We start from the raw sequence: 230,686 nt of genomic DNA, 5'->3' as shown, positions 1-230,686 counted from the left end.
TCCACTCGATGCCTTGGCTCAGGCTCTCAATAGCGCTTTTCCAACGGTTGATATCGTCGGCTGCACCACTGCGGGTGAGATAACTGCTGATGGGTATGGGCAGGGCTGCATTAGTGCAATCGGCTTTTGCCAAGACGCGTTCGCGATATCGGCAGCCCCGATAGAGGATCTCGACTCGTTTAAGCTCACCGATGCCCAGCTGCTTGTGGATGGCCTCATTCAGAACTGTCGTGAGCGGGATATAGCGCCGATAAAAGGCCGCTCATTTGCTATTACGTTGCTGGATGGACTATCGATCCAAGAGGAACGAGTCCTTGCAACGCTCAACTCTGTGCTGGGTAGTATCCCTGTGTTCGGTGGCTCGGCGGGAGATGACATCCATCTTGCGAAGACACATGTCTACTACCAAGGCCGTTTCCTTACCGATGCTGCTGTGATTATGCTCGTAAACACCACTTACGAGTTTGAGGTGTTTACCACCCACCATATGGGGGAGCCGTCTGAAAAGCTGGTGGTGACCGAAGCTGATGCCGAGGGGCGCTGTGTTTATGAGCTAAATGCCGAGCCCGCTGCGCTTGAGTATGCGCGCGCGATTGGCGTACCGGTGGCAGCGCTCAATCATGAGGTGTTTGCGCTAAACCCCGTGGCGGTGAAGCTAGGCGATGATTACTTTGTACGCTCGATTCAGCAAGTGAACCCCGATTTAAGCCTCAAGTTTTACTGCGCGGTGGAGAACGGCATCGTCTTAACGGTGATGCAGCCGCAAGATCTGGCGGCGAATTTAGTCCAGACACTAGAGTCGATCGAGTCGCGTATTGGCGAGCCGCAGCTCATTATTGGCTGTGATTGCTTTTTGCGGCGTATGGAGTGTGAGTTACGTGGGTGTTCTGAGCAGGTTTCTGATCTTCTACAACAGCACCGTGTGATCGGCTTCAATACCTATGGTGAGCAGTATGAAGGGATGCATATCAATCAAACCTTTACCGGCGTAGCGATCGGGAGCCACCGCCATGAATGAGGCTGAACTAAGGGCGTACATCGCGCAACTAGAGAACGATAACCGCAAACTCAGGAAGATCAACTCGGTGTTGGTTGATCGGGTTGAAGCGGGTGGCTGCCAAGGTGCAAACCCCTATTCGGCATTTGAGCACTCTGTTGTACTGGCTGAACAGGTGCGCGAGCGTACCGAGGAGCTCAACCTTGCCCTCAGTGAAATTAAAGCCAGCCACCGTGCCTTAAAGCATGCCAATAACGAAGCGGCGCTAGCGAACCAGCGTTTAGTAGATGCTATTGAAAGCATCTCTGATGCCTTCGTGCTGTTTGATCGCGAGCGGCGTATTGTGCTGTTTAATAGCAATTTCCGCGAAGTGTGGGCCGCCACGGGTCAAGAGATTGAAACTGGCGTGACCATCGCCGATATTACGCGCCTAGCTCATGAGAGTGGCTTGATCGATGAAGAGTACCCCGCGGATGTATCGGGCAGCCGTGTGTATCGGCTATGTAACGGCCGTTGGGTGCAGATGTCTGAGCGCCTGACCCAAGATGGTGGTTTGGTTATCCTCTTTACCGATATCACGGCGATTAAAGCGCGGGAAACCGCAGAAAAAGAGCACGCGTTAGCGCAGAAAACCAAGCTTTTGCAAAATGCCGTTGATAACCTCTCGCAAGGGGTTGTGCTGGTGACATCGGAGGGCCGTGTTGAGCTTTGGAACGATCGTTTCTTAAATCTGACCGGCGTATCGCTATCTGAAGTAGAGAGTTACCCGCCGTTTGCTGCATTGATGCTAGGCAACAATGCAATTTTGCAACATGCACTGACCGCCGCGCAGCAGGGTAAGGTGCTCGCGTCTGAACAGCGTGGTGTGCATGGGCAGGTGATTGAGGTACGCACCCACCCCATGCCGCAAGGTGGCTTTGTGAATACCTATACAGATATCACTGAGCGCCATAAATATGCCGAAAGCTTGCGTCAGAGTGAGCAGTGGATCCGGCTGATTACTGACAATGTACCAGCATTGATTGCGTTCTTAGATCAGCAACTTAATTTCCGTTTTACCAATAAGGTGTATAACCAGTGGTTCGGGCTAGAGAGCAACAGCTTAAACGGCAGTAACATCTTCTCGATCTATACCCGTGAAGAGTATGAGCGGCTGCGCCCTTACATTGATAAAGCGCTGTCGGGGCAGAGTGTGACCTTTGAAGCGTGGCAGCGAAACGGCCTCGGTGAAGACCGCTATATGCTCAAATCTTATGTGGCCAACATCGATGCTGATGGCAATCCCGACGGCTTCTTTGTCATGATTCGTGACATCACCGAAAGACGCCGCTCAGCTGAGGCGCTAGAGCTATCGCACCAACTGCTGGAGCAACGGGTAGAGGAGCGCACCTCAGAGCTGACCGCCGTGAATGCAAAGCTGCGTTCAGAGATCACTGAGCGGGTCGAAGCTGAGTCGCGTATGCGTGAAGCAAAACAAGAGGCGGAGCAGGCCAACCTATCCAAAACTAAGTTTTTGGCGGCGGTGAGCCATGATCTGTTGCAGCCACTGAATGCGGCGCGGCTCTTCTCTGGGGCGCTGACCGAGCAGATTCAAGATCCGAAGCGTTTCGCACTAGCGCAGTCGGTTTCTAATTCGCTGGATGATGTCGAGTCATTGCTGCGCACGCTGGTGGATATCTCCAAGCTGGATGCGGGGGTCGTGACCCCAGATATTATCGACTTCAGTCTGCAAAACCTGATGAGCACCTTGGCTGCCGAGTACGAGCAGCTCGCAAGCACCGAAGGGCTGCGCTTTCGCTGGGTGGATTCACGCGTTACCGTGCGTACTGACTCGCAGCTGTTAGCGCGTATTTTGCGTAACTTTTTAACTAATGCCATCCGCTACACCAGCCATGGCAAGGTGCTGCTAGGCTGTCGTCACGTTGGTGATGATGTATGGATAGAGGTTCATGATACTGGTGTTGGGATTCCGAAGGGGCAGCTGAATGCAATCTTCGAGGAGTTCAAACGGCTCCAGCCCGAACGCCCCGGTTGTGAGCGTGGCTTGGGTCTTGGTTTGGCGATTGTGGATAAAATTTCACGGGTACTGGGGCATGAAATTCGGGCTCGCTCCATTGAGGGGTTGGGTTCGGTATTCGCGGTTAAAGTCCCGAAAGTGAAAGCGCAAGCGCCGGTGCTATCAGGCCCTATTATGCCGCTGGTGACGGAGCGCTTATCCGGTGCGCGCATCTGGTTAATCGATAACGATGAGGCGATCTGCCAAGGGATGAGCATGCTGTTAGAGGGGTGGGGTTGTGAGGTGACAACCGCGCTATCTTTCGCGCATTTGGCTGCGCAAGTTCAGTTTAATGAAACAGCGGATATCTTGATCGCCGATTATCATCTCGATAATGGCTGCAATGGTGTGGATGCTGCACGTGATGTACTGACCAGAGCTGCTGAGGCCATTCCTGTGCTGATGATTACGGCAAACTACAGTAAAGAGCTTAACCAAGAGGTACGCGGGCTGGGCTATCACCTGATACATAAGCCGGTGAAACCGCTGAAGCTGAAAACAACGCTGATCCACCTGTTGGAGAGTAAACAGGCCGTTAGTTCAGTGGAGTAACAGCCTGCGCCAAGGGGCAGCTATTTTAACGTTTGAGGTATTCGTTAAAGTCGATATTGCCCGCCGATAGGACTGCTTGAATGCGGTTATGCACGCCAAGTTTGCGCAAAATGGCGGATACGTGCGCCTTAACTGTGGTTTCAGCAATATTGAGGTTGTACGCGATCTGCTTATTCGATTCACCCTTAGACATGCGCTCTAAAACCAGCAGCTGACGACGCGTTAGGGATGACAGTAGCTCTGGCGGAATCTGGTTATCATCCTTACGCTGGCTGCGTCGATTGTCTGGTTGGCTAGAACGAATAATGTCGGAGGGTAGGTAGACGTTACCGGCTAAAATCTGTTCTAGTGCATCGGTCATTTGATCTCGGGGCGATGACTTGGTGATAAAGCCCACGGCACCGTAGGTGATCGCTTGCAGTACGGTTTGTTTATCTTCTTCGGCTGACACAATAACAACGGGAATCGTTGGTAAGTCATTACGCAGGGTAATAAGGCCGTTCAAGCCGTTCATGCCCGGCATGTTTAGATCAAGCAGAATAAGATCGAGTTCGTCCTCATTTTGCGCAATTTGTAATGCGCTATCGAGATCTTCAGTTTCCAATGTTTCACAGTTTGGGAAGCTGTTTTCAATGACATTGATGATCGCTTCACGAAACAGAGGGTGGTCATCTGCAATCAAGATCCTATACACAACACACATCTCCCACGCTTATAGTTATATTTTTTTAGTCGGCGGTTACCGGCAGCGCTTATACTCTGTGGAACCGCACTTATTGTCCATCTCTTTTAAAGGGCACTGGTGTGGCTTTTACCAATGCTCTCTCATGCTCAGCCCAGCCATCCGTACCATTTCGATACCAGTAAAGCTGGGTGTAACCGAAGCTAGCCGCGCGTTTAACCGCGTTCCAAGACATCCAGCAATCCGCTGTACAGTAGATAACAACGGGATGTTGAAGGTTGTGCTGCGTCAAGCGCGCCAAGTGGTTACGAAAATAAGCGAGCCAGTCTGGTGCTAGTTCGCCCGCTCCCACATTGGGCAACCAATGACTGCCGGGTAAGTGATAGCGGGGCGTTTGCTGGATAAATATGTGGTTCCACGTTGTTGGCTGAACGTCGAGCAACAGCGGCGGTGTAGTGCCTTGCAGCTGTGCGACGAGCGCCGGAGTATCCAGCGTTGTGGCATATTCGCTCTCCTGCGGTGTTGGGCTACGATAGCGATACAACCGATAGCCATCAAAGGAGAACAGCTCGAAGTCGTCAACTGCGGTTGAGCGGTTATCGATGCCTTGAGAGGCAGCATAGAGTCTTGGTATAAACAGCACAACACTTAGTACAGCCACCATCATCGTAATGGCCGCTGCCCACCTTGCCAACATCGCCATTGAGGGTAACCTTTTTATTATTTTATACCCTATTACACCGTGCTGAAGGTGCTACCAACAGTGTACTATCGGTTCAAAAAACAGGTACGAAAGTACTATTTTGCTGCACAAGTGATCTTCGTAACTTGAAATTATTGAAATATCGTCCTAGCTGCTTTGATTGCGAATGTTGGGGCGTTGTTTGTGATCCCCACCATGATTGGCAAGCTTGTTGCCGCGATGCTGTTCAAGGAGAACGCTGATGTTACAGCGGCCCAGTTATATATTGCCATGTATCGTCTTGGCTCAGTTGTTAGGCACATCCACTTGGTTTGCGGGTAATGCCATTTTACCCGTGCTGCAAGAGCAGTGGGGGCTGGCGGATAGTGCAGTTGCACCGCTCACCAACTCAGTCCAGTTAGGTTTTATCGTCGGAGCGTTAGTATTTGCCGTGCTAACGCTAGCAGATCGTCTGTCGCCGCGTGTGCTGTTCTTTTTATCCGCTTTGGGCGGTGCGTTTTTTAACAGCTTAATCGCGCTGTGGGCTGAAACTCTCGAAGATATTCTATTGTTGCGTTTTCTGGGTGGCTTTTTTCTTGCCGGTGTCTATCCGGTCGGAATGAAGATAGCGAGCGCTTGGTATCCGGAGGGCTTGGGTAGGGCGCTCGGTTTCTTGGTGGGTGCGCTAGTGATAGGTACGGCATCGGCGCATCTGTTTTCAGCGCTGGTGGCGGAGCAATGGCGTTATGTGATCTACCTGTGCAGTGCTGCCTCGTTTATCGGTGGTTTGGTAATTTTATTCGGAGTGCCGGATGGGCCAGCGATGCATCGGGGTGCGCCGTTGCGGCTCTCTGGACTTATCGCGGCTAGCCGCCAGCCCGCATTGCGTGCCAGTGCAGGCGGCTATTTCGGGCATATGTGGGAACTTTACGCGGTGTATGCGCTGGTACCTTACTGGTTGCTCGCGTGGAGCGCTCAACACCATCAAGATCTATCGGTTTCACTGTGGGCATTTGTGATCATTGGAATCGGCGGGCTGGGCTGTATGGTGGGAGGTTATGTCTCTCTTCGCACCGGAAGCCGCCGTGTGGCTGCCGTGAACTTGGCGGTTTCTGGGTGTTGCTGTGTATTATCACCGTTGATCTTTGCGTCTGACCTGTTCGCACTGGTGCTCTTTTTCTGGTTGGTGTGGGGTTGGTCAGTGGCGGCTGATTCGCCGCAGTTCTCCTCTCTATCTGCGCAAACGGCGCCCAGCGATGCAGTGGGGAGTGCCCTCACGATGATCAATGCCGTCGGCTTTACCATCACGATTATAGCGGTGCAGTTAACCGGCTGGCTGCTGACCTACGTGCCGGTGCAGTGGGTCATGTGGCTACTGATTCCGGGGCCTATTTTCGGGCTGTTGAGCTTGCGCCGGCTGCAAACGTTGCGTCCGACGCTGTAGTTTAACGCCCTGACTTACGAGGCCTAAACCCAAGCACTGCCAATGATGTAAAGATGGCGGTTGCCCCGAGTGTTATCAGCAAAGCGGTGGTGTTGAGTTGGCCATACAGCGCAAAACGCACCAGTTCGACCGCGTAGGTGAAGGGGTTGATTGCGCACAGGGTGTAGAGCCAATCGTTGGCCTCCTGCATTTTCCAAAGTGGATAGAGGGCCGATGAGAGAAAGAACATGGGGAAGATGACGAAATTCATAACCCCAGCAAAGTTCTCCAGCTGTTTAATCTGGGTAGATAACAGCAGGCCCAGAGAACTGAGCAGTAGCGCTACGAGCAGCAACGCAGGTAGTGCCGTCACGTAGCCAATCAGCGGGGGCTCAACATCCACCAACAGGGCCGCTAGCAAGAATGCATAAACCTGTGTAAGGGAGATGAGCGCCGTTGCCACCATCTTACAGAGCAGTAGAAAGGGGCGTGGTAATGGGCTCATCAGCAGAACACGCATACTGCCCATTTCGCGGTCGTAGACCATCGAAAGGCTGCTTTGCATACCGTTAAAGAGCAAAATCATGCAACAAAGCCCCGGCGCGATATAGGTTTCATAGGTGATATAAGTATCGTATGGCTGAATGATCGAGATACCCAGCGCAGCGCGAAAGCCTGCCGCAAAGACCACTAGCCATAGTAACGGGCGCACCAGTGCGCTCAGAAACCGCGAACGCTGCTGTATAAAGCGTAAAAACTCTCTGATCAAAACGCCTTGAAAGCAGTGCCAAGCTGCGCTCAGGTTCATGCGGCTCCCCTCTGTTTGTCAGTACTCGTGAGTACATGGAACGCATCGCTGTAGTGGCTGCAGCCTGACTGCTCCAGAAGATCATCAGCGTGACCATTAATCAGCACCTCGCCCTTGTGAAGCAAAATCACCGGATCATGCGGCTGAATCTCTTCCATGAGATGGGTGGCCCATAGCGCTGTGATGTGATCTTGTTCACACAAGTCTCTTACGTAATTACACAGTGCCAAACGGGTTTGTGGGTCCAGACCGACAGTGGGTTCATCCAGCAATAAAATATCGGGGGCATGCATAAGCGCCCGTGCGATTTCGACGCGGCGCCGGTGGCCACCGTTCAAAGCCCGCACTTTATCGTTGGCACGATCGGCCATCTCCATGCGGGTTAACTCACGCTCAACCAAGGGTTTTGCGTGCTGGCGCGAGATGCCATGCAAGGCGGCGTGGTAATAGAGGTTCTGCTTAACGGTAAGGTCCAGATCAAGAGAGCTTTGCTGAAACACCACTCCAACTCGCTGCATGACGCTAGCAGGTTGTTGGCGAATGCTAAGTTCATCGATACAGATATCGCCATCCTGTAACGCATTTAACCGCGTGATAAGCGAGAACAGTGTGGATTTTCCCGCGCCATTTGGGCCTAACAACGCATGAAAACGCCCCGGCGTGAGCTGAAAGCTCACACCTTTCAGGGCGTTACGTGGGCCGTAAGCAAAGCTTAAAGACTCAACCGAAATACTCATAATACTCCTTGTGCTGACTGATGCTAGGCCAGAACTACTCAGGCTTGACGCGCACACCCCATGGGTAACGGCCAACCTTGATACTCTTAACCGCTTTCATCTTATCGACATCGATGATGGACACATCGCCACTGATGCCGTTGGTTGTCAGCAGCTGGGTCTGATCTTGGTTAAAGTCCATATGCCATACACGTCGGCCCACTAATATGTAGTCGATCACCTCATAGTTTTGCGCATCGACAACCGCCACATGGTTGGCAGGTCCCAAGGCCACAAACGCGTACTTGCCGTCATCGGTTAGGCGTACACCAACCGGTTGTACGCGGTCAGGGTGGATACCTTTGATCTCAAATGTGAGTTTTTTAAAGATCTGGCGGCTAGCCACGTCGATCACTGAGACGGTGCCACCGATCTCGGAGCTGGCCCAAAGAATTTTACTGTCTTTGCTGAACTCCACATGGCGCGGGCGTTGGTCAACCAAGGTATTGTCCACCAACTCATAAGTCGAGGTGTCGATCCAGTGAACCATGTTGGTGGTCTCGCTGGTATTGACGGCAATTTTGCCATCAGGGCTAACTGCCATCCCCTCGGGCTCGACACCCACATCAATTTGGGCCAGCACTTCACTGGTTTCGGTATCAACAATGGTGACCAGCGCATCATCTTCGTTGGAGATGTAGAGGTGGCGATCATTCGGGTGCAGTGCAAACTGCTCCGGATCTTCACCAGAGGGTAGCTCTTTGATAATGGTTTTTGTGGCCACATCCATCACCTGTACGGTGTCGGAATCTGAGGCACAGATGTACAGCTTAGAGTAGTCTTTGGAGAACAGAATCCCACGCGGGCGCTCGCCCACATCGATCGTGTCTGTAACGGTTTGCGACTTCAGATCGATCACCGAGATGGTGTCGTCCTTTTCATTAGATACATAGGCTAACTGAGCCATTGCGCAGGAGGATGCAAGCAGCATAGCGCTGGTGAGTAGGGTAAGCGATGTACGTTGTGTCATGGGAACTCCTTATTGTGCTGTGCAGTTCACTTCTGGGCGGTCAAAGCCAAGGGTGTCCAGTTCATTTTTCGGGTGTAGAAACCCCTCTTGTGGTGACTGAGAAACAAGCGAGCGTGGATGTACCAGCGGGATGGGTTGGCGTAGCTGCCCGTTCCAATCGCGGTAGTCCAGTTTGCGTCCTTTAAAGCCAGCCAACTGAAACTTATCCGAGCGAATATAGCTTTTTACCTCACTAAAGCTGGCGCTGTTGGTGCGCGTAACAGCTTCTGCAACGGAGCGAACCGCAGCCCATGCTGCATAGTCTTTAGGCGTCATCCAGCGTTTGGCGAGCTTGTCGAAACGGCTCTGTAACTGCGCCGCTCCCCACTGTTCCACAACGCGATGCCACGCCACCGGAGTGAGCCCCTGTGTACCAATGACTGGGCGTGGAAGCCAGGTGTTGTAAAGCACATATTCGCCAAAATCACCACGCTCATCAGCGACAAACACCACATCGTAATCATCGGTTTGAGTAAAGAGTGGCAGCTCTTTTTGGGCGGTTCGGCGAAGATCACTATCAAAGGTCCAGTCTTTCTTTGCCACAATTTTGAGTCCAAAGCGTTTCGCGGCGCGCTCGAACGAGGCGGTGTACGCTTTGTCTTCCGCGTTTGGCCCGGTAATGACTAAAACTTCATCAAGGCGCTTAGCTTTCAACCACTGTGCCAACGCGTCGGTTAACATGGCGCGGCTCGGCAGTGTGTGTAAGGTGTTAGACGCACAGGCAAATTGGCGGAGCGCATCGTCTGCGCTACCTGCGTTAAAGATCAGCGCCTCAGGCCCAAGTGCAGTTTGTAGTGCTTGTAGCGTCTTAGTTGGCACGTTGGCTACGAAGAAGCGGTCACCCGCGCGGAAGCGTTGCTGCGCTATGTCGACTAAAGCGCTGGTATCGGCTTTGGAAAAGCTGTTGAGCGCATAGTGATGTTTGAGAAAGCGCCCTGTGGTGTTGCTGTCTTTAATGCCCAGTGCTGCACCTTGCAGCCCAGCATCGTCGGGTTCGGGTAGTACATTGGACAGTACCGGGCCGGTATCAACCTCTTGGTGTAAGTAGGTGATAGGAATATCGAGTTGTGCAGCACTGTGGTTGGCAAAGGTGAGCGAGGCGGCTAACAGTGCACTGGCAAGGGCGTTCTTGGTGTTTATCATCGTCGATAACTTCTATTTATTATGATTTTTGCCCAGCATAGGTGGGAAATCGTGAAGCAGGAATATGAAGAAAGTAGAAATCAATTAGTTCGGAAGTAGCATTCTTTTACCCAGAGCGGCGTTTAGCATAGAGCCACATAAAAACAACAGCGCATCAGTAGAGGTGGCAATATGACGATTCTAAAAACAGTAGGTTTGGCAGGTTTAGCGGCAGTAATGGGTGTATCGAGTACGATTGCGGCAGCTCAAGGTGATCTAACACGCCGACCCACCAAGCTACCTGATCTGGTGCTAGGAACAGAAGACAACCGCTACCATCTGTCACACAAAGAGTATCAACTCGAGACCGGCAAATCCTACAAGCTAAAAGTGATCTCCAGTGGCCAAACGGAGTATGCAGTGAAAGCGCCGGGCTTTTTTAACTCGATCTTCCTGCGCAAGGTAGAGGCGGGTGATATGGAGATCAAAGCGGTGAGCTTGACTGAGCTTGAGTTTGAACAAGAGGGCGAGGCAGAGATCTACTTTGTGCCGATCAAGCCTGGGAAATTTGAGTTCTTTGCCGAGGGCTTGGAAGCGAAAGGCATGGCTGGGGTTTTTAACATCAAGTAACGCCGCCAACGCGCGACGCTCCTAGTGTCGCGCGTCTCTCCCTTGCTATTAGATGGCTGATAACTATCGATGTAAACAAAATGTTCATTCGATGGTAGCATGCGGGTATTCCTTCCCGAGACGGACATCTAATGAAAATTCTTATCACCGACGACCATTCGGTTGTACGCCAAGGCTATGCCAGTGTTCTGCCCACTGTGATCTCTCCATGCGAGATTCTCGAGGCTTCAAGCGGTGAGCAAGCGGCACAGCTTTACACAGAGCACCGCCCAGACCTGGTGATTATGGATATCAACCTTCCGGGAATTAGCGGCATCGAGGCGGCTACACGCATTCTCGAAGCAGACCGTGAGGCCCGCATCATGTTCTTTAGCATGTATGACGAGGCGTTAATGGTGAAGCAGGCCCTTGATGCCGGTGCTATGGGGTACATAACAAAGTCGGGTTCCTCGAAAACACTGCTGGAGGCCGTCACCAAGATTAGCCGGGGCGAAATCTTTATCGAGTATGACCTCGTGATGAAGCTGGCGCTCAATAACCAAAGCGTGACAGAAGGGCTATTGCGCGAGCTTACCCTGCGCGAGTTTGAGGTGTTTGTCATGCTCGCGCGTGGGCAGAATAACCAAGTGATTTCTGACACGCTGGGTCTGAATATCAAAACGGTTTCCAATTACGTCACCACTATCAAAAGTAAGCTGGATGCCTCTTCCACCGCTGAGCTAGTCCACATCGCTATCGATGCAGGCGTTGTTAAACTCGGCAGCTGAGAGCCTCTTCGGGCGCTAACCAGTACTTTAGTGCCACGCCTATTCCATCCTAGGAAGCATTCTGTTGCGGTGTTTGCATTGGGCATACTGCATCAGTACGGCTTTCGTTTTACATCTTAAATCAGCGCTTTATGTGTAAATATGCATGAATATTGTTGGCGACGAGCACAGGCCGATTGCCTTTGCAGGAATGAATAGATGAGTGCAGTTTTACGACTTAACCTGCTGGTTGCGGGTGTTTTTACCGCTGTTTTAGTGATTACGCTCTATTTTATGCTCGGGCAAGCGGCCAAAGATATTAAGCGCGAGGTGGTTGCAGGTGTCAGCTTCACCCACCAGTTGCTAACGCTGGCGGGTGAAAATGAGGTATTGCTTAAAGAAGTGCTCGGAGGTGACTCGCGCCACGTTCAGCTAGAGATGGCAGAGAACTTAGCGGCATTTGAGCAATTAGACCGAGCCGAACCTGATGATGAAGAAGCGCCAGCGTGGTTTATCAATCTGATACCGGGAATTGAGCCGATTGTCGATAAGGCGTATTACCGTTATCTACCGGATGGGCGCGTGTTGCGGTTAAAAGCGGACCCCAGCGATGAGCTGGGAGAGGTGTGGGAGTCGGTACAGCAGGTGCTTTTCCTATTTGGCCTGAGCGTTGTACTGTCAAATCTCGCGATCTATCTAGGCGTACGCCAAGGGGTGCGTCCGGTAGCTGACTTTCTGGCCGCACTGCACGCTATTGAAAAAGGCCAGTATACGGCGCGGCTTGATCGCTACGGTGTGAGTGAGGTGAACTCTATCGCCGAGCACTTCAATGCGATGGCGGAGGCGTTGGAAGAGGCACAAAGCGATAACTCGCGCTTAACCCACGAGTTGCTCCGCCTGCAAGAGACAGAGCGTGCGCACCTTGCCAGAGAGCTGCACGACGATCTAGGCCAGTACTTGGCGGGGATCCGTGCCCATGCTTATCTGCTCCAGCAGCGTGGTGACGACAAAGCCGTTGTGCAATCTGTGGGTGAGCATGTGGCTCAGCATTGCGATGCGATGCAGCAGAGCTTCCGCGCTTTGATCCGTAAGTTGCACCCTGTGATTTTGGCGCAGTTAGGTTTAGCAGAAGCGATTCGTACCCAAGTGGATCGCTGGCAGCAAACCTACAGTCATCTGCATGTCGAGATGATGATCGATGAGCCGCTGCCTTTATTCGATGATGAAACGAACACACATATCTACCGAGTTGTACAAGAGGCGCTCAACAACGTTGCGCAACATGCCAAAGCAACCCGCGTTCGCGTACGGCTGAGTGCCGTGGATGGACAACTGAGTTTGCTGGTGGAAGACAATGGCAACGCCAGCCCGCCAAGCCGCAATAAGACCGGCTTAGGGTTGCGCTCGATGAGCGAACGTGCCCGCTGTATGGAGGGTGAACTCCAGTTTGAACAGCGCCAAGGACAAGGAACATGGCTATCGTTAACCGTACCGATTAGGGAGATAGAATATGAAGATATTGATTGCTGATGATCATGCAGTCGTTCGCCAAGGCTATGCGAGCTTGCTCTCGACGGTATTTGCGCCATGCGAAGTTTTTGAGGCAGTTAACGGGGATCAAGCGTTTAGCCTAAGTCAGGAACTAGAACCGGATGTGGTCATAATGGATGTCAACATGCAGGGGATCAGCGGCATTGAAGCGGCCCGGCGTATATTGCAACGTTGCCCAAACAGCAAAGTGCTGTTCTTTAGCATGTATGACGAGATCCCAGTGGTGACACAGGCTTTAGAGGCGGGTGCTAAAGGCTATATCACGAAAACCTGCACACCAGAGATCTTGATTGAAGCGGTGAATAAAGTCGCAGCCGGTCAGCTGTATGTTGAGCATGAACTCGCGATGCGGTTGGCGGTGTCCCGCCCGGAGCAAAAAGACAAGCGCTTAAAAGAGATGACACAACGCGAGTTCGAGATCTTTGTGATGCTGGCCCAAGGGCTGAGCGTGAAGGAGATCTCCGAGCAGCTCTCTATCAGTGCCAAAACCGTTTCGAACTACACAGCGATCCTGAAGAGCAAGTTAAATATCAGCTCCACTGCAGAGCTGGTCCATCTTGCAATCGAGACGGGATTGGTGAAGGTGGGCGCGCAAATTACCGATGCTTAGTCTGAATCTGTGGAAGCCGCGATAGAGGGGAGCCCAGCGTATCCCCTCTGAAGTGTTAGCGTTTCTTCTTTACGTTGCCTTGGCGCGCTTTGAAGCGCGGGTTGCTTTTGCAAATAACATAGAGCCTGCCTCGGCGCTTGACCACTTGGCAATCCTTATGGCGTTTCTTCGCTGTCTTTAGTGAACTAACAACCTGCATTCTCTATTCCTTTGTCTGCTTTACGCGGCCTGCGAAACGTTTATTGAACTGTGCAATACGGCCTTCCGCTTTCGCTTGGCGCTTTTCACCGGTGTAGATCGGGTGTGATGCACTCGAAACGTCTAGGTTAATTAGCGGATAAGTTTTGCCATCTTCCCAAACTGTTGTTAGTGGGCTGGTGCACGTTGAGCGAATACGAAACTCGCGACCGCAGCTTGTATCTCGAAACACCACATAGTCGTAGTCTGGATGAATACCTTTTTTCATTACGCCTCCGTTTGTTATGTTATAACAATATAAATGATATAGATTATCATTTTCAAGTGCATTAACTGAGGTTAGTGGAACTTTTTAGCTGTTTGTTTTGCTAAGGCCGTCAAATTTAAAGGGAGCGAAGACAGGAGATCTTTGCGATACACTCTACTTGCAGCAAATGATGACAAGGATGTGAATGATGCGAAGATGGGCGTTTATAGATAATGAGAATACCGGCGGGTTAGAGAAAGTCGATCTCTCTGTTTATGAGAAAGCTTTCGTTTTTCTGGGTGCTAAGCAGCCCCGTCTCGATTTTGGTGAACGGAAGTACGATAAGCCGATTGAACTGAATGTTATTCAAATTAAACAGGTACAGCCGAACAACTTAGATTTTCATTTAGCCTACTACCTTGGGAAGTTGGATGCCGAAGTAGACAACGATATCTGTTTTGAAGTGGTAAGCAATGATAATGGCTTTGGCCCATTGATTGGCCATGTCAGCGCGGCAGGCCGTGTTATTCGCCAAGTAAAAACGAGCTCACCTGCAAGTGAGACTCCAACTCAGCAGCTGATTAGTCGTTTAATTCTAAGGCCCAAAGCCCAGAGACCTCAGAAGGTAGTGAGCTTACGTAACTTTGTCGCTTCTCAACTGCGTTTGCAGGGCAACGAAGTCGCTATACAAGGAGTTATCAACCAGTTGGTTGCACGGAAAATTGTAAGAATCTCTGAAGATGCCGTCACCTATATTGGTTCATAGTGCTCAGCCGTGTGAGGGCCATCCACACAGCCAAGCGATGAGCGCCGATCGTTATCCCAAATAGGAAAAACCGCGACTCAGTTTTTTGACCAGTCAAAGGGACAGCTTTTACAGCCTTCCATATAGGTGGCTTGGAACGTTGCGTAATGGCGACGCACGCCGGTGAAGTCTGCGTTTTCGAGTGATGCCGCGTTGAGTTTGGCTTCTTGGAGGTTCGCGTTGCTAAGATTCGCGCCCGAGAGGTCAACTTTGGTCATCCAGGCGATCTCAAGGTTGGCGGCCTGTAGGTCGGCAAATTGCATCTTAGCGCCACTAAAGCGAGCAAACTCTAAATTGGCGCCACGCATATTCGCCTTGTAGAAGTTTGCCCCTTGCCCAAATAGTGCCCAGCCTTGGATCGCTTCGAGATTCGCATAGCTAAGGTTGGAACCGCGCAGGGTTGCATGGCGAAGGTCTGCGCGGGCAAGATTCGCTTCAGTTAGGTTGGCTTTCTCGATCTTGGCGTTTTTTAAAATAGTATGGCGCAGATCTGCGCCTTTTAGGTTGGCACCGGTTAAGTCGATATGGCTGAGATTTAGGTGCCGTAAGTCTTGGAATGATAGGTCAACACCTGCGCATTTGGCTTCTGCTTCAAGTGTACAGCCGTTTATTTCGGGGGGCTGGGCGAAAATTACGGATGAGGCAGTTAAGCTCAGCGCTAAGGTCCAATACTTCATAACGAGTCTCCAAAACCCGCGCCCGCATAAAGCGGGGCGGGTGTGATTCAGTTGGGCTGAATTAGCTCTTTGGTAGCTTAAATACCCAGAATGATCCGCCTTGCGTGACCGGCTTGGTAAGGTCGGCCATATCGCCACCCCAGAGAGGTACCGCACCGCCGTAACCGCTAGCAACACCAATGTATTGCTGCCCATCTTGCTCCCATGTCACAGGGGAGGAGATGATGCCGGAGCCTGTTTGGAACTTCCAAAGCTCTTTGCCGGTTTTAGCATCGAATGCCTTAAAGAAACCATCGCCGGTGCCGGTGAAGATCAGCCCCCCTTTGGTGGCTAGCACCCCCGCCCATAGTGGCAGTTTCTCTTTATGTGACCATTCGATTTTTCCGGTTTTTGGGTTCACCGCGCGTAAAATACCAACATGGTCGTCGTACATTTTGCGAATACGGAAGCCTTGGCCTAGATAGGCAGCACCGCGTTTGTAGTGAACCTCTTCAGTCCAGTAGTCCTCTTTCCAGTGGTTGGCGCCAAGGTAAAAGAAACCCGTGTCTTGGCTGTAAGCCATCGGGTTCCAGTTTTTACCTCCCAAGAATGGCGGCGAAACTTCAACAGATTTACCACGCTTCTCGCCAGGTGCCGGTTTAGGTGGGCGCTGGCCTTCAACCTCGACGGGGCGGCCAGTCTCTGGGTCGATATGGGTTGCCCATGTGATGTTGTCGACAAACGGGAAGCCGCGAATGAAGTCACCATTCTCACGGTTTACGACATAGAAGAAACCGTTTCGATCAGCATGGCCGGTTGCTTTGATGGTTTTGCCGCCATCTTGGTACTCAAACAACACCAGCTCGTTATTGCCAGAGAAATCCCAAGCATCGTTAGGCGTATGCTGGTAGAACCATTGCACCTCGCCAGTAGCCGGATCAACAGCGACTTGGCCCGAGGTGTACAGGCTATCGTAATCTGCCGGGTTACCATCTGGGGAGGTACGTGCCCAACCGTTCCAAGGTGCCGGGTTGCCCGCACCAACAATAATCATATTGTTCTCGACATCGAAGCTTGCCGATTGCCAAGGCGCGCCGCCACCATGACTCCATGCTTCAACTTTGCCGGTTGGAGAGTTCGGATCATCCGGCCAAGAAGGCGCGCGTGGGTCGCCTGTCGGCGTGCTCTTTTTACCATTGAGACGTCCGTAATGGCCCTCGACAAACGGGCGCATCCAGATCTCTTCGCCAGTCATTGGATCACGAGCAAACAGCTTTCCGACAACACCAAACTCATCACCGGAACTGCCGTGGATCAGCATGACTTTGCCTGTTTTTTGATCTTTGATAATCGTTGGTGCACCGGTCATGGTGTAGCCTTCGGTGTGATCGGCAAACTTCTTCTTCCACTTGACCTTACCGGTCTTTTTATCCAGTGCAACGATCGCGGCATCTAGGGTGCCAAAATAAACGAGATCGCCGAAGATAGCGGCGCCACGGTTAACAACATCGCAACATGGGCGGATATCGTCGGGTAAACGGTGCGAGTAGGACCACAGCTTTTCACCGGTTTTCGCATCAAGTGCGAAGATACGTGAGTACGATCCGGTGACATAGATAACTCCGTCGTGGACCAGCGCTTGGGATTCCTGCCCACGCTGTTTTTCACCGCCAAACGAGAACGACCATGCAGGTACCAAGTTCTTAATCGTAGTGGTGTTTACCTCGGCGAGGTCACTCCAGCGCTGGGCTTTAGGGCCTATGCCGTAACCGAGTACATCTTCCGGTGTTTGAGCATCATTCTTAATGTCGTCCCATGTCACAGGTTTGGCATGAGCAACCCCTGTGATAACGGCCAAACTGAGTGCAGCGCAGAGAGGCTTCAATCCGATTTTGTTTATTTTTGTCATTGTAAAAACCCTTTATTCAGGAGGTTCGTGGCTTGCGATGAATCGATCGCTCTGTTCATTCTCATCGCTGCATAGCGCAGTGGACAACGGCATTTAGCCCCGCTATTGCGGGCGTCTCACCTGAATTTGAGGGAGTAATTCCCTGTGGTATTAGGGAAAAAACCCGTAGTAATTACGTTGGCGTAGTGCGTAGGTAGTAGAGCGAGTTAGCAGATGGTGTACTTAAGTTGCGGTATGTGCTGGCTTTCCTACCAAGGGAGTAGTTTTTGAAACCCAAAGTACAATTCTGGGCGATTTTGCCCTCGGCCTACTATATAGACATCCCAGCCGCAGAGGGTGACGCGGCGAGCAAACAGATGCGTTGGTTTGCTCTTTAGAGAAAGAGCGGTTGATCAAACTGCATTGGTATCAACCCACGCAACGAATATAAAAACTAAGTGGTGAAAGAAAGATGTCTATTCATAAGAAAGCTTTAGGTCTAACAGCAGTTGGTTTCCTGACCGCGGCCATCGCCGGTCAAGTTATTGCGCATGGTGATGTAACGCCGCAAAGTATCGACGTTGAAGGCTTGCAGCCACTCGGCGAAGAGTGGCTAGACGAGAATCCATATAACGCCGAGTACGAGAAACGCGACCTGGCCGTCAAAATTGGTGAGTCTGCTTACACGCAAAACTGCGCCCGTTGCCACGGCCTTGATGCTATCTCTGGCGGTATAGCACCGGATTTGCGTTACCTAGAAGCGGGTATAGAGGGCGACGAGTGGTTCAAATACCGCGTTGTAAACGGTGCGGTGCGCGATGGACGTGTTTACATGCCAAAAATGGCAGAGCACCTCAGCCAAGAAGCGCTATGGGCGATTCGCGCTTGGCTAGAAACGCGTGCTACCGATGAGTAAGTTAGCGCTACTAACCGCTATTATCTTCGCAAACGTCAGCCTGCATAGCAGCCTGGCGTTTGCGCGTTATTATGATGATGTGATCGATAGCGGCTATATCAAAGTGGGTTTCTATCGCGATTTTCCTCCCTATTCCTACCTTGAAGATGGCCAGCCCAAGGGTGTGGATGTTGAGATAGGGCAGCGTATCGCGAACGCATTTAACCTAGAGTTCCGCCCCCATTGGATCACTCCCGATGAAAACTTAGAGGACGATCTCCGTAATAATGTCTGGAAAGGGCACTATCTGGACAAAAACGAGCAAAACCCGTTAGCGCTGAAAAACATTGCTGATGTGATGATGCGCGTTCCCTATGATCGTGAGTACAGCTACATGCGCGACTCAACGGGGTATGTCATCAACGATATGGTTGTGATGTTTGGCCCTTACCAGCGTGAGAGTTGGCAAGTGGCTTACGATCATACGCAGATCGATAATGTCTCCACCTTGGCCGTGTTCCAATACCATCCCATCGGCGTTGAGATCGACAGCTTACCGGCCTTTTATCTGACCTCTGCTTTTGGTGGGCGGATGCGCGATAACACGCATCATTTTGCTAATGCACGCGCTGCATATGCGGCGATGTCGGCAGGAAAGGTCGATGCAATTATGGCGATGCGAGCAGAGGTCGATTGGCTGCTGGCCAGCGCCCCCAATGCAAACTTCTCACTGGCGTCAAACGGCTATCCCACGATGGGTAAGCAGAAATGGGATATCGGGATGGCGATTAAACACACCTATCGTCAGCTAGGCTATGCCATCGCTGATGTGGTCGAAGGCATGGTGTTGTCTGGTGAGATGGAGACGATCTACAAGCGTTACGGCTTACGCTATGAGCTTCCGGAGTTTTACCAAACCCAACAAAACTAACATCCATACAACCCGAAAATAAAAATAAAAGGGGAGACCTGTTATGCGAGCTAAGCACATTATCGCTGCGGCACTGCTGTCATTAGGCTGTATGGCGGCGCACGCCAGCGAACCTGATCCACTCAACTCGCCGCTGTGGGACTATATGCGCCAGCAGTTTATCGGCGACGCTCCGTTTCGCTTTGATCCTGAGGTTAAAGTTGAAGTGCCCACCTTTGCTGAAGACCCGACCCAAGTGCCAATCACCGTTGATGCACAAAACTTGGCTGGTGAGATCGAGCGCATTGTTGTGTGGGCGGACCTCAATCCCATTCAGCATATCTTTACCTACTACCCTCATCCTGATGTGGTGCCACGGGTATCGCTGCGTATTAAGGTCCAGCAGGGAACAGCGGTTAGAGCGGCCGTGTTAACCAAGTCAGGCGTTTGGCATATGGGCGGTAGCTATCTGGATGCTGCCGGTGGCGGTTGTACAACACCAAGCACTGGGGCCGGAAATCCCTATTGGGAGAGCCACCTAGGTGAGATGAAGAGCCGTTTCTTCGCCCGCGAAACGGGCGGGCGGTACAAGTTCAAGATCATCCACCCGATGGATACCGGCTTAGTGGATGCTATCCCTGAGTTTTACATTGAGCAGGTTGTTGTGCGGAACGCGCAGGGTGATGATCTGGCGCGCCTAAAATTGTCGCAACCGGTGAGTGAAAACCCTGTGATCACGCTGGATGTGCGTCATCCGAACCAGAAGCACATGATCTGGCTACGGGATAATGGCGGCAATGAATTTGAGCAAGCACTCTAGGAGGGTAGAGAGATGATGATTCGATGGCTCCTTAGTGTTCTTGTATTTGGGGCGGCGCAAGTGAGTGCTGCGCCGTTAACTTACAATTTGAAAGCTCAACTCATTGCGTCCAACACCTATGTGTTACAAGGAAAACTTGAGGACTTTTCGCGCGAAAATGGCGGTAACATCGTCAACACTGGGTTTATTGTTACGGAAGAGGGGGTTGTTGTTATCGATACGGGCCCCTCGCTTCGGTATGGCCGTGCGCTACGTGAGGTGATTAAACAAACAACGGATCAACCGATAAAGTTAGTGCTGAACACCCATCACCATCCTGATCACTTCTTGGGAAATCAGGCGTTTTCCGATGTTGATATCTATGCACTGAAGCAAACTTCCGAGCAGATTGCTCAGCATGGCGATGCTTTTGCGGAAAATATGTACCGCTTGGTTGGTGATTGGATGCGCTCCACAGAGGTTGAAGTGCCACGTAAAGTCATCACCGAATCGGAAATCACGCTGGGGTCTCATCGGCTTGCGTTGATGCCCTTTAGTGGTCATAGCGGCGCAGACTTAGTGATTAAAGACCACAAAACCGGCGTCGTGTTTGCGGCCGATATGGTGTTTTATCAGCGCGCGTTAACAACCCCACACACGCCGGGCTTGGCTATTTGGCTTGAGCAGATAACGGAACTGGGTGAACTTGACTACACCCTTATGGTGCCGGGACATGGGCCACTGATTGAAGATGGGCGCGCTATTGCGCAGATGCAGAGCTATCTGCGCTGGTTAGATCAATCGCTGACGAAGGCTGCACAAGCAGGCTTAAGTATGACTGAGGTGATGAAAACACCGATCAAGGCCGAGTTTGCTGAGATAGCGCTTAGCCGTCGGGAGTTTGCCCGAACGGTCGCCCACCTTTATCCGAAGTATGAGGAGGCTAACTTTTAGTTGGCCGCCGAGCGCAAACGGTGACCTTCAAGGGAGTCTTTCAGGCTGTTAAGTTATCAGGTAACGTCGCTAACATATTGATTTTATTAATCTGTCAGGTGACAGTCATGTTTATGTCGTGGTTCGCACGTTCATAGCGTTGTATAGTCGATTCATACATAACAGGAGGTGTGATGACTATTCGGCAGCTACGGCAAAACAGGGGCTGGTCTCAAGAGCAACTGGCAGAGGTTGCAGGACTTAGCGTAAGGACGGTACAGCGTTCAGAGAAAGGCCAGACGGTGGGTGCTGAGTCTCTGAAAGCGATTGCTGCGGTGCTTGAAGTTGACCTTGCCCAACTGCACGTTGCTCAAGCAAGTGATGAAACCTTGGTGGCAGATACCTCAGCAGAAGAGCAAGCCGCGCGTCAGCATGTAAAGGCGGTGAAGAGCTTCTACTCCCACCTCCTGTCTTATACTGGCGTCATGGTCTTGTTGCTGCTCATCAATGTATTTACTTATTCTGGGTATTGGTGGGTAGTTTGGCCAGCGCTCGGCTGGGGGATAGGTGTGGTATCTCATGCTGCGCGGGCTTTTGATCTGATCGACTTGTTCGGAGCCGATTGGGAAAAGCGAGCTATTGAGAAGCGCTTAAACAAGCCGTAGTGAGTGCTGTTGTGCCTGTTTTGTGCAGGCACAACAACAAAGGCTTAGATTAAGAGTTACCGATCTGCTTACCGAGCATTCTGGCCATCGTGCCATCTTTATCAATAAGACTATGTTTCACGGCACCAGCAACGTGTAGCAGTACCGCTGCGATCATAATGTTCGCACCAACATCATGCACCGCGTGGCCAATCTGGCTTAGCATCTCGTTCTCGTCGCCTGCTGGTATTAGTGGCAGGCCAAATACCCCTACTGGGTATCCACCGCCCACCGACATCATCACGCCTGATATTGGCATAAACAGTGTGCCTGCCAGCAACAAGATATGGGTCACTTTGGCGGCACTCAGTTGCCAGGCGGCGCTTTCTGAGAGCGGCGTTGGCAAGCCTTGTTTAGCGGTATTGATCAAGCGCACAAGAGCTAGCAGCAACACAATGACGCCAACGGATTTATGCAAGCCTATTAATGATCCTTTGTTTGCAGACGCTGCAAACTCATCGAGATAGATACCAAACGCCAAACTGCCAATCATGCCCACAGCGATTAACCAGTGAAGGCGGATAGTGAGTTTTGAAAGTGAAATTGCTCTGCTCATCTTTAGGTCCTTGTTTGTTATGGGCGAATTATCCCGCTAACCCTTTGGTTTCGTAAGGTTTTAACGTGTAAAGCTAGGTAAAGATTCGTAAAGCGGGAGGCCGCAGCAAGAGACGGTGCTTTGGTCGGTATTACTACCAAGTGATGAGAAAACTACTTCGGCTGATTAATTGTTGGAAAAACTCGAAAACAAAACAATTGCCTGCATGATTTGGGAAATTTTCCCGACTCTCTCCTAAAGCCAAGAATAAAATCCGTAAAGGAGCGTACGATGAAGAAATTCGCACTGTCTGCCCTCGTTGCAGCCATGTCAGTTGCGGGCGCTGTTCATGCAGGTGTTACTGACGAAGATATCCTCAAAGATCAGATGACAGTGGAAGATGTCGTCTCAAATGGTATGGGCTTGCGTGGCCAGCGCTACAGCCCAATGGACAAGATCAACACAGGCACTGTAAAAGATATGCGTCCGGTATGGGCGTTCTCATTTGGTGGTGAGAAGCAGCGCGGCCAAGAGTCGCAGCCGATGATCAAAGATGGCGTTATGTACGTGACAGCTTCTTACTCACGTGTTTTCGCTATAGATACGAAAACGGGTGAAGAGCTTTGGGAGTACAACGCACGTTTGCCCGATGGCATCATGCCGTGCTGTGACGTAATCAACCGTGGTGTTGCGTTGTACGACAATCTGGTGATCTTCGGTACGCTAGATGCCAAGCTGGTTGCGCTTGATGCCAAGACCGGCAAGGTGAAGTGGAAGAAAAAGGTAGAGGACTACAAAGCAGGCTACTCGATCACTGCAGCACCGATTGTTGTAAAAGGTAAGGTGATTACCGGCGTATCCGGTGGTGAGTTTGGTATCGTGGGTAAAGTTGAAGCTTACGATGCGAAAACCGGTAAGCTGGCGTGGTCACGCCCAACCGTTGAAGGCCACATGGGGTACATCTGGAAAGATGGCAAAAAGATGGAGAACGGCATCTCCGGCGGTGAAGCGGGTAAAACATGGCCTGGCGATCTGTGGAAATCAGGTGGTGCGGCAACATGGTTAGGCGGCACCTATGATCCAGATGTTGACCTACTTTTCTTCGGTACGGGTAACCCTGCGCCATGGAACTCGCACTTGCGCCCAGGTGACAACCTGTTCTCTTCATCGCGTTTGGCGATCGATCCCGATACCGGCAAAATCGTTTGGCACTTCCAAACGACTCCACATGATGGCTGGGATTATGACGGTGTAAACGAGCTGATCTCTTTTGACTATCAAGAGGGCGGCAAAACGGTTAAGGCCGCAGCAACGGCTGACCGTAACGGCTTTATGTATGTCCTTAACCGCGAAGATGGTGGTTTTATCCGTGGCTTCCCATTCGTGGATAAAATCACGTGGGCAAAAGGCCTAGATCCGAAGACGGGCCGCCCGATCTACGACGAGGCGTTCCGTCCAGGTAACCCTGCTGACTCCGCTGATGGCAAAAAAGGTAAGTCGGTTGTTGCGATTCCATCCTTCCTCGGTGGTAAGAACTGGATGCCGATTGCGTACAGCCAAGATACCGAGCTGTTTTACGTGCCATCAAATGAATGGGCGATGGATATCTGGAACGAGCCAACCGCCTACAAAAAAGGTGCGGCGTACTTAGGTGCGGGCTTCACAATCAAGCCGATGAACGACGAGTACATTGGTGTATTGCGTGCCATGGACCCGAAAACGGGTAAAGAGATCTGGCGTCATACGAACTACGCACCACTGTGGGGCGGCGTACTGGCAACGAAAGGTAATTTGGTTTTCTTCGGCACACCAGAAGGCTACCTGAAGGGCTTGAACGCGAAGACTGGCGAGGTGGAGTATGAGTTCAACACCGGCTCTGGCATCGTGGGTTCACCGGTAACGTGGGAACAAGATGGCGAGCAGTACCTGTCCGTTGTTTCCGGTTGGGGTGGCGCAGTACCGCTATGGGGTGGTGAAGTTGCTAAGCGCGTGAAACACCTAAACCAAGGTGGCACTGTCTGGACCTTCAAGCTACCTAAGAGCTAAGTGATTAGCCTATCGCTGAGCGCATTCGCGCTCAGCTTCTCCTTTCTCTCTGTTTTATTGCCAATGCATCACCTGCCAATTACGCGCGTCACTGACCGCTAGCAGTTGCGGGTCCGGAGTTACCGCGACAGGGTTATCAACATGCTCCAGCAGTGGTAAATCATTGTGTGAGTCGGAATAGAACCAACTGCCCGCAGCGCTTTCGTTTTGCTCGCGTAGCCACTGCGTATAGAAGAATACTTTGCCCTCCTGATAGCAGATCACCTCATGACCGGCGCCAGTAATTAAGCCCGCTCGCGTTTCGATCTGCACGCCAATGGCGTCTTCGATACCCAGAAACTTTGCGATCGGTTTAACAAGGAAATCCACCGATGCAGAGATCACCACGCAGCGATCACCAGATGCTTGATGTTGCTGGATGTTAGCGAGCGCATCGGTGCGGATGGCCGGTACAACATAATCGCGGATAAAGTCATCGATACCGGCGGTCGCTTCAGCTGGCGTTTGGCCGATATGCGTTTTCAGGATCATTTTTAAGTAGTCCTGCATATCGAGCGTGCCGTTCATATACTGCTGACGTTGCCGTTCGGCTTCCTCTATCAATTGGGTTCCCGCTTGGCCGGTATCAATCAGATACTGTAACCAAAGCTCAGAACAATCAGCGTCGATAAGTGTGTGGTCTAGATCGTAAACAATAATAGCCATAGCGTTAAACTTGCGTTCCTAACTGAAAATATCGTCTTAAAAATTGGCTGCATCGATCAGCATTGGCATTCCGTTGCGGCTAGATAGCTCATCCAAACTGAGGTGGCAACGGATGCGGTTGCCGCCAACTTGCTGCCACGGCGGCGTTGCTTGGCGGCAGCGGGGCTCAGCGAGTGTACAACGGCGCTGATAGGCGCAGCCCTGTGCAGGAGGGTGTTGCTCGGCGGTGTCATCACCGCATAGTTGTGGTGCATGATCCGGATCGGGTTGGAGCACGGCGTTGAGCAAGGCGCAGGTGTAGGGGTGCTGATAGCCACCAAAGACCGCTTCCACGGAGCCAACCTGACAAAGACGCCCTTGGTAGAGCACGGCCACCTCATCGGCAAGCGCTTTCACGACGGCAAGATCATGAGCAATAAATAGATAAGTGACCCCTTTCTCTTGTTGTAGCTCTTTGAGCAGCTTTAATACTGCCGCCTGAACGGATACATCCAGCGCTGAGGTTACTTCGTCACAGAGTACGAGCTCAGGATCACCAGCGAAGCAGCGCGCGATTGCAACTCGCTGTTTCTCCCCACCGGATAGCTGGCCGGGCATCCGGTCTAGATAGTGAGGAGCAAGGCGTACCAGTTGCAGTAGTTCCGCTGCTCGTTGTCGGCACTCGGTGTTATTGAGTCCGAAGTAGAGCCGCAATGGCTGCTGTAGAATTTCGAGCACCGTATGTCTTGGGTTTAGCGATGCATCGGGGTTTTGGAAGATCATCTGCACCTTGCGCTTCAACTGGCGATCACGTTTTTCAACGGGCTGGTTTAAATCAGCTTGCTGCAGTTGAATTTGGCCTTGGCTGGGCGTTTGAATCCCGCTAATCGCTTTCATAATGGTGGACTTTCCGCTACCCGATTCACCCACGAGCGCCAGTGTTTGGCCCTGTTTGAGAGTTAAATCAATATCGTCAACGGTTGCCACCGGCGCGGGACGGTTGCGTAGCTGCTCGAAAAATCCGGGTTTGTGATAGCTGATCTGTAGCTCTCTGATATCCAGCAATGTATCGGCATTTTGCTTGGTAGGCGGCACTAAATGGCTAACAACAGTGTTGCTTGCCGGTAGTTGGCCGACATGGTGGCAGCGCACCCATTGCTCTTTATGGGGTAAGAGTTGCGCATCTTGCTGACACTGGCCAGTTGCGTGTTGGCAGCGTGCAGCAAAGGCGCAGCCCTGCGTGACAGAGCCCACTTTGGGTGGGTAACCTGCGAGTGATGGCGGCAGCCCCTTGGCATCCAAACGCGGGATCGCGCGCAGCAAACTTTGTGTATAGGGGTGGGCTGGCGTGCGCAAGACATCTGCGCAGCGCCCCAGCTCAATGATCTCGCCCGCATACATCACGGCGATGCGATCGCTAATGCGTGCTACGGCGCCAAGGTCGTGACTCACGAACACCATTGTCATTCCCATCTCAAGGCGCAAGGATCGCAGCAGCTCAAGGATATGAGCCTGCGTGGTTACATCAAGACCGGTGGTGGGCTCGTCTAACACCAATAGCTCAGGGTTTCCGGCGAGCGCCATCGCGATCGCAACGCGCTGTTGCTGGCCGCCAGAGAGTTGGTGTGGGTAGCGCGCTAGCATCGCCTCGGGGGCGGGCAAGCGGACCTGTTGCAGCAGTTCAATGGCGCGTTGTCGCCATTGTTTGCTCGGTACGTTGGAGTGCAGCCGCAGTGCCTCGGTTAATTGGGCTTCGATCTTCATCGTTGGTGTTAATGATTGCCCCGCATTTTGTGGGATAAGGCCGACTTTTCCTCCCCGAAGCGACGCCAGTTTCGCGCTGGAGAGGGTAAAAAGGTTACCGCCGTGAAAATCGATTTGGCCGCTGATCACCTCAGATCCGCCGCGCAGAAATGCCATCATGGCAAGCGCTAAGGTACTCTTACCACAACCTGACTCGCCCACTAAACCAATGGATTCGCCTTGGCGGATCTCTAGGTTGATGTGCCGTAGGACCGAGACAAGGTCTCCAGCACGGTTGCGATAACCCAGAGAGAAATCTTGAACATGTAAAATAGAGTTGTGCATGGTGCTTTCCAGTTATACGGGCGCTTTAGCGCGATCAAGGCCAATCGCTTTGGCGAACGCGTCTGCGGTAAGGTTGATGCTGATGATGAGGCTCGATAGCGCCAGTGCCGGGAAGAGAACCGCCCAAGGCGCAATTGAGATCATGCCGCGGTTGTCAGCGATCATCAGCCCCCAGTCTGGAGTGGGTGGCACGACACCAAACCCCAAGAAAGAGAGTGAGCTAAAGGCGAGTAACATCCACGCCCAACGCATGGCCGCTTCCACGAGCAGGGCATCCAGCACATTGGGCAACAGCTCTTTGGTGACGATTGTGAATTTGCTCTCACCACGGGTTTTGGCCGCTAGTACAAAGTCTTTGGGCACATATTCCAGTGTGGCGCCGCGCACCACACGAATAACGGCGATACCGTAGAAAAAACCTAACGTGAGTACTAACGTCAGCCCACTTTGGCCAACCAAAGCGATAATCAGCAGCAGGAAGAGCAGCCATGGAATCGCGAGCAGCGCATCGACAAACCGCATGAGCCACTCGTCGGTCTTGCCGCCGATAAAGCCGAGTGTGATTCCTGCTAGGCTGCCCCACACCATCGCCAGCAATGTGCCGAGTAGTGTGATGGTGATCGCCTCTTTGCCGCCGATGAGTGTGCGGCTAAAGAGATCTCGCCCAAGGTTATCAGTACCAAACCAATACTCAGTCGATGGGGTTTGAAACATGATATAGCCATTTTGCAGGGTCCAGTCGTGGGGTGCGAGCCACTGGCCGATGGCAGCAGCAACCAGGTGTAGAAGTAAAACAGCTAAACCGATCATGCCCGATGTCGAGCGGCGCATGTTCTGCCATGCTTGTTGCCAACGGGGGCTATTTGGGTGTGTTGCGACAGGCGCGGTGATTGCGGTCATCTTATGGCTCCTTAGCGGGCGCTACGTAGGCGTGGATTCAGGGCAAGCGAGGCGAGGTCGGCCAGTAAGTTACAGAGCACATAGACCGCCGCTAAAATCAGTGCGATCGCTTGTACCAGCGGTAAATCGCGATCATAGATGGCACGTATCATCAACGTGCCGATGCCGGGGTAGTTGAACACCTGCTCGATAATCACCACACCGCCGAGTAACCAAGCGATGGTTAAAGCAATGATGTTAATCGCCGGTAACATGGCGCTCGGCAGCGCATGGATAAAGACGATACGCCAATAAGGTACGCCTTTAAGGCGTGCCATCTGCACAAAATCGCTAGCCATCACATCGATCATTGATGAGCGCACCATACGCAGAATGTGCGCCATCATTACCAATGCGAGCGTCACCATCGGCAAGATAATATTTGGGATCAGCTCGCTCAATGGGGCGCTGTGCCGAACGGTGGTAATGGCTGGAAACCACTGTAATTGAATCGCGAAGATATAGATGAGCAGCGTTGCGGTGACAAACTCGGGAATCGTCATGGCAAAAATAGAACCGCCAGAGATCACCATATCAGGAGTGCGATCACGCCGTAACGCCGCCAGTACGCCAAGCAGTATCGCCATGGGAATACCAATGAGCGCCGCTCCCAAGCCCAAGGCTGCGGTGTTGCGCATTCGGTTGGCCACTAGATCATTGATGGGTTTGTCGCGCTTTAGCGAGGTGCCTAAATCGCCCTGAAACACACCCGCGCTCCATGTGGCGAAGCGCTGTAGCGCCGGTTGATCGAGATTACGCTGCTGGCGGCAGTTCTCAAGGCGAGTGCCCTGTGCATCGCGACCAAGAAAAGCGGTACATACGTCACCCGGTAGTGCTTCGGTGACGCCGAAAACCAGCACGCAGACGGTGGCTAGTGTCAGGAAAGCCAGCGCCAAACGCTGGAGGATCAGTTTTATCATGGTTTACTTTCGTTAGTTTATGAAAACGTTTCGAGCAGCCGTATCAGTAACGGCACGGCTGTTGGAAAGGCTTTCAGGTTGGGTGAAGCAACACCAAAGCGTGTGCGTGCTCTGGTGCTGCTAAGGCGCGGCGTTAGTCGGCGTTCACTCGGTTCCAGCGAATCGAGAAGTTCTCAACAGGGTCTAAACCGGTCACGTTACTGCGCATCACGCGGGTTTGGTTGAGGTGGTAAGGAATGAGTGCACCACCTTGCTCCCAGAGGGTGTTTTGTAGATCCGCATAGAGAGCTTTACGCTTATCAAAGTCGAGTTCCGAGCGTGCTTTATCGAGCGCGCTGTCAAAGTCGGCATTTTTAAAGAAGGTTTCATTCCATGCTGCGGTCGAGCGGAACGCTTCGTTCAACACCTGATCAGCAGGGCGCTGCGACCAACGTGTTGCCACGGCTGGGTGTTTCATCCAAACATCGCTCCAATAGCCATCAGATGGCACCATGTTGACCTTTACGTTGATGCCAGCGGGTTTCGCTTGCTGTTGGTATACCTCAATCATCCGTAGCCATTCGGGTTCGTTATCAGCGGCGCTGATCTCGACATCAATGCCGTTTTCATAGCCTGCTTCTTTAAGCAAGCGCTTAGCCGTTGCAATGTCTTGATCGCAGTTGATCTCGGTGCGGTACTGGTCTCCTGACCAGACAGGGTGATCACAAGTAACGGTGCCAGCGCCTTCGCCTGAAACGAGCTTCATCATCTCATTTCGATCAACCGCTAAACGCAGCGCTTTACGGACTTTGGCGTTATCAAAAGGGGCTGTATCGGTGCGGAATACAAGGGCGCGCCATTCGCCAGTGGCAATGCTCTGTGTTTTGAACAGTGGGTTGTTTGTGAAAAGGCGCTTTTGCTGGGAAAGGACGCTGTCTTCAAAGTCGATCTGACCAGCCATAAGGGCTTGCACACGCGCTTGTGAATCTGGAATCCCGATAATTTCCATCGCATCGGCAGCGGGTGCGCCTTCCCAATAGTTGGGGTTTGCTTTCAATACGGTAGTGCCCTCTGGATCAAGCTCATCCAGCATGAAAGGGCCGGAGCCTATGCCTGTTTTGGCAATGTTATCACCGCTGTTTTCCGGGATGATACGCACGCGGTAGTCCATCAGGAGCAGCGGTAGATCGGCATGGGGCGCAGACAGTTTGATCTCGACTTTGTGGTCGTTGATAACCTTAACGGTATCGATCACACCCAGTACGGCTGCCACTGGTGAGTCGATCTTTGGATCTTTGATGCGTTCCAGCGTGTACTTGATATCCGCCGCGTTTAGGTCGGACCCGTCGTGGAATTTAACGCCTTGGCGTAGTTCGAATGTCCAAGTTTTGGCATCTTTTGATGCTGACCAGCGTGTCGCGATATCTGGGCTTGGCTGGCCATTTTGGTCTTGGCGTACCAAGCGGCTGTAGAGCATCTGGTTGGCGTAGAAAAAACGGTTGGGTGAGATGGGGTCTAGGGACTCCGCACCGGCATAACCGACATCATGGGCAAGTCGGAAGTTACCTGCAGCGGTCACGCCGCTAAGAAGAGCTGAAGCGACTGCCACGGATAGCGCTAGCGTTTTCATGTGATTCTCCAGAAGTGTGTAAGTGTTTAGTTAAGCGCCGCTTCAGTTATCGAAGCAGAGGTGTGCTGAGTATGCTGTTGCAACAAAGAGGTGGCATTCCACGGCGTGTTAACTCCGAGAATATCTGCCATGGTTTGGGCGAACTGGGTTTTGTCTGCGCGCCTAAGCTGCTGGCTGGGTACGTCGGGACCGCTGAAGATGCAAAAGCGGAAATCGGCATCAGTGCCGGGGCGCATCCCGTGATTAGAGCGATATTTTGACGGGCCATAGATACCTTCGCCTGAGGTTTTGCTGGCCTCAAAGCTGATATCGGAGTTCTCCGGCACGGTGAACACGAGTAGCTGCGCAGCGTCTTCCGGCGGTAGGAAGTCGTTGTTCCATGGTTCGATGCCTTCGTCACACAAGAGCTTCGTAATGCGCTCGGATTCCATTGGGTTTGCAGGTTTAATCAGCAGCATGGCGCCTTCGCTGCTCCAGATTACGTCGTCGCCTAGCAGGCGGTCGACGTAGAGCGCACGTGGCATTGCGTTGTGTCCATGATCACTGCAGATCGCAAAGTTGTACTGATCGAGCATATTGGCAGCATCTAAACGTGCAATCAGTGTTCCGAGTTGTGCATCGGCGGTGCGTAGAGACCAGCGTGTTAAATCGTGGTCTGGCCCGAACTTGTGTAGGAAGTAGTCGGTGATCGTAATCTCTAGCAGGATAAAGTCGGGTGCTTGTGATGATGTGGCAAGCCCCGCCGCAATATCAAGATATTGCTGATCAGCCAACATCCCCATCTGCAGCTTGATATCCGGTGTCTGGTTTGGCTTTACCGGTGTCTCGGTGTTGAGGGCGGCAATACGTCCATCAGGATCAATGACCCCGTTTGCGCGTAACCATTGCTGATCTGCAGCGCAAGGCTGTTCATCTTTACCGCGCATGATCATCTCGTCTACCCACCATGGGCCGCAGTAGAGCGATGTATCTTCAGGGCGAACCATGCCGTAGCCAATAGAGGCCACATCGAGGCCTTGTTGTTTAGCCAAAGCCGGCAAGGTTGGGCATTTCACATCATAGGGGTTGGCCCAACGAAACTGACCGTCGGCAAAGATCAAGTTGCCATAGATGCCATGCTCAGCCGGAGAGACGCCTGCAATAATCGAGGTGCGCCCCGGACACGAGGTGCCGCAAATTTCTGGGCTCATTCCTGACACTTGTGTGCCTGCGCGGGCTAAACGATCCAGATTAGGGAGGTGCTGACGGTAGCTTTCGAAGTGCTCAGCACTGATGCCGTCGATCATAACCAGTATGAGTTTTCCCATTATTTCCACACCTTTTTGAGTTAGCTCGTTTTGATGGGAAGGGAGTTTAGGAGCGCTTTATGTCAGTAATATGAGTAAAAATGCCGTTGTAAGGGAGGATTCTTAAGGGGTCTCTTAGAAACACTAATGCCAGAGAGGTGGGCTGTTGAACTGATGCTCAGGCCCAAGCTAATTACTACCAAAGGAGTAATTTTTCGATTCCAAGGGATGATACCGACCATTTGAGGTGGCTAGCTACTATGAGGGTGTCATGAAACAGCGCTGTCGCAACAGACAGGTGAATAAAAACAAGAGGCACTCATAAGATGATTTACGCAAAGCCAGGTACAGACGGGTCTGTAGTTTCATTCAAAGAACGTTACGGTAACTTCATCAACGGAACATGGAAGGAGCCAGTTAATGGCCAGTACTTCACAAATACGTCACCGGTAAACGGTGAAGCGGTATGTGAGATCCCACGTTCTACAGCGGAAGATATCGAGCTAGCGCTAGATGCAGCTCATGCAGCGAAAGACGCATGGGGCAAAACGTCTGTTGCGGAGCGTTCAAACATCTTGCTAAAAATCGCTGATCGCATCGAAGAGAATTTGGAGCGTTTGGCTGTTGCTGAAACGTGGGATAACGGTAAAGCGGTACGTGAAACGTTGGCCGCCGATGTGCCTCTATCAGCAGACCACTTCCGCTACTTTGCCGGCTGTATTCGCGCACAAGAAGGCACGATTGGCGAAATTGACGAAACAACCGTTGCATATCATTTCCATGAGCCGCTGGGTGTTGTTGGCCAAATCATCCCATGGAACTTCCCACTGCTGATGGCTGCATGGAAGTTAGCACCTGCGCTAGCGGCCGGTAACTGTGTTGTTCTTAAGCCTGCTGAGCAGACGCCTGCCTCTATTTTGGTACTGATGGAATGCATTGGTGATCTGTTGCCAGCGGGTGTGCTGAACATCGTCAACGGCTACGGTGCTGAAGCAGGCCAAGCACTGGCGACTAGCAAGCGTATTGCGAAGATCGCTTTCACAGGTTCTACGCCGGTGGGTTCGCACATCATGAAATGTGCGGCTGAAAACATTATCCCATCCACCACAGAGCTGGGTGGTAAGTCACCAAACATCTATTTCAATGATGTGATGGATCAAGACGATAACTTCGTCAGCAAAGCTGTTGAAGGTGCGGTGTTGGCATACTTCAACCAAGGTGAGGTTTGTACGTGTCCTTCGCGCTTGTTGGTGCAAGAAGACATCGCTGATGCGTTCATCGCTAAAGTGATTGAGCGTGCCGGCCAGATCAAACGTGGTAACCCACTCGATACGGAAACGATGGTGGGTGCTCAGGCGTCTCAAGAGCAGTTCGATAAGATCCTAGGTTACATGGATATCGGCCGCGAAGAGGGCGCAGAGATCCTAATGGGCGGCGGCGTTGAGCAGCTTGAAGGCGAATTCGGCGGCGGTTACTACATCAAGCCTACGCTCATTAAAGGCACCAACAATATGCGTGTCTTCCAAGAAGAGATCTTCGGCCCAGTGGTTTCTGTGACGACCTTTAAAACAGAAGAGGAAGCACTGGCTATCGCAAACGACACTGAGTTTGGTCTTGGCGCAGGTGTTTGGAGCCGTGATACAAACATCGCTTACCGCATGGGTCGTGGCATTCAGGCCGGCCGTGTATGGATGAACTGCTACCACCTATACCCAGCGCATGCCGCATTCGGTGGTTACAAGAAGTCGGGTGTAGGCCGTGAAACGCACAAAATGATGCTTGAACACTACCAGCAAACGAAGAATATGCTGGTTAGCTACGGCGAAAGCCCACTCGGTTTCTTCTAAATCTCTGTCCCCCGCATACTGGATTTTTGCGGTATGCGTCACAGGTATCTCGCGGAAAACCCGCATTCCTACGGCCCCTTTGGGGCCGTTTTTTACGTCCCATATGCACTCTTTAAAACTGGCAAGCGTGAGTTCGAGCAGGCAAGTTTTTGTTGTGGTGGGTTCAAAGGTCCATTTCCGTGCGCTTGAAGTAGCTCGGCACACTTTCTAACAGTGATGTTTCCATCGTTGTAAATGCACTACAATCGCTGGCTTCCCGTTAACTCTCAAGCCGCGTGGCTGCATTTATGATGAACATAGCTGAAGTGCTGAGTGCACCTAAGACGCTTTTTACACGACAAGGCCGCCAAAGCCGAGCTGCAAAAGGACTAGTGTTGGTCGGCATGTTGCTGTTTGCCGTTGCGCCAAGGCTATGGGCCGCTCAGACAGTTCGGGTAGGCGGTGATCATAACTATCCACCCTATGAGTTCATCAATAACAATGGCGAACCGGATGGCTACAATACAGAGCTGACCCTAGCTATCGCAGAGGTCATGGGAATGGACGTGACGATTGAACTCGGCCATTGGGATGTTATGCGGCGTAAGCTCGAAGCCGGGGAGCTCGATACCCTGCAAGGTATGGTGTTCTCTACTGAACGAGAGCAGCAGTACGCGTTCTCGCCCCCTCATGCCTTGATACATCAATCCATATTTGCGCGCAAAGGAAGTGCAGAGCGGGCTCAAACGCTCGCGTCTTTGGCAGGCAAAGAGGTGATCGTGCAGAAAGGCGGCATCATGCATGATTTTCTGATTAAAAACGATGTCGGCGCGCAGCTCTTTTTCGTCGATACGCATGCGGCTGCGCTCAGGCTGTTATCGTCAGGGAAGCATGACTTTGCGTTGGTGGCGAACTTACCCGGCCTCTACTTGGGTAGAGAGTTAGAGCTATCCAACATCGAGCCAGTAGGAAAACCGTTTGGCGCGCTGCCCTACGGCTATTCGGTGGTGAAAGGCGATACGGATCTGCTGGCCCAATTTAGTGAGGGGCTAGCTATCCTAAAAAATACGGGCCGCCAACAGGAGATCTATGACAAGTGGTTAGGGCCTTTAGAGACATCAGGTTTGCCTTGGAAGAAAATTGGCCAAGTCACGTTGTGGGCGACTTTATTGCTCTTGCTCGTGCTGGGTGGAATTGTTATCTGGAACCGGATGCTAACGCGACAAGTGTCAAAGCGTACTGAGGAACTTCGCCTGCAGCAACAGCAGCTGATTCAGGCCGATAAGATGACCTCACTAGGCATTCTGGTGTCGGGTGTTGCCCACGAAATCAATAATCCGAGTAGCCTGTTACTGCTTAACTTACCGGTGGTGAAAGAGGTGTTTCAAGATGCGGAAGAGATTCTTGAGCGCCACTATGAAGCACATGGCGACTTTGATCTTGGTGGACTGCCCTACAGCCGTATGCGCGATGAGATTAACCCAATGATCGACGATATGCTGGTGGGCACTAACCGTATTCGGCGTATTGTTGATGACCTGCGCGACTTTGCTCGGCAGACGCCCTCAGATTTGAGCGAGCGGGTTGATTTGAACGACGTTATCTCAACGGCGATTCGCTTGGTCGACAATACGATTCGCCAAAGTAGCGATCATTTCTCTGTCAGTTACACTCCGGGCCTTCCTGCGTTTCTCGGTAATGCGCAGCGTATAGAGCAAGTGGTTATCAACCTGATTGTTAATGCGTGCCAAGCATTGAAGGATTCGACACAGGCGATTTCAGTCTGCACCTATCAGCACGGTAAGTACCTCTGCCTAGAGGTGACTGACGAAGGTCATGGTATTGACCCTGACGATATTCAGCGCTTGAGCGACCCCTTCTTCACGACGCGCCGCGAAGAGGGCGGTACGGGGCTAGGGTTGTCTGTTTCTAATAGTATTGTGCAAGAGCACGGCGGGGTCTTAACCTATGAATCTGTTGTTGGTCAAGGCACCACGGCGCGGTTATTACTGACGCCCATTGACTAGGAGTAATCTGCATGAGTAACCATCTGTATCCGCACTTTGGCATTTTACTCGTTGATGATGAAGAGCCGTTCCTGCGCAGCATGAGCATAGCGCTTGAGCGCTCGGGTGGCTTTACGCATATCTATCGTTGCCAAGATAGCCGCAAAGCGATGGATATCATCGCCTCTGAGCCGATCGGTCTTGTCTTGTTGGACTTAACCATGCCGCACATAACGGGCGAGCAATTACTCCAGCAGATTGTGGCAGATTATCCCGATGTGGGCGTGATTATCCTCAGTGGTCTGAATCAGCTCGAAACGGCCATGAACTGTATCCGCTTAGGTGCATACGATTATTACGTTAAAACGACGGATGATGATCGCCTCATCGAGGGCATTCGTCGCGCGGTTCGTATGCAAGAGATGCGTACCGAGAACCAAGCGCTACGGCAGCGGTTTCTTAACGATACGTTGGAACAGCCTGAGGCTTTCGCCGACATTATCACTCAAGATAAGTCTATGCGTTCGGTGTTCCAGTATCTTGAGTCAATCGCACCGAGCAACCAGCCGGTTTTGATTTCTGGGGAGAGTGGTGTTGGCAAAGAGCAGATCGCTCATGCGATTCATAAGCTGAGCCGTCGTTCAGGGCCTGTGGTTTGCGTGAACGTGGCTGGGTTAGATGATGCCGTATTTGCTGATACGCTGTTTGGACATCGCCGTGGCGCATTTACCGGTGCTGATAAGGCGCGAGCTGGAATGATTGAGCAAGCCGCCGAAGGCACGCTGTTTCTCGATGAGATTGGCGATCTCAGCCCGTCGTCTCAAGTCAAGTTACTGCGCCTGCTTCAAGAGGGTGAGTACTACCCGTTAGGAAGTGATCGACCGAAACGGATACGGGCACGAGTGGTGGTGGCAACCCATCATAACTTGGAGCAAAAACAACAGAGCGGCGAGTTCCGTAAAGATCTTTACTACCGTTTACGTATTCATCAAGTCGAAATTCCACCGCTGCGTAAGCGCAAAGCGGACCTGGGTATTTTGCTGGAGTATTTCCTGTCGGAAGCCGCGCAAGAGATGGGAAAAAGCAAGCCCACGATCCCCAAAGAGCTGCCGGTGTTGCTGGAGAACTACGACTTCCCCGGCAATATCCGTGAGTTAAGAGCACTCGCCTATGACGCGATGAGCCAGCACCGATCACATATTCTGTCGATGAGTGTTTTTAGGCGTATCTTGGATATTGAAACACCGCCGCCTGATCCTAACGAGAATCTCTGCCCCGTCCATTTTAACGATCAGGTCTCACTGCCGACACTTCAGGAGATGGGCGACCTGCTGATCGATGAAGCCATGCGTCGAGCGCAGGGAAACCAGTCTCTCGCATCTCGTTTAATCGGTATCTCGCAGCCGGCTTTGAGCAAGCGTCTCAAAAAGAAAGGGCTTTAGGGGTAGTCGCTTCTTGGTAGCTATACCCCTATAACCCACGTTATGGGTATAACTTTTTCGATAGCCTTAAGTTATTGATTAAAAATGATTTTTTAGTTTTTATTTTGATTGCTATGAAAAAAGTTATACCCTTTTCAAGATGGGCTTTTATCCTTTAGTTTCTTACAACCCCTTTTAAATCAGTCTCTTATAGTTACTTTCCCGTTTGGCACTCTTATTGCTGTAACAAGATGCGGAACTTGTGTATCGCATCATACAGAACAATAAGAGAGAGCCAGAATGAGCCACGATTTACCGTCCATGATGCAAAGTGCTGGGCGTCTAGAGAAAGACCTGCTCGGCGAAGCGCGCGTCCCCTTGGAAGCCTACTACGGCATTCAGACCCAGCGAGCGTGTAGCAACTTTGACTTAAGCGGTGTGCACCTCCATCACTTCCCTGAGCTAGTTAATGCGTTAGCGATGGTAAAATCGGCCTGTGCGAAAGCCAATCATCGGTTAGGTTTGTTAGATGATCAGCGCTGTATTGCGATTGAGAAAGCCGCTGCCCTGATTATCCGTGGTGAGCACCACGAGCAGTTCGTCGTCGATATGATTCAAGGTGGCGCTGGTACTTCTACCAATATGAACGCCAACGAAGTGATCGCTAATATCGGCCTAGAGGTGCTTGGGTACGATAAAGGTGAGTACCGGCATCTGCATCCTAACAACGACGTCAATATGTCGCAGTCTACCAATGATGCCTACCCGACTGCCGTGCGTTTATCAATCCTGCTAAAACATGGTGACCTTGTTCGCTCGCTTGCATCTTTACGGGATGCGTTCGCGGCGAAAGCTGATGAGTTTAGCGACATCATCAAGATGGGACGTACTCAGCTACAAGATGCGGTGCCTATGACGCTGGGGCAGGAGTTTCAATCGTTTGCCACGACGTTGGGCGAGGATATTGAGCGCATCGCCGGGCTTTCTGAGCTGTTAAAAGAGATCAATCTTGGCGGTACAGCAATTGGTACGGGCATTAACACGGATCCTGAGTACGCACGCTTGGCAGTTGGTTACCTATCCGAGGTCAGTGGCTTTGAGTTTAAACGTGCTTCAGATCTTGTCGAGGCTAGCTCAGATATGGGGGCCTTTGTTCTTTTCTCTTCAATGCTGAAGCGTTTGGCAGTCAAGCTGTCTAAGATCTCCAACGACCTACGTATGTTGAGTATGGGGCCACGCTGTGGTTTGAACGAAATTAACCTCCCAGCTCAACAACCTGGCAGCTCTATCATGCCGGGGAAAATTAACCCTGTTATCCCTGAAGCGGTGAATCAAGTCGCCTATCAAGTGGTGGGCAATGATTTAGCGGTCACCATGGCCGCAGAGGCAGGTCAGCTGCAGCTCAACGCGATGGAGCCATTGATAGCGTACAACGTGCTTGAGTCTATCCGTATGCTCAAGCAGTCAATGGACATGCTGAAAAACCGCTGTGTTCGGGGTATCACCGCAAACAGAGATCGTTGCCAGGAACTGGTGGACAGCAGTATCGGCATTGTGACCGCTGTTGTCCCTTATATCGGCTACGAAAACGCCAGCCGCATAGCCAAAGAGGCGCTCTCGTCCGGGCGTGGCGTTTTGGATCTGATTCGTGATGAGCAACTGATGAGCGAAGCTCAACTGGAAGCTTTGTTAAGCCCTACCAATATGATTGCGCCGCAGAAGCGACGCGCCAGTTAATCCATAACATCGCAGTAATGCGAACACTACAACAATGATAAAAGGTGAATTTCATGCAGCAAACTATTGCAAATGACAGTCAGGCTGGCGCTTGGCGCAGCATGGCTCTTTGGAAAAAAATCCTGATAGGGATGGTCTTAGGGGGCATTGTTGGTGCGGTCATGGGGCCTGACGCTGAGGTACTAAAACCGATTGGAACACTGTTTATTAATGCCATCAAAATGCTGATTGTGCCACTGGTATTTTGCTCTTTGGTGGTTGGTGTGACATCGATGCAGGATACGCGCAAGATGGGCCGAATTGGCCTTAAATCGGTTGTCTTGTATCTGGGAACAACTGCTGTGGCGATTAGCATTGGCTTGGGACTAGCAACAGTACTGACGCCAGGTGCTGGCCTTGATATGGCGGTGACGGAAGCGGCGCCAGCGGCAAAAGAAGCACCTACATTGGTGCAAACCTTGCTAAACATGATTCCTAAGAACCCCATTAGCGCGCTAGCTGCCGGCAACATACTGCAGATCATCGTCTTTGCGCTGGGTTTAGGTGTGGCGTTGACGTTGTGTGGTGAGAAAGCAGAGCCTGCGATTAAAGTTTTTGAGAGTTTAGCTGAGGCGATGTACAAACTCACCGAGCTGGTGATGAAGCTCGCGCCATACGGCGTGTTCGGCTTGATGGCTTGGGTGGCCGGTAAGTACGGCATGGATATCTTACTGCCTTTGATCAAAGTGATCGCGGTAGCGTATATCGGCTCGATTATTCATGTATTGGTCTTCTACTCAGGCATGGTCAGTGTGCTGGGCCGTTTGAATCCGGTGCGCTATTTGAAAGGCCTGGTTAACCCTGCGGCGGTGGCTTTCACAACAACAAGTAGCTCTGGCACGTTGCCAGCGACAATCAAAGCCGCTCGCGAAGAGATGGGCGTTTCTAAGGGCATCTCGAGCTTCGTATTACCCCTGGGTGCAACCATCAATATGGATGGTACGGCGCTGTATCAGGGTGTGTGTGCTCTGTTTATCGCGCAGGCGTTTGGTATTGATCTGGCGTTTTCTGATTACCTACTCATTATCATGACGTCGACGCTGGCCTCCATCGGTACGGCAGGTGTTCCGGGTGCGGGTCTTATTATGCTTTCGTTGGTGCTCACGACGGTGGGGCTGCCTATCGAGGGATTGGCTATTGTTGCAGGTATTGACCGTATTTTGGATATGGCTCGCACCAGCGTGAACGTCTGTGGTGACCTGATGGTATCGGTACTGGTGGGCAAAAGCGAAGATGAGTTAGATGAAGCGGTCTACAGCAAAGAGCCGCGTCAAGAGGTAGAGCAGGCGTGAAACCTAAAGCGTCTATAGCTTTTCAAAATGCCGCATTTGCGGCATTTTTTGTTTCTTTGCTCAATAAAGTGGCCTTTGGAGTGTCACGGCACAAAACGCGGTGTGCAGAGTGCGATTATATTGTATATTAGGGTTTTCTTATTTTAAGTTCGTGCTATGAGTAAACTAATTCCTCGCAAGGCAGAAAACCCCTTTCAGCCCTTTGGCTCATCCTATTTTGGGGAAGTCGCTACCGATACATTCCTTTATCGCTTGTTGCACCTGAGCTTGGATGCAGGGGAGCGCTGGTATCTTTATGCTACGCGGATACAAGAGGATAAAAACACAGATGCGGTTGAGTATGTGCTGGGTGTGTTCGATAACATAGGGCAGGCTGAGTACTTCTTGATGCTTCATCAAGGGAACGAGCTGAAAATTCCAGCACTGCGTTTGGCGCAGCCCGTGGTTTTGAGGGTAGAAGCAGGTATACCTTGTTATCCCGTTTATGCTGGAGTCTATCGGGTGGGGTTTAAATCTTATGTGGTCGCCAAAACAGATGATCCAGAGGTGCGTAGTGTCAACTATGTGCAGTCTTATAAAACGCAATATCTCGGCGAATTTGACGAAGTTGCATGCTGTTTAGCGATCTACACGCACTTTGACACGCGTTTGCGCGGTTGCAGCATGTGCTAACGAGTGGTGAGCTAACAGCTACATATCGTGTGTCGCTGGTGGGTCTCATAATATGTCCCAAAGCAAATCCCATTTGGCGTTCAGTAGAGGGAGGAAATGCTTTTGGCTTTCTGGCTACGCTGCTTGTGCAGTCACCTTTTAGGGATTTCTTGGAAGCATAGGTCGAATGTAGTTGAGAACATGGGGCGGGGAAATAACGCGGCATAATTAGCACAGCATGTGCTGATAGGGTTTCAACACCTGCTGTGCGGGAAGCTTAGTGCTTGTGCTGGTGGTGCTTCATCCCAGCCATCACCTTCTTAACGGGTAACGTCACTGTCTGACTGCTGTTGTCAGAGAACTGCAAAGTAACGTCTACGCTCTTTCCTTCAGGCAGGTCTCTATTGAGACCGATAAACATGACATGGTAGCCACCCGGCTGCAGATTGGTCATGCCGTTAGCCGGGATCGTAATCTCTTTGACTTGGCGCATGCGCATCACACCCTCTTCATTGATGTGATTATGCAGCTCAACTGACTTTGCAACGTCACTTTTTGCGGCGATAAGTGCAACAGGAGTGCTATCGGTATTTTTGAGCATCATGAACGCTGCGCTATTCATCTGGCCAGGCGGAACCGCGCGCGCATAGGGATTTTCTACCACAACGTCGGCGTGTGACAGTGAAGCTGCGCTTAGTAGCGTCGCAAACAAAACCTTTTTCATTTCATCTTCCTTATTTGTTACTGCCCAATAGCGCTCGAATCTCCGTGAGAACCTGAGCGGGAGAAGTGTTATGCAACAAGGTTTTAACGAGATTACCTTGTTGATCGATTAAATAGATACGCGATGAGTGATCCACGGCATAGCCCATCGCAGAGTCCTTCATTTCTACCATTCGGTAGAAAGCTCCGTATTGCTTAACGACCTGATCTATCGCTTCTCGGCTGCCTGTTAAGCCGGTAAAGAGCGGACTGAAAAACTGAACATAGGTAGCGAGACGTTCGGGTGTATCTCTGTCTGGGTCAACCGATACAAAGACGCCGGCAACCGATTGCTGCTCCGTTTCCGAGAGTTCGTTGAAGGCTTGTGTTGTGACGGCAAGTGCTGTTGGGCAAACATCCGGACAGGAGGCATAACCGATATACAGCGCCACAACCTTGCCTTTGAAGTCTGCAAGTGACACTTCGCCTGTGGCTGATTGCAAGGTGAAGTCTCCGCCCAAACTACCGTAGCGTGATTCCTCAGTGGCTGCTGGGCGATAAGCAAATGCAATTGCTAAGCCCAACAATAGGAAGAAGGTTAAGACTAGGATAGTACGCAAGGTGCTTAATGTTTGTTTGCTCATTTTGCTTCAAACTCAAAGATTGCCGTTATGGGAGCGCTGTCAGAATCACGAAGCATGACAACCTCCGCTTGCCAAACCATTTTGCCTGTCGTGCAAACGGCTAGCTCAGTTGTTGCGGTCCACTGGTTATTTGAGCCGCTAAATGGTGTTTGGTTGATGCCCATATACATCTCCTTTCCCTTTAGGTTAAGGCTAGCGCTTTTAATCTCTCCCAATCCATGTGTATCAAGTTCGAATACGAGAGGCTTAAGAGAAGCAGGCGAGCTATCAACGGATAAAACGATCTCTTGGTCATTCAGCGAAGCGGTGCAGCGCCCAGACTCAAGAGAGCATTCAGAAAGCGGTACAAGAGTGCTTGCAGGTGCTTTTGTTGCCGAGGTAATCTGGTTTAAATTACCTAATATCAGAAGTGTGGCCGCCCCTAGGGTTAGCAGTATGAGTGCCTTCTGCTTGGATTTCATATGGCTCTTTTGTATCAAGTGTTAGCATTAGAATAGCGTCGAGCCAGTATAAGTGGAATGTGGCGTTTTGTCGCACCAGCGATATATCCAACGGCAGAAAGCTTTACGCTGCAGGCAGCATCTTACGAAGCGGTTTTGATGAAGTAGGGTTGACGGACCTATGAAAACAATAATTTGTGTACTTTTCAGTCTGAGTGTTTCACTGGTTACCATGGTAGCGGGTGCACAAGAGTATGTTGTAACCGATGAGCCGATTAATGTGCGCTCGGGGCCGGGAACGAACTACGCTGTAAAGTTCCAACTCCATAAAAATGCTATCGTTGAGGCGATGAGAATCCAGAACAGTTGGGTTGATGTGCGTTATCGGAAAGAGGGCGGTGAACAGCGTGGTTGGATGCATGTTAACTTTCTCAGCCCTGCTGAATCCAAAGTTGTTGAGCCATCGGTGGATGTAATCGCATTGAAACTGAATTGCTTACCGACCGGTGATAGCGAGCAACATGTTGAAGGATGCTTACTTGATCTTGACCTTGCGATTACTGCGCCAGATAGATTTGAAGCAGCCAATGTTTCTTGTAACTCGATATTAACGTTGCACTCGGGAAGTAGCCGTGAGCAAATTGAGGAAGTTGGGCATATTCGCACCCCGATAAAAAACGGTCAGGGTGCAGCACGCATGCAGCTGATGATTTTTCCGCAACGTGATTATCCTGTATCGGAAGTTACGCTTAATGAATATCACTGTGAAATCAAAGCGGTATGATCAGAAGGCGCTGGGAGCGATCAAGTGTTGTGCAACAGTCTAATGTTCGGCTTATCTTATCCGGTTATACTAAAAACCTGCTATTTTTAATGGATTATTACGGTACCGAACTCGTTTAAGAGGTACCGCGTTTGCGATTCCTGCTAGTGGAGCAAAGATGATTAAAGGATTTGGCAGAACCTCGCGTTGGTTCAACCTGCTATATAGTTTGTTGGCGCTGCTGATGTTGATGGCACTCTTTACGTTTGGATACGCAACGTGGATAGATGTGAAGGGCCAAGCAGTTGAGTCGTTAGAACCGCACAATAAAACGCTGACTCAGGTTATCGAACGGTTCTTTAATCACCAAGAAACGCTTTTGACGGATCTGGCCGCAGACCTTCGAGAACGCTCCACCACACGAGAAGACCTTTCTGGGCGTTTAAATGACTTTCTGCAAGCCACACCGCAGATGCGAGTGCTTGCTGTTCTTGATCGTCGCGGGACAGTGATCGCGGCTACGGGCGATCTATCAGCAACGGATTGGCTTGATCTGTATGAAAGCGATGATTCTGTTATCGGCCGTCCATTCCGACCAAGCTTTGTTGGTGAGAACGTTTTACCTTTGCGGGCTCCGATTTTTGACGATATGGGGCGGCCCAATGGTTACGTGGTTGCAGCTTATCGTATGCTTGGTAATAACACCATTTGGCAGGAAGCTGAGGAATCGGAAGCCGGGCGCCGTTCCATGCTTGTCGGTGAAGATGGACGTATCTACCTTGCTTTCCCAGAAACAGAAACCCTGTGGCAAAGCTTCCTATCTTTTACGGTAACCGAGCCATTTCTTGATACGCTTTCTAGTATTACCAATCCTGAGGCCGAGTCCTCGGCTAAGGTAAACTATCAAGACGAAGACCTGCTCATTACGGCGAGCCACCTTGATAAGTATCAGATGTTTGTGGTGAGTGCACTGCCATCGCACGACCTCTACCAGCGATGGCTGGAGCGGATGAAGTTTGTTGCGCTGACGGTGCTGATCTTTCTGGGTGCTGGCTTGCTCGTTTTCCGTAACATCTTTAGCCGTGCCTCACGTGTTGAGGTGGCGCGCAATGAAGCAGAGAGTAACGTGAGCAAACTCTCACAGGCCATTGAGCAGAGCCCAAGTAGTGTTGTTGTGACTGACTCGCATTGGGTGATTGAATACGCAAATAGCCGTTTAGGTATTGCAGGTGATGATCCGCGCCGCATTGAAGAGGGGCGCAGGCTTACTGAAGTGTTCCCGCACACGGTGCTGGCGGGAGACTTGTCGTTAATCTCCGAAAACCTTCAGCATGGCAACAACTGGTATGGGGAACGCCGTGCTCGCGAAGAAAAGCAATGGTATTCGTTTTCGGTGAGCTCAATGACGGATGATCTTGGGCACATCACAAACTACGTGATTATCGCCCAGGATATTACCGAGCGTAAAAAAGCCGAGGTGAAACTGTATAAGCAGGCCAACTACGACTCTCTGACAGGGTTGCCTAACCGTAGAAGAACGAATGACCTACTGGCTGAAAAGATGAAAACGGCTTGGAAGCAAGATGGTAAAGTGGCCATCCTATACATGGACATGGATAACTTTAAGCAAGTGAACGATACGTTTGGTCACTTGCTGGGTGACCAGCTTCTTAAGTACGTTGCTGCACAGCTCCAAAAGGTGGTGGGCAGCGCTGGTACCGCGTGTCATATGAGCGGTGACGAGTTCCTTATTTTCATGGAGTTTGAAGAAAAGTATGAAGTCACTGCTATGGCCGAAGCGCTGTTGGCAGCGATGCGTGAGCCGGTATTCCTTGATGGTAAAAAACTGTTTACTTCCGTGAGTGTTGGTATCTCTTGTTTCCCTGAGGATAGCGCGGAACCAGAAGGTGTCTTGAAACAGGCTGATATCGCGCTCTACGAGGCTAAAAATCGTGGTCGGAGCTGTTATAGCTTCTTTGATCATGAGTTGGATGAGAGAAACAAACGTCTTGTCGAAATTCAATCCGAGTTACGTAACGCGTTAGAGCGTAAAGAACTCTTTATGGTGTATCAAACAAAGAACCATATTCACGACGAGCGTGTCTATGGCTTTGAGGCCTTGATGCGCTGGAATAGCGGTAAGCTTGGCATGGTGCGCCCAGACGAGTTTATCGAAGTAGCTGAAGATATTGGTATTATCGATCAGTTGGGCGAGTTTGCACTCGTACAAGCGTGTGCCGATCTGCAGCGATTTGAGTCCTATTCGTCTGAGCCATTAACCATGGCAGTGAATGTTTCGATGAGGCAGCTTACAAACTCCGATATTATCGCGACGGTTTCTCGTGTTTTGAATGAGTCGGGTCTTGAACCTGCCAAGCTTGAATTGGAAATTACTGAGTCGTTATTGGCAGAGAGTATGGAGGAGTTGCAACCTATCTTGAATGGTTTGTTGCAGCTTGGTGTGACACTAAGTATTGACGACTTCGGTACGGGATATAGCTCCCTCAGCTATTTGACGCGTTTCCCCGTATCAACGCTGAAGATTGATCGCTGTTTTGTGACCAACATTGTATCCAATAAGAGCGATGCAACATTGACGCACACCGTTGTAGGCATGGCTCACAAGCTGGGTTTAAAAGTTGTCGCTGAAGGGATAGAAGATGCAGATCAGCTCGCATTGTTGCGAGTATATGGCTGCGATATTGGGCAGGGGTACTTCTTTACGAAGCCGCTTGAGTTTGTTGATATGGTGGAGCATTTGAAACAACAGCAGCCTCAGCCTGATTGGGCGATCTAGCCCGTTTAAAACCTCAGGGCATACTTATCTGCTCTGAGGTTTTTGAGCAGCGAGCTCAATAATGCCGATAGCGCCGTTTTGCAGTGCTTGATGTACGTTTTTTCCCATTGTCGCGAACTGGTTCCCAAGCACCGCAGCAGGGCTGAGTCCAGACCTTGCTTGGCCAGACTGCTCTTTGCCTGTCTGGCGAGCGCGCCACATTAGGGCTTGTTCGGTCCAATCATCACAGCTTGATATCTCAAAGCCTGCGCTTTCAATCTGTCGGCGAATATCCTGAGTGCAGTGGAGGAAAGATAGCTCCGCTCTTGCCGCCCAAGGCACTGGAAACTCAATCGCCTCAGGGTTTTGACCCTTGATCACCTCATGACAGACGATACGACCGCCCGGCTTAAGAACGCGTAGAGCTTCTTTTAATGCTTCGCTTGGCTTAGGAATATTTAGGAGCGAATGTTGGAAAATGACGCAATCAAAATAGTCACTCGCAAAGGGGAGTAACTGCGCATCGCCTGAAACAACCGAGATACATTCAGAGCCAGACAGCAGGTTGAGCGCTTGGTTGAGTTGGCTAAATGCGTGTGTAAAGTCGAGCGCGACACCATCGATCTCTTGCTCGCTAGCGGCTAAGCGAAGCAGCCCTCCGAGACCTGCGCCAACATCAAGCACCCTTGGGTGGGAGTAAGGTTTTATGTGCTCTAAAAGCTGCTTCGAGGCTTTAATGCCGCCGATATGCAACTGGTCAAGGGGAGCTAAATCAAAGCAAGTTGGCCCCTCGGGAAAGCTATCAGCCACCTGCTGAATGAGCTGGTTGTAGTTTAAGTGCTGGCTATAGTGGTCGTTAAGCTCTGTCACCGGAGATCCTTTGCTGTTCTTTTTTATGAATTCTATGTATAACCGGTGTTCCCTAAATGGACAATTGATCATTTATCTAACATGTTGCGTTTATTGAAGTTTTTGTCACTTATTGGTTGTGTCTTTGCGTTGCAAGGTTGTGCCCAGGCTGCGGTCGTCAGCCCTACCGTTAATGTGGACGTTTTAGCTTATTATCCCGCCGATATCGAAGAGTCATCTGGCCTCGTTGCTGCGTCAGGCCGCTACTGGACGCACAATGATAGCGGCGGTGATGCCGTCTTGTTTGGTTTGGATAAAACGACCTTTAATGTTGATCATGAGGTGAAGCTGCCCGGTGCGATGGCGACTGATTGGGAGACCGTTACAGCCAGTGAGACGCATCTGTTTATTGGCGATTGTGGTAATAATCGCGGTGCTAGAAGGGACTTGGCGATTTATAAAGTAGCTGTCAACGATCTGGAAAAACCAATAGCTCCGGTGGAGAAGATCGACTTCAGCTTTTCAGGCCAGCAGGATTACTCTAAACGTAAGTCGCATGATTATGATTGTGAGGCGATAACGTCCGTGAATGATCAGTTATGGCTGTTCACGAAAAACCGTAAAAGTCTCACAACGGATCTCTATATTCTCTCTCAACGGGGAACACCACAGCGAGCCGTCAAGCAGCAGAGCTTTCCGGTTGATGGTTTGATTACAGGAGCTGATTACAATGCACAAACGGGTGTATTAGCGCTACTGGGTTATACCAAAGCATCTGTCTGGGGTTTTTCGTTTATCTGGCTGGCACCCACCAACTCTGCTTCCGAGATCCTTTGGGAGAAGGCTGTACGGTTGATCGTACAGCCATACGGTCAGTGGGAGGGTATCGCATGGGAGTCACCTGATACGCTGCTTTTGACGGCTGAACGCAGTGCGCTTGGGCCAAATCAAGTGGGACGTATTAAGGTAACAACGCTTCCTGAAATATCCATAAAGCACTAATTTCCTTTATACTAGCTCGGTTATTGTTCGCCAGAGCAAGTTTTTAATTAACAATCGATGAAATGGAATACCATGCTTCAGATCTATAACACCCTGTCCAAGCAGAAAGAACCGTTTAAACCCCTAATCGACGGGCATATTAATATGTACGTGTGTGGCATTACGGTCTATGACTACTGTCATATCGGACATGCGCGTGTCATGGTCTGTTTTGATGTGATCACTCGTTACTTGCGGGCACGTGGTTGGAACGTGAAGTATGTCCGTAATATCACCGATGTTGACGATAAGATCATCAAGCGTGCGAATGAAAACAATGAGTCGGTTGATGCCCTCACTGAGCGTATGATCGCTGCGATGCATGAAGATGAAGATGCATTGGCGGTACTGCGTCCCGATATCGAGCCACGCGCGACGGGCCACATTGGCGATATCATCGCGATGACTCAAGTGTTAATCGATAAGGGCTATGCCTACGCTGCAGAAAACGGCGATGTGTATTATCGCGTTGAGAAGTTCGAAAATTACGGGCGACTCACTAACAAAAACGTGGACGAGCTGCGCTCTGGTGCACGTGTTGAAGTGACCGATGCGAAAGAGAGCCCTTTAGATTTCGTGCTTTGGAAAGCAGCGAAAGAGGGCGAGGTGAGCTGGGAGTCTCCTTGGGGAGCCGGCCGCCCGGGCTGGCACATTGAATGCTCTGCGATGTCTAAGTGTACGCTAGGCGATACCTTTGATATTCACGGTGGTGGCCCAGACTTGCCATTCCCCCATCACGAAAATGAAATTGCTCAGTCTGAAGCTGCGAATGGCTGCAAATTTGCTAACACGTGGATGCACGCAGGTCCTGTTCGTGTAAATAGCGAAAAAATGTCAAAGTCTTTGGGTAACTTCTTCACTATCCGAGACGTGTTAGCAAGCTATAACGCGGAAGTTGTGCGCTTCTTCCTAGCGCGTGTTCATTACCGTACTTACATCGACTACAGCGAAGATAGTTTAAAAGAAGCTCAAGTGATGCTGAGCCGTTTCTATCAAGCTTTAGCGAGCGTTGAGGCCGTTGATGAGCCGCTAGAAAATGACTACGACAAACGCTTCTTTGCTGCAATGGATGACGACTTCAATACCCCTAAAGCCTTCGCCGTGTTGTTTGATCTAGTCAACGAACTCAACACATATGCGCGAGAAGATAAAGTCACCGCAGGCCGACTCGCCGCGCAGCTAAAACGCTTGGGCGGGATCTTAGGGTTGTTGCAACAATCTGCTGACAGCTTCTTGCAAGGTGATGATAAAGAGGGTGAGATTACGTCGACCGAGATTGAGTCTCAAATTGAGTTGCGAGCGCAAGCTAAAGCAAACAAGGACTATGCCGAAGCTGACCGTATTCGCCAAGCCTTGCTAGAGCAGGGTGTCGTCTTGAAAGATAGCCGAGAGGGCACAACTTGGTATCGTGAAGATAGTTAAGCTGAAGTAGAGCACAAAAAAGCGCCATCAGGCGCTTTTTTTTTGTGTGTTTACGATGGGTTGCTCGTCAGTTTTCGTTGGCGATAGGCGGCAAATGTCGCCATCATCAATAAAGGTATACCGAGCTCCATGGTTTCTTCGAATGTTTCGGCCTTTTCGGCAAAGTCAGCAGAGACTTGTATCCCGATATCTCCGAGCTTGCGGTCAATGCCGTCCATCGACTTAGATACAACGAGAAAAGTCACCACAAGCGCCGCGCCAATCTGGACTTTATCCAGACGAAGCAGACCTTGTATAAAAGGTTTAGCGTGGTTGCTCACAATTTTGTATACAAAAAATAGCAGCAATCCAACAACACAAGCGCCTATTAGCTTTTCAGTGAGAGGTACTTGATCGCTTAAGTAAAACCGGCTCTTTAGAACGCCCATCGTTGTAAAGCGTTTGTCAAAGTCGAGCTCGCGCATCGCAAAGAGCAGGGTTATGCCGACCAGATAGTAGTAGCGTGTGATAAATTTCTTGCCTCCGACGATACACATAATCGCCGCGCAAATGACATACGCGATAGCGGAAGACATCTCCACTGGCCCATCTTCACTTAGCCAATAGGTTTGTGCGTCCAGCGGGAGGGTGGTTGCATAGATGGCACCAACGAAGACGCCTGCAACAATAAGAATATAAGCGTGACGTGAAACGAAGTTCATAAAACTGAGTAATTCCTTGTGGCTCGACGAATAGATCAATATAGACCATCGCCGAGCAATCCATATAAATCTAGTTAGCTATCGCGCTCGGCGGCCTCCAATGTGTTTTCCATAAGGCAAGCAACAGTCATAGGTCCAACGCCGCCTGGTACGGGGGTGATCCAACCCGCTCGCTCTGCTGCTACATCGTACTCTACGTCGCCAACAAGGCGTCCATCCTCGAGACGGTTGATACCAACATCGATAACAATTGCACCTTCTTTAATCCATTCGCCTTTGACTAATCCGGGAATACCTACGCCAACTACAACAATATCTGCTCGTGCAAGGTGGCTTGGTAGATCGCGTGTGAAACGGTGAGTTGTTGTCACGGTGCTACCCGCTAGCAAAAGCTCCAACGACATCGGGCGGCCTACAATATTAGATGCGCCAACAACAACGGACTCCAAGCCGTGAAGGTCTACGCCTGTAGATTCCAGAAGTTTCATGACGCCTTTTGGCGTGCAAGGGCGCAGTGTCGGCATCCGTTGCGCTAGACGTCCTAGGTTGAAAGCATGGAAACCATCTACGTCTTTGCTCGGTTTGATACGCTCAAGTACTTCATTCCCATCTAATCCCTCAGGCAATGGCAGCTGAACCAAAATGCCATCGACCGCATCATTACTATTGAGGTCGTCAACAAGCGATAATAACGAAGCTTGCGTGGTCGTTTCGGGTAGGTCGTAAGATAGTGACTCAATACCAACTTCTTTACATGCGTTCTTTTTATTACGGACATAAACATGTGAGGCTGGATCGTCGCCGACAATAACAACAGCCAAGCAAGGGGCTCTTTTCCCTGACTCAAGGCGCTGGCCGATGCGTTTTGCTACTTGTTGTCGAACCTCAGAGGCGATCTGTTTTCCATCTATAATCTTGGCGGTCATCGTTTCTAATTACCTGGCGTGACGTGATATTTTTAATTGGGCGGGATTTTCTCATGTAAATGGGCTCACGTCCAAGCACTATAGTAGAAGTCTCTAAAAACCAGTTGACGACATAATAGGGCTGCATTAGGATACGCGCTCTCTTTGGGGGGCTCTTGAATCTCGGTTCAGCAGCAGGGCTTCTCAAAGACTTCCCTATATGGGGCTATAGCTCAGTTGGATAGAGCATCCGCCTTCTAAGCGGACGGTCGCGGGTTCGAATCCTGCTAGCCCCGCATCTCTGTGATTGACTTCTTCTCTTATCTATAAAAGTTATCAGCTAATTGAATTTTCAGTATTCGCTACTGAGTACTATTCCTTATCGCGTATTCTGAACAGGCTGATGTAGCTAATTGAATTAGTTGTAAAAAATATGATTTTTTTGTTTTTAAAGTGTTGACAGGGCTGTCATCGGTCCATAGAATACGCCCCATCTTGTTGAGGGGCACTTCAAACAAGGTTCTGAAGATGGTGGGCGTAGCTCAGTTGGTAGAGCTCCGGATTGTGATTCCGGCGGTCGTGGGTTCAAGCCCCATCGTCCACCCCATTTTCAGAGTGCTATGCGGACGTGGTGAAATTGGTAGACACGCCAGATTTAGGTTCTGGTGCCTAGCGGTGTGAGAGTTCGAGTCTCTCCGTCCGCACCATTTCAAAGGTTGATTTGGTGCACAAAAAATTGGATTATGGTGGGCGTAGCTCAGTTGGTAGAGCTCCGGATTGTGATTCCGGCGGTCGTGGGTTCAAGCCCCATCGTCCACCCCATGTAGTATGCTTTCGTTGTGCGGACGTGGTGAAATTGGTAGACACGCCAGATTTAGGTTCTGGTGCCTAGCGGTGTGAGAGTTCGAGTCTCTCCGTCCGCACCATTGAAAGATTCTTTGGTGCCTTCACTTCTAAGTTTTATCTCTCCTTATTCTTGTCTAAATATATTTTCTTTGTTTTTTATTGGTGCAGGATTTTTGCGCTCCGATAGCTGTACTAGTCTATGTTAATTCGGTTCGGCCATAGCTGCCATGTGGTTTATCCCGGCCTGAGTTGACTCATATCTCTTGACTATTGTGTCTAACTACCGGAGAATTTTGCGCTTTATAAATTTACGCTGGGATTTTTGTCATCCCAGTGATGTAAAGGTTCTGTGAACTGTTTTAGGTGAGATGCCGGATAAACATTGCTTCATAGACGCATATAAACCGGTAAACGTATTTTTGGTGAGGAATTCCATGCAAGTTTCTGTTGAAACGACCTCTGCTCTAGAGCGTCAGATGACCATTACTGTCCCTGCAGAGCGCATTGAAAGCGATGTTGATAAGCGCGTACAGCAGACAGCTCGTACTGCACGTCTAGATGGCTTTCGCCCAGGTAAAGTGCCTTTGAAAGTTGTTAAAAAGCGTTACGGCGCTGGAATTCGTCAGGACGTTTTGGGTGAAGTGATCCAGCAGAGCTTTTACGAAGCTGTGCAGCAGGAAAAAATCGTGCCTGCAGGCAGCCCGCAAATCGAGTTCAAAAACGACAAAGACGGTGAAGACTTCGCGTTCGTAGCAACATTTGAAGTGTACCCTGAAGTTGAACTAGCTGACTTCTCTGCAGCAGAAGTTGAGAAACAAACATCATCTGTAACTGATGCTGATATTGAGCAGATGGTTGATACGTTGCGTAAGCAGCAAGCAGATTGGACTGCTGTTGAGCGCGCGGCTCAAGACGGTGATCGTGTAAACATCGACTTTGAAGGCTTTGTTGACGGCGAAGCATTTGAAGGTGGTAAAGCGGAAGGCCACGATCTAGTACTTGGTTCTGGCTCTATGATTCCAGGCTTTGAAGATGGCTTGGTGGGCGCTGAGGTAGGTGCAGACGTTGAGCTAAACGTTAACTTCCCTGAAGAGTACCATGCTGAAGAACTGAAAGGTAAAGCAGCAGTATTCAAGGTAAAAGTAAACACAGTATCTGAGCCTGTTTTACCTGAGCTAGACAAAGCATTCTTTGAAAAATTTGGCCTAGAAGCGAATGACGTTGAGTCCTTCCAAGCGGAAGTACGCAGCAACATGGAACGCGAGCTGAAAAACGCGCTAAAAATGAAGCTGAAAGATCAAGTATTTTCGAAACTTGTTGAGCTAAATGCTATCGAAGTTCCTAGCGCATTGGTTGACACTGAGATTGACGCTTTGCGTCGTCAAGCTGTCCAGCAATTCGGCGGTGGTCAAGACCTTGACCCGAATATGCTTCCAAAAGAGATGTTCGAAGATCAAGCGAAGCGTCGTGTAACCGTTGGCCTGTTGGTTCAAGAAGTTGTTAAGGCGGCTGAGATCACAGCGGACGAAGCGCGTGTTCGTGAAACAGTTGAAGAGCTTGCTGAAACATACCAAGAGCCACAACAAGTGATCGATTGGTACTACGGCAACGAAGAAATGCTGAATCAGGTTAAGAGTCTGGTGATGGAAGACCAAGTGGTTGATCACCTGCTATCTTCTGCTAAAGTCAATGAAGTGGCGGTAGCGTATGAAGAGGCGATTAAGCCAGCTCAGCAGAATAACGGCGCAGAGTAAGTAACGTCTGTGCCGATGGCACACGACTAGATGAAAAACGATAGTTGGTGCTAGCAGTAGCTCTGGCTGTCGTTTTTTATTTTTGGTAAGGAGTAAATTGCATGTCATTAATCCATCAAGGCAACTCACAGATCATTGAAAATTCGGGTCTGGTGCCGATGGTAGTAGAGCAGTCTGCGCGCGGAGAGCGTGCGTATGATATCTATTCTCGCTTGTTAAAAGAGCGTGTGATTTTTTTGGTAGGCCCAGTAGAAGATCATATGGCCAACCTTATTGTTGCACAGATGCTCTTTTTAGAAGCTGAAAATCCAGATAAAGATATTCATCTGTATATCAACTCACCGGGTGGTGCAGTGACTGCGGGACTGGCGATTTACGATACGATGCAGTTCATTAAGCCTGATGTAAGCACTATGTGTATCGGGCAAGCAGCTAGCATGGGTGCTCTGTTGTTGGCATCTGGTGCAGCAGGTAAGCGTTACGCGCTGCCTAATGCTCGTGTCATGATTCATCAGCCGTTGGGCGGTTATCAAGGACAGGCTTCTGACATCGAGATTCATACGAAAGAGATTCTGAGCATCCGAGAGAAGTTAAATCAGATCTTGGCTGATCACACTGGTCAATCCATCGAAACGATCGCGCGTGACACTGATCGTGATAATTTCATGGCGCCGGCGGCGGCAGCTGAATATGGATTAATCGATGCCGTTCTCGAGAAGCGAGGTGGCGACAGCTAACCGCTGTTGTAACCATAAGGGAAGAGGTGGTTGTTTTTTTTCTGTATGCCCCCACCTACACTATACCGCTTACATGCATGAGGTAGTCGAATGAGCGACGAAACCAACGATAAAGACAACGAACAAGGGAAGCTTTTTTGCTCTTTTTGCGGCAAGAATCAAGATGAAGTAAAAAAGCTTATCGCTGGGCCTTCAGTCTTTATTTGTGACGAATGTGTTGACCTTTGTAACGATATCATTCGTGAAGAAATTCAAGATGTAGAGGAGCATGAGTCTCAAGACTCTTTGCCTATTCCATCGGAGATTAAAGCGAAGCTCGATGAGTACGTCATAGGTCAAGACCGCGCGAAAAAAGTACTCTCTGTAGCGGTTTATAACCACTACAAAAGACTCCGATTCCAGAGTAATTCCAAGGATGACGATATCGAGCTGGGTAAGAGCAACATCTTGTTCATTGGCCCGACAGGTAGTGGTAAAACGCTACTTGCACAGACGCTCGCGCGCATGCTGAATGTGCCTTTTACGATTGCGGACGCCACAACGCTCACGGAAGCCGGTTATGTTGGTGAAGACGTTGAGAATATCATTCAGAAGCTATTGCAAAAATGCGACTATGATATCGAGCGTGCGCAGTTAGGCATTGTTTACATTGACGAGATCGATAAGATTTCGCGTAAGTCAGATAATCCTTCAATCACGCGTGATGTGTCTGGTGAAGGTGTTCAACAGGCATTGTTGAAGCTTATTGAAGGCACTGTTGCGTCAGTCCCACCACAAGGTGGCCGCAAACACCCTCAGCAAGAGTTTTTGCAGGTTGATACCTCAAATATCTTGTTCATCTGTGGTGGCGCATTTGCTGGGTTAGAACAGATCATCCGTGATCGTTCAGAAAAAAGCTCGATCGGCTTTAGCGCGACGGTCAAGAGTAAAGATGATACTCGCTCAGTATCTGAGACGCTCTTGGATATTGAGGCCGAAGACCTCGTTAAGTTTGGATTGATTCCAGAGTTTGTGGGTCGTCTGCCGATGATCGCGACACTGGCTGAGCTTGATGAAGAAGCGCTGGTGACGATTCTTACTGAACCTAAGAACAGTTTGACACGTCAGTACTCGAAGTTATTCGAAATGGAAGGTGTTGAGGTCGATTTCCGTGAAGATGCTCTTCGTGCCGTAGCTCGGCAGGCGCTAGAGCGCAAGACCGGTGCGCGGGGTTTGCGCTCTATCTTGGAAGCGACCCTCTTAGAGATGATGTACTCACTGCCATCTATGGATAACGTCGTTAAAGTCGTGATCGATGAGGGTGTGATTAACGGGACTTCGGAACCTATTCTTATCTACGAAAATGCGGAGCAAGATACAAAAGCCTCCGGTGAGTAGTTCGAAAAGGCGCTTAGGCGCCTTTTTCTTTGCCTTATGATTGAGTTATTCCTCTTGGGCGAGTGCTTTTCTTAGCTGTTCAATGACACGGGTGGAAAGGCGTTTAATCACCAGCTGTTTGTTTTCTTCATCAAACTCAATGTCGTTGCCGGTACCGGGTGTTCCAATCGACTTTTTTGACAGGTCCGCTTGCCAATTGTCAGACTTTAACTTGAGCTTGGTTAGGTTATTGAGCGTGTGGGTGTGCGGCTGGAACTCGTGGCTAACTTGGTAGCGCTCGCCATTGGCAAATCGGCTGAAACTGCCGCTGAGCTCCTCCGCTTGTTCAGGGGGAATATATTGATCAAAAATCTGTTCAACTTCAGGTAGATTTGCCGTCAGCTTTTCACTGCGTTGTCGATTGAGATAGCTGACCACATCCTCTACAACTTGCTCGCGTTCATCGTACATACCATGCTCAGTACAGAAATCTTTGGCGGCTTGCAGTAGGTCGCTGGTGGATTTTTTTGAGGGCACCACATCCGTGCAGCCGAAGGCTGTCGCGAAGTAATGCGTTACGCTGCCGGTCTCTTTAGTGCCAGTAAAGCTGAGATAGCTCTCCTTGCCTTTACGGAAGTTCGTAATATTTACTTTCGCTGCTTGGTGTAGTTTGTCTAGATCGAGTTGATTAATTTGTTGTGGTGTTAGGTCGTCACCTAAGGAGATGGTGGCGCGGTTCCGTACCAGAGCGACCAGAAGGAACTCGTAGCGTTCCAGTGTGTAGTGGGAGAAGACAACATAGCCACCTGTTGCAGAGCGCGCCGATGGTGCGTCGATCGCGGCTGTAAGCTGGGCTAAGCCGGTATCGCAGAGCGTACTGAAAGCATCTGAGGTTTGCTCACTCTCTAGGTATTGGCTAAATGCGTCGATAAATGGATATCCCGCAGGGTTTTCTTGATTGAACGAGCCGTGAGTAAGCGTCGAGCGCCGAGCGAGGGCGTTATTCAGTGATTCAACCATTTGGCTGGCAATATCAGTGCTTGAGGTAACCACGCCGCCGCGGTCTGCAACCACAGCAGGTTTTTCCTCTTCTTTCATTACTTCACGAATAACGAGATGCTTTAACTCCACGAGGCGCTCCTTTCTTAGTTTCCTCGCTATTCTAATCGCTTTTTGGGTTGCTCGCTTGCCTTCGGATAAATTGGGCTTAATTGTCTGATATCACTACAACTTCAGTGAGTTTCCTTTTATGCTGGAGCCACATCATTTTAGTAAGCGGAGTGGCTAATGAACTACCATGCAGAACTTGTCGCAGAACTTAATTTGCTAAATCAGTTTGATTTGAGCACGACACAAACCGGCATTAAAATTCATCATGACGCTTCACCAGAGGTGATTGCGGCTGCGCAGCGCCTTTTTGATAAAGGTCTGATCTCACAAGTCGATGGCGGCTACCTTACCGACTTAGGTCATCAAGCGGCGGAGTATTCACAGTCATTGGTGTCCATCCTGACCTCGCCTGTTGCGCTCGATACGACCTGCTAACATGGCCCTGAAACCAACAATTTACAAAGTAGAGCTGCAACTGTCTGACTTCAATCGAGATTGTTATGACAACGTCGGTCTAACAGTTGCGCTGCACCCTTCAGAAACACCCGAGCGCATGCTTATCAGGCTGATTGCGTTTGGTTTGCACTATTGTTCTGATCTGAGCTTTAGTCGAGGATTATCTGCAACGGATGAAGCTGATCTATGGGAGCTCTCGCCGAGTGGTGAGATTCTTCAATGGATTGAAGTGGGGCAAGCATCGCCAGAGCGTATGCGTAAAGCGGTGAGCTTAGCCAAAAGTGTGAGTCTATACAGCTACGGCGATAGCCTCGAGTTGTGGTGGGAAAAGGAAGCGGCAAGCTTTCAGGCGCTTCCTCGCACCACCGTATGGGCACTACGCTGGGCGCAAAAGTATGATTTTGGCGGCTTCTTAGAGCGTAAGATGGCGATCACGCTCACGATTTCAGATGATGATATCTATGTCCACAGTGAGGGTGAGCAACTAACGTTAAAACGGCAGTTGCTTGCAGGTGTGAGTTAGGCGCGTTGTTCTAAATTTGGGCCGCTAACTAAAAGGCGAAGAAGGTCGCTGCGGGTGATGATACCTGCGACAACGTGGTTTTCATCGATAACAGGGACGCAGCTGACTTTATGGTCCATAAAAATAAGTGCTATATCCCTGACTAGCGTTTCCGGAGACACCGCGATAAGACTTTTCCGTTGGATGAGCGTGTCAACAAAGCTGCTGGACGTTGTGCCATGCTTAAGGATATCACCCGTGGTTAAAACACCCACAGGTTCGCCTTGAGCGTTTGCTACCACTAGATGATTGATATCTTCCTGCTCTGTCAAATCCCAAGCTCGCTTTACTGTGTCGAATGTCTTTACCGATATCACAGGCGAGCTCATTATGTGTACAGCGTTTAGTCTGCGTCTATCCTGCAGAGAATCTGACTTTCTCCCTGTCTCTTCATAAAGCTGAGATGAGCGTGACGTACTGCCGCGTTGCTGTGTCTGAGCCGCGCTGTTTAAAACGGTGACTTGCGGCTGTTGTGGCTGCGGAAGTTCATTGTAAGGCAGTGAATTTTGCGCAGCCGATGTCTGTGAAGTCGCATCCACTCCGCGTTGAGGAAACTGAGCATCGGAAAGGTTTTTTACAAGGTTGCCGTTGTCGTAAATGAGTAGGACCATACTCAACTCCACTGTTTATTACGCTATCGGCATGGCTTGAAAAAACTCAAGCTTGCCAAGAAAGTGTGGACTTTTGCCCACATTTTTCACGATATCTGTCAAATTTACTTGATATATTACCATGTTTGGACTACTGCGCACCGATTGGATTCCCAATTATCGCTGGTTTTTATATTATAAATGTCTAATATATAATATAAATTGTTAAGCATAGGGGTATGAGATGAAGTGGCTGGCGTTATTTTTGGGCGTAATCGTGGTGACTAGCGTGCGAGCCGCTTCGGTCGATGTGTTGGTTGTTACGCAGGTGTCTGTTGCCAAAGAGAGGCTGGTTGAAGGAGTCGTTGAAGCCGCTTCGGTAACAACCGCGTCAGCTGAAACGACTGGGCGTGTGGCAGAGGTTTTAGTAGATGTCGGGGATGTTGTGTCTGCAGGCGCAACCGTTCTGCGTTTAGTTTCTGTGGACCAGCAGGCCGGTTTGGATCAAGCCCGTGCCCAAGTGGCTGAGGCGCAAGCAAGCTATTCAGCGGCACGACAGCAGTTTGATCGAGTGGATCCCCTCTATGCGAAGCGGTTGCTATCGAAGTCTACCTATGATGATGCACAAAGTGCATTGAGAGCGGCGCAGGCTCGCCTTAAAAGTGCTGAAGCCAGCCTAAAAAAGGCGCAACAACGGGTGTCTTATACGACCGTTAAAGCGGCCTATGGTGGTGTTGTGAGTGCACGTCATGTGGAGGTCGGTGAGGCGGTGCAGCCGGGGACGCCGATGTTGAGTGGGTTTGACCCGAAACGCCTTCGCGTCATTGCTGACATACCGCAGTCTTTGGTAGAGCACAGGGCTTATCAGCCTGACGTACAGATAGAACTGCCAGATAAATCGCGAGTTTCACCCATTTTGGTAACCTCCTTTCCGATGGCTGACCCACGCTCTGGTACGCGGCGCATTCGTCTTGACCTTCCTAGTGATGTTAAAACCCTATATCCGGGGCAGCTTGTTAAAGTCGCTGTGCAGCTTGGTGAGCGCCAAACCATTCGAATTCCGCTTTCAAGCCTGCTGCGCCATTCGGAAGTTTCCGCCGTGTACGTTTGGAGTGATGAGCGCGTAGCCCTTAGGCAGGTTCGTGTAGGTAGGCAGTATGGCAACGAGATCGAGGTGTTAGCGGGCTTACGTGCGGGTGAATCGATTCTGCGTTTTGTTGATCAGGGTGCATCGTATGTGCTTTCTAGCGCAGAGGAGGGTCGTTAGATGCAGAGCCTTGGTGTCTCGGGCCGTATCGCTCGCCAATTTATGGGGTGGCAGCTAACGCCGCTGCTCGCGATCGTTGGCCTTCTAATGGGGCTTTTTGCCGCGATGATTACGCCGCGGGAGGAGGAGCCACAAATTGATGTCACCATGGCGAATGTTGTGGTGCCGTTTCCCGGTGCTTCAGCGGCTGATGTAGAGTCGATGGTAGCCACACCGCTTGAGCAAATCTTGAGTGAAATATCGGGAGTGAAGCATATTTACTCCGTCTCGCAGCCTGGCACAGCGGTTATTACTGTTCAGTTTGATGTGGGTATCGCGCGCGAACCCGCACTTGTTCGTCTATATAACGCGGTTTATTCCAACCAAGACTGGAAAGCAGGCCAATTGAAGCTTGGCCCTGTGATTATCAAGCCCAAAGGCATTGATGATGTTCCTGTGCTGAGTTTGACGTTACATAGCCGTGCAGACACGTTAGGCGCTTACGAGCTTAAGAAGTTAGCACATACCCTTGAGACGGAGTTACAGACGGTTGCTGGAACGCGTGATATCGAAACGATAGGAGGCCCGGATGAGGTTGTTAAAGTCACGCTAGATACTCAAAAACTCGCTGCAAGGAGTCTATCTATCGGGGCGATTACTCAAGCGCTACAGATGAGTAATGTTGTCAATCAGGCCGGCAGTATCGTAGCTAACAACCGCTCGACACATGTGTTAGCCGGATCGTTCTTGAGTTCCACAGATCAACTCGAAGCGCTAGTGGTGGGGCTGCATGCAGGCAAACCGATCTATATAACAGATATCGCAGCGGTCGAGCTTGCACCGGAGTTGAGTGATGATTATGTCTGGTATCGGGATAAAAAGGTTGATGTGCGCCCTGCGGTGACGCTGACTGTCAGCAAAAAGCCCGGTGAAAATGCAGTTGATGTGGTGGAGGGCGTACTTAAGCGTATCGAGCAGTTAAAAGGCGTTCTGATCCCAACTGACGTCGATATAACAATCACGCGTGATTATGGAAAAACGGCAAACGATAAGGCCAATACGCTCATTAAAAAATTAGTGTTTGCGACGATCTCTGTTATCGCGCTGGTGCTCTTTTCATTGGGGCGCAGAGAGGCGTTTATTGTTGGCAGCGCTGTGGTGTTAACGCTGTTAGTGACGCTATTTGCTTCTTGGGCTTGGGGTTTTACATTAAATCGCGTCTCCCTTTTTGCGCTTATCTTCTCGATAGGTATCTTGGTGGACGATGCAATCGTGGTGGTTGAGAATATCCATCGCCATCTCAGCCGAGGCGGTTGTACCCTTCTAGAAGCGATCCCGCGTGCGGTTGATGAAGTGGGCGGACCAACGATTTTAGCTACGTTTACGGTGATTGCTGCGCTATTGCCGATGGCTTTTGTAACCGGCTTGATGGGGCCTTACATGGGGCCGATTCCCATTAATGCATCAATGGGCATGTTGTTATCTTTGATTATCGCGTTTACCTTCACCCCGTGGCTGAGCGCCAAGCTCCTAAAAAAAGAGCACGCTCACCTAGAGCCCGAAGACGAGGCTAAGCCAAGCATATGGGCATATCGTTTGATGACCCCGTTCTTAGGGTATGGAGCAAAAAGGCGTAACCGTTATCTGCTTGGTTTGGCATTGGTTGTATCGATAGGTGCGGCCATCTACTTAGTTGTTGCGCAAGCCGTGGTGATGAAGATGCTGCCATTCGACAACAAAAGTGAATTTCAAGTTGTTGTCGATATGCCGGAGGATGCGCCGCTTGAGGCAACCAATAGCGTATTGCTCGAGCTATCAGACTATCTGCTGACGATACCGGAAGTCATTAATGTGCAAGGTTATGCTGGAGCAGCATCTCCAATCGGGTTTAACGGTCTTGTGCGGCAGTATTACTTGCGCAGTGCGCCAAATCTGGGTGATTTGCAAGTGAACTTGGTTGCCAAAGAGGAGAGAGGGCGCAGCAGTCATGATATTGCTAGAGCGGTTCGAGCAGAGTTGCATCGTATTGCCGCACGTTCGCAAGCTGCTATTAAGATCGTGGAGGTGCCGCCTGGGCCGCCCGTTATGGCACCTCTGGTGGCTGAAGTTTATGGCTCCAATTACCACGAGCAGCAGCGCCGCGCACTGGAGCTCACAGAAAAACTCACGACAGTGGCGGGGGTTGTGGACGTTGATAATACGGTTGAGGTATCGCCCGCCCGCTTGCTGGTCGACGTCGACCGTGCAAAAGCCAGCCGCTTGGGCGTTGCGCAGAGTGATATTGTCACAGCAATTAGCACAGCATTGAGAGGTATGGATATCGCTTATCTACATAACGGTGTAGCGAAGTATCCATTGCCTATTCGTGTTCAGTTGCCTGAGTTTGATCGCGACTCTTCTGAAGCGTTTATGGCGCTTAAGCTGCCATCAGCGTCCGGTGCATTGGTGCCGTTATCTGAGCTAGTTACCCTCAATCGTGTACCTTGGGAGCAGAGTATCTACCATAAGAACCTGCTGCCAGTGGTATATGTCACGGCTGATGTTGCAGGAGACCTAGACAGCCCGCTTTACAGTATGTTTGCGATGGTTTCTGAGCTATCCGATGTTGAGCAGTGGTTCATTCAACAGCCTGATACCCACTTTCTACCTAGCGTTAAGTGGGATGGAGAGTGGCAGATCACCTATGAGACTTTCCGAGATATGGGGGCAGCCTACTCTGTTGGGCTGATCCTAATCTACCTTTTGGTGGTTGCTCAGTTCGGGTCTTATCGGGTGCCTTTGGTGATTATGGCGCCTATTCCTCTGACAATGATCGGAATCTTGCCGGGGCACGCTTTGCTCGGTGCTCAGTTTACTGCCACCTCGATGATTGGGATGATTGCATTGGCGGGAATTATTGTGCGTAACTCGATTCTGCTTGTGGACTTCATTAATCAACAGCTCGATGCCGGAGTTGCGCTTGACGATGCTGTCGTGAGTGCGGCATCCGTCCGAGCTAAGCCCATCATACTCACAGCTCTGGCGGCGATGGTGGGCGCTCTGTTCATCCTTGATGATCCGATCTTTAGTGGCCTAGCGGTGAGTTTGGTGTTTGGGTTGCTTGTCTCAACACTGCTGACGCTGATTGTCATTCCAGTGCTCTACTACAGCTTGCTGCGCCGTAAATTAGGCGTTGTGACCTGAGGTGTTCGAACCCTCAGTTAGCTAGCTAGGGCACAACAAGCTTGTGTCCTGGCGGAAATTGATGCAGCCTCATAAAAAACAATGAAGTAGGAGTGTAGGTTTATGAGCGCAGCGCTAATACGATCTTCCCATGATACTGCGTTAGCCGAGAAGCTAGCACAAACGCCTGAAGTGATTGCGATACAGCAGCAGATTGCCCAGATGGAAGCTCAGGGGGTGCAAAGTGTTAGGCGTCGCTTGTTATCTACATCTGTTAGGCTGAGCCCGGTAATGGCACCCAGCTTGAGCCGTATAGCGCAAGATTGTGCTGAAAAGTTAGGTGTCACGATCCCCATTGAGCTTTACGCTTACTCTAGTCCTCACTTTAACGCTGCATGTGTTAAGCCGGAGGAGGGGCGGCTTTTTATCATGTTTTCCTCAAGTCTATTAGATAGTTTTGATGAAGAGGAGTTACGGTTTGTAATGGGGCATGAGCTTGGTCACTTTGTCTACCAGCACCATGATATTCCGGTTGGCTATCTGCTTAAAGGTAAGACGAGTATCCCGCCTGATCTTGCGCTGCGCTTAACGAGTTGGTCCCGTTATGCGGAGATTTCTGCTGATCGAGCCGGCGCTTTCTGTACGCAAAACCTTCATGCTGTTGCGCGAGCTCTATTTAAGCTAGCGTCGGGTGTTACGAGCACGGCGGTAAGGTTTAATCTAGATGATTTTCTGAGCCAAGTGGATGATATGCAAATCACTGATGAGCAGTCAGGTTCGAGTGCAAGTGCAGAGGACTGGTTCTCTACTCACCCGTTCAGCCCGTTGCGCGTTAAAGCTTTGCAGCTCTTTCATCATTCTGAGCTGATGATGAAAGGCGGTGCGGCGCAGATGGATCTGGAGATGGGTGTCGAGGGGCTGATGGGTCTGATGGAGCCAAGCTATCTAGAGTCTCGCACGGAATCTGCGTTGGCGATGCGCCATCTACTGTTTGCTGGCGCACTCTTGGTAGCGGATGCTGATGGAGGTATTTCGCCGAACGAGATAGCGGTGTTTGAGCAGTTTTTTGGTCGCTACAAGTACCGTGAGGACTTTAATCTCCAGAAACTGAAGCAGGAGCTACCCAAGCGCGCAGCGCAGGTTGTGAAGCATGTGACACAGCCGCGCCGTATTCAGCTTATCCGCGATCTTTGTTTAATGGCGAAGGCGGATGGCGGCGTTACTCACGCTGAGATTGTTGTGCTTAAAGAGATTTCGCATCGTTTAGAGGTACCTGTGCTGGTAGTGGATACCTTTATCAATGACTCATCAGGTATTGATTGGGTAGCTGAATAGCGCCGTTCAGCTATGCTGGGAGGTAGTGAATTGTTGATAGGAGGTGTTATGAGACAGGTTTTAATGGTGCTAGCGCTGTTGGTTAGCATGCAGGCGTATGCTCAAGGGCAGCACGGTGCTACCGACAAAGCCGAACCGCTAGTGTGGCAGTCTGGTGGCGATGTGGAGATGTTCTGGGAGGCGTATACCGCGAGCAAAGGCGGCATAACTTGGGGGCGGTCTGATCAGTATCCTGAGTATAGTCAGGTAAAAGAGGGTGATACATTCCTCGTAGAAGTAAAGCAGGGCGTTTGTCTTATGGAGTTTTTCCATAGTCGCTGGCGCCGTGCGAACGATGTGCGGCGTTGGAGCGAGGACATGAACAGCTACGGTGGTTGTCCGTACGTCTTCGACTGATTTTGAGGATAGAGAGAGCAAAATCTGCTCTCTCAAGCTGCATTACGCTTTTTTGAAACTACCTACGAGCATCAGCAGTGCGGCCATTACCAGCAGTACGGCAAGGGCGACTAATCCCTCGGCCATTGTGATGCCGAACAGCAGTTCTGGTGTATAGCCACACGCTTCCCACGGTTCGAAAATCGTCGCTGACCACTTGTCTAGCGGCAGCCAATCTGGAAAACCAGAATCCAACGTACATGCGCCATCAATGAAACCGCGCTCAATCCCGAGGGTGACGTAAGCACGCTCTAACATGCCGATAGCAGCGCCTAAAAAGAGCACACTGCTAAATCGTTGTGCAATCTGGCAGCTGTTTGAAAATAAGCCGACGAGTGCGACCAATATAATCGCGAAGACCCAAGCACGAATATGTACACACAGTACGCAAGGTCCGTAATCTAGCTGATATTGGAAGAAGAGAGCGACCGCTTCCATGGCAATACCGAGGGCTAAGATAAGAATCCACATCCAGGTGCGGCCCCGTGGTGTGGTGAAGCAGTTGAGCATAAAGCATGTCCTAGAAATTTAGTTTTTCTTTAGATACAGATAACGGAAAAAGTTTGCCATTATTTTTCGTTAATCTAAGCTAAATTTTAACACTTTCAATTAATTAAGCGCTTTTATTTGCCCGAGACGTCCAGTTTTTTGTCACTGGCTATGCCGCTAGTTGGCACAGACGGCGTTGAGTAAACAATTTGAGTAAACAACAAGTGCTTATGAGTCACTAGTTAGGTGGTCGCGCTACAGGTAGTAGGTTTCCTATGGCTTGACCTACAGCCTAGAGTTACGTTTTGATAACAGCGAAGCAGATGATATCTACTCCGATGACACCCTGAACCTTGCTTAGGAGGCTGTATGGGAAATTCGCTAGCATATACATTGCGATCACTCTTTTCTAAGCAGAGCATTGGCGGCACCGTATTAGTGATCGCCAGCATCATCGCGCTCCTGCTGGCCAACTCTCCTTACCAGCAATTCTATAGCTACCTTATCGATACGCAGTTGGCAGTTAGCTTGAACGGCGCCAGCCTTTCTAAGCCACTCTTACTATGGGTGAATGACGGCTTGATGGCGCTGTTTTTTTTGTTGGTAGGGTTGGAGCTAAAACGCGAGTTCTTAGTGGGTGAGCTGAAAGAGTTTGAACACGTTATGTTGCCTGGCTTGGGGGCGCTGGGTGGAATGGTGGTGCCTGCTCTCATTTACTTTGCGTTGAATCACGACAACGCATCTGGGTTGCAGGGGTGGGCTATTCCGGTGGCGACCGATATCGCTTTTGCGTTGGGGGTTCTATCGCTGCTGGGTGATCGGGTCCCCTTGGCGCTAAAGGTTTTTTTGGCGTCATTAGCGATCTTCGATGATATCGGTGCCGTTATCATTATCGCTGTGTTCTACACTTCAGACATCTCGCTAGTAGCCTTGGCAATCTCTGGATGTTGTATCGCGGCTTTATTCGCTTGTAATCGCTTTGGTGTACCTTACCGGCGCGTCTATCTGATTATTGGTTTAGTCATGTGGGTCGCACTTTTGAAGTCCGGTGTACATGCAACCTTGGCGGGCGTGCTGCTTGCAATGTTTGTCCCGATTGCTGTGCCGGGAAAAGAAAAGCGCTCACCGCTACGTAACTTAGAGCACGACTTGATGCCAATTGTTACGTTTGTGATTTTGCCTATTTTTGCGTTTTGTAACGCGGGCGTTAGCTTGGCTGGGGTTGGCATCGCTCAACTCACACACCCAGTAACATTAGGCATTGCGTTGGGGCTTGCGTTAGGAAAGCCTATCGGTGTGTTTGCATTCTGCTGGGTTGGTGTGCGTTTTGGCTTTGCAAAGCTCCCAGAATCGATTGATTGGGGCAAGCTATTTGGTGTCGCGTTGCTTTGCGGTATCGGTTTTACGATGAGCTTATTTATTGGCTCCCTTGCCTTTGGTGAGACCGGCGTCAACCAAGTGTTTGATGAGCGTTTGGGAATTATGCTCGGATCGTTTGTTTCGGGCGTTATTGGCTTTTTTGTGATTCGGCGCTATTGCCCTGCAAAAAAACAAGCAAGGTAGCTGCTGGGAAACAAAAAGCCCCGCGGTTGAGCGGGGCTTATTTGGTGTGACTAGCGAGTTGTCAGTACACCTTTGAGTTTCTCGTGCATTTGTAGCAGTGTTTTCTCAGTGGCATCCCAGTCGATGCAGGCATCAGTAACAGAAACGCCGTACTCGAGATCGGCTAGGTTATCCGGGATCGACTGGTTACCCCATGCCAAGTTGGATTCGATCATTAAGCCAACGATCGACTTGTTACCTTCAATAATTTGGTTGGTAACGTTATCAGCAACTAAAGGCTGAAGTGCTGGATCTTTGCTAGAGTTAGCATGGCTGCAATCAACCATGATATTTGGCTGCACGCCAGCTTTCTCTAGTGCTTGCTCACACAGCGCAACGCTAACAGAGTCATAGTTTGGCTTGCCGTTACCACCACGCAGCACAACATGCCCGTATTGGTTGCCCTTGGTGCGAATAATAGATACCTGCCCATCTGGGTTAATACCCAAGAAACTATGTGGGTGGCTAACGGATTTCAGGGCATTGATAGCCACATCTAGGCCGCCATCAGTACCGTTTTTAAAGCCCACTGCACAGGATAAACCAGACGACATTTCGCGGTGTGTCTGAGATTCAGTTGTACGCGCACCGATAGCAGACCAAGCGATCAGATCTTGCATGTACTGAGGTGAAATAGGATCCAGTGCTTCGGTTGCCAGTGGTAGCCCCATCTCTGAAAGATCGAGCAGTAGCTTACGCGCTTTATGTAGGCCCTCTTCAATTTCGAACGAATCGTTTAGGTGAGGGTCGTTAATTAAGCCTTTCCAGCCAACAGTCGTACGTGGTTTTTCGAAATACACACGCATGACGATATAGATCGTTTCGTTAACCTTCTCAGACAGCGCTTTTAGGCGCTTACCATATTCGATGGCAGCATCCACGTCGTGAATAGAGCATGGGCCAATCACAACAAACAAACGCTTGTCTTTACGGTCTAAGATATCGCGGATAACCTGACGCCCTTCCATAACAGCAGCTGCAGAGCTGTCTGTGATCGGGAGCTTTTGTTTCAGACCTTCCGGCGTTACCAAGACAGAGTGAGATTCTATATTGAGGTTTTCTACCCGATTATCAGTCATGGTGCATTTCCTGAAGCATTAACAAGTGCAAGTTTCAGCTCACACGTTTTCTAAGGGCCGATACTTTTACCATAATTACATGAAGTTTATAAGGCTATCTGTGATCTTCTGGTGAACAATACGACGAATGAGTAGTGTTAGAATACAAAGGTGCTAGTAAAGCATTGAGCTTTAAGTGGAAAAAAACTTTAAAATGGGCAGTAAAGCGCGAACTCTTGTAGGTGTTACGAGTCCATAGCCCACCGGTCAGTCGTGTAGGAGTAACTCAACGGTGTTGTTGAACAGTCGTCATTTTGCATCGCTATTTTTTATGCTGAGCCTGCTATTCTCTCAGCTTGCTGTAGCTAATTTTTTTGAGAGCAGTAGCAACCCATTTGGAAAAAGCCAGCAGGATGGACCGCTGCCGGTGGAGGAGGCGTTTGTCTTTAGTCCCGAAGTAGGAGAGGACGGGCGCGTCGTGCTGCGGTGGCAAATTCCTGAAGGCTACTATCTGTACCGTGATCGCGTACAGGTCACCCCTCCTGACACCATTGAGGTTGTTTCGCGCTCCAATAGCACAACAGATACAAAAGACGACCCGCTGTTTGGCACCGTTGAGGTATTTCATTACGACGCCGAAGTGGCGCTGCAGCTCAAGAGCTTGCTAGAAACGCCAGCTGATGGCGTTTTAAGTGTTAGCTATCAAGGTTGCTGGGAGGGGGGTATTTGTTATCCACCTGTTAGTAAAGAGCTTCCCGTTTCAGCGGTGCCGGCTAAGTTAACGCCGATAAGCGCTGCGAGCGTACCTGCAGCTACCACTTCCAAAGCTAGCGGTGCTCCCGTATCCGAAGTGGCTCCTCGTGGTGGTGTTAGCGAACAAGACAAGTTCGCCCAGTTGTTATCCGGTAAGGATTGGTTGTTAACACTTGGCGCTTTTTTCCTCGCAGGTTTAGCGCTTTCGCTAACGCCCTGTGTTTTCCCAATGATTCCTATTATCTCCAGTATTATCGCAGGCCATGGGCATCGCATCACAACGCGAAAAGCGCTGGGGCTCTCCACGGTATATGTACTGGCTGTGTCTGTTACTTACACCATTGCGGGCGTCTTAGCAGGGTTGTTTGGTGAAAACTTGCAGGCTGCTTTCCAAAACCCATGGATTATTGGCTTCTTTAGCGCAGTTTTTGTTGCATTGGCACTGTCAATGTTTGGCTTTTATGACCTCCAGCTGCCAGCATCTTGGCAAAGCCGTCTCAGCCAGCGTAGCAATGACCAGAAGGGTGGCACAGTGACGGGTGTTGCGGTGATGGGATTGCTATCGGCGCTGATTGTCGGTCCGTGTATGGCGGCGCCATTAGCGGGTGCGCTGATCTACATCGGTCAGTCAGGTGATCCAGTCATGGGTGGTGCGGCGCTATTTGCTCTGAGTATGGGGATGGGAGTGCCCATTCTATTGGTGGGTACATCGGCAGGAAAGTTACTTCCCAAAGCTGGCCTTTGGATGGACTCTATCAAAGCAGGTTTTGGCGTCCTGCTGATTCTGATGGCCATTTGGATGCTCGATCGTGTTGTTTCTGCGCAAGTCACCATGGCTCTCACAGCCATCGTGCTCATTACCACTGCGATCTACATGCGCGCACTGGACCAACTCTCTTCAGAAGCGAAAGGTTGGCATCGTCTATGGAAAGGCATGGGGGTGCTGATGCTGCTCTATGGGGTAGCGCTGATGATTGGGTTACTATCAGGAGCGAGTAGCATGGTTTACCCGTTGCAGTCTCTGGCGTCTGCTAATGGCGCAGTTGCACCGAGCAAACAGGTGGCCTTCACCAAAGTGACGACCATGGCGCAACTGGAGCCACTGCTTGCGGATGCTAAGCAACAAGGTAAACCCGTTATGCTCGACTTCTATGCTGATTGGTGTGTGTCGTGCGTCGAGTTAGATACATTCACTTTTTCAGATGCCGCGGTACAACGCTCACTTGATGCCTTCGTATCGATCAAGATTGATGTGACATCCAACGATGATGCAGCTAAGGCCCTTAACAAGGCGTACAGCGTTATTGGGCCGCCAGCCTTGATCTTCTATGATGCTCAAGGTGAGTTACGCCCAGAGTATACGGTTATCGGTATGATCAGTGCTGACGATTTTATTGGTCACATTGCGCCGTTGGCGGCGCGCTAGTCGCGCTTGTGAAGGGGAGCCTACTATGGCTCTCCAGACTTTCTTTAGTCCCTCCTCGAAAAAAGCTGTCTAACGCACTCCTCTGACCTCCAGTTCGTTTAGCTAATACGCCCTCTTCTTTGTGCTTTCATAAGCATTCGTCTCTCTTTGAAAGCAGTCTTCGCTGGGCGGTTTGATCTGTTCCGCAAAGTTTTATGCCACAGAACAAGTAACTTCTTAATTAGTAGTATTTAGATCAAAAAACTCCTTCTAAATCATGCGCTTTTATAGAAGAGCAGCTATGCTGACAGCGAGGCATCAGAGTTAAGATAAGGTTCAACTGAGACTGTTATTATTTTCAGACAGTGTTTGAAAATAAGTTTAGATCGAAAGTTGCGTGGCTACTGAAGGAGTTTTGTTTGCGTTTTCTCATCTCTTTGTTTTTCTGCCTCATTGCAACCTCTAGCATGACCGCTGCAAGCACTGGTCTCGAAAAGAAGCATCGTTCGATTGCTTTTTTCTACAGCCCTGACCTGCCGGTACAGGAGGCGTCGCTCTATCCTCGGCTTGTTGTTCAGCCCAACGCCATCGAAGCATGGCAGCTTGAGTTTTTGCACCAGCGCGGCACGCAAGTCTATGCGTACCTAAGTGTGGGTGAAGTCGTTGCCGATAGCTCAGCTCCCATTTTGGCGGTAAATGAGAATTGGGGTACTCAAGTGCCCGACCTCACGAGCTTAGAATGGCAGCGCTCATTGGTAGCTAAGGCGCAACGCTATCAGGAGCAGGGGTTTGACGGTCTCTTCCTCGATACGATGGATAGCTTTCATTTAGTCGGTGCCGAGCGATTTGAGCCTCAGCGTCAGGCGCTACTTGCGATTGTTAAGCAACTCTCAGCGCAGATGGCGGGGAAACTCATCTTTAATCGCGGCTTCGATATTCTTGATGAAAGTGTTGGACTGGCGGAGGCTGTTGTCGCTGAAGGGCTATATAGCCACTACAACAACCAGCGAGATAGCTATGGCGAGTCTGACCCGGAAGGACGACGTTGGCTGATGGGGCGGCTCAAGCACGCAAAGTCGCTAGGCTTTGATGTGCAGGTCATCGATTACGCGCAGGCTTTGCCAAAGCGAGAGGCGATGGCTGACCGCATTAACAAAGCTGGGTTTAAGGCATGGGTAACCGATGGGCAGCTATCGGAATGGGGCACTAGCTCATTGCGGCCTGTGCCTCGTAAGCTACTTGCGCTCTATGATAGCCGCGATGAAAGCTTCGTAATGAGCCAGATTCACAAGCACCTCGGTACGATGATTGAGTATCTTGGCTACAACCCTGTTTATATCGATCTGGCTGAGAGGCTACCGCCCAAGGCCGACCCTGCATTGTATGCTGGCGTTGTGTTTTGGCCTCGACAGCATGGGCTCTACTCCGAGCAGCTAGATGCCTGGCTGGGCGAGGCTATGCACAAGATTCCAATGCTTATCTTAGGGTCTGCGCCAACCAATGCTGGCTTACTGCGTCAATTCGGTGTTAAGCCTGCCACAGCAAAAGCACCTTTTAAGGTGCACCGTCTTGACCCCGCGATTATCGGTGAAGGTGCGGTCGAGTGGGATCGGCAAGATATCGACCAGTATGTGCGAGATGACTCAGTTACAGGCGAAGTGCTCTTCTCGTTAAAAGATGCCTACAACAAAGAGATCGTCCAAGCGATTAAAACCGATGCGGGCATGTTGGTACTTGGCCTGTGGCCAATCGATCTACTGCCAAACGGAGTGATGCGTTGGCGTCTTGATCCTATCTATCTACTTAAAAAAGGTCTCGGCCTGCAAGACATTCCTGCGCCTGACGTATCGACAGAAACTGGACGCCGTTTACTGCTTGTACACATTGATGGTGATGGATTCCCAAGTAAGGCGTTTATTAAAGGGACGCCGTTGGTGCCCAAAGTGATACTTGATGATGTACTGCGTAAATATCAGTTACCAACCACCGTATCTGTTATCGAAGCAGAGGTGGGCCCGAAAGGCTTATACCGCTTCCAAAGTCCGAAACTAGAAACATTAGCACGAGAGATCTTCTCGGAAGACTACGTTGAGATGGCATCGCACTCATTTAGCCATCCATTTTTCTGGGAGTATCTGGTGGGGCGCTCCAAGGTGGATGAATCAGAGACGCTTTACGGGTTTCACTTGGATGTGCCTGGCTACGAGGTTTCACTTGAGCGCGAAATTACCGGTTCCATCGATTATATCAACAGCGCGCTTGCCCCCGAAGGAAAGCGCGTGAAGATGGTGCTGTGGACTGGGGACGCTACCGCTCGCGTTGAGGCTCTCAGGCTGGCAAAAGCTGCCGGCGTGTTGAATGTGAACGGCGGTGTTACTTATACCAATAAGAATCATCCGTCGTTATCTCAAGTTTGGCCTGTTGGGCGTCCAGAGAAAGAGGGGTTGGTTCAGTTGTACGCGCCAATCATGAACGAGAACGTTTATACCAATGACTGGACTGGACCGTTCTATGGCTTCCGCGATGTGATCGATACGTTCAAAAAGACGGATGTTCCTTATCGCCTCAAGCCTATGAATATCTACTATCACTTCTATTCGGGTACGTATCCTGCAAGTGTGAAAGCGCTACAAGCGGTATATCAATATTCGATGGAGCAACCCCATACGGCTGCTTATCTTTCCGAGTACGCTGAGCGCGCAAAAGATATCTACGATGTGGCGTTGGCAAAACACGCCAATGGTAGCTGGGTGTTAGCTTCTCAAACTCTGAAGACGGTTCGTTTCGATCAAGAGGTGGCTGTCACCAATCTTGGTAGTGAGGGCGTTGCGGGGTTTGTCGCGGAAAAAGAACGGACCTATGTCCATCTTGTTGGTAAGAACCCGGTTATTGCGCCAGGAAAGTGGAGCCGAAAAGCCCCTCGCGTTGTTGATGGGAATGTTTTACTTGAACGCTGGCAACCGCAGGGTAATGAAACGCTGTTAGATTTCACCGCTTATGAAGCGGCAGAGCTGGCACTTGCTTTATCTGGCCGTTGTTACTATCAGGCGAATGGGCAGCGTTTTACGCCGAAAAAAGTGGGGAGCAAGCAGGTATTGCGTATGAGCAAAGGTGTTTATCGAGGCTCACTGGTTTGCCGTTGATAGGGTTGGGTAATGAGTATGGAAACTGAATTCGACGAGCAACAACCGTTTATTCGTAAACGCTATGTTTTTATTCTGCTGCTAGTGATTGTTGGGGCCCTTTGGGTAACTTATAACCAATACAGTAGCCGGCAGTTAAGCCCTGTTGTAGCTGCTCAAAAAGCGCCGAGTCAGGTAAGTTCTGCATATTTGAAGGCAGAAACTCTAACGCAGCCTGATAACGCAGATGCCGCGTTGCTTAGAGCTCAAGATTTGATCGATCAGGGCAAATATACCCAAGCAAGCGCCCTATTGGAGCCTTTGGTGCAGCGTCATGATACGCGGGCTGAGCGTTTGCAGCGGGCGATTCTGTATGGTGCTTGGGCGAGTGTCTCCGGCGCGGATAAACATGAGCTTGAGCTACAGATCCGCTCGACAATTAAAGGTCTAACACCTGCTCAGGTCACGGCTGATGATCTGGCGGTTGCAAGAGCGCTGGGGATGAACCGCTGGTTGTCTTTCTATTATGAAGCCCAGGGTGATCTATTGGCAGCCGCGCAAGCCCTGTTAGCGGCAGGCGATGGTAAAGCTGCCATCACGCTCTTTGATGAGGCTGTGACGCCTGCGAACCTGATGGAAGGTATTGCCCTCGCTCAAGCGGCTGGACAGCACGAACGCGCGATTGAATGGTTACAACGCTATCCAGAAGCTTTGCCTGATTACTACGACCAACTGCTAAAATTAGCGGAAGTTGTCGGTCGCACTGATTTGACCAGTTTGCCCGATAACCTTTTTCCCGCTCACTTTGAGCAGCGCGAAAAGTGGCTAGAGCCTGCAATCAACAGCCGCATCGCCGCAGGAGATTTGGCTGGCGCGCGTCAATTGGTTGATCAAGTGGTCGAGAGCCGCCCGTCTGATAGCTCACTAAGATATCGTCGTTGGCAATTGCAGCTTTGGTTGGGTCATCCGGAGCTTGCGACACAAGATGGTGCTTGGTTGCTTGCCCATGCTCCGAGCGAAGATGTGTTCAATGAAACCATTAGACAGGGTTGGGCGGCATATGAGTATGAACAGCTTACCCAGTATTACCGCGATTACACGCAAACAAACCGCATTCGCGACCCTGAAATTGGCAAATGGGTCGAGGCGCATGAATTGGCAGGCACGCCTGAAATGGGCATTACTGATCTGCGCAATTATGCGGCACGGTTTGGCTACAGTCAGATGTTACTAGACTGGGAGATTCATCTGTTGGAGCGCACGGGGAACATGGCTGACATGCCCGATAAATTGAGCGTTTTCAAACAGGTAGGTTTAGCGAATAGTCGCCAATATCACAGTCTTGCAATGGCGTTTGCTCTTAAGCGTGACTATGCCAATGCGTATCATGTACTGGCTTCTGCGCCACTGGCGGTTATGCAGGATGACGAAGATTATTGGAGCATGCTAGCTGAGATGGCTTGGCGTATCGGTGATGAACGCGCTATCGCACGCAGTTATGCGGAGTTGATCAAGCGCGGTGAGGCTCAGGAAACCGAGAAAGCTCGCTACCTTGAAGCGAAGTTTGGCAAAAATGTCGAGTCGAAGCTTGATTGGCTCTGGCAAGATTTTGACAAGGCTCCGGATGCTAGCAAGCTAATCCAAATCGCTTCACTGACAAGCCGCTCGGATCGAGACGCAGACATTAAACGGTTAGCTCAAGCGGTAGATGCGTTTCGTAACGAGCCTGCCAGCTCAGATGTTTATACTGTGCTTGGGCAGCTTGCGTTAGCAAGTGGTGATATCCCACAGGCGGAGCAGTATCTTGATCACGCTATCGAACTAAACCCCAACAACGTATCTGCTCACCAATCGCTTGGTTGGCTCTATCTTGAAAAACGGGATGAAGCCCTAATGCGGCCTTTCTACTACCGTTGGTCAGATCAATGGCCAAATCAGGATTGGCGCTTATTGCTTGCGGGGATGAGTGATGCACTTGGTCTTGATCGGCAAGCTATATTTCTTTATCAAAAATCGCTTGCTAACGATAGCGATAACATCGCGATCCTATATCAACTGAGCGAAGTGCTATTACGCACGGACCAAATTGACGCTAGCTGGCGCATTCGACGCTATATCGCGAGCCGCTTATCGAAGCTAGAAACCATGCCGGACTATATTGCTGATGCGGTCATCGAACAGTTCTTCGGCTCAGCAAGTGCCGCAGCATTTGCCGCGCGCCGCTGGTTGCAGCAGTCAAGTGAAGAAGCAGACCTTGCTTTGTTGCGGTTGCTTGGAGAAGGGCGATCTGAATTTGGGCGCTATATGTTCGGCCGCCAAGTTTGGCACGAGATCGATCTGCCCGGGTGGTTCCAGTTATCCCAAGCTCTGCAGCGGAACGACACACAGCGCATAGCGGCGCTGTTAAAAGAGTTGGACCCCAACGCGCTACCAACATTAGATCGTATTGCCGCGATGAGAAAAATGGGCCTCTTCGCAGAGGCATTCCAACTGGCAGAAAAGCAGCTTGAAGATCAGGATTACCCGGCAAATCAGAAGCGTCAGCTATTCAGCGAATGGTATGGTTTGCGCCGTTATCATAACCGCAGTTTTAGCGCTTCGTATTCGAGCAATCGGGATGATGACGAGCGCCTACGTCTCACGTTGAACTTCCCATGGCGTAACCTACAAGTATCGGCTGAGCTGGAGCAGTACAAGTACCGCCGCAGAGAAGACACTGAAAGAATCAATTGGCAGCTATCGCTGCAGCGTTTCTTTGCTGATTCTGAGTATGGCCTGCAAGTTAGCGGTGATAACGCAGAACTCGGCAGCCGGGTTGGAGCAACATTCACTTACCGCGCGCAGATGACACCCTATCTTGTTTGGGGAGTTGAGGCGGGCTTCAACGAAGAGAACAAACAAAACAAAGCGTTTGAGCGTGGTGCGGCTCAACATCGCGTGGCGATGACGGCTGAATACCAGATCTCTGCGCGTACTCGCGCATCGGCAAAAGCGGCACTGCTGCGTTATCTGGATCGAGACCAACATACACTGAGCGATGGCGCGGAGATTTCGCTGCAGCTCAGCGAATCGCTAGCAGCAGGACATACCCACCTTGAGATTTACGGTGATGTGACTGCGCAGTTTTTTGATAAAGAAGGGGTGCTTGGAAAACCAGATGAGCGACGCCCATTGGTTTTGGATCCCTATCAACGTATCGCTGCGGGTGTTCGCGTTGGGCAAGGTTATATGGGGCAGCGGCCTTTAGTTCATTCCGCTAACCCGCGTTGGGAAGCTGACCTATCGGTTGGGTACCGCCCCAAGCTGTCGCGCTTTGATTATGCTGCTAAGGCTCAGATTGGTTGGCGCTTGAGCGGTGATGATCAACTGTCGTTGGGTGTTGAGCATCAATCAAAGCCGCGCTCAGGCCGCGACAGCTCAGAAGTTAAACTCGATTATACGAAACAATTTTAAGGACTTTTGATATGAAAAAGTGTGCTCTTGCTCTACTCGCAGTGACCGCATTGGCAGGATGCTCAAGCCACTACAGTGGCCAGTCTTTTGCGCTGTCTGAGAACGATGCAGTTGTGTTGATGCCACTAGTGAATCATTCGACAACACCACTCGCCGGTGAGAAAGCCGAAGATATCCTGCGCAGTCTCTGGATTCAGCAAGGCAACACTGCGTTGACAGTTTACCCTCGTGGTACTGCGGCGAATGATGGCCTGCCAGATTTGGATGATCAGAAGCGCTATGAACGTGTTCGTGGCTGGTTAGCCCAACAGTCAGCAAGTTACTACTTGAGTGGTTCGGTTTCGGAGTGGCGCTATAAGTCGGGTTTGAGCGGCGAGCCGACGGTTGGCTTGACTGTTAATCTGCATCGCACTAGCGATGACCAAGTTGTTTGGAGTGCAACTGGCGCTCGCAGTGGTTGGGACCGTGAGAGCTTATCGGGCACGGCACAAAAGGTTATGGCAAAAATCCTATCTGATATTGAGATGGAAACAGAGTGATTAGAAGCGTCTGGCGTACAATCAGTTTATCGGGTTGGCAGGAAGCCCTCGGGTTAACGCTGATGGCAGTTGTACTGCCATGGCTGTTGTTCCCGAGTGATCCGCTGTTACTGGAAACACACTTTTTCTGGCCCATCATTGGCCCGTTGCTGGTGGCGTTGCGCTATGGTTTCGGTTTAGCGCTTTGCAGCGTTTTGGGTGTGATTTTGTTTCAGCTCTGGGCCTTGATCAGCGGTGTGGCCATTTATATCGATCCATACCCCTTTGAAGCGATCGCTGCTTATGTATTGGCTGTCTTGGTGGCAGGCGAGTTTCGCGATGCCTGGGCGCGCAGGATTGAGCAACTCGAAAAGAGCTATGCCTACTCCCAAGGCCGTTTACGCTCTTTTGCTGCTAACTATCATCTGTTGCAAACCAGTCACCATCGCATGGAACAAGCGATGGCGGGCCATGCTTTAAGCTTGCGTGAGTCAATGCAATCGATCCGTAATATTTTTGCAGAGCAAAAACCGAGTCTAGAGGGGTGTGCGAGTCAGGTATTGGATCTCTTCGTCGAGTATGGCGGCTTCCAAACTGCCGGGCTTTTTGGCGTCAATAACGGGAACGTAGATGCAGAACCTGTGGCCTCTGTCGGTCGTTTCTCAGCGCTGATCCGCGGAGATCAAGTGATGGCTCAAGCGCTAGAAACTGGGCATGTTATTGCGGTTGATCAGTCGACGAACCCCGATAAAGAGCACTATCAGTTGGCGGTGCCTGTTTGTGATGCCGCTGGTACATTGCACGCAATTGTACTTGTTGAACAAGTACAGTTTTTCTCGCTTACCGATCAAAACTTAACACTACTAGCGGTGATGGCCGGTCACATCGGCGATTCGTTGCGCGAGTCCTACGAAAACCCCTTACTGGTCGCGGCCGATAGAGCATACTTTATGCGCTGTATTGAGCGAGCCCAGATTGATGCAGAACAGCATGGCGTCAGTTGCCAATTGATCAAGGTGTCTTCGCAAACGGCCGATAAAGAAGTTCGGTTGCTCTACCAATATGTTTCATCAACCCGTCGTGGACTCGATCTGTACTTTCAGCAGGATGAGCAGACGTGGTTGGTGCTGATGCCTCTGACAGAAGAGAGCGATGCGCGCGCATTTTTACATCGTTTGGAGCGCTGGAGTACTGAGCGGCTTGGGAAAACTCTGGATGAAGTGGGTGTTTCAATCGAGGCTCCACTTAGCTTTCCGTTGGCAACCCATACCCTTGCGAGCATGGTTAACCAAGCAGCTCCTGAAGAGAGAGTCGCATGATCGCGGTTGGGCTGTTGGCTTACTTAACGACTGCACTTGTCGTCGCGCTTGTGGTTTGGCGTAACTTACCAAGCTCTTACCAATTGGGCGGAGCTAAAGGGTTTGCTTTGCTATTGTCTCTTAACCTGTTCTTGCCGGTCTTGGGCATGTTGTTTACGGGTATTATTCTGCTGTTTAGCCTCTATTTTCCTGAAGATCAAAAGGCTGTTAATACTCGGCAGTTCGAAGTGCCAGACCTGCCCCATACGCCTCAGGAAGAGGTTGCACCGCTCTATTCGCATGGCGGATTACGCGCCGTATTAAAACACGCAGATAGCTCGGACAAGCGCCAAGCCGCAGTGTTGTCCACGCGCCATATGAAGGATAAAGACGCGATTCCAATCTTACGCTTGGTCCTCAATGACTTAGAGGATGACGTACGTTTGTTAGCGTATTCGTTACTTGACCAGAAAGAGTCACGTATCAATGCCAATATCTATTATCTCAATCTTTTGTTGGGTCAAAAGACGGGTGTCGATAGAAAAGCCCGTATTCTGCGTAAGTTGGCCGAGTGCTATTGGGAGCTAGGCTATCTTGGTATCACTGAGGGAGAGTTGAAGCGCTTCGTGCTGGCCGAATCAGTCCGCTACGGTGAGGAGGCGATCTCAATTGCTGATAACTTAGCCACTCGTCTGCTGCTTGGGCGTGCTTATCTTGCCCTTGATGATCCTGGGGCAGCACGCGAGCATCTTTTATTCGCATTCGATAGCAACAGCGCCAAACAGCAAGTGTTGCCCTATCTTGCGGAAGCAGCCTTTAAGCAGAAGCGTTATAACGAAGTGAAGCAATACTTAAAGGATATCCCACAAGTGCAACAAAATTTGGCACTACGAGCGGTTAAGGAGTACTGGTCATGAGTGCTGATGTTGTTTTGCTGCTGGAAGGTACCTATCCGTATGTACGTGGTGGCGTTTCCAGTTGGGTGCATCAGATCATCCAAGGTATGCCACACCTCACATTCCACTTAGTCTTTGTGGGCGGTGATCCCGAATTTTATGGTGAGCAGAAGTATGAGTTACCTGACAATGTGGTGGGGCTCGATACCCACTACATTATGGATGAGTCTTACACGAAAGCGCGGGCCTCAAAAGGTAACGCTTCGGCGTATGACAAGTGGAAGCGTTTTGAAACTTACTTTCATGATACTCAGGAAGCGGTGCCCACTGAGTTGCTTCGAGAGATGTTCTCTTTGTTGGGTGACGATAGTGGTATCCCTGTGCAGGACTTTATGCATTCGAAAGAGGGTTGGCGCGCTTTAGTTAAGAGCTATCGAACCTATTGCCCAGACTTCCCATTTACCGACTTTTTCTGGGCCTATCGCAACCTTTATTTGCCATTGTTGAAATCAGCAATCATCGCCAGAAGTTTACCAAAAGCGCGTTTGTATCATTCGATATCAACGGGCTACGCAGGTTTCTTGGGTGCGGGCGCTAATGCGCTTCATGGTACGCCGTTACTTATTAGCGAGCACGGTATTTACACGAAAGAGCGTAAAATTGATCTTGCCCAAGCAAACTGGATAGCAGGGGATGATCAACTGGTTGAGGAAGGGCTCGCTGTCAATATGGGTTATATCCGCAGGATGTGGATACGCTTTTTTGAACAGCTTGGCCTGAGCGGATATCACGCTGCCGCCAAAATTACAGCGCTCTATGCAGGTAATCAGCGCCGCCAGCTAAAGGATGGCGCCGATGCACAAAAAACGCTGGTTGTTCCAAACGGTATCAATATCGAACGCTACAGCGATGCGCTGGCCAGCCGTGGTAAAGAGATTCCTAAGGTGGCGGGTCTCGTTGGGCGTGTGGTTTCGATCAAAGATATTAAGACCTTTATCCGTGCGCTACGTCACGCCTGCGGCACAGATCCACAGATTAAAGGATTAATCATCGGTCCGTATGACGAAGATCCGGGCTACTACGAAGAGTGTCGCCAGTTGGTGGATACCCTAGGCCTTGCCGACAAAGTGACCTTTATGGGGATGCAAAATGTTGCCGAGATACTGCCTCAGCTGGGCGTGATGGTCTTAACATCGATCTCGGAAGCGCAGCCTTTGGTGCTATTGGAGGGTATGGCTGCGGGCGTACCGTTTGTGGCGACTGATGTGGGTTCGTGCCGTGAAATTGCCGAGGGTATGACCGACGCAGATCAACAGCTCGGTCAGGCTGGAACGGTTGTGCCGATCGCATCGCCGCAAAAAACCGCCGACGCCATCGTTGAGCTATTAAATGATCAAGATAAGTGGCATGCCATGCAGCATGCAGGGTTGGCGCGCGTCAAAGCCATCTACGATGAAAAGATGATGTACGAGAGCTATAAGCAGCTATATAGCGAGGTGATGGCATGGCCGGAATAGGGTTTGAGATTAAGAAAATCCTCAAAAAGAACTCGCTTCTCTCGGTCTTCGAAGCATATGGGTATGCTGGGCTTATCGGCTCTGGGCCTTGGGTTTTATCTATCTTAGCGATGGTCGTGGTTGGCCTAATCAGCATCGGAGTCATGGTCTCCCAGCAGATGCTGATCCAGTTTTTGGTATCGGTAACCTACCTAATGGCCGGCTCGCTGATTCTGACCGGTGGTTTGCAGCTCATGCTGACCCGGTTTGTGTCTGATCTATTATTTTTAAAAGCAGATAAAGAGGTGCTGCCTAATGTTCTCGGTGCGGTTACGATTGTAACGCTCGTATCCGGCGTGTTGGGTTTTGCTGCCATTCCGTTATTTCCGGAAAATACTCTGTTCTACAATCTCCTTTTAGCAGGGTCGTTTGTCGCGCTCTGTAACCTTTGGATGATGGTTATTTTCCTGTCCGGGTTGAAAGAATATAAGCTAGTTTTAGCTGTGATGTTAGCCGGCTATACCTTGCTTGTGATTCTTTCTGCGCTATTAAATGGTTTTCAGTTAGAAGGGTTGATTACGGCGTTCTTCTTCTGCCATGCATTTCTGTTTTTTGCCTTCCTCGCCATTGTCATCCGTAAGTATCCTGCATCGGGTAACCTAGTATCCTTTCGTTTTCTGGATAAAGAGAAAGCGTTTTATAGCTTGTTTTTGTGCGGCACGCTCTACAATTTAGGCGTTTGGTCAGACAAGTTCGTATTTTGGTTCTCGCAGGCTACATCAGAACATGTGGTTGGCCTGTTTCGGGCGAGTTTGATCTACGACATCCCGATTTTCCTAGCTTACTTATCGATCATTCCCGGAATGGCTGTGTTCTTAGTGCGTATCGAAACAGACTTTGCTGAGCAGCATAGCAAGTACTACCAAGCGGTGCTGGGGAATGCGACGTTGAGTGAAATCTTAGCGATCAAAAATGAGATGATCGCTGCGGTTCGACGCGGTATCTACGAGATCTTTAAGATCCAAGGCATTACCGTGATTGCCCTGCTGATTTGGGGTGGTGTGCTGTTAGAAATGTTAGGTATCGATTTAGAGTACCGCGCATTGCTCAATGTGGATTTAGTGGGAGTGGCAGTACAGGTCATCTTCCTGAGTATTCTTAATGTGCTGTTTTACCTTGATAAGCGTTGGGTTGCTAATGCGCTTACAGGGTTGTTTTTTGTCGTTAATTTGTTTTTTTCGATGTTATCTATCAAACTCGGGCCGGCATTCTATGGGTACGGGTTTGTGCTAGGTGTTTCTGTACCCACTATCGTGGGTTTGTTGTGGCTTAATAAAGTATTCAATGATTTGGAATACGACACATATATGCTGCAAAAGTAAGTTTTATCGGTTCGGTTATTTGTTTTTTGGTTCTTTAAAGGGTGAGAGTTATGCAGTCCGAGAACTCGGTGCGGTTCGTGAAATGGGGTATCGCAGCGGCCGTGATAGGCAGTGTTTTAGTCGGCGTGAGTGTGGTGAGATCTGGAGCGCCAGAGGAGGTGACTTACGATGCTGCCGATAAAGCCAAGTGGACGACGAGAATTCTAAAACACTCGCGCTCAGGTAATATCGAAGATGCGCTGCAGCTTCTAGAAACAGCGACGCAGCGCCAACTGATGAGTGATCTCGATTCAAGGCTGTTGAAAGGGCAATTGCTGATTGAGTTGCAGAAGTATGAAGAGGCCGAGCGTGTTTTGACGGCTGCTGCGAATCAATACTCTGATAGCTACGAGGCACATAACAACTTAGCTATCGCCTTATCTCGGCTGGGTAAGTACGAACGCTCGATGGATATGCTGGTCAAAGCGCTAGAAACGCATCCGGGGTACCACAAAGTTTATGAAAACATAAATAGCCTCTCTGCAGCGATGACATCAGGTGCCTATCTCAAGGCTCTCAAACTTGAAAACAACGCACGCGTCGTGCCTATGAGCTACCTTGGTGGTAGCGATCAGATAGCTCAGGTAAAACCTTCAGTGTTGGCAGAACAACCTAATATTGCCGGTAAGGGTGATCAGGTTGAGCGTCAAGCCGATAGCGAAGCGGCAGAGAAAACTCAGGCGTTGTTAGCTTCGACGCAGAGCTTTTTGCAAGAATTAGACAAGTCCGGCGCTGATCAATTTGAGTCTAATGAAAAAACGCTTGAATCAAGCGCTTCCGAAGCGCAGCTAGCATCCAGCGAAAACGAGGCTGTTCAGCAGCGAATCGTCTACCCAGAAGATGAAAATTCAGGTGTGACAGCACAGCAGAAGGTGGCGGCAAAAGAGGCCAGCAATGAGGTACTAGCGTTACTTGATGACTTGAATATCTCTGAAGATAAAGCTGTTGAAAAAGAGATGGCAGCGGTAACTGACGTTAAAAAAGCTGCACAAGTTGCTCAGGACACGGTGAGCCAAGAAGCGATTACCGCCAGTGCAGATGACTACAGTCAAGCTATTAGTGAGCAAGTTCAGGCATGGGCGCGAGCGTGGTCAACCAAAGATCTTGAACGTTACTACAGCAGCTACGTTAGTGACTACTCTTCGCGCCGTTACGCGACCAACAAAAAATGGCGTAAAGAGCGCGCTAAACGTATCAACCGAGCTAAGAATATTCAGGTTGGTATCGGTGAGCTGAGTGTACAACTCGTTAATCCAAATACCGCAACGGCCACCTTTGTGCAGTCCTATCAAGCGAGCAACTATGCGGATAAGACTCGTAAAGAGTTTCGTTTGTTAAATGTTAATGGGGAGTGGTTAATTAGCGAGGTTAAAACCATCCCGATATAACAGGCAAAAAAAAGCCCGGACAATGTCCGGGCAATGCGCTACAAGTGTTTAAAAGACCATTTCGGGAACTTCATCTGGCACAATTAATTTACCAGCTGTTTTCTCGACGATCTCTTCAACGGACACTCCAGGTGCGCGTTCTTTTAGAACAAACGCACCATCTTCAATCTCTAAATAAGCTAGGTCAGTCAGTACCTTTTTAATGCATCCAGCGCCTGTGAGTGGCAATGTGCATTTTTCTAGCAGCTTAGAGTCGCCATGCTTAGAGGCATGGGTCATCAGTACAATAATATTGTCTGCACCAGCCACCAGGTCCATCGCGCCGCCCATCCCTTTGATGAGTTTTCCAGGGATCATGTAGGATGCGATGTTGCCCTCGATATCGACCTCGAAAGCTCCCAGTACTGTTAAGTCAACATGACCGCCACGGATCATGGCGAAAGACTCTGCAGATGAAAAAATTGACGCGCCTGTTACCGTTGTTACGGTCTGTTTACCAGCGTTGATCATGTCGGCGTCAACTTCTTCTTCGGTTGGGAACTGGCCCATACCGAGCAAGCCATTCTCTGATTGCAGCATGACATCCATGCCCTCAGGGACATAGTTTGCAACCAGTGTTGGGATACCAATGCCCAAGTTTACGTAGTAACCGTCTTGTAGCTCACGCGCTACGCGCATTGCCATCTGTTCGCGAGAAAGTGCCATTGTTTGTCTCCTCCCTTAAGCTTGGCGCACAGTGCGTTGTTCGATGCGTTTTTCGAAGTTGCCTTGGATGAGGCGGTCAACGTAGATACCCGGCGTGTGAATCTGGGTTGGATCAAGTTCGCCCGGCTCAACAATCTCTTCGACTTCGACAACTGTGATCTTGCCAGCCGTAGCAGCCATTGGGTTGAAGTTCTGTGCCGTGTGGCGATAGATAACATTACCGAAGCGGTCCGCTTTCCAGCCCTTAACGATTGCGAAATCACCTTTGATCGACTCTTCAAGAATGTACTTGCGGCCATCAAATTCGCGTACGTCTTTACCTTCACCTACCAGCGTGCCGTAGCCTGTTGCTGTGTAGAATGCAGGGATGCCAGCACCACCGGCACGCATCTTCTCCGCTAGGGTGCCTTGAGGCGTCAGTTCAACTTCAAGTTCACCTGCTAATAGTTGTTTCTCGAACAGCGCGTTTTCACCGACGTAAGAGGAGATCATCTTTTTGACTTGGCGATCTTCCAGCAAGACACCAAGACCGAAGCCATCAACGCCACAGTTGTTGGAAACGATGGTAAGCTCCTTAGTGCCTTTGCGCTTGATTTCAGCGATCAGGTTTTCTGGAATGCCGCACAAACCAAATCCACCTGCGATGACGGTCATACCATCTTCGAGACCCGCCATAGCTTCTTCGTAGCTACCTACTACCTTATCGAAACCGGACATTGATATCCTCCATGTCAAGCTGCTTGTTGTTTGTTGTTATCAGCCAAAAATTTCAGAGCGCTCTAAATTTGGGCTGTGATGTTGTTTGAGTAGTTTTATACAACGGTTTATATTTATCCAATGAAATTATTCAAACAAATAATAAATTTTTTTAATGAATATAACCGTTAAACAACTGCGAGCATTTGTAGCCGTTGCGAAAACACGCAGCTTCACTGAAGCCTGCGACCAGCTGCACCTCTCTCAACCGGCGCTTAGCGTTGCAATTAAAAACTTAGAGGACGCCTTGGGTGGGCAGCTGTTGGCGCGTACGACACGCACATTAGCGCTAACACCCGAAGGAGAGGCCTTCTATCCGACGGCGCAGCGCCTTCTGGCTGACTTAGATGAAGCATACGAGGAGATGCACAACCGCTTTTCGCTCTTTCGTGGAAAAATCGCGATTGCCAGTATGCCGTCGTTTGCGTCGAATCAGTTGCCTGCGGCACTGAAAATCTTTCGGGAGCGCTTTCCTGCAATTAACGTGATGGTCCACGATGTTATCGCCGAAGATGTCGTTGATATGGTGCGCACCGGGCGAGTCGAGGTGGGAGTGACCTTTGACCCTGACGATGCAGGTGATCTGAACTTTCATCCGCTGTTTGATGATCGATTTATTGCAGTGATCCCAACGAACCATCCCTTAAGTGCGCAATCAGTGGTGCGCTGGCCAGATTTGCTAGAGGATGATTTTATTATCTTGCAGCGGCCATCGAGTGTGCGCCTGTTGGTAGAAAACAAATTAGAGTCGCAAGGGATGACCTTAAACCCACAGTATGAAACCCATCAGCTTGCGACGATTGGACGTATGGTTGCGACCGGTTTGGGGGTGAGTGTCGTGCCTTCCCTCTGCTTACGGCAGATGGAGGAGCTTGGCGCACTCTGCCGCCCGTTGGAGGCGCCGATCGTCAACCGGCGCGTTGGTATCCTCACGCGCAGGCGCTACCCACTCTCTACCGGCGCGCGTGAACTGGTTGATGTGTTAGCTCATGCGTTTTAGCTGTTAGGGCTTTGCTCATCTAGTTGTTGCCACACTGGGTTACCCCATAACGGCACCGTAGACAATGAGTGCTTATGGCTACCGTTAACCTCTTTGGTGGAGTAGCTCACGTAGATGAGCGTTTTGTTTTTCGCATCAAAGATTCGGCGCACCTTGAGTGACTTAAAGAGAATACTTTTTGATGCTTTAAAGATCACTTCACCGCCTTTGCCGCGATCAATCTGGTCGATCATCGCTTTGGTGATTGGCCCGGTTTGTCGGCAAGCAATGGACATATCAGAGGGATCAGCGAAGTCTAGGTTTGCTTCGACATGGGCGATATGGCAACTCACGCCTGATATGTCTGGGTCTTGCACGATCTCGAGCTTGATATCTTTAGTGGTGAACACGCCCAAACTCACTTCGCCTACCTCCGTGTCAGAGCAGCCAGAGAGTGTGAGTGCAGCAGAGATGAGTAGTGAACCAGCGGTGAGTTTTTTCATAGAGACCCCGAAAAGATTGTCGAAACTGTACCTAGCTCACATCTACCGATGTTTGCTAGGCTCGATGATCTTCTCATATTGGCGTGAATAAGTGATGAAAATAGCAGTATTTTGTGGCTCGAGCCCTGGCAAAAATAACCTTTACCGTGAAGCTGCGGACCAGCTTGGGCGCTTCCTCGCAGAGCAGGGCCACGTATTAGTATATGGCGGTGGGCGCACCGGTTTAATGGGGCAGGTTGCTGATAGCGCTCTGGCTGCCGGTGGTGATGTGGTGGGTGTTATGCCTATCGCCTTGACGGAGAAAGAGATTCAACACCCTCATCTGAGTGAGCTACATATCGTTGCAGATATGCATGAGCGCAAGGCAAAAATGGCTCAGCTTGCCGATGCATTTATCGCCATGCCTGGTGGCGTGGGTACGATGGAGGAGATCTTCGAAGCGTGGACTTGGGCACAGCTTGGCTACCATCACAAACCATGCTGTTTTCTCAATGTGAATCGCTACTACGATGGGTTGTTCACATTTATCGATACGATGATCAGCCAAGGCTTTATGCGCCCCGAGTACGGCGAGATGGCGCAGATTAGTGATGATCCGGCACAGCTATTAGCGATGATCGAGAGCTACACACCACCGAGTGATAAGTGGTAGAGAATCATGCCAGATAGCTTACTTGCGGTGCTGCCGCTGTTTGTCGTGATCGCTGTGGGGTATATCGCTAAGCAGCGCGTTTTTGATAGCCAGTTTTTGCCCGGTATCAACCAGTACGTCTATTTTATTGCTGTTCCGGCACTGCTTTTTCAGGCGGCTAGCCAGCAATCACTCGCTAGTTTGTTTAATCCAGCCGCTTGGATTGCGTTTGTATTAGGTGCAGCTTTGACAGCCGCGGTCGCATTGCTACCGCTTATGTTACGTGGCCAAATGGAGCGCGAGGGGCTGATTTTACGGGGTCTGAACAGCATTTTCGCCAACTATGCGTATATGGGTATTCCGCTCTCGTTTGCAGTGCTTGGGGATGCGGCTTACGGCGCAACGGTGAGTATTATCCTTGCCGGTAATATTTTGCTGATCGGCGGCGCGCAACTGCTGATCGAGGCAACACGGCAGTCTGGCTTAAACCTGTTGGCGGTTTGGCAGGTGATCGACCGCGCTATGCTCAGAAACCCTATCTTTCTCGCAACGGTTGCAGGGCTGAGCGTATCATATCAACAGTGGACACTGCCACAAGTGGCGTTAGATAGCCTTGCTCTTATCGCCCCTTCAGCGGTGCCTGTGGCACTGTTCTGTTTAGGAGCCAGCTTGCAGTTTAAGCGCACGGCGCTGCGCATAGGTGAGGCGATATGGTTGATTTTGATAAAACTCATCATACATCCTTTGCTAACGCTGCTAGCTTGTCTCTTGGTGGGCGTAAACGACCCGATATGGCAGATGACTATGGTACTGTTAACCGCATTGCCTACGGGTGCGTTGGCCCATGTGGTGGCTATGAAGTACCAAGTCTTCGAGAAAGAGACCTCCCAGTTGGTGGTATTCTCAACCGTTTTATCCTTGTTCAGCGTACCCATCTGGTTAGATGTATTGAGTTAGGCGCATAGCTAGCATGTTGTAGAGGGAAGGAGAACCAATGCAAGCGATTACAGAACAGTTGACCCAGTGGAGTCATGCGATTGAAACAGGTGAACTCAGAGGGTGGATGACGCCTCATTGTGGCAATAACGGGCGTCCGGTGATCTTTTTTCTGCACGGAAATGGGTTGTCCAGCCTGACGTATTGGCCTTTTCTTGAGAAATTCCAAGACCAGTATGATCTCTTTTTAGGCGCGGTGGCAGGACACGGCGACAGTGACGCACCAAACCCAAAACAACCACCGAGCTGGAACAAGATGGCGGCGCAAGCGTGTGAAGCGTTGCAGGCGCACCGTGCATCATGGGCGAAAGACACCCCTGTGATTGCGATGGGGCATAGTTTCGGTGGTATCTGCATCACACTCATCAATGCACAGCAGCCCGGTATTTTTGATCAACTTGTACTGCTTGACCCCGTGGTGTTTCCAAAATCTACCATCGCTGCTGTTAGGCTGGCGAATATACTTGGGCTGAGTCATCACATTCCTCACGCTAAGAAAGCCTTGCAGCGCCGCAATAGCTGGGCTTCACGGCAGGAGGTACATCGTAGCCTCAAAGGGAGAGGTGTATTTAAGACGTGGCAGGATGATGCGTTGAACTGCTATATCGATCATGCCGTGCGCCCCGGGAGTGCCGGTACGTGGGAGTTGCGCTGCCCTCCATGGTTGGAAGCACGTATCTTCTCTAGCTCACCTAAAGGACTGTGGAGTGCAATTGGCAAGTTGCCGGCGCACACACAGATTGTACACGCAACGGACACCTTTCCATTTGTCCCCAAAGGCGTGGCTAAAGCTGAGCGTGCAAACCCCAATATTCGTGTTACGCAAATTGAGGGTGGCCACTGCTTTATGCAAGAGGACCCGGATAAAGCTCATAAGTTAGCTAAAACCCTGTTGGCGTTCCCGCGATGATTACCGCGCTAGCGATCAATAACTATCGCTCGATACTCTCGTTAGAGTTGTCGCTCGGGGCGCTCAACGTAGTAACCGGAGCAAATGGATCTGGGAAATCCAACCTCTATCGTGCGTTGAGGTTACTTGCCGAAACGGCGCAAGGTGGCGTTGTAAATGCGCTTGCCAAAGAGGGTGGGCTGGCATCAACGTATTGGGCTGGCCCAGAGGTGATCTCTAAACGTATGAAAGAGGGTGCCGTGCCAGTGCGGGGCGGCCCGTTGCAGAATACGAAACGCTTAAAACTCGGCTTTGCGACCGATAGCTTTGGCTATGCCATATCCCTTGGCTTGCCGATTCCTAGCCAGTCGCTTTTTTCGCTGGATCCAGAGGTGAAACGCGAAGCGATCTGGAATGGTGAAGTGTACCGTCCAGCCGGTGCTTTAGTTGATCGAGAAGGGCCCCATGTTAAAGTGCGTGACCGCCGAACGTGGCGCACGGTATCCAGTCATTTAAACAGCTTCTCTAGCATGTTTGATGAAATAGCAGATCCTGTGAACGCACCAGAGGTGCTGCAGATGCGTGAGATTATTCGCGGTTGGCGTTTCTATGATCACTTCCGGACTGACCTTGACGCACCTGCGCGAAAACCGCAACTAGGAACACGTACATCTGTTCTCAGCCACGATGGGCATGATCTGGCGGCAGCGATTCAAACCATTCGTGAAATCGGCGATGCGCAGGCACTGGATAAAGCGGTGAGTGATGCATTTCCGGGAGCGCGTCTGCATATTGATGCCCAAGAGGATGGTCGCTTCTCATTAGCTTTTCAGCAACACGGTTTATTACGCCCACTTACAGGGATGGAGCTTTCGGATGGTACCTTGCGCTACCTCTTGCTAGTTGCTGCGCTGTTAACACCAAGGCCACCCTCGTTGATGGTACTTAATGAGCCCGAAACCAGTTTGCATCCTGACCTCTTGCCATCGTTGGCGCGGCTGATTATATCGCTTGCGGAGCGTACCCAAGTTTGGGTGGTATCCCATGCGCCGCGTTTGATCAGTGCGCTCAATCAATCGCCGCTGTGTAACGGCATCACACTAGATAAGCAGCTCAGCCAAACGGAAGTGGTGGGGCAAGGTATGTTCGATGCGCCGCCTTGGCGTTGGCCAGATAAAGGGGGGCGATAACGGGTTTGCAGAGATATCCGTCGTTTGTTAGGTTTTAAAGACATTTCAATCTTTAGGAGGTGATGTGTCAGGCAACGATCCAGAACTCGATATTGACATTGGCAATCGCCAGATCATCATTCAGCGCCGTTACGAGGTGTTAGGCGCCCTCAACGACTTCGTCATCGCAGTGTGGTTTCTAATCGGCAGTTTCTTTTTTCTCAACAATGCTCTGCAAGAGAGCGGCACGTGGTTGTTTATCGTGGGGAGTGCCCAGCTCATCATCAAGCCACTTATCAAACTCATCAGCTTGATCCATATCGGGCGCCTAGAGAAACAATGACGTATTACTCCGCCTTGTAAGAGACAGCCCCGGTACGCATTCGGCGATATTGGGTGGGCGAGATACCCATCACCTTTTTGAAAATACGCGAAAAATAGTAAGCATCGTCGTAACCAACCGCAAAGCTGACCTCGCCAATCGCGTTATTGGTTGCATCCAACAGATAGCAGGCTTTCTCTATTTTTAGGTGAATAAAGTGGTTGATCGGCGTCGTGCCGGTCAGCTCTTTGTACTTGGTTACAAAGTGAAACTTTGACAGGTTTGCTGCGGCTGCCAGCGTATCTAGATCGAGCTGCTCATGAACGCGTGCTTGCATCAAGCTATGAATACGCTCTAAATCCAGAGAGTTTGCCGCCTCTTGTTGACGGGCAAGCGGCCTGATCTCTGCGATGAGCGTTAACAACTGCCTTAACAAGCTTGAGGCATGAATGAAGCCATTGAGGTCGTAGCTGGTTTGTCGGCTGCCCAGCAATGCCTCAAACTCGCCAACCAGTCTTGAGTGCATGCCCAGTGGTGTGACATAGGAGGATGTGTTGTCTCCCGGGCCTGCGCTGTTAGCAATATAGTCAATAAAGTCGTCGGCTCTTGGGCCTGCGAAGTGAATCCAATAGATTGTCCAAGGTTGTGAATGGTCGGCGTGATAAGCGTGGCTTTTGCCGCGCGGCAGCAGAATTAAGTCACCTGCTTGAATGTGATATTCACTCTTTTCGACGGTTAACTTACCGGCACCATCTAAGCAATAGATCAATAGGTAGTCATCATGTGTGCGCCGCAACATAGTGTGGTTTCTAGCACTTTTGTAGTATCCGAAGCCCATGGGATATAGGTCTTGGCTGATCGGATGATGACGTAATTGGTCAATGATTTTGCGTGGCACAACAAAACGAGAGCTCTCGGGCGGGAGTGGCCACTTAGATGGTTGGCTCATATCGTTAGACCTTTGTATTAGGGAATACCACTATTATATCGCAAGATAGTCCAGTAATCTCACAATATTATCAATCCCGAGCACCTCGGGGCTGTGCTTAAATGACGTTAACGTAAACATGCAAAGCTAAGCGCGATGCACAACCAGACAACAATAATATAACGGGGCAAGGTACAGATTATGACTCAACAAGTTCCTCTACTGATTAACGGCGAACTCGTCCAGAGTAAAACAGAGAACTGGATTCCAGTTACAAACCCAGCAACACAGGAAGTGATTGCGCAGGTGCCTTGCGCGACTGAGCAAGAAGTAGAACAGGCGATCGATGCAGCAAAAGCGGCATTCGAAACTTGGAAAGATATGCCAGTAGGTGAGCGTGCGCGTTTAATGCTGCGCTACCAAGCGATCTTGAAAGATCGCCAAGAAGATATCGCACGCCTGATTTCGCAAGAGGTGGGTAAGACGTTTGAAGATGCGAAAGGCGACGTATGGCGTGGTATCGAAGTTGTAGAGCACGCTTGTAATATCGCATCACTATCTATGGGTGAAACGGTTGAAAACGTAGCACGTAAGATCGATTGCTACAGCATCACTCAGCCACTCGGTGTATGTGTAGGTATCACACCGTTTAACTTCCCTGCGATGATCCCTTTGTGGATGTTCCCAATGGCGATCGCGTGCGGTAACACATTTGTTCTTAAGCCATCTGAGCAAGACCCACTAACACCTATGTTGTTAGCTGAGTTGTTCAAAGAGGCGGGCGCACCAGACGGCCTTCTGCAGGTTGTTCACGGTGGTAAAGAGGTGGTTGATCAGTTGCTGGTTCACAAAGACACACCAGCGATCTCTTTCGTAGGTTCTGTTGCTGTAGGTGAGCACATCTACCGTACTGGCACGGACAAAATGAAGCGCGTTCAGGCGTTTGCGGGTGCGAAGAACCACATGGTTGTCATGCCAGATGCGCAGAAGAACCAAGTTATCAATAACATCGCAGGTGCGTCTGTAGGTGCTGCGGGTCAGCGCTGCATGGCGATCTCTGTTGCGGTATTCGTTGGTGAATCTCGCGAGTGGATCCCAGAAGTGCGTGATGCACTGGCAAAAGTACGCCCAGGTGCGTGGGATGATCCAGAAGCGGGCTACGGTCCACAAATCAATCCTCAGGCTAAGCAACGTATCTTGAACTTCATCCAAGAGGGTAAAGATGCGGGTGCTGAATGTATTCTCGATGGTTCTGAGTGTGTTGTAGATGGTTTTCCAGATGGTAACTGGGTTGGCCCAACGATGTTCCGTAACGTGACAACGGATATGTCGATCTACCAAGAGGAGATCTTCGGCCCTGTTCTGATCGCTATCGAAGTTGACACGATCGAAGAAGCGATCGAGATGATCAACAACAACCCTTACGGTAACGGTACATCAATCTTTACGGCATCCGGTGCGGCTGCTCGTAAGTACCAGCACGAGATCAAAGTAGGTCAGGTCGGTATCAACGTACCGGTGCCTGTACCTCTACCAATGTTCTCATTCACTGGCTGGAGAAAGTCATTCTACGGTGATCAGCACGCTTACGGTAAGCAGGCTGTTAAGTTCTACACCGAAACGAAGACGATCACGGCGCGTTGGTTCGAAGATGATATCGATACTGGCGTAAACACTACGATTAACCTGAAGTAACACTAGGGTTTTATCGGACGGTACGAAGCAAAGTCTTGGGGGCCTTTTAGTGTTCTCAAGACTTTTCTGTATATAACAATAAGAAAAAAATGGTGTTGGCTCGATAACACCCTGAAAGGGAGAAACCGATGGATTTCGAACTGAATGAAGATCAGATCGCTTTTGCAGACATGGCAAAAGCCTTTGCTCAAAATGAGATGGAACCTCACGCCGCAGAGTGGGATGAGAAACAGATATTTCCAGTAGAGACCCTGCAAAAAGCAGGTGAACTCGGTTTTTGTGGTCTCTACTCCCCAGAGGAAGCGGGTGGCTTAGGTCTCAGTCGCTTGGACTCGAGTATTATTTTTGAACAACTCGCGATGGGCTGTACCTCAACCACCGCATTTATCACGATCCACAACATGGCCACTTGGATGATCGCGGACTTCGCGAATGAAACGACGCGTGATTTTTGGTGCCCTGATCTCACCTCGGGTCAAAAGTTGGCCTCCTATTGTTTAACCGAGCCAAACGCAGGCTCGGATGCAGCATCTCTGAAAACCACAGCACGTCGCGATGGCGATAATTATGTGCTCAACGGCAGCAAAATCTTCATCTCGGGTGCGGGTAGCACCGATGTGCTTGTGGTGATGGCACGGACTGGCGAGGATGGGCCGAAAGGTATCTCGGCTTTTGCAGTAGACGCCAAGCTTGACGGCATTGTTTACGGCCGAAAAGAGGACAAGATGGGCTGGAATAGCCAGCCGACTCGCATGATCACCTTCGAAGATGTGGTGATCCCGGCGAGCTGCTTGATGGGTAATGAGGGCGATGGCTTTAAGATCGCGATGAAAGGCCTCGATGGTGGGCGTATCAATATAGCGACCTGCTCGGTAGGCACTGCGCAAGCTGCGTTGAATCGTGCCAAAGAATATATGCACGAGCGTAAGCAGTTTGGTAAAGAACTTGCCCAGTTCCAAGCGCTGCAGTTTAAGTTGGCAGATATGGCGACTGAGTTGGTGGCCGCTCGCCAAATGATTCGTTTAGCAGCCAGCAAGTTGGATGCTAACCACCCAGACAAAACGACGTACTGCGCGATGGCGAAACGTTTTGCAACAGATGTGTGCTTCAACATCTGTGATGAAGCGCTACAGATCTTTGGTGGTAACGGCTACATCAAAGAGTATCCGATGGAGCGTTATGTCCGCGATAACCGTGTTCACCGGATCTTGGAAGGTACGAACGAGATTATGCGCGTTATCGTTGCGCGCCGACTACTGCTAGAAGACGCAGCGGACATTCTGTAACAGGTTTTGGAGAAGAAAATGACCGACAAATTGATCGTTGAAAAACAGGGTAACGTTGCTGTCATCACCATGAACAACCCGCCAGCAAACACCTGGACGGAAGAGAGCCTCAAAGGCTTGGTGCAAGTTGTAAAAGACTTAAATGCAGATCGTGATATTTATAGCTTAGTACTGAAAAGCGACAGCGAAAAATTCTTCTCTGCTGGCGCAGATTTGAACCTATTTGCTGATGGTGACCGTTCTGTGGCACGTGATATGGCACGCTACTTCGGCGAAGCATTCGAGACGTTATCTCAGTTCCGTGGGGTCTCTATCGCTGCTATCAACGGCTGGTCGATGGGCGGTGGTCTAGAAGTTGCCCTAGCGTGTGATATCCGTATCGCAGAAGAGCAAGCTCAGATGGCATTGCCTGAAGCGAAAGTCGGCTTGTTGCCATGTGCAGGTGGTACACAGAACCTAACCATGCTGGTGGGTGAGGGCTGGGCGAAGAAGATGATCCTGTGTGGTGAGCGTGTTAAAGCGCCGAAAGCACTGGAGATTGGCTTGGTCGAAGAGATGGTTGAGACCGGTAAGTCAGCTGAACGTGCTCTTGAACTGGCACAGCAAGTTGCAGAGCAGAGCCCAACAGCGGTCGCAGCTTGTAAACAACTGATTCAGTCTAACCGCACCCAACATTGGGATCAGGGTTATATCCTTGAGCGTGAGCTTTTTGTTGACCTGTTCCACAGTGAGGATCAAAAAGAGGGTGTGAATGCCTTCTTGAAAAAACGCGCACCGCAATGGAAAAACCGCTAAGCAAGGAGCGAGATAATGAGTGCAGTACGCTTTACAGAGCACGCCACGCAAGACGGTAAAAAGATCGTAGAGATCTGCCTGAACGCGGAAAAGTCGCTAAATGCGTTAACCCTTGAGATGGTCGATCTTATCCAGCCAAAGTTGGATGCATGTAAAAACGATGATGATGTTGTCGCGATTGTCTTAGATGGTGCCGGTGAGAAAGCTTTTTGTGCCGGTGGTGATGTTGTCGGGCTTTACAAGTCGATGACAGGTGAAGGTGACAAAGATCTACCGGAAACCTTTTTTACCCGCGAGTACACATTAGATTACACGATCCACACCTACCCCAAGCCAATCATCTGTTGGGGTGCGGGCATCGTTATGGGTGGCGGCATGGGCCTAATGAGTGGTTGCAGTCACCGCGTTGTGACAGAAACCACCATGATGGCAATGCCTGAGGTGACCATTGGTTTATACCCTGATGTGGGCGGTACTTGGTTCCTCAACCGTACGCCAGGCCGCACAGGTCTGTTCTTAGGTTTGACGGGCGCTCGCATGAATGCGGCAGACGCCATCTTCTTGGGCATGGCTGACCGTAAGGTTGCGGTAGAGCAGCGCGGTGCCATGTTTGAAGCGCTTCAAGCGGCTACATGGAATGGCAACAACTATTCGGTGGTTAGCGCGGTATTACGCCAGCTTGAGCGTCAATCCGCAGCCGCGTTTGAACAGATGAGCTCGCCAGTAGCAGCTCACTTTGATCAAATCCAAGCCCTAACGGACTACGACTCGGCTGCAGAGATCCATGCCGCGATCCAAAGCTTGGAGACGGACGATAAATGGCTGCAAAAAGCTAAAGCTGCGATAGGTCATGGCAGCCCGTTGGCGGTACAGATGATCTATCGCCAGTTGCAGAATACGCTGCATATGTCGCTCAAAGAGGTCTTCCAGTCTGAGCTGGTATTGTCGGTTCAATGTTGCCGCCATCGCGAATTCCCTGAGGGTGTACGCGCGTTGCTGGTTGATAAAGACGGTAAACCGCAATGGACCTTCAGCTCGGTTGATGATGTTGATCCGGCGTTTTTAGACGAACTCTTTGTATCTCCATGGGAAACTAATCCGTTAGCGTCGCTGTAACGGATCGAATTAATAACGATAAGAAAGGTAGAGAAAATGGCTACGATAGGATTTATTGGTTTAGGAAACATGGGCGGCCCAATGGCGATCAACTTGGTCAAGGGCGGCCACAGTGTTAAGGCGTTTGACCTTTCAGACGAAGCGATCCAGCGCGTTGTCAGCGAAGGCGGCAGTGCAGCGGCATCTGCGAAAGAAGCGGTGATGGATGCTGACTTTGTTGTTTCCATGCTGCCGGCAGGCAAGCACGTACAAGGCCTATTTGTCACAGGTGACGATCCACTATTTGAGTATGTTAAAGACGGTGCGTTGATCATCGACTCTTCCACGATTGATGCCGCTACGGCGCGTCAAGTTGCGGATGCGGCGCAAGCACGCGGTATCAGTTTTATTGATGCACCAGTATCCGGCGGCGTAGGTGGTGCTGTTGCGGGTACGCTGGCCTTCATGGTGGGTGCATCGGACGCTGAGTTTGCCAAAGCGAAACCGGTTCTTGACTGCATGGGTAAAAACATCTTTCACGCAGGTGCTCATGGCGCGGGCCAAGTGGCAAAGGCATGTAACAACATGCTGCTTGCGATCCTGATGACGGGCACCAGTGAAGCGCTGAATATGGGTATGAAGAACGGTTTGGATCCTGCGGTTCTGTCTGAAATCATGAAGCAGAGCTCTGGTAACAATTGGGCATTGCAGGTCTATAACCCAGTACCGGGCGTGATGGACGGTGTTCCATCGAGTAACGATTACCAAGGCGGCTTCCAAGTTGATCTGATGTTCAAAGATCTCGGACTTGCCATGGAGATGAGCCAGCAAAGTGCTTCTCCAGTCCCAATGGGATCGCAAGCACGTGCTTTGTTTAACCTTCACAAAGTCAATGGCAACGGCGGGCTGGACTTCTCCAGCGTTCTGAAGCTGTACCAAGATCAGTAAGCTGATCAATCGCGCCCTGTAACGGAAGCGGGGCGCTTACTTCATTGCCGTAATAACAATAAAGAACGCATGAGGCCTTTCCATGGGATATAAAGAAGAATATCTAAATGCGCTTGAGAGCCCAGAATCCTATTGGGCTGAGCAGGCGAAAGCGATCAGCTGGTTTAAAGCGCCTGAAACCATTTTAGAAAAAACGGAACATGGTACGTACTGTTGGTACCCCGATGGTGAGCTTAACAGCTGCTATTTGGCTGTCGATAAACAGATCGAAGAGGGGCGTGGTGAACAGGTCGCGCTCTATTACGACTCGCCCGCTGCTGATAAGAAAGAAGCGATCACCTACAACCAGTTACACGAGCGTGTAGCGCGTTTTGCGGGTGCGTTGAAAGGGTTGGGCGTTGAGAAAGGTGACCGTGTTGTCATCTACATGCCGATGATCCCTGAAGCGGCCGTTGCCATGCTTGCTTGTGCACGCTTGGGTGCAATCCACTCGGTTGTGTTTGGTGGTTTTGCTGCAAACGAGTTAGCAATCCGTATTGATGATGCTACACCTAAGCTGATCTTGACCGCGTCTTGCGGTATCGAGTTTGATAAGAAGATCGCTTACAAGCCGCTCGTAGATAAAGCCGTCGAGCTGTCGACGCATAAACCCTCCCACACGGTTGTTTGTCAGCGCGAGATGCTCACGGCAGAGATGGATCCCGCCCGTGATCTTGACTGGTATGAGTTCCAAGAGGGTGCTCAACCGGCTGATTGCGTTCCGGTGAAAGGCTCCGATCCGCTTTATATTCTTTATACCTCTGGCACCACTGGCCAACCGAAAGGTATCGTTCGCGATAATGGCGGTCATGCGGTAGCGCTGCGTTATGCGTTTAACAACGTTTACGGTATGCAGGCCGGTGACGTTTGGTGGGGCGCTTCTGATATTGGCTGGGTGGTTGGCCACTCCTTTATTGTTTATGGGCCTTTGATGGGCGGTGGCAGCGCAATCTTCTTTGAAGGCAAGCCGATTCGTAACCCCGATGCGGGCACGTTCTGGCGTGTTATCGAAGAGTATGGCGTCAACTCGATGTTCTGTGCGCCAACGGCGTTCCGTGCTATCCGTAAAGAAGACCCAGAAGGTGCGCTCTCGAAGAACTATAACCTCTCGAGCCTGCGCTGGGTGTTTGTTGCTGGCGAAAAGCTTGATTCATCAACATATGACTGGTTGAGCGGACTACTCGGCGTACCGGTTATTGATCACTGGTGGCAAACAGAAACGGGCTGGCCGATGACCTCACCTATGATGGGTTGGGATAATCCATCCGAGGCGCGTTTAGGCTCTACTAACAAACCTATTCCGGGCTACGATATTCGTGTTCTTGACGGCGATGGTAACGATGTTGAGCCAAATGAGTCAGGCAATATTTGTGTGACGTTACCTATGCCACCGGGTGTGGCATGGAGTATCTGGAATAAACCGCAGCGCTATATCGACTCTTACCTAACGGCATTCCCTGGCTTTTATCACACCGGTGATGGTGGCTTCAAAGATGACGATGGCTACATCTACATCACGGGGCGTACGGACGATGTGATCAATGTCTCGGGCCACCGTCTATCTACCGGTGAGATGGAGGAAGTGGTTTCTGCTCACCCAGCAGTGGCGGAGTGTGCCGTGATCGGTGTAACTGATTCACTGAAAGGACAGCTACCGGTTGGTTTGATCGTTCTCAAAGCGGGTGAAGAGATCAGCGAAGAGGACTTAGAGCAGGAGCTAGTGGCACGAGTACGTGACCAAGTGGGTGCGCTGGCATGTTTCCGCCGTGCTGTTGTGGTGGATCGTCTGCCTAAAACGCGGTCCGGTAAAATCTTGCGCGCGATCTTGCGCAAGATCGCTGCTGCTGAGAGTTACAAAATGCCATCAACGATCGATGATGAAACGATCTTGCCTGAGATCGAAGAGGTGCTGAAAGAGCGCGGCTTCGTATAACGGCAATAGATGGTAAACCTAACAATGGCACCTTCGGGTGCCATTTTTCGTTTCAGGGCGAAGTGATTGTAATTGGCCTTTAAAAACTAACAGGTCGCACTGACTTTTTGGGCTTCACATCACCGCTATCTATGGTCTTGAGAGGCATGTCTGCGCTAGGCTTGGTCGGTCGTCAATATCCTTAAGATGGAAGTAGTTAGATATGAATGAGCGCAAAGCGCTGTTGTTTGCCTTAGGGGCGGTATTGCTTTGGTCCACCGTAGCAACGGCCTTTAAAATTACCTTGAGCTATTTTACACCGGTCCAGATGCTGTTTTTGTCGAGCGGATTTTCTATCCTTGCTCTGGTGCTTGTAGCCGGTGTTCAAGGGAAGCTTTCATTGATCGGCGATGTGTTTCGCTCGCGCCCGCTATTTTTTGTATCGATGGGGCTGATTAACCCCTTGGCCTACTATTTGGTGCTCTTTGCCGCCTATGATCTGCTTCCCGCCTCACAAGCTCAGCCGCTGAACTATAGTTGGGCGATCACCTTGACCTTGATGGCGGCATTTTTCTTGGGGCATCCCATTCGGCGTTACGATATCTGGGCAATCCTTTTTGGCTATCTAGGTGTTGTGGTGATAGCCACGAAGGGAGATATATTGGGGCTGCAATTTGATAGTCCATTAGGTGTTGGTTTGGCGCTGTTCTCTACGATTTTGTGGTCTTCGTATTGGATTCTTAATGCCAAAAATAGTGCTGATCCTGTGCTGTCGGTGCTGCTGGGGTTTATCGTTTCTCTGCCGTTGTCTGGCGCAATGAGCCTGTGGGAAGGTGCTTGGCAACCGGTACCTTGGCAGGGATGGTTCGCGGTCGGTTACGTGGGCTTTTTTGAGATGGGTATTACCTTTGTGCTGTGGCTAACGGCGCTTAAGAGTACCGAAAACACTGCCCGTATCAGTAACTTGATCTTTATCTCGCCCTTTATCTCGCTGTTATTGCTCGCCACAATTATCGGTGAAGAGATCCATTTGGCGACGATTGTTGGCCTTGTTCTTATTGTCGTGGGTTTGCTCATTCAGCAAATGAAACGCCAATCTAACTAAATTAATTATTATATTTTTCAATATGTTATAGCCAGCGCTGCGGTTCTTTTCGCGCTGGCTTCCCGCCTTGAAATGCCTTTCTACTCACTGGCGTAAGCTCTGGCAACTATCTGGCCCTACTCGTAAACAGGGCTGGATCCTAATCTGTTTACAACGTGATGGGGCAGCAAATTTCGGTTTTGCGTCCGAAGTGCTCCATCCAACTCCAAGTAAATAAAAACAGATAAAGGAGTGCGAGATGCTGATAGGTGTCCCTAAAGAGATAAAAAACCACGAATACCGTATCGGTATGGTGCCTGCAAGTGTGCAAGAGCTGACGAGCCGTGGCCATCAAGTGGTTGTTGAAACCAATGGCGGTGCTGGCATCGGCTTTAGCGATGATGACTACCGCGCAGCAGGTGCGTCCATTGCAGCGACGGCAGAAGAGATCTTCGCCGCAGCAGATATGATCGTCAAAGTAAAAGAGCCTCAAGCGGTAGAGCGCAAGATGTTGCGCCCCGGCCAATTGTTATTTACCTATCTTCACCTCGCGCCCGATCCAGAACAAACAGATGACCTTCAGGCGAGCCAAGCAACGTGTATCGCTTATGAAACCGTAACCTCTCCTAACGGCGGTTTGCCGCTGCTGGCACCGATGTCGGAAGTCGCTGGCCGCATGTCTATCCAGGCGGGAGCTGCGTGCCTTGAGAAGTCCAAGTTGGGCCGTGGCATGTTGCTAGGCGGTGTTCCCGGTGTTGAGCCTGCCAAAGTCGTGATCATCGGCGGTGGTGTTGTGGGCAGTAACGCAGCGCGTATGGCGATTGGCCTAGGTGCACGGGTCGTGATTCTTGATCGTAACATCGATGTGCTGCGCCGCCTTGTGGCTGAATTTGGTACGTCAGTTGAGACGGTTTATTCCAGCAAAGCAGCCCTTGAAGAGCATGTTCTGAGTGCAGATTTGGTTATCGGTGGCGTGCTCATTCCGGGTGCAGCTGCGCCAAAGTTGGTGACAAAAGAGATGGTCGCGCAGATGAAACCAGGCGCTGCTGTTGTTGATGTGGCAATCGATCAAGGCGGTTGTTTTGCAACGTCACACCCAACGACACACCAAGAACCCACCTACATCGTGGATGATGTTGTGCACTACTGCGTTGCCAACATGCCGGGCGCTGTAGCGCGCACGTCGACGCTTGCACTGAACAACGCAACCTTACCTTACATCGTTGCCTTGGCCGATCTTGGCTGGGAAGAGGCCCTGCGCCGCGACCCGCATTTGGCGAATGGCCTCAACGTACATGCCGGCAATATTACTAGCGAAGAAGTGGCAACAGCACTTGGACGCGAATACGTGCCTTACAACCCATAACTTGAATTGAAACTCCGGTGTGCTGCTTTTGGCACACCCTCCAATAATAAGGAAAACTGACTATGCCTCGTATGACTCCAAGTGAAGCAATGGTGGAAACACTCGTTGCAAACGGCGTAACTGACTGTTTCGGCATCATGGGCTCTGCCTTCATGGATGCGATGGATATCTTTACTCCTGCGGGTATTCGCTTGATCCCTGTCGTGCATGAGCAGGGCGCAGGCCACATGGCAGACGGTTACTCACGCGTTTCTGGCCGCCACGGTGTGTGTATTGCGCAAAACGGTCCAGGTATTACTAACTTTGTTACTGCGATTGCAGCGGCGTACTGGGCGCACTCTCCGGTGGTTTGTATCACACCAGAAACCGGTACAAACTCCCAAGGTCTAGGTGGTTTCCAAGAAGCTCAACAGTTGCCTTTCTTTGAAACAATCACTAAGTACCAAGTCTCTGTTGTGAACAACAACCGTATGGCTGAACTGACAGCTCGTTGCTTCGACCGTGCCATGCTGGAAAACGGCCCAACACAGCTGAATATTCCACGTGACCTTTTCTATGGCGATATCAACTGTGAAATCCCTGAGCCAATCCGCATTGAGCGTTCTGCAGGTGGTGAAGCATCGCTAGACGCGGCGGCTGAGCTACTAGCCAATGCTGAATTCCCAGTGATGATCTCTGGTGGTGGTGTTGTACTCGGTGAAGCATGGGATGAAGCGATCGCTATCTCTGAGCAGCTAGGTATGCCAGTTGTGAACTCTTACCTGCACAATGACTCTTTCCCAGCATCTCACCCAATGTGGTGTGGTCCGCTTGGTTACCAAGGTTCGAAAGCGGGTATGAAATTGATCGCTAAGGCGGATGTTGTCCTAGCACTGGGTACGCGTTTAGGGCCTTTCGGTACACTGCCGCAGCACGGCCTAGATTACTGGCCGAAAGATGCCAAGATCATCCAAGTGGATTGCAATGCGAAGATGCTAGGTCTGGTTAAAAAGATCGACGTAGGCATCTGCGGTGATGCGAAAGCTGCTGCGAAAGCGTTGATGGCACGTCTCGCGGGCATGTCTCCAAAATGTCTTGAAAACCGAGCTGAGCGTGAAGCGACAATCGCAAACGAAAAAGCAGTTTGGGAGAAAGAGCTGGATGAGTGGATTCACGAGAAAGATGAATACTCACTAGACATGATCGCTGAGCAGAACGATGAAGAGGGCAGCTGGCTGCACCCACGTCAGGTACTTCGTGAGCTAGAAAAAGCGATGCCAGCTGACGTGATGGTGTCTACTGATATCGGTAACATCAACTCCGTTTCTAACAGCTACCTGCGCTTCGAGCGTCCACGCTCTTTCTTCGCAGCGATGTCTTTTGGTAACTGCGGTTACGCGCTACCAACGATGATCGGTGCTAAGGTGGCGGCGCCAGATCGTCCGGGTATCTCTTACGCGGGTGATGGCGCATGGGGCATGTCGATGATGGAGATCATGACCTGCGTACGTGAAGATATCCCGGTAACGTCTATTGTCTTCCACAACCGCCAATGGGGTGCTGAGAAGAAAAACCAAGTAGATTTTTACAACCGCCGCTTCGTAGCGGGTGAGTTGGAGAATCCAAGCTTTGCTGATATCGCGCGCTCCATGGGTGCAGAAGGTGTCACTGTAGACAAGCTGGAAGATGTAGGCCCTGCGCTTCAGGAAGCGATTCGTAAGCAGATGGAAGAGCGTAAGACAACGGTTATCGAGATCATGTGTACTCGTGAGCTGGGCGATCCGTTCCGCCGCGACGCGCTGTCTAAGCCTGTACGTCACCTAGAGAAGTACAAAGACTTCGTTTAAGCCTTTCGCTTAACACGTTTTACAACAGGGGCCTTGTGCCCCTGTTTCTTCTCTATGTGAGGCAAATGGATTCGCCAGCGTGACGGAGTGGGTGACTACGATGAAAGCGTTAAATAATATATTCGCACGTGCGGCAGCCGAGCCGCGTCGTATTGTGCTAGCAGAAGGCGAAGACGCACGCGTACTGCAGGCTGCTGCGATCGCTGTTGAGCGTGGTATCGCCAATGTGGTTGTACTGGGTAACGCAGCACGCGTAAAAAGCCTCGCGCAGGCGGAAGGTATCAGTTTGGTCGGTATTGAGCTGGTTGATCCTGCAACAGCGCCAGAACGCTCGCGCTATGCTGAAGTCTTCTATTCGCTGCGCAAAGCGAAGGGTATGACCAAGGCGCAGGCGGAAGAGGCAATCGCGGATCCGCTACACTATGCGCAAATGATGGTGCGTGAAGGTGATGCGGATGGATCGGTAGCCGGTGCTGTTTACACAACAGGCGACACCGTACGTGCTGCGATTCAGATTATCGGTATGGCGCCACAAAGCTCACTGGTTTCAAGTTTCTTCTTGATGATGCTGTGTGAGCCATTTCATGATTTAAAGGGCGGGGTCATCTTTTCTGATTGCGGATTAGTAATAGATCCCGATGCTGAGCAACTGGCTAATATCGCAATGTCAGCTGCAGATAGCGCCCAAAATTTGCTGGGTGAAGCGCCGCGGGTTGCGATGCTCTCGTTCTCCACCAGTGGCAGCGCCTCTCACGCCGCAGTAACGAAAGTGGTTGAAGCAACCAACCGAGTGAAAGCACAACGGCCCGAGATGATTATTGATGGTGATGTACAGCTCGATGCTGCGATTGTCGCTGAAATCGCCGAGCGTAAAGTTGCCAACTCCCAAACTCATGGTCGCGCCAATGTGCTGGTATTCCCGAATTTAGAAGCGGGCAACATTGGCTATAAACTTGCCGAGCGCATCGGCAAAGCGGAAGCGATCGGCCCTATTCTACAAGGCTTAAATAAGCCTGCTAATGACCTATCGCGAGGCTGCTCTGTAACGGATATCGTGAATGTAGTAGCTATCACGGTGGTGCAGGCCCAGTAAACCTTGTAGTGATTGAGCACGTTAGTGCTTTGCTTAACTCTCTCAGCGCTTTTGCTGATCTTTCTGCCTATCATTCGATAGGCAGTTTTTTATGCGCCAAAGAGCAGCGGTTTGATGCGTTCTTTATCCGCTGTTACGTCGGCTAACGAATATTGATTCATAACATCGACAAACGCCTGCATTCCTTCATTTAGTGCCTGGCGTAGTTGACACGCGGGTTGTAAACGGCATTTTGTGCCAGCGCAGTCAACCCCATCCAAGTGGTTCTCTAGGGCAACGATGACTTCGCCAATGCATATCTCTTCGGCGGGCTTAGCGAGCGTAATGCCGCCATTTTTACCACGATAGGCTTCGATATAACCGAGCTTGCGCAATTGTCCTACGACTTTAACCATGTGGTTTTGTGAGACCTGATAAGTGTTGGATACCTCGCTGACGCTGCTGAGCTGTTCCGGCGGCAGGCAGGCCAAGTAGATGAGTGTTCGTAAGCCATAGTCTGTAAAGGCAGTTAGGCGCATAAGGACTCCACGCATAGCGTTATATCGTATATGTCTTATGCGTATTTTAGGCACAGCTAAGTCATGTTCGGAAGGCTTCGCCAGGTGAAAGTAGCAGAAAGTTTAACTTGTTTGTTGCATTTCTGATACAACTCAAAAAATCCAGGCATTTGTTTTATATTTTTCCTTATAAGCTAATTACAAATTGTCTGTAGGGCGCTCTATTAAGGTGTTTCGTTTAGTTTACATGGTAACTAAAGTGCGTTGTCACTATCCGTATTTTGTTTGAATTTACCTGTTGCTACCGTGCTAAATAAATCGATAGCTGGTCGACCTTGAACCCGTCAGTATCTGGATCAGATGAATTCTTGCAACGGTCTGTTTCGTGTTAGCTCATTAGCAGAGTTAGACTTTAGTTTACGTTGGATGTATATTTCCCAAAGGTATTAAAATCATTTTGTAAATTTCCTTTGGTTATACATAAAGGGAGCGAGGTCTTTGTGAAAAAGTTTTTCAAACAAGTTGTGTTGGCGGTAGCCTTGGTGAGTGCAAGTGCTGCATCAATTGCAGAGGAAACTGTACGTGTAGGTATGTCGGGTAGTTACTTCCCGTTTACATTTAAGAAGCAGGATGTACTGCAAGGGTTTGAGGTTGATCTTTGGAAAGAGATCGGTAAACGCAATGGCTATAACGTTGAGTTTGTAACGTCCAACTTCTCTGGTCTTTTCGGGCTACTGGAAAGCGGCCGGATCGATACAATCTCAAATCAGATCACCATGACAGAGGCGCGTAAAGCTAAATATCTTTTCTCAGCACCTTACGTGATCGATGGTGCTCAGGTTGTGACGCGCAAAGGTTCTGACATAAAAGGGCCACAAGACCTAAGCGGCAAAGTTGTGGCAGTTAACCTAGGCTCAAACTACGAGTCTTTGCTACGAGGATTGCCAAATAGTGATCAGATCAAAATCAAAACCTATGATACAGGGATCGAGCAAGAGCTAATGCTTGGCCGTATTGATGCCTTTGTGATGGATCGTATTTCATCTGCGCAGTTGATTAAGGAGCACCGTTTACCTTTTGCTCATGCGGGGGAGATATTTGAAAAGATTGAGAATGCGTGGCCATTGCTAAATAACGCGCAGGGAAAAGCGTTGAAAGCGGAGCTAGACAGCACACTTGAAGCGATGCGCAAAGATGGCACCTTAGCGGCTATCTCTAATAAGTGGTTCGATACGGATATCACCGCGCAGTAGATCGTAGAAGCGAGTAGGGCGTTAACATGGGTTTTGATGTTTCATACTTTTTAGAGATCATACCGATTTTACTAGGCTATCTTGGGCTAACCATGAAGATGGCCTCTCTCGGCCTCGTGATCGCGCTGACATTAGCGACCGCGATGGCTATTGTGAGGGTGTTTAAGGTACCGGTGCTCGATTGGATCGTGCAGGTTGTGATCTCCTTTTTCCGTGGAACGCCTCTGCTGGTGCAGCTCTTTCTGCTGTATTACGGGTTGCCGCAGGTCTTCCCAGTGCTGGTGGGTATTGATGCATTTACAGCGGCTGTCATTGGGCTGTCATTACATTTCTCGGCTTACATGGCTGAGACAATACGTGCGGCGATTTTAGGGATCGATCGAAGCCAAATGGAGGCGGCGCTCTCGATTGGTCAGTCGCCTGCGATGGCGATGCGCCGGATCATTCTGCCGCAGGCCGCACGTATAGCGTTGCCTTCGTTGATGAACCAATTTATCGACATGATCAAGTCCACATCGCTCGCATTTACACTGGGGGTAGTGGAGTTGATGGCAACGGCCCAGATGGAAGCCTCGTCTAGTTTTCGCTTTTTCGAGAGTTTCTTGGCAGTGGCGCTGATCTATTGGGTTGTGGTGGTCCTTTTTACCCAGTTACAACTGTATTTAGAAGCTAAGTTGAGTAAGGCGTACCAGCGATGATTAAAATACGTAACTTAACAAAATCATTTAACGGCAGTGCACCTGTGCTTAACGGTATTGACCTAGATATTGAAGAGGGTGAAATTGTCGCCATTATTGGCCCCTCCGGTACAGGAAAGTCTACGCTTTTGCGCTGTGTGAACCTCCTTGAAACGCCAGATGCTGGCAGTATCTCGCTCGATGGTGAAGAGGTCCCCGTTGCTCACGCGAGCAAAGAGCAGACCTTAGGTTTGCGCCGAAAAACCAGCTTTGTTTTCCAAAACTATGGTTTGTTTTTGCATAAAACAGCATTAGAGAATATTGCAGAAGGTTTGATTACCGTTTGGAAGCAGCCAAAGGCGGAAGCCTATAAAAAGGCGCAAGCCATTTTGCAAGATATTGGTTTGGCAGATAAAGCAGATAGCTACCCTGCATCGTTATCAGGGGGACAACAGCAGCGTGTGGGTATAGGCCGTGCTATGGCCTCTCAATCTAAGATCATGCTGTTCGACGAGCCAACATCAGCACTTGATCCAGAGTGGGTGGGAGAGGTGTTACAACTTATCAAGACGCTTGCGACGCGCAAGCAGACTATGTTGATCGTGACTCACGAGATGCGCTTTGCTCGAGAAGTGGCTGATCGCGTTGTGTTTATGGAAGGGGGTAAAATTGTCGAACAGGGCCCGCCTGCCCAACTTTTTGATCAACCCAAGGATCCACGAACGAGAGCATTTTTACAGCGCGTCACATCCGTGTGACGCTGCGACCACGTGCTGCGACAACTAGCTGTTGCGTTGGCTCCAACGGCGCGCAAACGACACCAAACCAATTAAGAACAAACCAGCCGTTGCAGGCAGAGGCACGTTCGTGCTTGGTGGGGCAACCGGCCTATCGCTCTCTAGTCGATAACTGTATGTAAAGCTAACAGACTCATTGGTATTCAAGGTGCCAATATCAAATGCTAAACCGATAACGCTATCGCCCTCTTCGCTCTGCGAACCTTTTAGGTAGTCCTCAGGGTTTACTGACCAGGGGAAGGTCACACCCGTGTTGTGAAATAGATCATCGCTGCTGTAAAGCCCTAGGCTCAACTTGCTGTCTTTACCGGAGGAGACAACCCAATCATTAGCAGAATATTGGTTATCGCCTCGTTGGTTCATAGTCCGATGCGAGTTAATCGTAGAGGCGTCAGGGTCTGGATCTATTGCGCGCAGAAACTGCAACTCGGTCAATGGCGTCTTTGCGGTGATGGTAGTGATGAAATTGATCTGCTCGCTGTCATCATCTAAAAACGTGAGTGTCGATAGGCTAAAGAACGCGTTCTGCCCTTGCCAATCGACTGCCATATCATAAGGGCTGCCGATGGATACATCGTTCAGAGTGCCGGCAAGATCCGTTGGGCCTTCGTTGCTGTTGACGAGTAAAGATGACTGAGTCGAGTAAATGCTGAAAACCTCCCAAGGTCTCCCTGGGAGTAGATAGTCTTTATCGCCAAATTGGCGTTGCCCTGTGGTGTCATACTGAATACCGGGGCTGGCTTTTCCGCCATAACCGAGGGTGCCGTTTTGGCTTACGGCGGTACGTAGGTAATCTCCTTCAATGATGATGGAGGCTGATACTGGTGTTGCCGAAAGCAAACATATTAATGGTGTGATTAATGACGCTTTCATTTTCTATCCTTGAGTTGTTTCTTCTTTGTTTTTTATTCATGCAATAATTGATCCATTAATTTTAAGTTTTTGAATTGTCGTTAAATTAATATTTTATGGGATTTTTTATTTATTGGTTTTGTAAAAGTTACTGACAGGTTTTTTGGCGTAACCCATTGTTTTTTATGGTTTATTTTAGTCTCTTTTTTGCTTCAATATTAATTATTTTTAATCTTTGTTGTTTTTTAAATACATTTTCTAAGTAAATGTTTATCTATTATTTGCATGCTCGTTGAGGCTAGTCAGTGTGCTGACTACGCAATGAACTTAACGACTGTTTAGGTGATCCAAAAGAAAAGCATATAAAGAGATTAACTCATGAGTACGGCGCTATCTGCTTCCACTGTGACTTTGGCCGCGCAGCTGAATCGTCGCCTGCTGCAAACCGTAGATCGGTTGCCCAGTTCTGAGGCCGTTCATGAAGTACGAAAGATTATTAAGCAGCAGCGGTCGTTGCTGTGGTTCCTGCGAACCCGTAAGCACGCAAAACCGATTTTGAAACATAAAAAGCGTTTGCAGGTTTTGGCGCGGCAATTAGCCCCCGCGCGTGAGCATGACGCGCTGGTTGAGTTAGTTCGCAATCGTGCGCGTCGCTCTAAGGGAGCTGAGAAGCGATGTTACAAACAGGTGTTGCCCTACCTCTTTGTCAGCGAGAGGAGAGGTGAGCCTGCACAGGCGTCGCGTCAGATAAACGCGCAAAGCTATCGCAATGTAGTTAGCAAGACGCCGCTGAGCGCATTTGAGTGCGCAACAGACCGATCGGTGGCGATGGCATACGAAAGGGTGTTCAAGCGAGGCAAGCGCCTTTTGCTATCGGTCAAGCGCTGCCCTGACGCAGAGGCTTTGCATCGTTTGCGTAAACAGGTCAAGCATCGCCTTCACTTTCATAAGCTCTTGTTGTCCTCTGATCAGCCTGATCACACGAGGCTTGTTAAACGCCTTAGCCGCTTGGCTGAACTCCTCGGAGAACACCATGACAGCGCTGAGCTGCTGCATTGGCTGAAAGCAGCAGGCCATCTGCCAAAAACGCTGCGGAAGTCGCTTAAACGGTATCTTAGACGCCATCAAGCGGCTCTTGAAAAGAGGAGCTTAGCACTCGGCGCTAAGCTCTACTAGTCCCTGTATTGCCAAATGAGCCTGATGGTTGCAAGTTATGCAACTTCTTCGGCTTCGCTCTTTGTGCTTCTATTGTAATGAGAGACTCCTGCTTCATTGATAGAGGAGTGCACAGTATGTTTTTTACATTGATGGCAGTTACGTTCGGTATCTCTGCTTTTGTTGCTTGGTTATCAGTAACGTTATTTAAGCGTCCCTTGGCCGAGATATTTGAGCGCATTATTAAAGACCCCATTAGTGTTGCTTGGCAAAAGTATGTGGTGTTTGCAACTTATGTTGTCGGCGTATCAGGCGGTGTGAGGATCTATCAATTGGAGCGTTATATCACGGCGCCGCATCATGACGCCGAGATTATTACGCTTTCCGCAGAGCGTTGGGTACTAGAGCTGTATCGAACGGTGATTGAAACACTGCAGAGCATCGCTTGGATGTATCTTATCGTGTTTATCTTCGCATTGGTCGCTTACGTTATCGTCAAAGGATTTGAGTTTAAATACCGCAGTTACGAAGCACCTAAACCAACGCCTGAAAAGAAAGACTAACCTTGCTATCTGAGATAACACTTGAACTAATACTTTGGTATGATTCGCGGCTTTGTTTCCGGCGTTCGATATTAGGCGGTTTGAGACTGGCGGAGTGCGCCAGTTGATGCTCAGCGATGAGAGCGCTTGCTGTTTCATTAAGTATGGTTGAGGTTTACGTTGATAGATCGACTAAGTAAGGCTGATATGCTCGGCCTAGGTTTTATGACATTCGCGTTTTTTCTAGGCGCAGGCAATATTATTTTTCCACCTCTGGCGGGTATGTTTGCTGGGCAAAGCGTGTTGCCAGCGATGCTCGGGTTTCTGACAACAGCGGTGGGTCTTCCGTTGCTAGGCCTGTTTGCGGTAGCGAGAGCAGGCGGTGGTATTCCAGAGATGACCAAACCGCTGGCAGCATGGGTAGGTGTGGTACTTTCAGTTGCAATCTATACCATCATTGGCCCACTCATCGCTGCGCCACGCACTGCTTTAGTGGCGTTTGAGTTGGGTTACCAGCCTTTTTATGCGTCAGCTGAGGGCTCTCAGGTTGTCTATTCTGCAGTATTTTTCTCGGTGGCAACGGCGCTTGCTCTATACCCCGGCAAGTTAATGGATTCTGTTGGTAAAATATTGACCCCGTTATTGATTATTTTGCTACTGACACTGAGCGCTACGGTGCTGTTAGGAGATGCAGGTGACCTGAAGCTTCCAGTAAAGGGGTATGAAAGTGCGCCTTATGTGACGGGATTTATTGAAGGCTACAACACAATGGATGCCTTGGCGTCTATAATGTTCGGTATGCTGATTATCGATATCCTCAAGAAAAAGGGTGTGACCGCGCCATCAGCGCAGTATCGTTACCTTGTTGTTGCAGCGGTTATCGCAGCGTTGGGTTTGGCAGCAGTTTATATCTCGTTGTTCTATTTAGGGGCGAACAATGCTGAGCTGGTGCCGGATGCTCAAAACGGTGGTGCGATTCTTAGCGCCTATGTGCAGCAACAGTTTGGCTTAACAGGCTCTCTTGTATTGGCGGGTGTGATCACGCTGGCATGTCTAACCACCGCTGTTGGATTGATCAGTGCATGTTCTGATTACTTCAACTCATTGTTACCCCGTGTTAGCTATCGTGCTTTTGTGTTTTTGAACGCGTTAGTATGTATTGCGATTGCAAATCTTGATCTGAGCAAGTTGATCGGTTTGAGTATCCCTGTGTTAGTTGCTTCATATCCGATCGCGATTGCGTTGATCATCTACAGCTTAGTAAAAGGCCACCTGGCTACTCCTCATATGACGTTGATCGCAGTATTAGTTGTCTCAACACTTTTCGGGTTCGTTGAGGGGTCTAAAGTCGCAGGTGTCGAGATGAGTTGGCTGGCATTCTTGCCATTTTTTGATGTTGGAATGGCTTGGGTGTCGCCAATAGCTATCGTTATTTCAGCTTCAATATTTATAAGGCTTTTTAAAATAAGCCCGGTAACCGAAGTTAAAGCGTAAATAATTCATAAAAAAGAGAGGAAAAAACCTCTCTTTTTTTATTTGTAAAATCTAAAATATGGTCTATGAAAGATTTTAATAATATTTTTGAGTGTTTATTTTTTGTTAATTTAATTAATGAAAACTGTATGTTAAAGCATATGAATTAATTTTTTGTTAATCTTAACATATTGTTTTTGTTGCATATTTAATACATTTAAATATTTTTCAAACTTTTAATAGACCATCTATTTTTGTAAAGGTTCGCTTAAGTTTTATTTATTAGACTAGTCCCATGTCGAAAAGACAGCCGTCGAACTCAGGAGGACATATGGCTAAGTCTAAGCAAGTTGTTTTTAAATTATCAGTTTTATCTGCTGCAGTATTAATGGCTGCATGTAGCTCAAATAATACTAAGAGCCAACTTACAGAAGCTGGTATTTCAGCTGAACAGCTGGAAGCGCGTCAGCAACAATTGCTAGAGCGTGAAAAACAACTCACTGCGCGTGAAGCACGAGCTGAAAATGCACTGCAAAAAGCACTGGCTTCAAGCAAAGCAGTTGCAACAGGGAATGAACCTCTTCTACCACCTAATGCAAAACCAGGCGAATGTTACGCGCGTGTTTGGGTAGAGCCTTCATACGAGCACTACACAGAAACTGTTCTGGCTAAAGAAGCGAGTGAGCGTGTGGAAGTTATCCCAGCGCGCTTCGAAACGGTTAGCCAGCGTGTAGAAGTGGCTCCAGCAAGCTACCGCATCGAGACGGTACCAGCTCAATACCGCACCGTTAAAGAGCGTAAGCTAGTGAAAGAATCAGGCCTGCGTTGGTTGGTTGATCGCGCTGCTAACTCTGCTCCAGCAAGCCAAGAGTTGCTAAACGCTGCGCGTTCGCACGGTATCAACTTAGACGCTGCTAAGCCTGGCATGTGTTTCCATGAGCACTACACGCCAGCTAAATACGAAACTGTAACTGAAGCGGTATTGGTTCAAGATGCTTACGAGAAAGTAAGCACAACGCCAGCTAAATACCGTTGGGTTGAGAAACAAGTATTGGTTCAAGATGCAACAACTCGTATCGAGCAGGTACCTGCTAAGTACAAGACTGTTACTGAGCAAGTGATCGATAAGCCAGCACACACAACATGGAAAAAAGGCACAGGCCCTATCCAGAAAATCGACTCTGCGACAGGCGAAATCATGTGTTTGGTTGAAGTACCAGCAACGTACAAGACCATCACTAAGCGCGTATTGGTTGCACCTGCAACAACCCGCACAGTTAACGTTCCAACGAAATACGACACTGTTCGTGTGAAAGAGTTGGTTGCAGAAGCGTCTGAACAGCGCCACACGGTAGCGGCGAAATACAAAGATGTGCCTGTTAAGCGTAAGGTATCTGATGTTGAGTTCGTATGGCACGAAGTGCACAACAAAGAGCACCCATCAAGCACGCGCACAGGCAACAAGATCTGCTTGACTGAAACGCCAGCACAGTACAAAACGATCACGCGTCAAGAAGTTGTTCGTGAAGCGCAAAGCCGTAAAGTAGAGATTCCAGCACAATACAAAACTGTAAAAGTGACGCGTGAAGTGTCGCCTGCTCAGGAAAAACGTATCGAGATCCCAGCTGAATACGCTACAGTTAGCCGCAGCAAGCTGAAAGCTGATGGTTTCATGGAGTGGCGCTCAATCCTATGTGAGACAAACATGACTCCACGTACAGTCATGAACATCCAGCGCGCACTTAAAGCAAAAGGCTTTAACCCAGGTGCGGTAGATGGCATCGTTGGTAGCTCAACAGTACGTGCGATCAACGACTTCCAGCGTAAAAACAACCTGCCAGTTGATAAGTACATCAACATCGACACGGTTAAAGCGTTGCAAGTAGAGATCTAATAAAGCACGGCTAAAAGTAAAAAGCCTCTAGTGTCGCTAGAGGCTTTTTTGTATCTGCAGGTTTAATCTGAGAGGTAATACTCTACGGTAGATACAACGCGCACCTTCTTGATATGGGGGTTATTACTATCGCGAGAATAGATACTAAACTGCCCCTGTGATGCTCTCTTAATTTTGCCAAGCTTGCTTTCAGAATCGGCTGCAAATTTCTGTGCGACTTCGCGCGCTTTGCGCGTTGCCTCCTCGATCATCTCCGGTTTCACTTCGTTCAAGCGGGTAAAGAAATACTCCGTTTGTCCTTCATAGTTGTTGCCAATAAAAACGATACCGCGTTTGCCAAGTGACGAAAGGTTACCCATAACGCTGCGGGCTTTATCAACATTGTTGGAGTAGACCGTAACGGTTTGGAAGGCTGAATAACGATATGTTGCGCCGCTATCACCCCCGTATTGTTGGGCGGATTTGTCGGTGATATTCGGGGCAGCAACCGAAATTTCCTCTGCCGAAATGCCGCTATTGATCAAATACTCCTTAATCCACTGAGTTTGTCGCTCAACGCGGCTGTATAGCTCCGCCAAGTCATTACTAGCGACATTAAACTGGATCGGCCACAGCACAATGTCAGCCTTGTACTCCCGTTCCGATAGTCCTTTAACCGTTACGCTGCGGTCAAATGCTTTGTAGCGCGAAGCGGCCTCCGTTAAAAAGTAGCCGAGTGTGCTTAAGCCTAAGATTAGTGAAATACCCAAAATGAGTGCGCTACTGCGGGTAAGAGATGACATAAGTGCTCCTTGATGATGACAACCTCTATAAGTGACTAAGGGTAGAGGATATTTCCCTAAAATTGTTCAGTTTTTCTTTGTTAAGAGAGAGGTCAGTGGCTTCGTTCAGCTACTTGGATAAAAGCGCTTGACCTGTCTACTGGGCTAGAGTTGATGATTGCTGCGCTACCAAGAGGAGAGAGTTATGTTAACGGTTGCCAAGTTGGCAAAGCGGTGTGGTGTTTCGCGCACGACTATTTTGCATTATGAGAAGGAGGGGGTGTTGTTACCGGCATTACGCACGTCAAATGGCTATCGTTGGTACGGTGATCGAGAGGTTGAGCGCTTGCAGCAGATCAAAGCTTATCGCTCATACGGTTTGCCGCTGCGGACAATCTCTTCCCTCTTGAGCCATTCAGAGCTACACGCCGAACTCTTGAAAAGGCACTTCTACGAGCTAGAAGGTGAAATTACGCGCCTACGTCGCCAACAAGAAGGCATTGTGGCGTTACTCAATGATCCAAATTTAATAGGAGGTAAAGGCGTGACAAAAAAACGTTGGGTTGAAATTATGACGGCAGCTGGGTTCAGCGAAGAGGATATGACCAAGTGGCACCAGACGTTCGAAACCCTTGAGCCTGAAGAGCATCAAAAGTTTCTGGTATCGCTCGGTATCGGTGCTGAAGAGATAGCGAAAATCAGAGCCTTATAGTAGGAAAAGAAAAGGGCGCTTGCGCGCCCTCGTCTTGCCATATCACCTAACGCGATTAACCGAACTGGTTCATCGTGTTGTCTTCACCAGCCGCTTTCAGTGCAGCGTCGCCAGAGAAGTATTCTTTGTGATCATCACCCATGTCAGAACCGGCCATGTTTTGGTGTTTAACACACGCAATGCCTTGGCGGATCTCTTTACGCTGTACGCCAGCCACGTAGCCCAGCATACCTTGATCACCGAAGTACTCTTTTGCAAGGTTGTCAGTAGACAGCGCCGCTGTGTGGTACGTTGGTAGCGTGATCAAGTGGTGGAAGATACCCGCTTCACGCGCAGCGTCTGCTTGGAACGTACGGATCTTCTCATCTGCTTGTGTCGCCAGTTCGGTTGCGTCGTACTCAGCGCTCATTAGGTTAGCGCGGTCGTATGCAGACACATCTTGGCCCGCTTCAGCCATCGCATCAAACACTTGCTGACGGAAGTTCAGCGTCCAGTTGAATGATGGCGAGTTGTTGTACACCAGCTTCGCATTCGGTACCACTTCACGGATACGGTTAACCATGCCCGCGATTTGGCCAACGTGTGGCTTCTCAGTCTCGATCCACAGCAGGTCAGCACCGTTCTGCAATGACGTGATGCAGTCTAGGACAACACGGTCTTCGCCTGTGCCTGCACGGAACTGGAACAGGTTAGATGGCAGACGCTTAGGCTTCAGTAGTTGGCCGTTTGCCTTGATCACCACGTCACCGTTTGCGATATCGTCAGGGCCGTTAACCACGTCACCGTCTAGGAAGCTGTTGTACTGATCGCCCAGATCACCTGGCTCGTTTGTTACCGCGATTTGCTTCGTTAGGCCAGCGCCCAAAGAGTCGGTACGTGCTACGATCACACCGTCATCAACGCCCAGCTCAAGGAACGCGTAACGAACAGCACGGATCTTCGATAGGAAGTCTTCGTGCGGCACTGTCACTTTACCGTCTTGGTGGCCACACTGCTTCTCGTCTGATACTTGGTTCTCGATCTGGATACAGCATGCACCCGCTTCGATCATCTTCTTCGCCAGCAAGTAAGTGGCTTCTTCGTTACCGAAACCGGCATCGATATCCGCGATAATCGGCACGATGTGCGTTTGGTGGTTATCGATCTTGCTCTGAACGTCCGCTTCTTTTGCGGCATCACCGGCTTTACGTGCTGCGTCTAGATCACGGAACAGACCGCCCAGCTCACGCGCATCCGCTTGGCGCAAGAAGGTGTAAAGCTCTTCAATCAAGGAAGCAACCGACGTTTTCTCGTGCATAGACTGGTCAGGCAGTGGGCCAAACTCAGAGCGCAACGCAGCAACCATCCAGCCAGACAAGTACAAGTAACGGCGATCTGTGCTGTTGAAGTGCTTCTTAATAGAGATCAGCTTCTGTTGGCCGATGAAACCGTGCCAGCAACCCAGAGACTGGGTGTATTGGGAAGGATCGTTGTCGTAACGCTCCATATCTTTACGCATGATCGCTGCTGTGTATTTAGCGATGTCCAAACCCGTTTTGAATTTGTTCTGAGCACGCATACGAGCCGCGTATTCTGGGTTAATCGCATCCCACGCAGCGCCTTGAGCGCCTTTAAGTGTCGCGATTGCGTCGATATCTTTAGTTAGTGTAGACATGGTGTGTGTCCTTCCTATTTATATTTAATTATTCTGTTTGTTATTAAGCAAAGTACCCTTAGCAGATGCATTTCATGTTACGGATAAAGCTCACATAATAGAAATAAATGGTGTTTATTTTAAATATTCATGGTATGAATGTTATTATTAACTAATTGAATTAAAAAGAATAATGGAACTGTCACGCGTTGATTTAAATTTGTTGGTTTATCTAGATGTGCTCTTGCGAGAGCGTAATGTCACACGTGCAGCCAGCGCGCTAGGTATTACTCAGCCTGCGATGAGCAACGGATTGCGTCGCCTTCGAGAGACATTTGATGATCCTTTGTTGGTGCGCACCGGAGATGGCATGTCACCAACAGAGAGAGCATTAACGCTACAACCGCAGCTACGAACGATCTTGGCCTCTATCGAGCAAGTCGTTGAGCCAACTGAGTTTGATGCGGCGTCGAGCAGCCGCGTATTCCGCATAATGACCAGCGATTATGGTGAGTCGACACTGATACCACTGTTGTTAGCGGTCATCGCCGAGCAAGCGCCTGATGTGATTCTAGATGTGCTCACCCCCAGTGATATGAGCTTTTCGGAGGTGGAGCAGGGTCATGTTGATCTAGTGATTAACCGTTTTGACGAGATGCCGCAGGCCTTCCATCAAGCAACGCTATGGCACGATACCTTCTCCTGTTTGGTCAGTACCGATAACCCGATTGCGGATGCGTTTACGCTGGATAACTATCTAGCAGGGAAGCACGTATGGGTTAATAAAACGGGCATGGGCGCAAGTATGGGGATTACGCCGAAAGATACCAACCGGCTGGGTTGGGTAGACGAGGCACTTAAACGTATCGGCCATCAGCGCAACATCTCTGTATTTACGCGCCATTACCAATCGGCATTGAAAATGGCGGAACAGCAGCACCTCATCGTCACAATACCCACCCGGGCTGCGCTGAGTCAGATGGATAACCCAAAGTTAGTAGTGCATAAGCCGCCGTTTGAAGTGCCACCTTTTGAGTTAAAAATGGCATGGAGCCCGCTGCTACAGCACAACCGGGCCCATCAGTGGTTACGCCGCATTGCGCTGGATGTTGCGCACCACTCATAGATGGTCCTGATTTATGATGAGAGCTGCTGTGCCGTATTGAGGTACGCCTGATACTCTTCGGGTGGGACAAATGAGCCGCCGGTCAGCCAACAGATATGTGTTGCATTATCTTTGTATGCCGTCAAACCGTGTGCCTCTTGATAGTGTTGGCCAATTGGCGAATCTAACCACGTTGGGCCGAAGTAGCTGATCGCTGCCGATGGTTCTACTTCAATATTAGCGCCAATTTTTAGCCGCAATAAAGCGCTAAAGAGGCTCTTATCTGACGCAGTGTAGACGCCTGATAGCAGGTCACGGGTGGCATCACAGACCCACTGCGAAGCGGTGCCAACGGCTAAACCATCAGCTTCTGTCAATCCATCTAAGCCTGCATCATAAACAGACTGCACAGGTTGAGCTGGTGTTGTTGCCATACCCGTTAGCATACAGGGCGCGGCGGTTGGTTCCGCGAAGAAACAGTGAACATGAGCGCCAAAAATCGATTTCAAGCCATACATTATCCCACCGGGCGCACCACCGACGCCTGCTGGGAGGTAAACGAATAGAGGGTGTTGCTGGTTCACTGTGATGTGATTGGCTTCAAGCTGCTTTGCTAAACGACGCGCGGCAACGGCATATCCCATAAAGAGGTGTGTGGATCGCTCATCATCAACAAAGTAGCCCTTGGGATCTGCTGTGCTTGCTTTGCGTCCCGCCTCAACTGCGGCGCCATAGTCTCCGCTGTGTTCGACGACGATAACGCCGCGCTCGCGCAGGCGAGTCTTCTTCCATTCTTTCGCATCGGCTGACATATGCACGACGGTTTTGAATCCGAGTGCTGCGCCGATAATGCCAATGCTGAGTCCCAAGTTGCCGGTGCTGCCGACTGTTATGGTGTAATCAGCGAAGATGTGGCGTGCTGCATCTGTGGCAAGCTGAAGGCAGTTGTTATCTGAATCGCCAAGTAAGTTGTGTTCTTTAGCAACGCGCTCTGCAAACCAGAGTACTTCATGAATGCCGCCGCGGGCCTTGATGGAACCTGCAACAGGCAGTAGATGATCGCCTTTAAACCAGAGCTGGCCCTCTTTGAGGTTGAGTTCTTCAGCTAGCGCTGAGCCGCTCAATAGGGGAGATTCGATAATGCCTGCACTAGGTTCAAGCTCGGGGAATATGTGTGCCAGCAGAGGCGCAAAAAGGGCAAGGCGTGCCTCGGCCGCATCAAGCTCTGCTGGATCAGGGGTGAGTGGGGCGCTTTCGGTATCTTCATAGTAACTGTTTAGCCAAAGTAAAGGGTGCTGCTGTTGTAAAGCCTGCAATTGGTTTTGGCTCAGCGTGGATGCCGACATGATTGTGCTCCTTACAGATGAATGCATATATTCTCGGTAAGCCAAAGCACAAGCTCAAGTGATATATTCTTAACACGTTTTAGTTTTTCTAAAAGGTTAGCCATGAAGGTAACAGCTCGTATTTTATCTAGCTTGCCCTATTTTGAAGCGGTTGGGCGTTTGGGTGGTGTGTCTCAGGCAGCGATGGAGCTGTGCGTGACGCCCGGTGCCGTTAGCCAGCAAATACGCAAGTTAGAGGGGCAGTTGGATACCGCTTTGTTTAGGCGCAGCGGGCAACGTTTGGTACTTAGCGAGGCCGGTCGAGCTTTCTTGCTGAGTGTACAAGGTGGCTTCACCGAAATTGAACGAGGATGCACCCAATTGCAGGCGCTTAATCATGCTGTGCCGGTTAGGCTGCGTGCGACACCCTCATTCGCGTATAAATATCTCATTCCCAAACTAGCTCTGTTTCATGAGCAGTATCCCGATATCGCTGTTGAAACCCATGCGGATACATCGCTGCATCTTGAAAGCGGGCGTCCGTATGATTTAGCGATCGACTACTGCTTGTTGGAGCAAGCGCCTAACAGCGGTAGGTTACTGTTTGAGGAGAAGCTGGTTCCGGTTGCCAGCCCACATTACTTTGCCCAGTTGCCAGACCAAGAGGCGTTTTGGCGCAGCGCGGCGCTGCTACATGATGGAGAGCCGTGGCAGCATGCTTCTCGAGATGCTGAGTGGGCCTTTTGGCTGCAGCGTCACTGTATCAGTGAGGTAAGCGCCAGTTCTGGCCACTATTTTAACCGATCCGATATGGCACTCGCTGCTGCCGTTGCCGGTTTAGGCGTGGCATTGGCGCGCCAGTCGTTGGTTCAGGAGGAGTTGGTGCAAGGCTCGCTGATAACCCTTGCGAAGCCAATACCTGCGCCATGTGGGTATTACTTGCTAGAAGCAGGAAGAGCGGCGACGAAGCCGCACGCTCTCGCGTTGGCATCTTGGCTACAAGAGACCGCTATTGCATAGCGGCAACAGCGGCTTTCGCACACTCTTGATCATGCAGTGTTAGGCCGCCTGCAACACCTACCGCCCCGATTAACGTCCCGTCAGGCGCTGTGATTGGTTCACCACCGGCAATAGGAAGTAAGCCGGGAAATTGATTAAATTCCGGTTTCTTTTTCACAATCTCAGCGACTCGGCTGGTAGATGAGCCCCATGCCAGTGCTGTTTGCGCTTTCAGTTCGGCACCCGTGGATGCTGCACTGAGTGCGTTATCCATACGTAATGAGCTCACCGTATTTGCCCCGCGATCAATTATAGTGATCGCCAGGTTCCAACCATTCTTTTCCGCCATCTTATAGCAGCCTTGTAAGCCGTTTAGCGCGTCCGCCGCTGTTAAAAATGGGCGTGATTCCGCATACGAATGGCTTGTTGTCATCAGCAGTAAAGCCAGTGTGCTAGATGTTAGAAAACGCATAGTTTATTCCTTGATAAAAAGTTAAAACGTAAGCCGAGTATCTTGACCTTTAAGACATCAAAATGCCACTGCGTTGCAACATTACTGCTTTAGTGTTCCGGTTTTATCTTTCTAAGGTTGGAGCTCATGAAGCATATTTCACGCCGCGAGTTTGTTCGTTTATCTGCGTTAGGTATCGGCGCTGCTGTTGTGTCGACCGGGTTAGCCGGTTGCGGCAGTAGCCATGGCAAAGTTGCGGTTAGTTTTTCGAATGGTGTTGCTAGTGGAGATCCGCTACAAGACCGAGTGATCATTTGGACCCGAGCCATCCTCGAGGACTTGGCGTCCGTTGAGGTATCTTGGGAAGTTGCTACAGATCGTGAGTTTGCGAACTTAGTACACACGGGTGTTACACAAACGGATGCAAGCCGTGATCATACGGTTAAAGTGGATGTGCAAAACCTAGTGGCCGAAACTGTTTACTACTATCGTTTCCGTGCCAACGACAATACCTCTACAGTCGGCCGCATGAAGACCCTAGCGAACGGCCCACTAGCCAGTGCTAAGCTCGCGGTGGTCTCCTGTTCCAACTATCCTGCCGGATTTTTTCATGTCTATCGTGAAGTTGCCAAGCGTGATGATCTGGACGCCGTATTGCATCTGGGTGATTACTTGTATGAGTATGAGATGGGCGGTTACGCGACAGAGGACGCAGTGGCTCTTGGCCGCACGTTAGCGGCAGATAACGCAGGAGAGTTGCTTACCTTAACCGATTACCGACGCCGTTATGCGCTCTACCGAAGTGATCCTGATTTACAAACGTTACATGCAAAGCTGCCTTTGATTGCGGTGTGGGATGATCACGAGGTGACGAACGACACATGGCGTGATGGTGCTGAGAATCATACCGAAGCGACGGAGGGGCCTTTTAGCGAACGCCGGATGGCAGCGCTGCAGGCTTACTTCGAATGGCTGCCAATCCGCCCCGCCGTGGCAGGTGACAACGAGACGATCTATCGACACTTCCGCTTCGGTGATCTGGCAGATCTCTATATGCTTGATACACGTGTCATTGCCCGTGATGAACAACTGGCGATGGCGAGTTATCTTGATCCTGCGACTGGTACGTTCGATGCTGCTCGGTTTGCAGCGGATATCGCCGATCAGAATCGCAATTTACTGGGAGCCGAGCAGATGCTGTGGTTGCAGCAGATGATGACGGTATCCCAAGGCAAGTGGCAGGTGCTAGGCCAGCAGGTACTGATGGGGCGTATGCTAATACCCGCTGAAATGCTGCAAAATCCGGCGTCAGTGGCTGAACTTGTGGCTATTCAACAGCGTATCGACGGCGGTGATGACAGTGTAACTGAACAGGAACGCAGCCGCGTAGAAACTAAGATTCCCTACAATTTAGATGCGTGGGATGGTTATGCTTATGAGCGAGAGGTTATTCTTGGCTTGGCAAAAGCGCTAGATAAAAACTTGATTGTGCTGGCGGGGGATACTCACAACGCGTGGGCGAATAACCTCAAAACGTTGGCAGGCGATCAAGTCGGCGTTGAGTTTGCAACGGCTTCGGTGAGCTCGCCGGGGCTGGAGAGTTACTTAGGGCTGGATTCATTGCAGGCAGTTTTACAAAGTGAGTATAGCTTTGGACTGCTGATCGAAGATCTAGCGTACTGTAACCTCAATCAACGCGGTTATATGGTACTTGAGATGACGCAGGACGAGGCGCGCGCAGATTGGCACTTTGTGAACACAATTAAAGCACCCACTTACATCGAAGACAGTGGGCGCCACAAAGCGCTTAAAGTCCGCTCAGGGCACGAGTATCGCTACATAGAAGCTATTTAAAGATCTACTTGCAGCGGTCCAGAGTTGGCCGCTGCGTTCTGTTTATTCTTCTATATAGACTGCATCAGCGGCTTGCAGCGCACAGAGTGTCGCAAAGGCTTCTGCGGTTGAGGCGTCTTTAATGCTAACGGCGGGTTGATCGGTTAGCGCTTTAATAAAACTCATCTGGCGAGCTGATACCTCGCACGCCTTACCGTCGACGAATAGCATAATGCTTTTATCGTCACGAATACGGTAAGCAAAGCGGACACCTTCATTGCGATACACCAAGCCCCCGCTCATCAGATAGCCCTCCATCTCTGCGATGGACAGTTGCTCTGATTCTGGCAGTGGCATGCTGTTCTCTGGGTATTTAGGTTCCGTCATGTACTGGCCAAACCAGTCCTCTAGTACACCCGGCTCGTTGATATAGTCCAGCATAATTTGGCGGACTTTATCGAACGCTTCGTTGCGAATCTCGCTCGGGCTGTCTTGTGGTGTGAGGTCTGCATCGCTGTAGCGAATCTCACTTTTCAGGTGCTCACCTAAATGGTCGGTAAACTGGCGCAGAAGATCAGCGTGGGAGGGTGCTCTGAAGCCAACGGAGTAGGTCATGCAGTCGTCCGATTCGGCAACGCCGTTGTGTCCGACACGAGGTGGCAAGTAGAGCATATCACCCGGGTTGAGGACAAAGCTTTCTTGAGCTTGCCACTCAGGCAGAATCATGACCGGCGTATCGTCGCGCCGTGGTGAATCTTCTCCGTAGATGCCACCATACTCCCAGCGGCGTTGGCCACTGGCTTGAATCAGAAAGACATCGTAGTTGTCGTAGTGAGGGCCGACACCACCGCCTTGGGCTGCATAACTGATCATCAGATCATCGATGCGCCAGCTTGGTATGAAGCGGAAGCGCTCTAGCAATGCGTTCGCATCGGGCACCCAATGATCGACCGCTTGCACTAATAAGGTCCAGTGGCTGGCCGGCAGCTTACTCAAATCCTCTTCAGAGAAGGGGCCGTGTTGAAGCTGCCATTGCTCCCCGCTGGCATCTTGGCTGATAAGACGTGATTCGACCATCGCTTCGCACGCAAGGCCTGCGAGTGTGTCCGCATCAACCGGCGGCTCAAAATCAGGAAATGCATTACGAATCAGCAGTGGCTTTTTCTGCCAGTAATCGCGCAGAAACTCTTCTGCGCTCATATCGCCAAGGGGAGCTATATCGTTCATCGTTTTAGTAGTTCTACCAGTTCAAGTGCGGCATTCTCTAGTTCATCCATCACTTTACGCTTGTCGCGAGCAGCGAGCGCAGCGATACGATTGTTACCTAGCACTTTAGCGCATTTTTGGATTTTTAGGGCACACTCCTGAATACCACCAAGGTTGGTTTCATATGCATTCATCTCGGCAGCGACAGTCTCCAGACCGGCTTGTAGGCGAGCAGCATCTTCTTTCAGGTTATCTAGCGTGGTGTGCATTCGGTTAATCCTTCTTGTCATTTTTTGATAGTTTATCAACGGTTTCCTGAACAGAAGTCAGAATTCCGCGGAGCATACCGAGCTCGGCCTTCTCTGGGCGAGTGCGGTTAAAGTAGCGCTTGAGTTTCGTCATAGCACGCCCCTCGTGTTGAGGGATAATAAAGTTCGTCGTTCTTAGCACGGTTTCTAGATGCTCGTAGAACAACTCCATTTCATTTTGGCGTGGATATTCAGAGACCTCGTGTTTTAGATCAGGTTCCTGAGCGGCCATCCAGATTTCATAACACAGCAGCTGTATCGCTTGTGCGACGTTAAGTACTGGGTACTCTGGGTTTGCTGAAATGTAGGTGTGGAAATTACACAACTGCAATTCTTCGTTCAATAATCCCATAGTTTCACGGCCAAAGACGATCGCAACTTCGCCTGAAGCCGCTTCTGAAACCACCTTGGTACCGCAGCTACGAGCATCTAGCATCGGCAGGTCAAAGGTACGGCTGCGAGCACTGGTGCCGATAACGAGCTGGCAATCGCCAATCGCCTCTTCTAATGTTCCGACAACATGCGCGCTGTCGAGCAGGTCCTTAGCTCCTGCTGCTCGGGAGTCGGCTTCTTCGCTGGGGAATACTTGCGGATCAACCAGCCAAAGCTGTGAGAGCCCCATGTTTTTCATCGCACGCGCTGCAGCGCCGATGTTTCCGGGGTGGAAGGTGTTGATTAAAACGATTCGAACATTACTTAGCATATAACAACGGGCCTTATCAGTTTGCGCGCTATTATAGGCCAGAGGTGAGGTGTCACAAACCCTCAACGAAGCGATTTAGATCGTAAATAAAGCGCTCGCGGTGCCATAAATGGGGAGAGTGGTCTGCATTTTCGTACACGGTGAGTTTGGCGTGTGGTATCTGCGACAAAACCCACTGCTGAAGCGCTTGGCTGTAGAACTGACTTTGATCCCCATAAACTAGCAATGTAGGAACGGAGATGGTACCCAGTACGTCACGGTAGTCTTGTTGTGTGATATCCCGCCAACATGCGGTAAGAAGTGCAGCTGGCAGCGTTTGGTAGTGTTCGCGCATCTGCTGAAAACCGCGCGAGTTATTGAGATAGTTATCGCGCGAGCGCTCGTTGTAGCCAAATGCAATGAGCTCAAGTACGCCTTCTGGAAAGTCCGCTTGTAAACGGCTGAGAAAGCGCTCGTTATGCTGTTTGGTGAAGGCTCCGTAAACGCCATGCTGCCAGTCGTCATTGGTCACGAGTTTGGGTGATTGATCCAGAATACATAGGCCGCTCAAACGTGCTTCACCGTGGCGACGAATGTACTCCCATGCGGTTAGTGCCCCCATTGAATGGCCGATGAGAACCGCATCTGTGATCTCTAGGTGTGCTAACAGCTCAGCAAGATCATCTGCCATGGCCGCGATCGACATGTCGATTGAATCATCATGATTATGTGCACCGTGTCCGCGGGCGTCCCAGCAGACAACGCGATGGTGATCTGATAGCTCAGAAGCAAAGGGTAACCACTCTCTGACGCTAGCGGTCCAGCCATGCAAAAAGATCAACGTCTGAGCGCCGGCTCCCAACGAAATGTAGTGAATTGTTGCTCGGCCTGCGGGGGTAAAAGTTTCCATCTCGCCACTCGTCAATTGGTTATGGCTAATAGTATAACGAGCGTGTCTGGTTGAAGGGCAGGTAAAGTGCTGCGACGATAGTCGCACAATGGCACCTTAGGTGGATGGGCGTGGTAAGCGCCAATAACAAACGGGGCGCGTTGGCCCCGTCTTGAAGAAGATACTTGTGTTAAATCTTCTCTGCCTGAGCAACCGCATTACCGATGTAGTTGTGCGGTGTCAGTGCTTTGAGCTCAGCTTTGGCTTCGTCTGGCAGTTCCAGCGTATCAACGAATGTGAGAATCGTCTCTTTGTTCATTGTTTGGCCACGCGTGAGTGCCTTGAGCTTCTCGTATGGTTCTTCGATGGCGTAGCGGCGCATCACTGTTTGGATCGGCTCCGCTAGCACTTCCCATGCGTTTTCAAGGTCTTCATCAAGACGTGCAGCGTTAAGCTCAAGCTTACTGATGCCTTTCAGAGTCGATTGGTAAGCGATGAGGCTATAACCGAAACCCACACCCATGTTACGTAGCACGGTGGAGTCTGTTAGGTCGCGCTGCCAGCGAGAGATTGGCAGCTTCGCAGCTAAGTGCTGCATCACAGCATTCGCGATACCCAAGTTACCTTCGGAGTTTTCAAAGTCGATTGGGTTAACTTTGTGTGGCATCGTTGAAGAGCCCACTTCGCCAGCAATGGTTTTTTGCTTGAAGTAAGCTTGAGAGATGTAACCCCAAACATCGCGGTCGAAGTCGATCAGGATGGTGTTGAAGCGGCAAACCGCGTCAAACAGCTCGGCGATGTAGTCATGTGGTTCGATCTGCGTGGTGTAAGGGTTCCAGCTTAGACCTAGACCTTCGATGAAGCTTTGCGCGTTAGCTTCCCAGTTAATTGCAGGGTAAGCCGATAGGTGTGCGTTGTAGTTGCCGACCGCACCGTTGATTTTGCCTAGGTACTCAATCGCTTCAATCTGCTTAATCTGGCGTTGCAAGCGGTAGGCAACATTGGCCATCTCTTTACCAACAGTCGTTGGTGATGCCGTTTGGCCGTGTGTGCGCGATAGCATCGGTTGTGAAGCATAGTCACGGCCCATTTGAGCGATAGCATCGGCAATGCTTTGCATCACTGGTAGCATGGTTGCTACACCATCTTTGAGCATGAGTGCGTGAGAGAGGTTGTTAATATCCTCAGACGTGCAGGCAAAGTGAACAAACTCATTGACAGCTGCGAGCTCGGCGTTACCTTGGATCTTCTCTTTGATCAGGTACTCAACCGCTTTCACATCATGGTTCGTGGTGCGCTCGATCTCTTTGACGCGCTCTGCATCTGCAAGGCTAAATTCGTCAACAATACCGTTTAATAGTGCGTTAGCTTCGGCACTCAGTGCGGGTACTTCTGAGATCTCGGCGTGAGCAGCGAGCTGCTGCAGCCAACGAATCTCAACTAAAACACGGTTACGAATAAGTCCAAATTCACTGAAGATCGGGCGTAGGTCAGCGGTTTTGCTGGCATAACGTCCATCTACCGGGGATACGGCAGTGAGGGCAGAAAGCTCCATGAAGTGTCTCGCTGTAGCTGATAATTGAAAGCGCGTAATTATACCTGCTTCGCTGGTATAAATCTGCACTTTACTCGGTATCTGTTGTTAACAGCCGTTGCTCGGCTTGCAGTAGCGTTGTAACGCCATCTAGCGAGAGTGGTTTACTGTACAGATAGCCCTGAATTTCGTCGCAGGCTGCTTGTTCAAGGAAGCGCTGCTCAACCTCGGTTTCTACACCTTCGGCTGTCACGCTCAATCCCAAGTTATGCGCGAGCTGTATGATGCTACGAATGACGCCTTTGTGTCTATCACCTTGCGTGATACGAGTAATAAATGAGCGGTCAATTTTGAGCCGGTCTATGGGCAGTGTGGTGATATAAGATAGCGATGAGAAGCCGGTGCCAAAATCATCAACCGCTACGCTGATTCCGATATCACGTAATTGATGAAGAGTTTCGATGATTTTATCTGAGCTATCCATAAAGACCCCCTCAGTGATCTCAACCTCGACATTTGTTGGCGATATGCCAGCGTCTTCGATTCCCGAGGTAATTCGGTGAATGAACTCTACATCTAGCAGCTGAATAGGCGACACATTAATCGCGACTCGGTAGGGGAACGGGTAGTCTAGGCTCCAGCGTTTAATTTGACGAAACGTCTTCAGCATCATCCGATACCCTAACTCTAAGATCATGCCTGTTTCCTCAGCGACTTGAAAAACTTCAAAAGGAGACAGGGGGCCTTTCTTAGGGTGATAGAATCGAGAGAGCGCTTCGAATCCGCACAGCTCGCCAGTGCGCACGCTCATCTTAGGTTGTAAAACCACTTCGAATTCGTCCCGTAGCGTGGCGTCGTGAACGATCGCTTCGAGCTCGGTTCGATGGCTGAGTTCGGCTTCCAGTGCGGCGTTGTAAGCAGTCGCTCGCTCTCGTCCATGCTCTTTGGCGTGGTACATGGCTAAGTCGGCTTTTCTTAATAACGCGTCGTAGTCGTCTCCATCATCGGGATAGGTGCTAATGCCTACGCTAGCACTCACGCTCGCTCGGTAACTGTTGATTACGTAAGGTTCAGATAGAGCATTAATTAAGCTTTCAGCGAAGAGTTGAGCGTCTTTATCTGTTTGATCCTTAATGAAAACGGTAAATTCATCACCGCCAAAACGAGCCAGTAATGCGTCTTCAGGCATGAGAGCATCAAGGCGCCGTGATGCATCATGAAGCAGCCTATCCCCTACATGGTGCCCTAGTGTGTCATTAACATTCTTGAAGCGGTCTAAGTCTATAAATAGTAAGTGTGCCCGCTGCATAGTAGGGAAAATTAAGACTTCGTTGATGGCCGCACTAAAGCTCTTTCGATTTCTAATGGCTGTTAGTTCGTCGAAATTGGCTTGGTATTTTAGAGCTCGATCTCGTTGCAGGGCCTCTAGTACAACGCGGGAGTGGCCTAAAAAGTCGAGGATACGTGACTGGTCTTGGCTCGGAGCGCCCTCTGAACCGTTAATAAGCACCGCGTTGATGCGAAATTGGTTGCCAAAGTAAAATGCGTTGTAGTTTAAGCCCTTTAAAACCCCAATTTGCAGTGTATCAAGGAGAGCGAGGGGGTGAGAGAGAGGGCCTGGCCGTCCAGGTAATACCTCGCTGTTTAACGGCGTTAAGAATGAGGATCTATTTGCAACGAAGCGTACTAGGCTCTCTTCGCGGTAATCGTAATAAGAAACAAGGCAATCTTCATGTAGGTGTTCGCCGTGAATGCATAATATTGATAGCTGGGTTTCTGTTACCTTTGGTAGTGCACCGTGAATTGCATCGACAAAGCTCTTGAGGTCCTCTGACTTCAGCGCAGCTGCATCAATAGCTGCAACCGCTTCGTTAAAATCGAACGCATCTCTCAAGTTCGATGACATAGCGTTGAAGTGACGTGCTAATGCACCGTATTCATCATTGCTGTCAATGGCGACTCGGTGATCAAAGTTATTTCTAGCAATTTCCTGGGTACCGCGCATCAGTCGATTAATTGGGTTGAGGCTGCGACGGATAATCTGTAACGCGGCGAGGACAATCAGCAATAGTGTTAATAATGCCGCTGCGGTGTAAGAGTACGTAAATCTAGTTAGCCGGTCTTTCAGCACGCTGATAGGCTTACCAGTGACGATGGTCCATTCTGGCACACCGAACTGATAATCCATAAATAGAGACCAGCGCGCTAGCATCAGAGGGTTATCAGTTGTGCCGTGCTCTTGCAGTATAGTACTTGTTTTAGCGCTCAAGATAGCGCTGAGAGTATCGGAGGCTAATGGCTTCGAGGCATGAACCAGTGCTTGGTTTTCATCAAAGACATAAAACTCCTGTTCGCCATCTAGGTTGATTGGATCCCAGATATAAGCGCTTTTTAAGCGACCAATAGCGACCAACTCGCGGGATAGCGATACTTCAGAACTTATCAGGGATAGCGAAGGCCACGCTTCGGTATAGTCGGCAAAGATTTTACGCTCAGGGTTTAGGTTCAGTTGGTGGGCGAGCGCCGGCCGCTCCTCGGCGAGTTGATCGCGCTCGATAACGGTTATATCAATGAAATACTCGGACAAAAAAGCCCGCAAGGTTGGGTAGGGGACTTGGCCACTTTGAGTCTGCTTTAAGTAGAGTTCGAGGGAGTCTTGCGCACGTTTTAGGCGTCCGTGCATCAAAAGCCCAAATTCAGAGCTTTCTTTAACCTGAGTATCTTGAATTTCCGTACTAATGATCTGCTTCATCTTGCTGTATGAGAGCAGCCCCGCCAGCGACAACGGCACAAAGATCGTGATAAGCATAACGGCGAAAAGCCGTTTCGCAACTTTCGTTCTTAATGCGGTTAACTGAAGCTTCATTTAACGCTCATAGTCGGAGGCCAAGCCAATAAAGCCGCCATTGTTGGCACGCACGATATCGTCTCTACTGTGCTTAGCGGTAAGAGGCGAGACAGAGCGTTTATCTTTGCCGCTACTGTAGAGGTCATAATCGGTATTTATCGGCACAAGGTTTTTGTTTTTGCGGGCTTTCCCTTTGCCTTTCAGCGTTGCTAAGACCGTGTACTGATAGGGAGTATCCCATGGGTCCAATAGCATGTCGCCGGGTACGCCGATCTGATTTAGGGAGTTTGGTAGACGGTTGTGGACAATGAAATACTGATCTATTTTCCCAGCGATCACGGTGATTTCAGAGATCGCTGTCGCTTCATTTACGCTTTCAACGTAATCTTGATAAGAGGGGTAAGCGATGGAAGCAAGAACGGCGATAACGCCAACGGAGATCATAAGCTCAACAAGGCTAAAGCCAGCTGATTGTTGAAGTTTTTGGTATTTCTTCATTGGCGCCCTACTGCAAATAATGAGCATGTGTTTATTAAGTGTTGCTTATTTGCGATGTTGCGGCTCATTTCTTTAATCGTCCCTTAACGCTTTAGCTTTCTTAACGATGGACGTAACCTCGACCTAAAGAATAGCAAGTGCCAGCGACTTCCTTCAACTTGGCGCCATAGCATCGCTGCACGGATACCCGCTAGAAGCAGAGATCTAATTTTCGCTGCATTCTCGCTGTTCTGTAAATGACGCGGGTCACCTCCTACTTGGATGCGGAAGCTAAAGGTGCTGATCGTCTCTTGGTAGCAGTTAGCGATATTGGCAATCACATTGCTATGAGTGTAGTCCGATGCTGTGATGTCCCGATCGCCAGTGTTTTCGGAGAAATAGGCGGCCTTACCTTCAATCTCTTGGAGGCGCTGCGCTAGCGTATTAAGCATGGCGGAGTTCGCTGACAGCTTCTTCTCTAGCATGATCATGCTAAGCGCATAGTTTGTGATGTTGTTGTTTTTCGGCTCTTTCTTCTCGACCAGATCGTTAAGCAGCTTTAATCCCAGAGAAAGGTTGTAAGGCAGATCTTGCGGTTCTCCGAAGACGGCTTCCGTTGACGAAGGATTCATCTGGAATAGGCTGTAGATACTGGTCTCGAAGTTGTGCTGGGGAACCATACCGCGGTTAGCGATCTGATCTACCAGTGCCGCCGCTTGGAACATTCCCGCCAGTGCAATTGTCTGCTCATCATGTGCTCTGGACATGCTTATTTCTCATCCTTTCCTGTCGATTCAATAACGCCGCCGCCTAAGCAAACGTCGTCTTGATAGATTACTACTGATTGGCCAGGTGTTACCGCTCGTTGAGGTTCATCGAAAACAAGCATGTATTTACCATCGCTGTTACGCGAAAGCGTACAGTGTTGATCGCTCTGGCGATAGCGTACTTTAGCTGTGCAGCGAAACGGTAGCTCGGGAGTGTTGCCGTTGATCCAGAAAATATCCTCTGCAACGAGCCAGTCAGTGAAGAGCAGGTCGTTTTGTTTTCCCTGTACGGCAATCAGAACATTCCTATCAAGGTCTTTGCCGGCAACAAACCACGGCTCTTCAGGATAATCCTTCAAGCCCCCGATATGTAGCCCTTGGCGTTGGCCGATGGTGTAGTACATTAGACCAGCGTGTTCGCCGATTTCGACTCCGGTGTCTGTTTCAATTTTACCTGGCTGTGCCGGCAGGTACTGTTGTAAAAAGTCTTTGAAGCGGCGTTCACCAATGAAACAGATACCCGTGCTGTCTTTTTTGTTGTGTGTAACGAGATCATGCTGTTCGGCAAGGCGACGTACTTCGGGTTTTTCCAGCTCTCCGACAGGGAAAAGGGTTCGCGCTAACTCAGCTTCGCCGACTTGGTGTAAAAAGTAGCTCTGGTCTTTGTTGTTATCGAGGCCTTTGAGTAACGATGCGCTGCCATCAATATCAGCGCGCCGGACGTAGTGGCCCGTAGCTATAAAATCTGCGCCAAGCTCTAGGGCATATTCTAGGAATGCTTTGAACTTGATCTCCCGGTTGCAGAGGATGTCGGGGTTGGGTGTTCGTCCGGCTTTATACTCTTCAAGGAAGTGCTCGAAAACATTATCCCAGTACTCAGCTGCAAAGTTCGCCTTATGAAGATGTATGCCTAACTTATCGCACACGGCTTGCGCATCGGCAAGGTCATCCAGCGCGGTACAGTACTCTGTGCCATCATCTTCATCCCAGTTTTTCATAAAGAGGCCTTCAACTTGATAACCTTGTTGAAGAAGGAGTAGAGCGGATACGGAAGAATCGACACCGCCGGACATGCCGACAATTACTTTTTGCTGCTGGGTATTCATTTATCTCTCATGATGATGGCTAACAAGCTGCCATTATAGCTGACGAATAAGGTCTAGTGGAAAGCGTCGATTATCCCGATAATCCTCGATACATGCCAGTACCATTGGACTGCGCAGCTGTGCTTCGCGCTCCTTAATCTCTTCGTATGTTAACCAGTGGACGGCAACAATATCGGCGTCTAGTTCGGTGCTGGGGATTGGGTCTTTAATATCGGCGCAATAACAAACGCGATGATAAGTTGTGCCGTTAGCCGCGGAAGCCGCATAAAGGCCAATAACTCCCGTTAGCTGGACGTTGTAACCTGTTTCTTCTAGCGTTTCTCTGATTGCGCCTTGATGGATCGTTTCTCCGTCTTCGAGGTGGCCTGCCGGTTGGTTAAAACGGTGCTCACCGTTATCAATCTCCTCGACCATAAGATACTTTTCATTTTGCTCTACAATTACCGCCACTGTGGCGCGTGGTGTCCAGATCATTAACTTCTACCTGAGTCTATTTGTTTCTGTTGAGGATACTGTACGATACTGGCGTAGGGTTAGATTTTAAAATGTGCGGTTGCGGGGGGGGCGTAGGTGTTAGGTTCAGAAGCCGATAGTAGGGTGCTGGTTGATACGAAAGATTTCGATATTGCTGAGTTGCATGGCTGGCTAAAGGCCAATGATGGCGCGCATGGGGCATTGGTGACTTTTACCGGTATGGTGCGTGATTTGACAGACTCCGCCATTGAGAGGCTGTATCTGGAACACTATCCGGGTATGACGGAAAAAGCACTGCACAATATTGTTGCTCAAGCCCGCAGTCGTTGGAGCTTGGGGCGTGTTGCTGTTTATCATCGTGTTGGTGCACTGGAGGCGGGTGATAATATCGTATTTGTAGGTGTTTCAAGTGCGCACCGCAAAGAGGCTTTCGACGCAGCTCAGTTTTTGATGGATTATTTGAAACGGGACGCGCCTTTCTGGAAAAAAGAAGTTTCAGCGGAAGGGGAAAACTGGGTTGCGCAAAAAGAGTCAGATATGGAGGCCGCTGAGCGCTGGGATTAGCGTCTGCGTTGCGGCCGTGGATTCCGCGGTTTGTTCGGTTTTGCGATGTTAATCTGCGCTTGTTTTTGTTGCCCGGGTGCTAGGCCGTCCAACGTCCAACTGCCAATGGCGTAACGGATGAGGCGCAAAGTCGGTAATCCCACGGCTGCGGTCATGCGTCTGACTTGCCGATTTTTACCTTCACTAATTTTAATTTCCAGCCACTGGGTGGGGATGTTTTTACGTTCACGAATCGGAGGCTTGCGCTCCCAAACAGGTGGCTCTGGTATTGTTCGTACGCGCGCTGGGCGTGTTTTTCCGTCTTTCAGTTCAACGCCTTTTCTGAGTTTGTCTAACGCTTCTGGAGATACATCTCCTTCAACCTGCACCCAATAGGTTTTTTCTAGCTTAAAACGAGGGTGTGCTAGCTGGTTCTGAAGCGAGCCATCATTGGTCAGAATCAGCAAACCTTCTGAGTCGTAGTCTAGTCGACCGGCCGCGTAGAAACCCTTGTCAGAGATAAAGTCAGCGAGCGTGCTCCTGCCTTGTTCATCGGTGAATTGGGTCAGGACCTGAAAGGGTTTGTTGAACAGAATAATATTGGACATGAACTCAGTACTAGTAACGGACTTTGGTGCTGCGGATTATGCCAGAGCGTTGATAGGCCGGAAATGATGCAGATACAAAAAAGCCCACCATAGGGTGGGCTTTTGTCGCTTTATAAGCGCTTAGGCTGTGAGATTATACTGCAACCGTAGGGATCACTGTTGCTGCTTTGTCCTGATACGTTTTGATCTGGTCAAAGTTCAGGTAGCGGTATACATCATCAGACATTGTGTCTAGCTTCTCTGCGTACTGGAAGTACTCAGCAGGCGTTGGCAGTTTACCTAACAAAGATGCAACAGCTGCAAGCTCAGCGGATGCTAGGTATACGTTTGCACCTGTACCCAGACGGTTAGGGAAGTTACGTGTCGATGTTGAAACAACTGTGCTGTTATCAGCTACACGTGCTTGGTTACCCATACATAGTGAACAACCTGGCATCTCCATACGAGCACCGGCTTTACCGAAGATGTTGTAGTAGCCTTCTTCAGTTAGCTGAGCTGCGTCCATCTTAGTCGGTGGTGCAATCCACATGCGAGTAGGGATTGCTTGGCCCGCTGCGTCTAGCAACTTACCTGCTGCACGGAAGTGTCCGATGTTTGTCATGCAAGAGCCGATGAATACTTCATCGATCTTGTCGCCAGCAACTTCAGATAGCAGTTTAACGTCATCTGGGTCGTTCGGGCATGCAACGATTGGCTCTTTAACGTCAGCTAGATCGATCTCGATCACGGCTGCGTATTCAGCGTCAGCGTCGCCTTCCATTAGCTCAGGGTTAGCCAACCACGCTTCCATACCTTCGATACGGCGCTCGATTGTACGAACATCGCCGTACCCTTCTGCGATCATCCACTTAAGCATAGTGATGTTCGAACTCAGGTACTCTTTGATTGGCTCTTCGTTTAGCTTGATAGTACAGCCGGCTGCAGAACGCTCAGCAGATGCGTCAGACAGTTCAAACGCTTGCTCTACTTTCAGGTCAGGCAGACCTTCGATCTCAAGTACGCGGCCAGAGAAGATATTCTTCTTGCCAGCTTTCTCTACTGTCAGTAAGCCTTGCTGAATTGCGTAGTAAGGGATCGCATTAACCAAGTCACGCAGTGTGATACCTGGTTGCATCTTATCGCCTTTGAAGCGAACCAATACTGATTCAGGCATGTCCAGTGGCATAACGCCTGTGGCTGCTGCGAAGGCAACCAAACCAGAACCCGCAGGGAAGGAGATACCTAGTGGGAAACGCGTGTGAGAATCGCCGCCTGTACCTACTGTGTCTGGCAGCAGCATGCGGTTCAACCAAGAGTGGATTACACCGTCACCTGGACGAAGAGACACGCCACCGCGATTCATGATGAAATCCGGTAGTGTGTGGTGCGTTTCAACGTCAACTGGTTTCGGATAAGCCGCTGTGTGACAGAAAGACTGCATCGTCAGATCTGCAGAGAAACCTAGGCATGCTAGATCTTTCAGCTCATCACGCGTCATAGGACCTGTAGTGTCCTGAGAACCAACAGTTGTCATCTTAGGCTCGCAGTATGTGCCAGGGCGAACGCCTTCTAGACCACATGCTTTACCAACCATCTTCTGCGCTAGTGAGAAGCCTTTACCTGTGTCAGCAGGTTGCTCTGGCTTCTTGAACAGATCAGATTCGCCAAGGCCAAGTGCTTCACGTGCTTTCGCAGTCAGGCCACGTCCGATGATCAGTGGGATACGGCCGCCCGCGCGCACTTCATCCAACAATACCTGTGTCTTCAGACCGAACTCGCAAAGTACTTCGCCTGTTTCGTTGTTAACGGCTTTGCCTTCGTATGGGTAAACGTCGATTACGTCGCCCATGTTCATGTTCGAAACGTCCATCTCGATTGGCAGTGCGCCAGCATCTTCCATTGTGTTATAGAAGATTGGGGCAATCTTGCCGCCGAAGCAGAAACCGCCTGCGCGTTTGTTTGGAACGTTAGGGATGTCGTCGCCGAAGAACCACAACACAGAGTTAGTTGCTGACTTACGTGAAGAACCTGTACCTACAACGTCACCTACGTAGGCTACTGGGTGGCCTTTTGCTTTAACCGCTTCGATTTGAGCAATAGGGCCTTTCACGCCTGGTACTTCTGGCTCGATGCCTTCACGGGCCATCTTCAGCATTGCATTAGCGTGCAGTGGGATGTCAGGACGTGTGAATGCGTCTGGCGCAGGTGACAGGTCGTCAGTGTTAGTTTCACCAGGTACTTTAAACACAGTAACCGTGATCTTTTCAGCCAGTTCAGGTTTAGAAGTAAACCATTCACCGTCAGCCCAAGACTTGATGACTTTTGCAGCGTATTCATTACCTGCATCTGCTTTTTCTTTAACGTCGTAGAACGCATCGAACATAAGCAGTGTGTGAGACAGCGCGTTCGCTGCTGTTGGTGCTAGAGCGTCGTTGTCTAGAGCGTCAATCAGAGGCTCGATGTTGTAACCGCCTAGCATCGTGCCTAGCAGTTCAACAGCTTTGACTTGGTCAATCAGCGGGGATTCTGCTTCGCCCTTAGCGACCGCAGCTAGGAAGCCTGCTTTTACATAAGCGGCTTGGTCAACACCAGCAGGTACACGGTTTGTGATCAGGTCAAGAACAAACTCTTCTTCGCCTGCTGGTGGATTTTTCAGAAGTTCGACAAGAGCCGCAGTTTGTTCTGCGTCCAGCGCTTTAGGTGGTACACCTTCTGCGGCGCGTTCTTCTACATGTTTACGATAAGCTTCAAGCACAATTATAGCCCTCATCAGTTATGTCCGTGGCCGTTGCTCTTTAACGTCACCCCTGGCCCACGGTGTGCAGAGATCGTGTCTCATTATTGATATGGCGGTGGGGATTCTAGCTTATAGGTGCTATAAAGTTAAGTTTGTCGACAATCCTAAACCTTAGACTTTGTGCCTAACCCAGTGGTTTTGCTCGTTTTTGCAGTGGGTTTTAGACAGGAAGATGGGCGAGTAATTCTGATTCAGATCAAGTTTTCAAACTCTATTGAAAACTAAAAATTTCCGGTTACATTGCTACAGTATATGATTATTCTGTTGTACGCTCTATTAAGGGAAACTTAAGGAAAGACTTTTTCGGCGGCAGTACTATGCATCAAAGTAGAAGCTTAAAAGACGAAAACTCAGGTAATGAGTCACAAATATGGATGGCCCTGTCTGACTGGGATCTTAACAGTGAGCTGGAAAGCGAGCTTGCGGATAAAATTCAGTCGGCATTTGAATCAGCAGATCAAGACACATTAATCTACAAAGGCTCGTTACCAACATTAAGCCACAGGCAGTATGTTCGTAAAGTGTCTCGAGAGCCACTTAATCTCACGGCGCATGTACGACGTTTTTATCTGGCCATGGTCTGCGGCGACAAAGACAACACAGTGGGTGCGCTGATTGATTTGGTCATCATTCTGAGATACCGTGGACGAGCATTAGTTGAGCGACTGATCAGCGAAGCAGAGCAATTGATCGGGCCGGAAACGACAGAGCAGCTAAAGGAAATAGCTCAAGCCAAATCCGTCAACCGTGTGCTTTCTTTGGATGTATCGCGATCAGTCTTGGTTAACGGTTGTAGCCTTCCTATGGCATACAAAAAAAAGGACGTTTGATTTATGCCGGCGCAGAAAGACTTTAAGCGAGTCCTCTTACTTGGTTTTGAGGGCGCTACGCTGCACACATTGCAGTACTTCTTCTCCTCACACCGCTTCGGTAAGAAGTTCCAAATCGTAGACTCAGTTCCCAAGGCTGATTGGGTGATCTTTAATGCAGATCAGCCGAAACAGAAGGATGAGTTGCGTGACTATTTATACGAGCGTGTGGCTTTACCGGCGGTCGTTGTTTCCATCAAAGAGGTGTCGTGGCTCAACTCGGTAGCATTGCTTAAGCCGTTTTCTGCTTCTGATCTTGAGGCTGCCATTCGCGCGCTGCAAAACAAAGCATCAGATGGACTTTTGCCGTGGGTAGTTGACGCAGAAGCAGCGACCAACACCCTGAACGCAGAGCAGGCAGAGCAGGCAGAGCAGGCAGAGCAGGCAGAGCAGGCAGAGCAGGCAGAGCAGGCAGAGCAGGCAGAGCAGGCAAGCCGAGGCTCCAATGTCACAGAGTTGAAAATCGCTGCCAAGAAACGAGCGCTCCTCAAAAAGCGTAAAGCAGAGCAGCTAGCGAAACTTAGAGCAGAAAAAGCGCATAACCGCAGATCTAGCGATAAGCCGAACGGCAGAGTACCTAGTAGCTCAGGTGCGGGTGCATCGGGAGCGGGCTCCTCTGGCGTCAATACACATGCGGTTGCTGCCGTCGCAACCTCGCCGAATAAGTCAGTTGAAACGAACGCTGCTGCGCTATTACCCATCATAGAAAAAAAGAAGGCGCTGGAAGATCAACTCACAGCTCCTTCGATCGATAAAAAGCACGTTAGTGACATGGCCACTGTATTTGGTCACCTCCCAGACCTCGATTGGTCCCAAGAAGCTGACCGCCGCCGTTTGCAGATAAGTCTGGATGGTATGTTACTGCCTTGGATTGAAAAAGCGGTTGCTGATGGCCGGGAGAAGTCCTCATCGGTTGCCATAGATGGTTTACATTTGCGTTTAGAGTACTTGCCTTGGACCGATTGCTTTGTCACTAATCTCACTGAAGAGGTGTTGTACACTGTCATGACAAGCCGATTTGGTATGGGAGAGCTTTCCATCAAATTTGGTGATGTGATCGAGGAAGATCTCCAAGACGGTCTCGGTTTCTCTGAGCGGGTGATGACAGCACAAGATTTGCTCTGGCTGAGTGGCCTTTGGACAGTGCAAGGTCGTATCTTGCCGAATGATGACCCAACGCGAACGCGCCGTCTGAAGTACGCGCCTGAGTGTGTCAGAAATATCGCTGTCCCAGAGGTGCACGCTGTGATAAACCTCTGGCAAACGAGGCCCATGAGTGCCTTCCAGGTGATAAGCGAGTTGCAGATTCCTCAGCGCTACGTATTTGGTGTCATGGCTGCTGCAACCACAGCTCAGCTTTTTGAATATTAATTTGCCGGTCTTAAGTTTTAAGGGGTTAAAGTGAGTCTGGATGACAATGCTGCACGCTATCTTCAAGTAACTCCAAGCGGTGCATACTACGCTACGGTTAATTCACAGCCTGATGATGCCCGCGCGATACTGTTACAGCTTATGAGTAGTGAAGCGGCGCTAGAGTTTAGTATCGAGCTTTTTGCTGAGTTGGCGGATATGGAAGAGAGTAGTGCTCAGGCGCTCTTTGATCGCCTTTTAGCGCGTCGTTTCTTGGGGCTTGTGAGCGAGCCAACAGAACCGTTTAAAGGCAGTTTAGAAGCCGGTTTAGTTGATATTCTGCCAAGTTTATCGTCCTCTGGAAAAGTTGTTTTAGGCGACGATCAGGGGTTTTGCTTGGCATCCGCAGGCTTTGAGCAAGATCACGCAGATGGTCTTGCAGCGCTGTCTGCAGATTTAATTGCATTACATGAGCGGCACGGTCGCTTGCTCAATACTGATTTGAAACTAATGGGGCAATCATGGGGATTGCTGGACCCTGTTGGTAACAGTATCTTAGGCACATGGATCGTGCATATTGGATCTCAGTCATTCGCATTGATGATTCATGAACAGCCAAATCTGAATCAGCAGTCTTTTGTAGATTTGTTGAGTGCTCTAGCTGTTCGATATCTGAATTAAAAATAATTGGATCAAGTACAATATAAAAAACGGAGTAAGATTGTTATGCGTTCTGAAATGATGGGGTCAATTCTCAGTGACCTGAACGGAACTTCGGCTGAGATCGAGGCCTCTGCTGTAATTTCGACTGACGGCCTTATGATCGAGGCGCTCTTACCGGCAAGCATGGATGAAGACCGTGTAGGTGCTATGAGCGCAGCAATGCTGTCTCTGGGTGAGCGCACCGCGCAAGAGCTTGCGCGTGGTGAACTTGAGCAAGTGCTCGTGAAGGGCGCAGACGGCTATATTTTGATGACACATGCAAACAGCGATTCGGTTTTAACGGTCGTTGCGAAACCAAATGCACGCCTTGGTTTGATTTTCCTAGACGTGAAGCGTGCTGCTGAAGCAATAGGGAAGCTACTGTAACGCTTATGCAAATCGAATATTTTGATGGTACGTCGCGAGATGCGCTTGTTGTAGATCGCGAAGTACCTTATCCCGACGGTAAACTTATTGTTTCGCGGACGGATACAAAAGGCTACATCACCCATGCAAACCAAGCTTTTGTTGACATGTCGGGCTATAAACTCGATGAGCTAATTGGCGCAAACCATTGTATTTTGCGCCATCCAGACATGCCAGCTGCTGCTTTTAAGGACCTGTGGGATACGATTCAAGCGGGTAAAAAGTGGCACGGTTATGTTAAGAACCTCCGTAAAGATGGTGCTTATTATTGGGTTAAGGCGACGGTGATACCTAATATCCGTAATGGTCAATTGATGGGGTATACGTCGGTTCGGCGTAAGCCATCGCGCACAAAGGTAGATGCCAGCGCGAAACTCTACGCTGAAATGTTGGCTGGGGAGGCAAGTGCATGAGCTATGTTCTGAGTGTTAGCCCTGACTTTTCACCTGATCATTTGTCTGGTTGGTTTATTTTCAACACCTGGTTACAGCGACGCCTCGAAGAGAAGTTTCATCTAGAGCTTTATGACGATTTTGAATCTCAACGCGGCGATATCCAAAGCGATAAGATCGATCTGATTTATGCTAACCCTTATGACGCTGCAATGTTGGTTCGCGACAAGGGGTTTAAGGCGCTGGCTCGTCCTAGTGGTTTGAGTGATGAGGCAATTATTGTCGTACCAGAATCGTCACCGTACCAGAGTATCGAAGAGCTGAAACCAGGTGTGCGCGTTGCATGTACTCAAGACCCAGATGTCAACATGATGGGTATGATCATGATTGAACCTGCGGACCTTGATCGGAGCACAATTGAGCAACAAAGTGCTGGTAGCTACGTATTAGTCGCTAAGGCATTGCTAAACGGCCAAGCAGATGTAGGGTTTTTCTTGAAAGATGCCTTCGATGATCTTTCTGGTCTTATCCGAAATCAAATGCGAGTCTTGGTTGAGAGCCAAATTGATGTTGTTCACCATACCCTGATGGCTGGTCCAAAGTTGCAGGCGTTAGCACCTAAGCTGTTAGATGAGTTAGTTGCGATGAATCAGGATGACAAAGGCCGGTCTGTTCTAGAGTCAATGAGCATCAAAGGGTGGGATGCCATGGCTTCGGAAGACACCGAGTTCATGATAGATCTCATCGATACATTGATAGATTAGTCTCTCCTTCCGCGCTCGATATACTTGATCGGGCGCAATATTCTCTGCATTCCTGTCAGACCTATCCTGTCGTTCTAGAGTTCTCGTACTTAAAGTCATTATAATACGTTCTTCTCTTTAGTTAGGTTGTTGGTTCGATGGAAGTATTAGACGAGATTCGTGACTTTTTAGGCTGTGAAACGCCGCAAGCGTGGATTGATGAAGCGCTAAAGCAGCAGGATATATTATTAATTGATCATGCTCATTGTGAGAAAAAAGCTGCTTCGACAGCGATGACACTAATGTTCCGTTATGTTGATCGCAGTGACCTATTGAATAAGATGTCTCGCTTAGCGCGCGAAGAGCTGATTCACTTTGAACAGGTTTTAGAGTTGATGGAAGCGCGTGATGTAACATACTGCCATATGTCGCCGTCCCGCTATGCATCTGGAATGAGAGAGCATGTTCGTACTCATGAGCCTGGCCGCCTTGTCGATACGTTGATCGTTGGAGCTTTTATTGAGGCTCGCTCCTGCGAACGCTTTGCAAAACTTGCTCCTTACTTAGACGATATTCTGGCGAAATTTTATCGCTCGCTTCTAAAATCTGAAGGGCGTCATTACCAAGACTATCTTGGTTTGGCCGAAGACTACGCGGGTGAGCCTATCACAGAGCGGGTTGCGCATTTTAAAGCGATCGAAGAGCAACTCATTTGCTCAGAAGATGATACTTTCCGTTTCCACAGTGGCGTTCCAGCCGCTTGATATTTGTTTTGAGGTGCGATTAGTGGGTAGCCGCACCTCAAAATCTCACTAGCAAAGCGCTTGCTCAGAATCCCTCCGGTCAGTACTTTAAGAGCTCTTATACCCAGAAAGGCATTGGGCCTAATAAAGGAGAGTGAGCATGCACCAGAAGATAATAAAGCCGCTAGCACTCGGAATTACATTGGCGGGCAGTTGTGTCACTGCAGCGGAGCAAGTGACTGATGCGATAGCACCAGAGGCAACATCGGCAGTACAAGCAACGAGTGAGGTCACGGCGGCCCAGTATATCGTTGCAGCTGCTCATCCATTGGCATCGGAAGCAGGGTATCGGGTACTCCAGCAAGGTGGTTCAGCTATTGATGCAATGGTGGCGGTGCAGACCGTGTTGGGTTTGGTTGAGCCGCAGTCATCAGGCTTAGGGGGCGGTGCGTTCTTAGTTTACTACGACGCAGAATCTGGCAAGCTTACCACGTTTGATGGCCGTGAAACGGCGCCGCTAGCAGCTACCCCCGAGTTATTCTTAAAAGATGGCCAGCCTCTGAAGTTTTATGATGCTGTGGTGGGTGGGCGCTCGGTCGGTACACCAGGCACAGTTAAGCTGCTGGGTGATACTCATGCCAAGTTTGGCAAGCTTGCTTGGTCGGACCTATTGGCGCCGGCGGCGGAGCTGGCGCGTAAAGGTTTTACGGTGAGTGAGCGTTTAGCCAGCTCTATCGCCAAAGATCGCGATAGATTATACCGTTATCCAGTGACGCGAGCTTACTTTTTTAATGCGGATGGTTCGCCACTTCAAACCAGTCAAACTCTGACGAATGAAGCCTATGCGGCAACGCTCGATACGTTAGCAACCAAAGGCGCAGATGCTTTCTATTTCGGCTCTATTGCTGAGGATATTGTTGCAACAGTCACAGGTGCTGAGGGCAATCCCGGTGTTCTAGCATTGCAAGATTTTTCAGTGTATCGCATCAAGGAGCGTGCGCCGGTTTGTGGCGGTTTTATGAGCTACGAAGTTTGTGGCATGGGGCCACCGAGCTCGGGTGCACTCACGGTGGGGCAGATTTTAGGTATCGCTGATCAGTTCAGAATGCAGCAACGCAGTGCAGATGATCCGATTAGTTGGCAAATTATTGGTGATGCCTCGCGGCTAGCGTTCGCTGATCGTGGGCGCTATATGGCAGATACCGATTATGTGCCGATGCCGTCAGGGCTGTTAGATGAGGGTTACCTGAAATCGCGGGCAGCGCTTATCAAGCCAGGCGAGGCGTTATCGGAGGTTGCCCCGGGCGAGCCTAGCTGGGAAAACGCCGTATCGTTGGCGGACGATGAGTCGATAGAGTTGCCATCGACGAGCCACTTTGTGATACGAGATGCAAAAGGGAATATTGTCTCGATGACCACAACCATTGAAAATGGTTTTGGCTCGCGTTTAATGTCGAATGGCTTCTTGCTCAATAACGAGCTGACGGATTTCTCATTCCGAGCCCACAAAGATGGCTTGCCGATCGCTAACCGTGTTGAGCCAGGTAAGCGCCCACGCTCTTCGATGTCGCCAACCATTGTTATGAAAGACGGCGTACCTTATATGGCGGTCGGATCGCCGGGCGGTTCGCGAATTATCGGCTATGTTTCTTCGGCACTGATACGGCACTTAGCTTGGGGAGAGTCACTAGACAGCGCTTTTAATAGCCCTCATGCTGTTAACCGCTTTGGCACATATGATGTTGAGCTAGGAGCACAGAGTGATGGCTTAGCAACTTCACTTGAGGGTATGGGATTTAAAGTGAATCGCCGTGACCTAAATTCTGGCCTTCATGGATTTGTGATAAAATCCGATGGCACCATGGTGGGTGCTGCGGACAAGCGCAGAGAAGGTGTGGTATTAGGTGATTAAAAAAGTAAGCCCAGCGAAGTGCTGGGCTTTTTTATCACACATTACTTCTGGGCTTTGGCCCAAGAGTCGCGCAAGGTTACGGTGCGGTTGATGACTAGCTGTTCTGATGTTGAGTCTGGGTCGACACAAAAATATCCCATTCGCTCAAACTGATAGCGAGACTCAACAGCGGCCCCGCGCAAGCCTGCTTCAGCGCGTGCGTTAGGTAACACAACCAGCGATTCTGAATTGAGGTGCTCTGTAAACTCCACCTCTTTATCACCGTCTGGGTTGGCTTCAGTGAATAGACGATCATACAAGCGCACTTCGCACGGTACTGAAAGTTCATCAGAAACCCAGTGGATAACGCCGTTTGGCTTGTAGCCTACTGGGTTCTCACCTTTGGTGTCTGGGTCATATGTGCATAGCAGTTCAATAATCTCGCCATGGCTATCTTTAACAACTTCGTTGCAGGTAATGACGTAAGCGCCACGCAGGCGAACGGCATCCCCGAGAGCTAAGCGCTTCCAACGTTCATGTTTGTTCTTCGCCACTGGCTTAACTTCAATAAAATCCTCTTGTTCGATCAAGAGGTTTCGTGTCAGTCCAACACGGCGCACGCCAAGTGACTCATCCTTTGGATGGGCTGGAAGCTCGAACCACTCCTCGTGGCCTTCATCCATATTGGTGAGGGTGACTTTAAGCGGACGAGTAACGCACATCGCGCGCGGTGCTGTTTTGTCCAGATCATCACGTATTGCAGCTTCTAGCATACCCACGTCTACAACAGCATTGGAGCGAGTAACACCAATCATGTCGCAGAAGTTGCGGATGGAGTTAGGTGTGTATCCACGACGGCGCAGACCAGAGATAGTCGGCATGCGCGGGTCATTCCAGCTGCTAACCGTGCCATTATCGACGAGCTGCTTAAGCTTACGCTTACTGGTAACGGTGTAGTTCAGCTCTAAGCGAGAAAATTCGTACTGCTTTGGTGTAGCAGGGACGGGTAGGTTCTCGATAAACCAGTCGTAAAGTGGGCGGTGGTCTTCAAACTCAAGCGTACAGAGTGAGTGCGTGATCTCTTCGATAGCATCAGACTGGCCGTGGGCAAAATCATAGATCGGATAGATGCACCACTTATCACCCGTCTGGTGGTGAGGTACATGCAAAATGCGATAGATCATCGGGTCGCGCAAGTTCATGTTAGGTGCGCTCATATCGATCTTGGCGCGAAGAGCGCAAGCTCCCTCTGCAAACTCACCGTTCTTCATGCGTTCAAACAGCGCTAAGTTCTCTTCAACCGAGCGGTCACGATAAGGGCTGTTTTTGCCCGGCTCACTAAAGTTGCCGCGGTACTCTCGCGCTTGCTCTGGGCTTAAGTCGCAGACGTAGGCCTTGCCCTCTTTGATCAGGTGTACGGCCCATGCGTAGAGCTGGTCAAAGTAGAGTGAGGTGTAACGGATATCGCCGTTCCACGTATATCCGAGCCACTCAATATCGGACACGATTGAGTCGATGTACTCTTGGCTCTCTTTCTCTGGGTTTGTATCGTCAAAGCGCAGGTTACACACGCCGTTGTATTTTTCTGCAGTCCCAAAGTTAAGGCAAATGGACTTCGCATGGCCGATGTGAAGATAACCGTTCGGCTCAGGCGGGAAGCGCGTGACAACCTTGCCCTGATGGGTTTGGTTTTCTATGTCCGCTTCAATAATTTGATGAATAAAGTTTGTTGGCTTTGCAGTGGATTCGTTTTTTGACATCGTCTCAGCAACTTTGTGGCTCATTCGAAGATTCGCAATGCGAATAGATAGCTCGCTAGTATAAACGCTTACGCAAAGACAGTTAATCGCCAGTCGGTAAAATATTATCAGTGCACTACCTTAATACTTGAGTATAATAACGTACCAACGAGTAGGCTTGAGAAATAGGAAGATAATAATGATCGTTTTCCATACGACACACGGTGATGTGCACATTGAACTTAATCATGAAAAAGCGCCCAACACAGCGGCTAACTTTGAACAATACGTGCGCGATGGGTTTTACAACGGTGTGATTTTTCACCGTGTTATCCATAACTTCATGATCCAAGGCGGTGGCTTTGAGCCAGGTATGGTACAGAAGGAGACGCGCGATCCTATCGATAACGAAGCTGACAATGGTTTATCGAACGTAGCGGGCTCTATCGCGATGGCGCGTACAATGGACCCACACTCGGCTTCTGCTCAGTTCTTTATCAATGTGAACGACAACACATTCTTAGATCACACCGCGAAAACAACTGAAGGCTGGGGTTACACTGTATTCGGTAAAGTCGTTGAAGGCATGGACGTTGTTGAAAAAATCAAAATGGTTGAAACGACAACGCGTGCAGGCCATCAGGATGTACCTGTTGATGATGTTGTGATCGAGTCGGCTGAGGTGGTTGAAGCGTAACAGCTATGGCTGACTACTTTATCTCAGATCTTCATTTGAGACCTGAACGCCCGGATATCAACCGGGCGTTTTTGTCTTTTCTAGAGCAGATCAGCGCCGATGCCGAGAAGCTATACCTGCTAGGTGATATCTTTGAGGCGTGGATCGGTGATGACGCGATGTTGCCGCAGATAGAGCCCATAACTACGGCCTTAAAGCAGCTTGATAAGCTAGGTTGTCAGTTGTTCTTTCAGCATGGGAATCGGGACTTTCTGGTTGGCCCAGCGTTTGCCGAGCATATCGGCGCGACTCTGCTGGAAGAGGCCTGTGTGATAGAACTACCCAATCATCAGTCGGCGTTGATTATGCACGGCGATCAGCTTTGCACCGATGATGTGGAGTACCAACAGTTTCGTGGACTGGTACGCAGCGCCGCTTGGCAGCACGAGTTTTTGGCAAAAACACTTGAGGCGCGCGTCGCAATAGCGCAGCAACTGCGTGAAGCCAGTAAAGCCAGCGCTAAAACCAAATCCAACGCTATTATGGATGTGAACTCTCAGGCCGTTGCCCAGACCTTTGCGCAATATCAAGTGCCGATCTTAATTCATGGGCACACGCATCGCCCCGCTATTCACCGACAGCAGGGCATGGTAAAGGGTGCTCGTATCGTGCTCGGCGACTGGGACACGCATTTGTGGTACCTGCGCGCAGACCAGCAAGGGCTAGAGCTGCTGAAAGAGCCCATTGAGGCCTAGATTATGGGCACGATTGACCTGACTCAACGTAGTTACAGCAAGGCGCCTAGTGCGCATAGCCACACCTTCCATCAAATCGTGATTCCGCTCCAAGGTGAGTTAGAGATTCAAATAGGCTATGCGCAGGGTGTGTTATGTGCCGATCGGGCAGGTTTTATTTGTGCACAAGAGACACATGAGTTTGCTGCGCCAGAGGGTAACAATCAGTTTCTTGTTGCCGATATTCCTATTGATCAAGCTCCCCGTATTGCTAGTCTATCGCCGTTCTTTTCGCTGTCTTATGCAGCACAGCAATATCGCAGCTTTTTAGCAGCCTCGCTCGAGTCCATAGAGTCTGCGGCACTGCGGTCTCAGGTGAGCGCGCTAGCGGTCGCCTTGTTAGAGGACGGCGCCGAAGCACAGTATGATCGGCGTGTCGCGGCGGCAAAATGCTATATCGAGCGTCACTTTCATCTGGATATTAACGTACGCAACGTCGCTGATGCTGCGGCTTTGAGCCCTCGCCAGCTAAACGCATTATTCAAAGCGCAGGTGGGTACGACGGTCCATGCTTACGTGGTGCGTTGCCGCATGGAGCGAGCCCGTGATCTCCTGCTAACATCATCAGCCACCATTACCAACATTGCCGCTGCGGTCGGCTATGATAGTGCTGCGGCGTTCAGCTATCGGTTTCGTCAGTTCTTCGATCGATCGCCACGGTATTACCGTCAAAACGCCTAGTTCGCTGTATCTCGATGATGCTGCGCCGTTTCTCGATAGTTTTGTTGGCTACTCGCCTCTAATCTACTCACAGAGTATATACGAGAGGTATTTCATGAAAGCGACAGCCATTGGGTCGATCTCTATCCTGCTGTGGGGAACACTGGCCCTTTTTACTCAGCTTACCGGCGGCAAGATTCCACCCTTTCAATTGCTATCGATGGCGTTTGGCGTTGCCTTTGTCGTGATGGCAACCAACTGGTTACGAAGAGGGCATGTAGGGCAACGGTATTTGCGTCAGCCTTGGCAGGTTTGGGTCTTGGGAGTAGGGAGTTACTTTGCGTTTCACTTTTGTTACTTCATGGCGATGCGCTTTGCACCGGCCATTCAAGTTAGCCTGATCGCCTACATGTGGCCGCTGCTTATTGTGTTGTTATCGAGTTTTTTGCCTGAGCATCGTTTTAGGTGGCAGTACATTGTGGGTGGTGGCGTGGCGTTGGCCGGATGTTGGGTGTTGATGGGGGGTGTTGACGCATTGATGCACATGGCGGAAGGCGAATTGAAAGGGTACCTCTTCGCTGTTGCGTGCGCATTCATCTGGTCAGGTTACTCGGTGTTGAGTCGTCTCACACAGGCGGTATCAACGGATGTTGTGGGGTGGTTTTGTTGCTTTACAGCCTTGTTGTCTGCCATCTGCCACCTCTTGCTTGAAACCACCGTATGGCCAACTTCAGGTGCACAGTGGAGTGGTATTCTGTTGCTCGGGCTTGGGCCCATGGGGGTTGCGTTCTTCACTTGGGATTATGGAATAAAGCATGGCAATTTGCCGCTATTGGGAGTGCTGAGCTACGGTGCACCTCTGATCTCGGTTGTGTTGCTAGCGGCGTTTACTGATGCAGTACTTACAAAGGCCACTATCATTGCAGCAGCGCTGATTGTTGCCGGCTCTTTGTTTGCTGCAATGGCCGCAAGAAAGCCGGTATAACGGCTATTTGATGTAATGAAACTCACATGAATTAAAAAAGGCTGCAATAGCAGCCTTGTGATGAGATTTTAGCGTTTAGCCCTGATCAGCCAGCGCTTGCATCGCCTCTTTAGTCCACAATACCGCCTCGCGATAGGAGGCTTCATAGACATCGCCATCGAAGTTCATGGGGAGTAGATCCCAGTCGCCCGCTTCATAATGAATCACGTTCTTCAGGACTTCGCCAATCTCGCCACTACCGTCAGAGATCGCTTGCTTGATATCGTCCCCTAGCGGGACCTGCTCAAGCATCATGCTACGTTCAAGATCGAGCAGCGCATCCAAACCCGACATCATGCCCGCCATGAAGTAGCTCGGCGCATTCGGGCGTTTATGGCGCTCGGCAACCTGTTCTGACATGCGCCCACGGATCAATAGTTGGCGTGATAGCTCTTCAGGTTTCTCGGTATTGGCAGACATCGCGATGAGCGTTGCCCATTTCTTAACCTGAGGAATGCCTAATAGCACAATCGCTTCCGAAACAGACTCGACTTTGCGTACCAGTGAGTTGGCAGCCGAGTTAACGATACGCAGCAACTTGTAAGTCAAAACCGGGTCTTGAATGATAAGTGCTTCGAGCACTTCGGGCGTGGCACTACTTTTTTGCAGCTCTTGCAGTAGTTGCATCAACGCCACTTGGCTCGTGCTGACTTTACGGCCTTTAACAACTTTTGGCTTACTTAAAAAATGGCCTTGGAACAGCTTAAAGCCAAGCTCAACACACTCCTCGAGCTTTTCATGCGTCTCAATCTTTTCCGCTAAAAGCGTGACCTTAAACGGGCGAATATGTTTGATCTGCTCCACGAGTTCTGCGTGGTTGTGCTGCATCACATCCAGCTTCACGATTTGTGCCATCTCAAGGAGAGGGTCGTAATCAGGGGTGTAGGTGAAATCATCCAGCGCAATACGATACCCTTGGTCAACCAGGTTGCGCACACCGTTTACGAAGGCTTCATCAACAACAACATCTTCTAAAAGCTCAAATACAACCTCTTTGCGCGGTAGTTCAGGGATATTCCCCTCAACCACAATATCGTAAGTTAGGTTGATAAAAGCCGGTACTTTACGCACAGAACCTGCATCAGAGATCGATGTGAATGCGTTCAGTAGAACTTCGCTGGTGGCTGAGCTGCCATCCAGAAATGAGGCTTCCGCTGCGTCCTCTTTGCGATAGAGGAGCTCATAGGCGACCACGCGTTGCTTGTGGTCGAAAATTGGCTGCCTAGCCATCAGCACTTGGCTGTCTAAAACCTCACCGGTCATTAATTACTAGTCCCGTAACAAATATTAGTCATCCCACATTTTAGCGGGTGTTGAGCCAACTGCAAAAAATTAAGCGATATTTGCAACTGCGCAATAGAAGAACCGACGGTATAATGCGACCAACGATTTAGGAGATGTAGATGACAATTAACTGGTTCCCTGGGCACATGCATAAAGCCCGCAAAGAGATCGCCAAAGTAATGGATGAAATTGATGCCGTTATCGAGGTGCTTGATGCGCGCTTGCCTCTCTCGAGCGAGAACCCTCTGGTCGATTCTTTGCGCAAAGGGAAGCCGGTGTTAAAGATCCTCAATAAAAGCGATTTAGCTGACCCGAAACGTACCGCCGAATGGTTGGAGTTTCTCAACGGGCAAGAGGGCATTACCGCGATTGCTCTGAGTCAGGACCAGAAAAAGGTGATTCAAAAAATACCCGACATGTGCAAGCAGATGGTACCTGCGCGCGCTAACAAAGAGCGCACGGTGCGTGCCATGATTATGGGTATTCCCAATGTAGGTAAATCAACGCTGATCAACGCATTGTTGGGCCGCCGAATCGCTAAGGTGGGCAATGAGCCTGCGGTCACCAAGAACCAGAAACGCTACACCTTGAAAAACGGTATGGCGCTATCGGATACGCCGGGTTTCTTATGGCCCAAAATTGAAGACTACGATTCGGGATATCGTTTGGCGTCTAGTGGAGCCATCCGCGATACCGCCATTGAGTATGAGTTGGTGGGGCAATATGCAGCCAACTTTTTACTACAAGATTATCCCCAAAGACTCTTAGAACGTTACAAGCTGAAAGAGCTACCGGAAACCAATACTGCGTTACTGGATGAGATCGGTCGTAAACGTGGTGGGCTTCGCCCAGGTGGTGTGATCGATGTACACAAAGCCTGTGAAGTTCTTTTAAACGATTTACGCTCAGGCAAACTGGGTTTAATTACCTTTGAAACGGTTGCCGAGTGGGAAGAAAAACGCGCAGAAGCAGAACGAATGCGCCTAGAAGCAGAAGCGGCTGAAGCCGCAGAACAAGACGCTGACAGCAAACAATAGGCGCGAGGAAGTACCAAAATGTCTAGAACCAAGAAAAAACGTGCCTTTGTGCACCAATATTTACCCGCAGATCCTGTGATCTCCAAACAAGAGCGCTTGGCTGATGGCGACAGCTACGAGAGCCGTAAAAAGCGCGCGCAGGAGAAGAAAAAGAAACACAAGTCGGTTTATCAGAAAGCTCAAGAGAATGAGCAAGCTGCGCAGAACTCTGAGCCAACACAGCGTGGCGCTCGAGGTGGGCGTTTAGCCGATAAAATTCGTAAGTTAAACCAACAGAAAGATAGCAGCGACTCAGACGCTTAAAGAGACTCTACATTGGAATTTGACGTTATTGTAATTGGGGCGGGCGCATCGGGCTTGATGTGTGCCGCCACCGCTGGGTACCGAGGTAAGTCGGTCTTGGTGTTGGAGCACACCAAGAAGATTGGCCGTAAAATTCTGATGTCTGGTGGAGGGCGTTGTAACTTCACCAACTTGCACAACAGTGTTGAAAACTTCATCTCACACAATCCGCACTTTTGCCGCTCCGCACTCAGCCGTTATCGCGTTAGCGACTTTGTTGAGTTGGTGGAGCGCCACGGCGTTGAATACCACGAGAAAACACTCGGCCAGCTCTTTTGTAACGAAAGCAGCAAAGAGATTCTGCGTCTTTTGATGACGGAGTGTGAATGGGCAGGGGTGCAGATACAGACCGAGACCACTATAGAACGGCTCGTTGCAACGGATAATGGCTATCAACTGGTGACGTCAAGCGGGGCGATGAGCGCTCGGTCTGTCGTGATCGCGACTGGTGGTTTGTCGATCCCCAATGGCGGCGCAACCCCTTTTGCCTATCATATTGCCGAGCAGTTTGGTTTAAAGATCTACCCAACCTCTGCTGCGCTGGTGCCGTTTACGCTACAAGCGGAGCTAAAAGAACATCTAAATCCGTTATCGGGTGTCTCCCATGCCGTGACAGTCAGCTGCAACGGTATGACGTTCAAAGAGAACATGCTGTTTACGCACCGTGGATTAAGCGGCCCAGCGATGCTGCAGATATCCTCCTACTGGCGGCCGGGCGATGCGATCTCCGTTAATTTCTTCCCAGAAGAAGACCTACTCACGTTGTTAAAAGTGCAGCGTGAAGAAAAACCCAAAGCCGATATTGTTACGGTCATGGCCAGTCACATGAGTAAGCGGATGGCGCAAATTCTTTGCGAACTCTTTGGCTGTTCTGGACGCATGGCCGATCAAAGCAACGCCGATTTGGCAAAGGTGGCTGAAGCCTTTACCTGCTGGCAGGTAAAACCCTCTGGCACCGAGGGCTATCGCACCGCAGAGGTGACGATCGGCGGTATCGATACAGATGAGATCAACCAAAAAACGATGGAAGCGAAGCTAGCCCCCGGCCTTTATTTTATCGGTGAGTGCTTAGATGTGACCGGCCACTTGGGCGGCCATAACTTCCAGTGGGCATGGGCATCAGGCTTTGCTGCTGGGCAGGCGGTTTGATGTATCGACGTAATTAAAACGAAGACAGTTCAGTCGCGCATATCTGCATAGGTGCGGGATAATAGAGTGTGTCGCGGGGAATTGTCTTCGTTTCTTACTTTTGTGCTAGGTTAGGTATTGCGCTGGCTCATTGCATCCACAACCCAAAGCGGTCATTAGCGCCAGCCGTAACTGGCGAATTTCTGGTTAGCGCAGCGAGCGCAAAATACGTTCGCGTTTACGGCCTTATTAGGCGTTGCTACTAGTCATCATTTGTAGGTTAAGCGTCCATCTCATAGTCATCTGCCTTCGGCTGTTCCGGTTATGGAAAATCTTGGTATTTTTGATCTTAGCAACAGCAGGGTCTGTATGCTTTGAAGTGGCATGCAGACCTCAAGCAAATGGGCAGCACGAGCTTTATGTAGGTTCCCTGGGAATAGGCAGGCGAGTGGATGATTTTAACTCCCGTAATGAAATGTTCGACCTGATTGCAGAGAGCCCACCTAGCTTTCTTAGAACGTTGTCTACAAAACGACTGTAGTCATCTAGATCCTTTGCCACTACCTGAAGCAAGAAGTCGGCTTCACCAGTCGTGTTGTGGCAAGAGAGAACATTTTCACAGTTTTGAATGACATCCTCGAACTGTCTGGTCGTTTCTTCATCGTGCTCTAAGTACGTTAGTTGTATAAACGCCATCACACCATAACCCAGCTTTCTCCTATCGAGATTCGCTTGATAGCTTTCGATATACCCATCATCTTCCAATTTCTTCAGTCTGCGCCAGCAAGGTGTTTCACTCAGTGAAAGCGCCACCGCCAGCTTTGAGTTGGTTAATCGTCCGTCTCTCTGTAAGTGGTCAAGGATATCGAGATCCGTATTGTTAAGTGTCTTCATTGAAAGAGTCTTCCTGGTTTTGTGCTGTATCTGAAATACTAGTTCGCTATGTGTGGGCATTCAACTGGATAAAAGCAAAGTAATTTCAGGTCCCAGCTGTATGATAATTCTAAGTGTTAATTCATAGGTTTAGAGCAAGAATTATTTAATAACATTGCATTTGTGTTTTGTCCAAAACAAAAAATAGGTTGGTTTTTTCTTGGATTAATATTTTATCCAAGGGGTTGTGTCGGCTTTGATTTTTATGATTTTGGTGTTTTCTGCTTCTAGGGCTTTGGTTGATGCTGTTAGCCACTATTTAAAGTGGGCTAAAAAATTTTTGCGGCCATTAATGGTCGAAAATAAAAATAATATGGGTATATAAAAATGCTAAATAAAGGTTCTTTAATTAAATCTGCGCGTGGTTTTTCCATTGCAGTAACAATGACCGCTTCGCTGATGGCAGCACCTGTTCTACAGGCAGCGGAAGAAGTTGTTCTTGCCCATGCAATGTCAAAAGAGCATATCTTTAACCCTATTTCAGATCGTTTTATGAGTGCGCTGGAAAATAAAGCTCCGGGTGCTTTTGAAGTGAGATATCACCCTGGAGGTGATTTGGGCGACTGGACTTCTCAATTTGAGCAAACAATCGCAGGTGAAATTGGCATGACTATGACTTTTCCGGCGACTGATTTTGATCGACGTTTGAATATTGCAACTATGGGGTTGGTTGCAAATAACTGGGAAGAGGCAAAGAAAATATACGGTCCTAACGGCGCAATGGTTAGCACCTACGATGAGATCTATGCTGACCTGAACATGAAATTGTTGGCTCTGCTTCCGGTTGACTTCGCTGGTATCGCCATCCGTAAAGGGGAAGGTAAAGTGCCAGTAAATTACCCTGAAGATGCAAGCGGTATTAAAGTGCGCGTTCCAACTGTGCAGAATGCGATCAAGCGTTTCGAATTCCTGGGTTTTAATCCTGTCCCAATGCCCTTTTCTGAGCTTTACACCGCATTGCAACTGGGCTCAGTAGACGGTCGTACTTTCGGTCCACCATCTGAGATTTGGCAGATGCGTGATGTACTGGAAACTTATATTTTCACCCGTGATTATTTTGAGCAGGGATTCTTCGTAGTGAATCTCGATTGGTGGAACGGCCTGAGTGCAGAGGAACAGGAAGCTGTACAGGCATCTGCCAATGAGGCAGCCGATTGGGCGTGGCAGGAAGCCCAGACAATTAGTAACGACCTGATTGCTGATATCAAGGACTACGGTATCAACGTCGTGGAGTTGACTCCTGAACAGCGCGCTAAGATGAGTAAGATAATTCGCGAAAAAGAGTGGACTTGGATTGAATCCACAGTAGGTAAGGGTTTGGTTGATCAGATTCGAGAAATCACTGTTAACTAATTCTTTGCTCAACAAAAGGGACTGAACGTAACTGTTTGGCCCCTTTTCTATAGGGGAGTTCAATGAATAGTCTCTTTATTCGAATCGACCGCGCTCTGGTATTTATATGCCGATTTGCTTTGATATTCCTTGTCTTGTCTCTTGCGGGAATGATGGCTGTTGGTGTTTTCCTCCGGTATGTGATGGATCTTTCTTTTCCAGCAATGGAAGAGCTAAGTATTATGGTTGGGCTTTGGTTTTATTTTGTTTCCATGGCCTATGTGACTAGAGAAAGGGCACATCTGGCTGGTGGTATTCTTGACCTTTTTGATTTAACTCCTCAGACGCGTGCAGCTGTAAAGTGGGTTGCTGATTTTGTCGGGCTTGGAGTGATATGTTTCTTTGGGTTTTATACCTATAAGTATCTTTTTTTTGTTATGAAAATTAATCGTGTCAGTACCAATCTGGGTTGGCCGACCGCTTTATGGGTTGGCGCGGCCATAGTGGGATTCACGTTGATGGCAGCCTACAAGCTGCGTGACCTATTTATACATCGTAATAGTTACACCGTTTACGATAATAAATCTCCTCATTCAAAAGATGCGGTAATGGAAGGGGTAACACGATGATCAGTCTCGGATTAATTATGCTGCTTGTCGTGGTCCTGCTTCTGGCTGGAATTCCGGTAGCCTATGTATTTGGCGTAGGTGCTATGAGTTTTGCTTTTGTGGCAGATAAAAGTATGAGCTATCTGATCCCGCATGCTTTCTGGCAACTGGGTGGCTTTGCATTACTGTCGTTGCCTCTGTTTATTGTTGCAGGCACATTAATGGGGGCCAGTGGTATATCTGATCGTCTTGTACGATTTGTAAACGCATTTGTAGGCCCGATCCGCGGAGGGCTCGGTGCGGTTACTGTTGTGACCTGCGCCCTGTTTGGTGCGATTGCTGGGTCAGGCGCTTCTGCAATTGCTGCTATTGGTTCAATCATGATTCCTAAGATGGTTGACCAGGGATATCCAAGAGGCTACGCGACTGCTTTGGTTGGGTGTTCCTCTGTTCTGGCGCTGTTGATCCCACCAAGTATCCCAATGATTATTTTTGCCCTTACTGGAGGCCTTTCAGTCGCCGCAGCATTCCTGTCGACGATTGTGCCGGGCATAATCATTATGATGATTTACTGTTAGATTAACTACTTCTACCTGCGCAACCGGGAAGAACTTCAGGTTGATGAAAAAATAAGCCTGCCTGAGCGAAGTCGTGTTATCGCAAATGCAAGCAAAGAGGCCAGCTGGGCTCTGTTGATGCCTGTGATCATGTTGGGTGGTATATATGGAGGGATTTTTACACCGACTGAAGCTGCGGCCGTTGCGTTAGTGTACACGTTGCCTGTTGGTTTTCTGATCTATCGTGGTCTCAACTTGAAAACGGCTAGTTCTGCGATTATTCGTGGCGCAGTTAATACGGGTTCTATCATCGCGATGATCTTCTTCCTGTTTATCATGAGCCGGGTGATGGTTATGGAGCAGATACCTCAGCAATTGTCTGATCTCTTAATCGGTATCTCCGATAACAAGATTGTCATTCTGTTGCTAATCAACGTACTGCTGATACTTATTGGGATGTTGGTCGATGATGTTTCGGGCAGTATTCTTGCCTCAATCATTCTGTTGCCTGTTGCTGTAGATCTTGGTGTACACCCGATTCATTTTGCCGCAATTGTGGGTACAAACCTTGGCTTAGGGAACATTACACCGCCTTGTGCTCCATTACTCTATATGGCTGGGTCCGTAGGTAAATCGCAGTTTGCTGAGTATCTTAAACCTACCCTTCGTTTTATCTGCTTGGGTCACCTTCCTGTTGTATTAGCGGTTACGTTTATCCCCGACTTAGCTCTTTTACTACCTCGTTTGCTGATGGGAGTTGAGTAGCCGCTGAAGTGTTATGAGTCAGACTATTGCGTATGGCTCAATCAAATCAATCACTCCACAAAGTGTAAGCGTTGTGTCCTGGGATGAGTGTCTCACAGATGGAGGTGAGCGCTCTTCCCTGATCATACTCGCGGCGATGTTATAGGTCCTTACATTTTTGATAAATGTTGTGTATGGGTGAGCCTTTTATTCTAAAGTGTTTTATTTGTAATAGTCTTTCGTTTTTCTTTTTTTATTTGAGTTCTTTCTTTCTGTTTTTTTGTCTTTTAGAGGTGATAAAGCAAGATAATTCCGAGCATTGAGTAGTACGATATTCATTAAAGGTTGTATGGGAAACAACAGTATGAAAGCTGGAAAAGAAGGACTGGCTGGCTTGTTGTTGGCTGATCAGACAAATCCAAATGTTCCTATGGATTGAGTGATCACCCATGAACTAACAGTTATCGGGCCTGTACGATCAGAGCGACCGGGTATCTCAGGTGTCACTGTTGTGCCCCAATTTTAGGAGTCAATTATGAGTAGCACTGAAACAGTTATCGGTTTTGTCGGAGGCGGCAACATGGCTTCTGCCATGATGAAGGGTTTGCTTTCTAACGGTTACCCCGCTGAAAAAATCCTAGTTGCTGAAACCTCGAAGGAAAAATCAGCAGAGCTGTCGAAATGTTTGGGGGTCCGAGTCACTGATAATCTGAACACACTGGTTGTTCAGAGTGAGACCATTATTCTGGCGGTTAAACCTCAAGTTATTGATACCGTCACTCAGGATATTGCGAGTAGTGGCAAACATGTTGGCAAACTCTTTATCTCGGTGGCCGCAGGTGTCAAAACCATACAAATCGCCAGCATATTGGGTGAAGACACAGCAGTAGTCCGTTTAATGCCAAATATGCCCGCATTGATCGGACAGGGCATGTCAGGACTTTATGCAAACTCACATACAAGCACTCCCCAGAAACGGAAGTCGCTGATGATTGCGGAGTCCTTTGGTGACTGTGTTGAAGTCACTGACGAGAACGATATCAACACCATTACGGCTCTGTCTGGCAGTGGTCCTGCTTACTTCTTCCTCATGTTTGAAAACATGGTCCAGGCCGGTATTGAGTTAGGGCTTTCAGAACAGAGCGCACATAAGCTGGCATGCTTCACTGCACTTGGTTCGGCAAAAATGGCACAGGGGTCCAGCTTTAAACCCGCTGAATTAAGACAGCAGGTGACTTCAAAGGGCGGCACAACAGAAAGCGCCATCAATTATTTTGAGCAGAACGGCTTTCCCTCCATTGTGCGAGGGGCAGTAAAAGCCGCTTATAGCCGCTCCGTAGAACTGAGCCAGAGCTAAACGGCTGTTGGTTAGTCCGGATAATTAATAATCAAGGTTGTATCTATGTCAACAATTACAAACGTCACTATCGACAAAGCCGCAAATATTTATTTTGAAGGTGATGTCACCAGCCGTAGCGTTACTTTGGAAGATGGAACGCATCTAACCTTGGGCATCATGATGCCAGGCGAGTATGAGTTTAATACGCAAGATGCAGAAAAGATGGAGGTTACTTCAGGTCAACTTTTTGTCTTACTCCCAGAGCAGACGTCATGGCAGGAGATCTCTGGTGGTCAGACCTTTTATGTGCCATCTAACAGTCGCTTTAAAGTGAAAGTGCGGACTATAACCGATTACTGCTGTTCATATCTTAGCTGAATTTAGACGAGAGTATTCGGCTGTAAGAAATATAGATAAACGATGCCGGGTTTTGGTTCTGTTGTGTTTTCTAGCTATCTGGCTATCTCAAAAAAATTGTGTGATTAAAAAAATAAGGTGACTATCTCATGAACTTTAATTTCATGGTTCCTACGCAAATTGTTTCAGAGGCAGGTTCTGCTAACAATGCTGGTAAATATTTAAATGACTTAGGCATAAATAAAGTGCTTGTTGTAACGGATCCTGGCATTAAGTCAGCTGGGATTCTTGAACCTATTTATACTAGCTTGAACAAGTGCGATGTTGAGTTTTATGAATATAGTAATATCAAGCCAAATCCCCGAAACACAGAGTGTGAAGAGGCCGCAAATCATTTCCGAGACATGAATATTCAAGGAATTTTGGCCATCGGTGGTGGTAGCGCAATTGATGCGGCAAAAACCATCAGTGTTCTGCTTCGTAATGAAGGCTCCGCGATTGATTTTGTCGGAAAACGGGATTTTGAAAACGATCCGGTACAAATTGTTGCCATTCCGACAACTGCGGGTACGGGCAGTGAAGTAACCTTTTCTTCCGTGATTACCGATGAGGCTCGCAAAGTAAAAGTGACAGTAGGGAGCCATAAAATTGCACCCGTAATGGCGTTGCTGGATGAAAATATCACAGCGACGCTGCCAGCCTCTATTGCAGCAGCAACAGGTGTCGATGCGCTGACGCACGCTATTGAAGCTTATACATCAACATGCAACAACCCCGTTAGTGACGGTTTAGCGCTGCATGCCATTCGCTTGATTAGTCAAAATTTGTTAAACGCTGTGCAAAAACCTGAAGATGCTACAGCAAGACGCAATATGCTGGTTGCGAGTACGATTGCCGGAATGGCTTTCGGTAATACTGATGTCGCAGGTGTACACTGTATTTCAGAATCTATAGGTGGTATGTATGACACCCCTCATGGGGTTGGTAATGCGATCTTCCTGCCGTTTGTTTTCCAGCACAACTGTGATGCTGACTTAGAGCGTCACGCCAATGTTGCACATGCGATGGGTATTGATCCTAATTTGCCGACAGCTGAAGCGATCCAACAAGCGGTTGAAAAGCTGTTTGAAATTAACAAGGCATTAGAGATTCCTCACTTTAGTGAGTTGCCTCATGTTGATCCGAAAGATTTTAGTGTTATTGCCGAGAAGTCAAAAAACAATGGCTCAGACGCGAGCAATGCAAAAGCGATGACCATCGAAAGCTACCTGAAAATCTTGGAAACAGCTTATAGTCATTAAGCTGTAGTAGTTCAGACCTAATCTGACAGCTAACAGTTTTTCTGGATGGCTGGTCAGATTAGATCTGGCTCAGATTCTTTTCCAGCCCGATCTGCTTACCATCAAGTAATGTTACCATTGGCGTTCTGCCGCAGCACATTTTGCCCTGATGAGTTCGGTCATTGTTATAGTAGTCGTTGATCGCTAGATATAACTGGTAGTTATGCACTTCAGGACGCCCGCAATACTCGGGTCCTCAGTCTGTTAAGATCCTCAGCATGGGCATCTCCTGTTCAGCAAAGAACGGAAGCACTCAATCATTTAGTGTGTCAGCAGCGGTGATGGGCGTCTTCGTCGTGTAAAGCTTGGCAAACGCCACCTTTGAATAGGTACCTACGAGTGTTTGCTGGTAGATCCTGCCAACGCCTTTCAGGTTACCTACGTAGAACGTATCCTGCGACCCGAGATAGCCAGGATGATGTGTTTCGATCTCACCACTAACCTCATCATCAAGTTTCTTAGGTTCGAGAGCGGCTACCTTGTCTTCCAGTGCCTTCAGGCGCTTTTGGAAGTTCTCCTGATCGTTTAACATCCAGACTGAACGAACCCCGCTCGGTGAAACGAATACACCTCGTTTACGAAGTTCATTGCTAACTCTAACTTGGCCATGAGCAGGCTGTTCGATAGCGTATTCACACACGGCAGCTTCAAGCTGAGGATCGACTCGGTTCTTGAGATTGGCTGTAGTCGACTTTGATTAATCAGCGCATCAACACCACCCTGATCAGCCAGTTCCTGATAGCGATAGAGCATATCTCTGGAAACGCCCATCACTGACAGGGTTTTGAAACATTACCCAGCTCTTCAGCCAAGTTCAGAAGACCCGCTTTGTGTTTAATGATCGGCTTGTTAGTATGCAACATGAGGGTTACCTTTTTTCGTTTGATTGGATTCGACACCCATTATCAAACTGGTAACCCCCACCTTATTCAAGAGGAGATATCAGATTAGGTCGTAACTAATTCAAATTGCCTTCGTTTTACGAAGCTATTCTCAAATGCTTTGAATGTACTTTTTCTCAAGTTGATTTTGTCTTAGAAATCGTAGGGCTTCATCGCTTGAACCGAACCCTTTTTTGCGTTTCACCATGGACTCAAATACAGCCTTTTCTGCTCTTATTTATTTCGGCGTAGGGCGCTTACGGCAACTTTTGAATGCCCGTTATGGCCAAGATCTTAATATGTGTTTTTTCTAATATTTTTGGTTAGCTCTGTCTATCGCTTGTTTCAACTTATTGTTGCAACCAATGTAACCACCGCACCCCTACAGGTTGGGGGGCGCTTCTTAGATACTCACGCCACATTTGTTTAATCGACTCTAAGTTGGAGTGAGTTTCATGCATTTGCGCATACTTTCCAGTTTACTACTGGCTGTTGTCCTCGTAGGTTGCACCGCAGAAGCGGAAACACCGGCACAGTCAGCACCACCACCGCAGCCTGTGGATGTGGCAACCGTCATCTATGCCCAGTATAGCCCTGAGCATACCTTTACCACGCGTTTAGTATCGCCACAGCAAGTTGAGTTGCGCCCGCGTGTCTCAGGCGTGATCGACGCGGTTGAGTTTCGCGAGGGCAGCCACGTGAAAAAGGGTGATCTCCTCTTTCGTATTGATCCGCGCCCGTTCGCTGCGGACGTTGCTCGTTTAGAAGCAGATCTTAACCGTGCTCAAGCTGCACTGCGCCAAGCGCGCTCAGAAGCAAAGCGCGCAAAACGTCTGCAGGGGCGTAACGCGATGTCTGCCGAACAAGCGGAGTCGCGTTTATCGGTTGCAGCGCAACGCGCGTCTGAGTTGGCTTCGGTTAAAGCGGCGTTAGATGCCGCTAAGTTGAATCTTGAGTTCACTGAGGTGCGCGCACCCATCGATGGCCAAGTCTCCAACGCATTTATCACCGCAGGTAACAACGTTATTGCCGGCCAGAGTGTATTGACCTCTTTGGTTGCAACGGATCGTTTGTATGCCTATTTCGATATTGATGAGCGGACGTGGAACAGCACCTTCTCTGATGTTTCGATGCAGAGCCAAACACCGGCAGTATTGAGCTTGGTGGGCCGCAATGATCTGGCACACATGGGCCAGATCGACTTTATCGACAACCGTATCAACGAGCAAACGGGCACCTTGCGGGTACGCGCTGTGTTTACAGCGGATGCCGCTAACCTGCGCCCGGGAGCGTTTGCGCGCATCACGCTAGAGGCTTCAGCGTCTCAGCCGACCGTTGTTGTACCTGACCGCGCGATCGGTACTGACCTGAAAAATCGCTTCGTGTTGGTTGTCAATGACAGCAATGTGCTTGAGTACCGCAAAGTCGAACTGGGCGCACGTGAAGGCGCATTGCGTGTTGTGATGTCAGGTCTTGAGCCGGGTGAGCGCATCGCTGTTAACGGTCCTGCACGCGTTGGTCCGGGGATGCCGATCACGCCACGCGATGTTCAGATCGAAACGCAAGATCTCACAATACTCGCTTCTGACATTGAACCGTCTGCGTAAGTAGGGCCGCTATCGTTATGAAATTTAGCCACTTTTTTATCAGCCGGCCGATCTTTGCGGCGATGCTGTCTCTGCTGATTTTGGTAGGGGGAAGCATTTCGCTTTTCCAACTGCCGGTCAGCGAATACCCTGAGGTTGTGCCGCCAACGGTTGTTGTGACCGCGAACTATCCGGGTGCGAATCCAAAAGTTATCGCAGAAACTGTTGCTGCTCCCCTAGAGCAGGAGATGAATGGCATCGAGAACATGCTGTACATGTTCTCGCAAGCCACAACAGATGGCCGGATGACGCTAACCTTGACCTTTAAGCTCGGTACCGATTTAGACCGCGCTCAGGTGCAGGTACAAAACCGCGTTACCAGTGCGTTACCGCGCCTACCACAAGAGGTGCAGCGTCTGGGTGTGGTTGCCGAAAAGTCGTCACCTAACTTAACCATGGTGGTGCATCTCTTCTCGCCTTCAGGTGAGCGCGAGATTAGCTACTTATCCAACTATGCCGATATCTATATCAAAGATCAGCTAGCCCGCTTGCCGGGTGTGGGCGATGTACAGCTATTTGGCGGTGGTAAATATTCAATGCGCCTGTGGCTTGACCCAGACGCCTTGGCTGAACGTGGGCTTGTGCCCGGTGATGTTGTGCGTGCTGTTCGCGAGCAAAACCAGCAAGTTGCTGCGGGTAGTTTAGGTGCGCAGCCCGTCACATTAGAGAGCGAGTTTCAGGTGCTGCTTAACGTAAAAGGGCGCTTGGAAAGTACCGAAGAGTTCGAAAACATTGTGGTTCAAGTGGCGCCTTCTGGTGCTATCACGCGCCTGAAAGATGTGGCGCGTATCGATCTTGGCCAAGATAACTACTCGCTCCGTGCCTTGCTAAACGGTAAAACAGCGGTTGCGATTCCGGTATTCCAACGCCCCGGCGCTAACGCAATCGAGCTATCAGATCAGGTGCGCACCACCATGGATAGCCTAGCGCAAGCGTTCCCAGCGGGCGTTGAATATCGTATCGCATACGATCCGACTGTGTTTGTGCGCGGCTCGATTGATGCCGTGATCGACACATTGCTAGAGGCGATCGTGCTGGTGGTGATTGTTGTGATCTTGTTTCTGCAAACATGGCGCGCATCGATCATTCCGCTTATTGCGGTCCCCGTTTCATTGATCGGCACCTTCGCTGTGATGCAGTGGTTGGGTGTCTCGATCAATACACTGTCGCTGTTTGGGTTAGTGCTAGCGATCGGTATCGTGGTGGATGATGCCATCGTTGTGGTCGAGAACGTTGAGCGTAATATCGGCGAAGGTCTATCTCCGATAGAGGCGACTCGCCAAGCGATGACCGAAGTCACCGGCCCGATTATCGCGATTGCATTGGTGCTGTGCGCTGTGTTTATTCCCACCGCCTTTATCCAAGGTTTGAGTGGCCAGTTCTATAAACAGTTTGCGCTGACGATTACCATCTCGACGCTGATCTCTGCGTTTAACTCGCTCACGCTATCACCTGCGCTATCCGCGTTGCTACTGCGTGGCCACGATGCCAAGCCAGATCTGCTCACGCGCGTGATGAACGCGTTGTTTGGGCGCTGGTTATTTAACCCCTTTAACCGTTTGTTTGAGCGCAGTGGCCGCCTCTATGAGAAGGGCGTCAAGAAGCTGATTCGCTTAGGCGTAGTGGTTGGTATTGTGTATGTGGGTTTGCTCGGCGGTACGATTAAGCTCTTTGATACCGTGCCCGGCGGTTTTATCCCGCTGCAAGATAAACAGTACCTTGTTGCGGTGGCGCAACTACCTGATGCGGCCAGCCTTGATCGCACGGAAGCGGTGGTTCGCCAGATGGAAGCATTGGCGCTGGATACGCCCGGCGTGTTGCAAACTGTCTCGTTTCCGGGCCTATCAGTGAACGGCTTTACGAATAGCTCCAACAGCGGCATCGTCTTTGTAACCTTAGAGGACTTTGACAAACGCACTGATCCTGCGCTCTCTGCGAATGCGATAGCGGGCCAGTTGAATGGCCGCTTTGTTGAGATTGATGAGGCCTTCGTAGCCGTGTTTCCGCCTCCACCGATCTTAGGTTTGGGTACGACAGGTGGCTTTAAACTACAGATCGAAGATCGCGGTAGCTTAGGCTTTGAAGCGCTGTTCGAAAATCTCCAGAAGGTACTGAACGCTGCGCGCCAAGATCCGGCATTGACGGGCTTGTACTCAAGTTTCCGTATTCAGGTGCCGCAGATGGATATCGAGATTGACCGCGAGCAAGCGATGCTGCAGGGGATTCCGCTAGCGCAAGTATTTGAAACGTTGCAGATCTACCTTGGCTCTCTTTATGTCAATGATTTCAACCTGTTTGGTAAAACATATCAGGTGAATGCGCAGGCAGATGCCAACTTCCGGGTCGATCCGGAGCAGATCCTGCGCCTTCAAGTGCGTAACGCCAAAGGGGATATGGTACCGCTGGGTTCGGTGCTCACAGTTGAGCCGGCGATTGGTCCTGATCGGGTGATGCGCTACAACGGCTACCCGAGTGCGGAGCTCAATGGTAACCCAGCGCCGGGTTATAGCTCGGATCAAGCGCAGCAAGCGATTGAGCGCATCCTTAATCAAGAGTTGGACAAAGGCATGGCCTTTGAGTGGACCGAAGTCACCTATCAGCAGATCTTGGCGGGTAACACGATGGTCTATATCTTCCCGCTGGTGGTGTTGCTGGTGTTTATGGTGCTGGCGGCCCAGTACGAGAGCCTGACGTTGCCCTTGGCGATTATTCTGATAGTGCCGATGACTATTCTTTCAGCATTGGCGGGTATCTGGCTCATGGAGGGCGACAACAACATCTTTACACGCATCGCGTTGATCGTGTTGGTGGCTCTGGCGTGTAAGAACGCTATCTTGATGGTCGAGTTTGCGCGCGATAACCGCAATAGCGGCGCAACGCGCTTAGCAGCGATCTTAGAAGCGTGTCGCTTACGTCTGCGGCCTATTCTCATGACATCCATCGCCTTTACCGCAGGTGTGGTGCCATTGGTCCTGGCGAGCGGGGCTGGAGCAGAGATGCGCCAAGCGATGGGTGTGGCCGTCTTCTCCGGCATGATTGGCGTGACCTTGTTTGGCTTGCTGTTTACGCCGGTGTTCTACATGGCAATGACCGCCCTAGAGCACCGCCGAGACCCACAGCTACCGTCAGTGAAGGAGGTAAACCATGAGCAAAACTAAGCTTAGCGCTGTGATAGCAACAGCGCTGCTGGTGGCCGGTTGTGCGACAACTAGCCCGCGCCATGCGATACCGGAAGTGGACTATCCCGCTATCGAGGTGATCTCGGAGCGGCTTGCCAATCAGGCCGAATTGCCCAACACCGGCGCTCATTGGTGGCAAGCGATGGGCGACCCCGCGCTCGATCAGTTGGTCGAGCGTGCACTCGCTGCTAATCATGATTTAAGGGCTGCGGCGCTGCGGGTTGACGCACAGCTAGAGCGCTTGCGCGTTAGTCGTGATCAATATCGTCCCCAGGGCGGTGTAGCTGCACAAGCCTCGTCCTCTCGGCAGCAACCGTTGGGCGGAGGGGATGCGCAACGTACCGAGCAACTGAGCGCAGGCCTAAGTGCCGATTGGCAGCTCGATCTGTTTGGCAGGATCAGCGCTCGCGTGCGTCAGGCACAAGCCAGTACCAACAATGCTCAAGCGGCAAAGGCTCAGGTCTTGGCGGATGTTGTGAGTGGCGTCGCCTCAGCTTATTCCGGTCTTGCTGGTGCTGAGGAGCAGCTCGCGGTGCTAGATCAGCAGCTGAAACTACTCGATGAGAGTGTTGATGTACTGCAGTTTCGTGTTGACGAGGGGCTCGCAACCTCGCTGGAGTTGAGCCGAGCTAAAGCACTGCAGTACGAGTTTCGTGCTCAAAAGCCAGCGCTAGTGCAGCAGCAAAACCGTTACCGCGAGACCCTAGCTGTCCTCACGGGGTCGAGGATTCAAGGCATTGTGACTGGGCAGACCGCAGGGTTGCTCGCATCCGCCAACTCGATGTCGTGGGCGATCGATAAACCTGTTGTCGCGTTGGTTAAAGCCCCCGCTGTGCTGCTGGCAACATCTAACGTTGCTAACGCTTTTGCACTCACCGATGAGGCGCAAGCATCGTTATATCCGCAAGTCAGTATTACCGGTGTACTCGGAGTGCTAAACGGTGGCGGGTTGAGCTTAGGTGATGCGCAAGGCCAGCGCCTTGTGCAGCCGACGTTACGCTGGTCGCTGCTCAATTTTGCAGCACTGAAGGCTAACCTACGCGCGGCTAAACTAGAGGAGCAAGTGGTACTTGAAGCCTACGAGAAGCAGTGGCTAACGGTACTTAATCGCGCAGATACCGCCATCTCCCAGTGGCAAAGCCAACAACAGCGCTTGGCACTATTGGTAAATCGCCAGCGGTTTGCCCAAGAGGCTCATACACAGGCTAAGTCGCGCTACGAGGAGGGGATTATCCCTTACTTGGACTATCTGGATGCACAGCGCGATCTACTCTCGTCCGAGTCTGAGCTGGTGGTAGCCCGCACACAGCTGCTGGCGCGTTACACTGAACTGCGCCGCGCGTTTGCAGGAGACTGGGCCAACACACTCTACGATGCCTAAACGGCTCGGCTCTTCCTGTACCTAATTAGCTTTGCTGCCTATCGCAGCAAAGCTCCTGCGCCATGCTTGCGGGCTCACACCGAAGCGTTTGCGAAACTGCTGGCGTAGTGAAACGGTGGAACCAAAACCGCTTTTCTCGGCGATGGCTTCAATCGGGTAGCTGCTGGTTTCTAGTAATTGTTGAGCGAGCGTGAGGCGTTCGTTGAGCAGCCATTGGCTCACGGAGCTGCCGGTAAGTTGGCGAAAGTGGCGCGTGAAGCTGCGGCGGCTCATGTGAGCGTGTTCGGCAAGCCCGTCGATATCTAACGGGTGGTGCAGGTTGGTGCGTATCCAGTCTAGTTGCTGAGCAAGGTGGTGATCGCGTTCTGCGCTGGGTACTGGGCTTTCAATAAACTGGGCTTGCCCGCCTTGGCGGTGCGGCGGCACTACCAAGCGGCGGGCGATGCGGTTTGCCATCTCGGCGCCCGCCAATTCACGTACGAGATATAAGCAACAATCCATGCCTGCCGCGGTTCCTGCGGATGTAACAATACGCTCCTCTTGAAGATAAAGTACATCGGCGCTGAGCTGAACCTTGGGGAAGCGCTTGGCGAAGTGATCACCGTATTCCCAATGGGTTGTGGCGTGTTTTCCATCCAGCAGGCCAGCTTCTGCGACGACATAAGCGCCAAGGCATAGCCCCACAATCATCGCGCCACGTTGGTGTGCTCGCTTTAACGCATCAAGCAGTGCTGTTGGCGGTGTCTCATCAGGGTTACGCCAGCTCGGAATCACCACAATATCAGCCTGATCTAGCAGCGCGAGCGTTGCTTGTACCTCAATGGCGTAACCGGCACTGGTGTTTAGCTTGGTGCCCTCGGCTGAGCACACGGTCAATGCAAAATGTGGCTGGCCATGGCGGCTTTCGCGAAAAACCACGCCCGGCACAGCAAGGTGAAATGCGCTGATCCCCTCGAAAGCAACCACCGCGATCTGAATTGGTGAATGGGTCATGATGTTTACCGTGTTTTTTTGGCCCAATATAATCGAAATATGTATTTTGGGCCACTCGTTGGTGTGTTGATCGTAGGTGACAATGGCACTTAGTTAACTCACATTGGAGAAGAAAATGCCACATACATCCCAACGCTCTTTGCTAGTTATCGATCTACAAAACGACTATTTCGCAACAGGTAAATTCCCACTGTGGAACACAGAAGAGGTGCTAAAAAATACGCTGGTGGCGATAGAGAAAGCGCAGCAAGCGGGAGATCTTGTTGTGCTGATCCAACATGTGGCCGATGCCAGCCGCGGTATAGCGCCGTTCTTTAACGAGGGTACAACCGGTGTGGAGATCCACCCACAGGTACTCGCTGCAGCGCCAGATGCTCCGGTGGTGGTTAAGAGCCACGCGGACAGCTTTGTTGATACCTCTCTTGCCGCCGTCTTGGCATCGCACAACATCGAAAAGTTGCTGGTCTGCGGCATGATGACGCAGAACTGTGTGGCGCATACAGCGCTCTCGCCCGATGCAAGTGGCTACGATCTGCAGGTGCTGGCAGAGGCGACTTCTACGGTTGATGTGATGATCCATAACATCGCACTTAACGCGATCTCAACGCGACGTCCGCTTGTCACACTGGATACAGCGTTCGCCTAATGACTGTTAATGCCGATATATCACCCGTGCTAACTGCTTGGGTGATATATCGTAAATTAAATATATCAATGAAAGAGTATATGGATAATTGCATATGTTGTTTTAGGTATGTATAGTGCACCCAAATATTAAGAGGGTGTCGCGTGAAAAAAGTCCTATTTCTTTGTACCGCTAACTCCGCACGGTCCCAAATGGCGGAGGTGTTGCTGCGCCAGTTAGCGGGCGATCAGTTTGAGGTGTTTAGTGCTGGCACCGAGCCATCTGAGGTAGACCCACGCACGATAGAGGCGATCGAACACTTTGGTTTATCCGCCGAGGGATTAGTGGCTAAGTCGGTACAGAGCTTGGGCGATCAGCCGTTCGATTACATCATCACCTTGTGCGATAAAGCACATCGAGAGTGCCGAGCTTGGCCCCATGGCGGCGTTGTGCTGGCGTGGGACTTCCCAGACCCGAAAGCCAGCCGAGATCCAAAAGCCTTTACCCGCACCTTGCAGGAGTTAAGTGAGCGCCTGCGCTTGTTTGTGTTGGTGAACAGCAAGAACGTGGATTCACAAGTCAAAGCGCTGGATGCCGTTACCTTCTTCAAATCTATCGCCGATGAGACACGCCTACTAAGCCTGCTGCTGATTGAACAAGAGGGTGAGCTGTGCGTTTGTGAGTTGATGGAGGCGTTGGAACTATCTCAGCCTAAAATTTCGCGCCATCTGGCTCAGTTACGCAAAAACGGTTTGTTGCTTGATCGCCGCCAGGGCCAATGGGTTTTCTACCGTTTACACCCGCTGTTGAATGATTGGATGTTGAACATTCTGCGTGAAACACGCCTGCACAGCAGCACTTTGCTAGACGCCCCTCAAGACCGTCTGCAACAGATGAGTGCGCGACCTAGCGCATCGAATACCGCCTGCCAGTGAGTTTTTAAAACATGAAAGACCTACCCAATATTGATCCGCAACAATGGCGTTCACCCCAGCTTACTAAGCTTGCCGCCGAGGGCGAAACTGCGCCCAAAATCTTGCTGCTATATGGCTCTTTACGTGAACGCTCCTTTAGCCGCCTAGCAGCGGAAGAGGCGGCGCGTATTCTGGAGGCGTTAGGTGCTGAGGTGCGCTTTTTCCATCCGCACAAGCTGCCTCAGCCCGATGCTGTCGAAGATAACCACCCTGTTGTGCAGGAGCTACGTGATCTGGTGCTGTGGTGCGACGGTATGGTGTGGTCATCGCCTGAGCGCCATGGTGCGATGACCTCCACCATGAAGGCGCAGATCGACTGGATTCCACTGAGCTTAGGCGCAGTAAGACCCACGCAGGGCAAAACATTAGCACTGATGCAGGTGTGCGGCGGCTCGCAGAGCTTTAATACCGTTAACCAGATGCGTGTGCTAGGACGCTGGATGCGCATGATCACCATACCGAACCAGTCGTCGGTGCCAAAAGCCTATATGGAGTTTGATGAAGAGGGGCGCATGCTGCCATCGGCTTACTACAACCGCATCGTTGATGTGATGGAGGAGTTGGTGAAGTTTACGCTACTGACCCGCAGCCGCGGCGAGTATCTCACCGACCGTTACTCTGAACGGGTTGAAACGGCAGAGCAGTTATCAGCGCGGGTTAACCAGCGCGCTATCTAAAGGAGAGAGTTAATGGGCTTGTTTGAGCGTTATTTAAGCCTCTGGGTTGCGCTATGTATTGTTGCAGGTGTAGTGCTGGGTAATCTGGCACCTGCGCTTTTTGTTGCCGTCGCGCAGCTGGAGTTTGCGCATGTGAACTTGGTGGTGGCGCTGTTTATCTGGGTGATGATCTACCCGATGATGGTGCAGATCGACTTTTCGGCGATCAAAGATGTCGGCAAAAAGCCGAAAGGGTTGTTGCTAACACTGGTGATCAACTGGCTAATTAAGCCTTTCACGATGGCGCTGCTAGGTTGGTTCTTTTTCCGCGTACTTATGGCTGATTGGGTGGATCCACAGAGCGCGACAGAATATATCGCCGGTATGATTTTGTTGGGTGTCGCCCCTTGCACCGCGATGGTGTTTGTTTGGAGCCAGCTCACCAAAGGCGATCCAAACTACACCTTAGTGCAGGTTTCAGTAAACGACCTGATCATGATCTTTGCGTTTGCACCGATTGCTGCATTTTTGTTGGGTGTGAGTGATATCGAAGTGCCATGGGAAACGCTGCTGCTGTCCGTGGTGTTATATGTGGTGCTGCCGCTTTTAGCGGGTGCGTGGACACGCCGCCAGCTCGAGAAACAGGGTGATACCGAGCGTCTCAACCGTTTTTTACAGACGCTTAAACCTTGGTCGGTACTTGGCTTGCTCGCCACCGTTGTACTGCTATTTGGTTTTCAGGCTAAAACGATTATCAGCCAGCCCGAAACCATCGGTCTTATTGCGATACCGCTGCTGGTACAAACATACGGTATTTTTGTTATCGCTTATGCTGCGGCTTATTGGTTGCGGTTGCCACATAATGTGGCAGCACCGGCCTGTATGATTGGCACCTCTAACTTTTTTGAGCTAGCGGTAGCCGTTGCGATCTCGTTATTTGGTTTACACTCGGGGGCTGCGCTGGCCACCGTGGTTGGGGTGTTGGTGGAGGTACCGGTGATGTTATCGCTGGTGGCCATCGCAAACCGTACAGCACATTGGTTTGATCGAGCTGAGGCGTGATCGACCAAACATTGATAATAGATGTGGGATAAAAAAGATGAGCTTAAAGATCGGTATTAATGGGTTTGGCCGCATGGGGCGGTTAACGTTCCGCGCTATTTGGGGTAAAGGCGATGTTGAGATCGTCCATATCAATGATCCGGCGGGCGATGCGCCAACCCTTGCACACCTATTGAACTTTGATTCGGTACATGGCCGTTGGGAACAAGACGCACAGGCCAGTGATAACACCATTACGATCAACGAGCAGGTGATCACCACAAGCCAGAATAAACAGATTGATGAAACAGACTGGTCTGGCTGCGATCTGGTGATTGAAGCCTCTGGCAAGATGAAAACCAAGGCGCTACTGCAAGCATACCTAGCGCAGGGCGTTAAGCACGTTGTGGTGACTGCACCCGTCAAAGAAGAGGGTGTACTCAATATTGTGATGGGTGTGAATGATCATCTTTATAACCCAGATGAACACCGCATTGTGACGGCAGCCTCCTGCACCACCAACTGCCTAGCGCCAGTGGTAAAAGTGTTGCACGAAAAGCTCGGTATCGAGCATGGCTCGATCACTACCATCCACGATATTACCAACACCCAAACAATCCTGGATGCACCACACAAAGACCTGCGCCGTGCCCGCGCGTGCGGAATGAGCTTGATTCCTACTACAACCGGTTCAGCAACCGCTATCACTCATATCTTCCCCGAGCTAAAAGGTAAGCTGAATGGCCATGCGATTCGCGTGCCGTTGGCGAATGCTTCCATCACTGACTGCGTATTTGAAGTGGCCCGTGACACGACCGCCGAAGAGGTAAACGGCTTTTTGCAGGCAGCGGCTGAGAACGAACTAAAAGATATTCTCGGTTATGAAGAGCGCCCGTTAGTATCCATTGATTACAAGACAGACCCGCGCTCCAGCATTATTGATGCGCTATCAACCATGGTGATTAATGGCACGCAAGTGAAGATCTGCGCGTGGTATGACAACGAATGGGGTTATGCGAACCGCACCGCTGAACTGGCGTTAAAGGTAGGGCACAGCTAAATGCTAAGCCAGCTCACCCCCGCTATTCGCCAGTACCTAGTTGTTACCGGTAACTACTGGGCATTTACGCTCACGGATGGTGCGTTACGGATGCTGGTGGTGTTGCACTTTCATAGCCTTGGCTATGCGCCGCTCGATATTGCGCTGTTATTTCTCTTTTACGAGATTTTCGGGGTTGTCACCAATCTGGTCGGGGGCTGGTTAGGCGCGCGTTGGGGCCTTAACCGCACCATGAACATCGGATTGGTGATGCAGGTGGTGGCATTAAGCATGTTATTGGTGCCCGCCGCATGGCTCACCGTACCGTGGGTGATGGCTGCCCAAGCGCTTTCTGGCATCGCTAAAGATCTAAACAAAATGAGTGCCAAAAGCTCGATCAAGCTATTGGTGCCCAGTGATGCACAGGGCCAGCTCTATAAATGGGTCGCTATTTTGACAGGTTCAAAAAACGCACTCAAAGGGGTGGGCTTCTTCTTGGGTGGCGTGCTGCTCAGTTGGCTAGGCTTTGCGGGTGCTGTTGCCGCTATGGCCATCGCGCTAGCCGCGGTGTGGCTAATGAGCTTAGTCTTGCTAAAAGACGATTTAGGCCGAGCCAAAAGCAAACCGAAGTTCCGCGATATCTTCTCGAAAAGCGAAGCGATCAACGTACTCTCTGCGGCGCGTATGTTTTTGTTTGGTGCCCGTGATGTCTGGTTTGTGGTAGCACTGCCGGTGTTTTTATCACAAACATTAGGCTGGAATCACAGCGAGACCGGCGCGTTTATGGCGCTGTGGGTTATTGGCTACGGCGTGGTGCAGGGTGTCGCGCCAAAAATTACGCGTGGCCATGGTAACCAAACACCGGATGGTGCCAGCGCGCTGGCATGGGTAAGCCTACTCACACTCATCCCCGGCGCAATCGCTGCAGCGCTCTGGCTAGGCATACCCGCCAGCTGGGTGGTGGTATGCGGCCTGATGCTGTTTGGTGCTGTATTCGCAATTAACTCATCGCTGCATAGCTATCTTATCGTGCAATACGCAGGGCGAGATGGTGTATCGCTGGATGTTGGTTTTTATTACATGTCGAACGCGATGGGACGACTATTGGGCACACTGCTCTCTGGTGCACTTTTCCAGTATGCAGGGCAGGGGAGCAGCGGGTTGCAAGCCTGTTTGTGGGTATCGATGCTGTTTTTGCTCGCAGCAGCGGTTGCTTCTATCAAGCTTCCCCGTCACCTTCAAGAGGCTGCTTAAGTAGCCTCTTATTTCACGCAGTAAAACCCCATTGCCTGCTTTGGATCATCCAGCGGCTAATTCACCGCACACTCAGCTATTGATCCACTTTACGTAAACCGCTAATGTTTGTAACCAGTCATGGTAAGCACGCAGGACGCGTAACAACGCTTAAGGTATGGAAACCGGGCCAACTAAACGCCTCTCTCTATTAATAGATAGTACCTTTATCTTCTTTCCTTTTTAAGCAATAGCGTATCGGCTTGCTTGTCACTCTGTTTTTCTGGGTGTTCTGGGCTGTTTTTACTCAATTTGATAGCTAAATGGGGCTTTAAAGATAAGGCGAAATTCGGTCTTTAGGATAAAAAGCATTAAATTAAAGCTATCGAAAGGAGTTTTGCAAGAAGTAAGTGGCCGGTTTTGAATGCTGTATTTCAAGGTTTTTTGTTTGCTCTTATGCAGAGTAGATCTATGCCAGAGAAATAGGAACTTGTTTTGAAGAAAGTCGAATGCGAATGTAATGAATCAACAAAAGTAAATGTATGCTACACGTGTGCATCATGTGAAAAACCGATAAGGGGTTGGCAGTTAAAGAGAAAGCTCAAATACTTTGGACTTGTGGGAGTTATTGGTTACGGTCTCGGTCAGGCCATGGAGGCTGTAGTATTTGATGCTCGATATCCGATGGAAGTGGAGTTTTCACTTATCGATGTATGCATCAATGGTTCAGGTAGTTCGTTAAGTGCAAGCCAGTATAAAAGAAAGCAAAGTCTATGCTTGTGTGCCGTTGAGGGTGCTATTGGAGATGTTAGCTACTCTGAATTTGAATCATCCAAATATCTTTTTGAGCAAAGTTTGCGGCGTAACCTTGAAGAGTGCTAGGCAGTAATACCTAGCACTTTCGTTTTTATTTTGAGCGAGGAGGGTTGTTTCCTCGGCCCCCGCCTGAGGGCTTGCCTGTTGTGCTTGGGCCATTTGGTGGAGTATTTTTAGCCATAACTCTTTCCTTTGAAAATTTAAGATTGATGTCTCAACTAGACAAGGAAAGTCTACAATAGAGCACGGGGACATTTGGGGACAAAAATGAATACGAGCGAAGTTCAGAATCAAATTAAGTCAATACTTACGACATTAGGTTGGTCCCAAAAACGGCTAGCTCGTGAACTTTATATGGAAGAGCACGATTATGACGATGAGGATGAGATCAAAAAGTATGAAGAAAAATTAAAAAAGTCGCTTACTCGGAAAACGACTAAAGTGGAACTTCTTCTTGGTTACTTGAGCTTTTTGAATAATCATTCCGAGTTTAGTGAGAAAAAATTCGTGTTAAATCGGTTGTTTCCATTGGCATGCCTTAATGATGAAAAATTGAATGAAATGAAAGAGTTTTCCAAAGTGGTTGATAAGAGAATAACTTGAATTCTAATTAATGAAATACGGTCAAAAGATGTATGTTTATCTAATGCTTTTTGGTAATTATTACCTTGGCTAGAGAGGTATAAGTCAAATGAAAAAGGAAGCAGTGAATGATTGTATATATCGATATGGATGATGTGCTTTGTAACTTCACCGAAGCGTTCAATCAAGCTTTAGCGTTAAATCCAGCTATTAGGTTTCCTCAATCTCAATATAGATTTTTTACGGCGCTTGCACCAAAAGAGGGTGCGATTGAAGCGGTGAGTGCTTTGCTCGCGTCAGATCGTTATGACCCATACATACTGACTGCACCATCGGTTAAAAATCCGCTTTGCTACACAGAAAAGCGCGTATGGGTGGGCGATCATTTGGGAATGGAGATGGTGGAGCGGCTGATTATCTGCCGCAATAAGAGCCTGCTTAAGGGCGATTACCTTATCGACGATAATGTCACGGGCCGCCGCCAAGAGGCGTTCGAGGGGCAGTTGCTGCACTTTGGCTCAGCTGAGTACCCAGATTGGCGAGCGGTACGGGATTACTTAAGCGTATAAGAGGCGAACGGTTTTTACCTGCCGGTCAGTAGAAAAGTTACTAAGTGCTCGTGCTAGAGAACACCGCTCCGCTTACAAAGAGAGTGTTTCTTTGGGTAGCGCGGCTTTAACTGTTCAACTGCTTTGCCGGTTGCCGCTAAAAAGGACTAATTAGAATGGGTAGCCTATTTGCTTGTCACCCGAACTGTAGCTTGCAGAGCTTAGCGCTAGTAGATTGGTTAGCCGTTGTAGCGTTATGCTTTGCGATAATCTTTGTGTTCACCGTTTGGCGCCAGTGGGCCTTCAGTCATAGTCAGTATCCCGCTGCATCGATCCGTTGGCATATCCCTCGCTTTATCTATATTGCAGTGGTTTTAGCACTGCTGACTATCCCCGCTGTGTGGTGGTTGTTTGGCTACACGGGGGTAAAGTTATTCGGGCAATTTGGCTTTCCGGTGTTGGCCATCGTTGGCTACATTCTGTGGCTATTGAGCAGTGAAGAGCACGATAAGAACCACTGACTTTCATTTGTATTGAAACAGCTGCGGTGTAAGCACTACCAACAGTACTTTGAGTGGCGTTTAATTGACTTAAGGCAGGCGAGTTCAATCGGTGCTATAACCCTATCGCAACTGTGCTTTAAAAGTTTTTAGTTTGGCTGATACGTTTATAATAGTGATATGCGTAAGACATTTCCCTTTCAAAATCCTGATCTTGATGCCAGTAAGGCGTTCACGCTCTGGAGCCAGCACGAGGCAGAGTTACGCGCTTTCTTACAGCGCCAGCTTCCCCAAGCGGATGACCTTGATGACGTAATGCAGGAATTGTTCATCAAGTTGTTGCGCCATGCCGAGCAGCTCGTGCAGGTTCAGCAGCCCCGCGCTTGGCTATTCCGGGTCGCTCGTAATGCGTTAACAGATCGTTACAGAACACATAAATCACATGACCCTCTGTCGGACGAAATCCAGAGTCCCTCTCTCACAAAGGACCCGGTCGCTAACTTAGAAGCGTGTCTTGTACGTAATTTACAAGAACTCCCCGAGGCTGAGCGAACTATCATCGAAGCCTGCGATGTTTACGGAATGCGGCAGGCGGATTTTGCATCTCGTTATGGGTTAACTTTGGTTGCCACTAAAGCTCGATTACGACGTGCGCGCCAGCACTTGCGTAAGTCCATCCAGCAAAACTGCCAAGTTCGTTATGATGAGAGTGGCCGAGTGTGTTGCCACGTTCCTCGAAATTAATTTGTAATAGTTAGTATCCTTTTTGTGGCTCCTTCGTCTCCTTAGGGGAGAGTGTTTTTAACAAAGGAGTCATCAGGTGTACCACGCGCTAATTGAGCAGTATCAGCGTACGCGGCATGAAGTTAACGTAATGTTCTTTATGCTACTTGCGTTTCTTGCCATCTATTTTCTACCTATCGGACAGGCGCGCTTCGATAACGCCGTTCTTGAGGCGATTCAGTTAACTCACTGGTATGCAAGAGAGCATGTGGTGCTCTGTTTGCTACCAGCCTTTGTGATCGCAGGCGCTATGGCGGCATTCATGAGCCAAGGGGCGGTTATGCGATACCTTGGGCCTGCATCCCCGAAACCGGTTGCGTTGGGAGTGGCATCCATGTCTGGAATGCTGCTCGCGGTATGCTCCTGTACTGTATTGCCGTTGTTTGGGGGTATCTATAAGCGTGGCGCAGGGTTAGGGGCAGCCATCGCATTTTTATATGCAGGCCCCGCTATCAATGTAATGGCGGTAGTGGTCACGGCAAAAATTCTAGGTGTCGAGATGGGCATTGCGCGGGCGTTAGGTGCTGTGCTCTTTGCGCTGTTAATCGGTGCTTTGATGCATCTTATCTACCGCAGCGAAGAGGCACTGCGTGCGCAAGGGTCAACACGTGGTTTTGGTGGTGGGCAAGGCGAGAAACCGACCAGTGTTATTGCTGCGCTGTTCGCTCTGCTTGTCGGTGTGTTGGTGTTTGCTAATTGGCCAGCAGCACAAACGGGTATTTGGCTAGCTATCTACGAAATTAAGTGGGGGATCACCGCGTGTCTCGGTTTGATGTTAGCTGGCTTGTTAGTTTGGCAGTGGGGTTGGTCTATTAAAGCGTTGGCTTGGTTGATCGGTGCGATTGCAGCCGCGGCGGCTTTTTTTCCGCATACACCTGAGCTACCGGTTTTTCTTGCAGTGTCTGGCTTGTTGTTGATCGCGTCTCAGCGAGATTCCGACAAGCTCTGGGCCAGCGAGAGCTGGGGGTTTGCTAAGCAGATCTTGCCGTTGTTGCTGGGCGGCGTGTTTATCGCTGGATTTGCATTAGGCCGCCCCGAAAGCGAGGGCATTATTCCGGCAAGCTGGGTAGCGGCAGCCGTGGGTGATAATGGCTTGGCGTCTACGGTTGTTGCGGCATTGCTGGGTGCGCTGATGTACTTCTCTACCTTAACTGAAGTCCCGATTGTTGAGGCGCTGCTTGGTGCTGGTATGGGCAAAGGCCCGGCGCTGGCGTTACTGCTGGCAGGTCCTGCGTTATCACTCCCGAACATGTTGGTGATCCGCACCATTTTAGGTACGAAGAAAACCCTGATTTACTGCGCTTTGGTGGTTGTTATGGCAACGGCTGCTGGGCTGATCTATGGCAATTTTTGGTAATGATCTAAGGAGATAAATGATGAAATTCACCGTCTATGGCAGTGGTTGTGCAAAGTGCGAGCAGCTATGTGAGAACACCCAGAACGCTGCACAGATGAAAGGCGTTGAGTGTGTGATTGAAAAAATCACTGAAATGAGTGCCATTATCGATGCGGGTATTTTAAGGACACCCGCGTTAGCGATTGACGACGAGATCGTTCTGGAGGGGCATGTTGCTAACAGCGAAGAGATTGCTGCTTTGATTTAGGTGCTTTGTCTACAAAGGCTGCTCTAAGTTGCGGTAGCCTTTGTCGTATGCGGGCTTGAAAGCTATGTGCATAAGAGTTGCATGATCACATATAGTGTAAGGGCTGGAACCAGTTCGAAATAATTTTCCTTATAAACAATAGCTTGGGATTATCTATTTAATCTACATATGAAACTCAATATTAGTTTTATATTTTGGTTAATAATATTATTTGCTCTTTCTCAAATATTACAAAATCGAATTATCTTTTAGACTAAAGTCCTGTTAGATCTAACCTCTCTACTCAGCTAAAAATCGTCTTGTGAGTATTAAGACAAAGGCTAGGTTTCAAAACTCATCTGGCTTTGATATGGTGCTTATGGTTGCCATGTTGTGTTTTTAAAATGCTACAGAAAGGGCTTTTTTAGGGCGATGAAGAGTAAGGGAAACTCGCTGCTTTGGTTTAAATCAAAGCAGTTAAATAATAAAGTTTTTCGTTTCTTAGCTAAGGTCTCACTTATCAGTGTGCTTAGCTTTTCTGTACTTAATTTATCTCCTTTCGGGTTGAGTGATGTTATTGATCGTTACTCACAGGACCTCTTCACAACTTGGGTAGCAGAGTTTAATTACCCAAAAATTACGTCATCAGATACCAGTCAGTTTGCACGTGACCATTACTCGGTAGTTCTGATCACTGAGAACTCTCTCAAGTGGTTCGCCGAGGGGTGGCCACTGTCTCCTGACAGTTATGCGCGTGTTCTTATGAACTTATGGGCTATGAAACCGCGAGCTATTTTCATCGATATTCACTGGATTAGCATGATGAAAAAAGGTGAAATAGCGTACGATCCATCCTCTTCTCTTTGTTCTGATCAAGATACCCCTCAGAATACAACGGCTACCACAAAGCTATCGCTTGTACTCGCAAAGCTAAAAGAGAGTGGTATCCAGCTTTTTACAAGTGTCGATAACCGTGATCAATGGTGCCGCTTACCAAGCAACATCCGTGATTATTTAACACCCGTTTCAGTCGGAGTGGACTTAGATCCCGGTGACTTCATCGCACGCTCATATCCTTTGTTCGAAAAATCAAAAAAAATAAACGACTCATCGAGGTTAAAGTCTGCTGCGCTTGCACTTTGTGAAGTGTGGAAAAAGCACTCCGTTCAACAGGAACAGTGTTTAAAGCCAAGCATTAAACAGATCGATTTAGTATGGGGTGTTCAGGATAATCCAGATAACTACTGGATGTCTCCGGAAAAGCCGTTAGGTAGCTTAGATTTTATTGCCCAAGGGTTACTCGATGTCCGCTACAAAAGACCATACGCGACTACAGTTTTTATCGAAGATATTTTAAACCCTTTACCAGAAGTTCAGGATGAGAAAATTCGGATAGGAAGTAGTAAAGAGAGTAAACAGCATAATTATGCTGAAATCGAACGGCTAACCCAGAAAATAAAGGATAGGATTATCTTCTTAGGTGCGAAAATTGATGGCGTAGATGATTTTGTATTTACATCAAACCGACAGGTTAGGCCAGGTGTTTACTATCACGCTATGGCGTTCGATAACCTAGTTTCTTTTGGTGATAGCGTAAAATCACGCACAAGATCTGATCAGGGCGATTTGCTTCAATACGCAATTATTTTTTTACTCTCTGCAACGGCTGCTGGCGCTGCGATGCTACCAAGAGAGCGTTTAGGAAAGGCAGTTTTAGTTAGAAGCCGAGGATCATTGCCCAAGCGATTTATAGGGCTCTTTGTTTATGTGGTATTGAAATATATATATTTGCCCTTTTCGCTGATCTTTGTTTTTGTCGCGATTTATATAAATTCTGAAGTGCTTAACTTGCCGCCATCATTTTGGGTTGGATATTTTGGCTTAATCATGCTTGGTGTTTTTTTTGGGAGTATGGATGTATTTCCAATATTTAATAAATACAAAAATTACCTGCTGAAGGGGGTGGTATGAGGTTTTTAAGTATAGTTGTATTGCTTTTTTCTTCTTTTCTTAACGTGTCTTACGCGGAATCTAAAAAGCTGGAAATAGGTGAGTTTTATGGTCATGAAGTTGCGCTGACAGATTTTAAAACATCCGAGGTGAAGTTTATTGATGTTTCGGATTGGCAAGTTCCCATAGCTGTTCAGCACGACTATAACGATGGTAGGTACCGATTTGAATATAAAGATAATACCTATATTGTTGACGGTATTTTTGTAAAGGTTAATAAAAATTATGACCTCGATAGAGGCGTCTGTGAGACAGATATTAAGTATTCTATGTCGGGTAGTTCCCGTGGAGCTGGTAGCAATAACTGCAAAAAGGTGAATTAAGATATGTATAAGTTAGCTTACCTTGTGCTTTTTTAACTTTAAGCGGTTGTGCTGGACTTGACTCATTTTCAGGTGGGAATGATTTTGATCAGCCGTTGATAGAAAAAGTCAATCCTGAGTTTGATGAGGACTCAATTGTTAGGCGCGGAGTTAAGGCTGATTTTTACTATACCATGGATGAAAGCCGAGGTTTTATTCGAGATCGGCAAGCCGAGCAGTACGTCAATAATATTCTTAGTCATATAAAGAAAGCATCGGGCTTCAATATAGAAGGGAAAGCATATTTAATTCCCTCACGAGCAATAAATGCTAGGGCGCATGCAGATGGTAATATCTACATAAACTATGGAGCGCTAGTACAACTCGAAAATGAAGCCTCTTTCGTAGCAATCGTTGCGCATGAGTACGCTCATCTTCTTCTAGGGCATCACTATTCCGACCGCTACCTTGCGTACCAAAAACGGCTGTTCAAAATTAAAAACCGCATCATGTCACTTAAGTACAGTATTGAACGAAGCTTGCGTGACAAGCAGACGACATCGCAAGAGTATAGTCTTAAGCGTGATGCGCTATTTCAACTCATCTTTTTAACTGAGGGTTTCATTAACCCTACTTGGCAGCGTTCACAAGAGCTAGAAGCAGATATGCTTGCATACGATTTAATGCAGCGAGCAGGATACAGTACAGGTGGGTTTAGCGAGTTTTTTAATATCCTGGAAAAGAGTGAGCATGACTTGGAAGCAGAGCGAAAGGCTGAGTTGGAGTCATTAATAGAAAATAGTTCATTGACCGATAAGTTCAAAATCGCCAGTACTGAGATGGTTCGTAGCCTTTCACGTCTTTTTTCAGAAGATCATCCACCAGCTGATGTACGCGAAGATAGTTTGAGGTCATATAAGCTTGCAAGCTTGAAGTATTTCCAACGCCTGGGCATAAGAGCTTCGAAATTAAGAGGTGAAAGCGCACAATGGAGAGCGCTAAAAAAACGCAGAACGACTCAACGTATCTATGATGCGATTGAAAACGCAAAGCTGGCTAGGCTTGCTTTAGCAAGCGGTAATGCGGGTGATGCAGGAAAATACAGCGCTAAGGCAAGAAAGGCTTCTTGGTGGCGATCAGTCGTCGCTATCTCATCAGCCTTTTAGTCGCTCAGTCAGAGCTGACTTTAGGCTGAAAAACCGACAGAAGGCTGGAGCCCTAGCCAACTTACAATATGCGAAAAAGTCTCCATATGTGCCATTTAGTATGCGATTAGAAGCTTATCAGCTTTCTCCATCGGCTGGCCGCTATCGCGTTCTATTGAAACATTTCTATAAGTACCAGTCCCCTCCGTACGTTTACCGCGAAATGATTAGTTTGGCGCGAGAAGTAGGTCACAAGAAGACAGCGGATAAGCTTCGTAAAGCGTGTGAAGATCAATACTTAGAGCAATTAGGCTCTTGCGAGCCTGATACTAAGACTATTTTAGAGCAGTTTAATGTATCGGATATTATGGCAGAGCTCAGAGGGTAGCTGCGTAGCCGGTTAAGCATACGCTTTAACAACGTCTTTGTAAGTCGCGCTATTGATAATAGCGCGACGCTTTCAAGATACAGTCTGTAATGCGATTCAGTGATTTGGGTTGTAATGAGTTTGTATGAATTAAGTTAGCCGTGAGCACATGGCTTTCTGGCCAGCCGGGTAGCTCGCGCAGTTCGGGGTTGGTGTATAGGCACGACTCGGGCAGTAAGCTAACCGCCAGGCCACTTGCAACAGCAACCTCTAGGTTGATGATCTCCGCGCTCTTTACCACTGGCTTAAAGTTGATCTCACGTTTCTTAAGGTCGTTAAGGCAGATGTCCCTGAGGATACAGTCACCATCGTAGAGCGCGACGGGGAGAGCTGTGTTTGGCTCAACCTCTAGGTGTTTGGCGCCAAGCCATAGCAGCCGTTCCGACCAGAGAGTTTCGCTATCTTCCAAAGTGGGTTCTCCTGTCACAATAGCGATATCAACCTCGGCTCTGGTTACCATCTTGCGTAACTCACGGCTGCGCGCGCATGTCACGAGGGGCACGAGTTCAGGAAACGTGAGGCGTAACTGCGGTATGAAATGGCGTAAAAAGTAGGGCGCATAATCGGTGGGAACACCAAAATGCACCTCTCCCCGGAGTGGCGCTTTGCTCAACGCATTGAGGGTTTCGTTGTTTAAGCTGAGCAATTTGTCGGTATATGCGAGTAATGTTTCGCCTGATTGGGTGAGTTTGATACCGCGGTTGTTGCGCTGCAAAAGGCTGGTTTCTAGTAGCTCTTCTAATCGTTTGATCTGCATGCTGATAGCCGCTTGCGAGCGGAACAGCTTAGAAGCCGCGCCTTTAAAGCCACCTTCGGCGACAACCGTTGCAAAGGTGTTTAGCAGTTCAAAATCTAACAGCGGTTTCATAAGCGGCCCTATCAGCATAGTTTGTGGTTCAATAAAACTGAATTATGGTCTTAAGTATATTCGTTTGACGAAATTATGAGCAAGCCGTTAGCCTAACCTGATGTTGCACAATAACAGCGAGAAGAGGCGCTAATCATGCCAACAGATAGCATCCCAACGACAATGAGTGGGGTCGTGTTAACCGGCCACGGCGGGCTGGATCAACTAGAGTACCGTCACGATCTTCCCGTACCAGAGCCCAAAGCTGGCGAGGTATTGATCAAGGTGGGTGCCAGTGCGATCAACAATACCGATATCAATACCCGTATCGGCTGGTATTCCAAAGCGGTGCAGTCTGGCACCGATACAGGTGCCACTCAGGGCTTTAGTGATGTGGATGCTGGGAATGCCACATGGTCAGGTGCGGCACTGAGCTTTCCCCGTGTGCAAGGCGCAGACTGCTGCGGAGAGATTATCGCGGTGGGTGCGGGTGTCGATGCGGCTCGTATTGGTGAGCGGGTGCTGGTGCGGCCGATGCATCCGAGCTGTGAGCATGCAGCAACCTACGCTTTCATCACGTTTGGTTCAGAGCGCGACGGTGGGTATGCGCAATACACGACGGCGCCTGCACGTGAAGCATTTGCTATCCAGAGCGACCTTACCAATGCACAGCTGGCGTCGTTTCCTTGTGCGTACTCGACAGCAGAAGGAATGCTCGAAAAAGCAGTGGTTGATGCCAATGATAGGGTGTTAATCACAGGTGCGTCCGGCGGAGTTGGCTCGGCAGCTGTGCAATTGGCTAAGCGCCGCGGTGCTTATGTGATCGCGATATGTGGCGCTGAGAAAAAAGCCCAAGTTGAAGCGTTAGGCGCTGATGAGGTGATCGCCCGTGATGCACCGTTAGCGCAGGCGCTTGATTCAGAGTCGGTCAGTGTAGTGGTGGATCTTGTGGCGGGTGGCCAGTGGCCACAACTGCTGGATGTATTGCAGCGCGGTGGGCGCTATGTGGCATCGGGCGCAATTGCCGGGCCGATTGTCGAGCTGGATGTACGCACTCTGTATTTGAAGGATCTGAGCCTGTTCGGCTCCACATGGCAGCCGCGGCAGGTGTTTGCCAATCTGATTCGTTATATCGAAGCCGGTGAGATTAAACCTCAGGTTGCAGCACGTTTTGATCTGGCTGATATCCAGCAAGCTCAAGCGGTGTTTCTGGAGAAGAAGTACGTTGGCAAACTGGTACTGACACCCTAAGTGATAAGGCTCCCATAAGGAGCCTTTGTAGTTAAATTTCGTGGATCATATCGTCCATATTGATCTCTCGCTCATCATGGAAATGGTCGAGCATATGATCAATAAATAGGCGTGTTTTTGCAGGTAGGTAGTTGCGCGATGAGTAGTAGATCATCACTGGGATTGGGTCGGCTTCGTACTCGCGCAAAATACGATAAAAACAGCCCTGCTCAATGTAGTTTTTTGCATGCCCGATACTCACTGCGGCAATACCAACCCCCATCTCAACCGCTTTGACGGCAGCTGATAGGTTGTTAACGATCAGGTTGCCTTCTGGCTCTATTTGCAGCAGCTCACCATCAACACGGAAGTTCCATGTTTTCTTGCGCCCAGTGGTGGAAGAGCGGTAAGCAATACAGTTGTGTTCGACAAGCTCAGATGGGGTTTTTGGCATCCCGTACTTATCAACGTAGCAACGGTTTGCAACCAAAATGGGTTGGACTTTGTAAAACTCCCGAGCGATCAGGCGGCTATCTTGGTTCAACATGACACCAATGCCCACATCCGCGCCCTCTTTTACAAGATCACCGATGCGGTCATCAAAGCGCAGGTCGATCTCGATATCGGGGTACTTTTCGATAAAAGATGGGATCAGTGGGAGCACCACCATGCGTCCAAAGCTATCCGGCAGGTTGACCTTTAAGCGGCCATGCGGCGCTTTTTGCTTATCGGTACTGAGGCGGATCTGATCTTCAAGTTGATCCACCAGTTGGCCGGTGCGCCGGAATAGATCGTGGCCATCTTCTGTGAGTGTGAGTGAATGGGTTGTGCGATGAAACAGACGTAAGCCGAGGTTCTTTTCAAGCTGCGCAACCGCTTTACTCACGGCTGCGGATGAAACACCAAGCTGGCGAGCCGCTTCTGAGAAGTTGCCGTTTTTTACTACGGCTATAAAAACGGGTAACTGGTTTGGAATCATTGAGCGCGATAGGCCCCTTTATCTCGTATGGGTGGTTGCTGCCCGGTGTTCGGGCAGCTGTCTATGTTAAGTTTAGTCCAGATCGTTGGCGCTGTGGCGCTCAGCCAGCTGCTCCGACTCATCGCCCCAGACACGGTTAACACGGCGGCCGCGTTGTACCGCAGGGCGTTGAGCAATCCGCTCAGCCCACGCGATCACGTTGGGGTAATCGCTAACGGATAGGAACTCTGCGGCGCCATAGAGTTTGCCCTGCACCAAAACGCCATACCATGGCCAGATCGCGATATCAGCGATGCTGTATTCGTCACCAGCAATATAGGCATGATCTGCTAACTGACGCTCTAGAACGTCTAGTTGGCGCTTGGTTTCCATGGTGAAGCGGTTGATAGGGTATTCAAACTTTTCTGGCGCATATGCGTAGAAGTGGCCAAAGCCGCCCCCTAAATAAGGTGCTGAGCCCATCTGCCAGAATAGCCAGTTCATCACCTCAGCTTTCGCTGCTGGCTCTTTTGGCAGTAGTTCGCCAAATTTTTCCGCAAGATAGAGTAAGATAGACCCCGATTCAAAAACACGTACGGGTTCGTCAGCGCTACGGTCTAAAAGCGCCGGGATTTTCGAATTTGGGTTCACATCCACAAAGCCACTCGAGAACTGATCGCCCTCATTGATGCGGATGAGCCAAGCATCATATTCGGCACCGCTGTGGCCAAGCGCCAGCAACTCTTCAAGCATGACGGTGACTTTGACACCATTGGGTGTGGCTAACGAGTACAGCTGAAATGGGTGCTCGCCTGTCGGTAATGCTTTGTCGTGGGTAGGGCCTGCGATAGGGCGGTTTATGCTGGCAAATTCGCCCCCGTTGGAGCTGTCCCACGTCCATACTTTTGGTGGGGTGTAGGATGTTGTCATGGGTGTCTCCTTAGTTTTTAAACGGTGGAATACTCAGCGGCGTATCGCGAGTTATATTCTCTAAACGCGACTGATATTGATCTAGCAATACGATGCGTTCTTGCTCGCTAAGTTCCGCAGGCTCATAGGCGATAAACGGTGGTAAGACCTGAAATCCCGTCATCGCTAAGACACCGCGGTGAATCGGCTTAAGAACGCCCAGCATATCGCCATGTGCGCCATCTGGCTCATACATACACTTAGGGTCGCCTGTGGTGACTGCGAGCAATGCTTGCTTATCGGTAAAGCGGCCACACTCATAACGAGCTTCTTGGCAGTAGGTTTGCTGGTACACAAAGATACGGTCGATCCAGCCTTTCACCATCGCCGGCATCGCGAACCAGCACAGCGGAAACTGGAACAGTAGCAGATCACACCAAGCGAGCTTCTCAAGCTCGGCGGCAACGTCGTCTGAAAAGCAGTGCTGTTCAACAGCATGTTGCTCCTCGTGCTGCTGCTTAAAGTATTCAGCGTTGGCCGCAAGTGTAAAATTATGGCGGCCGGAAACCGGGTTAAACGATTGTGCGCCAAGGTCAGATGTTTGAACATCGTGCCCCTGTGCTAACAGTGTTTTTTGCGCAGTGCGCAACATGGCTGCGTTAAAGCTTGCCGGTTCCGGATGCCAGTAAACAATTAATACATTCATAGTTTAAGGGCTCCCTATTGTTTCGCTAGGGTAAGCCAAGGGCAGGTGGTGCGTGTAGGGCATGACCGGGTGGAACGGTTTCAACCGTTGGTTGAAGTATATTGGCTGCGGGGGCTTCTAGTAGGAGAGCGTGCGGGATAAAAGTGCAGGTGCATATTGATACATACACCTGCAAAGGGTGATTAACTCGGTAAGAACTCCTTGCCCCAACCAAGGCCGGCAATCTTGCGCTCGATCATGTCGTCGATCTCGTTATCTGAGTAGCCCACCTCACGCAGGACCTCGCGAGTTGAGTGGCCAAAGCGCTCAGTTGGAGCGACTGCTTTAATGCGCGCTTCCGTCGGACGGATCGAGTAGTGGTCGATCTGTGTTAGGCAGTGGCCGCTTGGGTGGTCAGGGTAGATCGAGAACGCATAGCTGCCCTTATCGATACCCGGCGAACCATCGGCGATTCGGCTGTACTGCTCACGCAGTGTCTCGATCGATAGCGGCGTTGCTGCGGCGATATCAGCACTGTGCAGTACGTCGATCCAGTAGTCAGTGGATGCTTGGGCAAAGGCTTCCGTTAGGAAACTGCGAACATCGCTGGTGCTCTCGACACCGGCCAACCCCTCAATAGCCGCCAGTTTAGGCAGTTCTTGGGTATTGGAGTCTAGGAAGATCCAGCCGTCTGCTGTCTGGTAAAAATAGGACAGCTCATGGTTGCCCAATGCTTCGCGGCCAGAGGCTTCGTTAAAGGGTGCGCGCCCCTCATAATCAAATGCGAACGGCACTTGCGCAAGGTTAGTAACCGCCGACAAGGATGTACGAGTACGCGATACAATGCCCGTTTTGTGCTTGTGGTAGATCGCTAACGCCATGCCAAGCCCTGCCGCGAAGCCACAGTTTACATCCAGTGTTCCTAAGTGCGCGTGCTCTTCTGGTGTATCTGGACCGCCGAACCGGCTCATGATGCCGCTGTTGGCCTGAATGATATCGTCGTAACCGATGTAGTTTGTTTTCGGGCCTGGGCGCGGACCACCGAGGCAGTCAAGGCGGCAGAAAAGCACACCCGGGTTCACCGCTTGCAAGCTGTCGTGATCTAAACCGAGTGGCTTCATTTGACGATCAGGTGCATTGATCAACACAAGATCCACTGAGCGAACCAGACGGTTAAACGCCTCGCGCCCGTCATCGGTGGTGATATCCACTAGCGCCTTCTTCTTCCCCATATCCGTTTGGAAGGTGAAAAGCGTGCCGATCAGCGGATCATACAAGGGCGTTACCGGATCAAGCTTGATCACTTCCGCACCGAAGCGGCCCAAGAATGCGCCAGAGTGGGGGCCAGCAATGACGTTAGTGAGATCCAACACGCGTAAACCATCAAGCCAACCTTTGCCGCTGGCAGGTAAAATATTGTCACCCGTTGGGCGTGATAGCGGCTCTTGCGCGGCAGCGTTTTGCAGCGTCGCGAGCGCCTCTTCATAGCTGACATTGCGCCGCGGAGCAGGCGTGAGCATCGCTTCGGCATTGTGTTCAAACCAGGTGATTGGCCCCGGTTGTTTCATCAGGCCATACTCTGGGTCATCAACTTCCACGATGAGGCCCGCAGTATTGGTGTGCTCGTCGTTGACCCACTCTTGGGTGGTGCGGTGCGGTGCGCCGGGGATCTGGCCCTCGCCAAAGATGCGTCCCCACTCATCGGATGTTTTGGTCAGGAAAGCTTGTTTCATCTTCGCTGAGATAATATCCGCCCACTTCTTCGGTAGTGGGTAAACACCAATCGAAGTTTCACCTTCCCACTCAGCGATAGGTTGGTGGAGATCTTTTACATCCGGTAAGCCTTCAGCGATCAACTCATCATAGATGCCGAGTGCTATCAGGGCGCGCTTAGCGTGGTTGCGGTGCGATGGGCAAACACAGTAAAACTTGCGGCCGTCGGCGCACTCATAAGTGCGGTAGAAGGGATCTAGGTACTCTTGAAGATCTGCGTAGGTCAGATTCATTTTGATGTTGTTGGTTTTGCGATACTCAATCTCATGCTCACGCATGGTTTTGTAGCGCTCAGGCAGACCTTCGACCACATAGGAGTTATAGGATAAACCCTCCATCAGCGCGGCTGTCACAGGCACTTCAATGCTATCACCGCGGCCCGTCTTTTCACGCTCTAGCAGTGCGAGTACCACTGAACTTGCAGCAAGGGAGGTGGCGTAAGAGGAACCGAGCGGCAGCGGTGAGAAGCTTGGCTCTATGCCCATTAGTACACGGTTAAAGCCCATATCAGTGAAGGCCCCAGAGGTGGCTGCAACAATCGCTTCGGTTGCTTTCCACTCGCGGCGCAGCTCGTCATTGCTGGCAAAACCGGGTACCGAAAGCGTAATCAACTCTGGGCGGTTTTGGCGTAGTTGCTCAAAATCGATACCCAGGCGTTGCATTACGCCCGGGCGGAAGCTCTCAATGACGATATCGGCTTCGGCAATCAGGCTGAGCGCCTGATTCAGTCCGGCTGCTGTTTTTAAGTCGAGCCGTAAGCAATGCTTGTTTCGCTGCAGCACTGCATTGGCAGGATGGTCCCACATTGGGCCCTCTGGCGGATCGATATGCACTACCGTTGCCCCTAAATCTGCGAGTGTCATCGCAACCGCGGGACCGGCAATCTGCTGGCCAAAATCGACTACACGGACGTCTTTCAGAGGTAGTTGATTGTTATTATTCATCTCGATTTATCCTGTCAAAAAAAGCGTCCAATCCGATAGCAGATGGTGGTGGACGCGCAGTTGTCATTCGCTAAGCAGACGCTCGGTCTGTGCTAAACGCTGTTCGCAGCACCCTGCATCGGTCTGGCTCCCGATAGGATTGAATGCCGTTGCGGTAGAGGTGACTGGTCCGGAGATGGTATGAACGAATTTTTTTTTGAACCAGCAATAAAAAATTAGCCTAAGGCGTCATTTTTTTTATGGCTTGTTTTGGGGTTTGCGCCGAATTACAGCTAAAGCTCGGTAAATATTAGATATTTCTTATGGTTTATTAGTGGTTATGATTTTTAGCTATAAAAAAAATTAGGTCTTAGGGGTTCTTTTTTTTTCTTTTCACGGCCGGGGGTATTTCATAACAATGGCCGTGAAATCACTTCATCAACAGGTTTGCCGAAGTGGTTTATGCCATTGGGCTCGAATAAAAATCATGAACCCCAAGCAAAGAGACGAATCATGCATAATAAATACAAGAATATCGTCATTCCGGTGGACTTGGCCCACGACTCGTCGTGGCGCGCCTCGTTGCCAGAAGCAATCGAATACGCCCGTAACCACAGTGCCGATCTCCATGTTGTTACTGTGGTGCCGAATGCAGATATCCCTGCCATTGCGGCGCATCTACCCGACGGTATTGACGCTCATATCCGCGAAGATGGCTTGCAGCATTTGCAGTCGCTGATCACTCAGCAGGTTCCTACTGGGATCCGCTCCCATGCTGCGGTGGGGCAGGGTAGTGTCCCTCGCGAAGTATTACGTATCGCCAAAGAGGTGAATGCGGACCTTATTGTGATGTCCTCACACCGCCCTGAGCTGAAAGACTATGTACTTGGCGCGAATGCGGCGCATGTAATGCGTCATGCCGACTGCTCAGTACTGGTCATCCGAGATAAGGGAGGGTTAGAGCATGCGTAACGAAACTATGCTCGCGAAAGGGGGCTTGCTTGCCGATACGTCGCCAATTATGGCGATTGGTTCTGGGCTGCTGGTCCTAGCCTTTGTGCTGTTTACGATCGTTGATCCTGAATATGCGAATGGGCTTTACAGTGCAGCAAAAAATTACATTGCCTCAGACCTTGCCTGGTACTACGTGGGCGTTATCAGCTGCTTTCTCTTTTTTTCAATTTGGCTCTCTCTTAGCCGCTACGGCAGTATCCGTCTTGGTAAAGACCATGATCGGCCCGAGTTTAGCAATTTCTCGTGGTTCTCTATGCTGTTCGGGGCAGGTATTGGTATCGGCATTCTCTTTTGGAGTATTGCGGAACCTATTTACCATTTTCAGAGTAATCCGCTAATTACAGAAGGCCAGCAACTGACTCAAGAAGCGGCTCAAGTTGCTATGCGCATCTCGATTTTCCATTGGGGTTTGCATGGTTGGGCGCTATTTTCAGTGATTGGTTTAGCGCTCGCGTATTTCTCTTACCGTAAAGGGCTGCCGCTGAGTATCCGCTCGAGCTTGTATCCGATCTTTGGTGAACGCATTTACGGTCCCATTGGGCATATAGCGGATCTATTGGCGGTGTTTGGTACGGTCTTCGGTATTGCCACGTCACTAGGTCTTGGTGCGCAGCAGATGAATGCTGGCCTGAGCTACCTGCTGGGTATTGAGGTGTCGTCGACCAATCAGGTCATATTAATCGTTGCTATCTCGATCATTGCGACCGTGTCTGCGCTTACGGGTGTGAATAAAGGCATTCGTATTCTAAGTGAGCTGAATATGCAGCTAACGGCGTTGATTCTGGTGCTATTTGTTGTTTTTGGCCCAACGGCATACCTGCTGGGTGCGTTTTTCACGAATACCGGTGACTACCTGCTTCACGCGGTTGAACTTGGCCTTTGGGTCGACCCTGATCCTGAAGGGCAGTGGCAAGGCTGGTGGACCATCTTCTATTGGGGTTGGTGGATCGCTTGGGCACCATTTGTAGGAATGTTCATTGCCCGAATCTCTAAAGGGCGCACGGTTCGCGAGTTTGTATTAGGCGTCTTGATCGCACCAACGCTACTTTCAACTTTCTGGATCACTATCTTTGGAAATAGCGCCATCTTCATGGAGTTGCATAGCCAAGGTGGTGTTGTTGAGGCGGTGAATAACGACATTACCATGGCGCTGTTCAAAACGATTGAGCTGATGGTGGCCAATGAGTGGCTAACCATGGTGTTGGCAGCGATCTGTACCGTCATGCTAGTGACCTACTTTGTGACGTCTGCAGATTCGGCAACATTGGTTATCTGTACATTGATCTCTGTCGGTAATGAACACCCACCTGCGAGACTGCGTGTGTTCTGGGGGCTAGCGATTGGTGCGGTAGCCGCGGTGCTGCTATACGCCGGCGGCCTCAAAGCGCTACAAACAGCGTCTATCGTGGCGGCGTTACCCTTCTCGGTCATCGCGATCATGGCGACCTACGGTTTATTGCGCTCCCTTCAGGAGGAGGTGAATCCGTGCCAGTCGTCAGTGGCTGAAGAGGCTCGCGAGATCGAAACTGAAGCTGATGGAGCATTGGTGCCTGAGCGCTAACCCCTAACCTAAACGCCCTCTATGGCATCGCATGGAGGGCACTCTTTCGATGATTACACTGTTTTTCCCACATGGCTGGGTGTCGGAGTTCTTATGTCTACACAAATCATTCTTCCTCGTGTCCTGCAAGTAGGCGAAGGTGCTAGCGGGGATATAGCTGGGGTCCTCGCCAGCTTAGGCTGTGCTAAGCCGCTCATCATTACCGATAAGATGATGGTGGAGTTAGGCTATGCCGCAGCGATTCAAACGAGTTTAGCTGATGCATCGATACGCGCAGATGTATTTGATGACACCGTGCCTGAGCCGACCATCAGTTCGATTCAAGCAGGCGTCGAAGCCGTTAAAAATGGTAGCTACGACAGTATTATCGCGCTCGGCGGCGGTAGCCCAATCGATAGTGCTAAGGCGATCGGAATTCTAGGGAAGTTCGGTGGTGATATGCGCGACTATAAGTTTCCGAGCATCGTTAATGAAGCTGGCCTACCGATTATAGCGGTACCAACCACCGCGGGTACCGGCTCTGAAGTCACGCGGTTTACGATCATCACTGATGACCAAAGTGACGAGAAGATGTTGTGCGTTGGGGCCGGCTTTATGCCAGTTGCGGCCTTGGTTGACTATAACCTCACATTATCATTGCCAGCCCGTATCACGGCAGATACCGGTATTGATGCGCTGACCCACGCGATGGAAGCTTATGTCAGTAAAAAAGCGAGCTTGTATAGCGATAGTCAGGCTATTGCGGCAATGCGCTTAATCGGGCCAAACCTACGCCGCGCTTATCATGACGGCAACGACAAACCCGCGCGTGAAGCGATGATGTTAGGTTCAACCCTTGCGGGTATTGCGTTTTCTAATGCCTCGGTCGCGCTAGTGCATGGCATGAGCAGGCCAATTGGTGCTGCGTTTCATGTGCCCCATGGGTTGTCTAACGCCATGCTCTTGCCAGCTGTAACGGAGTTCTCGATTCCAGAGGCATCAGCGCGCTACGCCGATTGTGCGCGAGCGATAGGTGTCGCTGATGAACATGAAAGCGATGCAGTGGCGAACGCTAAGTTAGTCGAGGAGTTGCGCGCCCTAAACGCTGAGCTACAGGTGCCAACGCCTGCCCAATTTGGGATTGAGCGGGCGGCTTTCTTTGACCTGCTGGAGACCATGGCCGAACAAGCATTAGCTTCTGGCTCTCCGAATAACAACCCCCGAGTACCGACCCACGCGCAGATCATCGACATCTATAAGCAGCTGTGGTGATCAATCGGCACGCATCTAATTAAGTCATAGGAGTAGTTATTAGGCTGCTCGATTCAATCTTGAGGAAACACCCATGAACATTGTTGGACATCTAATAAACGGCCAAATCAACACAGATGCAGCCCGTACGCAGGAAGTTTTTAACCCTGCAACAGGCCTTGCATCTAAGCAAGTGGCGTTAGCGTCAAAGCAGACGGTGGAAGAGGCGATTGCTGCTGCCGAAGCTGCATATCCGCAGTGGCGTAACACGCCGGCTATTAAGCGCGCCCGTATTATGTTCCGCTTTAAAGAACTACTGGAGCAGAATGCTGATCGCATCTGCGAATTGATTGGTGAAGAGCACGGTAAAATCAGCCATGATGCGGCAGGTGAGTTGCAACGCGGTATCGAGAATGTTGAATATGCGTGCGGGATCCCAGAGCTGCTCAAAGGCGAATACAGCAAAAACGTGGGCCCAAACATCGACTCGTGGAGCGAGTTTCAACCACTGGGTGTGGTTGCGGGTATCACGCCATTTAACTTTCCTGCGATGGTGCCAATGTGGATGTTTCCGCTTGCTATTGCGTGCGGTAACACCTTTGTACTGAAACCATCTGAGCGTGACCCATCGTCCACCCTATTTATTGCGCAGCTACTGCATGAAGCGGGTCTGCCGGAGGGGGTTCTCAATGTCGTGAATGGCGATAAAGAAGCCGTTGATGTGCTGCTTACCGACGAGCGTATCAAAGCGGTGAGCTTTGTAGGTTCAACGCCGATCGCTGAATATATCTACACGACAGCTAATGCAAACGGCAAACGTTGCCAAGCGCTGGGCGGTGCGAAGAACCACGCTATCGTGATGCCAGATGCGGATATGGACAACGCGGTTAACCAACTTCTGGGCGCGGCATTCGGATCGTCTGGTGAGCGCTGTATGGCGCTGTCGGTGGCTGTTGCTGTGGGGGATGCCGCCGCTGATGCTTTGGTTGCCAAGATGCGTGATGCCATGCAGACCTTGAAAGTTGGGGCTTACAGCGATAGCAGCAATGATTTCGGTCCGGTTATTACTCGCCAACATCAACAGAAAGTGGTTGGGTATATCGATAGTGCCGAAGCGGATGGCGCATCCGTTGTTGTGGATGGCAGAGCACCACAAGTAAGCGGCTATGAAGAGGGCTTCTTTGTCGGTGCAACTCTCATTGATGGTGTGACACCAGCGATGCAGAGTTATCAGGAGGAGATCTTTGGGCCGGTGCTACAAGTGGTACGCGTTGAGAGCATGGATGAGGCGATGCAACTGATCAATGATCATGAGTACGGTAACGGCACATGTATTTTTACACGTGATGGCGAAGCTGCACGCTACTTCTCGGATCATATTCAAGTCGGTATGGTAGGTATCAATATTCCTCTGCCGGTACCGGTGGCTTACCATAGCTTTGGCGGTTGGAAACGCTCATTGTTCGGTGATCTGCACGCCTATGGGCCAGATGGTGTACGTTTCTATACGAAGCGTAAAACCATCACCCAGCGCTGGCCTTCTGCGGGTGTGCGTGAAGGTGCTGAGTTCTCCATGCCAACAATGAAGTAGGCTCGCGCAGCCCACATGGCAGGCTTACAGATCTGTAGGCCTGCTTGCGCCAGTATCGATAATAAAATTAGCTCCGTAGGATCGAGTGATGAAAAAACGACTCCCGCCTTTAAATTGGCTGCGTACCTTTGAAGTCTCTGCAAGACATCTGAACTTCACCCAAGCGGCGGCCGAACTAAATATGACGCAGGCAGCGATCAGCCAGCAGATTAAGGGGCTTGAGTCGCAGTTAGGGGTCACTCTGTTCAAGCGGCTTCCGCGTGGCCTTGAGCTCACCGAAGCGGGGTTAGCCTATCTGCCAGTCGTGCACGAATCGATTAAGCGCCTTGCTGTGGCAACGGATGAGCTGTTTGGGCGAGGGCGCGACCGCTCGTTAACCGTACGCACAAATCTGGTGTTTTTTACCAACTGGTTAGCGCCGAGAATTGGCCGTTTCCGTGAACAGTTTCCAAGTGTAGGGCTGCGTTTTACGAGTAATATCTGGGCGGAAGAGAGCGAAAAAGATGCTGATTTAGACATCCGCTACGGCAAGGGCAGCTGGCGTGGCTTTCGTGCTGATCGGCTCTCTTGGGATGAGCTTATACCGGTCTGCAGCCCCAGTATTGGTGACACACTGCCAAGCTCCCCCGAGGATTTAATCAACTACACCTTGCTGCATGTGATCGGCTATGAAGAGGGGTGGGGTTATTGGCTAAGTCAGACCGGCTACCCCCATATCGATTCAGACCAGAGCATCCAATTGGATACGTTGATTACCGGACTTGAGATGGCTGTTCAAGGCTACGGTATCGCATTGGGACGGACCTCTTTGGTGGCTGAGTTGATTGAGTCGGGCCGTTTGATCGCTCCGCTTGAAGAGCGTATTCCTGCCTCAGAAGCCTTTTATCTGGTCAGCCCTGACAAACAGTATGAACACCCTCATGCAGGCATTTTCCGTGATTGGATTTTGGAAGAAGCGGAACACAGCCGACATATTGATAGCATGTAGAGTAAAACCGCGAAGGCGTGAGAAACCCAAAGTTTCCTGCGTTGTACGTCACAGAACAGTCACACTAGCGCCATAAGATATTCAAAGATTTAGGTTAGCTAAGTGTGAGGATATCATGAAGGTTAGACGTACTCCCCTGTTTGTAAGCGTACTGGCGGCATCTTTGCTGACCGGTTGTAACAACGATAATGACAAAACGCTCACAGGCCGATTTGTCGATTCTCCTGTGCAGGGGCTGAGCTTCAGCACGCCAAGCCAATCAGGTGAAACGAATGCAAACGGTGAGTTTACCTACCAAGCTGGCGAGATGGTCACCTTCGCTATTGGTAACCTGCAACTACCCGCCGTTAAAGCACAGCAGACGGTTACGCCGCTGGATCTTTTTGGTGCTAGCTCTCCGTACAACCCCGCCGTGGTGAATCTAGCGCGTTTGTTGCAAAGCTTGGATGCAGATAGTGTGGCTGAAAACGGTATCGCGCTGAGTATTCCAGATACACTGCCAGCTAGCGTTAGTGATTGGCGTGATAGCGCTGCTATCGATGCCTATCTCACGGTATCCGCAAAGGATGCAGTGAGCCACTTGCAAACATCGCTCAACAGCTTAAATGGCGATGCCGCCATGAATTTGGTGGGCCGTTATGTGCCTGCTGATCAGCAGTTAGATAAAAGCCAAGCGGAGATTGTCGGCTACCACAAAGCCAGTGAGTCTGTGTTGCTGATCAATGCAAAGGACAGCACGGTTGATATTTTAGACACCGCAACCCTTGGCTCGCAGCCGCTATTGAACCCGCTATCGGCCTCTAACCTCACGTTGCGTCACCAACTGGATGTGACGGCAGATGTTGAGCAAGCGTTGTCAGGTTTCAGTGTTGGTGGCATCAATAGCCTAGCTATCAGTAACGATCTACTGGCGATTGCGGTACAAAATGACGATAAGCAAGCGGCAGGTGCTGTGGCATTTTATGGCCTAGATCAGAACGGGACAGCGACGTTCCAGAAAGCCGTCATCGCCGGTGCTCTGCCTGATAACGTCGTGTTCTCTGCTGATGGAAAATACGCGCTAGCAGCTAACGAAGGTGAACCTTCAAGCGACTACAGTAATGATCCAGAAGGCTCTGTGACGTTGATTGCGATCGACAATGGCGTTGCTGCAGATACCGCCACGCAAATCACCTTTAGCGACTTCAACCAAGGTGGCTCGCGCGCGAGTGAGCTAGGTTCGATGGTGCGTATCTCACATCCAAATGCGACGGTTGCTCAAGACCTAGAGCCTGAGTACATCGCCGTTAGCAGTGATAGCACAAAAGCCTATGTTGCGATGCAAGAGAACAACGCGGTTGCCGTGATCGACCTTGCAACAGCCCGCGTTGATAGCATTTGGGGGCTTGGCTATAAGGATCACGGTGTGAGCGGCAACGGCTTAGATGCCAGCAATAAAGATGACGCTATTAATATCCGCACTTATAGCAACCTTTATGGTGCGTACATGCCAGATACCATCGCAAGCTACCGTGTTGATGGGGTTAACTATCTTGTGACGGCAAACGAGGGCGACTCGCGTGAGTATATCTATGATGGCGTAACGCAAAGCGAGTGCGAGCAGGCTGGCCATACCTATGATGATGGCGACTGTATCTCGTGGATTGATGAAGCGCGCATCAAAGACTTCACGCTGGATAGCAGCGTGTTCCAAGATGCCGACATGCTGCAAGATAGTGCTGTACTTGGGCGCCTTAAAGCGATCACCACTGAAGGCCTAAACCAAGATGGCCAGAGCTACTCTAAGCTGGTGGCGTTTGGCACCCGTTCATTCTCAATCTTCAATGCCGATAGCGGCGAGCTGGTGTTTGATTCTGGTGATGACTTTGAACAAACCACAGCGGTTGTGTTGGGCGAGATGGGCTTTAATGCCAACAATGATGAGAACGGCTTCGATAACCGCTCCGACGATAAAGGCCCAGAGCCTGAAGCGCTCGCGATTGGTAAAGTCGGTAACGAAGTTTACGCATTTATCGGTTTAGAGCGTGTGGGCGGTATCATGCAGTACCGCATCACTAACCCTAAAGCGCCGGTCTTTGTGAACTACCTCACCAACCGTGATTATCAAGTAGATATCGCAAACAACGTATCAGCGGCAGGCGATTTGGCACCGGAGGGCATGAAGTTTGTTGCTGCAGAGCACAGCCCAACGGGCGCGGCACTGCTGATTGTTGGCAATGAAGTATCCGGCACAGCGAGTGTTTACGAAATTAAATAACCGGCATTGTTAACCGTTTTATAAGGCGCCCAGCGAGGCGCCTTTTTTATTGGGAGGAGTAACCAAAAGAAGAAAAAGCAGCAGCGGTTATTGTTCTGGTTACGCAGGCTTTGCTCAATACTTTGATGGTGCAATGCCGTAGTACTGCCGAAATGTACGTACAAAGTGGCTTTGGTCGTAAAAGCCCACCTCGATTGCGACTTGAGCAAGTGTGAGTGTGGCGCGTTTTAGCAGTAAGCAAGCGCGTTCTAGTCGCAAGAGTGTGAGCCAGTTGTGAGGTGTTAGGCCAACAGTACGCTCAAAGCGACGCAGCAACTGAAAGCGGCTCAAGCCGCACAAGCTAGCTAGCTGCGTCAAGCTAATTTTGCTGGCTAAATTGGCCTCGCAAAACTCCCGAATTGAGCGCATTTGCGTCTGGGATAAGCCGCCAGAGACCGTAGCGGGCTTAACTGCTTTCAGTTCTGCAAACAGGGGTTCAAAAAGGTTAAACCAAGCAGTCTCACTGGATAGTGTTGTCTGGCGGGTGTGCTGTAACGCGGCAAACAGTTGGTCTAGGCGGCCAGCGAGCTGTGGGTGTTCCAGCATCGCTCCGGCAAAGCTGATCTCGTTCTCGCAGCCTTGTAGCTCGCACAGGTAGCTGTCGAGTAGGGTGGGTGCGATACGAAACGTGCGCATCTGGTAGGCGTCTTGTTGATACGCGCTGCCATCATGTACCTCGCCCGGTGGCATAATCGAGATTCTGCCCGGCCCCAGCAGAACCGAGCGCCCACGAAACTGCTGGCGCTGCACCCCTTTCACCACCATGCCGATGTGGTAATCCAGATGATAGTGAGGCTTAAACGTAAAGTTGGCGTAGGTGCCTTCGCTCAGTATCAGGTTGGAGTTTGCATCGATATGCTGATATTGGATCTGATCTCTCATAAATTTTGAGCTAATCGGTGTTTTGATTGAGTTGCGCTGCCGCTGCTATAAACGTATCAACCTGCGCTTGCGTGGTCGCAAACGAGGTGACTAACCGCACAATACCATCTCCCCAGCGGTCGTGATAGAACTGAAAACCCTGCTGCTGAAGTGCTGCGATCATCTTAGTCGGCATACGGCAAAAGATAATATTGGATTCAGTTGGTGCGATAAGGCTCACGCGACTCAAAGCCGACAAACCCGCTGCTAGTCTTGCTGCCATCAGGTTGGCGTGGCGCGCGTTGGTTAGCCACAGATCATCAGCCAGATAGGCGTGCATCTGCGCTGATAGGAAACGCATTTTGGAGAGTAGGTGGCCACCGCGTTTACGGCGAAAAGCGATCTCTTGGGCGTAGCTTTTGTCGAAGAGTATGATCGCTTCCGCACACAAGGAACCATTTTTTGTGGCACCGAATGACAGAACATCCACCCCGGCTTTCCACGTCATCTCAGCGGGTGTGCAGCCCAGCGCCGACAACGCATTGGCAAAGCGTGCGCCATCCATATGTAGCTTTAGCCCTTCATTACGGCAGATCTGGCCTATCTCGTTCAGCTCGTCTAACGCGTAGATGCTACCCACCTCGGTTGCTTGCGTAATGCTCACGGTGGTCGGCTCCACAGAATGAACATCGCCCCGTTTGTTGCGGGCGGCTTGGGTAAGCGCTTGTGGATCGAGTTTGCCGTGGGTACCTGCAACAGCAATAAGCTTGGCACCTGCGGTGAAAAACTCAGGTGCACCGCACTCATCGTTATTGATATGGCTCTCTTGGTGGCACAAGATCGCTCCCCAAGGAGGAGTCAATGCCGCAAGGCTGATGGCGTTGGCCGCCGAACCTGTCGGCACCAGAAAGAGTTGGAGATCGCACTCAAAGATGGCTTTAAGCTGCGCTTCAACGTTTTGCGTAAGGGCATCGCCGCCATAGGGTTGCGCGTTGCCTTGGCAGGCTTGTGCCATCGCTTGCACTATTTCAGGTGCGGCAGCGGCGATGTTATCGCTGGTGAAACTAACGGTATCTTCAATACATGAGTCGTTGGATGCCATAGCAAGAGAGTTCCTGTAAGCCTGTGGGTTTGCAAAGGGGATGATGGCGCGTTTAGGTGATCGTGGATTGTAAAATATTGCAGCTTAGGCGCGTTTGGCCGGTTTTAACGGCGCTTACCCGAGCAGTGCTTGCAGCAGGGTCTTGATGGCGGTGAAGCGTGATGGCAGTTCTCGGTGTCGCTTGGTGATCAAAAACAGAGGTTCAACCACCGCGTGGTTTGGTGAGTGGATCACCAGCGCGTCTTGATCTGCGAAGCTCTCAACGGCTGAGTAGGGCAGTGCCGTGAACCCCAACCCCTGCGCGACGGGCAGTAAAATCTGATGTAACTGGTTGATGTAGCCTGTGCGTGGTAGCTCATGCAGTGGCAAGTCAGCCAGCTCTGGATCGCCACATTGGTTGCAGTAGAGCGCTAAGTATTGCATCGCGTCGGGGTGCTCAATCAGGCCCAGCTGGCCCAGTGTTTTTGCGATAGGCTGATCCACGGTATGAGCTTTAGGTAAGATGAGACAGAGAGTTTCGCTACCTATCGGCTCGACCTTAAAGTGCGCCTCTTCTGGCGCCCTGGTTACGATGCCCATATCGATCAAACCTTCACGCACCTGATGCATGATGCGGGTATTGGGCGCGGCTTCCAGCTCGATGCGTAGGCCTGGATGGCGGCGCTGCTTTGCCAACATTGGCGCATAGATCCGCATGGCTACGGCACCAGAGCAGGAGAGCTTACATATGCCTTGATGCGGGTTGTCTTCGCTTAGGCTGGCGAGGAGTTCGGCCTCTTGGGCTTGCTGCTCAAGCGCATAGCGATACACGGCTTGGCCTTGCTCAGTGATTTCGAAGCGCTTGCCCTCGCGCTGGATAAGGGGATGGCCGCAGGCCTCCTCAAGCTTGCGCAGGTGTTGGCTTACACCGGGCTGCGTCATAAAAAGTTGCTCGGCGGTGTGGGTGAAGTGCCCCACCTCCACAAGCGTTTGGAAGGTTTTCAACCATATCGGATTTATCATAATTTTAAGTTATCAAAATAAAAACAAATCATAATTTTATGTAATTGTAGCGCGGCATTATGCTTTCACTCAATCGAAACAGATATGAATGAGGTGAAGTTATGCAGCCCTATCCACGCACTTTTTCCCACATCGGCATCTCAGTACCTGATCTTGAGAAAGCCGTTGAGTTTTACACTCAAGTGATGGGTTGGTACCTGATCATGGAACCCACTGAGATCACCGAAGACGAATCGGCGATTGGTGAGATGTGTACCGATGTATTCGGCGCAGGCTGGGAGCGTTTCCGTATTGCCCACCTATCCACCGGTGACCGGATAGGTGTTGAGCTGTTCGAGTTTAAAAACCAAGAGAACCCAGAAGATAACTTTGAGTATTGGAAAACCGGCGTATTCCACTTTTGCGTTCAAGATCCCAACCTTGAGGAGCTGGCCGAGAAGATCGTCGCCGCTGGCGGTAAAAAGCGGATGCCGGCACCACGCTACTATTACCCCGGCGAGAAGCCGTACCGCATGATCTATATGGAAGATCCGTTTGGCAACATCGTTGAGATCTACAGCCATAGTTACGAGCTGCACTACTCAAGTGGCGCATACACCAGCTAATTTTTAATTGAGATTCGGATACAAAAGCTACATGAAAGCAATTACTTACAGCAAAGATCGCGACCGGTTTGTTACGCAAACGTTACCTTTGCCACCGATCAAGAGCCCTTATGATGTGCGCGTAAAAGTACATGCCGTCGGGCTTAACCCCGTCGATGCGAAAATTCATCACTGGCATACCATGGTGCCAGATATGGATGATCAATTTGTCGGCGGTTTGGATGTGGCAGGGGAGATCTGCGCTGTTGGTGATGCGGTAACCGATTGGAAAGTGGGCGACTACGTGCTGTACCACGGGGATATGCGCCGAGCGCATGGTGGCTTTGCTGAGTATGCGACCCAAGATGCCCGCACGTTAATCGCACACCCCAATGTGGCATCAACACTCGCAGCAGCAACGCCTTGTGCAGGCTGGACTGCGTATCGTGCGCTCGTTGACAAGCTTCATGTTCCCCACAACAGCTTGCTTATTATGGGTGGCGCCGGTGGTGTGGGGAGCTTTGCGCTCCAGCTGGCGCGTAGGTTTGATGTGGAGACGATTATCGCCACGGGCTCAGCAGAAAAGCACAATTATCTGCGCTCGCTAGGTGCGACCCACACACTGGACTACCGCACGCAAAACATTCCCGAGCAGGTGATGCAGATTACGGATCAGCAGGGTGTTGAAGCGGCACTAGATGCGGTTGGCGGTGAGAATGCCAAGCTGGCCGCGCTGAGCCTAGGCTTTGAAGGGCAGATGGTGGAGCTGGTGGACACAATCAATGCGCAGCAGTATCCCGGTGCATTCCTCAAAGGGTTGAGCTTTCACCAACTGAGTTTAGGCTCTGGCCATGTTAATGGTGTCAAAGGGCACAATAGTATCGTACGCGCGGGTGTCGCGTTTTCGACGTTGCTAGAGATGGGCGCAATCCGTGTACCGCAGCTTGATGTTATCGCCCTTGATGATATTGGCGATGCGCTTATGACACTGCGAGAGCAGCGCACGCTAGGCAAGGTGGTTGCGCGGATCACGGGTTAATTTAGGTTGCTCGCTAAGGTTAGGCGCGGCTCGATAAAGTCGAGAAACGCAGATATGCGCCGCGATAAGCTGGTGTTTCGGTAGTACACCGCATTTACCTGCTCGCGTGTATTGGGTGTGCTGATTTGGTTGGCGAGCACGGTTTGTAAGCGTCCTTGGCGTAGATCATCGCCAATCATGAACTCCGACAAGAGAGCTAATCCGTGGCCAGCTATGCAGAGTTGGCGGATCGTTTCGCCGCTGCTGCTACTCAAGGTGGGCGTAAGGGTGAGCGGAGATGTGAGCGGCCATTTGTTTAGGTGGGGCGCATCGCTAAAGCCGATGATTTGATGATCTTCTAGTGCTGCCAGTGTATGCGGTTCGCCAGCGGCTTCAAGGTAACTTGGTGCTGCAACGATATGCAAAGGGCTGCGGCCTAGGAAACGCGCATGGAGGTTTGAGTCTTGCAGCGCGCCGATTCGGATCGCCACATCGGTCTTACGCTCGATCAGGTCGATAATGTTCTCATTGGCAGCAAGCTCCAATGTAATCTGCGGATAGAGACGCCGAAACTCCGCCATAAGCGGCACCAACTGATGCAGGATGAACGGTGTGACAGCATCAACGCGCAGACGGCCTGCTGGTGCTTTTTTCAGTGTGCGCACCTGCTCCTCAGCCGCGGCAAGCTGGCTCAAACCGGTGCGGGCTTGTTCGCTGAAAAGGCGGCCCTCTTCGGTTAACTCTAGTTTGCGTGTGGTGCGGTTGAGTAGTGTGCAATCTAGCGACTGCTCTAAACGGCTCACCGCGCGTGACACCTTAGCCACTTGGATATCCAAAATGCGTGCGGCGCCCGAGAAGCTGCCGCAGTCGATCACGGTGAGAAAGATGTGTAGATCGTCAGTACGCGTAACTATTGCCATTTATGTAAAGATCTTTTGTGACTTATGCTGTTTTTGCAAAAAATAGCATTCGGCATACTGCTCCGCAACTTAACTAACGTTCGGAGATTGATATGCCTATTGCTTTGCTGGCGCTGACGCTCAGTGCTTTTGCAATTGGAACAACAGAATTTGTGATTGTGGGGTTAGTGCCCACCATCGCAGAAGATCTAAATGTCTCACTGCCCTCGGCGGGCCTTTTAGTGAGTTTATATGCGCTAGGTGTGGCGATAGGTGCACCGGTGTTAACCGCGTTAACAGGCCGCTGGCGGCGCAAAAACGTATTGATGACTGTTATGGCTCTGTTTGTGGTGGGTAATGTGTTGGCGTGGATGGCTCCTGGCTACAGCTCGTTGATCACAGCACGCATCTTGACGGGGTTAGCCCATGGAGTGTTCTTCTCGATTGGCTCGACCATCGCTACAAGCTTGGTTGCTAAAGATAAGGAAGCTAGCGCGATAGCCATCATGTTTACCGGGCTAACGGTTGCGCTGGTGACCGGTGTGCCACTGGGGACGTGGATTGGCCAGAACTTTGGGTGGCGCGCCACTTTTATGGTGGTCTCGGTATTAGGTTTATTGGCGCTGATCGGCAGTGCGCTGCTTGTCCCGAAAGATCTTAAGCAGTCGGCTCCGGCAAGCTTATCGCAACAGCTCGCTGTGATTACTCAGCCGCGTTTGTTACTGGTCTACGCCATGACGGCTGTGGGCTACGGCGGTACGTTTACCGCTTTCACGTTTTTAGCGCCCATCCTTGAGCAAGTTTCGGGGTTTGAGTCCGGCGCTATCGGTTTGATTATGCTGGTGTATGGGGTGTCGGTCGCCGTTGGCAATATTTGGGGCGGTCGCATGGCTGATCGTATGGGGCCGATCAAAGCGCTACACATCATCTTTACGGCACTGGCGTTAGTGCTGCTGGTGTTTACTTTTACTGCCGGTCATCAGATCACTGCGGTGATCACTATCCTCATTTGGGGTGCATTTGCCTTTGGCAATGTGCCGGGCTTGCAAGTTTATGTTGTGCAGCTCGCCGAGCGCTTTACGCCTCACGCGGTGGATGTGGCTTCGGGATTAAATATCGCCGCTTTCAACGTTGGTATCGCGCTTGGCTCACTTCTTGGGGGCATCATTATTGAAGATATGTCGTTGATGGATACGACGTGGATTGGAGCTTTGATCGTGGTGCTTGCGTTGTTACTCACCCGTCTGTCTGGATTTCTGGATAGCAGAGATCAATACCAAGCGGCATAACACAGCTACGGCTGATATAGCCAAATTTAACGTGATGGCGAACACCCCGTTTATTGGATGGCCATCACGTCTTTTGATGAACAACCAAACGGCACAAGGGCGGGATGAGCAATTTCTGCTTTGTGGCAACAATAGTTTTGGAATGATTATTTTGGAGAGAACAATGAACACAGTACCTAAGCTGGGTATGGGCACGTTTCGTCTTGAGGGCGATGTCGCATTTATGGCCGTGAAGAATGCGTTGTTGGCAGGCTACCGCCATATTGATACTGCGCAGATCTACGGGAATGAGGCTGAGGTTGGCCAAGCCATTGCCGCCAGTACTATCGCGCGCGATGAGCTGTTTATCACAACCAAAGTGTGGCTAGAAAACCTATCGCTGGAGCGTTTTTTACCCAGCGTGCACGAGAGCCTCGCTAAGCTGCAGATTGAATCATTAGATCTGCTGCTCATCCATTGGCCCGATATGAGCGACGATGCTGATATGCACCAATATCTTGGTGAACTAGCCAAAGCGAAAGCGCAGGGCCTAACGCGCCATATTGGGGTATCCAACTTTACTAATGCGCAGTTGGATGAGGCGATCAGTATATTGGGAGATGGAGCGATCTTCACGAACCAAGTGGAGGTACATCCCTATCTACAAAACCGTAACGTGATCGCGCATTGCCAATCGCATGGTATTCAAGTGACCGGCTATATGCCGCTAGCGGTGGGTAAAGTGATGAGTGATACAACACTTAAAACCATTGCGAATGAACACGGCGTTTCGGTTGCAGAGGTGGTGTTAGCGTGGCAGTTGCAACAGGGGTTAGTGACCATTCCATCTTCGACAAAACCAGCGAATTTAGCCTGTAACTTGCGTGCACTTGATCTGCTCTTAAGCGCAGACAATATGGCGGCGATTGGGCAGCTGGACAGGGGCGAGCGAATCGCTGCACCGGATTTTTCGCCGCTGTGGGATCAGTAGCGCTCAAAAAAATGTGGTTGTCCAATTCGGGTTGGTTACTACTAATCGTTACAACCGTTTCAATTTTTTCCTCTCTACCCAGTGATGTTATCACTTGTTGTAATAGCCGCTGAGTTAATCAATTTAGGCGCCACAAGCCGGCCTAAAACCGCAGACAGATTCGAGGATTTTCGATGAATACACTGTTTAGCCCCTTACAACTGGGCGCTATCGAACTGAATAATCGCATTCTTATGGCCCCGCTGACGCGCACACGTGCCGATGCAGACCATGTCCCCACTGACCTTATGACCGAGCACTATGCCCAGCGCGCATCGGCTGGTTTGCTTATCGCAGAAGCCACGATGATCGCAGAGGGCTGCTCTGCATTCTGGCGTGAGCCGGGCATCTATTCGGATGCACAAGTGGCGGCGTGGAAGCGTGTTACGGATGCGGTACACGCGAAAGGCGGCAAAATTGTTCTGCAAATTTGGCACGGCGGCCGTGCGTGTCATCCGCTGTTAAATGATGGCCGTGTGCCAGTTGCACCGAGCGCGATAGCGATTGCTAACGAAGAGGTGCACACGCCCGAAGGCAAAAAGAGCTACACCGAACCGCGTGCGCTTTCAGATGAGGAGCTGCCAGAAATTATCGCGCAGTTTAGAGCTGCTGCTGAAAACGCCAAACGAGCGGGTTTTGATGGTGTTGAGGTACATGGCGCGAATGGATATCTGCTGGATCAGTTCTTGCGTGATGGCACAAACCACCGCGAAGGTCCTTACGGCGGCCCCATTGAGAACCGTGCGCGCTTGCTACTCGAAGCGATAGAAGCGGCGGTTGATGTCTGGGGGAGCGACCGAGTTGGCGTTCGCCTATCACCATTAAATAGCTTTAACGATATGCGTGATAGTGATCCCGTTGGTTTAATCACATGGTTAGCTAAGCGCCTAAACGATTACAACCTCGCTTATGTTCACCTAATGCGTACCGACTTCTTTGGTGCTCAGCAGGGCGATGTGGTGAGCCCGATGCGCGAGCACTACCAAGGCAATCTAATCCTAAACATGGGCTACAGCCATGACGAAGCGGCCACGGCGGTTGCCAGTGGTGAAGCGGACGCCATCGCTTTTGGTGTCCCGTTTATTGCCAACCCAGATCTACCTGAGCGTTTTAAAGTGGGCGCAGAACTAGCCGAAGCAGACCCTGCAACGTTCTACACGCAAAGCGCTGAAGGCTACACGGATTACCCCATGCTGCAAGACTCAGCAACGGCATAACCTAAACGGCGGGAGTTAACTCCCGCTTTTTTTGGAGTAAAAACGCATGTTACATCTAGTAGCGACGATCACCGCAAAGCCCGGCCAGAGACAGCAAGTGCTTGATGCCTTGTTGGATATTCGTGACGACGTATTAGCAGAAGCGGGTTGTTACCAGTATTTACCGACGATTGATATGGCAGATACGGTAGCCAGGCAAGCGGCGCAACGTATGGATACGATCACCTTGCTAGAGCAATGGGAAAGCCTTGATCACCTTGAGGAGCACTTTCAAACGGCGCATTTAAAAGCGTTCCAACAGACGGTTGAGCCGTGGTTGGAATCGGTGAGCTTACAGCTACTGCAACCTGCGGTTGTTTAAACCTGCACGATCGCGCTGATATTGCAGCGCCTTCAGCTGCGATGCTGTTGCATCAGCGATGTATGTTAGCCAACTGGTGTTTGAAGACCGCGACGTTGGTGATCAAGCCCGGTAATAGGTATTGAAATAGCTCAACGACACGCAAAACGGATTCGCGGTTAGTATCACGCGCAGCTGCATTGATTAGGGTCTGTGTATTCAGGCCCTCACGCACTGGTAGCTCTGAGATGATGTCGAGCGCTTTGCTGTGAATATCGGTAAGGATCTGCTCATAACGCGGTGTATCGATATGGGGCTGTAGGTCCTTCCATGCTGCCGTAAAGTAACTGGGCCAACGTGCTAGCGCACGATAATCTGTGTTCACAAACGGCAGGCCTAATGTGCTTTTTATATCTGCATAAACCTGTTGAAGGTCAGGCGTGGCATGGTGCTCCTCTACTAGGAGTAATGGTGCTAATTGGTCGGTTGGTTTGGTCATTGGGGCCGCAGATGTTGGTGATACGGGTAACTCGTGGCCCTCTAGTATTGCGCGGGTCAGTGATGCAATGAGCAGATACGGCATGTTGCCCTTCGCGAAGACCTCTATAGTGGCCATGATTTGGCCAAGCTCGCGCTCTGAGTACCCCTGTTGCATGAGCGTATCTGAAAGATCCGTTGTTGGAATCTCCCTAGCGCGTAATTCCACATACTCTTGCAGCCTAATGCAGGCTTGAGAGAACTGCTCTGTACCACACGTCTCACGAACGCCTTGCCAAAGTACCTCGTAAAAATTGTGGTAGCTGGCAAACGCCATAGTGACGACACCCATCCAAGGCACGCCGAGTATCTGCTTGGTATCCTCATAAACACGTTTGAGATCACCCCGTGCCTCGATTTCTGGAACAATATTAAGGCTCGGTAGTGGCGTGGGTTTACGGCGGGGTAGTGGCTTCATCTGACGCATGTGGATACTCCCAAGTCTGATCTGGAGCGCTTAGCCGTGGTAACCGAGGGTTAGCCTGCAGCGCATTATTTTTATGTGGTAAACAGACGGAATACTCGCACACTAACACTGCTGTGAGCTGCGTGGCTACATGTAGGAGAGCGTTTTGCCGCTTTATGCAAGGCGCAGGGTCAGTTCAGCGCCAGTAGATAACCTTTACCGCGAATGGTTTTGATGTGCCGGTAGGGGGCGGATTCATCACCAAGCTTTTTACGCAACGTAGAGATACGCAGGTCGATAGAGCGGTCGAGGCCATCGAAGGGGATGCCGCGTATATCTTGATAGAGCTGCTCTCTAGGGACGATATCGCCGTGGCGTTCGTACAGATAAGCTAGCAACTGGTACTCACCACTAGTTAGGTTTAAGCGCTGGCCATCTAGGTGGGCTTCGTAGGTGTGCAGGTCGACCTGTAAGCGGTTCTCCGGTGTTGCGGAGCCGTTTTGTACGCGGCGCAGCAATGCGTGTATATGGGCTAGCAAAAGGTGTGGCCGGATCGGCTTTTGGAGATAGTTATCGACGCCAAGTTGTAAAGATGCCGCTGCAACCATATCGTCGTCTTTAGCGGTTAATATCAAGATGGGGCAGTCGCTGGTTTTACGCAGTTGGCGGCTTAGTTCAAGCCCATCACGTCCCGGCAGCATAAGATCGAAAATCGCTAGATCATAGTGGCTGGTATCGAGTGCCTGAAAGGCGCTATCGCCATCCATGAAGCAGGAGACATGATAGCCCTCCTGAGTTAAGAACTCTGTCATCATTTCGGCAAGTGGCGCGTCATCCTCGACGAGCAGAATCTGTTGTGGAGTGCTCATTCAGCAGTCGCCTTACTGTTTTTCCGAAGCGGCTTACAAACCCTTACAATTGCTCACCGAAACGCAACTTATTCCCGCGCGGCTCAGCGCTATTATCTCTCTCATTCACAGGATGCAGCTTGAAGCCTGCAACACTTAACTTGAGAGGAATTACGATGAAACTGAGCAACCATATTACCTTATCCGCTAGCGCTTTTGCATTACTACTCCTAACTGGCTGTGCCAATACATCCAGCCAATATACGCCGCTTGTTGATGGCCCGAAGGATCTACGTTTTCAGCAAGATTTGGCCGCGTGTCAGAAGTTATCGGAGCAACGCGAGTACCTCAATGGCGATACTAAAAGTGAGGCGCTGTTAGGTGCTGCGTTAGGCGCACTGGCAGGCTCTGGCGGTGATACCGGCGATATCGTGGGTGGCGCGCTTGTTGGCGCTGCGGTAGGTAGCGGTGGCCGTGCGTGGGAAACCCGTGATGAGCGCAAAAATATTGTGATCAGCTGTATGAAACAGCGTGGTCACAAAGTCGTCGGTTAGTCGGTACGCTTGAGATAGTGCTAAAGTGCGCTCTTTAACTTAGCGCTGGCTGGAGACGTTGAATGCGCCGACTGTTTATCAAAGCTTATCTTGGTATCTGTTTGATTATGGCGTTGGGGATTGCAGCGATCTTAACGATCGTTGTGGTCCCGCAGTTTGCGGACTTTAGCCGTATCGAGTTTCGCCAAGAGAGTGCGTTTGAGTATCAAGTGGTGCGCCCAAAGCTGGCAGCGGCGCCCGTTGATGAGTGGCCAGAACTATTGGCAGCGTATCACAGTTACTTTGAATTAAGTGCTGAGCTAATAAAGGCGTCGGAACTCCCTGAAGAGAGTGAGCCGTTTACGATTGAAGAGACGATCACAGGTTTCTTTATGGCAACGGACGACGAAGATTTCTATACCTTTTACCCCAGTCCACAGGAGGGACAATTCATTCGCTTTAAAGAAGGGGAGAGCGAGTGGGTTGATCCCTCCGACCTTGAGGGGCCGTTACTGTTTTTGCTTATCGGGCCATTAGTGGTGGTTTTGTTGACCATGTTCTTGGGCATCGCTTATCTGCTGTATCGGCTAAACAAACCCTTGAGCGCATTGGAAGTGGCCCTATCTGAGTTCACCGGGTTGCAGCAAACGCAGTTGCCGCGCGAGGCTATGAAGGCCTTGCCCAATATCAGCGAAGCATTTCACTCGATGGCGGAACAGATCCAACGGCTTGTGTCTGAGCAGCAAGTGATAATTGCAGCGATCCCCCATGAGTTGCGCACGCCAGTGGCACGTATCCGTTTTGCGCTTGATCTATTGGCAGCAAAAGCAAATGAGCCATCTTTGCAAGTGGGGCTAGGGCGGCTAGATCAATATGTGCAGCAGCTAGAGGATATTACGGAGGCGGTGCTAGCGTTTAGCCGCATCGAAAGGGATGAGCTGTACCTTGAACCTGTAAATCTCAATGGTTTGCTGACGCATTTGTGCCAGAGTTATGATAATGCCAATCTAATCAACCTTGAACTCCCCGCCGAGCCTGCCGTTTTGATGGCAGATAAAGCCCTGCTGACGTTAGCGCTGGACAATCTAGTGGCTAACGCACATCACTATACAAAAGCTGATGTAAAGATCACGTTATGCAGGAGTGCCGATAGCGTTGCAGTGACCATTGAGAACCCATGTGATGCAATTCCAGCAGAGGTGATCGCGCAGTTGTTTACGCCATTTTATCGAGCGGATAAAAGCCGTAGTCGCAACTCCGGTGGGCTGGGTATCGGCCTTGCGCTGGCGAAGCGAGTGGTTGACACACTCGGCGGCTCAATCGTAGCCGAGCAACCTAGCCCTGATAGGTTTTCTGTGCGCGTGGCGATTAAAGTTTAGGCGGGATTGAAATACTGTTTCCTAAATAGAGCGCTATGTAACAAGTGCTACGTTGAGGAGGGTGTTGCTTGATTTGAGGGAGGGAGTCAGTGGTTTTCTTGGCTACGTAAAATCTTTTGCTCAGCAATAAGTTGTTCACTCAGCTCTATTAGAGCTGTAGCAGTTCTTCCGGTTAAGCGTTCCCGCAAGTTAGCCTCAATTTGCTCATTGCTATATTTTCTATCGGGCCAAAAAAAGTCCATATAGACTAAATTTTGAATAGCATCTTCCAGCTTTTTTTTAGATCCTGCTGGTACGGATTCATACATCTTTGTAAGTGATGCTTGCAGTTTTTCATCGGTTGAGGCATCGACCCTTGGTTCTGCAGTAGCAGTAGTTGAAAGGGCTGTAATCAGCGCAAAAATTATAGTCTTGTGCATAAATTTTCCATTAACTAGGTATCTTGAGACAGATTAAATCAGCTATGGAAGGCAAGCAATTATGAAAATATGCCCAGTGTCTCTGACAGGGAGTAAAGTCTTACTGTTTCCCTCATAAGTTTACTAGTTAACCTATTGGATCGTTCCAAAGCGTTGACGCGTTTATGAGCCCTTTTGGCCTAGCTGATATCAAATTCAAGCTGCCTGCACTTATCCTGATGGCGGAGTTACTAACAGGACTTAATCAAAGTGGGATACAAACTGGCTTACTTTAGAAAAGTGACGAGAACGGTAATATGCTTTTATCAAGCGAATGGGCATTCACTGGGTTTGATGCTTTGGGGCAGCGAGTAGTAGGTAGAACATTAGGCTATGCAATTCTCGGCGGGTGTGCGGTAGGAGGTCTGGGTGAGACGGATCAAGATTGGGCAAATGCGGCTAACTCAAATAACAGTCGTCATCTTTATGTACTTTCGCCGCTTCTCACTGTGCCTAGCCCAGCGGCGGCAGCCATACCGACAGTGCCCTTTGGCCTCCTTATTGGCGGAGGCTTAGTTATAGCCGGCATTGCGCTCCGTAAGCTGAAAGAGTCTGCCTGATCTATAATCATGATTCGGTTTTAAGCGTATTTGCTATCACAGTTTTTTAATTTTCAAGGAACGATGATGAAGTATTTTCTTAGCGTGTTGGTGGCTCTGTGCTGTGGTTTCTCAAGCGTCTCTTTAGCATATGATGTTGGCTTCAAACGCGTGGAGGTAGCGCCAGCGGGCGGTGCTGAGCGCTTCGATATGATGGTGTTTTATCCTACTCAGGCGGATGCAAAGCATGTGGAGTTTGGGCCTTTTCATCTAAGTTTAGCTATAGGTGCTCCGATGGCAGAAGGGCGTTTTCCCTTGGCGGTTTTTTCCCATGGTTCCGGTGCTAGCCCCTTGTCTTATAACCATATCGCTGTTGGGTTAGCGAGTCGTGGTTTTATCGTGGCAATGCCGTTACATCCTGGGAATAACTTTCGTGACAATACGCGAGCAGGTTCTGTACAAAACTATACTGAGCGCCCCAAGCATATCTCTTCGGCTATCGATTTTTTGCTCGCGCTAGCGCCAGTACATAACCATATTCAATCCGATAAGATCGCGGTGCTAGGGCACTCGGTGGGCGGCTACACGGCGCTGACGGTTGCTGGAGGTGTTGCCTCTACCAATACACTGCTTGAGCAGTGCCTTACGAATACGCTAACCGACTCGTATTGCCTTGCAGCTCGTGCTGGTGGGTTGAAAGAGGTTTCTATTCAGCACCCTAAAGACTCACGGGTAAAAGCACTGGCTCTCATGGCCCCCGTAGGCGTGCTATTTGCAGCCGACAGAGAGTTAGCGGCGGTCGATATACCGGTTCTTATGCTTAGTGCTGAGTTTGATCAAGTACTCACAACGCGTTACAACGCTGCCGTAATTGCCAACGGCTTACCCGATGCAACCCTGCTGACTCATGAGGTTATCGCTAACGCGGGCCACTTCTCTTTTTTAACAACGTTTCCTGATGCGTTAAAGGTGGAACTCGGCCCTGTTGCAAAAGATCCAGACGGGTTCGATCGCGCTGAGTTTCAACAGGTACTAGTAGCCAAGCTCGCGCAGTGGCTCGATTCTGTTTTGTAGTTAGGGCCATGTGCGAGAAGGAATATCGTTTGAGCTTTTGTCGCATAACGCTCTTTGCGGCCAGTTTGCTTTATAATGTCCGCGCCAGTTTGATGTCTAGGCTCTTTCCAATAACGCAGTAAGGTATGATTTTTTGATGGGAAATAAAAAATCCGTTCTTTTTGTCTGTCTCGGCAATATTTGCCGCTCTCCTAGTGCGCATGGTGTATTTGAAGATATGGTCGCGCAAGCGGGGCTTTCAGGTTTGGTTAGCGTAGATTCAGCGGGGACAGCGGCTTACCATATTGGCAAGTCTCCTGATCAGCGCTCAAGTGCCGCTGCCGCAAACCGCGGGTATGATCTGTCTTCGTTGCGTGCGCGGCAGGTTAGTGCGAGTGACTTTGAAGCATTTGATTACATCTTAGCGATGGACAATGAGAATTTGGCAAATTTACAAGCCATTGCTCCGCAGGATTATGATGGCCACCTAGGGTTATTGCTTGATTTTGCGCAGTGCGTTGAGTCAGAGGTGCCGGATCCTTACTACGGTGGTGAATCGGGCTTCGAGCACGTGCTAGACCTTGTTGAGAATGCGTCGATGGGGTTGTTGGTAGATATTCAGAAAAAGCTGATGGCATGAACGTTTTAGCAGATCATTCTCTGCAACAGCTCAATACGTTGGGGTTCTCCTCTGTTGCTCAGTACTTTATTCAGATTGATTCGGAGGCCGACCTTCTTGAGGCAGTAGCCTTTGCCAAGGCCGAGAATCTCAAGATCCACGTGCTGAGTGGTGGCTCTAACATCCTTATAGCGCCCCGTATCGAAGGGGTTGTGTTGTTCATCAACATCCGCGGGATTGAGCTGCACAATGATGCGCTTGTCACTGTCAATGCGGGCGAAAATTGGCACGATTTTGTGGGCTGGAGCATTGATCAGGGGTTGTCGGGTATTGAGTCGATGGCGCTGATACCCGGTAAGGTGGGCGCTGCGCCCGTGCAGAATATCGGTGCGTATGGCACTGAGCTGTGTGATGTTGCGGTTTGTGTAAGAGCGTTCGATCTGCAACATGAACGCTTTGTTCGCTTCGATAATTTGGCGTGCGAGTTTGCTTATCGTGACAGCTTGTTTAAGCGCACCCCGGGGCGTTACGTCATTACCCAAGTTACACTCCAACTCGCGCGAGAGTCGATATCGGTATGTCGTTACAAGGCATTAAGCGATGCGTTGGCGCAGCAAGGGGAGTTGTCACCTTCGCCTAAGCAGGTTTTCGAGACGGTTATCGCTTTACGCCAACAGAAACTACCAGACCCTGCCGTATTGGGTAATGCTGGGAGCTTTTTTAAGAACCCAGTCGTTTCGCAGGCCCATTATGAAACTTTGCATAAGCAGTACCCTAAGATTGTGGCGTTTCCATCGGGAAATGGTATGAAACTAGCGGCAGGTTGGTTGATTGATCAGGCCGGTTGGAAGGGCTACCAAGAGGGCTGCGTTGGTGTTCACCAACAGCAAGCACTGGTGCTAACTCACACTGGTGGTGGCGAGATCGATATGTTGCTGCAGCTTGCCGAGCGCATTCGAGAATCGATCTCTAAGACCTATGGCGTATCCCTTGAGATCGAGCCGCAACGCTTTCCACTTTAATCATGCTTTCCATTCGGTGAAGAACCGAATATAGTCCTATGCGTTGGCAAACACGCCCATGAAGCCTTTAAATAACAATAATATAGTGAGGTTGTCGGATGCGACCTCTTGGCCCTTGGAGTTGGACTCGTGAGAAATCTCAAAATTAAGCAGAAGATCCTTCTGCTGACTGCTGTTCCGTTGATCCTAACCGTTATCGCACTGATGCTTGTTTCGATCTATCAACTTCGCTCTCTTGGCGAGCAAGAAGTGAATCAGATTCGAACCACCATGATGGCATCAAAGCGCGAATCTCTGCTTAATTATATCGAGATTACCGAAAGCTCGATTCGTCCTATTCTAACATCTGAGTTGGATGTTGAAGAGATGAAGCGCCAAGTGTACACCGCAGTGCGTGCGATCTCTTATGGTGATGAAGATGGTTACATTTTCGGACTGAACTACGATGGGGTGATGACGATTCACGCCGCTAAGCCAGAGCTTGAAGGGCGCAACGTCATTGAGCTGAAAGATGTAAACGGTACGCCGCTTATTGCAGATCTGATCAAAGCGGGGCGTAACGGTGGTGGTTATGTCGAGTATCTTTGGGATAAACCGTCACGGGGTACAGAGGCGCCGAAACTGAGTTATGCCGTTGATATTAAGCCATTAGGTTGGGTGCTAGGAACTGGCTTTTATATTGATGATATCGATGATGCTGTTGCGTTAAAACAAGCTGAGGTTGATGCAAAAATACAAGCAACAGTGGTTATATCGTCGGGCGTCGGTGTGGCGATCTTAATCGTGATTGTCTTAATTAACTTATGGTTCTCGAACCGAGCACTGGTAAAACCAATTCTTGAATTGTCTGAAAGCGCACGCCAGATGAGTTTGGGTAAGCTGAACACCAATATCTCTGTCGATTCAAAAGATGAGATTGGTGAGCTGGCAGACGCGATTGGCCGTATGCAAAAGAGCTTGAAAGTGATTTTCAAAAAGCTCAAGCAGGGGTAGTTACACGTGATGATGAAAAAGGGACCGCTAGGTCCCTTTTTTGTATGAGTCGTGTTGCCTGTTTTGACTTTTTACGGGTCTACATAGCAATAAAAAAGCCTCCTAATGGAGGCTCTTTTCGTTAGCAGAGGGCAGCATTAGCCGATCTGCTGTTTGATAAACTCAACGATACCCTCAGCGGCTACGTCTTGCTTCTCATCATCACGGCGGCCTTTGTATTCAAAGGTTTCAGCTTTGATGCCGCGGTCAGAGATAACCAAACGATGCGGGATGCCGATTAGTTCCATATCTGCAAATTTAACGCCTGGGCGCTCTTTACGGTCGTCTAGCAGAACTTCGACACCGGCCGCTTGCAGCTGCGCGTAAAGATCGTCTGCCACACGGCGAACATCTTCAGACTTATCGTAGTTCAGCGTAACCAGTACCACTTGGAATGGCGCTAACGCTTTTGGCCAGATGATGCCGTTCTCGTCGTGGTTTTGCTCAATAGCTGCAGCGACTACACGTGTCACACCAATGCCGTAACAGCCCATCTCAACAGCTGTTGCCTTGCCGTTCTCATCTAGAACGGTCGCGTTCATCGCTTCGGAGTACTTAGTGCCCAACTGGAACACGTGGCCCACTTCGATACCGCGCTTAATTTGCAGTGTGCCTTGGCCACATGGGCTTGGATCACCCTCAACAACGTTACGAATATCTGCAACTTCAGGTGTTGCGACATCGCGTTCCCAGTTGATGTTGAAGTAGTGCTTGCCGTCGATATTGGCACCTGCACCGAAGTCAGACATCACCGCAACGCTGCGGTCGATGATGCACGGAATTGTCAGGTTCACAGGACCAAGGGAGCCCGGACCTGCATTGATCACCGAGCGAATCTCCTCTTCAGTTGCGAAGGTAAGCGGAGCTGCAACCAGTGGCTGCTTCTCAGCTTTGATCTCGTTAAGCTCGTGGTCGCCGCGCACCAATAGCGCAACGAAGTCCACTTCGGCGTCTTCTGCAGCTTTAACGATGAGTGTTTTGACCGTCTTCTCGATAGGCAGCTCAAACTGCGTTACCAATTGCTCGATCGTTTTTGCATCAGGCGTGTCGACAAGGGTCATCTCAGCGCTAGCGGCAGCACGCTCGGCTGCGGGTGCTAATGCTTCTGCCATCTCCACGTTGGCTGCGTAATCACTGCCATTAGAGAAGGCGATATCATCTTCACCGGAGTCAGCGAGCACGTGGAACTCGTGCGAGCCTGTACCGCCAATCGAACCGTTATCGGCGATCACTGGGCGGAAATCCAGACCGAGGCGCGTGAAGATGTTGTTGTATGCCTGATACATCACGTCGTAGGTCTGGCACAGTGAATCACGATCGATGTGGAAAGAGTAAGCGTCCTTCATGATGAACTCACGGGAGCGCATCACACCAAAGCGTGGACGAATTTCATCGCGGAATTTGGTTTGAATTTGGTAGAAGTTTGCAGGTAGCTCTTTGTAGCTACGCAGTTCACGACGGACTAGGTCGGTGATGACCTCTTCGTGTGTTGGACCAACACAGAATGGACGGCCGTGGCGATCTTTAAGGCGCAGTAGCTCAGGGCCATATTGCTCCCAGCGGCCCGATTCTTCCCAGAGCTCAGATGGCTGAATCGCGGGCATTAGAACTTCTTGGGAGCCTGCGTTGTCCATCTCTTCGCGGACGATGCGCTCAACTTTACGCAGCGTACGCAAGCCCATGGGCAGCCACGAGTATAAACCAGAGGCTTCTTTACGAATCATGCCGGCACGCAGCATCAACTGATGACTGACGACTTCCGCGTCAGATGGGGTCTCTTTTAAAGTAGCAATAAGAAATTGGCTTGCACGCATGGCAATAGGAACCCTTTTAGTATCCAATCGGTTAATCGGACTATTCTATGGGGATGTGCCTTCGCTGCCAAGGGGCAGGCATGTTTGTGTCGACGGATTGGTAATGTCACCGGCAAGAAATTGCTATAATCGGAAGGGAACTTTGGAATATGACTTGTTATCAAGTATTTAGCGGTCTCTCGGTCGGCTGAGATGATATACTCAGGCGGTTTCCGACAAGATCATAGATCCATTTTTTGTGCGATGAGCCCACAACTTTATGCAGAAATTTTTACTCCCCCTCGTGCTGCTCCTGATGACACCGTTTGTACAGGCAGCTATTAAGTTTACGATCAAAGATGAGCAGGGGAACACGAACTGGCAGTACGTAGCAAACTGGAGTAGCGGGATTCTGATCATCCTGCTTACCATTATTGCCATCTGGCTGTTTCTCACTAAGCGCCGCGAAAAGAAAGCTAACCACGAACTCAACGTGATTCGTAAAGAGCTAGAGCAGCGTGTTAAAGACCGCACCGCGACGTTAGATGAATCCAACCGGTTGCTGCAAGAGAGTAACCAGCTTCTTGCCCAAGAGGTGGAGCAGCACGTTAATACGACCAGCCGTTTGCGGGTTTCGGAGTCCTATATCAAGGATATCCTCACCAGTATGCCGTTAATGCTGATCAGCTTGGACAAAGAGGGCCGAGTTACGCAGTGGAACCGTCGTGTTGCAGAAGCCTCGGGTATTAGTGCGGATGATGCGCTTGGGCGAAACTTATGGGAGGTCTACCCTTCGGCGACAATCCAGCCAGAAACGGTTCAACAGGCGATCCGCGAAAACCGCACCATCCACCTTAAGCAAAGTTTGCGTAGCGTTTCTCACTTTGACATTACGATCTATCCGTTACGGGATGCTGACCATCCGGGCGTCGTGATACTGGTGGATGACGTGAGTAAGCAGATTACCGCTGAGAACATGCTTATCCATAACGATAAGATGTCGTTCATGGGGGAGCTGGCCTCAACCATGGCGCATGATATCAACGCGCCGCTGCAAGCTATTTTGCTGGACCTAAAGAGCTTTCAGGGCATTTTGTCCCAGCATGACTTCATTAAGGATGAGGCCGATAAAGAGAAAGTTGCCAAGCTGGAGGCGTTGCTGGCAGATATGTCTGAAAAGGGCACGCAGGTCTCTACGATTACCAATAACTTAGTGGCGTTTGCACGTAGCCAGCATCAGAGCAAACAGCAGGCCAATGTCATCGATGTAATGGAGAGTGCCGTTGGCGTTGCGAACGATGTGATCAGCAGTGACTCATTCACGTTCCGCGACCTTAAGATCGAACGTGATTTCGAAGAGAATTTACCGGTATTGCCTTGCTATATCACAGAACTTCAGCAAGTGCTGTTAAGTCTTTTCAGACACGCGATGCGCTCTATCTCGGCTCGTGCTGCGCAGGCTAGCGATCCTTACGAGCCAAAAATAAAGCTGATGTTGTCTGAGTGCTATGACAGCCTGTGGATCCGGGTGCAGCATAATGGTATCGGGCTGACCCACGAAGAGCAGATGCACCTGTTTGAGCCGTTCTTCAGCCAAGATGGCGAGTCAGAAGATCATGATGCGGGTGGGCGGTTATCCTTCTCTCACTACATTATTACCGAGCAGCACCGCGGCAATATGGCTGTTACCTCTGATGTCGAAATTGGTTCGACCTTCCATATACAGTTACCCCTAGCGGACTAACGACCTCCAGCTATTGGCAGCGTAAGTTGCCAATAGCGTTCAATATTTCTTGCTAACCGTTTTGTAACCTGCGGCCTTCAGTGTTGGAGGTAGTTATGACGTTAGCTTTTTCGATGTGGATTTTTGCTTTAACCGGTGCGGTTTCGCCAGGGCCCGTTAATATCATCGCGACAACGACAGGGTCTCAGTTTGGTGTCATGCGGGCTTTACCGTTTGTACTTGGCGCGACGGTGGCTTACGTGCTGGTTGTGGTGACGGTGGGTCTGAGTATGGCTATTGCCACTCATGTGGTGCCAGCCATTGAACCTCTGCTCACGTTACTGGGCAGTGCTTATCTGCTCTATATCGCTTATCGAATCGCTGTTTCTGCCCCGTTGGGAGAGAGCAGCGGGGCGCGCTTGTTGGTGAATCCCGCCAGCTTTATGGATGGTTTTCTCACCCAAGTACTTAACCCTAAGGCGTGGTTGGTGGCGATGTCGGGTATCGGGCTCTTCGTTACGGGCGTTGAAAGTGCCATCTCGCCGCTGCTGTTGTTCAGCATTATCTCCTTTATCGCGTGCTTTACCGGTGTGGGTACTTGGGCGTGCGCTGGGCACCTATTAAGGCCATGGGTTAGCGGGCCTGTGTCGGGGCGTATCTTTAATAGCGTGATGGCACTATTATTGGTGGCGTGTGTGCTTTGGATATGGATCGGGTAGATGGAAGAACAAAATCTATTTCAGCGTAGTCGTGCGTTGTCGCAGGTTGAGATGCGCAAAGCTCAGCATTCGGGAGCATGTTACGCTGAGCACGCCCACGACGAATTCTCGTTTGGATTAATTGATCAAGGCCGAGCGCGTTATCTCAATCATCGTAATTATTATGATGTTGGACAGGGCACCTTAGTGACGATTAATCCGGGCGATACGCACGCATGTAACCCCGAAGCGGGTGTTTGGTCGTATCGTATGCTGTTTGTTAACACCCATTGGGTTGCAGAACTACAAGCAGAGGTGGGCGGGAGTAAACTGTTTGACTACCAGCCGTTTGAGGCCGCTTTTTGTGCTCAATCACCTCTTATTGAGCAAAGCTTCAACCGTCTCTACGACTACTTGCAGCACCAAGACGAAGGCGGTCTTGCAGAGACTGCTCTGATCAGTTTCTTAGCGCCGCTGTTTGCCAATACACAGCACCAAGAGCCTACGTTGAGCCAAGGTATCGTTAGGGCGCATACGTTGTTGCTTGATCGTCTAGGCGAGAATATCCCACTGGAGGAGCTCGCCAACGAAGCGGGTTTAAACCGCTACACATTATTGCGTCAATTTAAGCAAGCGTATGGTCAAGCGCCACATGTGTACCAAATTGATCAGCGCATTCGCCGAGCTAAGCGTTTGCTACGTGAAGGTGAGTCGCTTGCCGATACTGCCGCAACGCTCGGCTTTGCCGATCAAAGCCACTTTCAGCACCACTTTAAACGGCGTGTAGCCATCACGCCGCGTCAGTATCAGCAAGCCTGCTGATTAGCTATCTTCTGGCTCGTAACCAAGGTTAGGTGCAAGCCAGCGCTCGGCTACCTGTTTCTCCATGCCGGTACGTTTGGCATAGCTGTCTACCTGATCTTCACTGATCTTAGCAACACCAAAGTACTGAGCCTCTGGGTGTGAGAAATACCAGCCGCTAACGGCTGCTGTTGGCAACATGGCATATGCATCCGTTAGCGTAATTCCAGCGGTATTGTCGACATCAAGCAGTTCCCAAAGCAGCCCTTTTTCAGTGTGGTCTGGGCACGCTGGGTAGCCCGGTGCAGGGCGAATACCTTGGTACTTCTCTTTAATCAATGCTTCGTTATCGAGCGTTTCTTCTGGGTTGTAGCCCCAAACTTCGGTGCGCACAACTTTGTGTAGATACTCAGCAAACGCTTCGGCAAGACGGTCTGCCAGGGCTTTAACCATAATGCTGTTGTAGTCGTCGTGATCACGCTCATAGGCTTCAACCAGCGCGTCAATACCAATGCCTGCCGTGACTGCGAAAGCACCGTAGTAATCGGCTTTGCCGCTCGATTTTGGCGCGATAAAGTCAGTTAGGCACAGGTTGGCTTTACCCGCGACTTTCTCCGTTTGTTGGCGCAAATGGTGCAGCGTTGTGAGTACCTCAGTGCGGCTCTCATCGGTATATAGCTCGATATCATCATCGTTTACGCTGTTCGCCGGGAACAAACCGTACACGGCTCGTGCTTGCAGCGATCTATTTTCAATCAGTTGATCGAGCATCGCTGTTGCATCTTTAAAGAGCTTGGTGGCCTCTTCGCCGATAATTTCGTCGGTTAGGATGCGCGGGTAACGGCCTGCTAGCTCCCACGAGTGGAAGAACGGCGACCAATCGATGTAATCACGCAACACATTGAGGTCTAGATCTTCGATAACCTGTACACCGAGCTGTTTGGGTACCGGCGGGGTGTAGTTATCCCAGTCGATCACATGTTTGTTTGCGCGTGCGTTATCCAAAGAGACGCGGCGCTTATCGTTTTGGCGTGCCAGATGGCGCTCACGGGCGGCTTGATAGTCAGCTTGGATCTCTGCGACATAATCGGCCTTACGGCTGTCAGACAAGAGCGCAGATGCAACGCCCACTGCGCGTGATGCATTGGTGACATGAACCACTTGATCGCGCTTGAAGGCGGGCTCAATCTTTACTGCGGTATGCGCTTTCGATGTGGTTGCGCCACCGATCATCAGCGGGATATCAAAGCCTTGGCGCTCCATCTCTTTCGCAACGTGAACCATCTCATCGAGTGATGGCGTGATCAGCCCTGACAGACCGATCAGGTCCGCATTTTCCTCACGCGCTGTTTTGAGAATAGTTTCAGCAGGCACCATAACGCCTAAGTCAATGATCTCGAAGTTGTTACACTGCAGCACGACGCCGACGATATTCTTGCCGATGTCGTGCACATCGCCTTTAACCGTCGCCATGATCACTTTGCCAGCAGAAGAAGAGGCGTTCGCGTCCTTTTCATCTTCGATAAACGGCATGAGATAGGCTACTGCTTTTTTCATAACGCGGGCAGATTTCACCACCTGTGGCAGGAACATCTTACCTGAACCAAACAGGTCGCCGACGATTCCCATACCATCCATCAGCGGCCCTTCGATCACTTGGATGGGGCGCTCATAGTTTTGGCGGCACTCTTCCACGTCGTCGTCGATGAACTCAGTAATGCCTTTAACCAGCGCGTGCGCAAGACGTTTGTTGACATCCCAGCCACGCCATTCCGCCGCTTGCGGATCTTCTTCAACCGCGCCGTTGCCGCGATATTTTTCTGCAACATCCAGCAAGCGTTCGGTGGCATCGTCGCGGCGGTTTAGGATGACATCCTCCACCAACTCACGCAGCTCTTCTGGCAGATCATCGTAAATTGCCAGCTGGCCTGCATTGACGATACCCATATCCATACCTTGCTTGATTGCATGGTAAAGGAAGACGCAGTGGATCGCTTCGCGCACCGGGTTGTTGCCGCGGAATGAGAAAGAAACGTTAGATACGCCCCCCGAAATCTTGGCATAAGGGAGGTTTTGTTTGATCCAGCCGGTGGCTTCGATAAAGTCAACCGCATAGTTATTGTGCTCTTCAATACCGGTAGCGACCGCGAAGATGTTTGGATCGAAGATGATGTCTTCTGGTGGGAAGCCCACCTCGTCGACTAGAACGCGGTAGGACTTTTCGCAGATTTCGATCTTACGCTCGCGGGTGTCCGCTTGGCCGACCTCATCAAAAGCCATCACGATCACGGCAGCACCGTAGCGCTTGATCAACTTAGCTTGCTCGATGAACTTCTCTTTACCCTCTTTAAGAGAGATAGAGTTCACCACACCTTTGCCTTGGATGCACTTCAGGCCCGCTTCGAGCACTTCCCATTTTGAGGAGTCGATCATGATCGGCACGCGCGAGATGTCAGGCTCGGATGCGATGAGGTTGAGGAAGCGAACCATCGCCGCTTCCGCATCAAGCATCCCTTCATCCATGTTGACATCGATAATCTGTGCGCCGTTCTCAACCTGTTGGCGTGCAACATCGAGCGCTGTCTCGTAGTCACCTTCTTTAATAAGGCGCTTGAACATCGCTGAGCCGGTCACATTGGTACGCTCACCCACGTTCACAAATAACGTGTCTGCGCCGATATTCATCGGTTCAAGGCCAGCTAATCGCGCCTCTACTGGCAGATCTGGCAGTTGGCGCGGTGCGTGCTGCTCAACGGCTTCACGGATTGTTTTGATGTGGTCTGGTGTTGTACCGCAGCAACCACCGACGACATTGAGGAATCCAGATGCTGCCCACTCGCCGATCTCTACCGCCATCTCTTCGGGCGTTTCATCGTATTCGCCAAAAGCGTTCGGCAGGCCAGCGTTAGGGTGTGCAGAAACATGGCATTGTGCCACACGAGATAGCTCTTCAACGTATTGGCGCAGCTCTTTAGGACCAAGCGCACAGTTCAGGCCAACCGCCACGGGATTGGCATGACGAATCGAGTTCCAAAACGCTTCGGTCGTTTGCCCAGAGAGAGTTCGGCCGGAGGCATCGGTAATCGTGCCAGAGATAATCACCGGTAGTTTGATGTTGTTATCATCAAAAAACTTCTCAACCGCATAGATCGCAGCTTTCGCGTTCAGTGTGTCGAAAACCGTTTCGATCAAAATGATATCTGAGCCACCCTCAACCAGCCCTTGCGTTGATTCGTAGTAAGCCTCGACCAGTTGATCGAAGGTGATGTTACGAAAACCCGGATCGTTTACATCGGGCGAGATGGAGCAGGTGCGGTTTGTGGGGCCAAGCACGCCTGCCACATAGCGTGGGCGCTCTGGGGTTTGTGCAGTGAACTCATCACAGACTTCACGGGCGAGCTTTGCCGCTGCAACATTGATATCTAGGCTGACCGATTCCATATCGTAGTCTGCCATTGCGACCTGCGTTGCGTTGAAGGTGTTGGTCTCGATGATATCTGCGCCCGCAGCGAGGTACTCGCGATGAATATCCTTGATGATGTTGGGCTGGGTCAGCACCAATAGGTCGTTGTTGCCTTTTACATCGCAGTGCCAATCAGCGAAACGCTCACCTCGATAGTCGGCCTCTTCAAGCTTATACGCCTGAATCATCGTGCCCATACCTCCATCTAAGATGACGATACGCTCTTTAAGGGTTGCGATAAGTTGATCTCTGATTGCCACTGCCATTTTTGTTATCCAAAACCGTTATAAAACAGCGGGTATGATAAACCAATTTGGAATTAATTTACCTGAGCAAGCTTCATTTATAAGTGAAGTAGATTCATAGGTTCAGGTGCACTTTCGAGCTTTAAGGGGAGAAAAAAGCACAAGTCGGCCTGATATGTTCGCTGATTTGTATCAAAAATTAGCGCTGTGAGGGGAGCAAAAAGACAACATTGTCGACAATGTTGCGATTTATTCGCCTTATGTCTTAGTTTAAACGCCCATTTTATTGCGTACAGTAGACACATCGAATCAAGTCGAGTGTCAACAATAACAATAAAGCTCGCATTATCGTTGTCCCGAAAAATTAATCTACAAGCAGAAGGGCCCACGCAATGTCGTACCAGGCAGAATATTCAAAATCGATCGAAACGCCAGAGCAGTTCTGGGGAGAGAAAGCGCAAGCGGTTGAGTGGTTTAAACAGCCAGAAACTATTTTGAGCCAAGACGAAAATGGCATCTACCGCTGGTTTGCCGACGGTGAGCTGAATACCGCTTATCTAGCGTTGGATTACCACGTTGAGAATGGCCGTGCGGATCAAGATGCATTGATCTATGACTCACCCGTAACCGATACAAAGCGTCGTTACACTTACCGCGAACTGCGTGATGAGGTTGCAAAATTTGCAGGCGTTTTAAAAGCACAAGGCGTTGAAAAGGGCGATCGCGTTGTTGTTTATATGCCGATGATCCCAGAAGCTGTAATCGCGATGCTAGCGGTAGCACGCTTGGGTGCTATCCACTCGGTTGTGTTCGGTGGCTTTGCGCCCCATGAGCTGGCGGTACGTATTGATGATGCGGAGCCAAAAGTTGTGGTGACGGCGTCTTGTGGTATCGAGATTGCAAAAGTCATTCCGTACAAGCCGATGCTAGATGAGGCGATTACGAAGTCAGCGCACCAGCCTGATAGCTGCATTGTGTTCCAGCGCCCTGAAGTGGAAGCTGAGATGGTTGCAGGTCGCGATATCGACTGGCAAGAAGCGATGGCAACAGCAGAGCCTGCTGACTGCGTGCCGGTGAAAGGCACCGATCCTCTTTACATCCTCTATACCTCGGGTACGACGGGCAAACCAAAGGGTGTTGTACGTGATAACGGTGGTCATGCCGTCGCGTTGAAATACAGCATGAAATCAATCTACAACATTGAACCGGGCGAAGTATTCTGGGCCGCTTCCGATGTGGGTTGGGTTGTGGGCCACTCCTATATCGTTTACGGGCCGCTGTTGGCAGGCTGTACAACCGTTGTGTACGAAGGTAAGCCGATTAAAACACCAGATGCTGGTGCCTTCTGGCGTGTATGTGAAGAGTACAAGGTTAAGGCGCTATTTGCTGCGCCAACGGCGTTCCGTGCGATCCGTAAAGAAGATCCAGACTCTGAGTACCTCAAGCCCTATGATCTCTCAGGTCTAGAGACGATCTTTATGGCCGGTGAGCGTCTTGATCCGCCAACGTATCACTGGACAAAAGATACCCTCGGCAAGCCAGTGGTTGACCACTGGTGGCAAACAGAAACAGGCTGGGCAATCTGCGGCAACTTGACGGGTGTTGAGATGAAGGAACCAAAAGCAGGTTCTTCAACGCTGCCTATACCAGGCTTCAATGTGCAAATTCTCGACAGCGCTGGTCAAGAGTTGCCAAATGGGGAGCAGGGTAGCATTGCCATTAAACTGCCGTTGCCACCGAGCTGCCTACCTACAGTATGGGGTGATTTCGAGCGTTTCCGTACGGGTTACCTGTCTGAGTATCCAGGCTACTACTCAACAGGCGATGGCGGTTACAAAGATGAAGACGGCTACGTGTTTATTATGGGCCGTACGGATGATGTGATTAATGTCGCTGGCCACCGTCTCTCAACCGGTGAGATGGAGGAGATCGTTGCAGGGCATCCAGCGGTGGCTGAGTGCTGTGTTATCGGTGTCAACGATCCACTGAAAGGCCAGCAACCAGTTGGTATGGTCTTGATCAAAAACGGAGTTGATGTTGATGAAGACGAACTGGAAGCTGAGCTGGTGGGCATGGTTCGTAAAGAGATTGGCGCGGTTGCGTGCTTCAAGAAGGCGATTGTGGTACAGCGCCTACCGAAGACGCGTTCGGGCAAGATTCTGCGCAAGTTGCTGCGTCAGATTGCAGATGGAAGCGAGTACTCGATCCCATCGACAATCGATGATCCAGCGAGCTTGCCGGAAATCGAGGAGATTATGGATCGCCACGGTTTAGTGACGAGCTAAAAGTCCTCACCTATTTTGACCCTTAGTAGTTTAGGCAGCCAATTTGGCTGCCTTTTTTATGGGTGTCATACAGCGCTGTTGCTGCGCGTTTTTAATACAAGGCAAGCAAGACGTGGCGAAGCGTGCATTTACTCAAAGCACGCTATTAGATTTGTTAATGTATAAACGGTTGTTTGGCAATGCTGAATCTGCTTTGATGGAACGATGCGCAGCTCATCTGTGCATGCTAGGGAAAGCTGTACTGGCAGGATGCTAACGTTTCTTTCGCACCTCCGAGTCCGCTTTCTCGATCTCGACAAAAAATATAAAAAAGAGGTTATATCGTGAAGAATACGAGAGGTTTCAAGCAGTTATCGGCTGTACTTGCCTGTTCATCTATGTCGCTTGTGATGGTGGGGTGTGGTTCGAGTAGCGACAACTCGGCAGCCGTTCCAGCGCCAACAAATATCGGCCCAGTGGCTAAAACATACTACGACGGTAGTGGTGATGGTTTGCTCGGTGGTTTTGGCCTCAGCGGTTTACAAACGCCGCCAGCCAGTTTCTATACCGACCCAAATAACCCAGCTAAGGCGGAACTGCGCAGCCAAGCGATCAGTGCGAACTACCGAGCCCTAGTTGACTCATCAGATGCAGGGGGCTTTGGTCGCCTTTATGGTCCGATGGACAATACCGTTTATCCCGGTCACGAATATCTCGCGTTTGTTGGGGAGGGCATCAACCGCTCCACCGTGATGGTGCAGATACCTGATAACTTCAATCCCAACAAGGCCTGTATTGTGGCGGCGCCATCGTCTGGCTCGCGAGGGGTTTATGGCGCGATTGGGACCTCGGGGGCATGGGCGGTTGAGCATGGCTGTGCCGCCGCCTATACCGATGCCAATAAAGGCACCGGCGCCGTGGATCTGACTCAAGGTATCGGCTATGGCTTGCAACTGAACCCTATCGCTATAGCTGGTGCTCAAGAGGAACTCTCGTTCCAAGTACCCACACAAGAAGCGCTCGCTAAGCCCAGTGCTGAGTATGGTGGCGTCACACCGCCAAGCGCAGCTGAGTTGGCTGATTATGTGGCGAACAACCCGCATCGCTATGCATACAAGCATGCACACTCGCAAAAGAATATTGAAAAGGATTGGGGTAAAGAGACGCTGGAGGCGATCCGCTTTGCCTTTGCCCAACTCAATGAGCAGTACCCCGATGCTAAGCTCAACAGCGATAACACCCTAGTGATCGCTGCGAGTGTATCGAACGGCGGCGGTGCCTCGTTGCGTGCGGCTGAGCAAGATGCTCACGGCTTAATTGATGCGGTTGTCGTGGGCGAACCCAATATCAACCCACAACAAGCACCAGCGCCGTTTTCGATCGCCATGGGCAATCGAACGCCGGTGAGCGAGCACTCCAAAGCTGCCTATGAGTACTTTGCTTTAGCTGAGCTGTATGCGCCTTGTGCCGCGTTAGCGCCTGACAACAACGGTGCACTATTCGCTCTGACGTCTATTGCGCCACAGCGCTGTGATGCTTTGGTCAGTGCAGGGATGATTCCTGCTTCCTCTGACTATGCAACGCTTGGCACCTATGCCAAAGATGCGCTGAATAGTGCGGGTTTCCTTCCTGAATCCGATAAGTTGCTGGTGGGCTATGCGGGCATCAATCTGTTCCAATCGTTATTGGCAACGTATGGCCCTGCTTACACCCGCAGTTCGGTGGTCGACAACCTATGTAACATCAGTATGTCGGCGGTTGATGGCGTGACGCCAACGGCTAACACCTCAGTAGCGACACTTGCAGCGACGAGTAACGGTATCCCACGTACCGCGAATATTTTCCTCATCAAAAACGACTCGCCAGATGGGCCGCAACTGCAGATTGCAACGCGCTCAACCAATGGCCTTTTCGACTACAACTTCGAAGGTGCGCAATGCTGGTATGACCTTTATAGCAACTCAGACAACTCACTGCATGGTCGTTTAATGCAGGGCATTGACGAAGTTCGCGGCACCGGTGATCTGCGTGGACTGCCTACCATTATTGTTCATGGCCGCGCAGATGCGCTGATTCCGGTCAACCACTCTTCGCGTCCCTACTATGCACTTAACCAGCAAGTTGAGGGCGATAAAAGCCAGTTACGCTACTACGAGGTCACCAACTCGCAACATTTGGACGTGCTTAACCAGCTATATGCAACAGCGGGTATGAACTATGTGCCCATCGACTATTACTTTAAGCAGGCGATGGATCTGATGTGGTCTCATCTAACAACAGGAGCCGAGCTGCCACATAGTCAGGTTGTTGCTGCAGCGGCACCGAATGGTAGTTTGGCGCAAACTGATTTGCCGCCTATCGGCGATGCGAGCGCCCAACCCATCACCTATGCGGACGGTGTTTTAACCGTCCCAGAGTAAGAGGAGAGTGATAAAAAAGCCGCGTCATGCGGCTTTTTTCTTGGCGTTTGCAACCCGTTTCCTAAACTATCGCGATAGCTCTCAACGCAGTGGGGAGGCAACGGAGTACACCTTAGGAACGTGGTCAGAACATCAGAACTGAAAGTAGATAAACGGTGCAGTGCCGGTTGAAAATGCCACCACGAGGTATGTTGTGGTTACGATAACTCCCGCTTGTAACCATGAAGGCATACGGCAGTAGATATTCTTCCACTCAAATGTCCATTTTGATGGCGTGTAATGCAGCGCAGTGGCGATCAAGAGTGTTGCGCCACCCACTAAGCCTATCGGCGTGTGTGTATTCGTGAAGTTCGTCATCGCTTCTACATATAGCCACGCATCGTCAAGGCTCCCGCCACGGAATAGCACTCTTGTGAGAGATACGAGGGTAAAAATCCAAAATACACGCCAGATCCAATGCAGCCCAGTGTATTCAAGGGGAGGTAAGCCAGCAGCTTTGCGACGGTTCATGCGCCAACGCTCGTAGGCGATCATGCTGGCATGGCAAATACCGTACACGACGAAATTCCATCCGGCACCGTGCCAAACGCCGATAGCAACGAAAGTAATGAATAGGTTGACATACACGTTGCCATACTTGGAGCCGCCGAGGCCGTAGAATAAGTAGTCCCGAAAGAAAGATGACATTGATATATGCCAACGGCGCCAAAAGTCGCCGATGCTGGTGGCTTTATAAGGGCGATCAAAGTTGATCTGCAGTTCAAACCCTAAACACCGTGCCGTACCTCTGGCAATGTCTGTATAGCCAGAGAAGTCCATATAAACTTGGTAACTGTACGCATACAGCGCGATGAGCAAGAACCAAGGAGAGTAGTCACCCGGTGATGCAAACGCAGGGTCAACGATATGCACGGCTAAAACATCGGCAATGGCTATTTTCTTTATAAAGCCGCGTATTATCAGTGCGACGCCAGATTCTACTGGGTTTTTCTGCTCCTCTTTGTAGCCTTCTTCGAGCTGCGGCAAAAAGTGACTTGCCCGCACAATGGGCCCAGCGACAAGCTGTGGGAAGAATGCTACGAACAGAGAAAAATCACGCAAACTGCTGACCGGTTTTAGCCTGCCTCGATAGATATCCAACGAGTAGCTAATGCTCTGAAACGTATAAAACGAGATTCCCACAGGTAGGATTATGCTTAACAAAGGTAGCGATGTTTCGACACCTAGGTTGGTGAGCAATGTGTTGAATGAGTCGATAAAGAAGTTGGTATATTTGAAGTAAGCGAGTATCCCCAAACTACTGACCAATGAGAGCGTCAGCCAAGCTTTCTTTTTCGGTTGATCTGTAGCATCGGCGATTTTCTGGCCAATGATGTAGTTAATTAAGGTGATGCCGAAAATTAACCCAGCAAAGCGCCAATCCCAACACATGTAGAAGTAATAACTGGCTGCTAGCAAACAGTTCTTTTTCGCATCGTGGTTGTCGCGGA

At 50.1% G+C, this 230,686-nt stretch carries 204 protein-coding genes, 5 tRNA genes and 2 pseudogenes (2 of these 211 running past the window's edge); 142 read left to right on the top strand and 69 right to left on the bottom strand.

All coding sequences use genetic code 11. The features are described from left to right. On the top strand, positions 1–1,018 hold the 3' portion of the coding sequence (nosP, locus tag EOE65_RS09190) for a nitric oxide-sensing protein NosP (RefSeq protein ID WP_127694004.1). The gene continues 125 nt to the left of window position 1, outside the view; only the last 1,018 of its 1,143 coding nucleotides appear in the window; its start codon lies off the left edge, out of view; its stop codon occupies positions 1,016–1,018. Continuing rightward, positions 1,011–3,605: a hybrid sensor histidine kinase/response regulator gene (locus tag EOE65_RS09185; protein WP_127694003.1), complete on the top strand. Its 2,595-nt coding sequence runs from the start codon at positions 1,011–1,013 to the stop codon at positions 3,603–3,605. Before nosP ends, EOE65_RS09185 begins: the two co-directional genes overlap by 8 nt. A gap of 25 nt (positions 3,606–3,630) precedes the next feature. On the opposite strand, the gene EOE65_RS09180 is transcribed toward EOE65_RS09185, so the two are convergent. Continuing rightward, a complete protein-coding gene (locus EOE65_RS09180; RefSeq protein WP_127694002.1) occupies positions 3,631–4,299 on the bottom strand; it encodes a response regulator in 669 nt (222 codons plus the stop codon). 79 nt (positions 4,300–4,378) lie between these two features. After that, on the bottom strand, positions 4,379–4,990 hold the full coding sequence (locus EOE65_RS09175; protein WP_206052643.1) for a rhodanese-like domain-containing protein: 612 nt from the start codon (positions 4,988–4,990) through the stop codon (positions 4,379–4,381). Positions 4,991–5,231: 241 nt separating this feature from the next. Between EOE65_RS09175 and EOE65_RS09170 the strand changes: the two genes are divergently transcribed. Further along, entirely contained in the window at positions 5,232–6,413 is a 1,182-nt protein-coding gene (locus tag EOE65_RS09170; protein WP_127694001.1) for an MFS transporter, read from the top strand. A 1-nt stretch (position 6,414) separates the two neighbouring features. Here EOE65_RS09170 and EOE65_RS09165 read toward each other — a convergent pair whose 3' ends face one another. Genes EOE65_RS09165 through EOE65_RS09150 form a run of 4 tightly spaced genes read right to left on the bottom strand, consistent with a single transcriptional unit; the run spans position 6,415 to position 10,128 of the window. Then, the gene (locus EOE65_RS09165) at positions 6,415–7,200 is read right to left on the bottom strand and encodes an ABC transporter permease (protein ID WP_240656956.1); all 786 of its coding nucleotides are present in this window, start codon (positions 7,198–7,200) and stop codon (positions 6,415–6,417) included. Beyond that, complete coding sequence (locus tag EOE65_RS09160) at positions 7,197–7,937, bottom strand: ABC transporter ATP-binding protein (RefSeq protein WP_127694000.1); 741 nt, start codon at positions 7,935–7,937, stop codon at positions 7,197–7,199. The genes EOE65_RS09165 and EOE65_RS09160 overlap by 4 nt, the downstream gene beginning before the upstream one ends. A gap of 34 nt (positions 7,938–7,971) precedes the next feature. Then, positions 7,972–8,946, bottom strand: coding sequence for a YVTN family beta-propeller repeat protein (locus EOE65_RS09155; RefSeq protein ID WP_127693999.1), 975 nt, complete (start codon positions 8,944–8,946; stop codon positions 7,972–7,974). A 9-nt stretch (positions 8,947–8,955) separates the two neighbouring features. Then, positions 8,956–10,128 carry an ABC transporter substrate-binding protein gene (locus EOE65_RS09150; protein ID WP_127693998.1) on the bottom strand — a complete coding sequence of 391 codons (1,173 nt, stop codon included), beginning with the start codon at positions 10,126–10,128 and terminating at the stop codon, positions 8,956–8,958. A 171-nt stretch (positions 10,129–10,299) separates the two neighbouring features. Between EOE65_RS09150 and EOE65_RS09145 the strand changes: the two genes are divergently transcribed. The 4 genes from EOE65_RS09145 to EOE65_RS09130 all read left to right on the top strand — a co-directional run bounded on the left by EOE65_RS09145 (position 10,300) and on the right by EOE65_RS09130 (position 13,644). Then, positions 10,300–10,737, top strand: a complete 438-nt coding sequence (locus tag EOE65_RS09145) for a cupredoxin domain-containing protein (protein ID WP_127693997.1) — start codon at positions 10,300–10,302, stop codon at positions 10,735–10,737. Positions 10,738–10,868: 131 nt separating this feature from the next. Next, positions 10,869–11,504 carry a response regulator transcription factor gene (locus tag EOE65_RS09140; protein ID WP_127693996.1) on the top strand — a complete coding sequence of 212 codons (636 nt, stop codon included), beginning with the start codon at positions 10,869–10,871 and terminating at the stop codon, positions 11,502–11,504. Positions 11,505–11,702: 198 nt separating this feature from the next. After that, a complete protein-coding gene (locus tag EOE65_RS09135) occupies positions 11,703–13,013 on the top strand; it encodes an ATP-binding protein (RefSeq protein WP_127693995.1) in 1,311 nt (436 codons plus the stop codon). After that, positions 12,994–13,644 (top strand): response regulator, encoded by a 651-nt coding sequence (locus tag EOE65_RS09130; RefSeq protein ID WP_127693994.1) that lies wholly within the window; start codon positions 12,994–12,996, stop codon positions 13,642–13,644. Before EOE65_RS09135 ends, EOE65_RS09130 begins: the two co-directional genes overlap by 20 nt. 55 nt (positions 13,645–13,699) lie before the next feature. Here EOE65_RS09130 and ykgO read toward each other — a convergent pair whose 3' ends face one another. Together ykgO and EOE65_RS09120 are read right to left on the bottom strand one after the other, a co-directional pair. After that, positions 13,700–13,843: a type B 50S ribosomal protein L36 gene (gene ykgO / locus EOE65_RS09125; protein ID WP_127693993.1), complete on the bottom strand. Its 144-nt coding sequence runs from the start codon at positions 13,841–13,843 to the stop codon at positions 13,700–13,702. Positions 13,844–13,846: 3 nt separating this feature from the next. Further along, entirely contained in the window at positions 13,847–14,110 is a 264-nt protein-coding gene (locus tag EOE65_RS09120; RefSeq protein ID WP_127693992.1) for a type B 50S ribosomal protein L31, read from the bottom strand. 184 nt (positions 14,111–14,294) lie between these two features. On the opposite strand from EOE65_RS09120, the gene EOE65_RS09115 reads away from it, so the two are divergent. Then, positions 14,295–14,855, top strand: coding sequence for a PIN domain-containing protein (locus EOE65_RS09115; RefSeq protein WP_206052642.1), 561 nt, complete (start codon positions 14,295–14,297; stop codon positions 14,853–14,855). A gap of 77 nt (positions 14,856–14,932) precedes the next feature. Here the strand turns inward: EOE65_RS09115 and EOE65_RS09110 are convergent, their stop codons facing one another. Continuing rightward, positions 14,933–15,571, bottom strand: coding sequence for a pentapeptide repeat-containing protein (locus EOE65_RS09110; protein WP_127693991.1), 639 nt, complete (start codon positions 15,569–15,571; stop codon positions 14,933–14,935). Between the two features lie 61 nt (positions 15,572–15,632). Beyond that, the gene (locus tag EOE65_RS09105; RefSeq protein ID WP_127693990.1) at positions 15,633–17,459 is read right to left on the bottom strand and encodes a methanol/ethanol family PQQ-dependent dehydrogenase; all 1,827 of its coding nucleotides are present in this window, start codon (positions 17,457–17,459) and stop codon (positions 15,633–15,635) included. A 451-nt stretch (positions 17,460–17,910) separates the two neighbouring features. Here EOE65_RS09105 and pedF point away from each other — a divergent pair, with 451 nt between their 5' ends. From pedF to EOE65_RS09080, 5 genes are all read left to right on the top strand, one after another. Continuing rightward, the gene (gene pedF / locus EOE65_RS09100) at positions 17,911–18,354 is read left to right on the top strand and encodes a cytochrome c-550 PedF (protein WP_127693989.1); all 444 of its coding nucleotides are present in this window, start codon (positions 17,911–17,913) and stop codon (positions 18,352–18,354) included. Further along, positions 18,347–19,264 carry a substrate-binding periplasmic protein gene (locus tag EOE65_RS09095; protein WP_127693988.1) on the top strand — a complete coding sequence of 306 codons (918 nt, stop codon included), beginning with the start codon at positions 18,347–18,349 and terminating at the stop codon, positions 19,262–19,264. The genes pedF and EOE65_RS09095 overlap by 8 nt, the downstream gene beginning before the upstream one ends. Positions 19,265–19,307: 43 nt before the next feature. After that, on the top strand, positions 19,308–20,063 hold the full coding sequence (locus EOE65_RS09090; RefSeq protein WP_127693987.1) for a quinoprotein dehydrogenase-associated SoxYZ-like carrier: 756 nt from the start codon (positions 19,308–19,310) through the stop codon (positions 20,061–20,063). Between the two features lie 12 nt (positions 20,064–20,075). Continuing rightward, positions 20,076–20,996 carry a quinoprotein relay system zinc metallohydrolase 1 gene (locus tag EOE65_RS09085; protein WP_240656955.1) on the top strand — a complete coding sequence of 307 codons (921 nt, stop codon included), beginning with the start codon at positions 20,076–20,078 and terminating at the stop codon, positions 20,994–20,996. Positions 20,997–21,169: 173 nt separating this feature from the next. Continuing rightward, on the top strand, positions 21,170–21,640 hold the full coding sequence (locus EOE65_RS09080; RefSeq protein ID WP_127693986.1) for a 2TM domain-containing protein: 471 nt from the start codon (positions 21,170–21,172) through the stop codon (positions 21,638–21,640). 49 nt (positions 21,641–21,689) lie between these two features. Here EOE65_RS09080 and EOE65_RS09075 read toward each other — a convergent pair whose 3' ends face one another. Beyond that, on the bottom strand, positions 21,690–22,235 hold the full coding sequence (locus EOE65_RS09075) for a cytochrome b (RefSeq protein ID WP_127693985.1): 546 nt from the start codon (positions 22,233–22,235) through the stop codon (positions 21,690–21,692). A 270-nt stretch (positions 22,236–22,505) separates the two neighbouring features. Between EOE65_RS09075 and EOE65_RS09070 the strand changes: the two genes are divergently transcribed. Further along, on the top strand, positions 22,506–24,260 hold the full coding sequence (locus EOE65_RS09070) for a PQQ-dependent methanol/ethanol family dehydrogenase (RefSeq protein ID WP_127693984.1): 1,755 nt from the start codon (positions 22,506–22,508) through the stop codon (positions 24,258–24,260). Between the two features lie 54 nt (positions 24,261–24,314). Here the strand turns inward: EOE65_RS09070 and EOE65_RS09065 are convergent, their stop codons facing one another. The 6 genes from EOE65_RS09065 to EOE65_RS09040 form a co-directional block, all read right to left on the bottom strand. After that, a complete protein-coding gene (locus EOE65_RS09065) occupies positions 24,315–24,965 on the bottom strand; it encodes an HAD family hydrolase (RefSeq protein WP_127693983.1) in 651 nt (216 codons plus the stop codon). A gap of 36 nt (positions 24,966–25,001) precedes the next feature. Then, positions 25,002–27,032, bottom strand: coding sequence for a dipeptide ABC transporter ATP-binding protein (locus EOE65_RS09060; protein WP_127693982.1), 2,031 nt, complete (start codon positions 27,030–27,032; stop codon positions 25,002–25,004). A gap of 12 nt (positions 27,033–27,044) precedes the next feature. Beyond that, positions 27,045–27,932, bottom strand: a complete 888-nt coding sequence (locus EOE65_RS09055) for an ABC transporter permease (protein WP_127693981.1) — start codon at positions 27,930–27,932, stop codon at positions 27,045–27,047. Positions 27,933–27,943: 11 nt separating this feature from the next. Beyond that, a complete protein-coding gene (locus EOE65_RS09050) occupies positions 27,944–28,891 on the bottom strand; it encodes an ABC transporter permease (RefSeq protein ID WP_127693980.1) in 948 nt (315 codons plus the stop codon). 133 nt (positions 28,892–29,024) lie between these two features. Continuing rightward, positions 29,025–30,500: an ABC transporter substrate-binding protein gene (locus EOE65_RS09045; RefSeq protein WP_127693979.1), complete on the bottom strand. Its 1,476-nt coding sequence runs from the start codon at positions 30,498–30,500 to the stop codon at positions 29,025–29,027. A gap of 26 nt (positions 30,501–30,526) precedes the next feature. Continuing rightward, the gene (locus EOE65_RS09040) at positions 30,527–31,807 is read right to left on the bottom strand and encodes an alkaline phosphatase family protein (protein WP_127693978.1); all 1,281 of its coding nucleotides are present in this window, start codon (positions 31,805–31,807) and stop codon (positions 30,527–30,529) included. A 305-nt stretch (positions 31,808–32,112) separates the two neighbouring features. Between EOE65_RS09040 and exaC the strand changes: the two genes are divergently transcribed. From exaC to EOE65_RS09010, 6 genes are all read left to right on the top strand, one after another. Next, a complete protein-coding gene (gene exaC / locus EOE65_RS09035) occupies positions 32,113–33,633 on the top strand; it encodes an acetaldehyde dehydrogenase ExaC (RefSeq protein WP_127693977.1) in 1,521 nt (506 codons plus the stop codon). Positions 33,634–33,920: 287 nt separating this feature from the next. Then, positions 33,921–35,639: a transporter substrate-binding domain-containing protein gene (locus EOE65_RS09030; protein ID WP_240656954.1), complete on the top strand. Its 1,719-nt coding sequence runs from the start codon at positions 33,921–33,923 to the stop codon at positions 35,637–35,639. Positions 35,640–35,650: 11 nt separating this feature from the next. After that, positions 35,651–37,060 carry a sigma-54-dependent transcriptional regulator gene (locus tag EOE65_RS09025; RefSeq protein WP_127693976.1) on the top strand — a complete coding sequence of 470 codons (1,410 nt, stop codon included), beginning with the start codon at positions 35,651–35,653 and terminating at the stop codon, positions 37,058–37,060. 279 nt (positions 37,061–37,339) lie between these two features. Beyond that, positions 37,340–38,776, top strand: a complete 1,437-nt coding sequence (locus EOE65_RS09020; RefSeq protein WP_240656953.1) for an aspartate ammonia-lyase — start codon at positions 37,340–37,342, stop codon at positions 38,774–38,776. A 53-nt stretch (positions 38,777–38,829) separates the two neighbouring features. Then, on the top strand, positions 38,830–40,107 hold the full coding sequence (locus EOE65_RS09015) for a dicarboxylate/amino acid:cation symporter (protein ID WP_127693975.1): 1,278 nt from the start codon (positions 38,830–38,832) through the stop codon (positions 40,105–40,107). A gap of 156 nt (positions 40,108–40,263) precedes the next feature. After that, complete coding sequence (locus EOE65_RS09010) at positions 40,264–40,779, top strand: hypothetical protein (protein WP_127693974.1); 516 nt, start codon at positions 40,264–40,266, stop codon at positions 40,777–40,779. 256 nt (positions 40,780–41,035) lie between these two features. On the opposite strand, the gene EOE65_RS09005 is transcribed toward EOE65_RS09010, so the two are convergent. The 3 genes from EOE65_RS09005 to EOE65_RS08995 are packed head-to-tail and all read right to left on the bottom strand — an operon-like array spanning position 41,036 to position 42,565. Continuing rightward, positions 41,036–41,482 (bottom strand): copper chaperone PCu(A)C, encoded by a 447-nt coding sequence (locus EOE65_RS09005; protein WP_127693973.1) that lies wholly within the window; start codon positions 41,480–41,482, stop codon positions 41,036–41,038. A 10-nt stretch (positions 41,483–41,492) separates the two neighbouring features. Further along, entirely contained in the window at positions 41,493–42,104 is a 612-nt protein-coding gene (locus EOE65_RS09000) for an SCO family protein (protein WP_127693972.1), read from the bottom strand. Continuing rightward, positions 42,101–42,565: a hypothetical protein gene (locus EOE65_RS08995; RefSeq protein WP_127693971.1), complete on the bottom strand. Its 465-nt coding sequence runs from the start codon at positions 42,563–42,565 to the stop codon at positions 42,101–42,103. The genes EOE65_RS09000 and EOE65_RS08995 overlap by 4 nt, the downstream gene beginning before the upstream one ends. Before the next feature lie 160 nt (positions 42,566–42,725). Between EOE65_RS08995 and EOE65_RS08990 the strand changes: the two genes are divergently transcribed. Together EOE65_RS08990 and EOE65_RS08985 are read left to right on the top strand one after the other, a co-directional pair. Further along, positions 42,726–43,328, top strand: coding sequence for an SH3 domain-containing protein (locus tag EOE65_RS08990; RefSeq protein WP_127693970.1), 603 nt, complete (start codon positions 42,726–42,728; stop codon positions 43,326–43,328). Positions 43,329–43,485: 157 nt separating this feature from the next. Continuing rightward, on the top strand, positions 43,486–46,104 hold the full coding sequence (locus EOE65_RS08985; RefSeq protein ID WP_127693969.1) for a bifunctional diguanylate cyclase/phosphodiesterase: 2,619 nt from the start codon (positions 43,486–43,488) through the stop codon (positions 46,102–46,104). A 24-nt stretch (positions 46,105–46,128) separates the two neighbouring features. Here EOE65_RS08985 and EOE65_RS08980 read toward each other — a convergent pair whose 3' ends face one another. Continuing rightward, complete coding sequence (locus EOE65_RS08980) at positions 46,129–46,953, bottom strand: class I SAM-dependent methyltransferase (protein WP_164847062.1); 825 nt, start codon at positions 46,951–46,953, stop codon at positions 46,129–46,131. A gap of 81 nt (positions 46,954–47,034) precedes the next feature. Between EOE65_RS08980 and EOE65_RS08975 the strand changes: the two genes are divergently transcribed. Both EOE65_RS08975 and cysS read left to right on the top strand, forming a co-directional pair. Next, positions 47,035–47,934: a hypothetical protein gene (locus EOE65_RS08975; RefSeq protein WP_127693967.1), complete on the top strand. Its 900-nt coding sequence runs from the start codon at positions 47,035–47,037 to the stop codon at positions 47,932–47,934. Between the two features lie 72 nt (positions 47,935–48,006). Next, positions 48,007–49,395, top strand: a complete 1,389-nt coding sequence (cysS, locus tag EOE65_RS08970) for a cysteine--tRNA ligase (protein WP_127693966.1) — start codon at positions 48,007–48,009, stop codon at positions 49,393–49,395. Positions 49,396–49,445: 50 nt separating this feature from the next. Here the strand turns inward: cysS and EOE65_RS08965 are convergent, their stop codons facing one another. Together EOE65_RS08965 and folD are read right to left on the bottom strand one after the other, a co-directional pair. Next, the gene (locus EOE65_RS08965) at positions 49,446–50,096 is read right to left on the bottom strand and encodes a hypothetical protein (protein ID WP_127693965.1); all 651 of its coding nucleotides are present in this window, start codon (positions 50,094–50,096) and stop codon (positions 49,446–49,448) included. A gap of 74 nt (positions 50,097–50,170) precedes the next feature. Next, the gene (gene folD / locus EOE65_RS08960) at positions 50,171–51,022 is read right to left on the bottom strand and encodes a bifunctional methylenetetrahydrofolate dehydrogenase/methenyltetrahydrofolate cyclohydrolase FolD (RefSeq protein ID WP_127693964.1); all 852 of its coding nucleotides are present in this window, start codon (positions 51,020–51,022) and stop codon (positions 50,171–50,173) included. A gap of 201 nt (positions 51,023–51,223) precedes the next feature. Here folD and EOE65_RS08955 point away from each other — a divergent pair. From EOE65_RS08955 to clpX, 8 genes are all read left to right on the top strand, one after another. Continuing rightward, a tRNA-Arg gene (locus EOE65_RS08955) sits at positions 51,224–51,297 on the top strand. Between the two features lie 235 nt (positions 51,298–51,532). Continuing rightward, positions 51,533–51,608 (top strand) — tRNA-His (locus EOE65_RS08950). A gap of 15 nt (positions 51,609–51,623) precedes the next feature. Beyond that, positions 51,624–51,708 (top strand) — tRNA-Leu (locus EOE65_RS08945). Between the two features lie 39 nt (positions 51,709–51,747). After that, a tRNA-His gene (locus tag EOE65_RS08940) sits at positions 51,748–51,823 on the top strand. A 19-nt stretch (positions 51,824–51,842) separates the two neighbouring features. Beyond that, positions 51,843–51,927, top strand: a tRNA-Leu gene (locus EOE65_RS08935). Between the two features lie 354 nt (positions 51,928–52,281). Continuing rightward, positions 52,282–53,601, top strand: coding sequence for a trigger factor (gene tig / locus EOE65_RS08930; RefSeq protein ID WP_127693963.1), 1,320 nt, complete (start codon positions 52,282–52,284; stop codon positions 53,599–53,601). A gap of 101 nt (positions 53,602–53,702) precedes the next feature. Then, positions 53,703–54,338, top strand: coding sequence for an ATP-dependent Clp endopeptidase proteolytic subunit ClpP (clpP, locus tag EOE65_RS08925; protein WP_127693962.1), 636 nt, complete (start codon positions 53,703–53,705; stop codon positions 54,336–54,338). A gap of 90 nt (positions 54,339–54,428) precedes the next feature. Further along, positions 54,429–55,715, top strand: a complete 1,287-nt coding sequence (gene clpX, locus EOE65_RS08920; protein ID WP_127693961.1) for an ATP-dependent Clp protease ATP-binding subunit ClpX — start codon at positions 54,429–54,431, stop codon at positions 55,713–55,715. Positions 55,716–55,760: 45 nt separating this feature from the next. Here clpX and EOE65_RS08915 read toward each other — a convergent pair whose 3' ends face one another. Next, complete coding sequence (locus tag EOE65_RS08915; protein ID WP_127693960.1) at positions 55,761–56,825, bottom strand: nucleoid-associated protein; 1,065 nt, start codon at positions 56,823–56,825, stop codon at positions 55,761–55,763. A 156-nt stretch (positions 56,826–56,981) separates the two neighbouring features. Between EOE65_RS08915 and EOE65_RS08910 the strand changes: the two genes are divergently transcribed. Both EOE65_RS08910 and EOE65_RS08905 read left to right on the top strand, forming a co-directional pair. Continuing rightward, a complete protein-coding gene (locus EOE65_RS08910) occupies positions 56,982–57,239 on the top strand; it encodes a TIGR02647 family protein (protein ID WP_127693959.1) in 258 nt (85 codons plus the stop codon). Between the two features lies 1 nt (position 57,240). Beyond that, positions 57,241–57,783, top strand: coding sequence for a YaeQ family protein (locus EOE65_RS08905; protein ID WP_127693958.1), 543 nt, complete (start codon positions 57,241–57,243; stop codon positions 57,781–57,783). On the opposite strand, the gene EOE65_RS08900 is transcribed toward EOE65_RS08905, so the two are convergent. Continuing rightward, positions 57,780–58,433, bottom strand: coding sequence for a CBS domain-containing protein (locus EOE65_RS08900; protein WP_127693957.1), 654 nt, complete (start codon positions 58,431–58,433; stop codon positions 57,780–57,782). The two genes, EOE65_RS08905 and EOE65_RS08900, sit on opposite strands and share 4 nt — an antisense overlap. 223 nt (positions 58,434–58,656) lie before the next feature. Here EOE65_RS08900 and EOE65_RS08895 point away from each other — a divergent pair, with 223 nt between their 5' ends. From EOE65_RS08895 to EOE65_RS08880, 4 genes are all read left to right on the top strand, one after another. Continuing rightward, the gene (locus EOE65_RS08895; protein ID WP_127693956.1) at positions 58,657–59,679 is read left to right on the top strand and encodes an efflux RND transporter periplasmic adaptor subunit; all 1,023 of its coding nucleotides are present in this window, start codon (positions 58,657–58,659) and stop codon (positions 59,677–59,679) included. Beyond that, positions 59,680–62,841, top strand: a complete 3,162-nt coding sequence (locus tag EOE65_RS08890; RefSeq protein WP_127693955.1) for an efflux RND transporter permease subunit — start codon at positions 59,680–59,682, stop codon at positions 62,839–62,841. A 102-nt stretch (positions 62,842–62,943) separates the two neighbouring features. Next, positions 62,944–64,155, top strand: coding sequence for a M48 family metallopeptidase (locus EOE65_RS08885; RefSeq protein ID WP_127693954.1), 1,212 nt, complete (start codon positions 62,944–62,946; stop codon positions 64,153–64,155). A gap of 48 nt (positions 64,156–64,203) precedes the next feature. Beyond that, positions 64,204–64,551: a hypothetical protein gene (locus EOE65_RS08880; protein ID WP_127693953.1), complete on the top strand. Its 348-nt coding sequence runs from the start codon at positions 64,204–64,206 to the stop codon at positions 64,549–64,551. A 42-nt stretch (positions 64,552–64,593) separates the two neighbouring features. On the opposite strand, the gene EOE65_RS08875 is transcribed toward EOE65_RS08880, so the two are convergent. Beyond that, on the bottom strand, positions 64,594–65,100 hold the full coding sequence (locus tag EOE65_RS08875; RefSeq protein WP_127693952.1) for a disulfide bond formation protein B: 507 nt from the start codon (positions 65,098–65,100) through the stop codon (positions 64,594–64,596). Positions 65,101–65,448: 348 nt separating this feature from the next. On the opposite strand from EOE65_RS08875, the gene nhaA reads away from it, so the two are divergent. Next, the gene (gene nhaA / locus EOE65_RS08870; protein WP_127693951.1) at positions 65,449–66,642 is read left to right on the top strand and encodes a Na+/H+ antiporter NhaA; all 1,194 of its coding nucleotides are present in this window, start codon (positions 65,449–65,451) and stop codon (positions 66,640–66,642) included. A gap of 50 nt (positions 66,643–66,692) precedes the next feature. On the opposite strand, the gene EOE65_RS08865 is transcribed toward nhaA, so the two are convergent. Continuing rightward, on the bottom strand, positions 66,693–67,760 hold the full coding sequence (locus EOE65_RS08865; protein ID WP_127693950.1) for a 3-deoxy-7-phosphoheptulonate synthase: 1,068 nt from the start codon (positions 67,758–67,760) through the stop codon (positions 66,693–66,695). A 271-nt stretch (positions 67,761–68,031) separates the two neighbouring features. Between EOE65_RS08865 and dsbD the strand changes: the two genes are divergently transcribed. The 9 genes from dsbD (at position 68,032) to EOE65_RS08820 (ending at position 83,489) form a co-directional block, all read left to right on the top strand. After that, on the top strand, positions 68,032–69,918 hold the full coding sequence (dsbD, locus tag EOE65_RS08860; RefSeq protein ID WP_240656952.1) for a protein-disulfide reductase DsbD: 1,887 nt from the start codon (positions 68,032–68,034) through the stop codon (positions 69,916–69,918). 398 nt (positions 69,919–70,316) lie between these two features. Beyond that, positions 70,317–73,040, top strand: a complete 2,724-nt coding sequence (locus tag EOE65_RS08855; protein ID WP_127693949.1) for a bifunctional glycoside hydrolase/polysaccharide deacetylase family protein — start codon at positions 70,317–70,319, stop codon at positions 73,038–73,040. A gap of 18 nt (positions 73,041–73,058) precedes the next feature. Continuing rightward, entirely contained in the window at positions 73,059–76,472 is a 3,414-nt protein-coding gene (locus tag EOE65_RS08850; RefSeq protein ID WP_164847060.1) for a tetratricopeptide repeat protein, read from the top strand. 11 nt (positions 76,473–76,483) lie between these two features. Next, complete coding sequence (locus tag EOE65_RS08845) at positions 76,484–77,011, top strand: protein PelC (RefSeq protein ID WP_127693947.1); 528 nt, start codon at positions 76,484–76,486, stop codon at positions 77,009–77,011. Continuing rightward, the gene (locus EOE65_RS08840) at positions 77,008–78,309 is read left to right on the top strand and encodes a PelD GGDEF domain-containing protein (RefSeq protein ID WP_127693946.1); all 1,302 of its coding nucleotides are present in this window, start codon (positions 77,008–77,010) and stop codon (positions 78,307–78,309) included. The genes EOE65_RS08845 and EOE65_RS08840 overlap by 4 nt, the downstream gene beginning before the upstream one ends. After that, entirely contained in the window at positions 78,306–79,205 is a 900-nt protein-coding gene (locus EOE65_RS08835) for a tetratricopeptide repeat protein (protein WP_127693945.1), read from the top strand. Before EOE65_RS08840 ends, EOE65_RS08835 begins: the two co-directional genes overlap by 4 nt. After that, on the top strand, positions 79,202–80,701 hold the full coding sequence (gene pelF / locus EOE65_RS08830) for a GT4 family glycosyltransferase PelF (RefSeq protein ID WP_127693944.1): 1,500 nt from the start codon (positions 79,202–79,204) through the stop codon (positions 80,699–80,701). Before EOE65_RS08835 ends, pelF begins: the two co-directional genes overlap by 4 nt. Continuing rightward, positions 80,689–82,062: an exopolysaccharide Pel transporter PelG gene (gene pelG, locus EOE65_RS08825; RefSeq protein ID WP_127693943.1), complete on the top strand. Its 1,374-nt coding sequence runs from the start codon at positions 80,689–80,691 to the stop codon at positions 82,060–82,062. The genes pelF and pelG overlap by 13 nt, the downstream gene beginning before the upstream one ends. A gap of 50 nt (positions 82,063–82,112) precedes the next feature. Then, positions 82,113–83,489, top strand: a complete 1,377-nt coding sequence (locus tag EOE65_RS08820; protein WP_127693942.1) for a L,D-transpeptidase Cds6 family protein — start codon at positions 82,113–82,115, stop codon at positions 83,487–83,489. Positions 83,490–83,537: 48 nt separating this feature from the next. Here the strand turns inward: EOE65_RS08820 and EOE65_RS08815 are convergent, their stop codons facing one another. Both EOE65_RS08815 and EOE65_RS08810 read right to left on the bottom strand, forming a co-directional pair. Next, entirely contained in the window at positions 83,538–84,194 is a 657-nt protein-coding gene (locus EOE65_RS08815; RefSeq protein ID WP_127693941.1) for a CoA transferase subunit B, read from the bottom strand. Between the two features lie 15 nt (positions 84,195–84,209). Beyond that, positions 84,210–84,911, bottom strand: coding sequence for a CoA transferase subunit A (locus tag EOE65_RS08810; RefSeq protein ID WP_127693940.1), 702 nt, complete (start codon positions 84,909–84,911; stop codon positions 84,210–84,212). A gap of 154 nt (positions 84,912–85,065) precedes the next feature. Here EOE65_RS08810 and EOE65_RS08805 point away from each other — a divergent pair, with 154 nt between their 5' ends. Further along, positions 85,066–85,950, top strand: a complete 885-nt coding sequence (locus EOE65_RS08805) for a LysR family transcriptional regulator (RefSeq protein WP_206052641.1) — start codon at positions 85,066–85,068, stop codon at positions 85,948–85,950. On the opposite strand, the gene EOE65_RS08800 is transcribed toward EOE65_RS08805, so the two are convergent. After that, on the bottom strand, positions 85,947–86,432 hold the full coding sequence (locus EOE65_RS08800) for a CreA family protein (protein ID WP_127693939.1): 486 nt from the start codon (positions 86,430–86,432) through the stop codon (positions 85,947–85,949). The genes EOE65_RS08805 and EOE65_RS08800 overlap by 4 nt on opposite strands. A gap of 94 nt (positions 86,433–86,526) precedes the next feature. Between EOE65_RS08800 and EOE65_RS08795 the strand changes: the two genes are divergently transcribed. The 5 genes from EOE65_RS08795 (at position 86,527) to EOE65_RS08775 (ending at position 90,460) form a co-directional block, all read left to right on the top strand. Beyond that, complete coding sequence (locus EOE65_RS08795) at positions 86,527–87,084, top strand: LOG family protein (RefSeq protein ID WP_127694044.1); 558 nt, start codon at positions 86,527–86,529, stop codon at positions 87,082–87,084. A gap of 6 nt (positions 87,085–87,090) precedes the next feature. Then, on the top strand, positions 87,091–88,020 hold the full coding sequence (locus EOE65_RS08790; RefSeq protein ID WP_127693938.1) for an AEC family transporter: 930 nt from the start codon (positions 87,091–87,093) through the stop codon (positions 88,018–88,020). Between the two features lie 37 nt (positions 88,021–88,057). Next, a complete protein-coding gene (locus EOE65_RS08785) occupies positions 88,058–88,969 on the top strand; it encodes an alpha/beta fold hydrolase (protein WP_127693937.1) in 912 nt (303 codons plus the stop codon). Continuing rightward, on the top strand, positions 88,966–90,138 hold the full coding sequence (locus tag EOE65_RS08780; protein WP_127693936.1) for an AAA family ATPase: 1,173 nt from the start codon (positions 88,966–88,968) through the stop codon (positions 90,136–90,138). The genes EOE65_RS08785 and EOE65_RS08780 overlap by 4 nt, the downstream gene beginning before the upstream one ends. 64 nt (positions 90,139–90,202) lie before the next feature. Further along, positions 90,203–90,460 (top strand): YrhK family protein, encoded by a 258-nt coding sequence (locus tag EOE65_RS08775; RefSeq protein WP_127693935.1) that lies wholly within the window; start codon positions 90,203–90,205, stop codon positions 90,458–90,460. 4 nt (positions 90,461–90,464) lie between these two features. On the opposite strand, the gene EOE65_RS08770 is transcribed toward EOE65_RS08775, so the two are convergent. Then, a complete protein-coding gene (locus tag EOE65_RS08770) occupies positions 90,465–91,388 on the bottom strand; it encodes an AraC family transcriptional regulator (protein WP_127693934.1) in 924 nt (307 codons plus the stop codon). A gap of 180 nt (positions 91,389–91,568) precedes the next feature. Between EOE65_RS08770 and EOE65_RS08765 the strand changes: the two genes are divergently transcribed. From EOE65_RS08765 to pta, 10 genes are all read left to right on the top strand, one after another. Further along, complete coding sequence (locus EOE65_RS08765; protein WP_127693933.1) at positions 91,569–93,062, top strand: CoA-acylating methylmalonate-semialdehyde dehydrogenase; 1,494 nt, start codon at positions 91,569–91,571, stop codon at positions 93,060–93,062. 128 nt (positions 93,063–93,190) lie between these two features. After that, positions 93,191–94,348 (top strand): acyl-CoA dehydrogenase family protein, encoded by a 1,158-nt coding sequence (locus EOE65_RS08760; protein WP_127693932.1) that lies wholly within the window; start codon positions 93,191–93,193, stop codon positions 94,346–94,348. Positions 94,349–94,366: 18 nt separating this feature from the next. Beyond that, positions 94,367–95,143: an enoyl-CoA hydratase gene (locus tag EOE65_RS08755; RefSeq protein WP_127693931.1), complete on the top strand. Its 777-nt coding sequence runs from the start codon at positions 94,367–94,369 to the stop codon at positions 95,141–95,143. A gap of 15 nt (positions 95,144–95,158) precedes the next feature. Continuing rightward, positions 95,159–96,259, top strand: a complete 1,101-nt coding sequence (locus EOE65_RS08750) for an enoyl-CoA hydratase/isomerase family protein (protein ID WP_127693930.1) — start codon at positions 95,159–95,161, stop codon at positions 96,257–96,259. A 36-nt stretch (positions 96,260–96,295) separates the two neighbouring features. Continuing rightward, the gene (mmsB, locus tag EOE65_RS08745; RefSeq protein WP_127693929.1) at positions 96,296–97,186 is read left to right on the top strand and encodes a 3-hydroxyisobutyrate dehydrogenase; all 891 of its coding nucleotides are present in this window, start codon (positions 96,296–96,298) and stop codon (positions 97,184–97,186) included. Positions 97,187–97,268: 82 nt separating this feature from the next. Beyond that, positions 97,269–99,158 carry an AMP-binding protein gene (locus EOE65_RS08740; RefSeq protein ID WP_127693928.1) on the top strand — a complete coding sequence of 630 codons (1,890 nt, stop codon included), beginning with the start codon at positions 97,269–97,271 and terminating at the stop codon, positions 99,156–99,158. A gap of 202 nt (positions 99,159–99,360) precedes the next feature. Next, positions 99,361–100,242: a DMT family transporter gene (locus tag EOE65_RS08735; protein WP_127693927.1), complete on the top strand. Its 882-nt coding sequence runs from the start codon at positions 99,361–99,363 to the stop codon at positions 100,240–100,242. A gap of 238 nt (positions 100,243–100,480) precedes the next feature. Continuing rightward, positions 100,481–101,587, top strand: a complete 1,107-nt coding sequence (gene ald, locus EOE65_RS08730; RefSeq protein WP_127693926.1) for an alanine dehydrogenase — start codon at positions 100,481–100,483, stop codon at positions 101,585–101,587. A 62-nt stretch (positions 101,588–101,649) separates the two neighbouring features. Next, on the top strand, positions 101,650–103,413 hold the full coding sequence (gene xsc, locus EOE65_RS08725) for a sulfoacetaldehyde acetyltransferase (RefSeq protein ID WP_127693925.1): 1,764 nt from the start codon (positions 101,650–101,652) through the stop codon (positions 103,411–103,413). 100 nt (positions 103,414–103,513) lie between these two features. After that, positions 103,514–104,506: a phosphate acetyltransferase gene (gene pta, locus EOE65_RS08720; protein ID WP_127693924.1), complete on the top strand. Its 993-nt coding sequence runs from the start codon at positions 103,514–103,516 to the stop codon at positions 104,504–104,506. A gap of 89 nt (positions 104,507–104,595) precedes the next feature. Here the strand turns inward: pta and EOE65_RS08715 are convergent, their stop codons facing one another. Continuing rightward, complete coding sequence (locus EOE65_RS08715; protein WP_127693923.1) at positions 104,596–105,024, bottom strand: Rrf2 family transcriptional regulator; 429 nt, start codon at positions 105,022–105,024, stop codon at positions 104,596–104,598. Positions 105,025–105,503: 479 nt separating this feature from the next. On the opposite strand from EOE65_RS08715, the gene EOE65_RS08710 reads away from it, so the two are divergent. From EOE65_RS08710 to EOE65_RS08700, 3 genes are read left to right on the top strand one after another with little or no spacing between them, the layout of a single operon-like run. Beyond that, positions 105,504–106,256 carry an amino acid ABC transporter substrate-binding protein gene (locus EOE65_RS08710; protein WP_240656951.1) on the top strand — a complete coding sequence of 251 codons (753 nt, stop codon included), beginning with the start codon at positions 105,504–105,506 and terminating at the stop codon, positions 106,254–106,256. A 26-nt stretch (positions 106,257–106,282) separates the two neighbouring features. Beyond that, positions 106,283–106,954, top strand: coding sequence for an amino acid ABC transporter permease (locus EOE65_RS08705; RefSeq protein WP_127693922.1), 672 nt, complete (start codon positions 106,283–106,285; stop codon positions 106,952–106,954). Continuing rightward, a complete protein-coding gene (locus tag EOE65_RS08700; RefSeq protein WP_127693921.1) occupies positions 106,951–107,691 on the top strand; it encodes an amino acid ABC transporter ATP-binding protein in 741 nt (246 codons plus the stop codon). The genes EOE65_RS08705 and EOE65_RS08700 overlap by 4 nt, the downstream gene beginning before the upstream one ends. 24 nt (positions 107,692–107,715) lie before the next feature. On the opposite strand, the gene EOE65_RS08695 is transcribed toward EOE65_RS08700, so the two are convergent. Then, positions 107,716–108,603, bottom strand: a complete 888-nt coding sequence (locus EOE65_RS08695; RefSeq protein ID WP_127693920.1) for a hypothetical protein — start codon at positions 108,601–108,603, stop codon at positions 107,716–107,718. 357 nt (positions 108,604–108,960) lie between these two features. On the opposite strand from EOE65_RS08695, the gene EOE65_RS08690 reads away from it, so the two are divergent. The 4 genes from EOE65_RS08690 (at position 108,961) to EOE65_RS08675 (ending at position 113,646) form a co-directional block, all read left to right on the top strand. Next, a complete protein-coding gene (locus EOE65_RS08690) occupies positions 108,961–109,758 on the top strand; it encodes a CHAD domain-containing protein (protein WP_127693919.1) in 798 nt (265 codons plus the stop codon). A 116-nt stretch (positions 109,759–109,874) separates the two neighbouring features. After that, entirely contained in the window at positions 109,875–110,300 is a 426-nt protein-coding gene (locus EOE65_RS08685) for a hypothetical protein (RefSeq protein ID WP_127693918.1), read from the top strand. A 186-nt stretch (positions 110,301–110,486) separates the two neighbouring features. Beyond that, entirely contained in the window at positions 110,487–111,773 is a 1,287-nt protein-coding gene (gene brnQ, locus EOE65_RS08680) for a branched-chain amino acid transport system II carrier protein (protein ID WP_276317501.1), read from the top strand. 310 nt (positions 111,774–112,083) lie between these two features. Beyond that, positions 112,084–113,646, top strand: coding sequence for a peptidoglycan-binding domain-containing protein (locus tag EOE65_RS08675; RefSeq protein ID WP_206052639.1), 1,563 nt, complete (start codon positions 112,084–112,086; stop codon positions 113,644–113,646). 62 nt (positions 113,647–113,708) lie between these two features. Here the strand turns inward: EOE65_RS08675 and EOE65_RS08670 are convergent, their stop codons facing one another. Further along, positions 113,709–114,428, bottom strand: a complete 720-nt coding sequence (locus EOE65_RS08670; protein WP_127693916.1) for an SIMPL domain-containing protein — start codon at positions 114,426–114,428, stop codon at positions 113,709–113,711. Positions 114,429–114,612: 184 nt separating this feature from the next. Between EOE65_RS08670 and EOE65_RS08665 the strand changes: the two genes are divergently transcribed. Next, on the top strand, positions 114,613–115,119 hold the full coding sequence (locus tag EOE65_RS08665; RefSeq protein ID WP_127693915.1) for a MerR family transcriptional regulator: 507 nt from the start codon (positions 114,613–114,615) through the stop codon (positions 115,117–115,119). Between the two features lie 55 nt (positions 115,120–115,174). Here the strand turns inward: EOE65_RS08665 and EOE65_RS08660 are convergent, their stop codons facing one another. Then, complete coding sequence (locus EOE65_RS08660; protein ID WP_127693914.1) at positions 115,175–116,773, bottom strand: isocitrate lyase; 1,599 nt, start codon at positions 116,771–116,773, stop codon at positions 115,175–115,177. Positions 116,774–116,945: 172 nt separating this feature from the next. Here EOE65_RS08660 and EOE65_RS08655 point away from each other — a divergent pair, with 172 nt between their 5' ends. After that, positions 116,946–117,878: a LysR family transcriptional regulator gene (locus EOE65_RS08655; protein ID WP_127693913.1), complete on the top strand. Its 933-nt coding sequence runs from the start codon at positions 116,946–116,948 to the stop codon at positions 117,876–117,878. 11 nt (positions 117,879–117,889) lie between these two features. Here the strand turns inward: EOE65_RS08655 and EOE65_RS08650 are convergent, their stop codons facing one another. Next, a complete protein-coding gene (locus EOE65_RS08650; protein ID WP_127693912.1) occupies positions 117,890–119,203 on the bottom strand; it encodes a D-serine ammonia-lyase in 1,314 nt (437 codons plus the stop codon). Positions 119,204–119,305: 102 nt separating this feature from the next. Between EOE65_RS08650 and EOE65_RS08645 the strand changes: the two genes are divergently transcribed. Continuing rightward, positions 119,306–120,202 (top strand): LysR substrate-binding domain-containing protein, encoded by an 897-nt coding sequence (locus EOE65_RS08645; RefSeq protein ID WP_164847059.1) that lies wholly within the window; start codon positions 119,306–119,308, stop codon positions 120,200–120,202. Here EOE65_RS08645 and EOE65_RS08640 read toward each other — a convergent pair. Further along, on the bottom strand, positions 120,192–120,653 hold the full coding sequence (locus EOE65_RS08640) for a GlcG/HbpS family heme-binding protein (protein ID WP_127693910.1): 462 nt from the start codon (positions 120,651–120,653) through the stop codon (positions 120,192–120,194). The two genes, EOE65_RS08645 and EOE65_RS08640, sit on opposite strands and share 11 nt — an antisense overlap. 126 nt (positions 120,654–120,779) lie before the next feature. Between EOE65_RS08640 and EOE65_RS08635 the strand changes: the two genes are divergently transcribed. Continuing rightward, a complete protein-coding gene (locus EOE65_RS08635; protein WP_127693909.1) occupies positions 120,780–122,486 on the top strand; it encodes an alkaline phosphatase D family protein in 1,707 nt (568 codons plus the stop codon). 42 nt (positions 122,487–122,528) lie between these two features. Here EOE65_RS08635 and EOE65_RS08630 read toward each other — a convergent pair whose 3' ends face one another. The 10 genes from EOE65_RS08630 to EOE65_RS08585 form a co-directional block, all read right to left on the bottom strand. Further along, entirely contained in the window at positions 122,529–123,692 is a 1,164-nt protein-coding gene (locus EOE65_RS08630; RefSeq protein WP_127693908.1) for a cupin domain-containing protein, read from the bottom strand. Beyond that, a complete protein-coding gene (locus tag EOE65_RS08625; protein ID WP_127693907.1) occupies positions 123,689–123,940 on the bottom strand; it encodes a hypothetical protein in 252 nt (83 codons plus the stop codon). The genes EOE65_RS08630 and EOE65_RS08625 overlap by 4 nt, the downstream gene beginning before the upstream one ends. 4 nt (positions 123,941–123,944) lie before the next feature. Next, on the bottom strand, positions 123,945–124,682 hold the full coding sequence (trmJ, locus tag EOE65_RS08620; protein ID WP_127693906.1) for a tRNA (cytosine(32)/uridine(32)-2'-O)-methyltransferase TrmJ: 738 nt from the start codon (positions 124,680–124,682) through the stop codon (positions 123,945–123,947). 52 nt (positions 124,683–124,734) lie between these two features. After that, entirely contained in the window at positions 124,735–125,571 is an 837-nt protein-coding gene (locus EOE65_RS08615) for an alpha/beta fold hydrolase (protein ID WP_127693905.1), read from the bottom strand. A 169-nt stretch (positions 125,572–125,740) separates the two neighbouring features. Then, complete coding sequence (gene purB / locus EOE65_RS08610; RefSeq protein ID WP_127693904.1) at positions 125,741–127,105, bottom strand: adenylosuccinate lyase; 1,365 nt, start codon at positions 127,103–127,105, stop codon at positions 125,741–125,743. A 70-nt stretch (positions 127,106–127,175) separates the two neighbouring features. Then, positions 127,176–129,950 (bottom strand): EAL domain-containing protein, encoded by a 2,775-nt coding sequence (locus tag EOE65_RS08605; RefSeq protein WP_127693903.1) that lies wholly within the window; start codon positions 129,948–129,950, stop codon positions 127,176–127,178. Beyond that, positions 129,951–130,430, bottom strand: coding sequence for a prepilin-type N-terminal cleavage/methylation domain-containing protein (locus EOE65_RS18320; protein WP_127693902.1), 480 nt, complete (start codon positions 130,428–130,430; stop codon positions 129,951–129,953). A gap of 83 nt (positions 130,431–130,513) precedes the next feature. Then, positions 130,514–131,176 carry a high frequency lysogenization protein HflD gene (hflD, locus tag EOE65_RS08595; protein ID WP_127693901.1) on the bottom strand — a complete coding sequence of 221 codons (663 nt, stop codon included), beginning with the start codon at positions 131,174–131,176 and terminating at the stop codon, positions 130,514–130,516. A 2-nt stretch (positions 131,177–131,178) separates the two neighbouring features. Further along, positions 131,179–132,282: a tRNA 2-thiouridine(34) synthase MnmA gene (gene mnmA, locus EOE65_RS08590; protein ID WP_127693900.1), complete on the bottom strand. Its 1,104-nt coding sequence runs from the start codon at positions 132,280–132,282 to the stop codon at positions 131,179–131,181. 33 nt (positions 132,283–132,315) lie between these two features. Beyond that, positions 132,316–132,756 (bottom strand): NUDIX hydrolase, encoded by a 441-nt coding sequence (locus EOE65_RS08585; protein ID WP_127693899.1) that lies wholly within the window; start codon positions 132,754–132,756, stop codon positions 132,316–132,318. A gap of 96 nt (positions 132,757–132,852) precedes the next feature. Here EOE65_RS08585 and moaE point away from each other — a divergent pair, with 96 nt between their 5' ends. Continuing rightward, positions 132,853–133,320, top strand: coding sequence for a molybdopterin synthase catalytic subunit MoaE (gene moaE, locus EOE65_RS08580; RefSeq protein WP_127693898.1), 468 nt, complete (start codon positions 132,853–132,855; stop codon positions 133,318–133,320). Here moaE and EOE65_RS08575 read toward each other — a convergent pair. Both EOE65_RS08575 and acnB read right to left on the bottom strand, forming a co-directional pair. Further along, a complete protein-coding gene (locus tag EOE65_RS08575) occupies positions 133,317–133,907 on the bottom strand; it encodes a pseudouridine synthase (RefSeq protein WP_127693897.1) in 591 nt (196 codons plus the stop codon). The genes moaE and EOE65_RS08575 overlap by 4 nt on opposite strands. Positions 133,908–134,040: 133 nt before the next feature. Continuing rightward, positions 134,041–136,641 carry a bifunctional aconitate hydratase 2/2-methylisocitrate dehydratase gene (acnB, locus tag EOE65_RS08570; RefSeq protein WP_127694041.1) on the bottom strand — a complete coding sequence of 867 codons (2,601 nt, stop codon included), beginning with the start codon at positions 136,639–136,641 and terminating at the stop codon, positions 134,041–134,043. A 359-nt stretch (positions 136,642–137,000) separates the two neighbouring features. On the opposite strand from acnB, the gene EOE65_RS08565 reads away from it, so the two are divergent. The 8 genes from EOE65_RS08565 (at position 137,001) to ggt (ending at position 143,820) form a co-directional block, all read left to right on the top strand. Then, the gene (locus tag EOE65_RS08565) at positions 137,001–137,513 is read left to right on the top strand and encodes a hypothetical protein (protein WP_127693896.1); all 513 of its coding nucleotides are present in this window, start codon (positions 137,001–137,003) and stop codon (positions 137,511–137,513) included. A gap of 3 nt (positions 137,514–137,516) precedes the next feature. Continuing rightward, positions 137,517–138,923: a hypothetical protein gene (locus EOE65_RS08555; RefSeq protein ID WP_164847058.1), complete on the top strand. Its 1,407-nt coding sequence runs from the start codon at positions 137,517–137,519 to the stop codon at positions 138,921–138,923. A gap of 30 nt (positions 138,924–138,953) precedes the next feature. Then, complete coding sequence (locus tag EOE65_RS08550) at positions 138,954–139,583, top strand: hypothetical protein (RefSeq protein ID WP_127693893.1); 630 nt, start codon at positions 138,954–138,956, stop codon at positions 139,581–139,583. 45 nt (positions 139,584–139,628) lie between these two features. Beyond that, positions 139,629–139,991 (top strand): roadblock/LC7 domain-containing protein, encoded by a 363-nt coding sequence (locus EOE65_RS08545; RefSeq protein ID WP_127693892.1) that lies wholly within the window; start codon positions 139,629–139,631, stop codon positions 139,989–139,991. Between the two features lie 5 nt (positions 139,992–139,996). Further along, positions 139,997–140,443, top strand: a complete 447-nt coding sequence (locus EOE65_RS08540; protein WP_127693891.1) for a PAS domain-containing protein — start codon at positions 139,997–139,999, stop codon at positions 140,441–140,443. Continuing rightward, on the top strand, positions 140,440–141,186 hold the full coding sequence (locus EOE65_RS08535; protein ID WP_127693890.1) for a phosphate/phosphite/phosphonate ABC transporter substrate-binding protein: 747 nt from the start codon (positions 140,440–140,442) through the stop codon (positions 141,184–141,186). The genes EOE65_RS08540 and EOE65_RS08535 overlap by 4 nt, the downstream gene beginning before the upstream one ends. Positions 141,187–141,323: 137 nt before the next feature. After that, entirely contained in the window at positions 141,324–141,929 is a 606-nt protein-coding gene (locus EOE65_RS08530; protein ID WP_127693889.1) for a MiaE family protein, read from the top strand. Positions 141,930–142,068: 139 nt separating this feature from the next. After that, positions 142,069–143,820: a gamma-glutamyltransferase gene (gene ggt / locus EOE65_RS08525; protein WP_127693888.1), complete on the top strand. Its 1,752-nt coding sequence runs from the start codon at positions 142,069–142,071 to the stop codon at positions 143,818–143,820. Between the two features lie 41 nt (positions 143,821–143,861). Here ggt and EOE65_RS08520 read toward each other — a convergent pair whose 3' ends face one another. Further along, on the bottom strand, positions 143,862–145,559 hold the full coding sequence (locus tag EOE65_RS08520) for a glutamine--tRNA ligase/YqeY domain fusion protein (RefSeq protein ID WP_127694040.1): 1,698 nt from the start codon (positions 145,557–145,559) through the stop codon (positions 143,862–143,864). Positions 145,560–145,737: 178 nt separating this feature from the next. Between EOE65_RS08520 and EOE65_RS08515 the strand changes: the two genes are divergently transcribed. From EOE65_RS08515 to yddG, 4 genes are all read left to right on the top strand, one after another. After that, positions 145,738–146,235 carry a peptidylprolyl isomerase gene (locus EOE65_RS08515; RefSeq protein WP_127693887.1) on the top strand — a complete coding sequence of 166 codons (498 nt, stop codon included), beginning with the start codon at positions 145,738–145,740 and terminating at the stop codon, positions 146,233–146,235. Between the two features lie 5 nt (positions 146,236–146,240). Continuing rightward, on the top strand, positions 146,241–146,969 hold the full coding sequence (locus EOE65_RS08510) for a UDP-2,3-diacylglucosamine diphosphatase (RefSeq protein ID WP_127693886.1): 729 nt from the start codon (positions 146,241–146,243) through the stop codon (positions 146,967–146,969). A gap of 3 nt (positions 146,970–146,972) precedes the next feature. Then, on the top strand, positions 146,973–147,689 hold the full coding sequence (locus EOE65_RS08505; protein WP_127693885.1) for a helix-turn-helix domain-containing protein: 717 nt from the start codon (positions 146,973–146,975) through the stop codon (positions 147,687–147,689). Positions 147,690–147,783: 94 nt separating this feature from the next. Next, positions 147,784–148,653 carry an aromatic amino acid exporter YddG gene (gene yddG / locus EOE65_RS08500; RefSeq protein WP_127693884.1) on the top strand — a complete coding sequence of 290 codons (870 nt, stop codon included), beginning with the start codon at positions 147,784–147,786 and terminating at the stop codon, positions 148,651–148,653. Between the two features lie 75 nt (positions 148,654–148,728). On the opposite strand, the gene EOE65_RS08495 is transcribed toward yddG, so the two are convergent. Then, positions 148,729–149,955, bottom strand: a complete 1,227-nt coding sequence (locus EOE65_RS08495; protein ID WP_127693883.1) for an EAL and HDOD domain-containing protein — start codon at positions 149,953–149,955, stop codon at positions 148,729–148,731. 140 nt (positions 149,956–150,095) lie between these two features. Between EOE65_RS08495 and ylqF the strand changes: the two genes are divergently transcribed. Genes ylqF through EOE65_RS08480 form a run of 3 tightly spaced genes read left to right on the top strand, consistent with a single transcriptional unit; the run spans position 150,096 to position 152,504 of the window. Next, positions 150,096–151,013 carry a ribosome biogenesis GTPase YlqF gene (gene ylqF, locus EOE65_RS08490; RefSeq protein ID WP_127693882.1) on the top strand — a complete coding sequence of 306 codons (918 nt, stop codon included), beginning with the start codon at positions 150,096–150,098 and terminating at the stop codon, positions 151,011–151,013. Positions 151,014–151,031: 18 nt separating this feature from the next. Next, the gene (locus tag EOE65_RS08485) at positions 151,032–151,316 is read left to right on the top strand and encodes a hypothetical protein (RefSeq protein ID WP_127693881.1); all 285 of its coding nucleotides are present in this window, start codon (positions 151,032–151,034) and stop codon (positions 151,314–151,316) included. 12 nt (positions 151,317–151,328) lie between these two features. After that, positions 151,329–152,504, top strand: coding sequence for a BaiN/RdsA family NAD(P)/FAD-dependent oxidoreductase (locus EOE65_RS08480; RefSeq protein ID WP_127693880.1), 1,176 nt, complete (start codon positions 151,329–151,331; stop codon positions 152,502–152,504). 396 nt (positions 152,505–152,900) lie between these two features. Here the strand turns inward: EOE65_RS08480 and EOE65_RS08475 are convergent, their stop codons facing one another. After that, a complete protein-coding gene (locus EOE65_RS08475) occupies positions 152,901–153,377 on the bottom strand; it encodes an Lrp/AsnC family transcriptional regulator (protein ID WP_127693879.1) in 477 nt (158 codons plus the stop codon). Positions 153,378–153,743: 366 nt separating this feature from the next. Between EOE65_RS08475 and dctP the strand changes: the two genes are divergently transcribed. From dctP to EOE65_RS08445, 6 genes and pseudogenes are all read left to right on the top strand, one after another. After that, complete coding sequence (gene dctP / locus EOE65_RS08470; protein WP_127693878.1) at positions 153,744–154,769, top strand: TRAP transporter substrate-binding protein DctP; 1,026 nt, start codon at positions 153,744–153,746, stop codon at positions 154,767–154,769. Between the two features lie 62 nt (positions 154,770–154,831). Next, positions 154,832–155,377, top strand: a complete 546-nt coding sequence (locus EOE65_RS08465) for a TRAP transporter small permease (protein WP_127693877.1) — start codon at positions 154,832–154,834, stop codon at positions 155,375–155,377. Next, positions 155,374–156,678, top strand: a pseudogene (locus EOE65_RS08460) (TRAP transporter large permease). The gene EOE65_RS08465 and the pseudogene EOE65_RS08460 overlap by 4 nt, the downstream one beginning before the upstream one ends. A gap of 514 nt (positions 156,679–157,192) precedes the next feature. Then, positions 157,193–158,014: a pyrroline-5-carboxylate reductase gene (gene proC / locus EOE65_RS08455; RefSeq protein WP_127693876.1), complete on the top strand. Its 822-nt coding sequence runs from the start codon at positions 157,193–157,195 to the stop codon at positions 158,012–158,014. Positions 158,015–158,059: 45 nt separating this feature from the next. Then, positions 158,060–158,374, top strand: a complete 315-nt coding sequence (gene ppnP / locus EOE65_RS08450; RefSeq protein WP_127693875.1) for a pyrimidine/purine nucleoside phosphorylase — start codon at positions 158,060–158,062, stop codon at positions 158,372–158,374. A gap of 128 nt (positions 158,375–158,502) precedes the next feature. Next, positions 158,503–159,654 (top strand): iron-containing alcohol dehydrogenase, encoded by a 1,152-nt coding sequence (locus tag EOE65_RS08445; protein ID WP_127693874.1) that lies wholly within the window; start codon positions 158,503–158,505, stop codon positions 159,652–159,654. A gap of 58 nt (positions 159,655–159,712) precedes the next feature. Here the strand turns inward: EOE65_RS08445 and EOE65_RS08440 are convergent. Beyond that, positions 159,713–160,556 (bottom strand): annotated as a pseudogene (locus tag EOE65_RS08440) (helix-turn-helix domain-containing protein). Between the two features lie 473 nt (positions 160,557–161,029). On the opposite strand from EOE65_RS08440, the gene EOE65_RS08435 reads away from it, so the two are divergent. The 3 genes from EOE65_RS08435 to EOE65_RS08425 are packed head-to-tail and all read left to right on the top strand — an operon-like array spanning position 161,030 to position 166,780. Continuing rightward, positions 161,030–162,181 carry an efflux RND transporter periplasmic adaptor subunit gene (locus EOE65_RS08435; protein ID WP_127693873.1) on the top strand — a complete coding sequence of 384 codons (1,152 nt, stop codon included), beginning with the start codon at positions 161,030–161,032 and terminating at the stop codon, positions 162,179–162,181. 17 nt (positions 162,182–162,198) lie between these two features. Further along, positions 162,199–165,378, top strand: coding sequence for an efflux RND transporter permease subunit (locus EOE65_RS08430; protein ID WP_127693872.1), 3,180 nt, complete (start codon positions 162,199–162,201; stop codon positions 165,376–165,378). Then, positions 165,365–166,780 (top strand): TolC family protein, encoded by a 1,416-nt coding sequence (locus tag EOE65_RS08425; RefSeq protein ID WP_127693871.1) that lies wholly within the window; start codon positions 165,365–165,367, stop codon positions 166,778–166,780. Before EOE65_RS08430 ends, EOE65_RS08425 begins: the two co-directional genes overlap by 14 nt. Positions 166,781–166,801: 21 nt before the next feature. On the opposite strand, the gene EOE65_RS08420 is transcribed toward EOE65_RS08425, so the two are convergent. After that, positions 166,802–167,773, bottom strand: coding sequence for a GlxA family transcriptional regulator (locus EOE65_RS08420; RefSeq protein WP_127693870.1), 972 nt, complete (start codon positions 167,771–167,773; stop codon positions 166,802–166,804). Between the two features lie 115 nt (positions 167,774–167,888). On the opposite strand from EOE65_RS08420, the gene EOE65_RS08415 reads away from it, so the two are divergent. The 17 genes from EOE65_RS08415 to EOE65_RS08335 all read left to right on the top strand — a co-directional run bounded on the left by EOE65_RS08415 (position 167,889) and on the right by EOE65_RS08335 (position 181,998). Beyond that, complete coding sequence (locus EOE65_RS08415) at positions 167,889–168,419, top strand: cysteine hydrolase family protein (protein ID WP_127693869.1); 531 nt, start codon at positions 167,889–167,891, stop codon at positions 168,417–168,419. Between the two features lie 143 nt (positions 168,420–168,562). Then, complete coding sequence (locus tag EOE65_RS18395; protein WP_127693868.1) at positions 168,563–169,333, top strand: metalloregulator ArsR/SmtB family transcription factor; 771 nt, start codon at positions 168,563–168,565, stop codon at positions 169,331–169,333. Between the two features lie 11 nt (positions 169,334–169,344). Continuing rightward, the gene (gene arsH, locus EOE65_RS08405) at positions 169,345–170,049 is read left to right on the top strand and encodes an arsenical resistance protein ArsH (protein WP_127693867.1); all 705 of its coding nucleotides are present in this window, start codon (positions 169,345–169,347) and stop codon (positions 170,047–170,049) included. 12 nt (positions 170,050–170,061) lie between these two features. Continuing rightward, positions 170,062–171,090 carry an ACR3 family arsenite efflux transporter gene (gene arsB, locus EOE65_RS08400; RefSeq protein ID WP_127693866.1) on the top strand — a complete coding sequence of 343 codons (1,029 nt, stop codon included), beginning with the start codon at positions 170,062–170,064 and terminating at the stop codon, positions 171,088–171,090. A 37-nt stretch (positions 171,091–171,127) separates the two neighbouring features. Further along, a complete protein-coding gene (locus EOE65_RS08395) occupies positions 171,128–172,129 on the top strand; it encodes an ArsJ-associated glyceraldehyde-3-phosphate dehydrogenase (RefSeq protein WP_127693865.1) in 1,002 nt (333 codons plus the stop codon). After that, complete coding sequence (gene arsJ, locus EOE65_RS08390; protein ID WP_127693864.1) at positions 172,130–173,362, top strand: organoarsenical effux MFS transporter ArsJ; 1,233 nt, start codon at positions 172,130–172,132, stop codon at positions 173,360–173,362. Positions 173,363–173,836: 474 nt separating this feature from the next. After that, a complete protein-coding gene (locus EOE65_RS08385; RefSeq protein ID WP_127693863.1) occupies positions 173,837–174,223 on the top strand; it encodes a hypothetical protein in 387 nt (128 codons plus the stop codon). Between the two features lie 201 nt (positions 174,224–174,424). Next, positions 174,425–174,760, top strand: coding sequence for a hypothetical protein (locus EOE65_RS08380; protein ID WP_127693862.1), 336 nt, complete (start codon positions 174,425–174,427; stop codon positions 174,758–174,760). A gap of 107 nt (positions 174,761–174,867) precedes the next feature. Continuing rightward, positions 174,868–175,308 (top strand): 5' nucleotidase, NT5C type, encoded by a 441-nt coding sequence (locus EOE65_RS08375; RefSeq protein WP_127693861.1) that lies wholly within the window; start codon positions 174,868–174,870, stop codon positions 175,306–175,308. A gap of 155 nt (positions 175,309–175,463) precedes the next feature. Next, complete coding sequence (locus EOE65_RS08370; RefSeq protein ID WP_127693860.1) at positions 175,464–175,808, top strand: hypothetical protein; 345 nt, start codon at positions 175,464–175,466, stop codon at positions 175,806–175,808. 159 nt (positions 175,809–175,967) lie between these two features. After that, positions 175,968–176,531 carry a sigma-70 family RNA polymerase sigma factor gene (locus EOE65_RS08365; RefSeq protein WP_127693859.1) on the top strand — a complete coding sequence of 188 codons (564 nt, stop codon included), beginning with the start codon at positions 175,968–175,970 and terminating at the stop codon, positions 176,529–176,531. A 76-nt stretch (positions 176,532–176,607) separates the two neighbouring features. After that, positions 176,608–177,927 carry a permease gene (locus EOE65_RS08360; protein WP_240656950.1) on the top strand — a complete coding sequence of 440 codons (1,320 nt, stop codon included), beginning with the start codon at positions 176,608–176,610 and terminating at the stop codon, positions 177,925–177,927. 16 nt (positions 177,928–177,943) lie between these two features. Continuing rightward, a complete protein-coding gene (locus tag EOE65_RS08355) occupies positions 177,944–178,174 on the top strand; it encodes a thioredoxin family protein (RefSeq protein WP_240656949.1) in 231 nt (76 codons plus the stop codon). A 411-nt stretch (positions 178,175–178,585) separates the two neighbouring features. Continuing rightward, a complete protein-coding gene (locus tag EOE65_RS08350) occupies positions 178,586–180,124 on the top strand; it encodes a CHASE2 domain-containing protein (protein ID WP_127693858.1) in 1,539 nt (512 codons plus the stop codon). Further along, positions 180,121–180,486, top strand: a complete 366-nt coding sequence (locus EOE65_RS08345; protein ID WP_127693857.1) for a hypothetical protein — start codon at positions 180,121–180,123, stop codon at positions 180,484–180,486. The genes EOE65_RS08350 and EOE65_RS08345 overlap by 4 nt, the downstream gene beginning before the upstream one ends. Positions 180,487–180,581: 95 nt before the next feature. Then, positions 180,582–181,631: a M48 family metallopeptidase gene (locus tag EOE65_RS08340; RefSeq protein WP_127693856.1), complete on the top strand. Its 1,050-nt coding sequence runs from the start codon at positions 180,582–180,584 to the stop codon at positions 181,629–181,631. Positions 181,632–181,731: 100 nt separating this feature from the next. Beyond that, entirely contained in the window at positions 181,732–181,998 is a 267-nt protein-coding gene (locus EOE65_RS08335; RefSeq protein ID WP_127693855.1) for a hypothetical protein, read from the top strand. Between the two features lie 49 nt (positions 181,999–182,047). Here the strand turns inward: EOE65_RS08335 and EOE65_RS08330 are convergent, their stop codons facing one another. Then, complete coding sequence (locus EOE65_RS08330) at positions 182,048–182,905, bottom strand: LysR family transcriptional regulator (protein ID WP_164847057.1); 858 nt, start codon at positions 182,903–182,905, stop codon at positions 182,048–182,050. 135 nt (positions 182,906–183,040) lie between these two features. On the opposite strand from EOE65_RS08330, the gene EOE65_RS08325 reads away from it, so the two are divergent. After that, positions 183,041–184,135: an alcohol dehydrogenase family protein gene (locus tag EOE65_RS08325; RefSeq protein WP_206052638.1), complete on the top strand. Its 1,095-nt coding sequence runs from the start codon at positions 183,041–183,043 to the stop codon at positions 184,133–184,135. Positions 184,136–184,166: 31 nt separating this feature from the next. On the opposite strand, the gene EOE65_RS08320 is transcribed toward EOE65_RS08325, so the two are convergent. The 4 genes from EOE65_RS08320 to EOE65_RS08305 all read right to left on the bottom strand — a co-directional run bounded on the left by EOE65_RS08320 (position 184,167) and on the right by EOE65_RS08305 (position 189,383). Further along, positions 184,167–185,093 carry a LysR family transcriptional regulator gene (locus tag EOE65_RS08320; protein WP_127693853.1) on the bottom strand — a complete coding sequence of 309 codons (927 nt, stop codon included), beginning with the start codon at positions 185,091–185,093 and terminating at the stop codon, positions 184,167–184,169. A gap of 72 nt (positions 185,094–185,165) precedes the next feature. After that, positions 185,166–186,002 (bottom strand): glutathione-dependent disulfide-bond oxidoreductase, encoded by an 837-nt coding sequence (gene yghU / locus EOE65_RS08315; protein ID WP_127693852.1) that lies wholly within the window; start codon positions 186,000–186,002, stop codon positions 185,166–185,168. Positions 186,003–186,012: 10 nt separating this feature from the next. Next, positions 186,013–186,687 (bottom strand): NAD(P)H-dependent oxidoreductase, encoded by a 675-nt coding sequence (locus EOE65_RS08310; protein WP_127693851.1) that lies wholly within the window; start codon positions 186,685–186,687, stop codon positions 186,013–186,015. A gap of 182 nt (positions 186,688–186,869) precedes the next feature. Then, the gene (locus EOE65_RS08305; protein ID WP_127693850.1) at positions 186,870–189,383 is read right to left on the bottom strand and encodes a CoA transferase; all 2,514 of its coding nucleotides are present in this window, start codon (positions 189,381–189,383) and stop codon (positions 186,870–186,872) included. Positions 189,384–189,875: 492 nt separating this feature from the next. On the opposite strand from EOE65_RS08305, the gene EOE65_RS08300 reads away from it, so the two are divergent. The 6 genes from EOE65_RS08300 to EOE65_RS08275 all read left to right on the top strand — a co-directional run bounded on the left by EOE65_RS08300 (position 189,876) and on the right by EOE65_RS08275 (position 198,003). Further along, positions 189,876–190,334: a universal stress protein gene (locus EOE65_RS08300; protein WP_164847056.1), complete on the top strand. Its 459-nt coding sequence runs from the start codon at positions 189,876–189,878 to the stop codon at positions 190,332–190,334. Next, a complete protein-coding gene (locus EOE65_RS08295) occupies positions 190,327–191,937 on the top strand; it encodes a BCCT family transporter (RefSeq protein WP_206052637.1) in 1,611 nt (536 codons plus the stop codon). The genes EOE65_RS08300 and EOE65_RS08295 overlap by 8 nt, the downstream gene beginning before the upstream one ends. 93 nt (positions 191,938–192,030) lie before the next feature. After that, positions 192,031–193,188 carry an iron-containing alcohol dehydrogenase gene (locus EOE65_RS08290; RefSeq protein WP_127693848.1) on the top strand — a complete coding sequence of 386 codons (1,158 nt, stop codon included), beginning with the start codon at positions 192,031–192,033 and terminating at the stop codon, positions 193,186–193,188. Positions 193,189–193,261: 73 nt separating this feature from the next. Then, on the top strand, positions 193,262–194,758 hold the full coding sequence (locus EOE65_RS08285; protein WP_127693847.1) for a CoA-acylating methylmalonate-semialdehyde dehydrogenase: 1,497 nt from the start codon (positions 193,262–193,264) through the stop codon (positions 194,756–194,758). A gap of 88 nt (positions 194,759–194,846) precedes the next feature. Continuing rightward, the gene (gcvA, locus tag EOE65_RS08280) at positions 194,847–195,746 is read left to right on the top strand and encodes a transcriptional regulator GcvA (protein ID WP_127693846.1); all 900 of its coding nucleotides are present in this window, start codon (positions 194,847–194,849) and stop codon (positions 195,744–195,746) included. A 115-nt stretch (positions 195,747–195,861) separates the two neighbouring features. Next, positions 195,862–198,003 carry a choice-of-anchor I family protein gene (locus EOE65_RS08275; protein WP_127693845.1) on the top strand — a complete coding sequence of 714 codons (2,142 nt, stop codon included), beginning with the start codon at positions 195,862–195,864 and terminating at the stop codon, positions 198,001–198,003. A gap of 114 nt (positions 198,004–198,117) precedes the next feature. Here the strand turns inward: EOE65_RS08275 and EOE65_RS08270 are convergent, their stop codons facing one another. From EOE65_RS08270 to EOE65_RS08260, 3 genes are all read right to left on the bottom strand, one after another. Further along, positions 198,118–198,924 carry an AraC family transcriptional regulator gene (locus tag EOE65_RS08270; protein ID WP_127693844.1) on the bottom strand — a complete coding sequence of 269 codons (807 nt, stop codon included), beginning with the start codon at positions 198,922–198,924 and terminating at the stop codon, positions 198,118–198,120. A gap of 10 nt (positions 198,925–198,934) precedes the next feature. After that, positions 198,935–200,005, bottom strand: coding sequence for a threonine aldolase family protein (locus tag EOE65_RS08265; RefSeq protein ID WP_127693843.1), 1,071 nt, complete (start codon positions 200,003–200,005; stop codon positions 198,935–198,937). 114 nt (positions 200,006–200,119) lie between these two features. Continuing rightward, positions 200,120–201,007 carry a LysR family transcriptional regulator gene (locus EOE65_RS08260; protein WP_127693842.1) on the bottom strand — a complete coding sequence of 296 codons (888 nt, stop codon included), beginning with the start codon at positions 201,005–201,007 and terminating at the stop codon, positions 200,120–200,122. A 101-nt stretch (positions 201,008–201,108) separates the two neighbouring features. Here EOE65_RS08260 and EOE65_RS08255 point away from each other — a divergent pair, with 101 nt between their 5' ends. Both EOE65_RS08255 and EOE65_RS08250 read left to right on the top strand, forming a co-directional pair. Continuing rightward, positions 201,109–201,612 carry a lactoylglutathione lyase family protein gene (locus tag EOE65_RS08255; protein ID WP_127693841.1) on the top strand — a complete coding sequence of 168 codons (504 nt, stop codon included), beginning with the start codon at positions 201,109–201,111 and terminating at the stop codon, positions 201,610–201,612. Positions 201,613–201,643: 31 nt separating this feature from the next. Beyond that, positions 201,644–202,630: a zinc-binding dehydrogenase gene (locus EOE65_RS08250; protein WP_127693840.1), complete on the top strand. Its 987-nt coding sequence runs from the start codon at positions 201,644–201,646 to the stop codon at positions 202,628–202,630. On the opposite strand, the gene EOE65_RS08245 is transcribed toward EOE65_RS08250, so the two are convergent. Next, entirely contained in the window at positions 202,627–203,529 is a 903-nt protein-coding gene (locus tag EOE65_RS08245) for a LysR family transcriptional regulator (protein ID WP_127693839.1), read from the bottom strand. The genes EOE65_RS08250 and EOE65_RS08245 overlap by 4 nt on opposite strands. Before the next feature lie 92 nt (positions 203,530–203,621). Here EOE65_RS08245 and EOE65_RS08240 point away from each other — a divergent pair, with 92 nt between their 5' ends. The 4 genes from EOE65_RS08240 (at position 203,622) to EOE65_RS08225 (ending at position 207,384) form a co-directional block, all read left to right on the top strand. Continuing rightward, entirely contained in the window at positions 203,622–204,797 is a 1,176-nt protein-coding gene (locus EOE65_RS08240) for an MFS transporter (RefSeq protein WP_127693838.1), read from the top strand. Between the two features lie 163 nt (positions 204,798–204,960). Further along, positions 204,961–205,767, top strand: coding sequence for a 2,5-didehydrogluconate reductase DkgB (gene dkgB, locus EOE65_RS08235; protein WP_127693837.1), 807 nt, complete (start codon positions 204,961–204,963; stop codon positions 205,765–205,767). Positions 205,768–205,940: 173 nt separating this feature from the next. Next, positions 205,941–207,023: an alkene reductase gene (locus tag EOE65_RS08230; protein WP_127693836.1), complete on the top strand. Its 1,083-nt coding sequence runs from the start codon at positions 205,941–205,943 to the stop codon at positions 207,021–207,023. Between the two features lie 46 nt (positions 207,024–207,069). Beyond that, positions 207,070–207,384: a putative quinol monooxygenase gene (locus EOE65_RS08225; protein WP_127693835.1), complete on the top strand. Its 315-nt coding sequence runs from the start codon at positions 207,070–207,072 to the stop codon at positions 207,382–207,384. Positions 207,385–207,436: 52 nt separating this feature from the next. On the opposite strand, the gene EOE65_RS08220 is transcribed toward EOE65_RS08225, so the two are convergent. Further along, a complete protein-coding gene (locus EOE65_RS08220; RefSeq protein ID WP_127693834.1) occupies positions 207,437–208,327 on the bottom strand; it encodes a halocarboxylic acid dehydrogenase DehI family protein in 891 nt (296 codons plus the stop codon). 170 nt (positions 208,328–208,497) lie between these two features. Then, positions 208,498–209,175, bottom strand: a complete 678-nt coding sequence (locus EOE65_RS08215; RefSeq protein WP_127693833.1) for a response regulator transcription factor — start codon at positions 209,173–209,175, stop codon at positions 208,498–208,500. Positions 209,176–209,330: 155 nt separating this feature from the next. On the opposite strand from EOE65_RS08215, the gene EOE65_RS08210 reads away from it, so the two are divergent. Both EOE65_RS08210 and EOE65_RS08205 read left to right on the top strand, forming a co-directional pair. Continuing rightward, on the top strand, positions 209,331–209,708 hold the full coding sequence (locus tag EOE65_RS08210; RefSeq protein ID WP_127693832.1) for a glycine zipper family protein: 378 nt from the start codon (positions 209,331–209,333) through the stop codon (positions 209,706–209,708). Positions 209,709–209,770: 62 nt separating this feature from the next. After that, the gene (locus EOE65_RS08205; protein ID WP_127693831.1) at positions 209,771–211,066 is read left to right on the top strand and encodes a sensor histidine kinase; all 1,296 of its coding nucleotides are present in this window, start codon (positions 209,771–209,773) and stop codon (positions 211,064–211,066) included. An 86-nt stretch (positions 211,067–211,152) separates the two neighbouring features. Here the strand turns inward: EOE65_RS08205 and EOE65_RS08200 are convergent, their stop codons facing one another. After that, the gene (locus EOE65_RS08200) at positions 211,153–211,485 is read right to left on the bottom strand and encodes a hypothetical protein (RefSeq protein ID WP_127693830.1); all 333 of its coding nucleotides are present in this window, start codon (positions 211,483–211,485) and stop codon (positions 211,153–211,155) included. A 296-nt stretch (positions 211,486–211,781) separates the two neighbouring features. Between EOE65_RS08200 and EOE65_RS08195 the strand changes: the two genes are divergently transcribed. The 5 genes from EOE65_RS08195 to EOE65_RS08175 all read left to right on the top strand — a co-directional run bounded on the left by EOE65_RS08195 (position 211,782) and on the right by EOE65_RS08175 (position 215,750). Next, the gene (locus EOE65_RS08195) at positions 211,782–212,084 is read left to right on the top strand and encodes a hypothetical protein (protein ID WP_127693829.1); all 303 of its coding nucleotides are present in this window, start codon (positions 211,782–211,784) and stop codon (positions 212,082–212,084) included. 66 nt (positions 212,085–212,150) lie between these two features. Further along, a complete protein-coding gene (locus tag EOE65_RS08190) occupies positions 212,151–213,137 on the top strand; it encodes an alpha/beta hydrolase family protein (RefSeq protein ID WP_164847055.1) in 987 nt (328 codons plus the stop codon). A 136-nt stretch (positions 213,138–213,273) separates the two neighbouring features. Continuing rightward, positions 213,274–213,756, top strand: coding sequence for a low molecular weight protein-tyrosine-phosphatase (locus tag EOE65_RS08185; protein ID WP_127693827.1), 483 nt, complete (start codon positions 213,274–213,276; stop codon positions 213,754–213,756). Then, a complete protein-coding gene (gene murB / locus EOE65_RS08180; protein WP_127693826.1) occupies positions 213,753–214,757 on the top strand; it encodes a UDP-N-acetylmuramate dehydrogenase in 1,005 nt (334 codons plus the stop codon). Before EOE65_RS08185 ends, murB begins: the two co-directional genes overlap by 4 nt. Before the next feature lie 129 nt (positions 214,758–214,886). Continuing rightward, positions 214,887–215,750 carry a cache domain-containing protein gene (locus EOE65_RS08175; protein ID WP_127693825.1) on the top strand — a complete coding sequence of 288 codons (864 nt, stop codon included), beginning with the start codon at positions 214,887–214,889 and terminating at the stop codon, positions 215,748–215,750. A gap of 137 nt (positions 215,751–215,887) precedes the next feature. Here the strand turns inward: EOE65_RS08175 and EOE65_RS08170 are convergent, their stop codons facing one another. Next, positions 215,888–217,603 carry a proline--tRNA ligase gene (locus tag EOE65_RS08170; protein WP_127693824.1) on the bottom strand — a complete coding sequence of 572 codons (1,716 nt, stop codon included), beginning with the start codon at positions 217,601–217,603 and terminating at the stop codon, positions 215,888–215,890. 259 nt (positions 217,604–217,862) lie between these two features. Here EOE65_RS08170 and EOE65_RS08165 point away from each other — a divergent pair, with 259 nt between their 5' ends. The 3 genes from EOE65_RS08165 to EOE65_RS08155 all read left to right on the top strand — a co-directional run bounded on the left by EOE65_RS08165 (position 217,863) and on the right by EOE65_RS08155 (position 220,825). Continuing rightward, positions 217,863–219,326, top strand: coding sequence for a two-component system sensor histidine kinase NtrB (locus tag EOE65_RS08165; protein WP_127693823.1), 1,464 nt, complete (start codon positions 217,863–217,865; stop codon positions 219,324–219,326). Between the two features lie 95 nt (positions 219,327–219,421). Next, positions 219,422–220,024 carry a LysE family translocator gene (locus tag EOE65_RS08160; protein ID WP_127693822.1) on the top strand — a complete coding sequence of 201 codons (603 nt, stop codon included), beginning with the start codon at positions 219,422–219,424 and terminating at the stop codon, positions 220,022–220,024. Next, positions 220,025–220,825 (top strand): AraC family transcriptional regulator, encoded by an 801-nt coding sequence (locus tag EOE65_RS08155; RefSeq protein ID WP_127693821.1) that lies wholly within the window; start codon positions 220,025–220,027, stop codon positions 220,823–220,825. It begins immediately after the preceding gene. On the opposite strand, the gene metH is transcribed toward EOE65_RS08155, so the two are convergent. Then, the gene (gene metH / locus EOE65_RS08150; RefSeq protein WP_127693820.1) at positions 220,826–224,533 is read right to left on the bottom strand and encodes a methionine synthase; all 3,708 of its coding nucleotides are present in this window, start codon (positions 224,531–224,533) and stop codon (positions 220,826–220,828) included. 371 nt (positions 224,534–224,904) lie between these two features. Between metH and EOE65_RS08145 the strand changes: the two genes are divergently transcribed. Further along, a complete protein-coding gene (locus EOE65_RS08145; protein ID WP_127693819.1) occupies positions 224,905–226,797 on the top strand; it encodes a propionyl-CoA synthetase in 1,893 nt (630 codons plus the stop codon). 323 nt (positions 226,798–227,120) lie between these two features. Then, positions 227,121–229,196, top strand: coding sequence for a 3-hydroxybutyrate oligomer hydrolase family protein (locus EOE65_RS08140; protein WP_127693818.1), 2,076 nt, complete (start codon positions 227,121–227,123; stop codon positions 229,194–229,196). Between the two features lie 132 nt (positions 229,197–229,328). On the opposite strand, the gene EOE65_RS08135 is transcribed toward EOE65_RS08140, so the two are convergent. Next, on the bottom strand, positions 229,329–230,686 hold the 3' portion of the coding sequence (locus EOE65_RS08135) for an MBOAT family O-acyltransferase (protein WP_127693817.1). Its footprint extends 67 nt past the window's final position; only the last 1,358 of its 1,425 coding nucleotides appear in the window; its start codon lies off the right edge, out of view; the stop codon is at positions 229,329–229,331.

The sequence above is a fragment of the Neptunomonas marina genome (assembly GCF_004005935.1).
GTDB classification, from domain to species: domain Bacteria; phylum Pseudomonadota; class Gammaproteobacteria; order Pseudomonadales; family Balneatricaceae; genus Neptunomonas; species Neptunomonas marina.
This window is presented reverse-complemented; position numbering and strand designations above follow the sequence as displayed.

Coding starts and splice junctions, on each gene's coding strand:
- EOE65_RS09185 (WP_127694003.1), top strand. CDS start 1,011: ATGAATGAGGCTGAACTAAGGGCGTACATCGCGCAACTAGAGAACGAT.
- EOE65_RS09175 (WP_206052643.1), bottom strand. CDS start 4,990: ATGGCGATGTTGGCAAGGTGGGCAGCGGCCATTACGATGATGGTGGCT.
- EOE65_RS09170 (WP_127694001.1), top strand. CDS start 5,232: ATGTTACAGCGGCCCAGTTATATATTGCCATGTATCGTCTTGGCTCAG.
- EOE65_RS09165 (WP_240656956.1), bottom strand. CDS start 7,200: ATGAACCTGAGCGCAGCTTGGCACTGCTTTCAAGGCGTTTTGATCAGA.
- EOE65_RS09160 (WP_127694000.1), bottom strand. CDS start 7,937: ATGAGTATTTCGGTTGAGTCTTTAAGCTTTGCTTACGGCCCACGTAAC.
- EOE65_RS09155 (WP_127693999.1), bottom strand. CDS start 8,946: ATGACACAACGTACATCGCTTACCCTACTCACCAGCGCTATGCTGCTT.
- EOE65_RS09150 (WP_127693998.1), bottom strand. CDS start 10,128: ATGATAAACACCAAGAACGCCCTTGCCAGTGCACTGTTAGCCGCCTCG.
- EOE65_RS09145 (WP_127693997.1), top strand. CDS start 10,300: ATGACGATTCTAAAAACAGTAGGTTTGGCAGGTTTAGCGGCAGTAATG.
- EOE65_RS09140 (WP_127693996.1), top strand. CDS start 10,869: ATGAAAATTCTTATCACCGACGACCATTCGGTTGTACGCCAAGGCTAT.
- EOE65_RS09135 (WP_127693995.1), top strand. CDS start 11,703: ATGAGTGCAGTTTTACGACTTAACCTGCTGGTTGCGGGTGTTTTTACC.
- EOE65_RS09130 (WP_127693994.1), top strand. CDS start 12,994: ATGAAGATATTGATTGCTGATGATCATGCAGTCGTTCGCCAAGGCTAT.
- ykgO (WP_127693993.1), bottom strand. CDS start 13,843: ATGCAGGTTGTTAGTTCACTAAAGACAGCGAAGAAACGCCATAAGGAT.
- EOE65_RS09120 (WP_127693992.1), bottom strand. CDS start 14,110: ATGAAAAAAGGTATTCATCCAGACTACGACTATGTGGTGTTTCGAGAT.
- EOE65_RS09115 (WP_206052642.1), top strand. CDS start 14,295: ATGATGCGAAGATGGGCGTTTATAGATAATGAGAATACCGGCGGGTTA.
- EOE65_RS09110 (WP_127693991.1), bottom strand. CDS start 15,571: ATGAAGTATTGGACCTTAGCGCTGAGCTTAACTGCCTCATCCGTAATT.
- EOE65_RS09105 (WP_127693990.1), bottom strand. CDS start 17,459: ATGACAAAAATAAACAAAATCGGATTGAAGCCTCTCTGCGCTGCACTC.
- pedF (WP_127693989.1), top strand. CDS start 17,911: ATGTCTATTCATAAGAAAGCTTTAGGTCTAACAGCAGTTGGTTTCCTG.
- EOE65_RS09095 (WP_127693988.1), top strand. CDS start 18,347: ATGAGTAAGTTAGCGCTACTAACCGCTATTATCTTCGCAAACGTCAGC.
- EOE65_RS09090 (WP_127693987.1), top strand. CDS start 19,308: ATGCGAGCTAAGCACATTATCGCTGCGGCACTGCTGTCATTAGGCTGT.
- EOE65_RS09085 (WP_240656955.1), top strand. CDS start 20,076: ATGATGATTCGATGGCTCCTTAGTGTTCTTGTATTTGGGGCGGCGCAA.
- EOE65_RS09080 (WP_127693986.1), top strand. CDS start 21,170: ATGACTATTCGGCAGCTACGGCAAAACAGGGGCTGGTCTCAAGAGCAA.
- EOE65_RS09075 (WP_127693985.1), bottom strand. CDS start 22,235: ATGAGCAGAGCAATTTCACTTTCAAAACTCACTATCCGCCTTCACTGG.
- EOE65_RS09070 (WP_127693984.1), top strand. CDS start 22,506: ATGAAGAAATTCGCACTGTCTGCCCTCGTTGCAGCCATGTCAGTTGCG.
- EOE65_RS09065 (WP_127693983.1), bottom strand. CDS start 24,965: ATGGCTATTATTGTTTACGATCTAGACCACACACTTATCGACGCTGAT.
- EOE65_RS09060 (WP_127693982.1), bottom strand. CDS start 27,032: ATGCACAACTCTATTTTACATGTTCAAGATTTCTCTCTGGGTTATCGC.
- EOE65_RS09055 (WP_127693981.1), bottom strand. CDS start 27,932: ATGACCGCAATCACCGCGCCTGTCGCAACACACCCAAATAGCCCCCGT.
- EOE65_RS09050 (WP_127693980.1), bottom strand. CDS start 28,891: ATGATAAAACTGATCCTCCAGCGTTTGGCGCTGGCTTTCCTGACACTA.
- EOE65_RS09045 (WP_127693979.1), bottom strand. CDS start 30,500: ATGAAAACGCTAGCGCTATCCGTGGCAGTCGCTTCAGCTCTTCTTAGC.
- EOE65_RS09040 (WP_127693978.1), bottom strand. CDS start 31,807: ATGGGAAAACTCATACTGGTTATGATCGACGGCATCAGTGCTGAGCAC.
- exaC (WP_127693977.1), top strand. CDS start 32,113: ATGATTTACGCAAAGCCAGGTACAGACGGGTCTGTAGTTTCATTCAAA.
- EOE65_RS09030 (WP_240656954.1), top strand. CDS start 33,921: ATGATGAACATAGCTGAAGTGCTGAGTGCACCTAAGACGCTTTTTACA.
- EOE65_RS09025 (WP_127693976.1), top strand. CDS start 35,651: ATGAGTAACCATCTGTATCCGCACTTTGGCATTTTACTCGTTGATGAT.
- EOE65_RS09020 (WP_240656953.1), top strand. CDS start 37,340: ATGAGCCACGATTTACCGTCCATGATGCAAAGTGCTGGGCGTCTAGAG.
- EOE65_RS09015 (WP_127693975.1), top strand. CDS start 38,830: ATGCAGCAAACTATTGCAAATGACAGTCAGGCTGGCGCTTGGCGCAGC.
- EOE65_RS09010 (WP_127693974.1), top strand. CDS start 40,264: ATGAGTAAACTAATTCCTCGCAAGGCAGAAAACCCCTTTCAGCCCTTT.
- EOE65_RS09005 (WP_127693973.1), bottom strand. CDS start 41,482: ATGAAAAAGGTTTTGTTTGCGACGCTACTAAGCGCAGCTTCACTGTCA.
- EOE65_RS09000 (WP_127693972.1), bottom strand. CDS start 42,104: ATGAGCAAACAAACATTAAGCACCTTGCGTACTATCCTAGTCTTAACC.
- EOE65_RS08995 (WP_127693971.1), bottom strand. CDS start 42,565: ATGAAATCCAAGCAGAAGGCACTCATACTGCTAACCCTAGGGGCGGCC.
- EOE65_RS08990 (WP_127693970.1), top strand. CDS start 42,726: ATGAAAACAATAATTTGTGTACTTTTCAGTCTGAGTGTTTCACTGGTT.
- EOE65_RS08985 (WP_127693969.1), top strand. CDS start 43,486: ATGATTAAAGGATTTGGCAGAACCTCGCGTTGGTTCAACCTGCTATAT.
- EOE65_RS08975 (WP_127693967.1), top strand. CDS start 47,035: ATGTTGCGTTTATTGAAGTTTTTGTCACTTATTGGTTGTGTCTTTGCG.
- cysS (WP_127693966.1), top strand. CDS start 48,007: ATGCTTCAGATCTATAACACCCTGTCCAAGCAGAAAGAACCGTTTAAA.
- EOE65_RS08965 (WP_127693965.1), bottom strand. CDS start 50,096: ATGAACTTCGTTTCACGTCACGCTTATATTCTTATTGTTGCAGGCGTC.
- folD (WP_127693964.1), bottom strand. CDS start 51,022: ATGACCGCCAAGATTATAGATGGAAAACAGATCGCCTCTGAGGTTCGA.
- tig (WP_127693963.1), top strand. CDS start 52,282: ATGCAAGTTTCTGTTGAAACGACCTCTGCTCTAGAGCGTCAGATGACC.
- clpP (WP_127693962.1), top strand. CDS start 53,703: ATGTCATTAATCCATCAAGGCAACTCACAGATCATTGAAAATTCGGGT.
- clpX (WP_127693961.1), top strand. CDS start 54,429: ATGAGCGACGAAACCAACGATAAAGACAACGAACAAGGGAAGCTTTTT.
- EOE65_RS08910 (WP_127693959.1), top strand. CDS start 56,982: ATGAACTACCATGCAGAACTTGTCGCAGAACTTAATTTGCTAAATCAG.
- EOE65_RS08905 (WP_127693958.1), top strand. CDS start 57,241: ATGGCCCTGAAACCAACAATTTACAAAGTAGAGCTGCAACTGTCTGAC.
- EOE65_RS08900 (WP_127693957.1), bottom strand. CDS start 58,433: ATGGTCCTACTCATTTACGACAACGGCAACCTTGTAAAAAACCTTTCC.
- EOE65_RS08895 (WP_127693956.1), top strand. CDS start 58,657: ATGAAGTGGCTGGCGTTATTTTTGGGCGTAATCGTGGTGACTAGCGTG.
- EOE65_RS08890 (WP_127693955.1), top strand. CDS start 59,680: ATGCAGAGCCTTGGTGTCTCGGGCCGTATCGCTCGCCAATTTATGGGG.
- EOE65_RS08885 (WP_127693954.1), top strand. CDS start 62,944: ATGAGCGCAGCGCTAATACGATCTTCCCATGATACTGCGTTAGCCGAG.
- EOE65_RS08880 (WP_127693953.1), top strand. CDS start 64,204: ATGAGACAGGTTTTAATGGTGCTAGCGCTGTTGGTTAGCATGCAGGCG.
- EOE65_RS08875 (WP_127693952.1), bottom strand. CDS start 65,100: ATGCTCAACTGCTTCACCACACCACGGGGCCGCACCTGGATGTGGATT.
- nhaA (WP_127693951.1), top strand. CDS start 65,449: ATGGGAAATTCGCTAGCATATACATTGCGATCACTCTTTTCTAAGCAG.
- EOE65_RS08865 (WP_127693950.1), bottom strand. CDS start 67,760: ATGACTGATAATCGGGTAGAAAACCTCAATATAGAATCTCACTCTGTC.
- EOE65_RS08850 (WP_164847060.1), top strand. CDS start 73,059: ATGGAAACTGAATTCGACGAGCAACAACCGTTTATTCGTAAACGCTAT.
- EOE65_RS08845 (WP_127693947.1), top strand. CDS start 76,484: ATGAAAAAGTGTGCTCTTGCTCTACTCGCAGTGACCGCATTGGCAGGA.
- EOE65_RS08835 (WP_127693945.1), top strand. CDS start 78,306: ATGATCGCGGTTGGGCTGTTGGCTTACTTAACGACTGCACTTGTCGTC.
- pelF (WP_127693944.1), top strand. CDS start 79,202: ATGAGTGCTGATGTTGTTTTGCTGCTGGAAGGTACCTATCCGTATGTA.
- pelG (WP_127693943.1), top strand. CDS start 80,689: ATGGCCGGAATAGGGTTTGAGATTAAGAAAATCCTCAAAAAGAACTCG.
- EOE65_RS08820 (WP_127693942.1), top strand. CDS start 82,113: ATGCAGTCCGAGAACTCGGTGCGGTTCGTGAAATGGGGTATCGCAGCG.
- EOE65_RS08815 (WP_127693941.1), bottom strand. CDS start 84,194: ATGGCACTTTCTCGCGAACAGATGGCAATGCGCGTAGCGCGTGAGCTA.
- EOE65_RS08810 (WP_127693940.1), bottom strand. CDS start 84,911: ATGTCCGGTTTCGATAAGGTAGTAGGTAGCTACGAAGAAGCTATGGCG.
- EOE65_RS08805 (WP_206052641.1), top strand. CDS start 85,066: ATGAATATAACCGTTAAACAACTGCGAGCATTTGTAGCCGTTGCGAAA.
- EOE65_RS08800 (WP_127693939.1), bottom strand. CDS start 86,432: ATGAAAAAACTCACCGCTGGTTCACTACTCATCTCTGCTGCACTCACA.
- EOE65_RS08795 (WP_127694044.1), top strand. CDS start 86,527: ATGAAAATAGCAGTATTTTGTGGCTCGAGCCCTGGCAAAAATAACCTT.
- EOE65_RS08790 (WP_127693938.1), top strand. CDS start 87,091: ATGCCAGATAGCTTACTTGCGGTGCTGCCGCTGTTTGTCGTGATCGCT.
- EOE65_RS08785 (WP_127693937.1), top strand. CDS start 88,058: ATGCAAGCGATTACAGAACAGTTGACCCAGTGGAGTCATGCGATTGAA.
- EOE65_RS08780 (WP_127693936.1), top strand. CDS start 88,966: ATGATTACCGCGCTAGCGATCAATAACTATCGCTCGATACTCTCGTTA.
- EOE65_RS08770 (WP_127693934.1), bottom strand. CDS start 91,388: ATGAGCCAACCATCTAAGTGGCCACTCCCGCCCGAGAGCTCTCGTTTT.
- EOE65_RS08765 (WP_127693933.1), top strand. CDS start 91,569: ATGACTCAACAAGTTCCTCTACTGATTAACGGCGAACTCGTCCAGAGT.
- EOE65_RS08760 (WP_127693932.1), top strand. CDS start 93,191: ATGGATTTCGAACTGAATGAAGATCAGATCGCTTTTGCAGACATGGCA.
- EOE65_RS08755 (WP_127693931.1), top strand. CDS start 94,367: ATGACCGACAAATTGATCGTTGAAAAACAGGGTAACGTTGCTGTCATC.
- EOE65_RS08750 (WP_127693930.1), top strand. CDS start 95,159: ATGAGTGCAGTACGCTTTACAGAGCACGCCACGCAAGACGGTAAAAAG.
- mmsB (WP_127693929.1), top strand. CDS start 96,296: ATGGCTACGATAGGATTTATTGGTTTAGGAAACATGGGCGGCCCAATG.
- EOE65_RS08740 (WP_127693928.1), top strand. CDS start 97,269: ATGGGATATAAAGAAGAATATCTAAATGCGCTTGAGAGCCCAGAATCC.
- EOE65_RS08735 (WP_127693927.1), top strand. CDS start 99,361: ATGAATGAGCGCAAAGCGCTGTTGTTTGCCTTAGGGGCGGTATTGCTT.
- ald (WP_127693926.1), top strand. CDS start 100,481: ATGCTGATAGGTGTCCCTAAAGAGATAAAAAACCACGAATACCGTATC.
- xsc (WP_127693925.1), top strand. CDS start 101,650: ATGCCTCGTATGACTCCAAGTGAAGCAATGGTGGAAACACTCGTTGCA.
- pta (WP_127693924.1), top strand. CDS start 103,514: ATGAAAGCGTTAAATAATATATTCGCACGTGCGGCAGCCGAGCCGCGT.
- EOE65_RS08715 (WP_127693923.1), bottom strand. CDS start 105,024: ATGCGCCTAACTGCCTTTACAGACTATGGCTTACGAACACTCATCTAC.
- EOE65_RS08705 (WP_127693922.1), top strand. CDS start 106,283: ATGGGTTTTGATGTTTCATACTTTTTAGAGATCATACCGATTTTACTA.
- EOE65_RS08700 (WP_127693921.1), top strand. CDS start 106,951: ATGATTAAAATACGTAACTTAACAAAATCATTTAACGGCAGTGCACCT.
- EOE65_RS08695 (WP_127693920.1), bottom strand. CDS start 108,603: ATGAAAGCGTCATTAATCACACCATTAATATGTTTGCTTTCGGCAACA.
- EOE65_RS08690 (WP_127693919.1), top strand. CDS start 108,961: ATGAGTACGGCGCTATCTGCTTCCACTGTGACTTTGGCCGCGCAGCTG.
- EOE65_RS08685 (WP_127693918.1), top strand. CDS start 109,875: ATGTTTTTTACATTGATGGCAGTTACGTTCGGTATCTCTGCTTTTGTT.
- brnQ (WP_276317501.1), top strand. CDS start 110,487: ATGCTCGGCCTAGGTTTTATGACATTCGCGTTTTTTCTAGGCGCAGGC.
- EOE65_RS08675 (WP_206052639.1), top strand. CDS start 112,084: ATGGCTAAGTCTAAGCAAGTTGTTTTTAAATTATCAGTTTTATCTGCT.
- EOE65_RS08670 (WP_127693916.1), bottom strand. CDS start 114,428: ATGTCATCTCTTACCCGCAGTAGCGCACTCATTTTGGGTATTTCACTA.
- EOE65_RS08665 (WP_127693915.1), top strand. CDS start 114,613: ATGTTAACGGTTGCCAAGTTGGCAAAGCGGTGTGGTGTTTCGCGCACG.
- EOE65_RS08660 (WP_127693914.1), bottom strand. CDS start 116,773: ATGTCTACACTAACTAAAGATATCGACGCAATCGCGACACTTAAAGGC.
- EOE65_RS08655 (WP_127693913.1), top strand. CDS start 116,946: ATGGAACTGTCACGCGTTGATTTAAATTTGTTGGTTTATCTAGATGTG.
- EOE65_RS08650 (WP_127693912.1), bottom strand. CDS start 119,203: ATGTCGGCATCCACGCTGAGCCAAAACCAATTGCAGGCTTTACAACAG.
- EOE65_RS08645 (WP_164847059.1), top strand. CDS start 119,306: ATGAAGGTAACAGCTCGTATTTTATCTAGCTTGCCCTATTTTGAAGCG.
- EOE65_RS08640 (WP_127693910.1), bottom strand. CDS start 120,653: ATGCGTTTTCTAACATCTAGCACACTGGCTTTACTGCTGATGACAACA.
- EOE65_RS08635 (WP_127693909.1), top strand. CDS start 120,780: ATGAAGCATATTTCACGCCGCGAGTTTGTTCGTTTATCTGCGTTAGGT.
- EOE65_RS08630 (WP_127693908.1), bottom strand. CDS start 123,692: ATGAACGATATAGCTCCCCTTGGCGATATGAGCGCAGAAGAGTTTCTG.
- EOE65_RS08625 (WP_127693907.1), bottom strand. CDS start 123,940: ATGCACACCACGCTAGATAACCTGAAAGAAGATGCTGCTCGCCTACAA.
- trmJ (WP_127693906.1), bottom strand. CDS start 124,682: ATGCTAAGTAATGTTCGAATCGTTTTAATCAACACCTTCCACCCCGGA.
- EOE65_RS08615 (WP_127693905.1), bottom strand. CDS start 125,571: ATGGAAACTTTTACCCCCGCAGGCCGAGCAACAATTCACTACATTTCG.
- purB (WP_127693904.1), bottom strand. CDS start 127,105: ATGGAGCTTTCTGCCCTCACTGCCGTATCCCCGGTAGATGGACGTTAT.
- EOE65_RS08605 (WP_127693903.1), bottom strand. CDS start 129,950: ATGAAGCTTCAGTTAACCGCATTAAGAACGAAAGTTGCGAAACGGCTT.
- EOE65_RS18320 (WP_127693902.1), bottom strand. CDS start 130,430: ATGAAGAAATACCAAAAACTTCAACAATCAGCTGGCTTTAGCCTTGTT.
- hflD (WP_127693901.1), bottom strand. CDS start 131,176: ATGTCCAGAGCACATGATGAGCAGACAATTGCACTGGCGGGAATGTTC.
- mnmA (WP_127693900.1), bottom strand. CDS start 132,282: ATGAATACCCAGCAGCAAAAAGTAATTGTCGGCATGTCCGGCGGTGTC.
- EOE65_RS08585 (WP_127693899.1), bottom strand. CDS start 132,756: ATGATCTGGACACCACGCGCCACAGTGGCGGTAATTGTAGAGCAAAAT.
- EOE65_RS08575 (WP_127693897.1), bottom strand. CDS start 133,907: ATGTCCAATATTATTCTGTTCAACAAACCCTTTCAGGTCCTGACCCAA.
- EOE65_RS08565 (WP_127693896.1), top strand. CDS start 137,001: ATGCATCAAAGTAGAAGCTTAAAAGACGAAAACTCAGGTAATGAGTCA.
- EOE65_RS08555 (WP_164847058.1), top strand. CDS start 137,517: ATGCCGGCGCAGAAAGACTTTAAGCGAGTCCTCTTACTTGGTTTTGAG.
- EOE65_RS08545 (WP_127693892.1), top strand. CDS start 139,629: ATGCGTTCTGAAATGATGGGGTCAATTCTCAGTGACCTGAACGGAACT.
- EOE65_RS08540 (WP_127693891.1), top strand. CDS start 139,997: ATGCAAATCGAATATTTTGATGGTACGTCGCGAGATGCGCTTGTTGTA.
- EOE65_RS08535 (WP_127693890.1), top strand. CDS start 140,440: ATGAGCTATGTTCTGAGTGTTAGCCCTGACTTTTCACCTGATCATTTG.
- EOE65_RS08530 (WP_127693889.1), top strand. CDS start 141,324: ATGGAAGTATTAGACGAGATTCGTGACTTTTTAGGCTGTGAAACGCCG.
- ggt (WP_127693888.1), top strand. CDS start 142,069: ATGCACCAGAAGATAATAAAGCCGCTAGCACTCGGAATTACATTGGCG.
- EOE65_RS08520 (WP_127694040.1), bottom strand. CDS start 145,559: ATGTCAAAAAACGAATCCACTGCAAAGCCAACAAACTTTATTCATCAA.
- EOE65_RS08515 (WP_127693887.1), top strand. CDS start 145,738: ATGATCGTTTTCCATACGACACACGGTGATGTGCACATTGAACTTAAT.
- EOE65_RS08510 (WP_127693886.1), top strand. CDS start 146,241: ATGGCTGACTACTTTATCTCAGATCTTCATTTGAGACCTGAACGCCCG.
- EOE65_RS08505 (WP_127693885.1), top strand. CDS start 146,973: ATGGGCACGATTGACCTGACTCAACGTAGTTACAGCAAGGCGCCTAGT.
- yddG (WP_127693884.1), top strand. CDS start 147,784: ATGAAAGCGACAGCCATTGGGTCGATCTCTATCCTGCTGTGGGGAACA.
- EOE65_RS08495 (WP_127693883.1), bottom strand. CDS start 149,955: ATGACCGGTGAGGTTTTAGACAGCCAAGTGCTGATGGCTAGGCAGCCA.
- ylqF (WP_127693882.1), top strand. CDS start 150,096: ATGACAATTAACTGGTTCCCTGGGCACATGCATAAAGCCCGCAAAGAG.
- EOE65_RS08485 (WP_127693881.1), top strand. CDS start 151,032: ATGTCTAGAACCAAGAAAAAACGTGCCTTTGTGCACCAATATTTACCC.
- EOE65_RS08475 (WP_127693879.1), bottom strand. CDS start 153,377: ATGAAGACACTTAACAATACGGATCTCGATATCCTTGACCACTTACAG.
- dctP (WP_127693878.1), top strand. CDS start 153,744: ATGCTAAATAAAGGTTCTTTAATTAAATCTGCGCGTGGTTTTTCCATT.
- EOE65_RS08465 (WP_127693877.1), top strand. CDS start 154,832: ATGAATAGTCTCTTTATTCGAATCGACCGCGCTCTGGTATTTATATGC.
- proC (WP_127693876.1), top strand. CDS start 157,193: ATGAGTAGCACTGAAACAGTTATCGGTTTTGTCGGAGGCGGCAACATG.
- ppnP (WP_127693875.1), top strand. CDS start 158,060: ATGTCAACAATTACAAACGTCACTATCGACAAAGCCGCAAATATTTAT.
- EOE65_RS08445 (WP_127693874.1), top strand. CDS start 158,503: ATGAACTTTAATTTCATGGTTCCTACGCAAATTGTTTCAGAGGCAGGT.
- EOE65_RS08435 (WP_127693873.1), top strand. CDS start 161,030: ATGCATTTGCGCATACTTTCCAGTTTACTACTGGCTGTTGTCCTCGTA.
- EOE65_RS08430 (WP_127693872.1), top strand. CDS start 162,199: ATGAAATTTAGCCACTTTTTTATCAGCCGGCCGATCTTTGCGGCGATG.
- EOE65_RS08425 (WP_127693871.1), top strand. CDS start 165,365: ATGAGCAAAACTAAGCTTAGCGCTGTGATAGCAACAGCGCTGCTGGTG.
- EOE65_RS08420 (WP_127693870.1), bottom strand. CDS start 167,773: ATGACCCATTCACCAATTCAGATCGCGGTGGTTGCTTTCGAGGGGATC.
- EOE65_RS08415 (WP_127693869.1), top strand. CDS start 167,889: ATGCCACATACATCCCAACGCTCTTTGCTAGTTATCGATCTACAAAAC.
- arsH (WP_127693867.1), top strand. CDS start 169,345: ATGAAAGACCTACCCAATATTGATCCGCAACAATGGCGTTCACCCCAG.
- arsB (WP_127693866.1), top strand. CDS start 170,062: ATGGGCTTGTTTGAGCGTTATTTAAGCCTCTGGGTTGCGCTATGTATT.
- EOE65_RS08395 (WP_127693865.1), top strand. CDS start 171,128: ATGAGCTTAAAGATCGGTATTAATGGGTTTGGCCGCATGGGGCGGTTA.
- arsJ (WP_127693864.1), top strand. CDS start 172,130: ATGCTAAGCCAGCTCACCCCCGCTATTCGCCAGTACCTAGTTGTTACC.
- EOE65_RS08380 (WP_127693862.1), top strand. CDS start 174,425: ATGAATACGAGCGAAGTTCAGAATCAAATTAAGTCAATACTTACGACA.
- EOE65_RS08375 (WP_127693861.1), top strand. CDS start 174,868: ATGATTGTATATATCGATATGGATGATGTGCTTTGTAACTTCACCGAA.
- EOE65_RS08370 (WP_127693860.1), top strand. CDS start 175,464: ATGGGTAGCCTATTTGCTTGTCACCCGAACTGTAGCTTGCAGAGCTTA.
- EOE65_RS08365 (WP_127693859.1), top strand. CDS start 175,968: ATGCGTAAGACATTTCCCTTTCAAAATCCTGATCTTGATGCCAGTAAG.
- EOE65_RS08355 (WP_240656949.1), top strand. CDS start 177,944: ATGATGAAATTCACCGTCTATGGCAGTGGTTGTGCAAAGTGCGAGCAG.
- EOE65_RS08350 (WP_127693858.1), top strand. CDS start 178,586: ATGAAGAGTAAGGGAAACTCGCTGCTTTGGTTTAAATCAAAGCAGTTA.
- EOE65_RS08345 (WP_127693857.1), top strand. CDS start 180,121: ATGAGGTTTTTAAGTATAGTTGTATTGCTTTTTTCTTCTTTTCTTAAC.
- EOE65_RS08335 (WP_127693855.1), top strand. CDS start 181,732: ATGCGATTAGAAGCTTATCAGCTTTCTCCATCGGCTGGCCGCTATCGC.
- EOE65_RS08330 (WP_164847057.1), bottom strand. CDS start 182,905: ATGAAACCGCTGTTAGATTTTGAACTGCTAAACACCTTTGCAACGGTT.
- EOE65_RS08325 (WP_206052638.1), top strand. CDS start 183,041: ATGCCAACAGATAGCATCCCAACGACAATGAGTGGGGTCGTGTTAACC.
- EOE65_RS08320 (WP_127693853.1), bottom strand. CDS start 185,093: ATGATTCCAAACCAGTTACCCGTTTTTATAGCCGTAGTAAAAAACGGC.
- yghU (WP_127693852.1), bottom strand. CDS start 186,002: ATGACAACATCCTACACCCCACCAAAAGTATGGACGTGGGACAGCTCC.
- EOE65_RS08310 (WP_127693851.1), bottom strand. CDS start 186,687: ATGAATGTATTAATTGTTTACTGGCATCCGGAACCGGCAAGCTTTAAC.
- EOE65_RS08305 (WP_127693850.1), bottom strand. CDS start 189,383: ATGAATAATAACAATCAACTACCTCTGAAAGACGTCCGTGTAGTCGAT.
- EOE65_RS08300 (WP_164847056.1), top strand. CDS start 189,876: ATGCATAATAAATACAAGAATATCGTCATTCCGGTGGACTTGGCCCAC.
- EOE65_RS08295 (WP_206052637.1), top strand. CDS start 190,327: ATGCGTAACGAAACTATGCTCGCGAAAGGGGGCTTGCTTGCCGATACG.
- EOE65_RS08290 (WP_127693848.1), top strand. CDS start 192,031: ATGTCTACACAAATCATTCTTCCTCGTGTCCTGCAAGTAGGCGAAGGT.
- EOE65_RS08285 (WP_127693847.1), top strand. CDS start 193,262: ATGAACATTGTTGGACATCTAATAAACGGCCAAATCAACACAGATGCA.
- gcvA (WP_127693846.1), top strand. CDS start 194,847: ATGAAAAAACGACTCCCGCCTTTAAATTGGCTGCGTACCTTTGAAGTC.
- EOE65_RS08275 (WP_127693845.1), top strand. CDS start 195,862: ATGAAGGTTAGACGTACTCCCCTGTTTGTAAGCGTACTGGCGGCATCT.
- EOE65_RS08270 (WP_127693844.1), bottom strand. CDS start 198,924: ATGAGAGATCAGATCCAATATCAGCATATCGATGCAAACTCCAACCTG.
- EOE65_RS08265 (WP_127693843.1), bottom strand. CDS start 200,005: ATGGCATCCAACGACTCATGTATTGAAGATACCGTTAGTTTCACCAGC.
- EOE65_RS08260 (WP_127693842.1), bottom strand. CDS start 201,007: ATGATAAATCCGATATGGTTGAAAACCTTCCAAACGCTTGTGGAGGTG.
- EOE65_RS08255 (WP_127693841.1), top strand. CDS start 201,109: ATGCAGCCCTATCCACGCACTTTTTCCCACATCGGCATCTCAGTACCT.
- EOE65_RS08250 (WP_127693840.1), top strand. CDS start 201,644: ATGAAAGCAATTACTTACAGCAAAGATCGCGACCGGTTTGTTACGCAA.
- EOE65_RS08245 (WP_127693839.1), bottom strand. CDS start 203,529: ATGGCAATAGTTACGCGTACTGACGATCTACACATCTTTCTCACCGTG.
- EOE65_RS08240 (WP_127693838.1), top strand. CDS start 203,622: ATGCCTATTGCTTTGCTGGCGCTGACGCTCAGTGCTTTTGCAATTGGA.
- dkgB (WP_127693837.1), top strand. CDS start 204,961: ATGAACACAGTACCTAAGCTGGGTATGGGCACGTTTCGTCTTGAGGGC.
- EOE65_RS08230 (WP_127693836.1), top strand. CDS start 205,941: ATGAATACACTGTTTAGCCCCTTACAACTGGGCGCTATCGAACTGAAT.
- EOE65_RS08225 (WP_127693835.1), top strand. CDS start 207,070: ATGTTACATCTAGTAGCGACGATCACCGCAAAGCCCGGCCAGAGACAG.
- EOE65_RS08220 (WP_127693834.1), bottom strand. CDS start 208,327: ATGCGTCAGATGAAGCCACTACCCCGCCGTAAACCCACGCCACTACCG.
- EOE65_RS08215 (WP_127693833.1), bottom strand. CDS start 209,175: ATGAGCACTCCACAACAGATTCTGCTCGTCGAGGATGACGCGCCACTT.
- EOE65_RS08210 (WP_127693832.1), top strand. CDS start 209,331: ATGAAACTGAGCAACCATATTACCTTATCCGCTAGCGCTTTTGCATTA.
- EOE65_RS08205 (WP_127693831.1), top strand. CDS start 209,771: ATGCGCCGACTGTTTATCAAAGCTTATCTTGGTATCTGTTTGATTATG.
- EOE65_RS08200 (WP_127693830.1), bottom strand. CDS start 211,485: ATGCACAAGACTATAATTTTTGCGCTGATTACAGCCCTTTCAACTACT.
- EOE65_RS08195 (WP_127693829.1), top strand. CDS start 211,782: ATGCTTTTATCAAGCGAATGGGCATTCACTGGGTTTGATGCTTTGGGG.
- EOE65_RS08190 (WP_164847055.1), top strand. CDS start 212,151: ATGAAGTATTTTCTTAGCGTGTTGGTGGCTCTGTGCTGTGGTTTCTCA.
- EOE65_RS08185 (WP_127693827.1), top strand. CDS start 213,274: ATGGGAAATAAAAAATCCGTTCTTTTTGTCTGTCTCGGCAATATTTGC.
- murB (WP_127693826.1), top strand. CDS start 213,753: ATGAACGTTTTAGCAGATCATTCTCTGCAACAGCTCAATACGTTGGGG.
- EOE65_RS08170 (WP_127693824.1), bottom strand. CDS start 217,603: ATGCGTGCAAGCCAATTTCTTATTGCTACTTTAAAAGAGACCCCATCT.
- EOE65_RS08165 (WP_127693823.1), top strand. CDS start 217,863: ATGCAGAAATTTTTACTCCCCCTCGTGCTGCTCCTGATGACACCGTTT.
- EOE65_RS08160 (WP_127693822.1), top strand. CDS start 219,422: ATGACGTTAGCTTTTTCGATGTGGATTTTTGCTTTAACCGGTGCGGTT.
- EOE65_RS08155 (WP_127693821.1), top strand. CDS start 220,025: ATGGAAGAACAAAATCTATTTCAGCGTAGTCGTGCGTTGTCGCAGGTT.
- metH (WP_127693820.1), bottom strand. CDS start 224,533: ATGGCAGTGGCAATCAGAGATCAACTTATCGCAACCCTTAAAGAGCGT.
- EOE65_RS08145 (WP_127693819.1), top strand. CDS start 224,905: ATGTCGTACCAGGCAGAATATTCAAAATCGATCGAAACGCCAGAGCAG.